A 168,579-nucleotide genomic window follows, 5' to 3' on the forward strand; every position below is an offset into this window, starting at 1 on the left:
CCATCCTGTTCCCGTACCTGCGCTCGAACATCGCCGACGCGATCACGCGCGCCGGTTTCCCGCCGATCCACCTCGCCGAGATCAATTTCCAGGCGCTGTACGAGCAACGCCTCGCGCAGATGGGTGGGCAGGACGGCGCGGCGCAGAACGGCGTCACGCATTGATGTGTCACACGCGGTGTCGCAAGCAGTGCCGGCCATGAAGGTTGCTGTCCTTGGCGCCGGCGCGTGGGGCACAGCCCTCGCCGGCCATCTGGCCGTACGGCACGACACGGTGTTGTGGGCGCGCGAGCCCGCGCTCATTGCCGATCTCTCCGCTTCGCACGAAAACGCCCGCTATCTGGCGGGCGTTGCTTTGCCGCCGGCGCTTCGCTATGAAGCCGATCTGAACGCGGCGCTCGACCACGCGCTCGCCGACGATGCGTTATGCGTCGTGGCGACGCCCGTCGCCGGACTGCGCGGTCTGTTTCAGGCCATGCGCGACGCGGGCACAGTGCCGGCGCATGTGGTGTGGTTGTGCAAAGGTTTTGAAGCCGATTCGCAGTTGATGCCGCATCAGGTGGTCGCGGCCGAATTGCCGGAGCACGGCAGTAACGGCGTGTTGTCCGGTCCGAGCTTTGCGCGCGAAGTCGGGCAGGGCTTGCCGGTCGCGCTGACCATCGCGAGCGCGTCGGCGGCGTGCCGCGAGCGCACGGTCGCCGCGTTTCATCATGGCGCCATGCGCATCTATACCGGCGACGACGTCGTCGGCGTGGAAGTGGGCGGCGCGGTGAAAAACGTGCTGGCCATTGCAACGGGCATCGCCGACGGCCTCGGCCTCGGTCTGAACGCACGCGCGGCGCTGATCACGCGCGGCCTCGCTGAAATGTCGCGCCTCGGCGTGACGCTCGGCGGACGGGCGGAAACGTTCACCGGTTTGACCGGCCTGGGCGATCTGATCCTGACCGCAACCGGCGATCTGTCGCGCAATCGCACGGTCGGCCTGCAACTCGCCGCAGGCCGCACGCTCGACGATATTCTCGGCGCCCTCGGTCACGTGGCCGAAGGCGTGCGTTGCGCGCAAGCGGTCCTCGCGATCGCCCGCGCTCATTCAATCGAGATGCCGATCACGCAGGCGGTCTGTGCCGTGCTGTTCGACGGCGTGGCGCCGCGCGACGCCGTCAGCGCCTTGCTGCGGCGCGACTCCAAAGCTGAATAAGCCTTGTCTTTCAGCCGTTTAGCGCACAAATGCGCTGAACGGCTGCCCGCTATCGCTGTCCACGTTTTTATCGACGCTTCGGATCAGCGAGGTTCCCATGCTCAGATTCAATCGTTGCACGCTGGAAGCACGCGTGGTCGACATCACCACGCTCGCCGTGGATGCGATCGTCAACGCCGCGAATACGTCGCTATTGGGCGGAGGCGGCGTGGACGGCGCGATTCATCACGCGGCCGGCAAGGATTTGCTGCGCGAATGTGAAACGCTGGGCGGTTGCGCGACCGGCGACGCGAAGCTGACCGGCGCCTACCGTCTGCCGGCTAAACATGTGATTCATGCCGTCGGCCCGGTCTGGCGGGGCGGGACGCATGGTGAGGCCGACTTGCTCGCGTCCTGCTATCAGCGCTCGCTGGAGGTGGCGCGCGAGGCGCAGTGCAACAGCATCGCGTTCCCCGCGATTAGTTGCGGCATCTACCATTTTCCCGCTGACGAGGCCGTGCGAATTGCGGTCGGCACGGTGCTCGACACGTTGCCGCGCACGCCGCAGATCGAGCAGGTAGTGTTCGCCTGTTTCGACGACGCCATGTTCGCGCGCTACGCGGCCGAATTGAAACGCCGTCAGGCGCCGCCTTCGAAGCCGGTCTGACGCCACGCTTCGAACACCACGACCGCGACGGTATTCGATAGATTCAGGCTGCGGTTGCCCGGACGCATGGGCAGGCGCACGCGTTGCTCGTTGGCGAACTGGTCGAGCACCGAGTCGGGCAGGCCGCGCGTTTCGGCGCCGAACACGAACCAGTCGCCGGATTGAAACGCGTGCTCGTGAAAGCGGCCCGAGCCGCGCGTGGTGAAGGCGAACATGCGCGCCGGGTCCGGCGATTCCTTGGCGATGAACGCCGCCCAGTCAGCGTGCACGTTCATCTGCGCGTACTCGTGATAGTCGAGGCCGGCGCGGCGCAACTTGGCGTCATCGAGCGGAAAGCCGAGCGGCTCGATCAGATGCAGCCGGGCGCCGGTGTTGGCGCACAGGCGGATCACGTTGCCGGTGTTCGGCGGGATTTCCGGTTCTACGAGAACGACATTGAACATGGTGAACTCAGGTGGAGACTAGTTTTTCGGTGTGCGCAACGCGACGAAGTTGGTGACCCGCCGCGCGCCGGCTGCCTTGAGCGTGCGCGCCAGCGCTTCGAGCGTGGCGCCGGTCGTCATCACATCGTCGACGATGCCGACGTGCAGCCCTTGCACGGGCCCGGCGACCTTGAAAGCGCGACCCACGTTCAGGCGGCGGGCGTCGAGATCGAGCCGCGACTGCGGCGCGGTGTGAATCACGCGATTCAGCAAGGTCGCGTCGCTGCGTACATCCAGCGCGCGGGCCAGCGGCCTCGCGATTTGCCACGCCTGGTTGTAGCCGCGCTCGGTGAGACGTTTGCTTGCAAGCGGCACGGGCGCGATCACATCCGGCCATTCAGCAAGGTCTTGCCAGGAGTGCTGTGCAAGACGTGCGAGCCGTTGTGCGAACTCGCGCGCCAGCAGCAGGCGGGCGCGGAATTTCAGGCCGACCGCCAGTGTGTCGAGCGGCGCCCGATAGTCGGCGAGGGCGAAGGTCGCGTCGAACGGCGGCGGCTCGCCGATGCAATCCGCACAGCGATATTGCGTGCGCGCCGCCCATCGCGAACTGGATAAGGGCACCGCACAGACGGTGCAGCGCAACCGGCTTTCGTTCCAGTAGGCTTCGTCGCAACCGGCGCACAGCGTCGTATGCGACAAATTGCCGCATAACGCGCAGAGGTTCGGCAACGCGGCGTGCATCACGCGCGGCCAGGCCGATTGCAAGGTGCGCGCGAAACGCGCGAATCTGCCGCCGGAAAATGACGAATTGGGTCGGAATGGCATGATTGGACCGCCCGCGAAGGCCTCTCACGCTGAATTGAAGGAAGCGAGCGAGTATACTTCCTGCTCCACGCCAGCACGACACTCATGTCCCCAACTCCCGCTCAATCAGGCCGTCCGGCCTATGATTCCCGGCGCCTCCGGCGGATCTTCGACCGCCGCGCAGCGACGTTCAGCGACGTCGCGTTCCTGCCTCGTGAAATCGCGCAACGCATGCGCGAGCGGCTCGACTACATCAAGGTCACGCCGGCGAGCGTGCTCGACGCCGGCTGCGGTGCGGGCGAAGACATCCCCGCTTTGCGCGAGCGCTTTCCCGAAGCGCCGGTGTTCGGCTCCGACCTGTCGCACGGCATGCTCACGCGCGCGCTGCAACACGATTCCGGCGACACGAGCTGGCGGCGCTTTCTGCCGGCCTCGCTCGGCAAAGCGCTCGGCGCCCGCGGTCCGCGTTTCGCGCAAGCCGACTTTTCGGCGCTGCCGTTCGCGGCCGGCGCCTTCGAATTCATCTGGTCCAACCTGGCGCTCCATTGGCACTCGCGGCCCGATCTCGTGTTTCCCGAGTGGCAGCGCGTGCTCAAAGTGAACGGCCTGCTGATGTTCAGCACGCTCGGTCCAGACTCGCTCAAGGAATTGCGTGGCGCCTACGCCGAAGTCGAGGCTGCGCACGGCGTTGCCTCGCGCAAGCACGTGATCGACTTCGTCGACATGCACGATCTCGGCGACATGCTGGTCGAAAGCGGCTTCGAGATTCCTGTGATGGACCAGGAAGTGCTCACCATTACTTATAAGTCGCCGCAGTCGCTGCTCGCCGACGTGCGCCGCTGGGGCGCCTATCCGTTCGAGCGCGAAGCGTCGTCGAGCGCCGCCGCGCGCCGGCTGCACAAGGCTTTGCTGGCGGCCCTCGAAGCCCGTCGGCGTGCCGACGGCACGATCGCGCTGACCTTCGAAGTGATCTACGGACACGCATGGAAAGCCGTGCCGCGCACCACGGCGGAAGGTCACGGCATCGTCCGAATCGAGGACATCGGACGCGGTTCGTCGAGGAATCGTTGAGGAATCGACGAGGCGGTAAAGAGGACATCTGTTATGTCTGAAATTACCGCTTCAAAAGACGCGCAAAAGGTGCGTCAAAACGGCGCGGAGGCTTGTCGCGCCTGGCTTGTGGGCCAATAGAGGCTTGCTTGTGGATGCTATGGATCGCGCCTATAATGCGTCAGTTTGTCGCCCGGAGTTCCCACATTTGGGGCGGCAGGCCCGAGGCACAGGGCAGCAAGATAAGATGGCGCAGCGGTGATCGAGCGGCCGGAATAATGGTCGCGAGCAATGGCCGCGGGCGGCGATTGGAGACAATCGGCGGGAGGCAGCGATGGGAGCATCAGATCTGCTGGCGGATTCAGAACCAGTTCTCAAAGACTGGACGATGAAACGCAACTGTTCGATATCGCCGCGGCAGTTCGTATGTTTCTACGTGTCGCTTGCGTTGTTCTCGTTGGCAATTGCTTTCATGCTGGTTCTGGTCGGCGCCTGGCTGGTGTTGCCGTTCACCGGTGTCGAATTGCTGGCGGTGGGCATCGCGTTTGCCATATATGCGCGTCATGCTGTGGATTACGAGCGTATCCGGTTGTTTCAGAACCGGCTCGTCATCGAGCAGGTCAGCGCCGAGCAGCTTACGCAGTTCGAGTTCAATCCGCGCTGGGTGCGGATCGAGGCGGGCGCAACACCGCGTGACCGGATCAAACTGGTCTCGCGCGGGCAGACGATCATGATCGGGCAACATCTCGCGCAGTATCGGCGCGCGCAGTTCGCAGGCGAATTGCGTATGTGGCTCACGCGTTGTTAGGGGCCCCCAAACCTGGCGCTTGGCGCCGGGCCCTCCAAGGGGGAAGAAAACCTGGGGCGACCCAGACGTTTTCTTAGACGCGTGGAGTCGCGCGGCGTTCACGGGGAGCGCGAGGCAACCTGCCAGCGGGGTCGAGGGTTTGAATGGAAATTTTGGGTAAGGAAGCTATGAAAACAATCAAGCGAGCCCTCATGGGCGTGCTGGCGATGAGCGGACTGCTTTTCGCCGGCGCGGCCCTGGCAGTGGGCGATGTTCCGGGCGGCCCTGCCGTCAACGAGATCAATCTCCAGCCGCCTGCGACGAAAATCGCTGAGGAGCTTTTCAGCCTCCACATGTTCATGCTGGTTCTTTGCCTGGTCATCTTCGTCGGCGTGTTCGGCGTGATGTTCTATTCGATCTTTGCGCACCGCAAATCGAAAGGCCACAAAGCTTCCAACTTCCACGAAAGCACCACCGTCGAAATCATCTGGACGATCGTGCCGTTCATCATCGTCGTGCTGATGGCGCTGCCCGCCACCAAGACGGTGGTCGCGATGAAAGACACCACGAACGCCGACGTCACCATCAAGGTCACCGGCTATCAGTGGAAATGGGGCTACGACTACGTGAAGGGCCCGGGCGAAGGCATCAACTTCCTGTCCACGCTGGCCACGCCGCGTGCGGAAACCGATGGCCGTGAGCCGATTTCCACCACGTATCTGCAGGAAGTCGACAATCCGCTGGTCGTCCCGGTCGACAAGAAAATCCGCATCATCACCACCGCGAACGACGTGGTCCACTCTTGGTACGTGCCGGCTTTCGGCGTGAAGCAGGACGCGATTCCGGGCTTCGTGCGCGACACGTGGTTCAAGGCTGAGAAGGTCGGCACATTCCGCGGCTTCTGTACCGAACTGTGCGGCAAGGAACACGCGTTCATGCCGGTGGTGGTCGAAGTGCTGTCCGCCGACGACTACGCGAAGTGGGTCGACACGCAGAAGAAGAAAATGGCCGCCGGCCAGGACGATCCGAACAAGACCTACACCATGGCCGAGCTGATGGAGCGCGGCGGCAAGGTCTACGCGGCGAATTGCGCGGTCTGCCACCAGCCGACCGGCAAGGGCGCGGGCGCATTCCCGGCGCTCGACGGCAGCAAGATCGCCAACGGCGCGATCGCCGAGCACGTCAGCCTGGTGCTGAAGGGCAAGAACGCGATGCCGTCGTGGGCGCCTACGCTGAACGACGTCGAAATCGCTTCGGTGGTCACGTACGAACGTAACGCGTGGGGCAACCACACCGGCGACATTCTCCAGCCGAAGCAGGTTGCGGACGCCCGTAACGGCAAGCTGCCGGAAGGCGGCAACCATCTGGCCGATGCAGGCGCAGCGGCGAGCGGCGCAGAAGCGGCTTCGGGGGCGGCGGCAGCATCCGGCGCCTCGGGCGCGGCAGCGGCGGCACCGGCAGCTTCGGACAGCGCGGCAACGCAAGCAGCATTGCCGGCGAGCATCTACTTCGAAACCGGCAAGAGCACGTTGCCGGCCGACGCGAAAGCCGCAGTCGACGCAGCCGCGGCCTACGCGAAGGCGCATCCGGACGCGAAATTCACGCTGTCGGGCTTCACCGACGCCACCGGCTCCGCCGACCTCAACGCGAAGCTCGCGAAGAGCCGCGCCGAAGCCGTGCGCGACGCGTTGAAAGCAGCCGGCATTGCCGAAGACCATATTATTTTGAAGAAGCCGGAAACGATCACGGGCGGCAGCGACGCGAAAGAAGCCCGGCGTGTTCAGATCAGCCCGGCTGCCTGACGTGTTCATGGTCAGCACCGCAGTATTCGCTTTAGGAGATTGTCATGTCTAGCATCGGACACGATGTAGTCGCAGGCCACGAACACGTGCACGGCGACCATGCCCACGAAACGCCGCATGGCTGGCGTCGTTGGCTGTTCGCAACCAATCACAAGGACATCGGTACGCTGTACCTGATCTTCTCGTTCACCATGTTCCTCTCCGGGGGCGTGATGGCGCTGATGATCCGTGCAGAACTGTTCGAACCGGGCCTGCAGATCATGCGTCCCGAGTTCTTCAACCAGTTGACCACCATGCACGGCCTGATCATGGTGTTCGGCGCGATCATGCCGGCTTTCGTCGGCTTCGCGAACTGGATGGTGCCGCTGCAGATCGGCGCATCGGACATGGCTTTTGCCCGCATGAACAACTTCAGCTTCTGGCTTCTGCCGGTGGCGGCTGTCCTGCTGGTCGGCTCGTTCTTCTCGCCGGGCGGCGCGACCGCCGCGGGCTGGACGCTCTACGCGCCGCTTTCCACGCAGATGGGCCCGGGCATGGACTTCGCGATTTTCGCGGTCCACTTGATGGGTGCTTCGTCGATCATGGGCGGGATCAACATCGTCGTGACGATCCTGAACATGCGCGCACCCGGCCTCACGCTGATGAAGATGCCGATGTTCGTGTGGACGTGGCTGATCACCGCCTACCTGCTGATCGCCGTGATGCCGGTTCTGGCAGGCGCGATCACCATGGTGCTGTTCGACCGCCACTTCGGCACGTCGTTCTTCAACGCGGCAGGCGGCGGCGACCCGGTCATGTACCAGCACATCTTCTGGTTCTTCGGGCACCCCGAGGTGTACATCATGATCTTGCCGGCGTTCGGGATCGTCTCGCAGGTGATTCCGGCGTTCTCGCGCAAGCCGCTGTTTGGCTATAGCTCGATGGTGTACGCAACCTCGTCGATCGCGATTCTGTCGTTCATGGTGTGGGCGCACCACATGTTCGCAACCGGCATGCCGGTGACGGGCCAGCTGTTCTTCATGTACGCGACCATGTTGATCGCCGTACCGACGGGCGTGAAGGTGTTCAACTGGGTCGCGACGATGTGGCGCGGTTCGCTGAGCTTCGAGACGCCTATGCTGTTCGCGGTCGGCTTCCTGATCGTGTTCACGTTCGGTGGTCTGTCGGGTCTCATGCTGGCAATGGCCCCGCTCGACATCCAGTATCACGGTACTTATTTCGTCGTCGCGCACTTCCACTACGTGCTGGTGGCGGGCTCGCTCTTCGCGCTGTTCTCCGGCTGGTACTACTGGGCGCCGAAGTGGACCGGCTGGATGTACAACGAAACGCGCGGCAAGATCCACTTCTGGGCATCGCTGTTCTTCTTCAACCTCGCGTTCCTGCCGATGCACTTCGTTGGCCTCGCAGGTATGCCGCGTCGTTATGCTGACTACCCGGCACAGTTCACGGACTGGAACCAGGTCATCTCGATCGGCGCGTTCGGCTTCGGTCTGGCGCAGGTCTACTTCCTGTTCGCGGTTGCACTGCCGGCCTACCGTGGTGGCGGCGAACTAGAAAAGGCTGGCGACAAGCCGTGGGACGGCGCAACGGGCCTCGAATGGACCGTGCCGAGCCCGGCTCCGTTCCACACGTTCGAAAACCCGCCGACCGTCGAGTAACCGGTAGTTGGTGAGGTAGCGGGTTCTGGTGCCGCAAGTAATATCGCCACCAGAACCTGACAGCCGCCTAAGCGGTGGCTGTCGACCGGTAGTCACGAAAGCAGGTATTCAGAAAGTCGAGCATGACGCGCAATTCACTGGAAAGACGTACGCCGGAACAGATTCGTGCAGGCAACCGGCGTATCGGTTTTGTGATGTTCGTAATCGCCGCGGTCTTTTTCGCGAGCGTCATCATCCATCAGAAGTGGTTTTCCTGACGGACTGATCCAAGTCTGTGTGCAGGTTTGTTGAGGATTGAGATGTCGACGCAACCGCCGGCTCAGGCCGACCGCTCTTTTAACCGTTCGATGCTGATCAAGCTGTTCATCGTCGCGTTGATGATGTTCGGTTTCGGTTTCGCGCTGGTGCCGATGTACCGCGCAATCTGCCAGATCACCGGCATCAACAACCTCGTACAGCGTGACGCCACGGTGCGCGAGGCGAAGAATACGCAGGTCGACATGAGCCGCACGATTTCGATCGAATTCGATGCGAACGCGCGCGGCCCGCTGGGTTTCAAGCCGGAGCAGCGCAGTCTCGACGTGCATCCGGGCGAAGTGACGACGGTGATGTACGAGGTGAGCAACGAACAGGCGCGCACGATTCAGGCGCAAGCCATTCCAAGCTACGCGCCGAAGCAGGCCACCGAGTACTTCAAGAAGATCGAGTGTTTTTGCTTTACGCAGCAGACGTTGACGGCGAATCAGACGAAGCGCCTGCCGGTGGTGTTCGTGGTCGATCCGAAGTTGCCGAAAGACGTGAAAACGATCACGTTGTCGTACACGTTCTTTGAGTTGAGTACGCCGGCAGCGGCGACGGCCGGAAGCGCAGCACCCACGGCCAATACGGATACACGCGCGGCGGCCACCGCCGCCAATCCCGCCTGACGGCTCGCGCCGCAGGCGAAGGAAGAAGAAAAGAGATGAGCGATAACGGCGGCAGCCCGCGCAAGAGCAGTTTTGGTCAGTCGATGCGTGCGGTGCTCTGGTCGTTTTTCGGGGTGCGCAAGCGTCGCGATCTGGAGGCGGACGCCACGCAGTTGAACCCGCTGCACGTGATCGCGGCAGCGTTGATCTGCGCGGCAATTTTTATCGTGGTGCTGATTCTGATCGTACGGGCCGTAGTAGGGTGAAGTGCCAGACGCACACGTAGAATCGGGCGAACAGCGCCCACGAATTAGAGCGAAGCGGTGCGGTATCGACGCGCCGCCGAAGATACAGCCGGAGATTCCGGAACAACTGGACTGAAGTGGAGAATCAAGAATGAGCGGTCAAAACGAGAGCCCGTACTATTTCGTACCGCATCCGTCGCGGCATCCGATTAGCGCCGCCGTTGGGTTGCTGGTCATGCTCGGATCGCTTGCGGCCTGGATCAACGAACATGACTGGGCGCCGATCGGCGTCGTCGCCGGTTTGTTGTGGCTGCTCTTCACGCTGTGGCACTGGTTCGGCGACGCGATCGCCGAGTCGGAAGGCGGCATGTACGGCAAGAACGTCGACAAGTCGTACCGCTGGAGCATGAGCTGGTTCATCTTCTCCGAAGTGATGTTCTTCGGTGCGTTCTTCGGCGCGCTGTTCTATGCGCGTGAGATCGCGCTGCATCAATTGGGCAGCCTTGATTACAAGCTGATCTGGCCGGATTTCTCGGCGGTGTGGCCGAACAACGGTCCGGCAGCGCTGGTTTCGACCTTCAAGTCGATGCAGCCGTGGCCGGTGCCGACCATCAACACGGCGCTGCTGCTTTCCTCGGGCGCGACGCTGACGGTCTCGCACCATGCGTTGCGTGAAGATCATCGCAAGAAAGCGATCATCTGGCTGGCTGCAACGCTCGTGCTCGGCGTCTGCTTCCTGTTCCTGCAAGGCTTTGAATATTTCCACGCGTACAACGAACTGAATCTGACGCTGTCGTCGGGCGTGTATGGTTCGACGTTCTTCCTGCTGACCGGCTTCCACGGCTTCCACGTGTTCCTCGGCGGCACGATGCTGGCGGTCGTGCTGGCGCGTATGATTCGCGGTCACTTCACGGCGGAGCATCACTTCGCGTTCGAAGGCGCGGCCTGGTATTGGCACTTTGTGGACGTCGTGTGGCTCGGGCTGTACGTCGTCGTGTACTGGCTGTAACGCAGTCCCGCCTGCGCCGACCGGCAAGCCGGAATGTGTGCAGGCCATGTGCGCCACGCCTTTCGGGGCGCGGCGCGCGAGCAGTATGCAAAGACCTATGCAGCGCCGCCCTCGACCCTGTCAGGGCGGCGTTTTGTTTGGCGGCGTGGAGATTTTTCCGCCGGGCTCAGCGCCCGTAAGGAATACCGGTCGACTGAATCCAACCCATCCAGTGAGCGAACAGGATGAACAGGAACAGCGAGATCGACAGGCCCACCCGCGTGGCGAGCGACCAGACCATCCGCTTGGTTTTTCCCTTGTCATGCATCATGAAGTACAGCGCCGACACCATGCTGGCGATGATCAGGACGAAGGCGATGGGAACGAGAATGTGCATGGAACCGGCTGAAACCAGGAAGCGCAGAGGCAAGACGTTTATTATCGCACCGCGAGCCTGCGTTTGCCGTGCGTTCCCCGTGACGTCGCGGGCGACGTTGGAGCGTGCGCGATGAAGTTCCGCCTCGTTCCCGCGCTGTTGATTCTGCTGGTGATCGTGGTGACGGTGCGGCTGGGTTTCTGGCAGCGCGACCGCGCGCATCAGAAGGAAGCGCTCGAAGCGCACATCACGCAGTTCGAGAATGCGCCCGCGCAACCGGTGAGCGCCGCGCCGGTTCAGTTGAAGGACATCGAGTTTCATCGCGTGAAAGCGCGTGGCAGTTTCGTCGCGAACAAGGTCGTCTACCTCGATAATCGTCCATATAACGATCAGCCGGGCTTTTACGTCGTGATGCCTTTTAAACTGGCCGACGGTGGTTACGTGCTGGTCAATCGCGGCTGGTTGCCACGCAATATGAACAACCGCGAGACCATCGCGCCGTACACCACGCCGCAAGGCGACATCGAAATCGAAGGCATTGCGCGGGCCGACGCGTCGCGCGCTTACGAGTTGGGGCAGGGCGGTTCGGCCGAGCATCAACTGATCCGTCAGAATCTGGATGTCGCCGCGTACGCCGCGGAAACCGGCTTGCCGCTGCAATCGTTCGTGATTCAGCAATTGAGCGACGACGGCGACAAGCTGGTGCGCGATTGGCCCGCGCCGACTAGCGGCGTCGAACGCAACTATGGCTACATGTTCCAGTGGTGGGGCATGGCGGCCGCGGCGCTGGTCTTCGGCCTGTATGCCGCGCGCCGCGCCGCGAAGAAAGAGCACGCGCCGGGCGTGTAACGCAGCACATGCGGTCTGTGGCCAGGGTTCGAGTCACAAGCCGCGCAAATCATTGATAGAGGTCCAGTAGTGTCGACGCAATCTCCCCGTTCGCCGCAAGCCGGCAAACCCTCAACGTCTCAAGCCACGCCCGGCCAACCCGACGGCAGAGGCTCGTGGCAACGCGGCCGCTGGATGCTGCTACTGGTGGCGATCATCTGCGCCGCACCGATCGCCGTGTCGTATTTCACGTACTACGTGATCCGGCCGACCGGCGGCACCACGAGCTACGGCACGCTGGTCGAACCGCAACGCCCGATTCCCGATTCGCTCACGGTCACCGGCGAGGATGGCAAGCCCGTCAAGTTCGCCACGCTGCGCGGCCACTGGCTGATGATTTCCGTCGACAACAGCGCGTGCGACAAAGCGTGCGTCACCAAGCTCTACTTCATGCGACAAATCCGCGCAGCTCAGGGCCCGGAACGCGAGCGCGTCGTGGAAGTATGGCTGCGCACCGATGCAGGCAACGTCGCGGACGTGATACAAAAGGCCTACCCCGACACCGACATGATGATCGCCGATCCGGCGCAGGTGTCCGCGTGGCTGCCAACGGATAGCGGCACCAAAGTCACTGACCACATTTACCTGGTCGATCCGAACGGCAATCTGATGATGCGTTTCCCGAAAGATCCGAACCCCGGCAAGATCAAAGGCGACCTGACCAAGCTGCTCAAATGGTCGCGCATCGGCTGACGCCGCAATATAGGTAAGAGAGATGTTCGTACTGCAACTGGCTCTGATCGGCTTGTGTATCGCGTTGTTGCCGCTGTCCTACGTGTGGGTCAAGGCCGACGACAACAAATTCCGCAAGCTGGTCTGGCTCACCACCTTCCTCACGCTCGATCTGGTGATGTTCGGCGGCTTTACGCGGCTCACCGATTCCGGGCTCGGCTGTCCGGACTGGCCGGGCTGTTACGGCACATCATCGCCGTTCATCGCGCATGCGGCGATCGCGGCCGCACATCAGGCGATGCCCACCGGACCGGTCAGCATGACGAAGGCCTGGATCGAAATGATCCACCGTTACTTCGCGATGGCGATCGGCGTGCTGATCATCGCGCAGACCCTCATCGCGTGGACGGCGCGTATCAAGCGACGCCCGCTGCATGTATCGCCGTGGTGGCCGACCTCGCTGTTGCTGCTGATTCTGGTGCAAGGCGCGTTCGGCGCCTGGACCGTGACGATGAAGCTGCAACCGATCATCGTGACGACACACTTGCTGCTCGGGCTCGCGCTATTGGGCACCCTCGGCTGGCTGGCCGCGCGGCAAACGCCGTTGCCCGCTTACGAGCCCGAGGCCGCGCGCTGGCGTGCGGCGGCGATCGCGGGTCTCGTGCTGCTGATCGCGCAGATCGCGCTGGGCGGCTGGGTCAGCACGAACTACGCGGTGCTCGCGTGCACGGATTTCCCGACCTGCAACGGCCAATGGGTCCCGCCGATGGATTTCGCGCACGGCTTCCACCTGTGGCGCGCGCTCGGCATGACCGGCGACGGCGACATGATCACGCAGGATGCGCTGGTGGCGATCCACTGGACGCACCGCACATTCGCCATCGTCGTGGTCGCCTATCTGGCGTGGTTCGCGCTCAAACTGCGCCGCTTCGAGTCGCTGCGGCGGCCCGCAAACGGCGTGCTGCTGGTCGTGCTGATCCAGTTCATCACCGGGCTGTCGAACATCGTTCTGCAATGGCCGTTGCCCATTGCGGTCGCGCATAACGGCGGGGCCGCGATCCTGCTGCTTCTGCTCGTTATGTTAAACTTTCGGATCGCTTATAGCCGTCCCGGCCGCGCCGTGCTCCCTGCGCGCGATGCCGCGCCAGCGTGACTCCACATGGACAGCACAACACTCTCCCAAACGCCCGGTAGCCGGGTCTCCCAGTACATCGCCCTGACGAAGCCGCGCGTCACGCAACTCGCCGTGTTCTGCGCCGTCATCGGCATGTTTCTGTCGACGCCTGGCATGGTGCCGTGGACTCCCCTGATCGGCGGCACCGTCGGCATCTGGTTGCTGGCCGGCGCGGCGTTCGCCATCAATTGCCTCGTCGAGCAGAAAATCGACGCCAAGATGCGCCGCACCTCGTGGCGCCCGTCCGCGCGCGGCGAAATCACCACCACGCAGATTCTGCTGTTCTCGGCCGTGCTCGGCGGCCTCGGCATGTGGACGCTCTACACGTTCGCCAATCCGCTCACCATGTGGCTCACGCTGGCCACGTTCGTCGGCTACGCCGTTATCTATACGCTGCTGCTCAAGCCTGCCACGCCGCAGAACATCGTGATCGGCGGCGCCTCGGGCGCCATGCCCCCGGCGCTCGGCTGGGCCGCGGTCACCGGCCACGTGCCCGGCGACGCCTGGATCCTGGTGCTGATCATCTTTGTGTGGACGCCGCCGCATTTCTGGGCGCTCGCGCTGTATCGCCGCAAAGACTACGAAAACGCCGGCCTGCCGATGCTGCCGAACACGCACGGCGAGAAGTACACGCGCCTGCATATTCTGCTGTACACGGTGATCCTGTTCGCGGTCACCATGATGCCCTTCATCTCCGGCATGAGCGGCGCGGTGTACCTCGCGTCGGCCGTGCTGCTGGGCGCCGTGTTCCTTGCCTATGCGTGGAAGATCTATCGCGAGTACTCGGACGATCTGGCGCGCAAGACCTTTCGTTATTCGATCGTCTATCTCTCGCTGCTATTCGCTGCGCTGCTGATCGACCACTATGCGCGCGTCCTGATCGGCGCGTAATACCATGCTCAATAACCGCTTCGCGCGCATGGCGCGTGCTGCCGTGATCGCTTGCGCGCTCGGTGGCGCCTCGCTGGTCGCAGGCTGCGGCAAGCAGCCGCCGGCGTTCCAGAATCTCGACATCACGGGCAATACCCAGTTCGGCAGCAACTTCTCGCTGCCCGACACGGCCGGCCACCTCCGCAGCATGGCGGACTACAAGGGCAAGGTCGTGGTGCTGTTCTTCGGCTACACGCATTGCCCGGACGTTTGCCCGACCACGATGGCCGAGCTCTCGCAGGCGTTGCAGCAACTCGGCCCGGAAGACGCGAAGCGCGTGCAGGTGCTGTTCGTCACCGTCGATCCGGATCGTGATACGCCGGCGTTGCTCGCGCAATACGTGCCGGCGTTCAACCCGACGTTCGTCGGCTTGCGTCCGGCCGATCAGGCGCAGCTCACCAAGATCACGAAGGACTTCCGCGTCTACTACGCGAAGGTGCCGAGCAAGACGCCTGACAGCTACACGATGGATCACACAGCAGCGAGCTATGTGTTCGATACGGACGGCAAGCTGCGTCTGTTCGCGCGCGACGGCCAGGGCGCAACGCCGTGGGTGCACGACATCAAGCTGCTGCTCGACTGACGCCTGCAGCCGTAAGGACGCGTGTCATATCACGCGTCCGTTTTTCAGATTCCTCTGCGCTTCAAGACTCAAGCTGGCATCGGCAAATTCAATCCGGGCGCTAGCCGCGTCGCCTTGAACTCCGTCACCTCGTAACGCGCAAGGTTCTGCTGCGCGAACGGGTCGCTGGCGAGAATCTCGTCCAGCCTGTCGCGCTCGATGCGCACCGCCAGAATGATGCCGCCGTCGCGCGGCACTTTCGGCCCGGCGGCGACGAACACGCCTGCTTCGAACTGCTGCGTCAGAAACGCGCGATGGGCTTCCAGCGCGTCGTCGACGCGTTCGAGCGGTGCGGTGTAGGTAAGGTCGATGACGTACATGGGCGTTCTCTCTGGCAATGGAATGTGCCGCTAAAAGGTGCGGCCGCAGCCTCGGATTATCGGTCAGAGAACGATTCAGCGCGTGTGATCTGCCTGCACGCACGCCGCCCTCGCCAGGCGGCTGGTTTCCTTGCAGCGTCTCTCAAGTTGCCCGTTTGTCTTGCCGTTATATCTATAGCAATCGTTTGCGCGCGATACGCAGTCGCGTGCCTGCGACTGCGAACGGAACACGAATCACACGAGAGAGACCACAACAATGAGCAGGATGAGTTTGAATCGCAAACTATGGCTGTCGCTCGCGCTCGTCTGGCTGGGGCTGCTGGGCGTCGGGCTGTGGAGCGCGGTCGAAACGCGCAGCACGATGCTGGCCGAGCGCAAGGCGGGCATGGTGAATCTGGTCGATGCCGCGCAGGGCATCGTGAGCGGTTATTACGCGCTCTCGCAAAGCGGCAAGCTGAGCGAGGCCGATGCGCAGCGCGAAGCGCTCGCCCGTCTCTCGACCATGCGCTATGGGGAATCCGGCTACCTGTTCGTGATGGATTCGAAGCCCGTCGTGCTGATGCATCCCACGTTGCCGCAAATGACCGGCAAGCCGGTCGGCGACTTCAAGGACCCGGACGGCAAGCTCCTCTACGTGGCGATCGTCGACGCGGCCAAGGCAAGCGGCCGTGGTTTCGCGGAGTATCGCGGACGCCTGCCGCACAGCGAAACGGCCGTGCCGAAGATCAGCTACGTGGTGCGTTTCGCGCCGTGGGACTGGAACATCACGAGCGGCGTGTTCATCAAGGACATCGACACGGTGTACTACGAGACGCTGCTCGGCCACCTGGCTGTGGTGCTGGTGATCGGCGCGATCATCTCGCTGGCGATGGTGCTGATCATCCGCAACGTGCGTGCGAGCCTCGGCGGCGAACCTGACCAGGCGGCGCGGCTTGCGGCAAGTATCGCGCAAGGCGATCTGACGCAGGTGGTCGAGGTTCGTCCGCAGGACAAGACCAGCATGATGGCGGCCATGCATGAAATGCAGAACCGTTTGCAGCGGACCATCGGCGAGATTCGTCGCTCGGCCGAATCCATTGCGTCGGCGACGCAGCAGATCGCCGCCGGCAATGGCGATCTGTCGCAGCGCACCGAGCAGCAGGCGGCTTCGTTGCAGGAGACAGCGGCGAGCATGGAAGAACTCACCGCGACGGTCAAGCAGAACGCCGACAACGCGCGGCAGGCGAGCGGACTCGCACATAACGCGTCCGAAATCGCGACGCGCGGCAACGACGTGGTGAGCCGCGTGATCGGCACGATGGGCGAGATCAACGACAGCTCGCGGCAGATCGCGGACATCATCGGCGTGATCGAAGGCATTGCTTTTCAGACCAACATTCTTGCGTTGAACGCGGCCGTGGAAGCGGCGCGCGCCGGTGAGCAGGGCCGCGGTTTCGCGGTCGTCGCGGGCGAGGTGCGCAGCCTCGCGCAGCGCTCGGGAACGGCGGCGAAGGAGATCAAGCAGTTGATCAGCGCGTCGGTCGAACGCGTGCATAACGGCTCGACCTTGGTGCAGCAAGCCGGGACGACGATGGGCGAAATTCTGCAAGCCGTGCAGCGTGTCACCGACATCATGGGCGAGATCGCGGCGGCATCCGAAGAGCAGAGCAGCGGCATTTCGCAAGTCGGGCGCGCCGTCACGCAAATGGATGAGGTGACGCAGCAGAACGCGGCGCTGGTCGAGCAGGCGGCCGCCGCAGCGGCTTCGTTGCAGGATCAGGCGGGGCGTCTGCGTGACACAGTGAGCGCGTTTCGCGTGAATAGTGGGGACGTTGCCGTGCAGAATTCGGCTGCGGTCGCGGCGCGGAGAGTGACGGCTACGGCGACGGCTGCGGCGCCGCAAGCAGCCGCAACGGCAGCGGCAATGCGCGAAATCGGCACGGCACTGCACTCTGCGTCGGCATCGTCGCGCGCGGAGCCGAAGCTGTCGGCTCCCGCCAGAGCGTCCGCCGCGCCGACCTCGGCATCGCCCGCGCATGTGACGAGCGCCAAGCCTGCCGCCTCGACCGCGCCACGCGCATCAACCGTGGCAGTGAAAGCCACCCCGCCCGGCGACGACTGGACCACCTTCTGATTCTCCGCTGCAGCGCCCGCGTGCCTCTCATGAGCACGCGGTCCCGCGCCGTTCAACGCGCATAACCATATGCGATCGTGATATTTCCCATCTCGCCGGGACTATGAGACCATTTCAGGTCCAGTCGGCTGCGCATTGTCAAAAGCAATGTCCGCCGTCGGCTTCCACCCGAATCTGACACCGATCAGAAGTCGATGAGCGGTCGATCAAGTCACCGATCCAGCCATCGATTAGAAACAAGCGAGAATCACATGCAGCGCAGAAACATCCTCAAAGCCCTCTCGGCAGTCGTCGCCAGCACGGCGATCTTCACCAGCTTCGGCGCGCACGCCGACGACAAAGTCATCAAGGTCGGCACCATCGGCGGCCCGGACGCGCAGATCTGGGAAGTCGTCACCAAAGTGGCGAAGCGCGAAGGCCTGAACGTGAAGGTCGTCGAATTCAACGACTACGTGCAGCCGAACGCCGCGCTCGACGCCGGCGACCTCGACGCAAACAGCTTCCAGCATCAGCCGTACCTCGATAGCCAGATCAAGCAGCGCGGCTACAAGATCGTCAATGCCGGTCTCACGTACATCTCGCCGCTCGGCATCTACTCGAAGAAGCTGAAGTCGCTGAAGGATCTGCCGCAAGGTGCGAAGGTCGCGGTGCCGAACGATCCGTCGAACGAAAACCGCGCGCTGCTGTTGCTGCAAGCGCAAGGCGTGCTCAAGCTGAAGGCTGGCGCGGGCACGAACGGCAATAACGCGACGCCGCTCGACGTCGCCGACAATCCGAAGAAAATCAAACTGGTCGAACTCGACGCCGCGCAACTGCCGCGCTCGCTGTCGGACGTCGACGCCGCCGCGATCAACACGAACTTCGCGTTGGCCGCCGGCCTGCAGCCGACCAAAGATGCGATCGCGCTCGAAGACGTGCACAGCCCGTACGCGAACCTGATCGCCGTGCGCACGCAGGACAAGGACAAGCCGTGGGTCAAGAAGCTGGTTGCCGCTTACCAGTCGGAAGACGTGCGCCAGTTCATCAAGACGCAGTTCAAGGGTTCGGTGGTGCCGTCGTTCTAAGCGGCGACGCTTGCTACAAGCCTAATTCCCATCGCTCGATCATCAGGTCCTTGGCGAAACGGCGCTCAGCCGCCGTGCCGGCGAGCCTGAACCCGGTGCGCTCGCACAGGCGCCGTGGTTGTTCGAGCGAGGCGGCCGTTGTCAGCGTGAGCTTCGTATAGCCCGCGCGCCTCGCAAAGCGCACGCATTCGCTCAGCAACTGCGTGCCGATGCCCAGCCGCTGCACGTCCGGCTCGACCCACAGCAGCCGCACGCCGGCCACCGTCGTCGACACGCCGACGATGCAGACCGAGCCGACCACCATGCCTTCCTGATCGGCGACCCAGCACATCTCCCGCACCGGATCGTTGCGTTGTGTGTAATCGGCGACGACCCGCGCGAGCAATCCCTCGAACGATGGATCCCAGTCGTATTGCGCGGCGAACCATTGCGCCTGCCGATGCACGAGCCAGCCGCATTCACCTGGGCGCGGCTGGCGGAGCACCACGAGTTCGTGCCGCGGCTTGTCACCGAGCAGCCGCTCGATGGTCTTCATCGCGGTGATCAACTGATCCTGAGAGAGGGCCGTGAGGCCGGAAAGCAGTATCGACACTTCTTCGATCGCCGCGTTATCGAGCGGTGCGTACGCGGCGTGGCCGCTGTCCGTGAGCGCGATCAGCGACTGGCGCGCGTCCGTCTCGGACGGGCGGCGCGTGATCAGATCGCGTCGTTCGAAGCTGGTCAGCAGACGGCTGAGATAACCGCTGTCGAGACCGAGGGAACGCCCGAGCACCGAGGCCGTTTGAGGACGTCCGCGGGAGAGCTCGTGCAGTACGCGCACCTCGGTCAATGAGAACGCGCTCTTTGCCAAATGCTCATGCAGTGCGCCAATGTGTCGGGTATAGAAGCGGTTGAAATGGCGGACGGCCTGAGCGCGCCTCAGCGCCTCGGAATCTGTCAAATGCTGCTCCCAGGGGATTGTTATAGCTTGCTACTCAGCACTATATTGGAACGCACCCCATTACAAAAGCCACGCCGGCAAAGGCTTGATCGGCACTGGTATTAAAAAGGTATCGATCGCGGCTGAGTGTCAGCGTACTGAAACCCTGCTTAAAGCCCGTCAGATGCATTCCCGAAGCCCAATACGGGTAAATCCTGGGCTCCAAAAAACCCTCTCCAGCGCCTGCGAATGCCCCTCTAAGCCTTATTCAGCAAGGCTTTGCGCTTAATCATACCAGCATGGAACCAGTTGATTGACTGGTATTATGTTGGTTATATAATGGGCTCTCATTTTTCGTAGGCCTACCTTTTCGCGAAGGCCGCCGGAGCCCCATGGAAACTCGCTGGTCCGCACTGATGCCTGACGCCCGCAACGTCACGCCGCTCTATTTGCAGCTCGCGCGCAATCTTGCGACAGCGATCCACTGCGGCGTGTGGTCGGCCGGTGAGGCGCTGCCCTCGGAGCGCACGCTCTCGGACGCGATCGGCGTGTCGCGCATCACGGCGCGCAAGGCGATCGAGTTGTTGGTCGAGCAAGGGTTGATCCGGCGTGCTCGCGGCGCAGGCAGCTTCATTACGCCGCGCGTCGAAGACCCGCTTTCGCGGCTCACCGGCTTCACGAAGAAGATGCAGCAGCGCGGTTTCCGGCCGGATTCGGTGTGGCTCGAGCGCGATATCCGCGCCGCCAACCGCGACGAGCTGGTGCACCTCGGGCTGTCGCCCGGCGCGGCGGTAACGAGTCTGCGGCGCCTGCGGCGCGCGGACGGCATCGTCATGGCGGTCGAGCATTCGGCGTTGCCGGCGGCGATCGTGCCCGATCCGCACGCCATCGGCGACTCGCTTTACAGCTATCTCGAACGCCGTGGCGCCGCCGTCGTGCGTGCCTTGCAACACTTCCGCGCGGTCAACGCTTCGAGCGAGATCGCTTCGTTGATGGACATCGAACCGCGCTCGGCGCTGCTGGTCATTACCCGTATCGGCTATAGCGCCGACCAGCGCGCAATCGAACTGACCGACACCTATTGCCGCGACGATTACTACGACTTTGTCGCTGAATTGCGCACCTGAACTGCTCGACCGAGCAGAGCGCGAAGCCCGCAAGTTCAGGTGCGGCGCCGCCGTCAGGCGCCATTCAGTCACGCCCCGTATCACGCCTCACCAGAGAGACTCATGCTGACCGGAAACATACTCACCACCGATGGGTGGATTCACGGCACGCTCGAATACGAAAACGGCCGCATCACGGCGCTCACCGGCGAACGCGTCGATCCGTCGACGAACGACGCGCCGTACATCCTGCCCGGCTTCATCGATCTGCACGTGCACGGCGGCGGCGGGTCCGACGTGATGGAAGGCGGCAACGCGATCGAAACCATCACGCGCACGCATGCGCGTTACGGCACGACCAGCCTGCTTGCCACCACCATGACCGCGCCGCGCGACGAACTGATGAGCGTCGTCGCTGAGTTGGGCAACAACGCGCGGATTCGCACGCCAGGCGGCGCGCGCGTACTCGGCGTGCATCTGGAAGGGCCGTACATCAACCCCGGCAAGCTCGGCGCGCAACCGGATGCGGCGGTCTCGGCGGTGATGGACGAAGTGCTGAAGTATCTGTCCATCGCGCCGATTCGCGTGGTGACGCTGGCGCCGGAAATTGCCGGCCATATGGAGATCATCTCCGAGATGGCGGCGCGCGGCGTGCGCGTGCAACTGGGCCATTCGCTCGGCACTTACGACGATGCCGTCGCCGCGCTCAAGCACGGCGCCTGCGGCTTCACGCATCTGTTCAACGCCATGTCGCCGCTGCACCATCGCAATCCAGGCCTCGTCGGCGCGGCGCTCGCGCACGCCGAGTTCGCCGAAATCATTCCCGATCTGCTGCACGTCCATCCTGGGGCGATCCGCGCGGCCTTGCGCGCGATTCCGCGTCTCTATGTGGTCACGGACAGCACCTCGGCCACCGGCATGCCCGACGGCGAATACCGCCTCGGCAGCCAGCATGTGACGAAGTGTCTCGGCGGCGTGCGTCTCGCCGACGGCACGCTCGCCGGCAGCACCCTGACCATGGATCAGGCGCTGCGCAATCTTGTGTCGATCGGCTTGCCGATCGCCGATGTATCGAACCGTTTGTCGCGCTACGCCGCCGACTACCTGGGCATTGAAGACCGCGGCCGCATCGCGCGCGGTGCATGGGCCGATGTGGTCGTGTTCGATCGTGAATTGGCGTTGACCGCGACTTACGTCGAAGGAGAAGCAATTGTCGAATATGCTTAAAGAGGCGCTGGCGTCCGCTGAAACGGTCGCCGCGCAACTCACGGACACCTCGCGCGTCGAGGCGCTGGCAGCGAAGCTCGCCCAGCAGCCGCGCCATGTCGCGCTGACGGTCGCGCGCGGCAGCTCCGACCATGCGGCGAGCTACTTCGCCAGCCTGACGATGAGCCGCCTCGGCGTGCCGGTCGCCTCGCTGCCGATGTCGGTCGCCACGCTGCAACAGGCGCCGCTGCAGGTGCGCGATCAACTCGCGCTGGCGTTCTCGCAATCGGGTAAGAGCCCTGACCTGGTCGGCACCATGGAAGCGCTGCGCCAAGCCGGCGCGCTGACCGTTGCCGCCGTGAACGTGTCGGGCTCACCCTTGGCCGACGCGTGCGAATTCGAGCTGCCGCTCGAAGCCGGTCCGGAACTGAGCGTCGCGGCCACCAAGAGCTATATCGCGATGCTGTCGATTTCCGCGCAGCTCGTCGCGCATTGGCAGCAGGACGCCGAATTGCTCGCTGCGTTGAAGACGCTGCCCGAAGCACTGCGTGCCGCCGGTGAACTCGACTGGTCGGCAGCCGTGGAGGAATTGCGCGGCGTCGAGCGCATGATCGTGATCGGCCGCGGTTTGGGTCTTGCCATCGCGCAGGAAGCCGCGCTGAAACTGAAGGAAACCTCCGGCATTCAGGCCGAAGCGTTTTCGAGCGCGGAAGTGCGTCACGGTCCGATGGAATTGATCGATCGCGACTACCCGCTGCTGGTCTTCGCACCGCGCGGGCCCGAGCAGGCCGGCTTGCTGCAACTCGCGCGCGATATGAAGGCGCGCGGCGCCCGCGTTCTGCTCGCGGCGCCGGCTGACGTGCCGGAAGCCACGTTGCCGCTTGCACCCACCGCCCATGCGGCGCTCGATCCGATCGCTGCAATCCTGTCCTTTTACGTGATGGCCGCCGGTCTTGCCGCCGCGCGCGGGCGCAATCCCGATGCGCCGCGCCATCTCAACAAAGTCACCGAAACTCACTGACGAGAAATCAGATGCGACGTGTCGAGGAGTCCCGCTTGATGAGCCATTCTGAAGGCCATATTGTTTTACTCGCGCCCATGACCGGTCCGGTCGTGCCGCTCGCGAACGTGCCCGACCCTGTGTTTTCGGGCGGCATGTTCGGCGACGGCATCGGCATCGATCCGCTCGAGGGCCGACTCGTCGCGCCGTGCGACGGTACCGTCACCCATCTCGCGCGCACCGGTCACGCCGTGACGCTGGCCACGGCCGAAGGCGCCGAAATTCTGCTGCATATCGGTATCGATACGGTCGAACTGAACGGCAAGGGCTTTGCGCCGATGGTCGCTCAAGGCGCTCACGTGCGCGCTGGCGATGTGCTGATCGAATTCGATCAGGATCAGGTCGCGCTGAATGCGCCGAGCCTCGTGTCGGTAATCGCGATCGCCAATTCGGATGCGTTCGAGATCGTCGAACGTGTGCAAGGCGGCTTGCTGAAGGCGGGTGAAACGCCGCTGCTGGTGCTGCGTGCGCGCGGCGGCGCGGCGGCCGAGGCCTCGCGCCAGGCGAGTGCAACGAACGTGACGGAGGAAGCGCGTCAGCAGGTCACGCTGGTTCACGCAGGCGGTCTACATGCACGCCCGGCGGCGCGTGCACGTGAAGCGGCACGCGGCTTCGACGCACGCGTCGAAGTGCGTTACGAAGGACGCAAGGCGGCGATCGAAAGCGTGGTCGGTTTGCTGGGCCTCGGTGCAGGCGAAGGCGCGACCATCGAGTTGCTCGGCGTCGGTCCGCAAGCAAAAGCTGCGATCGAAGCGATCGCGCATGAATTGACGCGCGAAGCGCACGGCGAAGTCGAAGAAAAACCGGCGCGCCAAAGCTCGCCGGCGCCGCAAGCCGTTGCGCGTCCGGCGGGCGAACCGCTCGCGCCGAATACACTCGCCGGCGTCTGCGCGGCGCCGGGCGTCGCGGTCGGCAAGCTGGTGCGCTGGGACGACGCGGACATCGATCCGCCCGAAAAAGCGAACGGCACGTCGGCTGCGGAGAGCCGCTTGCTCGACAAGGCGATTGCCACCGTCGATGCGGACCTCGGCACGACCGTCCGTGACGCCTCGCAACGCGGCGCGGTTGGCGAAGCGGGCATTTTCGCGGTGCATCGCGTGCTGCTCGAAGATCCGACGCTGCTCGACGCCGCGCGTGATCTGATCAGCCTCGGCAAGAGCGCCGGTTTTGCGTGGCGCGAAGCGATCCGCGCACAGATCGCCATCCTGACGAATATCGAAGACGCGTTGCTCGCGGAACGCGCCGCCGATCTGCGCGACATCGAGAAGCGCGTGCTGCGCGCGCTGGGTTACACGAACGCCGCGGCGCGCACGTTGCCGGAAGAAGCCGTGCTAGCGGCTGAAGAGTTCACGCCGTCCGATCTGTCCACGCTGGATCGCTCACGTGTCACCGCCTTGGTGATGGCGCGCGGTGGCGCGACCTCGCACGCGGCGATTCTCGCGCGTCAGGCCGGCATTCCCGCGCTGGTGGCAGTCGGCGACGCGTTGCATGCGATTCCCGAAGGCACGCAAGTGGTAGTGAACGCCACGACCGGCCGCCTCGAATTCGCGCCGACCCAACTCGATGTCGAGCGCGCGCGCTCGGAGCGCACTCGCCTCGCCGATGTGCGCGAAGCGAATCGCCGCACCTCGCAGCAAGCAGCAGCCACGTCCGATGGCCGCGCGATCGAAGTGGCGGCGAACATCGCCACGCTCGACGACGCGAAGACCGCCGTCGAAAACGGCGCCGATTCCGTCGGCCTGTTGCGCACCGAACTGCTGTTCATTCACCGCGCCGCTGCGCCGACCACGGACGAACATCGTCAGAGCTACCAGGGAATCGTCGACGCATTGAGCGGCCGCACCGCGATCATCCGCACGCTGGATGTCGGCGCGGACAAGGAAGTCGACTATCTGACGCTGCCGCCCGAACCGAATCCCGCGCTCGGCTTGCGCGGCATCCGTCTCGCGCAAGTGCGCCCGGATCTGCTCGACGATCAGTTGCGCGGCCTGTTGGCGGTGCAGCCGCTCGGCGCCGTGCGCATCCTGCTGCCGATGGTGACCGACGTCGGCGAATTGATCCGTATCCGCAAGCGTATCGACGAATTCGCGCGCGAGTCGGGCCGCACGGAGCCGATCGAAGTCGGCGTGATGATCGAAGTGCCGTCGGCGGCGCTGCTTGCCGATCAACTGTCGCAACACGCGGATTTCCTCTCGATCGGCACCAACGATCTGACGCAATACACGCTCGCCATGGACCGTTGCCAGGCCGACCTCGCCGCCCAGGCGGACGGCTTGCATCCGGCTGTGCTGCGGTTGATCGCGGCCACCGTGCAAGGCGCGAACAAGCACGGCAAATGGGTCGGCGTGTGCGGCGCGCTGGCGGGCGACCCGCTCGCCGTGCCGCTGCTGGTCGGCCTTGGCGTGACCGAGCTTTCGGTGGATCCGGTGTCGGTGCCGGGCATCAAAGCGCGGGTGCGCAACCTCGATTATCAGCTGTGCCGTCAACGCGCCCAGGATGCCCTGGCGCTCGAATCGGCGCAGGCGGTAAGAGCAGCAAGCCGCGAAACCTGGCCTTTGGACTGAACCCCATACGGTCCGCAGCCAGCTTCGCTCAGTCATTACTCGTAGCTACAAAACTCAACGACGCCGTTTAATCACGGCGTTCAACAAAGAGACAAGGATTGGAGGTGTCAATGGATGGGAATCCGTTTCTGAAGATTCAGCGGCTGGGACGCGCGCTGATGCTGCCGATTGCGGTGCTGCCGGTTGCCGGCCTGCTGCTGCGCCTCGGTCAACCCGATGTGTTCAACATCAAGATGATCGCCGACGCCGGCGGCGCGATCTTCGACAACCTGCCGCTCTTGTTCGCGATCGGCGTGGCGGTCGGCTTCGCGAAAGACAATAACGGCGTGGCGGGTCTGGCCGGCGCGATCGGCTATCTGGTCGAAGTCGCGGTGATGAAGGACATCAACGACAAGCTCAACATGGGCGTGTTGTCCGGGATCGTGGCGGGTATCGTCGCGGGCTTGCTGTACAACAGATACAAAGACATCAAGCTGCCCGATTACCTCGCGTTCTTCGGAGGGAAACGCTTCGTGCCGATTGTCACAGGGGTGGTCTGCCTCGTGCTCGGCATAGCGTTCGGCTACGTGTGGCAACCGGTGCAAGCCGTGATCGATACGGCCGGCCACTGGCTGACCACCGCGGGCGCGCTCGGCGCGTTCGTGTTCGGCGTGCTGAACCGCTTGCTGCTCGTCACGGGTTTGCATCACATCCTCAATTCGCTGACGTGGTTCGTGTTCGGCACGTTCACGCCGCCGGGCGGCGCCGCCGTGACGGGCGACCTGCATCGCTTCTTCGCGGGCGATCCGACTGCGGGCACTTTCATGACGGGCTTCTTCCCGGTCATGATGTTCGGCCTGCCGGCTGCCTGTCTGGCAATGTTCCATGAAGCGCCGAAGGAGCGCCGCGCGCTGGTCGGCGGCCTGCTGTTCTCGATGGCGCTCACGTCGTTCCTGACGGGCGTGACCGAGCCGATCGAATTCAGCTTCATGTTCCTCGCACCGGTGCTGTACGTGATCCACGCGCTGTTGACGGGCCTCTCGCTCGCCATCTGTTCGGCGCTCGGCATTCACCTCGGCTTCACGTTCTCCGCTGGCGCGATCGATTACGTGCTGAACTACGGCCTGTCGACTCGTGGCTGGTGGGCGATTCCGATCGGTCTCGTCTACATGGTGGTGTACTACGGGCTGTTCCGCTTCTTTATCCGCAAATTCAACATGGCGACGCCGGGCCGTGAACCCGCTGCAGCCGATGAGCAAGTCGACTCGTTTGCTGCTGGTGGTTTCGTTTCGCCGGTCGCCGGTGCGGCTGTGCCGCGTGCGCAGCGTTATATCGCTGCTCTCGGTGGTGCGTCGAATCTGTCGGTGGTTGATGCTTGCACGACACGACTGCGTCTGTCGGTGGTCGATTCGAACAAGGTCTCTGAAAACGAACTGAAGACGATCGGTGCGCGTGGTGTGCTCAAGCGCGGGTCGACCAACGTGCAGGTGATCATTGGACCGGAAGCGGACATCATCGCGGACGAAATCCGCACGGTGATCGCGCAGGGTGGTGGTGAGGTGGTGAAGCCGGTGGCTGCTGCTGCGGCTCCGGCTGTGGCGGCTACGCGGGTTGCAGCTTCGGGTGCTCAAGGTAGCGGTCCGCTCGATCCCGATCCGCTGCGCTGGCTCGCCGTGTTCGGCGGCGCGGGCAACGTGGTGTCGCTTGATGCGGTGGCGGCCACGCGTCTGCGTATCGTCGTGCGGGATCCGTCGGCGGTTGATCGTCAACGTCTGGCGACGCTCGATACGGCGTGGATTTCTGCGGACACGTTCCATATCGTCGTCGGCGATGCGGCGCAGCGCTACGCTGAAAAGCTGGCAACGCGCACGACGCAAAGCGGCGGTGCAACGCCTTTGCCGGCATGACGTAGTGCTGAAGCAGGAGCGGCTCGCGCTGCTTCACCTCCAGTAGTCATGCAGCAATAAAAAAGCGGCACATTGAATCATTCAAGGTGCCGCTTTTCCGTTTACCGGCCCGTGGCCGGCACATGCTGTTTTAACGTCTCTTCTGTGCGCCGGCTTCCGACGACCGATGCGATTCCAGCCACATCACATTGATGATGCCGAACGCCAACGCCACGCCGATCCCGAGAATCCAACTGAAATACCACATCGCAAACTCCTGTTAAGCGTGTTGCGGATCAATACATCGTATGGTGATTTTCTTCGAGCGCGGCGGCGGTCACCTTGCCGCGCATCACGCGATACACCCAGCTCGTATAGATCAGGATGATCGGTAGGAAAATGATCACGGCGATCAGCATGATCTGCAGCGTCATGCGGCTCGAGGTCGAATCCCACACGGTGAGACTGCTGCGGCCGTCGAGCGAGGAGGGCATGATGAACGGGAACATCGAGAAGCCCGCCGTCAGAATCACGCCGATGATCATCAGCGAAGTCGACAGGAAGGCGCTCTTTTCGAAGCGCGAGCGCGCGAGCAACGTGGCCAGCACGCCGCCTACGAGACCGGCCACCGGCGCGCTCACCATCCACGGATAGTTCGCGTAGTTGGTGAGCCACAGGCCGGGTGCCCCAATTACGTTCTTCATCAACGGATTGGCGACCGTGTCGAGCGGCGGGGCGTCGATCACCTGATAGCCGCCGATCATCGTGGAGATCAGCGCGCCGGCGATCAGGAACAGCACCAAGCAAGAGAGCGCAGCGATCCGCAGCGCCAGCGAAGCGCGCTCGGCGACGATGTCGTCCGCTTTCATCTTGACGAAGGCGGCGCCGTGCGCGGTCAGCATCGAGACGCTGACGAGGCCGCACAACACGGCGAATGGGTTGAGCAGCGCGAAGAAGCCGCCGTGATAGGTGACGCGCAGGTCGGTGTCGAACGAGAACGGCACGCCTTGCAGCAGGTTGCCGAACGCGACGCCGAACACCAGCGCCGGCACGAAGCCGCCGACGAATAGCGCCCAGTCCCACGCCGTGCGCCAGCGCGGGTCTTCGCGTTTGCTGCGGTAGTCGAAGCCGACCGGCCGGAAGAACAGCGAGAACAACACCAGCAGCATCGCGAAATAGAAACCGGAGAACGACGCCGCGTACACCAGCGGCCACGCGGCGAACATCGCGCCGCCCGCCGTGATGAGCCAGACCTGATTGCCTTCCCACGTCGCGCCGACCGTGTTCACGACGATGCGCCGCTCGGCGTCGGTCTTGCCGATGAACGGCAGCAGAATCGCCGCGCCCATGTCGAAGCCGTCGGTGAGCGCGAAGCCGATCAGCAGCACGCCGATCAGCACCCACCAGATCAGTTTGAGGGTTGCGTAATCCATGATGATCTTTTCCCTTGAGGCTCAGTGGCGGCGAATCATGCGGCCGTGTTGGTCGGCAGCGGCTGATTCAGCGGCTGTTGTTCGTGGTGATAGCGGCCCGTATGCAGCGACGAGGGACCGAGCCGCGCGTACTTGAACATCAGCATGATTTCGATGATGAACAGCACCGTGTAGAACACCACGAAGCCCGCGATACTCAGATACAGGTCATTCGGTGTCAGGCTCGAGGCCGACAGGTTGGTCGGCAGAATGCCCGCGATGGTCCACGGTTGACGGCCCACTTCAGCGACAATCCAGCCGAACTCGGCCGCGAGCCAGGGCAGCGGAATCGCCCACACGGCCCAGCGCAGGAACCAGCGGCGCTTCTCCAGCAACAACGAGCGCTGCGCGCAGAACCAGAACGCCAGCACGAAGGTGGCGAGGAACAGAATGCCGAGGCCCACCATCAAGCGGAACGAGAAGAACACGGGTGCCACAGGCGGGATCGTTTTCTTCGCGGCCTGGGCGATCTGATCCGGCGTGGCGTCGGTGACGTTCGCGGTGAACTGCTTGAGCATCAGGCCGTAGCCGAGATCCTGCTTGTGCGCGTCGAAGTCGGCTTTGGCTTCGTCGGTGATATCGCCTTGCTTCAGTTTCTGTAGCGCGGCGTAGGCGAGCATGCCGTTTTTGATGCGCTCTTCGTTGCGCGCCATCAAATCCTTCAGGCCGACCACGGGTTCATCGAGCGAACGCGTGGCGATGAGGCCTAGCGCGTAGGGAATCCGGATAGCGTAATCAGTGCGCTCTTCCTTCTGATTCGGAATCCCGATGATCGTGAACGGAGCCGGCGCGGGCGCGGTTTCCCATTCGGATTCGATCGCGGCCAGTTTGACCTGTTGGACTTCGCCGGTGCGGTAGCCGGATTCGTCGCCGAGCACGATCACGCATAACGTAGACGCCAAACCGAAGCCGGCGGCAATCGCGAACGAGCGCAATGCGAATTCAGTGTCGCGGCGCTTCAGCAGATACCACGACGACACGCCAAGCACGAACATCGACGCCGTCACATAACCGGCCGACACGGTATGCACGAACTTGACTTGCGCGACCGGATTGAACAGCACGGAGAAGATGCTGTCGAGCTCCATGCGCATGGTCTGATAGTTGAAGGTAGCGCCGACCGGATTGTTCATCCAGCCATTGGCCACCAGAATCCACAGCGCCGACAGGTTCGAGCCGAGCGCCACGAGGAACGTGACGAACACATGCTGGGTCTTCGAGAGCCGGTTCCAGCCGAAGAAGAACAGGCCGACGAAGGTCGATTCGAGGAAGAACGCCATCAACCCTTCAACCGCGAGCGGCACGCCGAAAATATCGCCGACATAGTGCGAGTAATACGACCAGTTTGTGCCGAACTGAAATTCCAGCGTGAGGCCGGTGGTGACACCCATCGCAAAGTTGATGCCGAACAGCTTGCCCCAGAACTGGGTCATGTCCTTGTAGATCTGCTTGCCGGTCATCACATAGACCGACTCCATGATGACGAGCAACCAGGACAGGCCGAGCGTGAGCGGGACGAACAGAAAGTGGTAAAGCGCGGTGATGGCGAACTGGAGGCGCGACAGTTCTACGACTTCGCTAACGGGCATGTTGATCACCTTGGGACGGATGCGAGGCAGGCACGGACAACAGCGCCTGCGCGACTTGCTCAGGCGGCAGCGACATGTGCTCCGCCTGTGGATGATTGAAGAACGTGTACTTGAGCGCCATCAGCAGTACGAATTTGATAGCGAGGACGATGGCGATATCCCGCGCCAGCGTCGGACCGCGCACCCAGCCGTGGAACCGTTTGCGCAGGCTCGGGCGGCGGGTGGTGCTGCGATTGAGGGCTGTGGTCATGATCGGTAGAAGGCAACTTCACACCGGTGAATCCGGCTGGCGCCAGGCCGCTTGGGCGGTTTGGCGAGTGCATCCCGATTCTAGGAGTAGAACCTCGCGCGCAACAGTTCGGCGCTGCGGCATTGGGTCGCGAGACTTGCCCCGTTCAAGCAGTATTGCTATCTGGTTTGTGATACGTCAAGAAACGCGTGTTGCTCGGTGATGTTCTTGCGTCAGTGTGCGCGTGCGCGAAAACACCGCGGCGTGGGCGAAAAAAAGCCCCGCCGTCTTGCGAGGGCTGGGCTTGGCGGCTGAATACCGCGCGCCGGACGAACCGGCATGCAGACAATCTTCAAGCTTTACGCGTATTCGGTCAGTGCACCGCGCATCTTCTTCATTGCGCTTGCCTCGATCTGGCGAATACGTTCGGCGGACACACCGAATTCGTCGGCCAGTTCGTGCAGCGTCGAACCGCCCGAACCGTCGTCTTCCACTTTCAGCCAGCGTGCCTCGATGATGCGGCGGCTGCGGGCGTCCAGTGCGTCCAGCGCGCTCGCGATACCGTCGCTTTGCAGCTTGTCGCGCTGACGCGAAGCCAGCACGGCGGTCGGCTCGCTATGGGAGTCGGCCAGATAGGCGATCGGCGCGTACGACTCTTCGCCGTCCTCGACCTGCCCTTCCAGCGCGATATCGCCGCCCGAGAGGCGCGTTTCCATTTCGGACACTTCTTCGCGCTTCACATTCAGCTCTTTGGCGAGACCTTCGATCTCGTCCGGCGTGAACGCGCCCAGCCCTTGCTTGTGGCTGCGCAGGTTGAAGAACAGCTTGCGCTGCGCCTTGGTCGTGGCGACTTTCACCATCCGCCAGTTGCGCAGAATGTATTCGTGGATCTCAGCCTTGATCCAGTGCATGGCGTACGACACGAGGCGCACGTTCTGCGCCGGGTCGAAGCGCTTCACGGCCTTCATCAGGCCGATATTGCCTTCCTGGATCAGGTCGGCGTGCGGCAGTCCATAGCCCAGATAGTTGCGCGCGATCGATACGACCAGCCGCAGGTGCGACAGGACGAGACGGCGCGCGGACTCTAGGTTGTCCTGCTCGCGAAATTCGGTGGCGAACTGGCGTTCTTCCGCCGGCGTCAGCATCGGAATCCGATTTACGGCCTGGATGTAGGCGTCGATATTGCCCAGTTGACCGGGCAGCAGCGAGGAATGCGAGAGCGCCAGTGCACCTGCCGAAGCGGCCTTAGCCGACGACGGGCTCAAAGTACTCGGAAGGGTCATTGCATGGCTCACGTAGGAAACTCCTTTGGAATCAGACAAAAGCTTATTCAGGTAACGACTCCAGCGTTGGATGTTAGCACTCTGAATTGCCGAGTGCTAATACTTAGAGGCTGTAGGGGCATCCAAGTTCCGTAAATTCCTATTGAAATTCACGATTCAATAGCCATGGTACGCCTCCCTCGGCTTCTTTGCTCGGAGCGTAGAACTTACCTAACAGATCGCCTTCATTGTTATAAATGACCGACTTTTGCTGGTTTTGAGGTGACTAATTGCGGAAAGACGGGTTTCTTCATACGATCCACTAAATTGAGATTGTCTTTACAATACGCAAAACGGTTAAGGATTGTTCAACGTTCGGCGGAGCTCGGGTGTTAGATGAACAACAAGAAGAATGCTTTGCGTGGTCTGGCTCTAAATATCACGGCTGGCGCCGTGCTGGTGGGAACTTCAGGATGGGCTTCGGCGGACCAGTTTGGCGTGCAGGTGGCCGGCGGCCTCGGCGATCGCCACGTCAAGAAATTCGACCTCGGTTTCGTCTGGGACCCGGATCTGACCTGGTGGCAGATCGGTGATTGGCATTTCTCGCTGATCGGCGAAGCGCACGTGGCCTGGTGGCACACCAACGAAGGCAATGTGCACGACAACATCGGCGAAATCGGCGTGACGCCGATCATCCGCTTCATCAAGGGGTCGGGCTCGATCCGCCCGTACGCCGAACTGGGCGCGGGCATCCGGCTGCTGTCGAGTCCCCGGATTTCTTCGACCTTCACATTGGGCACTGCGTTCCAGTTCGCCGACATGGCCGGCGTGGGCATGCAGTTCGGCAGCCACCAGCAGTACCAGGCAGGCTATCGCTTCCAGCATATTTCCAACGGCGGTATCAAAGAGCCGAATCCTGGTATAAATTTCCACCAGCTATATCTGCAATATAACTTCTGACGACCGTGGCCACGTTCGGCTCACCGGTGCGAGGGGCTGAGCGATGGCGGCAAAGATAATCGAAGCGGTTCGCGAACTCGAGCGAGAGCGTTTTCGCGCGATGGTCGACGGCGACGGGCAATCGCTCGACACGCTGCTCGCGGACAACGTGAGCTACGTTCACACGAACGGCAAGCGGGAAACGAAACGGCAGTTCATCGATGGGATTACCGCGGGCCGCCGCCGCTATCGGCAGATCGAGATTCAGTCGCAAGAGGTGCTGCCGGTCGGGCGCGAGACCTGCGTCGTGACCGGCCGGGCGCTGATCGAAATGGAAGCCAATAACGGAGCGCTGCTGTTTCCGATCGCCTACACGGCGATCCATACGCAGGAAGACGGGCGATGGCGCCTGATTGCCTGGCAGGCAACGCGTTGCGCAATCGAGTGAGCCTTTTGAGCTCACTGTTTCCGGGCTGGCCGCGCCTTGTGAGCGGGTTGCTCCGGCTGACGCGGGCACGCGGGTAGCGCGCTTGTGCGTCGGTTTTTGCGTCACTCGCCCTGATTCTCAGGCAGCGACGCTTTCCTCATCCACACCGCTCCACTCGCGACGATCGGCCGCACCGGCTTCGGCCACTTCCGGCTCATGCGCCGCGACGCCTTGTCGCTCCCCGCTTTTCGCTCGAATGACCGCATCGCCCGCATACGGATGCCGCGGATGCACCGGCAACTGATTGCAGCGCTCCACGACGCGCCGGACCGCCTCGATATCCGAGAAATCGAGCCCGGTATCGACGCCTTGCGCAGCCAGATTCATCGCCAGCGTCACGAGATCGACGTTGCCGGTGCGCTCGCCATTGCCGAACAGACAACCTTCGACGCGGTCCGCGCCCGCCAGCAGCGCCAGTTCCGCGGCGGCCACCGCGGTGCCGCGATCGTTATGCGGATGCACCGACAGCACGATGCTGTCGCGATAGCCGAGATTGCGGTGCATCCATTCGATCTGGTCGGCGAATACGTTCGGTGTCGCCGCTTCCACGCTCGCGGGCAGGTTGATGATCATTTTGTGATCGCGCGTGGGCCGCCACGTCTGCGCCACCGCGTCGCACACCTCGCGTGCAAACGGCAGTTCGGCCGCGTTGAAAGTTTCCGGTGAGTACTGGAAGGTCCAGTGCGTGCCGGGTCGCGCCTGCGCATGCTCCTTGATGATCTGCGTGCCTGCCACGGCCAGCGCTTTGATTTCGGCCTTCGACTGGTTGAACACGATCCGGCGAAACGACGGGCAGATCGCGTTGTACAAGTGCACGATGGCGCGCGGCGCGCCTTCCAGCGCCTCGAACGTGCGCGCGATCAGTTCCGCGCGCGACGGCATGAATACCTCGATGGTCACGTCGTCGGGAATGCGCTTTTCTTCGATCAGCTTGCGGACGAAATCGAAATCCGTTTGCGACGCCGACGGATAGCCGACTTCGATTTCCTTGAAGCCGATCGCGACCAGCATCTCGAAGAACTCGAGCTTTTGCGCCGCGTTCATCGGCTCGATCAGCGCCTGATTGCCGTCGCGCAGATCGGTGCTCATCCAGACCGGCGCCTGGTCGATCGTGCGGCTCGGCCATTTGCGGCCGGTCAGCCGCACGGTGGGGAAGGGGCGATATTTTTCAGCGGGATTTTGCAACATGGTGAGCCTCGTTCGTTGTGTCGCATGCGAAAGGATGTGGCGTCGAGCGGTTGGCGGACTGCCACGGGTGCACGGGCCGCCAGCCGGGGGCTAGCGGCAACAACGAACGGGCGCGAACGAACAGCGTCATCGTGACGGCGAAAACGGACGTGGATAAAGCCCATGCGGCGTGCATTTGATCCTCGCGCTTCGTCCGCGCGATAAACGGACGAATGCAAACGACTACAGGTTGTGAAGAACTACGCTTAGGGGGTGAAACGGAACAACGGAACTGCTGGAGAGACCGCGCTTCGAGCAACCTGAGCTGCCAACGCGCGGCGCTACGCCTGACTTACGCTAGGCGTAGCGATAGGGGCCGCGCTAGGCGGCCGGAGGTAATTCGGAGGGTGTTCGGAAGGGAACGCATGGGTCTAATGTATGACGGCGCGTCGCGGCGTGTCAACCCGCGCAGGTCGCAGCGGGCGACGGCAAGCGCACCGCAGCGCTTACGCCGAGGCGGTTACGCCGGCATTCTCGCGACGTCCACGATCAGTTCGACCTGCCGTTCGATCGCGCTCGGCACGGGCGCTTCGCCGCGCAATACGGCGCTGATCCAGGCCGCTGTCGTCGGCGCGTCTTTAGCCTCGGGCAAGTCCACTTCCGGCGCATCCGGCGACGAGCGTTCATGCGGCACGCGCGTTTCGCAGACGCCGTCGTGCAACCAGTCGACTTGCACCTGGCGCCGCGTATCGGCCACCGCTTCGCCTTCTGTGCCGCGCGCAAGCAGCGCGCCGCCGGCGGCCGCGTCCGGATGCGTGTTGAACAGTTGCGTGAGGCTGTCGCGATACGGCGGGTGGGTGTAGTTGACGAGGCGCAAACCCGCGGGCGCGAACGGCTGCAGGATTTTCACCAGCGTGTGCGTCGAGTTACGCACGCCCATGCGCCGGCGCAGCGCAAGCAGCCGCGCGAGCTTCGGCGCGAGCACGCCGATCGGAGCAAACGCAAGGCGGTGCTCAGCGAGACCGTCTTCGATATCGGCGTGCGATCGCGCGTGCGGAATTTGCAGATGCGTGAAGATCTCCGCGCTCGTCACGCGGCCCGGATCTTCGGTGACGCCATGCACCAGCACCGGCACGCCTTCGCGCGCCAGCAGCAGGGCGAGCAGCGGCACCAGATTCGGCTGCTTGCGCGCGCCGTTGTAGCTGGGTATCGAGACGGGCCGGAACGTGCCGTGCGGCAGATGAACCGGCTCGAACGACGCATGCGCGCCGGCCAGCATTGCGGCGAGTTCGTCGGCGGTTTCGCCCTTCACGCGGTACGCGAGCAGCACCGCGCCGAGTTCGAGCTCGGCCACGCGGCCGTCGAGCATGGCGGTGTAAAGCGTGCGTGTATCGTCGGCGGTCAGCGCGCGGGCGCCGTTCGGGCCGCGGCCGATTTCCTTGATGAAGCGGGCGCAGGGGAAGGGATTGACGGTGTCGGCGGAGTCGGTCATCGGGCGCAGTGGGACGTGTTGACGTGCCGCCTCGGAGCGGTCGGCCACGGTATTCAGGAGACGCTATTGAGTGTGAGTATCGCATCTATGGCGATCCCGCGAGACAGCGCGCCCGCGATGCCGGCCGCACCGGTTCATGCCGAACGGGCGCGCGCGGCGCTTTGTCGCGCGTTACACTCGATGTTTTATTGTCGCGCTGGCGGCACACATCAAGAAACGGAGAACGGGATGAGTTACGTATTTGCACCCGCACCGGTGGTCGCGGTGCCGGTTGTGGGGTCCAGCGAGCAGTTCGCGGTGCGTCGCATCTACTGTGTGGGCCGCAACTACGAGGCGCATGCGCGCGAGATGGGACACGATCCCGACCGCGAACCGCCGTTCTTCTTCGCCAAGCCGGCCGATGCCGTGTTGTACGTCGCGCCCGGCGCCACCGGCGAGTTTCCCTATCCGTCGCAGTCGAAAAACGTCCACTTCGAGATGGAAATGGTCGCGGCGATCGGCAAGGGCGGCAAGAACATTCCGGCCGAGAGCGCGCTCGACCACGTCTACGGTTACGCGCTCGGTCTCGACATGACGCGCCGCGATCTGCAGGCCGAAGCGAAGAAGCTGGGCCGTCCCTGGGATACCGCGAAGGGCTTCGATCACTCGGCGCCGCTCGGTCCGATTCACCCGGTCACGACCGTCGGCCATGTCGACAAGGGCGCGATCTGGTTGTCGGTGAACGGCGACGAAAAGCAGAACTCGGACGTGTCGCAACTGATCTGGTCGGTGGCCGAGACGATCGCTTATCTGTCGACGCTGTTCGAACTGCAACCCGGCGATCTGATTTTCACCGGCACGCCGGAAGGCGTCGGCGCAGTCGTGCAGGGCGATCTGATGAAGGGTGGCGTGGACGGGCTCGGCGAGCTCAGCGTGCGCGTCGTCTGACGGCCAGTTGGGGGAGACAGACAACATGAAGCTCTACAGCTATTTCCGTAGCTCGGCGTCCTATCGCGTGCGCATCGCGCTGAACGTGAAGAATCTGCCGTACGACTACGTGCCGGTGCACCTTGTGCGCGACGGCGGCGAGCAGTTGAAGCCCGAATACCGCAAGGTGAATGCGGACGGGATCGTGCCGACCTTCATCGACGGCAATGACGTGATGCCGCAGTCGCTCGCGATCATCGAGTATCTGGAAGAGACGCATCCCGAGCCGCCGCTCCTGCCCGCGACGCCGGCCGATCGCGCATATGTGCGTGCGCTGGCGTTGCAGGTGGCGTGCGAGATCCATCCGCTGAACAATCTGCGCGTGCTGAAGTATCTGAAGCACACCTTGTGTCTCGACGACGATGCCAAGGACGCCTGGTACCGTCACTGGGTGGAAGCGGGTTTCGCGACGTTCGAAACGCATCTGGCGGGCGATTCGCGCACCGGCAAGCTGTGCTTCGGCGATACGCCGACCGTCGCCGATACCTGTCTGATTCCGCAGGTGTTCAACGCGCAGCGCTTCAAGGTCGACACGGCGAAGTTTCCGACCATCCAGCGCATCTACGATCACGCGATGCAACTCGACGCGTTTGCCCGCGCGGCGCCCGGCGCGCAACCGGACGCTGAGTGACCTGTCCTGATCCGGCAGGCGGGATGCAAAAAGGGCACTCCTCGGAGTGCCCTTTTTGCTGCTTTAGCCGCGGACGCTGTTTGGGGTTCAGCCGCCCAGCAGTGCGTCGGAAAACTCTTCCGCGCTGAACGGCTGCAAGTCCTCGACCTTCTCACCGACACCGATGAAATACACGGGAATCGGACGCTGCCGCGCGATCGCGGCCAGAATGCCGCCCTTCGCCGTGCCGTCGAGTTTGGTGACGATCAGGCCGGTGAGGCCGAGCGCGTCGTCGAAAGCCTTCACTTGTGCGAGCGCGTTCTGGCCGGTGTTGGCGTCGATCACCAGCAGCAGTTCGTGCGGCGCGCCGTCTTGCGCCTTGCCGATCACGCGCTTCACCTTGCGCAGTTCTTCCATCAGATGCAGCTGGGTCGGCAGGCGGCCAGCCGTGTCCGCCATCATCACGTCGATCTTGCGCGCGCGCGCGGCGCCGACCGCGTCGAAGATCACCGCCGCCGGGTCGCCGCTTTCCTGCGACACCACGGTCACGTTGTTGCGCTGACCCCAGATGGCCAGTTGCTCGCGCGCGGCGGCGCGGAACGTGTCGCCCGCGGCCAGCAGCACCGACTGGTCGAAACTCTGCAGATGCTTGGCGAGCTTGCCGATGCTGGTGGTTTTGCCCGCGCCGTTGACGCCGGCGATCATCATCACGAGCGGCTGCGCGCGGCCGAGCATGAGCGATTTTTCCAGCGGCTTGAGCAGGTCGACCAGCAGCGTGCGCAGCGCCGCTTTGACCTGCTGGGGATCGGCGAGGCGCTCGGTGCGCACTTTTTCGCGCAGCGCTTCGAGCAGGAATTCGGTGGCGTCGACGCCCGCGTCCGACATCAGCAGCGCGGTTTCGAGTTCTTCGTACAGGTCTTCGTCGATCTTCGTGCCGACGAAAATGCCGGTCAGGTTCGAACTCGTCTTCGACAAGCCGGTCTTCAGACGCGTCAGCCAGGAGCGTTTCGCGCCTGCGTCCGGCAGCGGCGGCGGCACGATTTCGACGGTTTCCTCGAAGGCGAATGCTTCCGGCTCGGGTTCGGGCTCGATCGCGGACGGAGCGGCCACGGGTGGCGTCTCGACGCGAACCGGCGCATCGGCTGGGCGCGGGGCAGCCGGCGCGACGGGCGCAGGCGCCTCCACGGCGGCGTCAAGCGTCGAGCCTTCTGGCGCTGTTTGCGACTCTTCTGGCGCGTTATCGGACTCTTTCGAACCCTTGAATCGTTTGAAAAAGCTGAACATGATCTGGCGTGGTGAGAGCGCGCGCCGATGCGCGCAGCCGGCATAAGACCGGCGGGAGCGGCAGGCAGCGTTGCGATGCGGGATGCAAGGCGCTGGAAGCCGCACATTTTATCAGGCGCGCCGCCGCCCGTCGTATCGGCCGAAAGGCCAGGCTGGACGCGGGGCGTCGCTGTGGTAACGTTGGCGCTCCGGCCCGCACGTGTCGACGTTGCGGGCGCCTTCATCACGTAATCGAAACTGCATGCCCCGTTCAGCACCTTCACGCGCCCACGGCGCTTCGTCCAAAGGCGGCAAGCCGCACGCCATCCGTATCATCGGCGGCGACTGGAAGCGCACGCCTTTGCCCGTGCTCGACCTCGACGGCCTGCGCCCCACGCCCGATCGCGTGCGCGAGACGCTGTTCAACTGGCTCGGCCAGAATCTGGACGGCCAGCGCTGCCTCGATCTGTTCGCCGGCAGCGGCGCGCTGGGCTTCGAGGCGGCGTCGCGCGGCGCGGCACGAGTCTTGATGGTGGAGCGCAATGCGCGGGCCGCCAGCCAGTTGCGCGCGAATCAGGAACGCCTGTCGGCGCGCACGATCGAAATCGCTGAAGCTGACGGTTTGCGCCTCGCCGCGAGTCTCGCGCCCGGTTCGTTCGACGTCGTATTTCTCGACCCGCCGTTCGGCGACGATCTGCTCGGCAAAGCGCTCGCGCTGGCGGTGCCGCTCGTGAGCGCGGACGGATTTCTGTATGTTGAAGCGGGCGAGGCGCTCGAACTCGATGAGAACGAGACGCTCGCCGGGTGGGAAATCGTGCGGCAAGGTAAAGCGGGCGCTGTCCACTTTCATTTGCTGCAGCGCGAAAATAAGGAATAATGCGCGTTCCAAAACAAGCGCCGGGCGGTTTGCCGTCACGGGCGCGGTCGGTGCCAAATGCGTCGCGTGGACGCTTTGACGTGCCCCTTTGTCTGAAGAGAGGAGAAGTCTCATGGTAGTCGCCGTGTACCCGGGCACGTTCGACCCGCTGACGCGCGGTCACGAAGACCTCGTTCGGCGCGCGTCGAGCATTTTCGACACGCTGGTGGTCGGCGTTGCCGACAGCCGCAACAAGAAGCCGTTTTTCACCCTCGAAGAGCGCCTCGACATCGCTCACGAAGTGCTTGGGCACTATCCGAACGTTCAGGTGATGAGCTTCAAGGGGCTGCTGAAGGATTTCGTGCGCACCAATAACGCGCGGGTGATCGTGCGCGGGCTGCGCGCCGTATCGGACTTCGAATATGAGTTCCAGATGGCCGGCATGAATCGCTATTTGCTGCCCGACGTCGAAACCATGTTCATGACGCCGTCCGATCAATACCAGTTCATCTCCGGCACGATCGTGCGTGAAATCGCGCAACTCGGCGGCGATGTCAGCAAGTTCGTGTTCCCGTCGGTCGAAAAATGGCTGACCGAAAAGGTCGCCGCGATGGATCCGGCTAGCGGCGCGTCGGCGGGACAGCCGTAACCGGCGTAAACTGTCGGTTTGACGGATCAAAGCTGGCTGCGGCCGGCGTGAAGTGAGAGAAGTATGGCCTTGATGATTACCGACGAGTGCATCAATTGCGACGTGTGCGAGCCCGAGTGCCCGAACGACGCAATTTCGATGGGCCCGGAAATCTACGTGATCGACCCGAAGAAATGTACCGAGTGTGTCGGGCATTTCGACGAGCCGCAGTGTATTCAGGTGTGTCCGGTCGAGTGCATTCCACGCGACCCGGACCATCTGGAGACGCCCGATGGCTTGATGGCGAAGTACCACGCGCTGCAGGCTGCGAAGGGCGCGTGAAGTACGGAGTCTAAAAAACGGCGAGGCTTTTGGCCTCGCCGTTTTTTTGGCGGCAACGCTTTGCGCCGTGCTATCCGACGTATGCGCTGAAGATCTCGCGCAATGCGTCCAGCAGAATGTCGCATTCGGCGTCGGTGCCGACCGAGATGCGCAGATGCTGGTCGATGCGCGGCGCCTTGAAATGGCGCACGAAAATCTCCTTTTCCCTCAGTCGCAGCACGAGCGTTGCGGCGTCGTAGCCTTCGTGACGAGCGAACAGCAGATTTGCCGCCGACGGCACCACCTCGAAGCCCAGCGCCGTCAACCCCGCGGCCAGTCGCTCGCGGCTTGCAATGACCTTGGCGCGGGTGTCGCGAAACCACGCGTCGTCTTCGTATGCCGCCGTGGCCGCGACTTGCGCCAGGCGGTCCAGCGGATAGGAGTTGAAACTGTCCTTCACGCGGTTCAGCGCGCCGATCAATTCCGGGTTGCCGAACGCAAAGCCGATGCGCATTCCCGCCAGAGAACGGGATTTCGACACAGTCTGAACGACCAGCAGATTCGGATAGCGGTCGATCAGACCGATAGCCGATTCGGCGCCGAAATCCACGTAGGCCTCGTCGATCACCACCACGGAATCGGGATTGCTCGCCACCAGGCGCTCGATATCGGCGAGCGGCAGCGGACGTCCGGTCGGCGCGTTCGGGTTCGGAAACAGGATGCCGCCATTCGGCGACACGTAATCGTCGACGTTGATCGCAAAGCTGTCATCGAGCGGGATGGTCCGGTAGTCGACTTCGAAAAGTCGCGCATACGTCGGGTAGAAGCTGTAGGTGATGTCCGGGAACAGCAACGGTTTGTCGTGCTTGAGCAATGCCTGGAACGTGAGCGCGAGCACTTCGTCCGAGCCGTTGCCCGCGAACACCTGTTCAGCGCGGATGCCGTGGTACGCGGCAACCGTTTCGCGGAGCTTTTGCGCGGTCGGATCAGGATAGCGACGCAGCGATTCGGCGGCGTCGCCCAGTTCCTGCCGGATCGCCTCGAGTACGCGCGGCGACGGCGGATACGGATTCTCGTTGGTATTCAGCTTCACCGGATGCGCGACCGCGGGCTGTTCGCCCGGCACATATGGCGTCAGACGGTGAACGATGTCACTCCAATAGCGGCTCAAGCGATTCTCCTGTGTTGACCGGAGTTTGCGCTTTAGCGCTTAGTCCGGTCCCATGCAACATAGTTGCGCGAAGACGGTACAGCGAATATCGATTCCAGCGGGCATTCTACGGATTGCGATGCAGTTGCATCATCGCGCGTTCCAACTCGCCCTTGATGATTTGCGGCATGACGGCGAGCCCGCGCTCGATCGACGCATCGATCACGTCCTGCTCTTCGCGCCGCGGCGGCTTCAGCACGTAATTGGCGACGTCGGGCTTGGCGCCGGCGCGCGCACTTTCGGGAATCAGGTCTCGCGGATGGCCAATGCCAATCCGCAGCCGCCAATACTGTTGCGACGACAAATGCGCGGTGATGTCCTTGAGCCCGTTGTGGCCGCCGCTGCCGCCACCGAGCTTCAGCTTGACGCTGCCGGGCGGCATGTCGAGTTCGTCGTGCGCGACCAGGATTTCGTCGGGGAGAATCTTGAAGAACTGCGCAACTGCCACGACCGATTGGCCCGAACGGTTCATATACGTCTGCGGTTCCAGCAGATGCACTTCTTCGCCGTGAAGCCGTGCTTTGGCATAGAAACCGTGGAAACGCCGCTCGTCGCGCAGCGTCGCGCCTGCTTCGCGCGCCAGTTGATCGACCAGCCAGAAGCCGGCGTTGTGGCGCGTCGCGGTGTATTCGGCGCCCGGATTGCCGAGGCCGACGATCAGCTTGATCATGATTGCGTAGGTCCATCTGGCTCAGCAGCCGAACGCAGCCGAGCCGAAAAAAACCGAAAAAAAACCCGCCGGGGCGAACCTCGGCGGGTCACGTCGACCGTTTCATTGAAACGGATCGAGAGGATTTCTTGCTCTTCGCGTGAGGCGCCCTTAAGCAGCCGGCGTTTCGCCTTCGCCTTCAGCAGCGGCGGCTTCGCCTTCAGCGATTGCGCCAGCCGGGATCGTTGCAGCTGCGACCACCGGGTTTTCTGCTTCGACGTGAGCAACCAGCGACACACCTGCCGGCAGCTTGATGTCCTTGGCGTGAACCGAGTGACCCGCTTCGATCGTCGCCAGATCAACTTCGAGGAATTCCGGCAGTGCCGACGGCAGGCACTCGATTTCGATTTCGTTGATAACGTGCGAGATCACCGCGCTCGACAGCTTCACTGCCGGGTTCGATTCTTGGTTCATGAAGTGCAGCGGCACCTTGGTGTGCAGCTTCTTCTTCGCGTCGACACGTTGGAAGTCCACGTGCAGCACGAGCTGACGGAACGGGTGGTATTGCACGTCGCGCAGCAGAACCTGTTGCGACTTGCCTGCCACTTCCAGATCGAGGATCGACGAGTGGAAAACTTCTTTCTTCAGCGCGTGCCACAGCGCGTTGTGGTCCAGTTCGACCAATTGCGTTTCAGCACCAGCGCCATATACGATGCCCGGGGTCTTGCCCGAGTTACGCAGGCGGCGGCTCGCACCCGTACCTTGCAAAGAACGCTCGAAAGCGACTACTTTCATTTTGAATCTCCAATGCACTGCCCGCGACCAGGCAGTAAAAACGGGGCCTCCAAGCCAGATGGCTGAGGCCCCAGAGCTGCGGCACGAACCTTCGTTCGTTCATGCCGATTGTGCAAAAGCGCAGCGTACCGCATGGTGCGGCGCGCTGCGCCTTCGCAAATACTTAACTTTCAGCGAACAGCGACATCACCGAATCGCCGCGGCGAATCCGCGAGAACGTTTCGGCAAGCAGGCCGGCGCTGGTCAACGAACGGATCTTCGCGCACGAGCGGGCTTCGTCGCCGAGCGGGATCGTGTCCGTCACAACGAGTTCGTCGAGTGCGGAAGCGGCGATACGCTCGCCTGCGCCACCTGACAGAACCGGGTGCGTAGCGTAAGCGAACACCTGCTTCGCGCCGCGTTCCTTCAAAACTTGTGCTGCCTTGCAGAGCGTGCCGGCGGTGTCGACCATGTCGTCCATGATCACGCAGGTACGGCCTTCGACTTCACCGATGATGTTCATCACTTCGGCAACGTTCGCCTTCGGGCGGCGTTTGTCGATGATCGCGAGATCGCAATTCAGTTGCTTGGCCAATGCCCGGGCGCGCACCACGCCGCCGACGTCCGGCGAAACGACCAGCAGGTTCTCGTAGTTCTGCTTGCGCAGATCGCCGAGCAGCACGGGCGTCGCGTAGATGTTGTCGACCGGAATGTCGAAGAAGCCTTGAATCTGGTCGGCGTGCAGATCCATCGTAATGATCCGCTCGACGCCGGCGATTTCCAGCATGTTCGCCACGATCTTCGCCGAGATGGCGACGCGCGCGGAACGCGGGCGACGATCTTGACGGGCATAACCGAAGTAGGGGATGGCTGCTGTGATCCGGCCGGCGGATGCGCGCTTGAGCGCATCGACCATGATCATCAGTTCCATCAGATTGTCGTTCGCCGGTGCGCACGTGGACTGCAGGACGAAGACATCCTTGCCACGCACGTTTTCCTGAATCTCGACCTGGATTTCACCGTCCGAGAAACGGCTAACCATTGCTTTGCCGAGGGGAATACCGAGGATTTTGACGACTTCCTGTGCAAGCGCGGGATTTGCGTTGCCAGTAAAAACCATCAGGCCGTCATGGCTGCTCATCGTGCACCTACTTCAGGCTGGGGGCGAGGGAAATGCGAGAAATTTTGGCAGGGGAGAAAGGATTCGAACCTTTGCATGCCGGAATCAAAATCCGGTGCCTTAACCAGCTTGGCGACTCCCCTACACTAACTCTGAGCTTCGTCGAACGTGGAGTTTCGTTCGGCGAAGCAAAACTTATGACGCGAAAGCAAAGAGTGGATGCTGATCGAGACTTGCGGCCACTGCGCTGTTCCATTCGGCTGGCAGTTTGGCTTGCACCGCTTCTGCTTCAGCTTTACTACGGAACGCTGCAAAAACACTTGCACCTGATCCAGACATCCGCGCTGGCGCGATGTTTTCAAACCATCGCAACACTTGCGCTACTTCCGCGTATTTCCCTACGACAACCTGCTGCATGTCATTCCGGCCGAAGCTTTCTGGCCATTCAGTGTTGCAGCTAAGTTCTGCAGGAAAGTCCGTAATTGTGAGGGGTTTTGAATCTCTTGTCAACGCTTTTTCAGAAAAAATTGCTGCAGTCGGAACATGAACCCTCGGCGTCACTACTAGGAAATGGCGCGGCGGCAATTGTACAACGTCTAGTGCTTCTCCGACACCCTGCGCGAACGCATTTTTTCCAAACACAAAAAATGGCACATCCGCGCCGAGTTTCAATGCCAGCGCCTGCAATTCGAGGCGCGGCAAGTTGAGCTTCCACAGACGGTTCAGTGCGAGCAGTGTCGTCGCTGCATCGGAGCTGCCGCCGCCGAGGCCGGCGCCCATCGGCAGACGCTTGTCGATTTCGATATCGACGCCTTCAGGCGAGCCCGTATGCGTTTTGAGCAGCGTCGCGGCGCGCACGGTCAGGTCATGTTCCGGCGGCACGTCGGCGATCTCGGTGCTGCGCGTGATGAGGCCGTCGTTGCGTCGCGTGAAGTGCAGCGTGTCGCCCCAGTCGAGCAACTGGAAGACCGTTTGCAGCGTGTGATAGCCATCCGGCCGACGGCCGGTAATGTGCAGGAAGAGGTTGAGTTTCGCTGGCGCGAGGCAATCGCGCAGCGAATCGGTCGTTTCAATCATGAGTCGAGGCTACATGCGCCACATGGCGTCAAAGAAGCGGCAAGGTCGCGCGCGAAAAAGGTGCGTGAAGCGGCGCGGGTTACTGATCCAGCACGAGCTTGATGTCGAGCGGTGGATCCGAGCGGGTCAGGTTGATGCGCTTCACGCCGGTGGCCGGCGCGTCGGCATAAGCCAGATAGTCGATCGTCCAGCCGTCCTGCGTGATTTGCTTCAGCCGCGACGGTTGCTCCGGATCCTTCTCGGTCTTGGCGCGCGAGGTGGGCGCCGGCGACGGTTGCAGCCAATAGCGCAGCCCTTCGACCGGCAGCGCGAAGCCGAGCGCATTCTGCATCAGCGTGGAGACGTTATCCGCGGTGAGCGGCTGGCGATTCGGCAGTTCCAGCGTGGCCGAAGCTGGCGACGACGTCACCACTGCCAGCGTCTGGCCGAGCGGATTGCGCAACTGCAGGGTCACGGTGTCGCCGGTTTCCTGCCACGTGAAGTTGCCGTAAGCGTTGCGCTGCTGGCCGTTCTGATCGTTGTACTGGACCGCGAAGCGGCCCTGGTAAGCACGGCTCGTTTGCGCGGTGACGGAGGTCGCGGCATTCGACGTGGACGGACCCTGCGGTTTGACTGACGCACAACCGGCCAATACGACGACCGCTGCCGCTGCGAACCCGAGCGCCGCGCCACGCGGCGCCCGGGGAAAGAAAATCAGACGGGAAAGACGCATCAAAGATCGTTCACCTGAAGACGTTGGAGCGTTTTGACAAGCGTGTCGTTGTCCGGTTCGAGCTTTCGCGCATCGCGGAAAGCAGCGCGTGCCTGATCCTGATTGCCGGTTTTCCACAGCACTTCGCCGAGGTGCGCGCCGATTTCGGCGTTCGGCTGCATGTCGTACGCTTTGCGCAGCAGCTTGATCGCGTCCGATGTATCGCCCATCCGGTATTTGACCCAGCCGACGCTGTCCATGATGAACGCGTCGTTCGGCGCCAACGAGGATGCCTTCTCGACCAGCTTGTCCGCTTCGGCGAGGCGCTGATTGCGATCAGCCAGCGAGTAGCCGAGCGCGTTATACGCTTGCGGATTGTCGGGCTGCGTCTGGATCAGCTTGCGCAACTGCGCTTCCATGACGTCGTAATGGCCGGTTTTTTCAGCGGACATCGCGTAGTCGTAGGTCAGATCGGGGTCGTCGGGGAATTGCGCCGTGGCTTGCTGCAGACGTGTTTCCGCCTCCGGGTAGCGCTTCGCGTCGAACAGGATCGCCGCGTCGGTGCGGGCGATCAGCGCCTGGTCGCGCGGGTCCGACGCGGGCAGGTTAGCCAGCAGCTTGCGCGCGTCATCGGTCTTGCCCTGCTTGGCGAGCAATTGCGCGCGCGTGATCTGCGCCGGCACATATTGCTGGCTCGACGGCGAGATCTTGTTCAGCCAATCGCTCGCGGCCGCTTCGTTCTTCTGTTCGAGCGACAATTGCGCAAGGTAGATATACGCCTGGCCCGGATCGGCGCCCGGCGTTTTTTCCGCTTGCTGGGCGTACTGAGTCAGGTACGTTTGCGCGTCGTTGAAATTCTTCTGCTGGATCTTGATCAACGCGAGCGCCATGAGCGGCGTCAGTTCGTTCGCGTTGTTCTTATGCATGATCTCGAACTGCTTCTGCGCGTCGTCCAGACGGTCGCTCGCGAGATACATCTGCGCGAGCGCGAGACGCGCGTCATGCGATTTCGGATTCTGCTGCACGTACTTTTCGAGCGAGGCGATGCCTTCCTTGCGCTCTTCCGGGCCCATTTGCGACAGCATCAGCGCCGCCGGCAAATAGTCGGGCTTGAGCGTGAGCGCCTGTTCGAGCGACTTGCGCGCGCCCGGCGCGTCGTCCGACACGAGCTGCTGGCGTGCGATCGCCAGTTGCGCTTCGGGCCGGTTCATGTCGTTCTTGAGCAGATCCTGCAGCACGTGCAGGCCGCCGATCCGGTTCGGGCCGCGCGACAGCAGCAGTTGCAGTGCCAGAATCGCGCTGCCGCGATTGTCGGCGGGCACCCGTGCGAGTTCGCGGGCGAGGATCGGCGAAGCGTCGTCAGGTTTGCCGGACAGCACGAGCAGCGACGCGTCGAGTTGCGCGGCGCGTTCCGAGTTGGGCGCATACTGCTGCCACAATTGCGCGGCGGCCAAAGCGTCCGACGGGCTCTGCGCGGCCAGCGCGATCTCGGTGGCGCGCTGCGCCATGCGGGGATCATGCGTGTCGCGCGCGAGGGCGAGGTAGGTCTGATAGGCGGGCGCCGGCTGGTCGCGCTGCAGCGCGACTTCGGCGGCGAGCACCTGGAATACGATCTGGCTCGTCAGCGGCACGCCGGGCAGGGACTTCTGGTCTTCCGCCGAGGCCGGGCCGAGCGGATCCGGCAGGGTGACCGAAGTGTCATCCGAGTCCGGCGATGGGTCCTGCGCGTGGGCGGGCACGGCAGCCAGCGCCCAGACGGCGAGCGCCGCCGCACCGAGCATCCGGCGAGCGGACACGGCGTGCGGTACGCGGAATGCGCTAGCCGGGCGCTTCAAAAACAGCTTCACGAAGGACAAGTTCATGGAAATCCGTTCAATGTTTCGGACGATTGTAACGCGCTCGCTACAATACGCGCACAACCACTCACGCAAGTTGCAGACCAGTTAGACATGCCAGAGTTGCCAGAAGTTGAGGTTACCCGACGGGGAATCGAACCGTATGTGTCCGGGCGCAAGGTTGAACGCGTCGATGTGCGCACGCCCGCATTGCGCTGGCCGATTCCGGCCGACCTTGCGAAAACCTTGCGCGGCCACGTCGTGCGCAAGGTCGAGCGGCGCGGCAAGTATCTATTGTTCGAGATCGACGCGGGCTGGTTCATCGTGCATCTTGGCATGACTGGGACGCTACGGGTGCTGCGCCATGTGCCGCATCCGCCGGCCGCGGCGAAACACGATCACATCGACTGGATTTTCGACGAGTTCATTTTGCGCTATCGCGACCCGCGGCGCTTCGGCGCGGTGCTGTGGCACCCGCGCGAAGCCGGCGACGTGCTCGAGCACCCCTTGCTCGCGAGCCTCGGCGTCGAACCGTTTTCGCCCGCGTTCTCCGGCGCGCTGATGCACCGGCTCACGCGCGGGCGCAAAGTCTCGGTGAAGCAGGCGCTGCTGGCCGGTGAAATCGTGGTCGGCGTGGGCAATATCTACGCGTCGGAGAGCCTGTTTCGCGCCGGCATCCGGCCGACCACCGCGGCGGGGCGCGTCTCGCTCGTGCGCTACGAGTTGCTTGCGGACGCCGTGCGCGTGACGCTCGCCGCCGCCATCGAGAAGGGTGGCAGCACGCTGCGCGATTTCGTCGGCAGCAACGGCGAAAGCGGTTACTTCCAGCTCGACTATTTCGTCTATGATCGCGCCGGGCTGCCATGCCGTGTGTGTGGAACGCCGATCAAACAGATCGTGCAGGGGCAGCGTTCAACGTATTTCTGTCCCACCTGTCAGCGCTAAATCCCCAATGCCTTCTCGCTTAACTCCGCGTTCAACCCCGTCCGCCGCGCCTCGAGCGCCTGCTTTTCCGGTCATGTCTGATTTTTCCACGCGTCTGATCGCGTGGCAGCGTCAGCATGGCCGGCATGATTTGCCGTGGCAGAACACGCGCGATCCGTACCGCATCTGGTTGTCGGAAATCATGCTGCAGCAGACGCAGGTGTCGACGGTGATTCCGTATTACGCGAAATTTCTCGCGCGTTTTCCGACCGTTGCCGCGCTCGCCGCCGCGCCGTCTGACGACGTGATGGCGTTGTGGGCCGGCCTTGGCTACTACACGCGTGCCCGCAATCTGCATCGCTGCGCGCAGGTCGTGGTCGAGCAGCATGGCGGCGGGTTTCCGGCATCGGTCGAGGATCTGGCGGAGTTGCCGGGCATCGGCCGTTCGACGGCGGCGGCGATCGCGTCTTTCGCGTTCGGCGCGCGCGCGACGATTCTCGACGGCAACGTGAAGCGCGTGCTGGCGCGCGTGTTCGGCGTGGAAGGTTTCCCGGGCGAAAAGAAAGTCGAAAACGCGATGTGGACGCTGGCGGAGTCGCTGCTTCCGTCGAACGCATCGGACGCCGAAGTCAGCGCGTACACGCAAGGCTTGATGGATCTCGGCGCGACGCTGTGCGTGCGCGGCAAGCCCGACTGCCTGCGCTGCCCGTTCGCCGCCGACTGCGTCGCCAACGTGACGGGACGCCAGCGGTTGCTACCCACGGCGCGTCCGAAGAAGACCGTGCCGACGCGCCGTACGTGGATGCTGGTGCTGCGCGACGGCAACGCGGTGATGCTGGAGAAGCGCCCGCCGTCCGGTATTTGGGGCGGCTTGTGGAGCCTGCCCGAAGCCGCCGATGAAGCCGCGCTCGCCGACCGCGCGCGCGCTTTCGGTGGCGACGGTGCGGTCTCGCCGCTTGCGCCGCTCACGCATGTGTTCACGCATTTCAAACTGGACATCGAGCCGCGGCTCGCGGAGCTGGATCGAGGCGTGGGCGCCTTGGCTGCGCTGGGCGACGCCGACACTGCGTGGGTCGCGCTCAGCGATCTCGATTCGTTCGGTGTGCCCGCGCCGGTGCGCAAGCTGCTAGACAGTTTGCAGGGCTCGCTGATCTGATCAATCCGGCGGCCACGCGGCCGCCGTCACAGCAGTTGATGCTGCTGCATGTAGTGATGAACCACGTCGATCCGCGCGCCGGCGTCCAGCAACTCCATCAGTTTCTGGCGAGCACGCAGCGCAATCGGCAGCACTTCGGCAAGACGGTTCGACACCCATGACGGATCTTCGAGCCTGAACGGTTCCGCGAACGGCAGGCTTTCCGGATCGCGCTCGCGGATCGTCGCGATGATCCGTTCGAGCACCTCCGCGCATGCGCCGAACTTGGCCAGCTGCTCGTTGCCTTCGAGCGGCATATCCTCGCCGAGCGGCTCCGCCATGCCGACCAGCAAACCACTCGACTCGACGCGATGCGACAGCAGACGAAAACGCCGCGTGCCGCGTGCGCGAATCAGCAGCATGCCGAAGGCTTCGACATCGCACTCGTCGATTTCGGCGAGACAGCCGATTGCTTCGGGCACCGAAGGCTCTTCTTCGCGCGCCACTTCCGCACCGCTTTTCAGCAGGCACACGCCGAACGGCGTTTTTTCGCGCAGACAGTCGCGCGCCATGTCGAGGTAGCGCGCTTCGAAAATCTTCAGCGGCAGCAGTCCATCGGGAAACAGCACCGTATGCAGCGGAAACAGCGGCACATCGGCAAGCACAGTAGAAGAAGACATGGCGCAACGCTTCGAGTTGAGGCCGCGCGATGCGGCCGGTTAAGCCACTAACTTCGATGATTCGCCGGCTTCGACCGGCGCATCGCGGTGCCGCACAATGACATTCGCCGACGATGCGAGACGCGCGGCGAGCGTCTCCGCAATGAACACTGAACGGTGCTGGCCTCCCGTGCAACCGATCGCGACGGTCAGATAACTGCGGTTGTCGTCGCGGAAATGCGGGAGCCACTTGGCGAGAAAGTTCTCGATGTCGTCGATCATTTCATGCACGACCGGCAGTGCATCGAGAAAATCGATCACCGGTTTGTCGAGGCCCGTGAGTGGCCGCAATTCATGATCGTAGTACGGGTTCGGCAAGGTGCGGACGTCGAACACGAAATCCGCGTCGAGCGGCACACCGCGCTTGAAACCGAACGACTCGAACATCAGCACGAGTCCCGAATCTTTCTGCTCGATGAAACGTTTGACCCACGCGCGCAGCACGTTCGCGCGCAGATTGCTCGTGTCGATCTGATGGCCGAATTCGGCCAGGCCCGCCACGAGTTCACGTTCGCGTTCGATCGCTTCGGCGAGCGAGGTGAGCAGGCCGACATCGGCGTCGTGCGAAGTGGAACCGGAGAGCGGATGGCGGCGGCGCGTTTCGGAGAAGCGTTGAATCAGCGACTGCGTGCTCGCGTTCAGGAACAGCACACGCACGTCGTGGGCGCGCGACAGGTCGCGGATCATGGCGGGCATTTCGTCGAGCGAGGCGCTCGAGCGCGCGTCGATAGCGACCGCGAGACGGTCTTGCCCGTCTTCGGCGAGATAGGAGGCCAGTTGCGGCAGGAAACGCGGCGGCAGATTGTCGACGCAGTAATAGCCTGCGTCTTCAAGCGCGTTCAGGGCAACTGATTTGCCGGAGCCGGATATACCGGTGATCAGGATTATGCGCATGGAGTCGTCAAAACCGTACATTTCATCATAGCATCTGGTCTCCGTGCGTGTACCCGCGGCCTGTCGCCGGCTGCGGGCACCGCATTGTCTTGCGGGCTCAGATCAGTTTGCCGGGAAACTGGCTGTCGGGGTCTTGCATCGCCAGGCGCTGGCGATCCATGAAGTCGCGCAGCGTGTCGATGCCGCGCAGTTGCAGGATCGTGTTGCGCACGGCGGCTTCGACCAGCACGGCGAGATTTCGGCCGGCAGCCACCTGAATCGTGACCTTGCTGATCGGCAGGCCGAGCACGTCGACGGTCTGGCTTTCCAGCGGCAGCCGCTGAAATTCGCCATCGGGACGGCGGACCAGTTGCACGATCAGCTTGAGCTTCATTTTCCGGCGCACCGCGGTTTCACCGAAAATCGTCTTGATATCGAGCAGGCCCAGGCCGCGCACTTCCAGCAGGTTTTGCAGCAGCGGCGGACAACGCCCTTCGACGAAGTCAGGACCGAGGCGCACGAAATCCACCGCGTCGTCGGCGACGAGACCGTGGCCGCGGCTGATCAATTCCAGCCCGAGTTCACTCTTGCCGAGGCCCGAGTCGCCGGTGAGCAGCACGCCCATGCCGAGGATGTCGAGAAACACGCCGTGCAGCGTGGCGCGCGGCGCCAGAATGCGCGACATGTAGAGGCGCAGGCTGTCGATCACCGCGGCGGCGGACATCGGCGTGGTGAATAGCGGTGTGGACGAGCGCGTGCAGCGCAGGACCAGTTCCGGCGGCGCGGCGACGCCGCCCGCCACCACCAGAAACGGCGGTTCCAACGCGATTAGCTCGGCCATGTGGCGCGAGCGGTCTTCGTCGGTTTGGCGCTTGTAGTAGTCGATTTCGGCGTCGCCGAGCACCTGGATCCGGTTGGGGTGGATCAGGTTCAAGTGGCCGACGAGGTCGGCGCTCGACGTGGCATTGGCGACCGATTCCGAAGAAAAGCCGCGCTCCCAGCCTTCATGCCCCGTCAGCCAGCTGAGCTTCAGCATGGCGGCGTTGTCGTCGAAAATGCTTTGGGCGTTGATGCTGGACGTATCCATGAGTCAGTGACTCCAGTGTGGGCCGCTTGCCGGACAAAGCAACGGCCGCGCTAGCGCGGGCCGCTTACCTTGCCAGGCTGTATCCGCACGTGGGCGGATCACCGGCGTGCGGATAACCGCCGATGCATCAAGGTTGCCACTGAGTGAGCAGGCGATGCAATGATTCGCGGTCTTCTTCCGTATGCAGGCGCTCGCGGGCTTCGCGATCGGACAGCAACTGGGCGATTTCCGAAAGGATTTCGAGGTGCTGTTGAGTGGCCTGTTCGGGCACGAGCAGGAAGATGAGCAGCGAGACCGGCTGACCGTCGGGCGATTCGAAGGGGATGGGTTCGGCAAGACGGACGAACGCGGCGAGCGGCTGCTTCAAGCCTTTGATCCGGCCATGCGGAATCGCCACGCCTTCACCAAGGCCAGTCGATCCGAGGCGCTCGCGCGCGAACAGATTGTCAGTGACCGTGCTACGGGCGATGCCGTTCTGGTTCTCGAAGATCAGGCCCGCTTGCTCGAACACGCGTTTCTTGCTGGTGACCGATAGTCCGACGACGACGTTCTCGAGGGGAAGAAATTTGGCTAAACGATTCATGTTGACAGGCGGAAACGTGGCCTGGGTTCTCCTCGCTGGGGCGTTTGAGTGGCGTTCCATTCGTTTGATGCTCGCGGCGACGTGCGTTGGAGTCCGAAAGCGCAGGACTCCGGTCGACCGATTTCCGCTTGAGCTTACCTGACCCCGATGGTAACCGGAACATTATAGAACAGGGTAGCCACGGATGGTGCGGCGCGCCATCAATGCGTATTGAGTTCATTTGAAGCGCCGGCACTTGCTGCGACGCCGCGCGAGAAGCGGTGTCCGGAAACAAAAAACCGCCCGGTTCCGGGCGGTTTCGCTGGTAAGAGAAAACGAAGATCTATCGAAGAAAACCCTCTAATTTCCCCTATTGCGGCGGCACATCTAGTTGCGGCGCCGGTTGATACTTGATCGCCTCATGCGCATGGCCTTGCAGGCGGTCCTTATGGCGGATGACTTGCCGGTCAAGCTTGTCGATCATCAGATCGATCGCAGCGTACAGGTCGCTGTCACAGCTCTCGACAAAGATGTCCTTGCCCTTGAGATGCAGGTTGATTTCAACCTTTTGACGCTTTTCCTTTTCCTTGTGGTTGTCGACCGAGAGGACCACACTGCCGTCGATTACCTGATCGAAATGTCTTAGCACCCTATCCAGTTTGGTGATCACGTATTCGCGCAACGCAGGCGTTACTTCGAGGTGGTGTCCACTGATCTGCAGATTCATAGTGCTTCTCCAAGCTAATGGCCGCTTGGTCCGCACGATGACGAAGGTCCGGTCGATCTGTCGGCTTGCCTGAGTCGCCCCCCGGTGACTGACTTCTGGCAGGTCGCATCGGCCGGCCTTTCCGCCAACTGCGGAGCGGCCGGTAAATGCCCGCCACGGAAGGCGACGGGCTACAGAGACTTGCGCAGGTTGACTGCCGGGATCTTGAGCGCTTCGCGATACTTCGCAACGGTACGCCGTGCGACCACGAAGCCCTGTTCCGCCAGCAGTTCGGCTATGCGACTGTCTGAAAGAGGAGATTTCGGGTTTTCCGCTCCTATCAGTTGCTTGATGAGCGCACGGATCGCCGTTGAAGACGCCGCGCCGCCCGTGTCAGTCGAAACGTGTGATCCGAAGAAGTACTTAAATTCAAGCGTCCCGAATGGGGTCAGCATGTATTTACCGGTTGTCACACGCGAGACAGTTGACTCGTGTAGGCCCAGCGTATCAGCAATTTCCCGCAAAACCAAGGGGCGCATGGCAATTTCGCCGTGGACAAAAAAGCTCTTCTGGCGTTCCACAATTGCCTGCGCCACGCGCAGAATCGTCTCGAAACGTTGCTGGATATTTTTGATCAGCCAGCGCGCTTCCTGCAGTTGCTGGCGCAACGAACCACTGCCCGGATCGCCCCGGTTATTGCGCAGAATATTCGCGTACAGATGGTTAATCCGCAGCTTCGGCACCACTTCCGGGTTCAGTTCGGCCTGCCAGCCCTGTGCCGTTTTGCGCACCATGATGTCCGGCACGACGTAGTCCGCTTCGGCCTTGCCGTAGGCGGCGCCCGGAAACGGTTCGAGCGAGCGGATCAGCACATGAGCATCGCGCAGATCGTCGTCGTTTGCCTTCAGATGCTTGCGCAGACGCGTGAAATCGCGCGCCGCGAGTAGTTCCAGATGGTGGGCGACGATGTCGAGGGCGAGCGTGCGCGTAGGCGATCCGTCGAGCCGCAACAATTGCAGCTTGAGACATTCCGACGCGGAGCGCGCGCCGACCCCGGCCGGGTCGAAGCTATGCAGCAGCGCCAGCGCGGCGTTCATTTCGTCGAGGTCGACTTCGAGCTCTTCGGGCAGATCGGCCAGCACTTCCTCGAGCGTGGCGGCCAGGTAGCCGTCGTCGTCGAGCGATTCGATCAGGAAGGTGATCAGCGCCCGGTCGCGCTGGCCCGCCTGGGTGACGCGCAATTGCGCCATCAGGTGGTCGCGCAGCGAGGTGCTCGATTCGTGGATTTGCAGCGGCGGCAGGTCGTCGTCGTCCGAGGCGTTGCCCGAGCGGCCGTAATCGTCGAGATTCCATTGCGACGCGTCGCCGTTACCGTCGCCGGCCATGCCGTTGTATTCGTCCACGCCCTGCGGCTCGCCGTTCTCGGCGCGCTCGTTGCTGCTGCTGGACGAGGACGACGTATTGCCGCCCATCTGGTCGGGCGGCGCGGAAGAATTGGGCGCCTGGGCGATCAGCGAGCCGTCGGCCGCCACGCGCAGCGGGCTCGCGATCCAGTCGTCCTCGTTTTCGAGGAGCGGATTTTGCGAGATCGCCATTGCGACTTCCTGCTGCAATTCGAGCGTAGACAACTGAAGCAGCCGGATGGACTGCTGCAGTTGCGGCGTCAGCGCAAGATGCTGCGATAGGCGGAGTTGGAGGCTGGCTTTCATGGCAAGTTGAGATTCATTGTAGAGAGTTTGCCACGACCGCGATACCTTGCGACATTCGCAATTACGCGTGCGCCTGTTTTAGGCGGCGATGGGCGCGAGACGGCCCAGGTCAAAAAACCGGGTGTGCGCTTGCCGCATAGGGGCCGGCGGGTGCGCGCTCGCACTGCCGGTAATCCCTCATGCGCTTACATGCGGAAATGCTCGCCCAGATAGACGCGCCGCACGCTTTCGTTTTCGATGATTTCGCTCGGCGCGCCGGCGGCCAGCACGCTGCCGTCGCTGATGATGTAGGCGTGATCGCAGATGCCGAGCGTTTCACGCACGTTGTGGTCGGTGATCAGCACGCCGATATTGCGCTGCTTCAGAAATTTAACGATCTTCTGAATTTCCAGCACGGCGATCGGATCGACGCCGGCGAACGGTTCGTCGAGCAGAATAAAGCTCGGATTGGTGGCTAATGCCCGGGCGATTTCAACCCGACGGCGCTCGCCGCCCGACAGCGACAGCGCCGGATTCTCACGCAAATGCGCAATCTGCAGTTCGTCGAGCAGGGCTTCCGTGCGGCTCGTGATGGTGTCCTTGCTGAGCCGCTTGCCGTTGTCTTCGTGCTGCAATTCCAGTACCGCACGAATGTTTTCTTCAACGCTGAGCTTGCGGAACACCGAAGCTTCCTGCGGCAGATACGACAAACCCAGCGAAGCGCGCTTGTGGATCGGCAGCAGGCTGATCGACTTGCCGTCCAGGTCGATTTCACCCGCGTCGAGCGGCACGAGGCCGACGATCATATAGAACGAGGTGGTCTTGCCCGCGCCGTTGGGGCCGAGCAGACCGACCACTTCGCCGCTTTTCACGTCGAGCGACACGTCTTTGACGACCGTGCGCGAACCGTAACGCTTTTTCAGGTTGCGCACCGCCAGCGAACTGCTGGTGCCGGCCGGCTTGCGATTGGGGAGGGACGCTGAGGTGCTCACTGGTTCGGCGCTCCGGGAATCGTCGTGGACGGCGCGAGCGTGGCCGATGCGCCGTTCAGCGGCGCGGCGCCGCCGTTGCGCGGCGACAGCATGGCGCGCACGCGGCCAGTCGGGTTACCCGGGCCGGCGACGTCCTTGCCTGCCTTCGCGGTGTAGAAGTCGTTCTGGCCGTCATACGTAATGACGCTGCCGTGCACCTGGTCCATCACCGTGGAGAGGCCTTGTAGGCGCTTCACGGTGGCGTTGGTGGTGAGCGTGGTCAGATCCTGCTTGCCGTCGTAGTCGATCCGGATGGCCGTGCCTTCGATGTATTCGTCGAGCCCTTCGCGTTTCTGGCGGAAATACGACAGATTGCCGCCGCTCGAGGTGCCGGTGGCGTACTGATAGCCTTGGGGGTCTTGCGTCACTTCGACACGGTCGGCCTTGATCACGATCGTGCCTTTGGTGGCGACCACATGGCCGGTAAAGATGTTGACCTGCTTGAGGTCGTCGTAAGTCATGTTGTCCGCTTCGATGTTCAGCGGCTTGTCCTTGTCGGCACGATCGGCGTGCGCGAGCGGCGCGAAGCCTGCGAGCGGCAACGCGACGATCAGCGCAGCGAGTCCGGCGCGGCACGCGGACAGGGTGCGCGTGCGGCCGGTATCAAAACGGGGGAACGATTCGTTCATGCAGTCACGCCTGGAATGGATTACCCGGGTTGCTTGGGCGAACTGCCGCCTGCTTCGGACGGGGCGATGTTGCCTTTCACGTTACCGAACAGCTGCATCACCCGGGTGACGTTGTTGTAGTTCATGCCGCTGGCAGTCATCACCGACATGCCGCGCTGAAGTTTAACCGGCTTTTCTGTCTCGATCACATCGTCGTTGACCAGCACCCTAAAATGCTGCGAATCCGCTTGCATCTGCGGATCTCCGTAGCCGGGCGCCCGCACGATGCGCGCGTTGTCGTACAGATCGACGATCGACGCGTCGCCGTTCACCTTGCCGGTGTCGCCGGTTGCGGTGACGATAGGCTTGCCGGGCTGGAACGCGCGCATGGCCGGTTTGACCAGGTCGCTCAGCTCGTCGTCTTCGTAATGGATCAGCGACTGGGCGGTCAGCCGGTATTGCGTGGAGCCCGACTGATCGAGTTCGGAAACCGAGAAGTTGTCGGCGAAGTAGTCCGGCGTGTGCTCCTTGGGACGCACGACGCCTTCATTCTGCCGGGGCAGGGTGGCTTGCAGCAGCCACCACGTGATACCGGCGAGCGCCGCCATGGCGACCAACGGAATCAGTGACGTCAGGCGAAACTGATTCATCCGACGAGGCCCCGCTGTTCGCCGCTACAGGCGGCCGCGAGCAGCGCCTCGTACTTGTGCTGCGCGCGCAGCAGGGTGTCGCAGACTTCGCGCGCCGCGCCGTGGCCGCCGCGCGCCTCGCTGACCCAGTGGGCCCGCGCGATCACCTCAGGATGTGAATTGGCCGGCGCCGCCGCGAAGCCGACCTTCAGCATCACGCCGAGATCGACCCAGTCGTCGCCCATGTAGCCGCACTCTTCGGCCGTCATGCCGGTTTGCTGCAACAGGTCCGCGAACGCCTGAGGTTTGTCCTGCACGCCCTGATAGACGTGCGTGATGTTCATTTCCTTCGCCCGCGCCGCCACGATGCCGGACTTGCGCCCGGTGATGATCGCCGTTTCGATGCCGGCCTGGCGCAGCAGCTTCATGCCGTGGCCGTCCATCGAATTGAAGCCCTTCATCGTGTCGCCTTCCGCCGTGAACAGCAGACCGCCGTCGGTCAACACGCCGTCGATGTCGAAAATCATCAGCTTGACGCGGCTTGCGCGTTCGGTCGCGGTGGGAGGAGCGATGGCCATCAGATCACCTTCTTCGAGAACAGGTCGTGCATGTTGAGTGCGCCGATCAGCTTGCCTGCTTCGTCGACGACCAGCATCTGATTGATGCGGTAGCGCTCCATCAGTTCCACGGCTTCGACCGCGAGTTGATCCGGACCGATGGTGCGCGGGCCGGCGGTCATGACCGAGGCGATCGACAGTTCGCGAAAATCGCCGTCGCGTTCGAGCACGCGGCGCAGGTCGCCGTCGGTGAAGATGCCGGTTACGCGGTCGTCGTGATCGACGATTGCGGTCATGCCCATGCGCTTGGCGGTCAACTGGAACAGCGCGTCGCGCACGGTGGCGTCGGGCGTGACCTTCGGCACCTGGTCGCCGGTGCGCATCACGTCGCGTACATAAGTGAGCAGGCGCCGGCCGAGCGCGCCGCCCGGATGCGAGCGCGCGAAATCGTCGCGGCCGAAGCCACGCGCGTCGAGCACCGCGACCGCGAGCGCGTCGCCGAGCGCGAGCGCGGCGGTCGTGCTGGCGGTCGGCGCAAGATTCATCGGGCAGGCTTCTTTCGACACACCGGAATTCAGGTGCACGTCGGCCAGTTGTGCGAGACTCGAAGACGGACGGCCCGTCATAGCGATCAGCTTCGCGCCGAGCCGCTTGATGAGCGGCAGGATCGCCACGAGTTCTTCGGTTTCACCGGAATTGGACAGCGCGAGGAACACGTCGTCGGCGGTGACCATGCCGAGGTCGCCATGACTGGCTTCCGCGGGATGCACGAAGAACGCCGGCGTGCCGGTGCTGGCGAGCGTGGCCGCGAGCTTGCGGGCCACATGGCCGGATTTGCCGATGCCGGAAACGACCACGCGCCCACGGCAACCCAGGATGAAGTCGACCGCCCCGACGAAACCATCGTCGAGTTGATCGCGAAGCGCGCGCACGGCGTCCGCTTCGATGTCGAGCACGTCGCGAGCGAGCGCGAGTGCCCGGTCGCCATTGATTTTCGCTATCATTCGCGAAGTATAGCAAAGGCGCTTGTTCGCCGCGCCGGGCCTGCTGTGCCAAGCCGCTGCCTCTATCGCTGCCTTTACCGGCCCCTCAACCTTGTCGCACGGCGTTTCGCGTGCGCGGTTCCGCTGACGAACGAGGACGCTTTGCCGATGCGTTTTTGCCGATGATTTCCCCCCTCGAAATGACGCTGTTCCTGCTGCTGGCATCGGTAGCGGGCGTGGTGGTCTTTCGCTTTCTGAATCTTCCGCCGATGCTCGGCTATCTGACGGTGGGCATCGTCGTCGGTCCGCATGCGTTCGGTCTGATTCCCGACTCGGCGGGCGCGCAGAACCTCGCCGAGTTCGGCGTAGTGTTCCTGATGTTTTCGATCGGGCTGGAGTTTTCGCTCGCCAAGCTGCGCTCCATGCGCCGGCTCGTGTTCGGCCTCGGCCTGTTGCAGGTGATCGGCACCATCGCGGTGGCGGTCACGCTCGGCTTCGTGCTGGAGCGCTGGGTGCACATCAGGTGGCAAGCGAGCGTGGCGCTGGGCGGCGCGCTTGCCATGTCGTCGACGGCGATCGTCAGCAAGATGCTGGCGGAGCGGCTCGAGATCGAGACCGAGCATGGCCGCAATATCTTCGGCGTGCTGCTGTTTCAGGATCTGGCGGTGGTGCCGCTGCTCATCGTCATCGCTGCGCTGGGCGGCAACTCCGAAGATCTCGTCAGCGCGCTCGGCGTGGCGGCCATCAAGATCGTCGTGGCTCTGTCGCTGCTCTTGATCGTGGGCCAGCGCTTCATGACGCGCTGGTTCAACGTGGTGGCGCGCCGCCGTTCGCAGGAACTGTTCATTCTCAATCTGTTGCTGGTGACGCTGGGTTGCGCGTTCATCACGGACAAGTTCGGCTTGTCGCTCGCGCTCGGCGCGTTCATCGCCGGCATGTTGATCGCCGAGACGCCTTATCGGCATCAGGTGGAAGAGGACATCAAGCCGTTTCGCGACGTGCTGCTCGGGCTCTTCTTCATCACCACCGGCATGCTGCTCAATCCGCGGGTGATCTGGGAGCATCCGCTGATCGTGCTCGGCTTTCTGATCGGGCCGATTCTGCTGAAGGCGGTCATGGTGACGGGCCTTTCGCGGCTGTTCGGTGCGTCGCCGGGCGTCGCGATGCGCACCGGTATCGGCCTCGCGCAAGCGGGCGAGTTTGGCTTCGTGCTGCTGAATCTGATTCTCGACAAGCATCTCGTCGACGCCACCATGCTGCAGGCGATTCTCGCGGCCATGCTGCTGTCGATGCTGGCCGCGCCGTTCATGATCCAGAACGCGGACCGGATCGTGCTGCGGCTGTCCTCGACTGAATGGATGATGCAGTCGTTGCAGATGACGCGTATCGCCACGCAGAGTCTCAAGCAAAGCGGCCACGTGATCATTTGCGGTTACGGTCGTGCAGGACAGAACCTGGCGCGCATGCTGGAGCACGAGGGCTTGTCGTATGTCGCGCTCGACCTGGATCCCGATCGTGTCGCGGCAGCTGCGGCGGCGGGCGAATCGGTCGTGTTCGGCGATGCAGGGCGGCGCGAGTCGCTGCTTGCCGCCGGTATCCATCGCGCGGCCACGATTGCGATCACGTATGCGAATACGCCGTCGGCATTGCGCGTGCTGCACAACATTCACGAACTGGAACCGACGCTGCCGGTGATCGTTCGTACCGTCGACGACGCCGATCTGGAAAAGCTGCTGGCCGCGGGCGCGACCGAGGTGATTCCGGAAATCGTCGAAGGCAGTCTGATGCTCGCCTCGCACACGCTCGTGGTGATGGGCGTGCCGATGCGGCGCGTGGTGCGCCGGGTCGAGGAAATGCGCGATGAACGCTACGCCCTTCTACGCGGCTATTTCCACGGCGCCGACGACGTGGACGACGACGACGGCCACGAACAGGTGCGGCTACAATCGGTGCCGGTCGACGAAAGTGCGGACGCGGTGGGCCGTACCCTCGCGGAACTCGGTCTGTTCGATCTGGGTGTCGAAGTGACGGCGATTCGCCGGCACGGCATTCGCGGCGTGGAGCCGGACCCGTCCACCAAGCTGCGCGCGAGCGACATCGTAGTGCTGCGCGGTCTGCCCGAACAGTTGGCGGAGGCCGAGGAACGGCTCTCGAAGCATCGGCGCGCGGGCGCCGCCGCGGCCTGACGCCTGCTCCTGGCAAGGTTCGCCTGCCGGGCCGCCGCTAGTTGAGTTTTTCATCGGACCTGTCGAGGTCCATCCGGAGACATCATGTCCAACGCGCTTGCGAGCGCGCCGCTCGATGCGGCCGATTACATCAAAAACCACATTCGCACGGTACCCGACTGGCCGCAGCCGGGCGTGCAGTTTCGCGATATCACGCCGCTCCTGCAGGAGCCGAAGTCGCTGCGCGTCCTGATCGATCTGTTCGTGCAACGGTATATCGACGCCAAGCTCGACTACATTGCCGGGCTGGACGCGCGCGGTTTCATCATCGGGCCGATTCTCGCGTATGAACTGAACCTCGGCTTCATTCCGATCCGCAAGGCGGGCAAGCTGCCCTACAAGCGGGTCTCGCAATCGTACGAGCTCGAATACGGCACCGCGACCGTCGAAATTCATGAGGACGCCTGCAGGCCGGGCGACCGCGTCGTGATCATCGACGATCTGATTGCGACTGGTGGCACGATGATGGCGGGCAAGATTCTGCTCGAGCGCCTCGGCGCGGTCGTGGTGGAAGGCGCGGCGATCATCGATCTGCCCGAACTCGGCGGCTCGAAGCTGCTGCGCGAGGGCGGCCTCGCACTCTATACGGTGACGGGATTCGACGGTCACTGATCAGTCGCAGCCAAGCCGCTATGAACTACTTTCCGGTCACAAGAAGGTAAGAACGATGCCCAACTTCCTGCTGTTTCTCGCCACCTCGATTGCTATCACCATGGCGCCCGGCCCGGACAATCTGCAAGTGCTCGCGCGCGGTATCTCGCAGGGCCGCGCGGCGGGGCTCGTCGCCGCGCTCGGTTTTGCAACCGGCATCACGTTTCACACGACGTTGGCCGCGCTCGGCGTGGCCGCGTTGCTGCGCTCCTCGCCGGTTGCCTTTGAAGTCATCAAACTTGCCGGCGCCGCGTATCTGATCTGGATCGGCATCAAGGCACTGCGCAGCCAGGGTCTCGCGACCGCGCACGAACGCGCGCCGCAGCCGTTGATGGCGGTGTTTCGTCAGAGCGTGCTCGGCAATCTGCTGAACCCGAAGGTGACGTTGTTCTTCGTCGTATTCCTGCCGCAGTTCGTGCAGCCGCACGGCACGCAAAACGTCACGCTGCAAATGCTCGAACTCGGCGTGCTGTTCATGCTGCAGACGGTGGTGGTGTTTTCGCTGTTCGGCGTGTGCGCGGGGATGATCGGCGGTTGGTTGAAACGCCGGCCGCGCGTGGGCGTGTGGCTTGATCGCCTGGCCGGTGCCACGTTCATCGCAATCGGGATTCGCGTCGCGTTGCGTGATTGATTGGACTGGGTCGATAAGACGCTCGGCGCTCATCGGCAGCGACCGCAGACAGTTAGCTTGGAGCTTTAAATGACTTTGCCTTGCATCACCGCCGCGCGCCGCTTCGATGTGCAGGCGCATGTGCCGTTCTGGATCGACGCCGAACAGGTCGGCTGGATCCGGACGAGCGATGTGCCGCTGCTCGCGCGCTGGCCCGATGTGTTCGCGATCGACCGCGCCCGTGTGACGCTCGCGCCCGCGTTCAATACCGTGGATTTACGCAGCGCGGCGCTCGGTTCCGTGATCGGCGCACTTGCCGCCGATGGCCGCATTCCGGGCTGGCGCAACGAGACCTACGCGATCCGTAATGCGTTCGACGCGCCGCCGCTTGCGTATATCGAACGTGCGGCGTCGCGCTTCTTCGGCACGATGACCTACGCGGTGCATCTGAACGGCGTCGTAGAATACGAGGATAGCGCCCCGCAATTGTGGATCGCGCGCCGCAGCGACACCAAGGCGACCGACCCGGGCATGCTCGACAATGTCGTGGCGGGCGGCATCGGCTGGGGCCTCGGCGTCGAGGCAACGATCATCAAGGAATGCTGGGAAGAAGCCGGCATTCCCGAGGAGATCGCCGCGCGCTCTGTGGCGGGCCGCACCGCGCATGTGCTGCAATCGTTGCCGGAAGGCACGCAGGCCGAACAGATTTTCATCTACGACCTTGCGCTGCCGGCCGATTTCGCGCCGCGCAATCAGGACGGCGAAGTGGGTGAACACCGGCTCGCGCGCGTCGACGAAGCGGCGCGCTGGATCGAGGAGGGCGCGATGACCGTCGACGCGAGCCTGGCCACGCTGGATTGCCTGCTGCGCCGCCGCTGGATCGATGAAGACGCGTGCGCCGGCATCGAGGACTTGTTCGTGCCGCCGGTATTCGCCTGAGCGCCGCATCGGTGCGCGCGCAACGACCATGCCGAAACACGCTTCACCGAACCAGACACACCGAACAAACCACGCATTGAAGAAGGGAGTCACCCAGGTCATGTCGACCGATCACAGCTTTATCCTCAAACTGTCGTGCGCCGACCGGCCCGGCATCGTTCACGCCGTGTCGGGGTTTCTATTCGAGCGTGGCAGCAACATTCTCGACTCCGCGCAGTTCGGCGACAGCCGCACCGGCGAGTTCTTCATGCGCGTGCATTTCCAGCAGGTCGGCGGCGATCCGGGTCTGGAGGCGCTGCGCACGGCGTTCTCGGCGCTCGCCGAGCAGTTCGGCATGCGCTGGGAGTTGCACGATGCGTCGGTGAAACCGCGCGTGGTGATCATGGTGTCGAAGATCGGCCATTGCCTGAACGATCTGCTGTTCCGCTACCGCACCGGCCAGCTGGGTATCGAGATTCCGGCGATCATCTCGAACCACAAGGAGTTCTACCAACTCGCCGCCAGCTACGACATTCCGTTCCATCATTTCCCGCTGCTGGGCGCCACGCCCGACGCGAAAGCCGCGCAGGAAGCGCGCGTGCTCGAAGTGATCGACGAACATCAGGCCGACCTGGTGGTGCTCGCGCGCTACATGCAGATTCTGTCGCCGAAGCTGTGCGAAGCGCTGGCTGGCCGCGCGATCAACATTCACCACTCGTTCCTGCCGAGCTTCAAGGGCGCGAAGCCGTATTACCAGGCGTTCGACCGCGGCGTGAAGCTGATCGGCGCGACCGCCCATTACGTGACGACGGATCTCGACGAAGGTCCGATCATCGAACAGGAAGTGGAGCGCGTGGACCACAGCATGACGCCGGAGCAGCTCACGGCGATCGGCCGCGATGTCGAGTGCGTGACGTTGGCGCGTGCGGTGAAGTGGCACGTGGAGCATCGCGTCGTGTTGAACGGCAGCAAGACGGTGGTGTTTCGCTAAGAGCCGTTGCTTGCAGGCTTGCGCACTAGAGGGCGGTGGCCGGACGATCCCGGCGCCGCCTTTTTTTTGAGTCTATGAGCGCGCTGCGGACTGGCCCGCGTCGCGCGCCACGTTGGCGTTTTGCGCCGAACGGCGGCGCGCGTTCAGCTTCTTCAGCCAGATCAGCAGCCCCGTGGCGCTCAGCACGGCGACCGCGACGCCGACTGCGCTGATCAGAATCCGTCCGCCGAGACCTAGGATGCGTCCCGAGTGCAGAGGGAATTGCACCTGCACGAAGATGTCGCCCGCCGTGCCCTTGCCGGGAATCTGCGCGCCGAGTTGCTTGCCGGTGGCCGCGTCCCAATACATCCACGGATTGCCGAGGCCGAGATCGCCGTGATCATTGCCGGTCGCGTAGAAACCGACGCCGTACGCATGCAGGAATTCCGCGTAGTAGATGCCGCCTGGCGCGACGCTGAGGTTTTGCGCCTTGCCGGCCTGCTCGGCCAGTTGCACGATGCGCTCGCGGCTCAATACTTTGTCGCCGGGTTGCGCGGCGCGCAGGATTTCAGGGTTGTTGATCGGATCCGGCGTGAGCTTCGAGAACAGCGACACGATTGGGCGCACCACTGGCGCCGACAGATTCATCGACACCGACGTCAGCGCGACGATCATCAGCAAGCCCCAGATCCACACGCCGCCCGAGCGGTGCAAATCGAAAGTGAGCGCATAGCCGCCGCGCCCGAGGCGGAACGCGAACGACTTGCGCCACGCCTTGACGCTCGGAAACGAGAGCCACAGCGCGATCACGCTGTCGAACAGCCAGATGATGCCGACGATCCCCATCAACCACGTGCCGATATCGACGCCGCCCGTAAACGGCAGTTGCAGCGTGTAGTGGAGCTTGTAGATGAACGGGATCAGATTGAGCCGCGCGAGCGAGACGACGCCCCATTCGCGGCGTCCCTGGATCTCGCCGGTGGCGGGATCGACGGCGATCTGATTGAAATCGAGCGGGTAGGGCTTCTGCGTGGCCGGGTTGGTCCGCGGCAGCACCATCATTTGCAGCGTATGGTTAGGCTCGGCCGCCAGCGGCAGATACGTCACCTGGAGACGCGGATCGGCGGCTTCCACGCGGCGCGCCAACTCGAGGCCCGACAGTGCCGGGCCGGCGGTGCGGGCTTTGAAGAAAGATGGATTCAGCGCCGCATCGAGCTCATGGTCCCACGCGATGATCGCGCCAGTCAGACCGGCGACGAACAGAAACAGCGCCGTGGCGACACCGAACCAGCGATGCAGACGGACGAACTGGCGCCTCATGGGCGAGCCGTCGCGACGGAGCAGGACTTCGAAAGGGGTGTCACGACAGAGGCTTGGTGCAAATGGGAATTGTTCGCATCTTAAGGAATCATGCCACGCGCTGCAAGTTTGTCGTAAATGTGGCGTGGCTCGACAACAGCCGCCTGCTTGCGCGTGGCCCTGAGAGCACCATCCAGCAAGGGTTTCAGCCAACATGGCTGCAGCCTGTGCGACAAAATGTCGCATATCGAAGCTTACAATTAGCATAAATCTTCGGCATCATCGCGACCTTGTCGAATGGGAATCATTCTCATTTGGTGGGGAAAAACAAAAACTGCGGAATCAGGCGATGAGCGTAAGAAACGGGGTAGAAGAGCCGAAGAAAAAACTGACGATGCGGCCGCTGCATTTGGCAGTGTGTCTGGCGCTGGCAACGAGCCACGCGGCATGGGCACAGCAGGCGTCGGCCACGGCAGCGTCAACGGATAACAGCGAAAAAGCGCTGCCGGCCGTCAAGGTCACGGCGGCGCAAGACACCGGGCAGCATCTGAAGGAAGACGTGAGCAGCGGCGCGCTCGGCACACGATCGCAACTCGACACGCCGTTCTCGACCACCGTGGTCACGAGTGAAGAGCTGCAGGATCGCCAGCCAACCAAGCTCGGCGATGTATTCGCCACCGACGCCTCCGTCTCCGACAACGGCAACGCCTACAACGCATGGGCCACGTATCTGACGGTGCGCGGCATGCAGCTCGACTGGCAGTCGGGCTTCAAGATCGACGGCATGCCGTTTAACAGCTACGGCGTCACGATGCCGTACGAGCAACTCGAGAAAGTGGAGGTGCTCAAGGGGCTGACCGGTTTCATGTACGGCTTCGGCGCGCCGGGCGGCGTGGTCAACTACGTGACGAAAAAGCCGCCGGTCTCGACGACGCCCGTGCGCAGCGTCGACATCGGCTATTACACCGACGGCGTATGGACCGAGCATGCGGATCTCGGCGGCCGGGTCGGTCCGAACGGTATGTTCGGCTATCGCCTGAACGCCACGCACGAGGAAGGCAAGACTTATAACGACGGCAACGTGCGGCGCGACTCGGTGTCGGTCGCACTCGATGCGCGCATCACGCGCGACCTCAAGGCCACGTTCGGCGCGTTGTATCAGGAGCGCCATTCGAGCGGTATCACCGGCGCGATCTCGACGGCGGAATATCCGGGCACCGTCTTGCCGCATACGATGAGCGGCGGCACCAGCAACCTTTCCGGTCCCGACCAGCATCTGAACACGAACGTCCAACTCTATACCGCGGGCGTGCAGTACAACCTGAGCCCGGACTGGACGCTGAACGCGACCTACAGCTACAGCAAAAGCTCGCGCGATCGCAACGAAAGCACCTACTATCTGCAGAACAGCGCCGGCGATTACACCGACAGCCGCTTCGCCGGCAAGGAAGGGCATCAGTTGAGCTTGTGGCAGGTGTCGGCGGAAGGCAGCGTGAAGACGGGGCCGTTGCAGCACCATCTCGTGATCGGCGCGGCGTATCAGCGTCAAACGAACGACTACGGCGCGAACAGCTTCTTCGGCCAGATCGGCACCGGCAACCTCTACCAGCCGAACACCAATACGTTCTACAGCGCGTCGAACTACTCGACCTACCGCGACAGCGACATCACGCAAAAAGCGTTGTTCGCGAACGATACGATCCAGTTGACGCAGCGCTGGTCGGTACTCGGCGGCGTGCGCTACACGAATTACGAGCAGCACGGCTACTCGACCACCGGCGCGACCACCTCGACCTATAGCCAGAACGGCGTCGTGACGCCGACGGTGGCGCTGATGTTCAAGCTCGCGCCGACCACGACGCTCTACACGAGCTACGTTGAGTCGCTGGAAGCAGGCACCGTGGTGGGCGACACCTACGCGAACCGCGGCGAACTCCTCAACCCGTTGCGCAGCAAGCAGTACGAAGTCGGGATCAAGAGCGAGCATGAGCGCTGGAGCGCGACGGCCGCGCTGTTCCGGATCGAGCGCGGCTCGGCCTACGCGAATAGCGCTAACGTCTACACGCAGGACGGCGAGTCGATCTTCCAGGGCGTGGAGTTCGGCGGCGATGTTCGTCTGGGCGCAAGTTGGAACGTCGGTGGCGATCTCATGTGGATCAACACGAAGTACGAGAAGGGCTCGGCCAATAACGGCAATCGCGTGGCCGGCGCGCCGCAGTTCGTCGTAGCGGGCCATGCGACGTACTCGGTGCCGTATGTGCCGGGGCTGCGCATCGGCGCCGACGCGAAGTTCACGGGCAACACCAACGTGCGCCCGTCCGGCAATCTGGATACGCCGGGCTACATGCTGGTCAATCTCGGCGCGAGCTATGCGACGCGCATAGGCGGCTACGATGTGACGTTCCGCGCGGCGATCGACAACCTGCTCAATCGCCGCTACTGGGAGTACCAATACGCGGACTATGTGACGCCGGGCGACCCGCGCACGTTGTCACTGAATGCGCGCATCGACTTCTGAGCATGAAAAAAGCGGCACCGAAAGTGCCGCTTTTTCTTACCCGCCGACCCGCGTTCCAGACCGCTCGCCGCAGCCTCAAACCAACCGCAAGTAAATCAGTTCGCGCTTGATGTACGCATAAAAAATCGGCGCCGCGATCACGCCGGGAAGACCGAACGCGGCTTCCATGATGAGCATGGCGATCAGCAATTCCCACGCGCGCGCCTCGATCTGTCCGCCGACGATGCGCGCGTTCAGGAAGTACTCGAGCTTGTGAATCAGGATCAGGAACACGAGCGACATGACCGCCGCCGGAAAGCTCACCGAGAGCGCCACCGCGACGATGATCGTGTTCGAGATCAGATTGCCGATCACCGGCAGCAAGCCGACGATAAACGTGACCAGCACCAGCGTCTTCGACAACGGCAGTGTGTCGTGGAAGATCGGCAGGACCACCAGCAGGAAGATACCGGTGAAGACCGCGTTGATCGCGGAAATTTTCACCTGGGCGAACACGATGCGGCGAAACGCATCGGCGAAACGTGTCACGCGTGTGACGAACGCCGTGGACAGCGGCAACCGCTGCATATGCTTTTGCGCGCCGACCGCGATGATCGCGCCGATGATCATGCCGATCAGGATATGCGTGAACGCGCGCGCCGCGGTCTTGCCGCTTTGCTGCAGCATGTTGGCGTGCGTCTGCATCAGTTCCGCCGCCTTGGTCTTCATCTGTTCGGTGTCGACCGGCAGATAGTTGGCGACAAATTGCGGAATCCGGCCGCGCGCCTGGTCGATCAGCTGCATGGCCTGGTCGAGCAGCTTCTGCACGCTCGGCACGTCGTTCTCGAAATGCTCGATGATACCGAGCGTGAGCCCCGTCAGCGCGCCCACGATCACCGTAGCCAGGATCACCACCGCGAGCCAGCGCGCCCGCTTGCTCGACATGTGGCGCTCGATGCGCGGCGCGATCGTGTGGACCAGTTGGAACACCAGCAGCCCGGCGAGCAACGCGCCGAGCAGACGAAGTTCGATGACCGCCCACATGCCGAACAGCATCACGATATAACTGCCGATTTCGACCGCCGACAGCTTCGGCAGGCTCATGTCGCTCGTCAGCCTGACCGGGCGTGGGCGTAGGTCCTGCACTTGCCCGTCGTCGCGCGCCTGATTCCGCTTGGCCATGGCTTATTCCGTCTCCAACCTGAGTTGTGCAGCGTTACTTTTTACTGGCCGCGCGTTTCAGCAGAGGCGCCAGGTACTTACCGGTAAAACTTGCCTTTGACTTCGCCACCTGCTCCGGCGTGCCCTGGGCAATGATCTGCCCGCCGCCGGCCCCGCCCTCAGGACCCAGGTCGATGACCCAGTCCGCAGTCTTAATTACATCGAGATTATGCTCGATGATCACGACGGTATTACCCTGGTCGCGTAATCGATGAATCACTTCGAGCAACAAAGCGATGTCATGAAAATGTAGGCCGGTGGTCGGCTCGTCAAGTATGTATAGCGTGCGACCCGTGTCACGCTTGCTCAGTTCCAAAGATAGTTTGACGCGCTGTGCCTCGCCGCCCGACAGCGTGGTGGCCGACTGACCCAGGCGGATATAGCCTAGACCCACGTCCAGCAAGGTTTTCAGCTTGCGCGCGACGACCGGCACCGGTTTGAAGAACTCGTAGGCGTTCTCCACCGTCATGTCGAGCACTTCGCTGATGTTCTTGCCTTTGTACTGCACGTCGAGCGTTTCGCGGTTGTAGCGCTTGCCGTGACAGACGTCACACGGCACGTACACGTCCGGCAAGAAGTGCATCTCGACCTTCAGCACGCCGTCGCCCTGGCAGGATTCGCAGCGTCCGCCCTTCACGTTGAACGAGAAGCGGCCGGCTTCGTAGCCGCGCTCTTTGGCCGCGGGCACGCCCGCGAACAGTTCGCGGATCGGCGTGAAGAGGCCCGTGTAGGTGGCCGGGTTCGAGCGCGGCGTGCGGCCGATCGGCGACTGGTCGACGTTGATGACCTTGTCGAAGTGCTCGAGGCCCTCGATCGATTCGTACGGCGCCGGCTCCGTAGCCGAGCCATACAGGTGATGCGCGACCGCGTGGTACAGCGTGTCGTTGATGAGCGTGGACTTGCCCGAGCCGGACACGCCGGTCACGCAGGTGAGCAAGCCGACCGGCAAGTCCAGCGACACGTGCTGCAGATTGTTGCCGTACGCCTCGACGATACGCAGGCGCTTTTCGTCGGGCTCCTTGCGCTCGTCCGGGAACTCGATGTTGCGCGCGCCGGACATATACTGCCCGGTCATCGACGCCGCGTTCGCCTGCACCTGCTTGGGCGTGCCCTCGGCGATCACCATGCCGCCGTGTTCGCCCGCGCCCGGGCCCATGTCGACCACGTAGTCGGCCATGCGGATCATGTCTTCGTCGTGTTCGACGACGATCACCGAGTTGCCGAGGTCGCGCAGATGCTTGAGCGTGGCGATCAGCCGGTCGTTGTCGCGCTGATGCAGGCCGATGGACGGCTCGTCCAGCACGTACATCACGCCGGTCAGGCCCGAGCCGATCTGCGACGCGAGGCGAATCCGCTGCGCCTCACCGCCTGACAGCGTCTCCGCGCTGCGTTCGAGCGACAGGTAATCCAGCCCGACGTTATTCAGGAACATCAGCCGCGCGACGATTTCCTTGACCACCTTGTCGGCGATCTCGCGCTTCGAGCCTTCCAGACGCAGGGTCTGGAAATAGCCGAGCGCGTCGCGCAGCGGCCAGCCGCTGATTTCGAAGATGCCGCGTGCGTCGCCGTCCGCGCCGATGCGCACGAAGCGCGCTTCGCGGCGCAGCCGCGTGCCGGCGCAGGCCGGGCAGGGCTGGTTGTTCTGATACTTGGCCAGCTCTTCGCGCACCGCGACCGAATCGGTCTCGCGGTAACGCCGCTCCAGATTGGGAATGATCCCTTCGAATACATGCTCGCGCACCGAAGTGCGGCCACGTTCGTTGATGTACGAGAACGGGATCTCCTGTTTGCCCGAACCGAACAGCAGGATCTTGCGGACCTTCTCCGGCAAGTCTTCGACGGCAGTGTCGATGTCGAACTCATAGAACGCCGCGAGACTCTGCAGCATCTGGAAGTAGAACTGGTTGCGCCGGTCCCAGCCCTTCACCGCGCCCGCCGCGAGCGACAGCGAAGGATGCGCGACCACCCGCTTCGGATCGAAGAAAGTGATCTGGCCGAGGCCATCGCATTCCGGGCATGCGCCCATCGGATTGTTGAACGAGAAAAGACGCGGCTCCAGTTCCTGCAGCGAGTACGAGCAGATCGGGCAGGCGAACTTCGAGCTGAACAGATGCTCCTTGTCCGTGTCCATTTCGAGCGCGATCGCGCGGCCGTCGGCGAGACGCAGTGCCGTTTCGAACGATTCGGCGAGACGCTGCTTCATGTCGGGGCGCATTTTCAGGCGGTCCACGACCACGTCGATGGTGTGCTTGTCGTTCTTCTTCAGTTTCGGCAGCGAGTCGACTTCATAAATTTTCGCCACGCCTTCATTGGCGGTGCCGCCGCCCGAGCGCACGCGGAAACGGATAAAGCCTTGCGCCTGCATTTCCTCGAACAGTTCGACGTGTTCGCCTTTGCGGTTCGCCACGACGGGCGCGAGGATCATCAGCTTGGTTTCTTCCGGCAGCGCGAGCGCCGCGTCGACCATCTGCGAGACGCTTTGCGCTTCCAGCGGAATTTCGTGGTCCGGACAGTAAGGCGTGCCGACCCGTGCGAACAATAGTCGCAGGTAGTCGTGAATCTCGGTGACGGTGCCAACCGTGGAGCGCGGATTGTGCGAGGTCGCTTTCTGTTCGATCGAGATTGCCGGCGACAGCCCTTCAATCAGATCGACGTCCGGCTTTTCCATCAATTGCAGGAACTGGCGCGCGTAGGCGGAGAGACTTTCGACGTAGCGCCGTTGTCCTTCCGCATAGAGCGTGTCGAACGCCAGCGACGATTTGCCCGAGCCTGAAAGGCCCGTGATGACGACGAGCTTGTGACGGGGTAGGTCGAGATTGACGTTCTTCAGGTTGTGGGTGCGAGCCCCACGAATACGGATTTGTTCCACGGATTTATTCCATGAACTGGCGGAAAGAGGAAGAGGCTAAACCTGCTACTATAACGACTTTTCAAGACCGCCGTTACGGCTTCCTGACAGCCTGAAGAGGCGTTGAGGCGAGCTGTAAGGCAGCGGTCCAGCGCTGCGGGGAAGAGGTCTAACTGGGGCCGTTTTCCGCGAGTACAAGGCAACCGCAAGGCACCGCGAGGCGCCAGCGGGCATGCAGTAAGGCCGTCGGCTCGAACGCCGCGCCGCTGCGAGCCCGCCGTCTTGCGGTAAGCCGCGCGGTCGTGGCCGCTCCGCTGCTGTGTCCGCCCGCGGTGTGCCGCCCAGCTCAATCAACGAACGCTCCCGATGTCCAATCCGTCTGCCACCTCCTCACGCATGAGCGCGCCTGAACTGCGCGCGACCGTGTCGCTTGCCGCGATCTTCGCGCTGCGCATGCTCGGTCTCTTCATGATCATGCCGGTGTTCTCGATCTACGCGAAGACCATCCCCGGCGGCGATAACGTGCTGCTGGTGGGGATCGCGCTCGGAGCGTACGGCGTGACGCAATCCATGCTGTACATCTTTTATGGCTGGGTCTCCGACAAGGTCGGACGCAAACCGGTCATTGCGACCGGTCTGCTGATTTTCGCGCTCGGCAGCTTCGTGGCGGCGGGCGCGCACGACATGACGTGGATCATCGTCGGGCGGGTGATTCAGGGCATGGGCGCGGTGTCGTCGGCGGTGATCGCGTTTATCGCCGACCTGACTGCCGAGGAACATCGCACCAAGGCGATGGCGATGGTGGGCGGCAGCATCGGCGTGTCGTTCGCGGTGGCGATTGTCGGTGCGCCTATCGTGTTCCAGTGGGTCGGCATGAGCGGGTTGTTTACGCTCGTCGGCATCTTCTCGATTCTGGCGATCGGCGTGGTGCTGTGGATCGTGCCCGATGCGCCGAAGCCGGTGCACGTACGCGCGCCGTTCGCCGAAGTGCTGCACAACGTCGAGCTGCTGCGTCTTAACTTCGGCGTGCTGGTGCTGCATGCCACGCAAACCGCGCTGTTTCTCGTCGTGCCGCGCATTCTCGAAGCCGGCGGCCTGCCGGTCGCGTCGCACTGGAAAGTGTATTTGCCGGTCATGGGCCTTTCGTTCGTGATGATGGTGCCCGCGATCATCGCCGCCGAAAAGCGCGGCAAAATGAAGATCGTGCTGCTGTCCGCGATTGCTCTTATCCTGATCGGACAGTTGTTATTGGGCGTCGCTCCGCATACGATTCTGAGTGTGGCGGCGATTCTTTTTGTGTATTTTTTGGGCTTCAATATTCTTGAGGCCTCGCAGCCTTCGCTGGTGTCGAAACTGGCGCCCGGCACCCGCAAGGGCGCGGCCGCCGGCGTGTACAACACCACGCAATCGATCGGTCTTGCGCTGGGCGGAGTGGTCGGCGGTTGGCTGCTGAAAGTGGATGGTCAGAGCGCTGTCTTTTTTACGTGTTCGGGGCTCGTCTTGTGCTGGCTTATAATCGCCGCACAGATGAAACAGCCGCCGCGCAAAGCGTAATACGGCGCATCCCGAACACACCCAGAACTCACCCGGCGGCGGGCAGAGGCGCAGTTCCGGTCTCGGGCCTGCCGGCCCTGAAACGCGAAAACGTGTATTGCCGCGCCGCCCGTAACGGAATCAACAGGAGAAACTCATGGCATCCGTGAACAAGGTCATTCTCGTCGGCAATCTCGGAGCCGATCCGGAAGTCCGTTATCTTCCGAGCGGCGACGCAGTGGCGAACATCCGCCTTGCAACGACGGATCGGTACAAGGACAAGGCGTCCGGCGAAATGAAGGAAGCGACCGAATGGCACCGCGTGTCGTTCTTCGGCCGCCTCGCGGAAATCGTGTCCGAATATCTGAAGAAGGGCTCGTCGGTCTACCTGGAAGGGCGCATCCGCACCCGTAAGTGGCAGGCGCAAGACGGCACCGACCGTTACTCGACGGAAATCGTCGCCGAGCAGATGCAGATGCTGGGTGGCCGTGGCGGTTCGATGGGTGGCGGTGGCGACGAAGGCGGCTACAGCCGTGGCGAACCGTCGGAGCGCAGCGGCGGTGGCGGTGGTGGCGGCCGCGCGGTGTCGGGCGGTGGTGCGCGTGGTGGCAGCGGTGGTGGCGGTGGTGGTGCAAGCCGTCCGAGCGCGCCGGCCGGCGGCGGGTTCGATGAGATGGATGACGATATTCCGTTCTAAATCATCCGCACTCGCACCGAATCGATGCAAAAAAACCCCGCTCAACCAGCGGGGTTTTTTATTGGCGCATCCATAAGACAGTTCAGCCGACAACACGTCGCGCCCCACCCATGACCACGGGCCAGGGATAAACCTGGTCATGAGTCCTGGCGTGCCTCAGCGGCGCATTTGCCGCCAATCATCGGCCTTTCCAGGAATGTCGCCTTGACATTCACCCGTCCGCCGACAATACTCGAATCACACTTTGTACGGACAAAGTAACAAAGACCGATAAGTCACTCGGAAACCGCAACCAAGTTGCATGGGACCAGAGTAAGGCGCGAAAGCGCCAACTCTGGTCGACAGGAGACAGGCATGGAGTCCGACGTCGCAGTCAAAACGCGCATTCGCGCCAGCTACGGCCGCTACCTCGAAGATTTTCAGGTGGGCGATATCTACGAACACCGGCCAGGGCGCACTATTACCGAAGCCGACAACATCCACTTCTCGCTGCTGACGATGAATTTCCATCCGATGCACTGCGACGCCGCCTACGCGGCCAAAAGCGAGTTCGGCCGCCTGCTCGTCAATAGCGGTCTGACGGTGGCCGTGGTGCTGGGTCTTTCGGTGAACGACGTCAGCGGCAAGGCCATCGCCAATCTCGGCTGGAAAGAGATTCGTCTGACCGGCCCGGTGTTTTGCGGCGATACGATCTATGCGGAATCCGAAGTGCTGGAAAAGCGTGAGTCGAAGTCGCGTCCGGGGCAGGGCATCGTCACCGTGCAAACCCGCGCGTTCAAGCAGGACGGCACGCCGATCATGGATTTCGTGCGCAGCGCGCTGGTGCCGGCACGCGGGCACGGCGTCGGCGATTGATTGACGCGTTGTCCGGCGCAAACCGCCGCATGTCCGGGGCGAACGCCCGCACAGTCTGAGAACGACAAGCAGCAAAACAGCGCCCACCTGCCGGCAAGAGCAGCCAGCGCGCGGATTCCGGCGACGCCCGAACAGGCGTCACGATGCGGCGAGCGTTAGCGCGGCCGCATGCACACCAAGGAGACAAAGGTGGCTATCGGTATCGTCAACTCGGGCGCGCGACTCGATCGCCTGCCCATCGCGTCCTTTCACTGGAAGGTTCTCGGGCTCATCAGCGCGGGCGCCTTTCTCGACGCCTTCGACATCTATCTCGCCGCCGGCGCGCTCGGCGCGATGGTGAAAGCGGGCTTCTCGGATCTGAAGCTGAACGCGCTATTCATCTCGGTGACGTTTCTCGGCATGCTGATCGGCGCGGGGTTTGCCGGCTATCTCGGCGACCGCTTCGGCCGCCGCTCGTCGTACCAGACCAACCTGCTGATCTTCGGCCTCGCGTCGATTGCCGCGTGCTTCGTGCCGAACATGATGTGGCTGATCGTGCTGCGGCTGATCATGGGCGTCGGCCTCGGCGCCGAACTGGTGGTCGCGGCGGGCACCCTGTGCGAGTTCATCCCGCCCGCATCGCGCGGACGCTGGACCGCTCTGCTCGCGCTCATCATCAATTCCGGTTTGCTGGTCTCGACGGCGGTGGGCTACGTCGTGATTCCGCATCTGGGCTGGCGCTATATGTTCGCGATTGCCGGCGTCGGCGCGATCATCGTGTGGGTGCTGCGGCACCGGATGCCGGAGTCGCCACGCTGGCTCGAATCGGTCGGACGCAGCGAAGAAGCCGAGGCCACTGTCGCCGCCATCGAGCACGAGGTCCAGCGTCAGAAAGGTCCGTTGCCGCCGGTCGAACGCACCGAAAGTCTCGAAGTGCCGAAAGCGCCGTTCTCCGCCCTGTTTTCACAGGCCATGCTCGGCCGCACGCTGGTCGCCATTCTCACGGCGGTCGCCGTGAATATTTCGGTGTACGGCTTTGTTGCGTGGCTGCCGACCTTCTTCGTCAAGGAAGGTCTCACCATCGTGCAATCGCTCGGCTTCACGACGCTGATGGCGTTCGGCGCGCCGGGCGGCGCACTGGTCGGCTTCTTCTGCGCGGACCGCATCGGCCGGGCGCGTGGTCTCGTGATTTTCGCGATCGCCACGATCGTGGTCGGCTTCATCTATCCGAACATGCATGCGGGCTGGGCGATCAGCAGCGTCGGCTTCGTGTTGATCACGTGCATTTACACGGTCACCACGCTCGGTCTGTTTGCCTACATCCCCGAACTCTTTCCGACTGAACTACGTCTGCGCGGCACCGGCACGGCAGGTGTATGTGGCCGTGCTGCCTCGATGACCACGCCGTATCTCGCGGTGCTGCTCTACAACTCGTTCGGCGTGTCCGGCGTGCTGGCCATGGTGAGCGGCGTCCTCGCATTGCTGGTGTTCGGCATTCTGCTGCTGCGTGTGGAAACCAATCAGCATGCGCTCGAGCGGATCTCGCCGAGCCTCGACACCAACTCTGATTCGCTACCCGCTACCCAGCAAGGTTAAAAACCCATGACTTCACTCGAATCCTCCGTCACGCTGTCCGATCAGTACGCGCGCTTCGGCTTGGGCCTGCAATTGCGCGACGTGCCGCGCGCCGTGCAGACGCGCGCCAAGCATCTGATTCTCGACGCTGTCGGCATTGCGTTCGCGTCGCGTGGTTATCCGTATGCGGATGTCTCGCTCGCTGCTTTCTCCGAGCTCGGCAGCGGTGCCTCGCCGGTGATCGGTTACGGCCGGCGGCTCGCCTTGCGCGACTCGGCGATGATGAACGGCGTGCTGATTCACGGACTCGACTTCGACGACACGCATTCACGCGGCGTCATTCACTCGACCACCAGCGCATTGCCGTGCGTGCTCGCGCTCGCCGACCGTGACGGGCTGAGCGGCGCGGACTTGCTGGCTGCGTACATCGTCGCAATGGAAGTGTCGACGCGCGTGGCATCGGCGGCCAAGGGCGGATTCCACGACGCCGGGTTTCATCCGACGGGTCTAGTCGGCGCGTTCGGTTGCGCGGTTGCCGCGTCGCGTTTGCTGCAACTCGACGAAGCCTGCATGGCGCACGCACAAGGCATCGTTCTGTCGATGGCGGCCGGCAGCCTCGAATTCCTCGAAGACGGCGCGTGGACCAAGCGCGCCCATCCCGGTTTCGCGGCGGCCTCGGGCATCACCGCCGCGACGCTCGCGAAGCACGGTTTCACTGGGCCGCGTTTGGCTTACGAAGGGCGCTTCGGTTTATACGCTAGCCACCTCGGCAAGCCGCTCGACGTGGCTGATCGTGAACTCGCCACAGAAGGCCTCGGCAGTACGTGGCAGATCGACGAAGTCGCAATCAAACCGCTGCCGGCGTGTCACTTCACGCATGCAGTCGCCGACGCGGCGATCGCGCTGCATCGCGAGCATCGCTTCTCGGCAGAAAAGCTCGACTCGATCAAACGTGTGATCGCCAAAGTGCCGCGCGGCACGGTCGAAATCGTGTGCGAACCGGTCGACGCGAAGCGCAAACCGGTAACTGCCTACGACGCGCAATTCAGCGTGCCGTACATCGTCGCCACCGCGTTGCTCAAAGGCCGCTTCACGCTCGACGAACTCGAACCGGCCGCGCTTGCCGATCCGGCGGTTTTGGCGCTCGCCAAAAAAGTCGATTACGAAATCGACCCCGACACGACATTCCCGCGCCACTACACCGGCGAGGTCGTGGTGGAACGCAGCGACGGCTCGCGCGTCGCGCATCGCGAGGCGATCAATCGCGGTTGCGCGGATCGGCCCGTCAGCAACGACGACATCGTCGCCAAGTTCTACGCGAACGCGCAGCGCAGCGTCTCGCGCAGCACCGCCGAACAGATTGCCCAAGCCGTATTGCAACTCGACGAACGGCCGGCCCGCGCGTTCGCGGACACGCTTGCCGGACACACCGCATCCTAAGGACGTCATCATGACCGCAACCGAACTCGACACGCTGGAAAACGATCAACTGATTCTCGACATGCTGGACCGCTTTCTCGAAACCGAGGTGCGTCCTTACGTCCACAAGTTCGATCACGACGATATCTACCCGGCGGAGATCGTCGAGAAGATGAAGGAGATGGGCCTATTCGGCTGCATCATCGATCCCGAGTATGGCGGGTTGGGTCTGTCGACCCGGACCTACGCGCAGATCATCGCGCGCATCTCGCGGGTGTGGATGTCGGTGAGCGGCATCATCAATTCGCACCTGATTCTCGCGATGCTGGTGCAACGCAACGGCACGCCCGAGCAGAAAAGCAAATATCTGCCGAAGTTCGCCACTGGCGAATGGCGCGGCGGCATCGGTCTCACCGAGCCCGATTGCGGCACCGATCTGCAGGCCATTCGCACGACCGCCAAACGCGTCGGCGACGAGTACGTCGTGAACGGCAACAAGACGTGGATCACCAACAGCAAGCACGGCAACACGCTGGCGCTGTTGGTGAAGACGGATACGACCGCGCAGCCGCGTCATCGTGGGATGAGTTTGTTGCTGGTGCAGAAAGGGCCGGGGTTCGAGGTCAGCCGGCAACTCGAAAAGCTCGGCTACAAAGGCATCGATACCTGTGAGTTGTCGTTCAACGACTATCACGTATCGACGGATGCATTGATTGGCGGCGTGGAAGGAAAGGGCCTGCAGCAGATACTCGGCGGGCTCGAACTCGGCCGCATCAATGTCGCGGCGCGCGGTGTCGGCGTGGCCCAAGCCGCGCTCGATGAATCGGTCAGCTACTCGCAGCAGCGCAAAACTTTCGGCAAGCCGATCTGCGAGCACCAGGCGATCCAGTTGAAGCTCGGCGAAATGGCGACGCGCGTCGAAGCGGGCCGCCTGCTGGTCGACGCCGCCGCGAAGAAGTACGACCGCGGCGAGCGCTGCGACATGGAAGCGGGTATGGCGAAATACTTCGCGACCGAAGCCGCGTTGGAAAACAGCATTGAGGCCATGCGCATTCACGGTGCGTACGGCTATTCGAAGGAATACAACGTCGAGCGCCTGTATCGCGACGCACCGCTTCTCACAATCGGCGAAGGCACTAACGAGATGCAACGGATCATCATCGCCAAACAGTTGATCGAAAGGAGTCCGGTATGAGTTTGCCCCTTTCCGGTGTGCGCGTGCTCGCCATCGAACAATATGGCGCCGGGCCTTTCGCCACCCAGCATCTCGCGGACCTCGGCGCGGAGATCATCAAGATCGAGCATCCGAGCAATGGCGGCGACGTCGGCCGCGCGGTCGGCCCATATTTCTTCGGCGAAGGCGACAGTCACTTCTTCGAAGCCTTCAATCGCAACAAGTGCAGTATGACGCTCGACCTGAAGAAGCCCGAAGCGCGCGCGGTGCTGCTGGACCTCGTCGCGAAGAGCGACGCCGTGTTCAACAATCTGCGCGGCGATCTGCCAGCGAAACTCGGGCTCACTTACGCGCAGCTTTGCGAGGCGAATCCGAAGATCGTGTGCGGGCATCTGTCCGCGTACGGACGCAGCGGCAGCCGCGCGGCATGGCCGGGCTACGACTATCTGATGCAAGCCGAGGCCGGCTATCTGTCGGTCACGGGCGAGCCTGATAGCCCGCCGGCGCGCTTCGGCTTGTCGATCATCGACTTGATGACCGGCACGACCGCGGCGATGGCGCTGCTCGCCGGTCTCGTGGATGCGAAGACCTCGGGCAAAGGACGCGATATCGACGTGAGTCTCTTCGACGTCGCGCTGCATAACCTCGCCTATGTCGCGACGTGGTATCTGAACGGCGGCGTGGTGACGGGGCGCGAGAACCGCTCGTCGCATCCGTCGCTCACGCCGAGTCAGTTGTACAAGACGCAGGACGGCTGGATCTTCCTGATGTGCAACAAAGAGAAGTTCTGGGGCGTGCTCGCCGAAGTGATCGACAAACCATCGTGGGTAACCGATCCGCGCTTTTGCAACTTCCAGGCGCGCCTCGCGAATCGCGAGCTGGTGCAGACCGAACTCGACGCGGTGCTCTCGACCGCCACCACGGCGCAATGGCTCGAACGCTTCGGCGGCCGCGTGCCGGCCGCGCCGGTGTTCAACGTCAAGGAGGCGCTGGAGAACCCCTTCGTCGCCGAACGCGAATGCGTGGTGGATGCCGAGCACCCGCGCTTTGGCAAGGTACGCGGCGTGGCCGCGCCGGTGCGGATCGACGAGCCCCTGCCGACGCGCGCCGCGCCGGATCTCGGGCAGGACACGCAGCGTTTGCTCGACGAACTGGGCTACGGCGCGGAAAGGATCGCTTTGCTGAGGGAGGCGGGTGTGGTGCAATAAGGCCGGGCGGGCAACCGTCCGCCCTTTCACTTTTTTGCACATCCAGATGGCCACGACAGTCCTCGGGCAACAGCCGCGCTACATGCAACTGGCACAGACGCTCCTGAACGAGATTCAGGGCGGGCAGTTTCCCATCGGCACGTTGCTGCCGACCGAGTTCGAGCTGTGCGAGCAGTTCGGCGCGAGCCGCTTTACGGTGCGGCAGGCGATCAAGCAACTCGAGCAGCGTGGTCTGGTGGACCGGCGGCCCGGCATCGGCACCCGCGTGAAAGCCACGCAAAGCGAGACCGCGTACCGTCAGGTGATGGAGCGCCTGAGCGATCTGCACCGTTATACGACCGACACGGAATTGGAGATCGCGTCGACGCAGACTGTCGAGATCGACGACCCGGATCTGATCGAGCGGCTCGGCGCAAAGCCGGGCGAAACCTGGCTGCTGGCCGAGGGCATTCGCCTGTCGCCGGAGAGTGTCGAACCGATCTGCCACACCGAGGTGTATATCCACCCCGCGTTTCGCTCGTTGACGGGCCTGAGTGGCCGGACGCACGTGCCGATCTATACGATGATCGAAAAGCAGTTCGGTGAGCAGATCGCCGAAGTGCAGCAGGAAATCCGCGCGGTCGCGTTGCCGGCGAAGCTGGCGCAGCGTTTGAACGCGAAGCCGCGCTCGCCCGCGCTGTGGTTGTGCCGCCGCTATCTGAACCGGCGCGCGCAGGTGGTCGAGCTGACCATCAGCGTGCATCCGGCGGATCGCTACAGCTATTCCGAAACGTTTCAACGCGACTGGCACGCGAACTAGCTGCATCGCGACGCGTGCCGTTCAGGAGAAGAACATGGACGCACGCAGTTATCTGTTCGTACCGGGCGACCGCCCCGAGCGCTTCACGAAGGCGCTCGACAGCGGCGCCGACGCGGTGGTGATCGATCTCGAAGACGCGGTCGCGCCGGCGGCCAAGCAAGCCGCGCGCGAGGGCCTGCAACGCTGGCTGTCGACCGCGGACCCTGCGCGGCTGATGGTCCGCGTGAATGCGGTGGGCACGCCGTGGCATGTCGACGACGTCGACATGGTGCGCGCGTCCGGCGTTTGCTCGATGATGCTGCCGAAGTCGGACAGCGCGCAGCAACTCGCCGATGTCGCCGCGCGGCTGCCGTCGCGGACCCGAATCGTGGCGCTCATCGAAACCGTGGCGGGCGTGGTGGCTATGCGGGAGATTGCCGGCGCGCCGTCGGTCATGCGGCTCGCCTTCGGCACGGTGGATTTTTGCGGCGATGCCGGCATCGAAGGACTCGGCGTCGAACTGGACTACGTGCGCTCGCAGATGGTGATCGAATCGCGCTATGCGGGCCTGCCCGCGCCGATCGACGGGGTGACACTGGAGCTCGACGATCTCGTGCGCCTGACCGGGCATGTGACCACTGCGCGGCGCTTCGGCTTTGGCGGCAAGCTGTGCATTCATCCGAGACAGGTGGAACCGGTCAACAGCGGCTTCGCACCGAGCGAGGACGAGCGCCGCTGGGCGGCACGCGTCTTGGCGGCTTCTCGCGAGCATCCGGAAGGGGCGTTCGCGGTGGATGGCAAACTGGTCGACCGGCCGGTCATCGAGCGGGCGAAACGGATTGCGGAGTTCGACGCGCGCATCCGGTGATGCTGTGTGGTGCTCACCGTCTCAAATGGTCCAGAGCATCCCGCATAGGCGCACTGGAGATGACAATCGGGCCCGTAAACGGCGTATCCAGATCGACGATCACATAGATCGCCGAAGCAATCGACACCGCGCCCAGCGAAATCGTGACCAACGCCAGCGCATTGCGTGGCGCGATCAAGCCGAAACTTAGAAAGATTACGCCCAGCCAGAACGTCAATGTCGTGAGGAAAGGTCGGGAAATGGAACTGTGCGCTTCCTCGATGAGCTTCCACCGCGCATCCACGACGCGGCGGTATTGCTTCAACCCATCGTCGAGCGCGCGCTGTTGTAACGGGTCGCGCGCCCGCAGCGTCCGCAACTCTCGGCCCACGGCGGTCAGCATGTCGCCGAGCCGCACACTCTCCAGTTTCTGCGAGTTGTCCTGCGATCCGATGTCTTTCGGATAGTCGCCGGTGGGCGGTGTTTCGCCAGGCCACGTCGATGCGATCGCCGCCGCGGTGTACCGGTGCAACAACTGCCGGGCCGGCTCGGTTTCCGTGCCGTATTCGCGCAGCGTCGTGTCGAACTCGATCAGATCGGCCGCGTAGGTGCGCAAATCATTCGAGGCGGTGTCGAAGCTGGATTTCGCGGACGCCGTCATCAAGCCGAGTACCAGCGCGGCGAACGTCACCAGCATGCCGATCACCAGTTGGATTAACTGCACCGTCTCATGCGCCTTGTGCTCTTCGGGCAGCAGCGGGCGCACGCACACGCCGACTCCGGTCGCGGCGAGCAATAGAGCGAAAACCAGCAGAGCCGAGCTCACTTCCGACATCGCAATGCTCCGTAGACACATCCTCGACACTTTCCATCAACCGCCGCCCGCCGAGAACCCGGGTAGTCCCGCAACGCCCGGCATGAATCACCCTTCATATGCGCTCGTATGTTGATGTATCGCAAGCACATGCGCCATCAACCATAAAGTTTTTCGTTATTAAGCCGTAGTCCTTATATGTGGCGTTCGCTTAAATTTATACAAGAGTTGCGGACCTGGCCGAACGGGCTTGGGCGCAGCACGCGTGGCCGAGGCTTTCACTGAACATTCGGTCAGGCAGCCCAACGGAGACAAGCCCGATGTTGAAAAATCTGTCGATTCGCACCTGCCTTACCCTGATGATCCTGTTCTTCGGCGTCGTGCTGCTGTTCGGCGCCGCCGCCGGCTTGCTGTCGCTGCGCTCGAGCAACGCTTCGCTGCAACAGATGTACACCGTCGATACGCCGGCTGTCGCCGACCTCGAAGGCAGCGCCGGACAGTTGCTGCGCCTGCGCCTCGCGCTGGCGACGTACGCATCGCTCGTCGATCTGAACGACCAGGACGGCGCGAATGCCGTGCTCAAGCGTTTTGATCAGTACCAGAAAGCTTCCAATGACCGTCTTGCCCACTATGTGAGCCGCGCGAGCGCGGACGCCGACGAGCAGCGTCTCATCAAGGACATGCAGGACAAGCGCGACACCTTCCTGCACGAAGGCGTCGATCCGGCTCTCGCCGCGCTCAAGTCCGGCGACAAGACGACCTTCCAGCAATTGCAGGCTCACAAGCTGCCGTCGCTCTACAGCGCGTACGAAAAGGCGATGCTCGCGCTCGAACAGTTGCAGCTCGATCACGGCGCGCAACGCTATCAGGACGCGCAGGATCTGTTCTATGCAATCTGCATCGCGGTGGCGATCGGCATCGTCGCGTCGCTGCTGGGAGCGTGGATCGGCCGCGCGGTGCTGGTGCGCGCGATCGTCCGTCCGGTCGACGCCACCATCGCGCAGTTTCAGCGCATCGCCAACGGCGACCTGACCGGCCAGATCGTCGTGGCCAGCAATAACGAAATGGGCCGTCTCGCGGCCGCGTTGCGCAAGATGCAGGAATCGCTGATCACGACGGTGAACTCGGTGCGTCAAGGCACGGAATCCATCGATACCGGCGTGAGCGAGATTGCCGCGGGCAACACCGATCTGTCGCAACGTACCGAGGAACAGGCCGCGTCGCTCGAAGAAACGGCGGCGAGCATCGAACAGCTCACCTCGACGGTCAAGCAAACGGCGGACAACGCGAAACAGGCCAGCTCGCTCGCGCAGGGCGCATCCACGCTTGCGGCACAAGGCGGCGATCTGACGGAGCAGGTGGTGGGCACGATGCATGGCATCGTCGACGACTCGCGGCGGATTGCCGACATTGTCGGCGTGATCGAAGGCATCGCGTTTCAGACCAATATTCTGGCGCTGAACGCGGCAGTCGAAGCCGCGCGCGCCGGTGAGCAGGGCCGCGGTTTCGCAGTGGTGGCGAGCGAAGTGCGCTCGCTCGCGCAACGCAGCGCGGCAGCGGCCAAGGAGATCAAGGGCTTGATCGACGAGTCGACCGCGCGGGTGCAGGCTGGCTCGCAACTGGTTCAACGCTCGGGCTCGACAATGACCGAGATCGTGGACGCGATTGCGCGTGTGAGTTCGATCATGGGTGAAATCGCGGCGGCCGCGCTCGAGCAGAGTACGGGCATCGATCAGGTCAATCTCGCGGTCGCGCAGATGGACGAGGTGACGCAGCAAAACGCCGCGCTGGTGGAGCAGGCCGCGGCGGCCGCGAGTTCGCTGGAAGAGCAGGCGCGGCGGCTGACGTCCGCGGTGTCGGTGTTCCAGACTGGGAGCGGTGCGGCGTCTTCGTCTTCGTTTGCCGGGCGGCGTAGCGGTTCGATTGCCGCACCGAAGACGGCCGATGCCAACGGGTTTGCAACGGCTTGATATCGGCGGATGTTTCGCACGGTGGCGCGCTGACTCTTCGGGACAAACGGCGCCGCGCTGACAAAGCGGCCGCTACTGCATGGCCGCATAGTATTTGGCGACGCTGTCGATCTCGGCCGGCGTCATTTGCCGCGCCACGTTGCGCATCTGCTCATTGATGTCGTTATGCCGCGCGCCGGAAGCAAAGGCGCGCATCTGCGCCGCGAGATAAATCGACGACTGTCCGCCCAGCCACGGCGCCGCGCCCTTGCGATCGAGTTGCCCGTGACAGGCGGCGCAAGGCGCGATATTGCGCTGCGGATCGCCCTGCATGGCAAGCTTCACCGCATTCGCATCCGGTCCCACGCCTGTGGGCAGCGTCTCCGCCGCGGGCGCTCTCGGCAGCGACGCGTAGTAAGCCGCCAGATCGTGCAGATCCTGATCGCTGCGCGCGGCGATGATCGGTTGCATGATCGCGTTCTGACGCACACCGTTCTGGTAGTCGCGCAACTCTTTATAGATCACGTCGGCATATTGCCCGGCCAACGCGGGCGCCGTCACCTGCACCGTGCCGAGTACGCCGTGACACATCGAGCAATTTTGCGTCGCGATCGTCGCGCCGCGGCCAATCGAATTCGCGTCGGCTCGCGCGCGCCGTAACGGCGGCAAGACCACCACGTCGCTAGGCGCCGGACCAGTGAGATTGGCGCCGCCGTACCAGCTCGACGGCGCACCGGCAGCGCTGCAGATCGTCGCCCACAAGCCGCGTCCGGCGAACGCGCTGTTCGCCGAAGGCAGCCAGATGAAGCCGATCAGTATCGATACGACGGCAATCGCAATGATGCCGCCCACGCTCACCGTGAACCAAGGGTTGCGCAAGCTGAAGACGCGTTCCTGATTCATCGCTGCGCTCCGACGACGACTGCCGGCACGGACGTCTGCGGCAATCTGAGCAACTGTACGATCGGCACACTGTAGTTGACGACTGTGAGTCCGATCATCAGCGCCACCCATAACCCGAAGCTATTGAGCGCGGCCGGCACGCGCACCACCGGCTGCGCCGCGCTCGCAAAGCGGAAGCTTTGTTGCTCAACCACCGGACCGAATTGCGACTTCGCCAGGATGTAGATGAACAGCACGCCGGACACCACGAGGATCAATCCGCCGACCGCCGACATGCCGACCCAGAACGCCTGCGACTGCAAGCCGAGAGCGTTGTAATCGTAATAGGCCATGCGGCGCGGCGCACCGAGCAGGCCGACGTAGTGCCACGGCAGCGTCACCACCATCATGCCGATGAACCATAGCCACAGTTGCCAGCGCACCAGCTTCACCGATGCGATCGCGCGGCCAGTCAGTTGCGGCCACAGTTCATAGGCGATCGCGAAGTACATGATGACGATCGCGCCACCGAAGATCAGATGGAAGTGCCCCGTTACCCACTGGGTGTTGTGCACGGTGGAGTTCAACTGGTAACTCATGTTGATCAATCCACCCGCGCCGCCGAGACCGAGCATTACGAACGAAAACGCGATCACGAGCATCATCGGGTTCTGCCAGGGCAGGGCGGTGAGCCAGCCGAACGCGCCCTTGCCGCCGCGCAATCTGCCGGCGATTTCGACCGACGCGCAAATCGTGAACACCGTCAGCAGCGTCGGCACCGACACCATGCCGGTGAACACCGCATGCAGGAACTTGAAGCCGGAGCCGACCTGCGGATCGGCGAACAGATGGTGGATGCCGATCGGCATCGCGAAGACGAGGAACAGGATGAACGACACGCGCGCCATCGAATCGCTATAGAGCCGTCCGCCGATCGCGCGCGGCACCAGCGTGTAGTAGGCGATATAAGCGGGAATCAGCCAGAAGTAGACGATCGCGTGCAGCGTCCACGAGAACAGGATGCGCGAGAGGCCGGCGTCGATCGTGTTGGTGAGGCCGAACGCGACTGGCAGGATCTGGAACAGGATCTCCAGCGCCGCGCCGACGGCGGTCCATGCCCACAGATACGCGCCCGCCACGTTGGCGAACATCGCGAGCGGAACCGGCTTGCCGGGATTGGCGCTCTTCCAGATGCGCAGGTTCACGTGCATCAGCGCGACCCAGATCCACGAGCCGACTACTACCAGCACCACGCCGAGGTAATAGAACGGACTACCGATCATCGGCGGATAGAAGGTATATAGCACCGACGCCTGGCCGAGCGCCACCGGCACCATCGCCATCACCGCGCCGATCGCCAGCATGATGAACGCGGCCCATGCCCATTTGAGACCGACGAGACGCTGCGCGAGCGCGAGTTCGACGATCGCGTAGCCGAAGCCCATCGACACCAGCGTGGGCAGTACGTACGCCATCACCGAGCCGTGCGCGGTCACCGAACGATAGTAGAGCTCGGGGTCGCCGACCCATGGCACGAGCGGGCTGCGCACCAGCATCTGCCAGGCGCCGAGCAGCAGCGCGATCAGAAACGCAATGAAGGCGAGCCAGAAATGCGCGAGAACGAGTCGCTTAGCGTGAAACACAGCTCAGCCTCCGTGATTGTCGGGCTTGCTCGAAGAAGGTGGCTTTGTCGATGACTTTCACGTGCGCCCACATGGTCTGGTGGCCGAAGCCGCAGAACTCGTGGCACGGCATGGTGTGATCGGCGGGCGCGTCGAAACGCGTATTGAGCGTGGCGACATAGCCGGGCACGACCATCGTGTTGATGTTGGTGTCGGTGACGAGCAGGCCGTGCACGACATCGGCGCTGGTGGTGCGGATCGTGATCGGCGTGTCGGCGGGCACCAGCAGACATTGCGGCGTGAACGAGTACTGCTGCGCGATGAAGCGCACCACCACCGAGCCGTCCGGTTCGACCGCGCTGCCGAGATTGTCTTCGACGAATTCGCCGGACAGTTGCAGGCGCGACGGATCGATTGTCTCGACGCGCGAGGGCGGCATCATCGCCCAATGCAGCCCGGAGAAGACGATGACCGCCAGCATCAGCACGATCAGCGCGACGGCGAAGATGGCCCAGCGTCGCTCGGCGCGTAGCGCGACCGCGTGGCCGCCGCCCGGTTGATGATTGGAATCGGTCGACATGATCAGTGAACGACGCCGCGCGGCAGAAACACGACGAAGTAGAAGCCGAACCAGATCGCCATCACGATCAGCGTGGCGACACCGGCCACGGCGATCGCGCCATGCGGGCCGGCCGCGACGACGCGTTCCACTTCGTCATCCGTAGGCGGGGTCGCGCTGCGAGTATCGTTCGCTTCCATCTAGAAGTTCTCCAGTGCGGCGCTTCAGTGCAGCGGCGCCTTGCGCAACTCGTTGACCTCGCGGGATGTCACGGGCTGGCCGTGATTACCCCACGCAGTGCGGATATAGGTGACCACGGCAGCGGCGTCGGTGTCGTTCAGTTCCTGGCCGAAAGGCGGCATGCCGTACGGTTCCGGATTGCGCATGGTGCCCGGCGGAAATCCGCCGTTGAGCACGATGCGGATCGGGTTGACCGCGGAGTCCATTTCGATCGACTGGTTGCCCGCGAGCGGCGGGTAATGCTGCAACTTTCCTTCGCCCTTCGCGCCGTGGCAGAGCGCGCACTTGTCGGCGTAGATTTTTTCGCCGAGCGCGAACACGTTGGTGTTGGTCGGCGCAGACGGCCCGGACTTGCGGCCGCTCTTGTCCGGCAAGGTCTTCAGATAGACGGCCATTGCCTTGACGTCTTCTTCCGTCATGTACTGGAGGCTGTGATACGTGACCTCGGCCATCGGACCGTACACGGCGCCGCGATCGGAAATGCCCGCTTGCAGCAGATCGACGATGTCCTTGATGCTCCAGTCGCCGAGGCCGCCGTCCTTGTCCGAGGTCAGCGACGGCGCGTACCAGTTCTGCACCGGAATCAGGCCGCCCGCGAACTGCTCGCTCTGCGACGAGCCGCCGAGCATGTTGATCTTGGTGTGGCACATGGTGCAGTGCCCGAGCCCTTCGACCAGATATGCGCCGCGGTTCCATTCGACCGATTTGGTCGGATCGGGTTGGAACTCGCCCTCGCGGAAATACAGCGTGCGCCAGCCGTACAGCAGCTTGCGCTGGTTGAACGGGAAGCGCAGCGTGTGTTTGTGATTCGGCTCACGTACCGGTGCGACCGTCTTCAGATAGGCGAAGATCGCATCCGAGTCTTCGCGCGTGACCTTCGTGTATTGCGCGATCGGCATCGCAGGGTAGATCAGTGTGCCGTCCGGCGTGCGGCCGGTGCGCATCATGTTGAAGAACGCCTCCTGACTCCAGGTGCCGATGCCGTACTGGGCGTCCGGTGTGATGTTCGGCGAATACAGCGTGCCGAACGGCGTTTCCATCGCGAGACCGCCGGCAAACAGTTTGCCGCGCGGCGCCGTGTGGCAGGCGACGCAGTCGCCGGCGCGCGCCAGATACTCGCCGCGTTTGACGATGTCGGGGCGCGTGTCGGCGCCCGGCGCGAACGCCGTGGTGGTTTCAGCGGCGCGTGCTTCGGCGATCAGCACCGGCGTGGGCGATGCGTGCAGAAGCGCGGCGCTGCCGGCCACGATCAGGCCGCCAATCAACAGACTGGATACGAGCGACGCCGGCACGCGAAGGCGCTTCATCGTGAGGATCAAAGCGGCGCGCACTGCGCGGAAGTAGCCCAAAGTGCGAAGTGTCGGCTTCATTGCGGTTGGCTCCCGCAGGCGAGAGGCAGCCGCTCCGTGGACGCCGGCGCGGGCCGCGGATCGGCCGGACGTGGTTGGCGCGCGAGCCAGCTCGATACCGCGGTGATGTCCTTGTCGGTCAGCTTGACCGCGATCGAGTGCATGCAGTCCGGTGCGAGCGCGTGCCGCGTGCCCGAGCGCCAGGTGCCCATCTGCCCGGCGATATAACTCGCGTGCAGACCGAGCAGGCCGGGAATGCCCGGCTGCGTGCCGGTCATCCGCGCACCGTGGCACGCGATGCACGCCGGTATCTTGCGGGCCGGGTCGCCCTGTGTGACGAGGCGCTGTCCGGCGGCGAGCACGGCGGGTGCGACGTTGCTTTGATCGGCGTTGGGGTAGGGCGGTTGCAGATCGGCGAAATACTGGCTGATCTTGCGCAGATAGTCGTCGGGCAGGAAGGCGAGGAGGTAACCCATCGGCGGATAGGTGCGGCCGCCGTCGCGGAACGCGGTCAACTGATTGAACAGGTAGTCGGCCGGTTTGCCCGCAATCCGCGGAAAGTAATCGTTGTTCAGGCCCTGGCCCTGCACGCCATGACATGAGGTGCAGGCGCGCACGCGCTCGTCCATGGCCGAGGGCATGGCGCCGGACGCCTCGGTGGCGGCAAGCGCCGCACCGCTCCACATGACGTAAAGCACAAACAGAACCGACGATCCGATAGTTCGACGATGCACGCCAGGCCTCGATTGGGAACGTTCTTTGTTCTCGATTATCTCTCGCGCACTCTCACGTGGATTCGCTTATGAAGCCGACGGATGACGCATGTCAACTCTGCCGGTTTTTCTTGTGTAACGACTGCAAGAACAGCAAATCGAAACGGACTTATTCTGGATGGCGAGTGATGATTCGCTACGGCGATGCGATTGCTTTGCTAAAACAATGATCGGCCTGAATGCGCCGGCGGGTGGCGGTTTCGGGCTGCGGGAATTGACGCTTGAAACGTTCAGCAGCGTGTACGAGGTTGCAGGAAATTAGTCGACGCGTCAATAGCAAACAAAAGCTCATTCGACGGGACACCTGATCATGATAGGCGTCGACCAGGGGGCTTTCAACATTTCCATTGCGAATCGTCTCGTGTCGACGCTATCGCGCGAATGTGATCTTTTGATGATCAGCCTCGGGCTTCCATGAGACGGCGTGAGCCCATCTTCCGTGAGTCAACTGAAGAGCCGCATCAAGGCCGTGCGAGCGTTGCTGACAAGTTCGGCTTCGCCGATTCGCCCAGGCAAGAGATGAAATTCCACGGCGGGCAACGCGGGCAAACCGACGCTTGCCGGACAGGCCACGACACCGCCGCCAATCGACGATTCGTTCAGGCAGGAAATACCGAGCCCGGCCTTCAGCGCGAGTTGCAGGCCGGCGACGCCGGAAGCGGAGTGCGACACTACATACGGTACCTTGTGCTCGTCCAGCAGCTTCACGACGAAACGCTGCAACTGGCAGCTCGACGGCAGCAATACGAGTGGATAGGGCGTGGCCGGCCGTGGACTTGAATCGGCCGCGCTGACCCACAGCAGTTTCTCGCGGCGCACAACCGTGCTTTGCGCGCCGGTGCGCCGGCTCGCGGCGCGCATGTTGTCCGTGACGAGCCGCAGCGAGAGACCGATGTCGAACGACGCATCGTCGCCCGCATTGCTGTCGATCACCGCGCTCGGCAGCACGGTGACGTGCAGCTTCAGACGTGGGTGCTGTTCCGAGAACGTCTTGAGAATGCGCGCGATGTCGTGCGGGCGGTAGTAGTCCGTGATGGCGATGCGCAACTCGCCGTCGAGCGAGCGGCCTTGCAGGTCTTCGAACGCGGCTTCGCTCATCGCGATGATGCGCCGCGCGTGCTCGAGCAGCCGGCTGCCGGCGGGCGTGGCGCTCACGCCCTGCTTGCTGCGCACGAAAAGCGGCTGGCCGGCGCGCTCCTCCAGTTTCTTCAACTGTTCGCTGACCGAGGACTGCGACAGGAACACGCGCTCGGCGCCCGCCGAGACGCTGCCCGATTCGGCGACGGCGACGAAGGTCCGCAACTGCGTCAGGTCAAATCCGCGTTGGCTCATGATTCGGTATATCCGATGGAAGTCATCTGCTTTTCCGGCTTTTCCGATGGAAGCCTCAGCCGTAGGATACCCCCAGATTCTTTGCGGAGGGTGTCATGGGAGGCGAATCAATTGCGGGCTTAGGGTTATCCGGCGGCCGAACGGCGAGTCATCGGTGGAAGGTGTTGGGAGTCGGGTTCGCCGCCAACGCGAGTTTTTCGGCGGCGTTCTCGGGGATTCCGACGACGGCGGTGTTCTTGCGCTCCGGCTATCACCTGGGCAATGACGGGCTAGGCCTCGTGCTTGGCATGCTCGGCCTCGGCATCGCGGTCAGCGAATTGCCGTGGGGGTTGCTGACCGACCGCTGGGGCGACCGGCGCGTCTTGCTGCTCGGACTGCTTTCGACCGCGGCCGCGCTGGCTGGTCTGGCGCTGTTCGTCGTGCCGTCCGGTGCGCATGTCCCGAGCGTGACGATGCTCGCGCTCGGCCTGTTGCTGGTCGGACTGCTCGGCGGCAGCGTCAACGGATCGAGCGGCCGCGCGGTGATGGCCTGGTTTCGTGAGGGTGAGCGCGGCCTGGCCATGAGTATTCGCCAGACCGCGGTGCCCGCGGGCGGCGGCCTTGGCGCATTGCTGCTGCCGGTGCTCGCGTCGCGTTTCGGCTTTGCGAGCGCCTATACCGTGCTGGCGCTAGCGTGCGCGATCACCGCGGTGTTCGCGTGGCGCTGGTTGCACGAACCTTCCCATATCGAGGCGGACGGCGCGCGTGAGGTGCGCGACACGGCGGCTGCGAGCGGCGTGCCCGCCAAGGTCTCACCGTTGCGCGACATCGGCATCTGGCGCGTGGCGCTCGGCGCCGGCGCGCTGTGCGTGCCACAACTCGCCGTTGTGACGTTCGGCACGGTGTTTCTTCACGATTTCAGCCGCGCCGGCGTGCTGGCGATCAGCGTGACCATGGCCGCGGTGCAAACGGGTGCCGCGATCGCGCGGGTCTGGAGCGGCGGTTGGACTGACCGGCGCGGCAATCGCCGGGCTTACATGCGCGCCTGTAGTCTGCTGACCGCGGTGCTGTTCGCATCGCTCGCGTTGCTGACGGGCCTCGTCGGCATGCATCACGCGGCGATGACCGCGGTATTCGCGCTGACGGTCGTGGTGGGCGGCGTGAGCGCGTCGGCATGGCACGGCGTGGCCTTCACGGAACTCGCCACGCTGGCAGGGACGAGCCGCGCGGGCACCGCGCTGGCGATCGGCAACACCTGTGTGTTTCTTACGCTGTTCCTGACGCCGCTGGCGATTCCGCCGCTGTTGTCGGTCGGTTCGTGGCCGATGGTGTGGGCCGTGGCCAGCGTGTGCGCATTGATCGCGTTGCCGGTGTTTCCTCGTGCCGCGCGTGAGGGCAAGGTGAGCGCGGCGCGCGCTTGCGATGCAACTTGATATGGATCACGGTGCCCGTTGTCGACGATGCTGCGGGCGATACGGCGCGCCGTGCCGAAACTTCTGCGATGAATGGTCGAGTCGTTGAGTTTCCGCCGAAAATGCGCCGCTCGAGAAACTCGAAAATATCCATTCCGCGTAATTATGCTTTCTATTTCTAATCAATCCGCAATGGACTATTAGTTTCTCTGCAGGATTCGGAGCGCTCCGATTTTCGTGAAGTTGTGGCGGTGATTTTATGGGCGCCTTGGCACATTGAGCGTTGCCGAGGGGCCGTTAAAGCATGCGCAGAGTGGTTCAGATTTTTCTGCGTATGCGCATTCACTCCTACAACAAACGAGAGACAATCCCAGTGAATCTTCGAATTATCCTGGCGGACGATCATCCCTTCGTTATCCTTGGCATCCGCGCCGCACTGGAAATGCATGCCGGCGTGACTGTCGTCGACGAGGCGACGAATCCCTTTTCGCTAATAGAACGCCTGCGGAGCACGCCCTGCGATGTGCTCGTCACCGATCTCGCGATGCCGGAACACTCATTGGCCATCGACGACGGCCTGAACCTCGTGCGACGAATCCGAACCGGCTGGCCGCAATTGCGCGTCGTGGTGATGACAACTCTGGCAAACGCCGCGATTCTTCGCGCGATAGTGTCGGACGGCGCCGTGAGCATGGTCGGCAAGGCGGAGTCGATGGACGAGCTCTGGCAAGCGATTCTCGCAGCTCGGCACGGAGAAACCTACCTCGGCCGTTCCATCATCGAAGCGCTGGCGCAACCACAGGATCCCGAGTGCGAACAACCGCCGGCGCCACGTTTAACGGGCAAACAGGCCGCAGTCGTCAGGCTGCTGGTAAGTGGCCAGTCGATATCGGACATTGCTGCGGTGCTCGGCTGCGATCGTCGCACGGTCACGCGGCAAAAACGCGAAGCGATGGCCAAACTCGGTGTCACCAACGATCCCGGTCTTTTCTCTTATGTGCGCGCTTATGGGATTCTTAATTTTGAATCGCATATCTAAGCAATTTACTTTTTGAATTGACTGAGGTTGTTTCGGACCGATCTTATGTTTATTCTCGCGAAAATATTTAATCATCGTGATAGGAGCAGGGTTGACGAAAGAGGGCGGCAATCATTCAAGGTACGGAGGAGAAGTAGAAGATGCGCGACACCGCTGAGGTAAGCACACCCGTTCGCGCGATCATCGCGGACGATCATCCACTGGTGCTGCTGGCAATCGAAAACCTGATAAGCGGCTATCCGAATATGGAGATCGTCGGCCGTGCAGCCGACGCCACCGAACTCTTCGCAGAAGTCGATCGCGGTTCATGCGACCTCGTGCTCATGGACCTCTACATGCCGGGCGGTTCGGATGGCAGCGGACTGGAAGTCGTCAGGCAGTTCAAGACGCGCTACCCCGACATCGCGCTCGTCGTGCTCACCATGGAAACCGAGGCGGCCGAACTTCAAAAGGTCATTTCGCTCGGCGTCGAGGGACTGGTGAGCAAGCGGGACCGGATCGACCTGATCCATGTGGCCGTCATCACGGCGCTGGCACGCGAGTGCTATGTCGGGCCGGCGGTGCGCGCATTGATCGCCGACGCATCGGCGACCCAGCGGCTCGATTACGTCCGGAAGATTCTCTCGCGCCGCGAACTCGAAGTGTTCACCCAATATGCGTCAGGGTATGGCGTCACCGAGATCGCCGCGCGTCTGGAACGCAGCGTCAAAACGATCAGCGCGCAGAAGTGCACGGCTATGCGCAAGCTGGCCCTGCACAGCGATGCGGAACTGTTTCGCTTCGCCGTCGAATACGGTGTGATTCCTGAGGAGCGCGTGCCGAAGCGGCAATGAGCCGGCGATAAGTCGGCCACGTGTCGCGCCGTCGCGCCGTCGCGCGACGAATAGAAGATGTATTGGCATGCCCGGGGAAGCACATCGTGTGCAGGGCATACCAATCGATAAGACAATAGAAAATGAGACAGAAGATCCGCGTCATCATCGCAGACGATCACGACTGCGTTCGCGTCGGCGTCAAGCGCGTGTTGCAAGCCGCGCCGCACATCGAATGTGTCGGCGAGGCGGCCGACACTCACGGACTGGCGGAATTACTCGACGCCTGCGCGTGCGACGTCGTCGTTTCCGATATCAACATGCCGGGCATTCATGGCGGCAGCAACGCGGTGTCGTTTCTGCGCCGTCTGTTGCGGGGCCAGTCGCGTCCTTGCGTCGTCGTCCTCACCATGATCTGCCACGCTCACATGCTGTCCGGTCTTCTGCATATCGGCGTGGGCGGCATCGTCGATAAACGCGAGACCGTCACGGCGTTGATCGATGCGATCGAGGCAGCGTTTGCCGGGCGCGTCTATCTGTCGCAACACGCGCGTGTCGCGATGGAGGCGGCCGACACGCCGTTGCAGTTGCGCGCCGGCATGCTGAGCGCGCGCGAGTGGGAAGTCTTTCAGCTTTATGTGCAAGGCCTTGCCGTCCATGAAATCGCGGTACGCTTGCAGCGCAGCGGCAAGACCATCAGTACCCAGAAACGTAGTGCGATGCGCAAGCTCGGGCTGGAAACGGAAGCTGACCTGATCGGCTATGCGCGGCAGATCGGATTGGCCTGACAACTGGCGAGCAATATTGCATTGCGCCGTCGCGCGGATGATCTTGGCGAACCAGAAATTTAGGAGTCTTCTGATTGGTTGCGGGACGTTGGCGTCTCATAGTTCTGAATTCACTACGGCTTTATTCCGTACTCTCCTGACGAAATCGATCATTTCGTCAAGCTGAGCGATTCCCGGGCCGAGAGAATTCAGGCAGATGTCTGATGGCAATCGTGCGATGCCGTCTGCCTGGGAGCAGAATCAGGAGGCGGCATGGATGCGTTAGGTAAGCGGTTGTTGGTCGAGGGTGTTGGAACGGCGTGGCTGGTGTTCGTCGGCTGCGGCAGCATTGTGTTGAACGTCGGTGCGGTCCAGCAGGCAGGTGGCGTGCTGGAGGTGGCGTTGGCGTTCGGTCTCGCGCTCGCCACGGCCACTTACTGTTTCGGCGGCGTGTCCGGCGGTCATTTCAATCCCGCTGTCACAGTGGGCTTCACTGTCGCGCAACGTTTTCCGGTCAGGGATCTGCTTCCCTACATTGCCTCGCAGATTCTCGGCGCGATCGTGGCCGCTGCGCTACTCCTTTACGTGGCGGGCGGCCGTCCCGGGTTCGATCTTGGCGCGAGCGAGTTCGCGGCAAATGGCTTCGGCGACCATTCTCCTGCCGACTATCAGCTGCATTCAGCGCTGGCCATCGAGTTCGTGCTGTCCTTCGGCTTCGTCATGGCCAGCCTGCTGATCGCCCGCCGGCAAGACATGGCGTCGATCGCGCCGCTGGTCGTCGGCGCCTGTCTGGTGCTGGTCTATCTCGTGTCGATTCCGGTTACCAATGGTTCGGTGAATCCCGCCCGCTCCACGGCCCAGGCATTGCTCGTCGGCGATTGGGCGCTGGACCAGCTGTGGTTGTTCTGGGCTGCGCCTCTGTCAGGCGGGGTCATGGCCGGTGCGCTGTTCTCGTTTCTGCACGGCAAGGCCGACCACGCTGCCGCGACGCTCGCCGGCGGGCGTGGCGAAGTTGCCTGAGCGTCGCCGGGTGCCATTACCGTGTCTGCCGTCAATTTCATGCCAGGCGTTGCAATGAGGCGTGCGCTTGAACGCCTCTCGCTGGGTCTGCTCGCAGGGCTCTTATTTTTCGCCGCGCAAACAACAGCGTTTGCTCAATCGTTCGACAATCGCTCGAACACTGAGGTTGTTGCCAGTTTCCCCGCGAAACTGACCGTCGGCGTGCTCGCTAACAGTTGGCTGCCGTTCGACGCTCTGCAAGACGGACAGCTCACCGGCATGAGTGTCGACTATCTGCGCGCCCTCGTCGGGCCGAACGTCGTCATCGAAGCCAAGGCGTTCCCGGACCTGCCGCAACTGCTTGTCGCAGCATGCGCCGGAAATGTCGATCTGCTGATGAGCTTTGCCCGCACGCCCGAGCGCGAGCGGTGCTTGAGTTTCACCGCGCCATATTTCCGCTCTTCCACGTCTGTCGTGGTACGCCGGGACAGTAACAGTTATGGAAGTCCCGCCCAGTTGGCTGGAGCGCGTATCGCGCTGGAGAAAGGTTTTGCGCTTGAGCGTGTGACCCGCGAACGCTTCCCACACGCCCAGATCACCACGTTCACCGCGACGCACGCCGCACTCGCCGCAGTGATCCAGGGCGACGCAGATGTTTATCTCGGCTCCACTGCTGTCGTGCAATATGCATTGTCCACCGACGAGTTTCGCGGCTTGCGAGTGGCCTTCGAGGAGAACAGCAAAACCTCCAATTTGCGCTTCGCGGTGCCCCGCAAAGAGACTGCATTGCGAGACCAGCTCGACCAGGCGCTCGCGTCGATGAACCCGGCCGACGAAGTGGCGATTCGCATGCGCTGGCTATCCGGCAACTTCGACGCGAAGCCTGTGCCCGCCGCGCCGAGTCTCGCGCTGACGCCGCAAGAGCAGGCCTGGCTTCGTTCGCTGCCACCATTGCAGGTTGGTTTCGATAATCGCTGGCCGCCCTTCAGCTACGTCGACAACTCCGGCCGACCTGCGGGCATTGCCGCCGATTATCTGACGTATCTGAGCCGCACTCTAGGCGTCGTCTTCAACCGCGCCCAAACCGCCGATTGGCCTGCCACGATCGAAGCTTTCCAGCGCGGCGAACTGGCAATTCTCGCCACAGCTTCCAGTCACGATCCACGCCTCACGAAGGCGCGGCATACCAGCGCATACGAGAGCTATCCGCTGGTGATCGTCGGGCGTGAGGACGAACCGGCCGCTCGCTCGCTGAACGATTTCGCGTCGCGCCGCATCGTCGTTTCGTCGCATGTCGCCGGTTCGGTCACGCTCGCATTCCAGCGAATTCCGGCGGACCACGTCGTGGTCGCGCCCAGTCTCGACGACGCGCTCAAGATGGTGGAGTCCGACGAGGCGGACGTTCTGGTGGGCAACGTGGCCGCCGTGGATATCCTGCTCAAGCAACGGTACGACGGCGTCCTCAAGATCCTCGGCACGGTGGGCGACTCCGACGCGCTCGACTTCGCTGTACGCCCCGACCTGAGCCCGCTCGCTGGGCTGATCGACCGTGCGCTGCTGGCTATGCCGCCCGCGGAAAAGCAGCGCATCCGGCAGAAATGGGTCACCGGCAACGCGCCGGAGTCGGGCATGTGGAGCGTGACCGCGGTGCGTCTGCTGCCGGTGCTGATCGGCATCGGCGTCGCGCTGTTGATCACCTTGCGCGCCTATCTGTTGCTGCAGCGGGAAGTCAGGTTGCGCAAGAAAACCGAGCGTGAACTGGAACTGCAACTGAACTTCCAGGAAACCTTGATGAAGACGGTGCCCTATCCGCTCGTCGCCAAGGACCTCGATGGCCGGTATATCGCCGTCAACGAGGCCTATGAGCAAGCCTGCGGGTTGGGCCGCGAGGCGATCATCGGACGAAGCACCATCGAAGTGCGGACATGGGGCGAGGCCAATAGCCGCATCCTGGACGACATTACACGCGAGATGCTGAACGGCGGCGAGACTGCGGAGGTGGAGTTGCAGTTCGAGCGCAGCGCGGGCAATGTGCGGCATGGTCTTTTCTGGACCCGCATCTGCCGCGGCAGTGACGGTCAGCCCGTTTGCGTGCTCGGCACGGTGGTCGATATCACCGATATCCGGCGCGCCGAAATGCTCGCGCGCGAAACCGAGCGGCGCCTCTTCGACGTGACGCGATCGCTGCCGGCGGTGGTGTTTCAACTGCGCCGCACTGCGGATGGCGTGTATTCGTTTCCGTATATCGGCGGCGACACGCGTCATCTGCTGGGCGTGCGAGACGGTTCGCAGAGCAGCAGCGATCACGTCGATTTCCAGCGCGTGTGCGAAGAGGATAGGGCGTTCGTGCTGGCTGAACTCGAGCGCTCGGCGCACTGCGAAACGCCGGTGGACATGGAGTTCCGTTTCGCAGGCGATGAGGACATCAAGTGGGCGCGTGCCGAATTGGTACCGCATCGCGAATCGGATGGCAGCGTCGTCTGGAGCGGCTACTGGGTGGACGCCAGCGTGGAGCACGCGCGCTCCGACGAGCTTGCGCGCGCGCGTGACCTGGCCGAAGCGGCCTCGCGCGCCAAAGACGACTTCTTCGCCATGATGAGCCATGAAATCCGCACGCCAATGAATGGCGTGCTCGGTCTCGTGGAAGTGTTGGAGCGCACGCCGCTCAACGCGGACCAAGGCGAAATGCTGGGCATGATCCACGAGTCGGCCGGCGCGTTGCTGCAGATTCTCGACGACTTGCTCGACTATTCGAAAATCGAAGCGGGACGGCTGACCATCGAGGCCGAATCCATCGACATACGTGACCTGGTGGACAACGCTGTGGGCCTGTTGGCCGGCCGCGCCCATGAAAAGGGTCTCAAAGTACGCGTGGATATCGGCTCGGACGTCGCCGCCACGCTGCGCAGCGATAGCGTCCGATTGCGGCAGATTCTCTTTAATCTGCTCGGCAATGCCATCAAGTTCACACCGCAAGGCGAGGTCGACGTGTGCGTGTCGGTCGTCGCGCAGAGCGACGGCATTCAGACGCTCGAAATGATCGTCGAGGACACTGGCATCGGCATCGCGCCGGAGGTGCAGGCCAAGCTCTTCGAGCCGTTCGTGCAGGCGGAATCGTCCACCACGCGCCGGTTCGGCGGCACGGGCCTTGGCTTGACGATCTGCCGCAAGCTGATCGACCTCATGAACGGCTCGCTCACGTTGCACAGCGAACCGGGTAGCGGCACGCGCATGACCGTGCGGCTTGCCATGCCGATCGAGACTCAGCACTATTCCGTGAACGGCTTGCGTGGCAAGTGCGGAATCGTGGCAACCGGCGACGCGCGTATCGCCCAGGCGCTGATGCACTTCGGCGAAGCGTTCGGCCTCGAATTGCGCCGCGTTTCCCCTGACGCACCCGAACTGCACGATCGCGCCGCGCTGGCCGACGTGGATTTGCTGTTCGTGAATGAAGATGTGGCCTTGCCCGCGGACATCAGGCCGCGCACGCGTGTCATCTGTCTGACCGAAAAGCCGAAGCCGACGGGCTACCGCATTCTCGACGACAACGTGCGCGTCAGCATCAATCCCATTTCGTGGCGCGGCCTCGGCGCCGCGTGCGCCGCCGCCATGACCGGGCTGCCATCGGTGACGCTGCGATCGGCAGGTATCTCGCGTACGCCCGAGGGCGCCACTCCGCCTCCGGACCGCGAGCGGGCCATCGCCAGTGGCCGGCTGATCCTCGTCGCTGAAGATCATCCGGTCAATCAGGAGTTGATCCGTCACCAGCTCGCGTTGCTCGGCTTCGCGTGCGACGTCACGAACGATGGCGCCGAGGCGCTGGCCGCGCTGGAACATACGAGCTACGGGTGTCTGATCACGGATTGCCACATGCCAAAGGTGTCCGGTTACGAACTCACGCGGCGCATTCGTGAAAGCGAGCAGGGCGGCGCTTATCGCCTGCCCATTCTGGGTATCACGGCGAACACCGCGCCCGAAGACCTGAATCTGTGCCGCGACGCCGGCATGGACGACAGCCTCGTGAAGCCGACACGGCTCGCTACGCTGCGTGATTATCTGAGCCGTTGGTTCGGCACCGACAGCGCGTGGCAAGCCGCGCCTTCGGAGGCCGTCAACACGCCGGCAGTCGCAGTGCCGGATGTTCATGGTGGCGCCGAGCCGTTCGTCCCGGTCGATCTCGGGCACATGACGCAACTGTGGGGTAGTGAATCGACCGTCAAGGCGTTGCTCGACTCGTTCGTGTCGTCCGTTCGCGAGGATGTGCTGTCCTTGTCGCCGTTGCTCGAGCGCGTGGAGACGGAGCGGATCGAGGTGGACCGCGTGCGCGAGTGGCTTCATCGCGTGGCGGGGGCGGCGAGCGTCCTGCAATATCCACCGCTGCTCAAGGCACTTGAAGACTATCGCCGCGAAATCACGGTCAAGCCGCCGGAACGGGTGCGCGACGATGGGATGGTTTTAATCGACAAGTGCAATGCCATGCTGGACGGAATCGAACAGCAGGCCGCGTTGCTCGTATAAAAAACCGCTTTCGCAGATGCGACCGCATCAAAGCGCTACAGCGCCTGTGTGAGCGGGGGCGCGACAAAAAGACGAAAAAAAACGCGGCCGAAGCCGCGTTAAAGATTTGGAGACTTCCCTCGATGAAGGAGTCACTTCTCGCAAGAAGAAGCATAACCGGGATATTGCCGGTCATTCATTACAAAATGCGCAATTAACTGTTTGAGGAAATCGATTAAAACGCCGTCGAGGCGCTTTCGGATCGATATCGCAAGCCCGTTTGTGCGTCGGAAAAACGCCCGGGATCACTACGGACAACTACAAAGTGCCACGCGTTTCGGTTGCCTCGAAGGCGGGTGCTGTGCGTGAAAGTGACTGACTAAAAAACGCGCGATGGCCTCGCGCTCCCCAGCAAAAACAGGTTCGGCGGATTTGCACTAGTATGTGGTGGCTTCGCGCGCGGCCGAGTGTCGGTGCGGCGGTGCATCAAGTCCGGAGAAGACCATGATTGCGCTTCGAAAACTGAATCTTGCCGTGGTGCTGTGGGCGTTGGCGTCGGGTGTTGCCTTCGCGGACACGGTGGCGTTGAAGGCGGATCTCGAGCCTTCGAGCGAAGTGCCGCCTCGCGTGAGCCACGGGCACGGCATGTTGGACGCCACCTTCGACACGTCGACAAAATCCCTGCAATGGACAGTCAGCTACGAAGGCTTGAGCGGCCCGGCAACCGCCGCGCATTTCCACGGCCCCGCGCCGGTGGGCCAGAACGCCAAGATTCAGGTGCCGATCGACAAGGGCGCGCTCGCCAGCCCGATCAAAGGCTCGGCGGCGCTGACCGAACAGCAGGTGACGGATCTGATGGCGGGGCAGTGGTACTTCAACGTCCATACCGCACAGAACCCGATGGGTGAAATTCGCGGGCAGGTTTTGCCGGCGAACTAGGCGACCGGAAAGCCTTACCGCGGCGACGCAGGCGTTTTTGAGATTAGAAGCGGCCATCCACCGGCGTAGTAGCGAACGCACGTAACATGACAGGACACAATCGAAGGAGCGTGTCCCGATGAGTTGGCAAAGTGCACTCGCGTGCTGGTATCTGCGTAGACAGTTTCGACCGGAGACCCTCAAGCCACGCATCGATGTCGAAAGAGCGCGCGCGCTGACCGCCAAGCGGGTCTGGTCGCCGCGAGTGCCGGGCGGCTGGCGTCTGCGTGAGTTGTACGGCGCGGACGATGCGCCCTTGCGCGGCGAGTGGATCGAGCGCGCCGACGGTGCGCCAGCCGCAAACGCCGGACCGACCGTGCTGTATTGCCACGGCGGCGGCTACTACTTCTGTTCACCGCGTACCCATCGTTCGATCGTGTTCGGTCTCGCGACGCGCGCCTATGCGCCAGTTTTTTCCCTCGACTACCGTCTCGCGCCAGAGCATCGCTTCCCGGCGGCGCTCGACGACGCGACCGCGGCGTACCGTCGGTTGATCGCCGGGGGCATCGCGCCGGAGTCGATCGTGATCTCGGGCGATTCAGCGGGCGGCGGTCTTGCGCTCGCCACGCTGGTGGCGTTGCGCGACGCCGGCGATCCCATGCCGGCAGGCGGGCTGCTATTTTCGCCGTGGACCGATCTGGCCGCGACCGGCGCCAGCATCCGCACCAACGACGGTCTCGATCCGATGTTCAGCGGCTCGGCGATCGCCCTAGCGGGAAAGGTCTACCTCGGCGACACGCCAGCAACGCATCCCTACGCTTCTCCGGTTTATGCCGACCTGCGCGGCTTGCCGCCGCTCTTCATCATGGCGGGCAGCACCGAGGTGTTGCTCGACGATTCGCGGCGCGTGGCCGACAACGCGCGGGCGGCGGGTGTCGACTGCGAACTCGAAGTGTGGAACAAGATGCCGCACGTCTGGCCGATCTTCGCGCCGTTCATCCCCGAAGGAAATCGCGCGCTCGACCGCGCCGCGGCCTTCGTGCGGCGCGTGACGAGCCGCGCGGCTCAGCCGTCGAGCGCGATGTCGATCGCCTGATAGGCGGCTTCGACCGTTTCCTGGCCGTACTGCCGTTCCAGTCGACGCACGGTGAAGTGACCGTGCGCGACCTGCTGGAAGTGGTCGATGAAAACCGTATTGACCATCGCGCCGAGCACCGCGCCGATCGCCGGGATGGATTTGGCGGCGATCTGTTCGCTCACCTGCACGGAGAAGCGCGCGGCGATCGTGTTGAGCAGGCGCAGCAAGGCCGCGGAGCCGTGCGCGGTGAAGCCTTTGGTCGCGATTTCAGACGACGCTTTCGACACCGCCTGCGCGAGCGCGCCGCGCATGATGAAGTAGCCGAAGTCGGCGTCGTCGTCGGAACTCGACGTGCCGCCCATGCCGAGCACCGTCAGACATTGCAGCTGCGTGTCGATCGACGTCAGATCCTCGCCCTCGCTGCGCGCGATGTCGCAGATCGAGCGGAACATCAGCGTGGTCGTGACCGGCAACTCGACGGGTAGCGCGAACAACCCGAATGCGCCGCCGGCCGCGCCGGTAGTCGCCACGGCGAACTTGTGCAGCAAGTTGCTCGGCTTGTCGGGCACCACGAGCGGCGTCGCGCCGTCCTGCCGCCCCAGTGTGCGCAGCGCGATCGACAGGCACTTGCGCAAGGCCAGCTCCGTCGCGTCGGTGACTTTTTCGTTGGCGAACGCCGGCATGCGCGAGAGCAGTTTCTCCAGCGGCGCGCCGACGATGCTCGCCAGCTTCATCGCCAGAGCGGGGCTCTCCAGTTCATGTTTTGCGCGGCGCAGCGCTTTCAGGTCGTCGTCCGATAACGATTGTGTTGCGAGCGAACTCGGCTCCATGTGCCTCCCTGGCGTCATGTGATATCCATTCTTCAGTCGACTGCCGATGCGGCGAACCACGACGGCTTGTCCCGCTTAGAGCGTCGCAGCGTGGTATGATTCCCAATCGTTTGACGTGTCAACTGTTGCTCCATCAAAAATGGCTGTCCATACCGCGGCCCACCACTCGAGTGGGCAAGTTTTACCGTTCCGTGAATCGCTACTGGCGATGCTCGGCATCTCCTTCGTTACGATGCTGGTCGCGCTCGACCAGACCGTGGTCGGCACCGCGTTGCCCACGATCGTCGCCGAACTCAAGGGTTTCGAGCTGTACGCGTGGGTCGCCACGTCGTATCTGCTGACCTCGGTGATCACCGTGCCGATTTTCGGCCGGCTTGGCGATTACTACGGGCGCAAGCCGTTCGTCATCGCGTCGATCGTCGTGTTCACGGGCGCGTCGGTGCTGTGCGGCGCGGCCAACAACATGCTCTTCCTCGTGCTCGCGCGCGGGCTGCAAGGCATCGGCGGCGGCATGCTGGTCGGCACCGCATTCGCCTGCATTCCTGATCTGTTTCCCGACTCGGTCGTGCGTCTGCGCTGGCAAGTGCTGATGAGTTCGGCGTTCGGTATCGCAAACGCGGTGGGGCCGTCGCTCGGTGGTTTCCTGACGCAGTATTACGGCTGGCGCTCGGTTTTCTATGTGAATCTGCCCGTCGGCCTGCTGTCGCTGTTCTTTGTCTGGCGCTTCCTGCCGCATCTGCGTCATGTCGAACACGAAGGCAAGATGCGCCTCGATTGGCCCGGCGCCGTGTTGATCGCCGTGGCGCTCGGCTCGCTGCAACTGTTCGTCGAATTGCTGCCGAAGCATGGCGTGACCTTGAGCGCGTTGGCGTTGCTCATCTTGAGCGTCGCGTCGGCTTACGCGTTGTGGCAATGGGAAAAGCGCTGCCCGACGGCGATCCTGCCGGTCGACATGTTCCGCAACCGCAGTCTCGCCGCGCTCTTCACGCTGGCCGTGCTGGGCGGCTTTTCGATGTTCTCGCTGCTGTTCTACGCGCCGTTGCTGTTCCAGGGCGGCTTCGGCATGTCGCCGAAAGAAGCGGGCCTCGTCATTACGCCGCTGGTCGTGTTCATCACGATCGGCAGTATCGCCAATGGGCGCATCGTCTCGCGCGTGCGCAATCCGAATCTGATGCTGTATATCGGCTTTACGCTGCTCGCGCTGGCGTGCCTCGGCGTGGTCGTTGCGACGCGCGCCATGCCGCAATGGCTGTTGATGTCGTTCATGATCGTCGGCGGTTTGGGGCTCGGTTTCGTCATGCCGAACCTGACGATCTTCGCGCAGCAAACGGCCGGTCGCGAACACCTTGGTATCGCGACAGCGCTGCTGCAGTCGCTGCGGATGATCGGCGGCATGATCGGCACGGCGCTGACCGGCACGCTGGTCAGCCACATGTACGCGAGCGGCGTGCGCAGCGCGTTGGACAACGATCATGCGTCGCACTGGTTCGCGGATCTCGGCGACCCGCAAATTCTCATCAATCGCGATGCGCAAGCCACTTTGCTCAGCCAGTTGACGCATGCGGGCCACAACGGCGCGATGCTGCTCGAGAGCGCGCGAGAAGCGCTCGTGTCAGCGATTCATCTGGGTCTCGCCATGGCGGCGATCATCGCCGTGGTGTCGGTCTGGCAAAGCCGCCGTGTGCCGCCGATCAAACTCCAGCGCAAGCTCGAACCCGTGATTCACGCGGACTGATTTTTCGACTCACCGTTTTACAGACAGATCATGGAAGAACAGGACCGCGTCGCCGTCATGCAGCAATTCGGCCGCACATATCGGGCGTTCATGTCGGCTTTCGAGGCGCACGTCGGCCATCCGTTGCCGCGCTGGCGCATTCTGCTCGCGCTGCACGAGCAGGCTGGCGAGTCGTCGCAGAAGCGGCTGGTGGAGCGCTTGCGCGTCGATCCGGGCGCGTTGACACGGCAACTGAAAACGCTGGAAGGTATGGGCTGGATCGCTCGCAGCATGGATACGCGCGATAACCGCGTGACCAACGTGCGCCTGACCGAAGCGGGGCAGTCGGCAACGGAAGCCAGCTTGCCGCGTCGCAACGCGTTTATGCATGACACGATAGCCGTGTTGCCGGACGACGCGCTGAACGCGCTGTCGGGTGCATTGAAGATGCTTGAGGCGAGGATCAGCGAAGTGGCGGCGACGGCTAGCGCAGTTGAGGCTGTCGCTCAAACATCCGAGATAGTGGGCAATGAAGCGCCGCGCCAGCCTTGATCTGCCGGACGGGCACGGTTAAACAAAGTCACCTCGCCGGAGCGGCGCGAAAAACCCGCCCTTCCGCAACACCACGAAAGGCGCGCCTCGTTGCCCGAGAACGCGCCGTTCGCAAAACCCATCAGAAGAACGTTTCAATCACTTCCGTGACGCGATACGCCGGATCGACCACCAGCACCTGACGCCATTTGTCGAACGTCAGACACGGATGCGAGATGTCGAACGCGATCATGTCGCCCACTTTCAGGTCAGCGCCTGCGGGAATCCGCAGATACGCGTGCTGATCCATCAAGCCGAAAATCTCCCAGCCTTCGCTCGCCGCGATATCACGCGGGGCTTCGTTGCCCGGACGAAAGTGGCGCGCCGGTTCCGGCATCCCGGCGTCGAACGCGGAATCGCGCTTGCCGAGACCGATGATCGCGCGATCCGGTTCGGGAATCGACTGTACATACGCCCACAATTGCAGCGCGGGAAGCAGCCCTTCGCCCATTTTCTTCGCGACCGGATTGCGCGCGAAAATTTCCGTCTGCGCCTTGCGATAGATGCCGACGTCGTGTGTCAGATAGCAGCCGGGACGCAGTACGACCTCGACCTTGCCGGTCTCCGACGCCTTCACGAATTCTTCCGCGACCACGTCGTACCAGGCCGAACCCGCGCCCGACAGCACCGCCGGCGTACGCGCAAAACGGCCTTGCTCGACGAGTTCGCGCGTGACCGCGACCGCGCTTTGCAGAAACTCGCGCACTTCGTGTTCTTCCTTGAGCACGCCTTCATACAACTCGACGCCAGCGAGCTTCAGCGTGTCGGGATAACGTGCAATCGCCTCGAGCACTGCGTTGCGCTGCGCCGCGTCGCGCACGCCCGTGCGCCCACCCGGCACGCCGAGTTCGAGCAGCACTTGCAACTGCTTGTTCACCGACTTGAAAAACTCGCCCAACTGCTCGACGCCTTCAACCGAATCGACGAGGCAGAAGAATTCGAAATCCGAATCGCTCAGCAACTCGGCAACCATCATCATGTTGTGACGGCCGACTAGCTGGTTGGCCATGAGAACACGCGAAACGCCGCCGTGATAAGCCGCGCGCACCTGATGCGCGGTGGCGAGCGTGATGCCCCACGCGCCGTTTTCGAGCTGACGGCGAAACAGCTGCGGCGCCATGGTGGTCTTGCCGTGCGGCGCGAGCTTGACACCGTATTCCGCGACGAATGCCTGCATCCACTTGAGGTTGTGCTCCACGCGGTCCGCGTACAGCACGGCGGCCGGCAGGCTCACGTCTTCGTTCAGCAGGTTCCACTCGAGCCGCGCGGCATCCGTGAGTTGGATACTGGTGCCCGGAACCATGCCCAAGCCCTTGCTATGAGGATCAATCGTTGCGCCCTGATAGTTTGTAACTTTCATGTCTCCCTGCTCCATCGTCCAGTTAAATTGAATCAAAGTTGACTTTACCATGTTACCGAAAGTACGATGGATGAAGAAATGTTATTTAGTACCACAGTTGGGCGGAGGCGGGTTATAAGCCTTCGCGCGGCCTCCCACAGTCTGCAATGAACTTAACCGCCGAACCGCTCGCTTTCGACATCGTCGCGCGCATTGCCGAATGCGCGCCGGAACTGCGCTCGGCCGAACGCAAGGTCGCCGCGCTGATTCTCGACGATCTGACGGGCGCCTCGCGCGCCAGCATTGGCGCGCTCGCGCAGCAGGCGGAGGTGAGCGTCGCGACGGTGACGCGCTTTGCCAAGGCGGTCGGCTGCCGCGACGTGCGCGAGCTCAAACTGCGGCTCGCGCAGGCGGCCGCCGTCGGTCAGCGTTTCCTGAAGGCTGGCGGTCCGAACGACGCGCCCGAGCCGATCGCAACCCGCGTGTTCGACGAATTGCAAACCGCGCTGGTGCACAACCATCAATTGCTGCGCCAGGCGCCGCTCGGCGACGCGGCCGCCGCCTTGCGCGGCGCGCGCATGATCTACGTGTTCGGCATGGGCGGCGGCTCGACCGCGCTCGCCGACGAGATGCGCTTCCGGCTCGTGCGTCTCGGGCGGCCGGTGGCGACCTATCAGGACGGCTTGCTGCAACGCATGGTGGCGAGCACCGTGTCGCGCGAATGCGTGGTGATCGCGCTCTCCACCACCGGGCGCGTGCCCGAGATGGTCGAGAACTGCAAGATCGCGCGCAGCTACGGCGCAACCGTGATCGCGCTGACCGCGCCGGCGTCGCCATTGGCGCGACTCGCCGATTGGGTGATTCCGATCGTGGCCTTTGAAACTGATTTCATTTACAAGCCGTCGTCGTCGCGCTACGCGATGATGATGGCGCTCGATGTGCTCGTCACCGAACTTGCCGTCAGTCAGGGTGACGAGAGCCGCGAATTGCTGCGCCGCATGAAGCATGCACTCGACACGCACCGCGGCGGCGGCGATCGACAACCGTTAGGAGACTGATCCATGCACTCGCATCCCGAAGCCGCTGATACGCTGATCGTCGGCGCGCAACTGTATGACGGCACGGGCGCGCCGCCTGTCGAACGCGACGTCGCGGTTCGCGACGGCCGCATCGTCGCGATCGGCAATCTGTCGAACTGGCTTGCCGAAGAAGTGATCGAGGCCGAAGGCCGCGCGCTGGCGCCGGGCTTCATCGACGTTCACACGCACGACGACACGCACGTGATCCGCTCGCCGCAAATGCTGCCGAAGATCACGCAAGGCGTGACGACGGTGATCGTCGGCAATTGCGGCATCAGCGCGTCGCCGGTTGCGCTGAAGGGCGATCCGCCCGATCCGATGAACCTGCTCGGCGAGCGCGACGCATTCCAGTACCCGACCTTCGCCGCGTATGTCGAAGCGGTGAACGCGGCGCGGCCGGCGGTGAACGTCGGCGCGTTGATCGGGCACACGGCGTTGCGCAGCAACCAGATGGACCGGCTCGACCGCGCGGCGACACCGCAGGAAATCGACGGCATGCGCGCACAGCTCGAAGAAGCGTTGGCCAACGGCGCGCTGGGTCTGAGTTCAGGGCTCGCATACGGCTCGGCGTTTTCGGCGCCGACCGAAGAAGTGATGGCCTTGGCCGAACCGCTCGCCGCGGCCGGCGCGTTGTACACCACGCACATGCGCACCGAATTCGACGCGATTCTCGACGCCATGGACGAGGCGTATCGCGTGGGCCGTCACGCGCACGTGCCGGTGGTGATTTCGCATCTGAAGTGCGCGGGTCCGTCGAACTGGGGACGCAGCGAGGAAGTGCTGAATTCGCTCGAAGGCGCGCGCCGTCTGCAGCCGATCGGTTGCGATTGCTATCCGTACAACCGCAGTTCGTCGACGCTCGACGTGAAGCAGGTGACGGGCGACATCGACATCACGATTACGTGGTCGGAGCCGCATCCGGAGATGGCGGGCAAGCTCGTGAAGGAGATCGCGGCGGAGTGGGGCGTCTCGCAGCAGGAAGCGGGCAAGCGTCTGCAACCGGCGGGCGCGGTGTATCACAACATGTCCGAAGAGGACGTGCGGCGCATCCTCTCGCATCCCGCGACCATGGTCGGCTCAGACGGGCTGCCGAACGATCCGCTGCCGCATCCGCGCTTGTGGGGCGCGTTTCCGCGCGTGCTCGGCCACTACGCGCGCGACGCGGGCTTGCTGCCGCTCGAAGAGGCGGTGCGCAAGATGACCAGCTTGTCGGCGCGTCGCTTTGGTCTGGCGCAGCGCGGCGAGGTGCACATCGGCTATCACGCCGACCTGGTGCTGTTCGACCCGGCCAAGGTGCGCGACGCGGCGACGTTCGAGAACCCGCAGCAGGCCGCCGACGGCATCGACGCGGTGTGGGTGAACGGCGTCTTGACGTATCGCAATGGCGAAGTGACGGGCGAGCGCGCCGGGCACTTCGTGGCGCGCGGCGCGGCATCGAAGGGTGACGCGCACGGCGCGTTCTGATTATTTGCCCGATTGAATGATTGATTGATTGCGGCGCGCGCGGCGATTCTGCCGGACGCGTGCCGGACTTTTTGAGGAGTGTGATGATGAAGCGATATGGTGTTGAAGGCGGGAAGGGAACGGGCGGTCAGCATATGCCGTTTGCGCGTGCAGTCGAAGCGGACGGCTGGCTGTTCGTGTCTGGACAGACGCCGATGGAAAACGGCGAAGTGATCAATGGCGGCATCGTCGAGCAATCGCACAAGGCGATTCAGAACGTGTTCGCGATCCTGAAGGAAGCCGGCTATGGCGCGGAGCATGTGGTCCGCTGCGGCGTGTGGCTGGATGACCCGCGCGACTTCGCGTCGTTCAACAAGGTGTTCCGCGAGTATTTCGGCGAGAACCCGCCGGCGCGCGCCTGTGTCGTTTCTTCGATGGTGATCGACTGTCGCGTTGAAGTGGACTGTGTGGCTTATAAGAAGCCCACGGCCTGATTCTGAATACTTAGCCAGTTTCATTCGCCGCGGAATCGCATCGGATTCCGCGGCGAACAAGCTGCTATTTACTGCCGCGCCAGCCGCATATTGTCAGGCATCGGCAAGTTGTAATTCGTGCGGAACGGATTGATATCCAACCCGCCGCGCCGCGTATAACGCGCATACACCGCGAGCTTCACCGGCTTGCAGGCCTTCAGCACATCGATAAAAATCCGCTCGACACACTGCTCGTGAAAACCAGTGTGATTCCGATACGAGATGATGTAGCGCAGCAAGCCCGCGTGATCGATCTGCGGGCCCACGTAATGAATCTGCACGCTGCCCCAATCGGGCTGCCCCGTCACCGGACAATTCGATTTCAGCAAGTTGGAGAACAGCGTTTCTTCGACCGGTGCCTCATCCAGAGCCGCTTTCAGCAAGGACGCGTCCGGCTGATAAACGTCGGTATCGAGATCCAACCGATCCAGCGACAAACCCTCGAATTCTTCCATCTGCAATTTGCCGAACTCATACGGCGCGGCCAGATGAACGGACACGCTCGCACCGCACGACGCGGACACATCGCGCTTGATCGTGTCGCGCACCGCCTCCATCGACTCGAACGCGGTCTGCGCGAATGAGCCGAGGTAGAGTTTGAACGATTTCGACTCGACGATATTCGGCGAATCCGCCGGCACGAAGAACGTCGCCACCGCGATTTGCGGTTTGCCGCGCGCATTCAGCCAGGACAACTCGTACGCATTCCAGATGTCCGTGCCGAAAAACGGCAACTGCGCGCCGATGCCGATCGCCTCGCGCGCATTTTTTCGCGCGATCGGAAACAGCAAAGAAGCGTCGTATTGTTCGGTGTAAGTGGAGGCCTTACCCAGCGGTGATTGTTCGGGTGTCATGATGCGTTCACGATGCCACTCAGCACGTGCCCCGTCGCCGTCACGACGCGGGCCGATTCGCAGTGGCCAATTTGGTCGTCGAAGAAAAAGTCCGGCTCGAACTCGCGCAGGAATGCGCTCTTATCGAGGCCACCGAGGAACATCGCTTCGTCGATTTCGATGTTCCACGCCATCAAGGTGCGGATCGCGCGCTCGTGTGCGGGCGCCGAGCGCGCCGTCACCAATGCCGTACGAATATGCATCGGCGCGGCTTCGTCCGCGAGTTTTTGCAACCGGTGCAGCGCTTCGAGTAGCGGCTTCAAGGGGCCGTCCGCGAGCGGCAGATCCTTGTTGTGAATCTCGTGGCCGACGAATGCGCGCAAGCCGTCCTTCTGGAATACGCGCTCGGCTTCGTCGGAAAACAGTACCGCGTCGCCGTCGAAGGCAATGCGGATTTCGTCCGGATACTTGCTCGCCATTCTCGCCGATTCGGGCAAGACTCGCGCGGCGGGAAATCCGGCGGCCAGCGCGTCGCGCACGTCCTGCTGATTCGCGGACAGAAACAGCGACGCGTTCAACGGCTTCAGATAGCCGAACGGCGCGCGTCCGCGCGTAAACACTCCGCGCTCGATGGCGAGCCCATGCTCGCGGCACGAGTGGAACGCGCGCAGTCCGCTGATCGGATCGCTGCGCGAAAGAATCACCACTTCGACGCGATGACCGCTGGTGTTCAAGGCCAGCAGCTTGCGGATCAGCGGAAACGCCACACCCGGTTTGGCGGGCACGGTCAGGCGGTCGCGCTGCAACGCTTCATAGGCCTGCAGGTTGCCTTCCTCGTACACGCGGTTCTCTTCCTCGAAGTCGAACAGCGCGCGCGACGAGATTGCCACCACCAGTTTGTCGACAAGCGAAAGAGCCATCTGCGCGTTTCAGTCCTAAGTAATCAAGCGAGGAACAGGCGATACACCGGATTCTGCGTCTCTTCCCAGTTCGGATAGCCGAGCGTGGCGAGAAACTTGTTGAACGCTTCATTCTCGCTGTCCGGCACCTGGATGCCGACCAGAATCGAACTGTAGTCCGCGCCCTGGTTGCGATAGTGGAACAGGCTGATGTTCCAGTTCGGCGCCATCGACGAGAGGAATTTCATCAGCGCACCCGGACGCTCGGGAAACTCGAAGCGGAACAGACGTTCGTCGTGTGCCAAAGGCGAGCGCCCGCCGACCATGTAGCGGATGTGCTGCTTGGAGAGTTCGTCGAACGTCAGGTCGACTGTGGCGAAGTCGTGCGCTTCAAACGCGCCCGCGATCTGCGCCGACTCGCTGCGATTCCTGATCTGCACGCCCACGAAGATATGGGCGGAGTTCGCGTCCGCAATGCGGTAGTTGAATTCAGTGACGCTGCGCGTGCCGACCAGTTCGCAAAAGCGGCGGAAACTGCCACGCTCCTCAGGAATCGTCACGGCGAACACCGCTTCGCGCGCTTCACCGACTTCGGCGCGCTCGGCCACGAAGCGCATGCGGTCGAAGTTCATGTTCGCGCCCGACGTGATCGCGATCAGCGTCTGGTTCTCGATGCCTTCGCGTTCCGCATACTGCTTGGCGCCAGCCACCGCGAGCGAGCCGGCGGGTTCCAGCACGCTGCGGGTGTCCTGGAAGACGTCCTTGATCGCGGCGCATAGCGCATCGGTATTCACGAGCAGCACGTCGTCGAGATATTCGCTGCACAGGCGGAAGGTTTCTTCACCGACGAGCTTCACCGCTGTGCCGTCCGAAAACAACCCGACCTCGTTCAGCGTGACGCGCTCACCGGCTTTCAGCGACGCCGCCATCGCGCACGAATCATCGGTCTGCACGCCGATCACCTTGATCTCCGGGCGCACCGACTTCACGTACGCGGCGACGCCCGCCGCCAGTCCACCCCCGCCGATCGGCACGAAGATCGCGTGAATCGGGCCCTGATGCTGGCTGAGAATTTCCATCGCGACGGTGCCCTGGCCGGCGATCACGTACGGATCGTCGAACGGATGCACGAAGGTCAGGCCGCGCTCCTCCTGCAGTTTCACCGCGTGTCCGTAGGCGTCGCTATACGATTCGCCGAACTGCACCACCTCGACAGTGGGACCGCCGTGCGCGCGCACCGCATCGACCTTCACCTGCGGAGTCGTCACCGGCACCACGATGATCGCCTTCACGCCCATGCGCGCCGCCGACAGCGCCACGCCCTGCGCATGATTGCCCGCCGACGCTGTAATCACGCCGCGTTCCAACGCTTCGGAAGGAATATGCGCCATCTTGTTGTACGCGCCGCGCACCTTGAACGAGAACACCGGCTGGTTGTCCTCGCGCTTCAGGTAGACCGGGTTGCGCAGACGTGCCGACAGATTCGGCGCGCGTTCGAGTTCGGTCTCGCGGGCCACGTCGTAGACGCGCGCGGTCAGGGTTTTTTTCAGGTAGTCGTGGGAAGCCATGCGGGTGGCGCGGAGCGCTTGGTGAGACGGGAAAGGGTCAATGATAGCGCCAACGGTGTACGCTCAGGCCCTCGGCTGATGCACTGGCGCCGCGCCGTACAGCGCCGCCCGACCGTTCGGTTGGTCAATCCGGCAGGTGGGGGCCACCTTACGATTCGCCACGAAAGTGCCCAAACCCCCGCCGCTGTTCCGATTTCAGCCGTCAACGCGTGGCGGGATCATGCGGTAGAATTCCATTTTGGAATAAGGATCGGAAGATGCACTGGCAGCCTCGGATCGCCCACTTGATGCCCGCCCCGCGTGAGTCTTGCCCCGCGGCGGAGCGTCACGTCCGCCACGCACGATCGTGTAGTTATATCTGAGCGCCGCGAAGCGACCGGTGTGGGTTTGGCCGTCGGTCGTGCTTCGCTCCCCAAGAAGATTTCCAGCATTGCGCGCCACGCGCACCGTCAGCCGACGCCTCATCGATGAGCGCGCCGGGTTGACCTACCGAGTCGTCCGACATGAACGCACCTCAAGTTTTCGATCCGCACGGGGCCGCCGCCGCGGTGGCCACCGATCCCGAAGCGCGTCTGCGCGAAATTCCCTACAACTACACGTCGTTTTCCGATCGCGAAATCGTCATCCGTCTGCTCGGCGACGAAGCCTGGGCTGTGCTTGCCGAATTGCGTGCGGAACGCCGCACCGGCCGCTCGGCACGAATGCTGTACGAAGTGCTCGGCGACATCTGGGTAGTGCGCCGCAATCCTTACCTGCAAGACGACCTGCTCGACAATCCGAAGCGCCGCGCGATGCTGATCGAAGCGCTGCATCACCGTTTGAGCGAGATCGAAAAGCGCCGCCGCGCCGATCTGACCGAACACGGCGATGAAGCGGGCATCGACCGCGCCGCTCGCGTGGAAACGCTGGTGCAGGCCGCGCGCCGCGCCGTCGACGAATTCGCCAGCGAGTTTCAGAAGACCTATGACCTGCGCAAGCGTGCGACCAAGGTTCTGGGCAAGGTCACGGAAAAGGACAACATCAAGTTCGACGGTCTATCGCGCGTCTCGCACGTAACCGACGCGACCGACTGGCGCGTCGAATACCCGTTCGTCGTGCTCACGCCGGATACCGAAGCCGAGATCGCCGGCATGATCAAGGCGTGTTTCGAACTCGGTCTGACCGTGATTCCACGCGGAGGCGGCACGGGCTACACAGGCGGCGCGGTGCCGCTCACGCCGTTCTCGGCCGTCATCAATACTGAAAAGCTCGAACAACTCGGCGCGGTCGAAATGACCGAATTGCCGGGCGTCGACCGTAAAGTCGCGACAATTTTCTCCGGCGCGGGCGTGGTTACGCGCCGCGTGACCGAAGCGGCCGAGCAGGCCGGCTTCGTGTTCGCCGTCGATCCGACCTCGCTGGATGCATCCTGCGTGGGCGGCAACGTCGCGATGAACGCGGGCGGCAAGAAGGCGGTGTTGTGGGGCACGGCGCTCGACAATCTCGCCTGGTGGCGCATGGTCGACCCGGAAGGGAACTGGCTCGAAGTCACGCGCCTCGAGCACAACATGGGCAAGATTCACGACATCGAAGTCGCGCGTTTCGAGCTCAAATGGTTCGACGGCAACTACGCGCCGGGCGAAAAACTGCTGCGCACGGAAGCGCTCGACATCAAGGGCCGCGTGTTCCGTAAGGAAGGTCTCGGCAAGGACGTCACGGACAAGTTCCTCGCCGGTCTGCCGGGCGTCCAGAAGGAAGGCTGCGACGGGCTCATCACCTCCGCGCGCTGGGTGCTGCACAAGATGCCGGCGCACACGCGCACCGTCTGCCTCGAATTCTTCGGCCAGGCACGCGACGCGATTCCGAGCATCGTCGAAATCAAGGACTATCTGTTCGAAACGTCGAAGCAGGGCGGCGCGGTTCTCGCCGGCCTCGAGCATCTGGACGAGCGCTATTTGCGCGCGGTCGGCTACGCGACCAAGAGCAAGCGCAACGCGTTTCCGAAGATGGTGCTAATCGGCGACATCGTGGGCAACGACGCGGACGCGGTCGCGCAAGCCACCTCGGAAGTCGTGCGCATGGCCAACGGCAAGAGCGGCGAAGGTTTCGTCGCGGTCAACGCCGAGGCGCGCAAGCGTTTCTGGCTCGACCGCAGCCGCACGGCCGCGATCGCCAAGCACACCAACGCGTTCAAGATCAACGAAGACGTGGTGATCCCGCTCGATCGCATGGGCGAGTACACGGACGGTATCGAGCGCATCAACATCGAGTTGTCGATCAAGAACAAGCTGCAACTGGTCGACGCGCTCGAAGCGTTCTTCCAGGCCGGCAAGCTGCCGCTCGGCAAGAGCGACGACGCCAACGAAATTCCGAGCGCCGAACTGCTCGAAGACCGCGTGCAGCAGGCGCTCGATCTGCTCAAGCGCGTGCGCACGCGCTGGGAATTCCTGCGCGACAAGCTCGACCTGTCGCTGCGTGAGGCGCAGCACTATCTGGTCGGTCTCGGCTACGAAGCGCTGGCGGAGAAGTTCGCCGACCGCGCGGATGCGCAGCCCGACGCCACCGTGTTCCATGTCACGCAGGACCGTACGATCCGCGTGTCGTGGAAGCAGGAGATCCGCGCCGAACTGCGGCAGATCTTCAACGGCGGCGAGTTCAAGCCGATCCTCGACGAAGCCCAGGCGATCCACAAGCAGGTGCTGCGTGGCCGCGTGTTCGTCGCGCTGCACATGCACGCGGGCGACGGCAACGTTCACACGAACCTGCCGGTCAACTCCGACAACTACGAGATGCTGCAGGACGCCCACACGGCGGTCGCGCGCATCATGAAGCTGGCGCGTTCGCTCGACGGCGTGATTTCCGGCGAGCACGGCATCGGCATCACCAAGCTCGAATTCCTCACCGACGAGGAGATCAGCGAATTCCGCGCCTACAAGCAGCGCGTCGATCCGCATGGCCGCTTCAATGCGGGCAAGCTGCTCGAAGGCGCCGACCTGCGCAACGCCTACACGCCGAGCTTCGGCCTGATGGGCTATGAATCGCTGATCATGCAGCAGTCCGATATCGGCGCGATTTCCGAGTCGATCAAGGACTGCTTGCGCTGCGGCAAGTGCAAGCCGGTATGCGCGACCCACGTGCCGCGCGCGAACCTGCTGTACAGCCCGCGCAACAAGATTCTCGCCACTTCGCTGCTGGTCGAGGCGTTCCTGTACGAAGAGCAGACCCGCCGCGGCGTGTCGATCAAGCACTGGGACGAGTTCAACGACGTCGCCGATCACTGCACTGTCTGTCACAAATGCGTGACGCCGTGTCCGGTGAAGATCGACTTCGGCGACGTGACCATGAACATGCGCAACCTGCTGCGCAAGATGGGCAAGAAGAAGTTCAACGCGGGCAACGCGGCCGGCATGTTCTTCCTCAACGCGACCAACCCGCAGACCATCAACCTCGCGCGCACCGCGATGATGGGCATCGGCTACAAGGCGCAGCGCCTCGGCAACGACGTGCTGAAGAAGTTCGCGAAGAAGCAGACGGCGCACCCGCCGGCAACCGTCGGCAAGCCGCCGGTCACGCAGCAGGTGATCCACTTCATGAACAAGAAGATGCCGGGCAACCTGCCGAAGAAGACCGCGCGCGCGTTGCTCGACATCGAGGACAACAAGATCGTCCCGATCATCCGCAATCCGAAGACGACCACCGCCGACACGGAAGCCGTGTTCTACTTCCCGGGCTGCGGCTCCGAGCGGCTGTTCTCGCAGGTCGGTCTCGCCACCCAGGCCATGCTGTGGGAAGTGGGCGTGCAAACCGTGCTGCCGCCGGGCTACCTGTGCTGCGGCTATCCGCAACGCGGTTCGGGCCAGTACGACAAGGCCGAGCAGATCGTCACGGACAACCGCGTGCTGTTCCACCGCGTCGCCAATACGCTGAACTACCTCGACATCAAGACGGTGGTGGTGTCGTGCGGCACATGCTACGACCAGCTCGCCGGTTACGAATTCGAGAAGATCTTCCCGGGCTGCCGGATCATCGACATTCACGAGTTTCTGCTGGAGAAAGGCATGAAGCTCGACGGCGTGAACGGCGTGCGCTACATGTACCACGACCCGTGCCACACGCCGATCAAGACGATGGACCCGGTCAAGCTCGTCAATCAGCTGATGGGCTCGGAGAAGGACGGCTACCAGATCGAGAAGAACGATCGCTGCTGTGGCGAATCCGGCACACTCGCGGTCACGCGTCCAGATATTTCGACGCAGGTGCGCTTCCGCAAGGAAGAGGAGATCCGCAAGGGCGCGGCGAAGCTGCGCGGCGTTCCGCTCGTCGCTGAAGCGGGCGCGAACGGGATCAATCCGGCCAATGCATCGGCCGGCTCGGCGGGTGCGCCGAACGGCTCCGTGCTCAAGGCCGGCGACGGCCCGCAGCCGAAGGGCGCCACCGACGTGAAGATCCTCACGAGCTGCCCGTCTTGCCTGCAAGGTCTGTCGCGTTACAACGAAGATGCGGGCATCGAGGCGGATTACATCGTCGTCGAGATGGCACGTCACGTGCTCGGTGAAGACTGGATGGTCGACTACGTGCAGCGTGCGAACAATGGCGGAATCGAGCGCGTGCTGGTTTAATGGCACGACCGACGATTTTTGCCTGAGGACGACGATGGATTGCGTTTTTTGCCGTGAAGATGGCGGCGATGTGCTGTGGCACGACGACACCTTGCGTGTCGTCCTCGCCGACGAACACGATTACCCGGGCTTTTGCCGGGTCATCTGGAACGAGCATGTGGCCGAGTTTTCCGACCTCGACGGAAACGACCGCGATCGCGTGATGAAGGCCGTGTATGCGGTCGAGCGCGCGATCCGGCGCATCCTGCAGCCGGTCAAGGTCAACCTGGCGAGCCTCGGCAACCAGGTTCCGCACGTGCACTGGCACGTGATTCCGCGTTTTTCGAACGACGCTCATTTTCCGCTGCCCATCTGGGCGCCGCGCCAGCGCACGGTGTCCGAAGCCATGCTGTCGTCGCGCCGCGCGCAAGCCACCTTGCTGCGCGAAGCGGTGCGGCAGGAAATCGAACAGGCGCTGGGTTGAGCGACCGCGCACCTATCGTGTCGTGCGTTTGCGGCCGAGGGAGCAGGGAAACTTGAGACGGCGTTTTCTATGAGGTCAATATGAGTGGACTGACTCCCGATACTCCGGTGCCGACCGGCGTGGTCGTGCATTCCAAATCGCGTGTGCTCGAATTGCAGTACGCAAACGGCGAATCGTATCGCCTGCCGTTCGAACTGCTGCGCGTGTATTCGCCGTCGGCGGAAGTGATGGGCCACGGGCCCGGCCAGGAAACCCTGCAGACCGGCAAGCGCGACGTGACGATCACGATGATCGAGGGCGTCGGCAACTATGCCCTGCAGCCGACTTTCTCCGACGGACACGCCACCGGCATCTATTCGTGGGACCTGCTGTACGACATGGCCGTGCGCCAGGATGAACTCTGGCGCGACTATCTCGCCAAACTTCAGGCGGCCGGCGTCGACCGCGATACGCCTATGGTTCAAGCCGGCGCTGCGCACGGGCACTGTCACTGATACGATTCGCCCCGATCGCCGCACTGATGCGGCGCAACATTCAGAATACGCGAAAGGACAAGCGCGATGAGCAAAACCCACTTCGGCTTTCAATCGGTCGACGAACAGGACAAGGCGCAGAAGGTGGCGGGCGTGTTCCACTCGGTTGCCGCCAACTACGACTTGATGAACGACCTGATGTCGGGCGGGTTGCACCGGACGTGGAAGATGTTCACGATCGCCCAGGCCAACGTGCGGCCGGGCTACAAGGTGCTCGATATCGCGGGCGGCACGGGCGATCTGTCGAAGGCCTTCGCGAAGCAGGCGGGCGAAACCGGCGAAGTCTGGCATACCGACATCAATGAATCGATGCTGCGCGTGGGGCGCGACCGCTTGCTGGACAAGGGCGTGATCACGCCGGCGCTGCTTTGCGACGCAGAGAAAATCCCCTTTCCGGACAATTACTTCGATGTGGTCACGGTGGCATTCGGCCTGCGCAACATGACGCACAAGGACGTCGCGCTGGCGGAAATGCGGCGCGTGCTGAAACCGGCGGGGCGTTTGCTGGTGCTGGAATTTTCGAAGGTATGGGATCCGCTCAAAAAGGTCTACGACGTCTATTCTTTTAAGGTGTTGCCGTGGTTGGGCGAACGCTTTGCGAAAGATGCCGAGAGCTACCAGTACCTCGCGGAATCGATCCGGATGCATCCGGACCAGGAAACTTTGAAAACAATGATGGAACAAGCAGGCCTGGACGGCGTCAAATATTACAATTTGTCAGCTGGCGTGGTAGCTTTACATGTGGGGACCAAATACTAGGGTTCCTAACCCATCGATTTTTAAAGGAAAGTACGAAAATGTCCGATTCAGGTGTGTTATCTCCCCGTAAGGTTGGGCGGTCGCTGGTGAGAAGAATCGGACTGATCGCGATGGTCGGCCTGATCATGGCCGGCTCCCTCGCTTCGCTCGATGCGGAAGCTCGCCGCATGGGCGGTGGCCGTAGCATCGGCCGTCAGTCGAATAGCGTGACGCAGCAGTCCGCGCCGTCGCAACCTTCCCAAGGCAATCAGGCCATGCAGCAGCGTGCGCAGCCGGCACCGGCGCCCGCGCCGACACCCGCCGCGCAACCTAACCGTTCGCGCTGGCTCGGGCCGATCGCCGGTTTGGCGGCCGGTCTCGGCATCGCTGCGTTGCTGTCGCACTTTGGCCTGGGCGGCGCGTTCGCCGGCGCCATGGCCAATATCATCGTGATTGCGATTATCGCGATGATCGGTATCTGGCTGATCCGCCGCTTCATGGGCCGCAAGCGCGACTCGGCGCAGCCGGCGTACGCGGGCAGTTCGCCGTCGCTCAACTCGGGCGGTACGGGCTACTCGCAGGAACCGCGCTATAACGCGCCGCCCACCGGCTCGTATCTCGAACCGCAAGGCAATCCGCTGAGCACGCCGACCATCAACGCCGTGCCTGTGGTGCCGGCCGGCTTCGACTCGGAAGCGTTCCTGCGTAATGCCAAGGTCTACTTCGTGCGTCTGCAAGCCGCATGGGACGTCGGCAACATGGACGACATCCGCGAATTCACCACGCCGGAAATGTTCGCCGAGGTGAAGGTCGATCTGTCGTCGCGCGGTGCGGAGACGAATCAGACGGACGTGGTGCAACTGAATGCCGAGCTGCTCGGCGTGGAAGAGCGCGCGAACGAATACTTCGCCAGCGTCCGCTTCTCGGGCCTGATTCGCGAAGCGCCGGGCGCGGCGGCCGAGCCGTTCGTCGAAGTCTGGAACCTGTCCAAGGCGAACCGTGCCGGCGAAGGCTGGCTGCTGGCCGGCATCCAGCAGGTCACGCAGCACTGAAACAGGCGGTGCGATAGAGGCCGCGCGCCGGATCAACGCGTTCTTGAATCGCACCTGGCGTTGGCCGTTCGGCATAGCAAGCCGCAAAGCGAACGGACGTTACAATAGGAACCCGCGCGGGCACCTCGCTCGCGCGGGTTTTTTCTTGCCACTTTCAATGACCCTCGCCGCCAAGCCCTTCGCTGCTGCTGTCAATCATCTGCTCGCCCGCGAATCGTGGGCTCGTGAGCGCCTCGCCCCCTACGCGGGCAAGACCGCGAGACTGTCATGTCCGCCGGTCGTGTTGATGCTGCTGGTGCAACCGGACGGCTATCTGAGCGCGGTCGCCGCCACCGAGGCGCAACAGTTCGACGTGACCATCTCGGTGCCCTCCGACGCGTTGCCCGCTTTCGTGCAAGGCGGCCAGGCGGCGGTGATGAAGCACGTGAAGATCGAAGGCGACGCCGAATTCGCCACCGTGATCGCCAAGCTCGCCGAACATCTGCGCTGGGAGCCGGAAGAAGATCTGGCCAAGCTCATCGGCGACGGACCGGCGTGGCGGGTGGCGTCGGTCGTGCGCACGGTCGGCGAACATGTGCAGCGCACCGGGCGCAATCTGCTCGACACCGCCGCCGAGTATCTGCTCGACGAGAATCCGCAACTGGTGCGCCGCGCCGCGCTCGAGGATTTCAACGTCGAACTGGCCCGCGCGCGCGACGCGCTGGCGCGCGTGGAAAAACGCCTCGAGCGTCTTGAACAGAAGGTCGAAGCCCGCGGCGCCGATGCGCCGGGCGGCGCCGCCACGTCGCGCGGCACGCGCTAGTCACCGGGCACAACTATGCGTTTTCTGCGTTTCCTCAAGATTTTTTTCACGGTCATCCGCTTCGGTCTCGATGAGATGATGCTCAGCCGCATCAACGACCGGCGCGTGCGTCTGCTGCTGCGTATCACCACCATCGGGCGCAAGTTCGATGCGCCGCCGGGCGTGCGTTTGCGGCTCGCGCTCGAAAGCCTCGGGCCGATCTTCGTCAAGTTCGGGCAGGTGTTGTCCACGCGGCGCGATCTGTTGCCGGTGGATATCGCCAACGAACTGGCAAAGCTCCAGGATCAGGTGCCGCCTTTCGATTCGGCGGTGGCGATCGGGTTGGTCGAGAAGTCGCTCGGCGCACCGGTCGACGTGCTGTTCGACGACTTCGAGCGAGTGCCGGTGGCGAGCGCCTCGATCGCGCAGGTGCACTTCGCCACGGTGAAGGCGGGACAGCACGCCGGCAAGGCCGTCGCCGTGAAGGTGCTGCGCCCGAACATGCTGCCGGTGATCGATTCCGACCTCGCCTTGCTGCGCGACATCGCCGTGTGGGCCGAGCGGCTGTGGGCCGACGGCAAGCGCCTGAAGCCGCGCGAGGTGGTCGCCGAATTCGACAAATATCTGCACGACGAACTCGATCTGATGCGCGAGGCGGCCAACGGCAGCCAGTTGCGGCGCAACTTCGCCGGGCTCGACCTGCTGCTGGTGCCGGAGATGTACTGGGAGTTTTGCACGCCCACGGTGCTGGTCATGGAGCGTATGGTCGGCGTGCCGATCAGCCAGGTGGAAACGCTGCGCGCGGCCGGCGTCGATATTCCGAAGCTGGCGCGCGAAGGCGTCGAGATTTTCTTCACCCAGGTGTTCCGCGACGGCTTTTTCCACGCCGACATGCACCCGGGCAACATTCAGGTGAGTCTCGATCCGGCCCACTTCGGCCGCTATATCGCGCTCGATTTCGGCATCATCGGCGCGCTGTCGGACTTCGATAAGAACTACCTCGCGCAGAACTTCCTCGCGTTCTTCAAGCGCGACTACCATCGCGTCGCCACGCTGCATCTGGAGTCGGGCTGGGTGCCGCCGACTACCCGCGTCGAAGAACTCGAGAGCGCGATCCGTGCCGTGTGCGAGCCGTACTTCGACCGCGCGCTGAAAGATATTTCGCTCGGCCAGGTTCTGATGCGCCTGTTCTCGACCTCGCGTCGCTTCAACGTCGAAATCCAGCCGCAACTGGTGCTGCTGCAAAAAACCATGCTGAACGTGGAAGGCCTCGGCCGCTCGCTCGATCCCGAACTGGATCTGTGGAAGACGGCCAAGCCTTATCTCGAACGCTGGATGAACGAACAGATCGGCGTGCGCGGCTGGTACGAGCGCCTGAAGATCGAGGCGCCGCAGTGGAGCAAGACGCTGCCGCAGTTGCCGCGCCTGATTCATCACGTGCTGGCCGAGCGCCACGACAACAAGCGCGGCACGAACGACGACATGATTCGCCAGATCCTGCTCGAGCAAAAACGCACCAACCGGCTGCTGCAAAGCTTGCTGCTGTTCGGCGTGGCGGTCGGTGTCGGCGCGGTGCTGGCGCGGGCGTTTCTGGTGCTCGCTTACGGCGGTTGATTGCGATCCCTGCGAGGTAACCAATGAGCGACCCGACCCAACCCTCCGCGCCCGACTTCGAGAGCCGCGACCCCAACTCGCCCGAGTTCTGGAACGAGCGTTTCGAGCGCGGGTTCATGCCGTGGGATCAGGCGGGCGTGCCGTCCGCGTTTCAGTCGTTTGCCGCTCGCCACAGCGGCGCGGCCGTGTTGATTCCAGGTTGCGGCAGCGCGTACGAAGCGGTCTGGCTGGCCGGGCAGGGCAATCCGGTCCGCGCGATCGACTTTTCACCGGCCGCCGTCGCGGCGGCGCATGAGCAGTTGGGCGCGCAGCACGCGCAACTGGTGGAACAGGCGGATTTCTTCACGTATGAGCCGCCTTTCACGCCGGCCTGGATTTACGAGCGCGCGTTCTTCTGCGCGCTGCCGCTCGCGCGCCGCGCGGACTATGCACGACGGATGGCCGAGCTGCTGCCCGACGGCGCGTTGCTCGCGGGCCTCTTTTTCATCGGCGCGACGCCGAAAGGGCCGCCGTTCGGCATCGAGCGTGCGGAACTCGACGCGCTGCTCACGCCGTACTTCGAGCTGATTGAAGACGAAGCGGTGCATGATTCGATTGCCATTTTCGCGGGACGTGAGCGCTGGCTAACCTGGCGCCGCCGCGCCTGACGATGCGGCTGCGGCGCTCCACGGCGACGCGCGCCGTACTTGATTCGGCCGCGGCCGCCCCCACTTAAGCGAGCGGCGGCTGCGTCGAGCGCTTGTCCCCAAAATCCGGGGGAGGGGAATCGTTTGCGGCTATAATTCAAGGCTTTGCAAGCGTTTACTAGATTTCAGTAGGGAAAAAGATCATGCCGATCTACGCTTATCGTTGCGAATCGTGCGGCTTCGGGAAGGACGTGCTTCAGAAGATCAGCGACCCCCAGTTGACGCAGTGTCCCGAGTGCGGGAAAGACACATATCGCAAGCAGGTCACGGCTGCCGGCTTCCAGTTGAAGGGCTCCGGCTGGTACGTGACCGATTTTCGCGGCGGCAATGGCGGCAAGAGCGCGCCTGCCAAGCCCGACGCCAACGGCGCCTCGAATGGCGCTTCGGGCGAGAACGCGGGCGCCAATAACGGCGCCGCGCAATCCGACGCGGCGCCGGCCAGCAGCACGGCTGCAACGCCGTCCGCGCCTGCTGCCGCACCGGCCGCTTCGGCGAGTTCGAGCGATTCCGGCAGCGCCTAGCAGGACTGCCGCCCTTCGGGGCGGCGCACACGCCGCACGTTGGGCTTCGGCCCGCGCGGCTTTCTGGCGGTACACATGACGACGAAAAAAACGACGCTCAAATCGGTGTTCCTGACTGGCCTGCTGGTGCTGGTGCCTTTGGCCATCACACTGTGGGTGCTCGGTCTGATCATCGGCACGATGGACCAGACGCTGTTGCTGCTGCCGCGCGCGTGGCAGCCGGAGCGCCTGTTCGGCTTTCGCCTGCCCGGCCTCGGCGCAGTGCTCACGCTCGCCTTCATCTTTGTCGTTGGACTGTTGACGCAGAACTTCATTGGGCAGAAGCTCGTGAAGTGGTGGGAAGTCGTGGTCGCTCACATTCCGGTGGTCGGCCCGATCTACACCAGCGTCAAGCAGGTGTCCGATACCCTGCTGTCGAGCAGCGGCAACGCGTTTCGCAAGGCGCTCCTGATCGAGTACCCGCGCCGCGGCTCCTATACGATTGCGTTTCTGACCGGCATTCCGGGCGGCGACGTCATCAACCACCTGAAAGAAGATCACGTCAGCGTGTATGTGCCGACTACGCCGAATCCAACTTCCGGCTTCTTCCTGATGGTGCCCAAGAGCGAAGTGATCGAACTCGACATGACGGTCGACGCCGCGCTCAAGTACATCGTCTCGATGGGCGTCGTGGCGCCGTCCGCGCCGCCGGCGCCGGTGCGCCGCACGACAGTCGAGCCTCCGCTGTAACGCGGCACGTAGCGTTTTAATGCCACGCGCCGTTCAACCAATGCATAACGAAAGACAAACATCATGTCGATGAGATCTCAATACTGCGGTCTGGTGACCGAAGAACTGCTGGGCCAATCCGTCTCGCTGTGCGGCTGGGTGAGTCGCCGCCGCGACCATGGCGGCGTCATCTTCATCGACCTGCGCGATCGCGAAGGCCTCGTTCAGGTCGTCTGCGACCCGGACCGCGCGGAGATGTTCAAGGCGGCCGAAGGCGTGCGCAACGAGTTCTGCCTGCAGATCAAGGGCGTGGTTCGTGCCCGTCCGGAAGGCACCACGAACGCCGCGCTCAAGAGCGGCAAGATCGAAGTGCTGTGCCACGAACTGATCGTGCTGAACCCGTCGATCACGCCGCCGTTCCAGCTTGACGACGACAACCTGTCGGAAACCACGCGTCTCACGCACCGCGTGCTGGACCTGCGCCGTCCGCAGATGCAGCACAACCTGCGTCTGCGTTACCGCGTCGCGATCGAGGCGCGCAAGTACCTCGACTCACTGGGCTTCATCGACATCGAAACGCCGATGCTGACCAAGAGCACGCCGGAAGGCGCGCGCGACTACCTCGTGCCGTCGCGCACGAACCCGGGCCAGTTCTTCGCGCTGCCGCAGTCGCCGCAACTCTTCAAGCAACTGTTGATGGTGGCGAACTTCGATCGCTACTATCAGATCGTCAAGTGCTTCCGCGACGAAGACCTGCGCGCCGACCGTCAGCCGGAATTCACGCAGATCGACTGCGAAACCTCGTTCCTGTCGGAACAGGAAATTCGCGATCTGTTCGAAGACATGATTCGTCATGTGTTCAAAGAAACGATCGGCGTCGCGCTCGACGAGAAATTCCCGGTCATGCTGTATTCGGAAGCCATGCGCCGCTTCGGTTCGGACAAGCCGGACCTGCGCGTGAAGCTCGAATTCACGGACCTCACGGATGCGGTCCGCGACGTCGACTTCAAGGTGTTCAGCACGCCGGCCAACACGAAAGACGGCCGTGTCGCGGCGATTCGCGTGCCGAAGGGCGGCGAGCTCTCGCGTGGCGACATCGACAGCTATACGGAATTCGTGCGCATCTACGGCGCGAAGGGCCTCGCGTGGATCAAGGTCAACGAAGTGGCGAAGGGCCGTGACGGTCTGCAAAGCCCGATCGTCAAGAACCTGCACGACGAAGCGGTCAAGGCGATCATCGAGCGCACCGGCGCGCAAGACGGCGACATCATCTTCTTCGCGGCGGATCGCGCGAAGGTGGTGAACGACAGCCTCGGCGCACTGCGTCTGAAGATCGGCCATTCGGAATTCGGCAAGGCCAATGGTCTCGTCGAGTCCGGCTGGAAGCCGCTGTGGGTGGTCGACTTCCCGATGTTCGAATACGACGAGGAAGACAACCGCTACGTCGCCGCGCATCATCCGTTCACGAGCCCGAAGGACGAGCACCTCGAGTATCTGGAAACGGATCCGGCGCGCTGCCTTGCGAAGGCCTACGACATGGTGCTGAACGGCTGGGAAATCGGCGGCGGTTCGGTGCGTATTCACCGTGAAGAAGTGCAGAGCAAGGTGTTCCGCGCGCTGAAGATCAACGCGGAAGAAGCGCAAGCCAAGTTCGGCTTCCTGCTCGACGCGCTGCAATACGGCGCGCCGCCGCACGGCGGTATCGCGTTCGGCCTGGACCGCATCGTCACGATGATGGCCGGCGCCGATTCGATCCGCGACGTGATCGCGTTCCCGAAGACGCAACGCGCGCAGTGTCTGCTCACGCAGGCGCCGAGCGAAGTGGACGAGCGCCAGTTGCGCGAGTTGCACATCCGTCTGCGTCAGCCGGAACCGAAGGTGTAACGGCTTGAAGCCAGTCAGTGCTGTCTGAAAAACGACAGCGGAAGCAATCGAAAAAGGCGCGTCATGCGCCTTTTTCGTTTTTTGCGTTACAGTCGATGCAACTGCGTTCGACCGTTTCCTGGACCAATCTCCGACATGTACCGCGCAAGCGTTGCGCCCAGTTTTCACGCCATGCCGAAACCGCCGAAGATTCCGCAATCCGTACTCGTCATCATCCATACGCCCGCGCTCGACGTGCTGCTGATCGAGCGCGCCGATCACGCCGGTTTCTGGCAGTCGGTCACAGGTTCCAAAGACCGGCTCGATGAGCCGCTCGTCGAGACGGCGACGCGCGAGGTCGGCGAAGAGACCGGCATCGTGGTGGGCAGCGCGCAAGTGCCGCATAGCGCGTTGTTCGATTGGCAATATTCGATCGAATACGAGATCTACCCGGAGTTCCGCTATCGCTATGCCGAAGGCGTGATCCACAACACCGAGCACTGGTTCAGCCTGCAAGTGCCGGAGCAACTCGAGGTCACGCTGGCGCCGCGCGAGCACACCGCGTTTCTGTGGCTGCCGTATGACGAGGCGGCGTCGCGCTGCTTTTCGTCGTCGAATGCCGATGCGATCCTGCAGTTGCCTAAAAGGCTGCATGAGCGGTTCAGTGGGCGTGCTGACGTTGGGCATCCCACGGAGCGTGGCCGGTGAGCGTCGGCGGCGCGCGCCGCTTCGCCCGACTGCGGCAATCGCTGCTCGGCCGCCGCTATTGGCAGCGTTACCGATTCACCAGCGGCAACGACGTCAAGCTGCTGCGTTCCGGCGATGAGTTCTTCAGCGCGCTGATCGCGCGTGTGGATGCCGCGCAGAGCGACGTGGTGCTCGAAACGTATATCTTCTGCTACGACAACGCCGGGCAGGCGGTCAGCGCCGCGTTGCTGCGCGCCGCCGCGCGCGGCGTCAAGGTGCGCGCGATCACCGACGGCATCGGCACCGAGCGTTTGCCGATGTTCAACGAGTGGCCCGTCGCTGGCATCGACCATCGCATCTACAACCCGCACCTGTTCGGCCGCTTCGGCTTCTCGCGCACGCATCGCAAACTGGCGGTGATCGACGATCAGTTCGCGTACTGCGGCGGGATCAATATCGTCGACGATTACGAGAACAATGGCGAGAAGCTGCCGTACCGGCGCTGGGACTTCGCGGTCGAATTGCACGGGCCGGTGGTCGCCGATATCCGCCAGGCGTTCGAGGTGCAGTGGCGGCGGATTCGACTTGGGCATCGGCCGATCGAGTCCATGGAGCCGGACCTCGGGCCGAAGACCACGGCCTCGCTCGGCAGCCTGCGGCGCAGGCGCCGGCGTCGCAATGAAGAATTGTGGGCGGGCGGCCAGCCCTGTGTAGCGTTTGTCGCGCGTGACAACCTGATCAACCGGCGCGCTATCGAGAAAGCGTATCTGGCGGCGATCGGCCAGGCGCGCAACGAAGTGCTGCTCGCCAATCCGTATTTCATGCCGGGGCGCAAGCTGCGGCGCGCGCTGGTGTTCGCGGCGCGACGCGGTGTGGTGGTGAAGCTCATCATCGGGCGCAAGGAATTCAAGGCGCTCGATTACGCGGTGCCGTTTCTCTATCGCGCGTTGCTCAAGGCCGGCGTGCAGATCGCCGAGTACGAGAAAACGCTGCTGCACGGCAAGGTCGCGGTGGTGGATTCGAACTGGGCGACGGTCGGCTCGTCGAACCTCGACGCACTGAGCCTGATGCTCAACAACGAAGCCAATGTGGTGCTGGTGAACGACCCGTCGATCGACGCGTTGCGTGAAGCGATCCTCGTCGCCTTCAAGGACTCGCGCCGTATCGACGAAGCGCGCTACGACGCCCGGCCGGCTGGTGAGCGCGCGCTCAACTGGCTCGCCTACACGACCTACCGGGCCGTGATGAAGTTGCTGACGGTGGGTGGGTACGACTGACTCGCGGCAATGCGTTTGCGACCAACGCCTGGTAGGCACGAAGCGGCTCGAACGCAATGCCTGGGCCGCTTTGCTTTGCATCGAAGGACGGCGGGCCGCAGTGATCGCCGTCGATACGTCGGCGGCCCATCTTGCCGCGGCGATGGGTAAAGCCCCGGTCTAGCTGCTCAACCGTTTCGCGGGAAGCTGGCGCTGGCTGTATGGCCGGGACGACAGCCCGTGGTATCCCGGATTGCGTCTTTTCACCCAGATGCGGCGTGGTGACCGGAACGATGTGCTGACGCGGGCTGCCGCGGCGCTTACGCAAACTTTCCCAGCGCACGACAACGCGTCCTGACGCGATCTTCTTTCCTCCTCCATGTTCCGATCGAGCAGGCCTGACACGGCGGCAACGCCACGTCCGGCCTGCGTCTAACGAAACTATCGACGGCCATTCCACCCGGCAATCCCAGCACCGCGTCGTCCTTCCAATAGCCGCGATACGTCAAACGCTTCTGCATTCGCACCGACTTGCTGCATCATGTCGGCCGGCTGCGTTAATCAGAAGAAAGCGTGCACTTAGGCGGGCAACCCCTGTCTCAAGGCAAACTTCAGGCAAACGCCTCTAAAAAATCTCCTTCCTCTGATTGACGGATGCCGCAGAATTGAAACCAGGTTAGAAACCGGTTTCTAATAAAGTCCTTGTTTCGCGGACGGCGGCACTCAATAATAGTACGGCCGTTCGATTTTTCTTTCGGTCACATTAGAACGGTAAAAAGCTATGCGAAAAGGCGAACAGACGCGAGCCGCAATTCTCGACGCAGCACTTGATCTGGCAAGCCGCGACGGACTGGAAGGTCTGACGATCGGGCTGCTGGCTGAGCGCATGCAGATGAGCAAAAGCGGGGTGTTCGCGCATTTCGGGTCGCGCGAGGACTTGCAGGTCGAAGTCGTGCGCGAATATCACCGTCGTTTCGAAGACGAGGTGTTTTTCCCGAGTTTGCGCGAGCCTCGTGGATTGCCGCGCTTGCGCGCGATGATTTCCCGCTGGATCGAGAAACGCATTCAGGAAGTCACCACCGGTTGCATCTACATCAGCGGCGCCGTCGAATACGACGACCGCGCGGATAACCCGGTGCGTGAGCAACTGGTGTCGAGCGTGACGGTCTGGCGTGCGGCGCTCACGCGCGCGATTTCGCAGGCAATGGAAGAAGGGCATCTGCGTGCCGACACCGATCCGCAACTGATGCTGTTCGAACTGTACAGCTTCACGCTCGGTCTGCATCACGACGCGCGCTTCCTGCACTTGCCGGATGCGGTGCGTCTCACGTGGGCCGCGCTGGAAAAATTGATTGTTTCGTATCAAAGCGAAAGCCGTTAGCAGCGCCGCCGCCAATCAGGCGGATTCAGCGGCGCAGAAAGCTCCGATCCACGGACTCGGCTAACGGCCTGGCTTCTTGTCAAACTTGGGAGAGAGTCATGGGACAGTACGCCGCGCCGCTGCGCGACATGCAATTCGTGTTGCACGAACTGCTTAACGTCGAAGCCGAAATCAAGCAGATGCCGAAGCACGCGGATCTCGATGCCGACACGATCAATGCGGTGCTCGAGGAAGCCGGCAAGTTCTGCTCGGAAGTACTGTTCCCGCTCAACCACAGCGGCGATCAGGAAGGCTGCACGTACGCCGGCGACGGCGTCGTGACCACGCCGAAGGGCTTCAAGGAAGCCTACAAACAATACGTCGAAGCCGGCTGGCCCGCACTGGGTTGCGATCCGGCATATGGCGGCCAGGGCCTGCCCGCGTTCGTCAACAACGCGCTGTATGAAATGCTGAACTCGGCGAATCAGGCGTGGACCATGTACCCGGGCCTCTCGCACGGCGCGTACGAATGTCTGCACGCGCACGGCACGCCGGAGCTGCAACAGCGCTATTTGCCGAAGCTGGTCGCGGGCGTCTGGACCGGCACGATGTGTCTGACCGAGCCGCATTGCGGCACCGACCTCGGCATTCTGCGCACCAAGGCCGAGCCGAACAGCGACGGCTCCTACGCGATCAGCGGCACGAAGATCTTCATCTCCAGCGGCGAACACGATCTCGCGGAGAACATCGTTCACCTGGTGCTCGCGCGTCTGCCGGATGCGCCCAAGGGCACCAAGGGCATTTCGCTTTTCATCGTGCCGAAGTTCGTGCCCAACGATGCGGGCGAACCGGGTGAGCGCAACGGCGTGAAGTGCGGCTCCATCGAACACAAGATGGGCATTCACGGCAACGCCACCTGCGTGATCAATCTCGACAACGCCAAGGGCTGGCTCGTCGGCGAGCCGAACAAGGGCTTGAACGCGATGTTCGTGATGATGAACGCCGCGCGCCTGGGCGTCGGCATGCAGAGCCTCGGCCTGACCGAAATCGGTTACCAGAACTCGCTGACGTACGCGAAAGAGCGTCTGCAAATGCGTTCGCTGACCGGCCCGAAGGCGCCCGAAAAGGCGGCCGACCCGATCATCGTGCACCCGGACGTGCGCCGCATGCTGCTCACGCAGAAGGCCTACGCCGAAGCCGCGCGCGCCTTCTCGTACTGGTCCGCGCTGCATATCGACAAGGAACTGTCGCACGCTGACGAATCAGTGCGCAAGGAAGCCGCCGACCTCGTCGCGCTGCTCACGCCGATCCTGAAGGCGTTCCTGTCGGACAACGCGTTCGAGAGCACCAACCACGCCATGCAGATCTACGGCGGCCACGGCTTTATCGCCGAGTGGGGCATGGAGCAGTACGTGCGCGACGCGCGCATCAACATGATCTACGAAGGCACCAACGCGATCCAGGCGCTCGACCTGCTCGGCCGCAAGATCCTCGGCGACATGGGCGCGAAGATGAAGAAGTTCGGCAAGCTGGTGTCGGATTTCGTCGAAGCGGAAGGCGTGAAGCCGGAAATGCAGGAGTTCATCAACCCGCTCGCCGACATCGGTGAAAAGGTGCAGAAGCTGACGATGGAAATCGGCATGAAGGCCATGCAGAACCCGGACGAAGTGGGCGCCGCCGCCGTGCCGTATCTGCGCACCGTCGGCCATCTGGTGTTCTCTTATTTCTGGGCCCGCATGGCACGCGTCGCGCTCGACAAGGAAGCCTCAGGCGATCCGTTCTACAAGGCGAAGCTCGCCACGGCTCGCTTCTACTTCGCCAAGCTGCTGCCGGAAACGGCGATGACGATCCGTCAGGCACGCGCCGGCTCGAAGTCGATGATGGACCTCGAAGAAGCACTGTTCTAAGCCGCTGTTTTCAAGCGCCAGGCAAACACATCAAGGCAGGCGCCGCGCGTGTCGAACCCGCGGCGCCTCCCGTCAGCCACACATCGCGAAGTGTCCCATGAAGCTTCGCGACATCGCATAACTCCCCGGAGGAACGACGTGAGCAATCTGATCATTCGCAAGGTAGCCGTGCTCGGCGCCGGCGTGATGGGCGCGCAGATCGCCGCGCACCTGATCAACGCCAAGGTGCCCGTGCTGCTGTTCGATCTGCCTGCAAAAGAAGGCCCGAAGAACGCGATCGCGCTGAAGGCGATCGAGAATCTGAAGAAGTTGTCGCCGGCGCCCTTCGGCGTGAAGGACGACGCGCAATACATCCAGCCCGCGAACTACGACGACGACATCGAAAAGCTCGCCGAATGCGACCTCGTGATCGAAGCGATCGCCGAACGCATGGACTGGAAGCACGACCTGTACAAGAAGGTCGCGCCGCATCTCGCGCCGAACGCGATTTTCGCGACCAACACGTCGGGTCTGTCGATCACCGCGCTCTCCGATGGCTTCTCGGATGAACTGAAGGCGCGCTTCTGCGGCGTGCACTTCTTCAATCCGCCGCGCTACATGCACCTGGTCGAACTGATCCCGACCGCGACCACGCGCCCGGAAATCCTCGATCAACTCGAGTCGTTCCTGACCAGCGTGGTCGGCAAGGGCGTCGTGCGCGCGAAAGACACGCCGAACTTCATCGCCAATCGCGTCGGGATTTTCTCGATCCTCGCCGTCGTGACCGAAGCCGCCAAATTCGGCCTGCGTTTCGACGAAGTGGACGACCTGACGGGAGCGCGTCTGGGCCGCGCGAAGTCGGCCACGTTCCGTACCGCCGACGTGGTCGGTCTGGACACGATGGCGCACGTCATCAAGACGATGCAGGACACGCTGAAGGACGACCCGTTCTTCCCGGTCTACGAAACGCCGGCCGTGCTGGCCGAACTCGTGAAGAAGGGCGCGCTGGGTCAGAAGACCGGCGGCGGCTTCTACAAGAAGGAAGGCAAGGCGATCAAGGTGCTCGACCCGAAGACGGGTGAGTACGTCGACGGCGGCGCGAAGGCGGACGAACTGGTCGGCCGCATTCTGAAGCGCCCGCCGGCGGAACGTCTGAAGCTGCTGCGCGAATCGCAGCATCCGCAGGCTCAGTTCCTGTGGGCGATTTTCCGCGACGTGTATCACTACATCGGCGTGCATCTGGAATCGATCGCCGACAACGCGCGCGATGTCGATCTGGCGATCCGCTGGGGCTTCGGCTGGAACGAAGGTCCCTTCGAAGGCTGGCAGACGGCCGGCTGGAAGCAGGTCGCCGAATGGGTGCAGGAAGATATCGCGGCCGGCAAGGCGCTCTCGAACGTGCCGCTGCCGTCGTGGGTGCTGGAAGGTCCAGTGGCCGAGCAGGGCGGCGTGCATACGAACGAAGGTTCGTGGTCGCCGGCTTCGAAGACCTTCGTGCCGCGCTCGTCGCTGTCGGTCTACGACAAGCAGGTGTTCCGTGCACCGCTGGTCGGCGAAACCGCTGATCCGAAGACCTACGGCAAGACGTTGTTCGAAACCGACGCCGTGCGCGCCTGGGTCGACGATCGCGCCGGCGAGAACGACGTGCTGATCGTGTCGTTCAAGAGCAAGATGAACACGATCGGACCGTCGGTGATCGACGGTCTGACGCAGGCGATCGAACTGGCCGAAAAAGACTACAAGGGTCTCGTGGTGTGGCAGCCGACGTCGCTGAAACTCGGCACGCCGGGCGGCCCGTTCTCCGCGGGCGCCAACCTCGAAGAGGCAATGCCGGCGTTCATGATGGGCGGCGCGAAGGGCATCGAGCCATTCGTGAAGAAATTCCAGCAAGGCATGCTGCGCGTGAAGTACGCGAGCGTGCCGGTCATCTCGGCCGTGTCGGGTATCGCGCTCGGTGGCGGCTGCGAGCTGGCGCTGCATAGCGCGAAGCGGGTCGCGCACATCGAAAGCTATCTCGGTCTGGTGGAAGTCGGCGTGGGTCTCGTGCCCGCGGGCGGCGGCCTGAAGGAAGCGGCATTGCGCGCGGCGGAAGCCGCGACGCAAGTGGGCGCGACCAACGACCTGCTCAAGTTCGTGCAGAAGTCGTTCGAAAACGCGGCGATGGCGAAGGTCTCGGCCTCCGCGCTCGACGCCCGCGCGATGGGCTACCTGAAGCCGTCCGACACGATCGTCTTCAACGTGTTCGAACTGCTCGACGTCGCGAAGAAGGAAGCGCGCGCGTTGTCTGCGTCGGGTTATCGTCCGCCGCTGCGTGTGACGCAGGTGCCGGTGGCCGGCCGTTCGGCGATCGCGACCATCAAGGCGTCGCTCGTCAATATGCGCGACGGCCGTTTCATCAGCGAGCACGATTTCCTGATCGCGAGCCGTATCGCGGAAGCGGTGTGCGGCGGTGACGTGGAGGCGGGCAGTCTGGTCGATGAAGAATGGCTGCTGCAACTCGAGCGTCGTGCGTTCGTCGATCTGCTCGGCACGCAAAAGACACAGGAACGGATCATGGGCATGCTGCAAACCGGCAAGCCAGTGCGTAACTAAGCGACCAACGCGATAAGACTGCATGGGACCAGAGTAAGCGCTAAAGCGCTAACTCTGGTCGACAAAGGAGCTTCAAATGGCAAAGCAATTGCAAGACGCATACATCGTCGCCGCGAGCCGTACGCCGATCGGCAAGGCGCCGCGCGGGATGTTCAAGAACACGCGCCCGGACGAACTGCTGGTGCACGCGATCAAGTCAGCCGTGGCGCAAGTGCCCGGCCTCGACACGAAGGTGATCGAAGACGCGATCATCGGCTGTGCGATTCCGGAAGCGGAACAAGGGCTGAACGTCGCGCGCATGGGCGCGCTGCTGGCCGGTCTGCCGAATAGCGTCGGCGGCGTGACGGTGAACCGCTTCTGCGCATCGGGCCTGACCGCGCTCGCCATGGCTGCCGACCGTATCCGCGTCGGCGAGTCGGACGCAATGATCGCGGGCGGCTGCGAGTCGATGAGCATGGTGCCGATGATGGGCAACAAGCCGTCCATGTCGCCGCATATCTTCGATCGCAATGAAGACATTGGCATTGCCTACGGCATGGGCCTGACAGCGGAGAAAGTCGCCGAGCGCTGGAAGATCAGCCGCGAGGCGCAAGACGCGTTCTCGGTCGAATCGCACCGCCGTGCGATCGCCGCGCAGCAAGCCGGCGAGTTCAACGACGAAATCGCCGCCTACACGATCACCGAGCGCTTCCCGGATCTCGCCACCGGCGAAGTCCGCGTGAAGACCCGCGAAGTGTCGCTCGACGAAGGTCCGCGCGCGGAAACGTCGCTCGAAGGTCTGGCCAAGCTGCGCGCGGTGTTCGCCAACAAGGGTTCGGTGACGGCGGGCAACAGCTCGCAGACGTCGGACGGCGCGGGCGCGTTGATCGTGGTGTCGGAAAAAATGCTGAAGGAATTCAACCTGACGCCGCTCGCGCGTTTCGTCAGCTTCGCCGTGCGCGGCGTGCCGCCGGAAATCATGGGCATCGGTCCGAAGGAAGCGATTCCGGCCGCACTGAAGGCCGCCGGCCTGAAGATCGACGACCTGGACTGGATCGAGCTGAACGAGGCATTCGCCGCGCAATCGCTGGCGGTGATTCAGGACCTCGGTCTCGATCCGGCGAAAATCAACCCGCTCGGCGGCGCGATCGCCCTCGGCCATCCGCTGGGTGCGACGGGCGCGATTCGTGCGTCGACCGTGGTGCATGGCTTGCGCCGCCGTAACTACAAGTACGGCATGGTGACCATGTGCGTCGGCACGGGCATGGGCGCGGCGGGCATCATCGAGCGCCTGTAAGCATGTTCACCCCGGCGTTCACTCCGGTGGTCGCTTCGGTTCCAGAGGGAAGCCCAAGGGCGACCCGCTAAGAACCGCGGAACGGTTCGCAGGCCACCCAGCTTGCGAACCGTTTTTACATTTTCAGCAGGAGTACGAGGAGATGACGATGGATATCCTGGTCGAGCGCGCCAACGGCGTGCTGACGATTGCCTTCAACCGGCCCGACAGGAAAAACGCGATTACGGCCGCGATGTACCAGACGATGGCGGACGCGCTGGTCGAAGCGCAAGGCGACGCGTCCGTGCGCGCCATCCTGATTCGCGGCAGCGCGGGTATTTTCAGCGCCGGCAACGATCTCGAAGATTTCATGAAGACGCCGCCGATGGGCGAAAACGCACCGGTGTTCCAGTTCCTGCGCGCGATCAGCTCGGCGGAGCAGCCGGTGGTGGTGTCGGTGGCGGGGCCGGCGGTCGGCATCGGTACGACCTTGTTGCTGCATTGCGACCTGGTCTACGCGGCCGACACCGCGAGCTTCTCGCTGCCGTTCACGCAACTCGGCCTCTGTCCGGAAGCGGCGTCGAGCCTGCTGTTGCAGCGCGTGGCCGGCTACCAGGCGGCGGCGGAGAAACTGCTGCTCGGCGAAGCATTCGACGCCGCCGAAGCGCTGCGCATGGGTTTCGTGAATCGCCTGCTGCCCGCGGCCGAAGTCGACGCGTTCGCTGCTTCGCAAGTCGCGAAGCTGGCTGCGTTGCCGGCTTCGTCGCTGCGCGTGACGAAAAGTTTGATGAAGCGCGCGAGCCATCAGGAACTGCGAACGCAGATGTCCGAAGAAGCCGTGCATTTCGGCAAGATGCTGCTCGCGCCCGAAGCACGCGAGGCGTTCAAGGCGTTCTTCGAGAAGCGCAAGCCGGACTTCCGGCAATTCGACTGAGTGCCGTGCCTGAGCGCGTCGGGCGCTCAGGTATGCAGCCGCTTCAACCGCTCAAGGCTGCGCCGGCTGCAACGTATCGTAGTCGACGTAGCTTTTCTCGCGGCAGAAGCTCACCAGCCGCACGCCCGCCTTGCGGGCAATCGCAATCGCCAGCGACGACGGCGCCGAGATCGTGGCGACCATCGGCACGTCGACGCGCGCGGCCTTGCGCACCAGCTCGTAGCTGGCGCGGCTCGACAGAAACACAAAGCCTTCCCTGGTATCGACGCGATCGAGCACGAGTTGGCCGATCAGCTTATCGAGCGCATTGTGGCGGCCGACGTCTTCGAACGCATAGCGGATCGCGCCCGCCGCGTCGCACCACGCGGCGGCGTGCAGGCCGCCGGTCAGCCGCGTCAGCGCCTGATGCTCAGGCAATTCGCGGGCGGCGCGCGCGATCGCGTCCGGCGCGAGCCGTTGCAGAAAACCGGTGTCCGGCACGCGCTCCGGTTCCAGATCCAGCAGATCGATGCTTTCGATGCCGCACACGCCGCAGCCGGTGCGCCCGGCGAGCGCGCGACGCTTTTCCTTCAACGCGACGAACGCCTGCTGCACCACCTGTAACTGCACTTCGGCATGCGGCAATTCGCCGTCATCATGCAACTCGACCTCGATGTCCTGAATGTCGCTGCCGCGCCCCACGATCCCTTCTGAAATCGCGAATCCGACCGCGAACGCCTCCAGATCGCGCGGCGTGCACATCATCACCGCGTGCGAAATGCCGTTGAAGACGAGCGCGACCGGCCACTCCTGACCGACGTGGTCGGTGACGGTTTCGACCGCCGCGCCGCGGTGCCGGCGCACCTGGCGCTCCACGGCGCCCGGCTGCCCGGCTGTTTCCAGTTCGTTCAAGCTAGTTCACTCCTTTGCCATGCTGCGCGCGTGTGGGCGGTTGGCGGCCCGTATGTTGCCGCCGGCCATGCCGCCGTCGCGCGAATAAGGTTCTAAAATACCCCAAGCTGGGCTTGCGTGTTGCCCGCCATCCACGAGGGACATTGTCATGGGACTCAACGAAGCACCGCTTCTGTTCAACTTCGAGGTCGAGTCTTCGGAGAATTTCACCTACATCCCGATGTCGGTACGCTTCAATCTCGACCGGTTCGGGCTGCGCATCTCGCTCGATCAATGGCAAACGCTGCCGCTCGAAGACCGCAAGCTGCTGGCGCGTTTCCCGGTCGAGGAAGACGCGGAGATCGAGCCGAATTTCGATCATGCCCTGTTCGAAATGCTGCGTACCCACGCGAACATCGAGCCGGAGTGGTTCACGCCCGAGGACGCGCCCGCCTGGCGCCGCACGGACAGTGTGCCGGACGGCATCGCGCATCAGGCGCAACTGGCTGGTCTCGCCGCACCGGGCGTCGCCCAGTGGGCCGAACTGGAGCCGTTCAAGCGCTACGTGCTCGCCAAGCTGTCGCGCAAGCCGGAGGCCAATCACGACTTCGTCCCGGCCATGAAGGAATTCGGCGCGGCCGGCTAGGTGCGGCCGGCTAGGCGCGGCCGGCTAGGCGCGACCCGCCAGTTTTTTTCACTCGCTACCCTCAATCTGTTCCGAACTCTGCCGTTATCCATGGGTTGGCGCGTAAAGAGTCTCGTATCGATGCGGCCCGACGCATCGAAAGCGACCGCGCGCTCCCGCCCGCAGAACGATTGACGTTCGGAACCCATGACTCCTTTTTTATCGAAGCGGCTGCTGATCAACCTGGCGGTCGTTGCCGCGGCGATCGGCGCGAACGCGTTCGTCGCTTATACGCAGATTTGCGGCCAACGCGACGCTGACGCGCGCATGCTGCGTTCGACGAGCGTGCGCGAGGATCTCGACGCCTACCGGGCGGTGCTTGACGGCGGCCTTGCCGCGCTCGGCCGCTTCGAGGCGTCGGGCGAGGCGGCGCCGGCTGGCGCGGCCACCGCCATGGCGACGACGCTCGCGGGTCTGGAGCGCGATCTGCGCCGTGAACTGGCCGGCGAGCCCGCCATGCTCGACGCACTCGCGAAGCTGATCGCGGACAGCCACGCGTTGCAACACGACATCGACGACGCGCTGCTCCAGAGCGGCAATGCCGTGCCGGACGCCTCGCGTGCGTGGGCGGCCTCGACTTACACCCATCTCGGGCTCGGCCTGGATCGCGTCGAAGACGGCCTCGCGGCACTGCGCGGCGCGGAGAGCCGCGCCTTGCAGGCGTCGCTCGCGGCCTCGGCGAGCGAAACGCAGCGGGCCATGTTCCTGCTGATCGTGACCATGCTGGGCGGCAGCGTGCTGCTGATCTTCACGTTCGGCGCCCGCGAAAACAGCGCGCGCGAGAAGCTGCGCACCGTGCGCGCGCTCGGCCGCCACGACGAACGCTTTCGCGGCCTGTTCGACGACCATCCGGTGCCGATGTACATCTTCGATCGCGAGACGCTGCGTTTTCTCGCCGTCAACGCGGCCGCGATCCAGCAATACGGCTACACCGAAAGCGAATTTCTCGGCATGACGATTCGCACGATCCGGCCGAACGGCGAAATCTCGCGTCTCGAATCGCATATGCAGCGCAGCGACGCGGGCCAGCACGGCCGCACCATGGCGGGCATCTGGCATCACCGGCGCAAGGACGGCTCGACGATCAGCGCCGATATTTCGTATCACGCGCTGAACTTCATGGGCCGCGCCGCGTTCTTCGTGCTGGCCGACGACGTCACCGACCAGATCAACGCTGAAGCCGAAGCGCACCGTTCGAACCAGATGCTCGAAGCGGTGATCGACAATATTCCGCAGCGCATTTTCTGGAAGGACATGGAGTCGCGCTATCTCGGCTGCAACATGGCGTTCGCGCGCGATGCAGGGCTCGCATATCCCGAGCAGGTGGTGGGCAAGAGCGACGCCGACATGCCGTGGCGCGACTTCTCGACGCTGCTGAACGACCACGACAAGGAAGTGGTGAGCACCGGTGTGCCGAAGATGAACTTCGAAGTCGATCTGGTGATCGACGGCGTGCACCGCACCACTGTCACGAGCAAGCTGCCGTTCACCGACGGCGACGGCCGCGTGATCGGCGTGCTCGGTTCCTACACGGACATCACCGAGCGTAAGCGTGCCGATCTTGCCTTGCGTCTGCAAAGCCGCGCGCTCGATGCCAGCGTCAACGCGATTCTGATCACCGCGCCGTCGCCGACCGGCAATCTGATCGAGTACGTGAATCCGGCGTTCATGCGCATTACCGGCTATGACCCCGCCGAGGTGATCGGCCACGATTGCCGCGTTCTGCAGCGCGACGACCGCGAGCAGGAAGGCGTCGCGCTGATCCGTCAGGCGCTCGCGGCGAACCGCGAAGTCAGCGCGGTGGTGCGCAACTATCGCAAGGACGGCGCCCTGTTCTGGAATCAGCTTTTCATCGCGCCGGTGCCTAATCAGGAGGGGGTGATCACGCATCACATCGGCGTGATCAACGACGTGACCGATCTGATGCGCTATCAGGAACAGCTCGAATACCAGGCCAACTACGACAGCCTCACGCGCCTGCCGAACCGCAATTTGCTGCGCGACCGCTTGCAGCATGCGTTGATCGTCGCGCAACGGCATCACAAGGGCGTCGCAGTCGTGTTCATCGATCTGGACGGCTTCAAGAACGTCAACGACAGCCTCGGCCACAGTGTGGGCGATCGTCTGCTGAGCGTGGTCGCCGAGCGTCTCGCGCGCTGCACGCGTACCAGCGACACGGTGGCTCGGCACGGCGGCGACGAGTTCGTGATCGTGATGACCGACACCGTCGACGAACAGTCGCTGATCGCGTGGATGGAGCGCGTGCGCGCGTCGATCTCCGAGCCGGTGTGGCTCGACGGCACCGAGCTGTATGTCGGCTGCAGTATGGGCGCGAGCCTGTTCCCGCAAGACGGCGAGGACGCCGAAACGCTGATGAAGAAGGCCGACCTCGCGATGTATCGCGCGAAGGACATGGGCCGCAACACGTTCCAGTTCTATCAGCCGGAGATGAACGCGAGCGCGGGCACGCGCCTGAATCTCGAGCGGCGTTTGCGCCGTGCTTTGCGCGACAACGAATTCCTGTTGCACTACCAGCCGCAGGTGGACATCGAGAGCGGACAGATCGTCGGCACCGAGGCGCTGGTGCGCTGGCGTGATCCGGAAGTCGGGCTGGTGCCGCCGTCGTCGTTCATTCCGGTCGCGGAAGAAAGCGGGCTGATCGGGCCGCTCTCGGAGTGGGTGCTGCGCGAGGCGTGCCGCCAGAACAAGGCCTGGCAGGACGAGGGTTTGCCGCCGGCGCGGGTCTCGGTGAATCTGTCGGCGCGGGTGTTCCAGCAACGCGATATCGCCAAGCTGGTCATGCAGGTGCTGGCCGAGACCGGCCTCGAGCCGCAGTACCTCGAACTCGAATTGACCGAAAGCACCATCATGCGCAATGCCGAAGAAGCGGTATCGATGCTCAACGAACTGCATGCGCTCGGCATCGGCCTCGCCATCGACGACTTCGGCACCGGCTATTCGAGCCTCAGCTATCTGAAGCGCTTCCCGGTGGATCGGCTGAAGATCGACCGCTCGTTCGTCTCCGACATCGGCGTGTCGGGCGACGACGAGACGATCACCTCGGCGATCATCGCGCTCGCGCATTCGCTGAAGTTGCAGGTGATCGCCGAAGGCGTGGAGACGTCCGCGCAACTCGACTTCCTGAAAGAGCGCGCGTGCGACGAGATGCAAGGGTTCTACTTCGCGAAGCCGTTGTCGACGGACGCGATTTCCGAGTTGCTGCAAGGCGGCGTGGGGCGCGAACTCGCGACGGTTTGAGCGCTCGCGCCGCGGCGCTTACTCTGCCGGCGTGTCCAGGAAAACCGGCAGACCTTCCGCCAGTTCGGAGAACGACTGCAGGAAGGGATGCTCCGTCTTGCTGACCATCCCCGGCAGCATCATCTGCGTGAAGTGCCAGGCGACCGCCACGGTGACGTCGGCTGCGTCGAACTGGTCCGCCTCGATCGGCAGCGCCGCCGCCGCGAGTTCGCGTTCGAGTTCGGCGTAAGCGGCGAACAACTGCGTGCTCACGCGATCCACCCACGGCTCATGCTGCTTCTCCGCCGGCCGCAGATTGCGTTCGTAGACGATCTGCACACTCTTCTCGCACGCGGCGAGCGCGAGGCCCGTGAGGCGGGCGGCGCGCAAGGCGGCGTCGGGCCGCGTCGGCAACAGCCGCTGGTTCGGCCCGGCGAGCGTGGCGAGGTACTGGAGAATCACCGTCGAGTCCATCACGGTCTGGCCGTTGTCGGCGATCAGCGTGGGCGCCTTGACGACAGGGTTGATTCTCGCGAACTGGTCGTAGGTGCTGAACACCGAGATCGACTCGTGCTCGAAGTCGAGCTTCAGCAATTTGAGGCAGATAGCGACCCGGCGTACGTACGGCGAATCCAGCATTCCGATCAGTTTCATCTCATTCCCGTTAGAACATCTATCATGGCACGCCCGAGCCCGCTGTTGCCGTGGTTCCCCTGCCTACATGGGGCCGGGCGCATCGAACCGATAGATTAAGCATCTCCGCACTGCAAAAAAAGCGACAATTAACGACGATTTAGGTCAGAATTTCTTACATGAAGCCGATCCCGCCCTTGACCGCACTGCGTTGCTTCGAGGCCGTCGCTCGCCTGGGCGGCGTCACGCAGGCCGCGCGCGAGTTGCATGTCACGCACTCGGCGGTGAGCCAGCAGATCAAGGTGCTGGAAGATTCGATGGGCGTCGCGCTCTTCATGCGTGAGGCGCGCGGGCTGCGGCTGACCGAGGAAGGACGGCTCTACGCGCTCGACATCCGCATGGCGCTGCGCGACATCACCCATGCGACGCGCCGCGCGCAGGCGCGCCCACACGAAAGCGAACTGGTGATCACCACCTTGCCTTCGTTCGCACAGCATTGGCTCGTGCCACGCCTCGCCAGTTTTCGCGACGCGCATCCGTACTACCGGATCCGCTTGCAGACGAGCTTGCAGGTCGAAGATTTTCGCCAGGGCGCGAGCGACATCGGCATCCGCATGGGACAGGGGCATTGGCCCGACGCCGCGCAACAGAAACTGTTCGACGACGAGATGGTGGTGGTCGCCGCTCCGCATTTCGCGCTGGCGCCGCATGGCCGCTTGCCCGTCACCGCCCAGGACGTGCTGGCCTGTCCGCTGCTCTCGAGTCCCGATACGCCGTGGCATGACTGGTGTCAGGCAGCTCAGGTGACGGAGCCGGCCGAGGGTGCCGTGGTGCTGTCGGCGAACGACTCGAATATCGTGATCGGCGCCGTGCTGCAAGGCCAGGGCGTCGCGCTCGAAAGGCGCAGCCTGGTCGCTTATGCGCTGGCGCGTGGCGAGCTGGTGCAGATCACCGATATCCGCGTGCCGTACCGTTATCCCTACTGGCTGGTCTGGCAGCAACGCGAAATGCTCAATGCCTCGCAGGCGGATTTCGCGCAGTGGATCGAAGGGCAGGTCGACGCTTATCTGCGCAGCAACGGCGCGCCTGCGGTCTCGAATCGTGCGGGTTAGCCTGGAATCGTGCGCGTAATCGATTTGCGCGGGCGTTTCGGTCGGCTATATTCGTGATTCCCAACTCAGACTGCGCTGGGAACCACGAAGCACCGATTCACGCGGCGTTGCGCCCGATTTTCGCTGCTCGCACCAGGTCATGGGCGTTTCGCCGTCGACTATCCGCCAATCCGACTGATCCGACTGGAGAGAACAATGACGTCGTCACCTGCAAAGAAACTGTCTGTGTTGCTGGCATCGGTTGTACTGAGCGTGGCTTGCGCCGCGCCGGCGTTCGCGCAAAGCGGCGGCGGTGGCGGTCCGGCGGGCAGCGATTCCGATGCGGCCATTCCGTCGGCCGCATCGAAGGCGGCTCCGAGCACCAAGGCTCAGCGCAAGGCCGCACGCAAGGAGGCGCGGGCGAAGAAAAACGCCGAGTTGAAACAGCTGGAGAGCAACGGCTATCAGCCGTCGCGCAACGATCCGAATTATCCGAACGACATTCAGAACGCGCAGAAGAAGGCGGGGATTGGCGCGGCGGCGAGCCAGTGACCTTATACCAAGCCTGAAGAAACCGAGGCGCCGCGGCGCCTCGTTTTTTTACCGCGACCCGCTCAATCCAGCAGCGGCAACGCGCGCGGGCGCCGGTCGCTATCGGTGGCGACGTAGGTCAGCGTGGCTTCGGTGACCTTCACGAGATCTTCGGTTAGGCTCATGCGCTGCGCGTAGACCTCGACCGCCACCGTGACTGACGTATTGCCCGTCTTGACGATGTCCGCGTAAAAGCTCAGCAGATCGCCGACGAACACCGGCTGCTTGAACACGAACGAATTGACCGCGATGGTCGCTACCCGCCCGTTGGCGCGGCGGCTTGCCGGAATCGAGCCGGCAATGTCCACTTGCGCCATGATCCAGCCGCCGAACACGTCGCCGTGGACGTTCGCGTCCGAGGGCTGCGGCACCACGCGCAGCGCGCAGTGCTTTTGCGGGAGTTGAAGAATATCGGTCATCGGGGCACCCTTGAGAAACGTGTTGGCTCGGTCGGCTCGACCGGCAGGCGGGGCATTTCACGACAACGTTACGGCACGCACCGCGCGGCCAACGTGCCACCCACGGCGGGCCAACCCATGAAAAGCGGCGCCAGCCGGCTTCTGCGACAATAGAAAGATCAGGAATTGTACGGGAAAGCGCCCAGCCGGGTCGCGCGACCAAAAGCAGTATGCCGAGCCGGCATGCCGCGGTCGCCGCGCCGCTGCGAACTCCGGCATCTCCACACTCTCCCCAGCCGATCTCCATGCGCCGCACGCCCTCGTCCGAACCCTCGCCGATCTCCACCCAGCCGCGCAACGACTGGCAGACGATCCTGTCGCTGCTGCCGTATCTCGCCACGTATAAATGGCGGGTCGGTTTCGCGCTGAGCTGCCTGATCGGCGCGAAGGTCGCCAATCTCGGCGTGCCGATCGTGATGAAGCGGATCGTCGACAGCCTCGCCTCGGTGCAGCATCTCACCGCGCTCGGCCGTGCTCACGATTCGCCGGCCATCGTGTTACTGGGCGGCGTCGGCCTGCTGGTGGTCGCGTATGCGGTGGTGCGGCTGTCCACGTCGCTGTTCACCGAACTGCGCGAGATTCTGTTTTCGAAGGTGACCGAAAGCGCGGTGCGCCAACTCGCGCTGAAAGTGTTCCGCCATCTGCATGCGCTGTCGTTGCGCTTTCACCTCGAACGGCAGACGGGCGGCATGTCGCGCGACATCGAGCGCGGCACGCGCGGCATCACGCAGTTGATCTCGTACTCGCTTTACAGCATTCTGCCGACGCTCGTCGAAGTCGGGCTCGTGCTCGGCTTTTTCGTCGTCAAGTACGAGGCGTATTACGCGGTGGTCACGTTCATTGCGCTCGCCGTGTACATCGTGTTCACGGTGAAGGTCACGGAGTGGCGCACGCATTTTCGCCGCACCATGAACGATCTCGATTCGAAGGCGAATTCACGCGCGATCGATTCGCTGCTGAACTACGAGACAGTCAAATACTTCGGCAACGAAGAGTGGGAAGCGAGCCGTTACGACGAAAACCTCAAGCGCTATCGCACGGCGGCGATCAAGTCGCAGCGCTCGCTGTCGGCGCTGAACTTCGGGCAGCAGGCGATTATCGGCACGGGGCTCGTGTTCATTCTGTGGCGCGCCACGCAAGGCGTGATGGCCGGGCGTCTCACGCTCGGCGATCTGGTGCTGATCAACACTTTCATGCTGCAGCTTTATATTCCGCTGAATTTTCTCGGCGTGGTGTATCGCGAGTTGAAGCAAAGCCTCACCGACATGGACCGCATGTTCACGCTGCTCGGCGCCGCGCGGGAAGTGCCCGACCTGGAGGGTGCGCCCGCGCTGCGCGTGAACGGCGCGCAGGTGCGCTTCGAGCGCGTGAACTTCGCGTACGAACCGGCGCGCCAGATTCTGCACGACGTGAGCTTCACGATTCCGGCGGGCACCACCACCGCAGTGGTCGGCCATAGCGGTTCGGGCAAATCGACCCTCGCGCGGCTGATGTTCCGCTTCTACGATCTTGACCGCGCGATGGGCGGCGCGATCACCATCGACGGTCAGGATATTCGTGACGTCACGCAGGATTCGTTGCGCGCGTCGATCGGCATCGTGCCGCAGGATACGGTGCTGTTCAACGATTCGATCTACTACAACATCGCCTACGGCCGTCCCTCGGCAACGCGCGAGGAAGTGATTGCGGCGGCGCGCGCGGCGCATATTCACGAGTTCATCGAAGGCTTGCCGAAGGGCTATGAAACGCCGGTCGGCGAACGTGGCCTGAAGTTGTCCGGCGGCGAAAAGCAACGCGTGGCGATTGCGCGGACCATCCTCAAGAATCCGCCGATCCTGCTATTCGACGAAGCGACCTCCGCGCTCGATTCACGTTCCGAGCGCGCGATTCAGCATGAGCTCGATCAGATCGCCCGCGAGCGCACGACGCTGATCATCGCGCACCGGCTTTCGACGGTGGTGCACGCGCAGCAGATCATCGTGATGGACAAAGGGCGGATCATCGAGCGCGGCACGCATGCGGAACTGCTGCGCGCGAACGGCCTGTTCGCGCAGATGTGGGCCTTGCAGCAGCAGCGCGCGGCCGAGGCGCCGGAGGCGGTGGAAGCAGTGGGTGCGGGAGAGGGTGGGCAATAAAACTTGTGCGGTGGTTTTTTGCGTTGTCGTTCGGCAATGCAGCGTGATGCGAAATTCCGGCGCCGAACGCGTCGCGCTCAACGCGTGCGCAAACGCTGATCGAGCTCGCCCAACTGCGCCGGCGTGCCGACGTTCTCCCACAAGCCCTCATACAACTCGCCGCTCGCGAGACCGCGTCCGATCGTGTCGCGGTAATACGGCGTGAGCGCGCGCCGCGTGCCGCGCGGCAGATCGCGGAACATGCGCGTGTCGTATAGCCCGATGTTGCCGAACGTGAACCGTGGTCGGGCGTCGAGCGAGAGCGCGCCGTCAACCAGACCGAAGTCGCCATTCGGATGAAACGCCGGGTTCGGCACCATCACCAGATGCATGCCCGGCTCGCGCAAGGCCCGCAATCTTTCGGCGTGCACATTCAGCGTGGCGTAATCGAAGTCGGCGTACACGTCGCCGCTGACCGCGACGAACACTTCGCTCGCGCCGTCATCCTCCAGCAGCGGCAACGCCTGCACGATGCCGCCCGCCGTCTCCAGCGCCTCGTTCTCGGCCGAGTAGCGCAACTGGACTTGCCAGCGCGAGCCGTCGCCGAGCGTGGCTTCGATCTGCTCGCCGAGCCACGCGTGGTTGATCACAATGGTTCGAAAGCCCGCAAGCGCGAGCCGTTCGATCTGCCACACGATCAGCGGCTTGCCGCCCACGTCGAGTAAAGGCTTGGGGCATGTGTCGGTCAACGGACGCATGCGCTCGCCGCGGCCCGCGGCGAAAATCATCGCTTTCTTCAGGGACATCGTCATCGGTCAGAAGGTGTAGCCGACTTCGTTCGCGCGGCCCTCGAGATCGTCGAGGAGCTTCGCGAACGGACGCAGCGGTGCATAGCGCTCGGCAACCTTGCGCGCATAGCCGATGAAACGCGGCAGATCCTTCATGTAGTGCGGTTTGCCGTCGCGATAGTTGATCCGGCAAAAGAGCCCCAGCACCTTGATGTGCCGTTGCAGACCCATCCATTCGATCTGGCGGTAGAACTCGCCGAAATCAGGATCGACCGGCAGGCCGGCTTTTTTAGCCCGCTCCCAGTAGTACACGAAGCAATCCAGCTCGAACTCTTCGTCCCAGCTCAGGAACGCATCGCGCAACAGCGAGGCGACGTCGTAGGTGATCGGGCCGTACACCGCGTCCTGGAAGTCCAGCACGCCCGGGTTCACCGGATTCGGCTCGGCGGCGAGCATCAGATTGCGTGGCATGAAGTCCCGCAGCATGAACACCTGCGGCTGCGCACGGGCGCTCGCGATCAGCAGCGCGAACGTGCGATCGAGCACGCCGCGTACCTTTTCGTCCGCTTTTTCGTCCGTCCCGCGGCCCAGATGCCGGCCGAGGAACCACTCCGGCATCAACTCCATCTCGCGGCGCAGGAAGGCTTCGTCGAACGGCGGCAGCACGTCTTCGCGCGAGGTGAGTTGCCAGCGGATCAGCGCATCGAGCGCGTCGCGCATCAGCGCACGGGCACGGCGCGAGTCGTCCGCGTTTTGCGCTTCGGTCAGCGCGCCGAGGTACGAAGCGGTGCCCAGATCGGTGACGAGCATGAAGCCGGCCTCGAAATCGACCTCCAGCACGCGTGGCACGTGCACGTCGGCGGCCGCGAGCAACTGCGCGACCTGCACGAATTCGCGGCACTTTTCGGGCGGCGGGGCATCGACGGCGATCAGCGTGCCGTTGCTTTCGCCTTCCGCCGCCTTACCGGCCAGGCGGAAATAGCGGCGAAAACTGGCGTCGGACGAAGCCGGGACAAGTGTGTCGAGCTCGAGCGCATAGCGCGCCACGTGGCCTTTCAGCCAGGCTTTGAGCAGTTCGAGACGGGTATCGGTGGAGTCTTGGGATGGGGGCAGCGTCATGAAAACCGGCGGCAAATTCAGAGGGGCAACGTCTTGCCATATAATACCCCACGACTTTTTTGACGCGGCTCACGCCAGCTTTCGCGTATTCCGCTTTACCGCCCGCCTCATCGTTCGACAGATTGTAAATATTGATGTGCAGCCGACTGTCACGGTCGGGGTGTGCAGGCGGTGGACCGTGACTGCAGATGCTGACGGACGAGCCGATTCGCCAAACGATACATGCCGCCTAGACAGCTTTCCCAAACGACTCCCTCTTGTGCTGTTGTGCCGCGCAAAAGGCGGCTCGTCGCGGCGTTGATCGCCGTTCCGGGCCTGATGCCCGCGCTTGCGCACGCCCAGTTGGTGGGGGAAGCCGCGCAGCCGCAACCTATCGACGCGCCCTGGGGCATGCAGCTTGCCCCGCAGCTGGAAGAACGTCCGTTGCAGCAGGGCCAGAAACCGGCCACGTTCGTGCTCGGCGACACGACCACCGGCACCACTGACCAGGACATGGCCGCCAAGGGCTCGGCCGAGGTGCGGCGCAATACGGTCGTGATCAAGGCCGACGCGCTGCATTACGACCAGGACACGGATATGGCCGACGCGTACGGCCAGGTCCACGTAGTCAACAACGGCAATTCGTTCGTCGGCCCGGAAGCGCACATGCGCGTGGATTCGAGCGAAGGCTTCATGACCGCGCCGAAGTACCACTTCAACGTGACGGGCGGCTCGGGCAGCGCGGAGCGCGTCGACCTGCTCGACAACGAGCGCTCGGTCTTCACGAAGGGCACCTACACGGCCTGCGCGTGCGCGGACGATCCGGCCTGGTACATCAAGGGCAGCGAGTTCGATTTCGACACCGGCGCGGACGAAGGTGTCGCCTACAACGGCGTGCTGTTCTTCCAGGGCGTGCCGGTGTTCGCCTCGCCCTGGCTGTCGTTCCCGCTCTCGGGCGAGCGGCGCAGCGGGATTTTGCCGCCCACGTTCTCGCTGAGTTCGTCGAACGGCTTCGAACTGTCGGTGCCGTATTACTTCAACATCGCGCCGAATCGCGATCTGACGCTCACGCCGCGTCTGATCTCGAAGCGCGGTGTGCAGACGCAGGCGTCGTTCCGTTACCTGTCGCCCACGTATTCCGGCTCGATCACCGGCGAGTTCCTGCCGGACGACCACCTGACCAAGACCAACCGCTACGCGCTGTACATCCAGCACAACCAGAACTTCGGCAACGGGTTCGGCGGCTACATCTACTACAACAAGGTTTCGGACAACACGTATCCGGAAGATTTGTCGTCGTCGGTCAATCAGTTCATGAACGGCACCCAGCTCCTGTATCAACAGGAAGCCGGGTTGACCTACAACAATGGCCCGTGGTCGGTGCTCGCGCGCGAGCAGCACTGGCAGACGCTGACGCCGTCGGTCGCGCCGTACGGCCGCGAGCCGCAGTTGAACGTGAAGTACGCGAAGTACAACGTCGGCGGCTTCGACTTCGGGGCGGAAGCCGACTACACGAATTTCCGCATCACTACCGCGGACATGACCGAAGGTCAGCGGGTGATGTTCAACCCGTACATTTCGTATTCGGTAGTCGGGCCGGGTTACTTCGTCACGCCGAAGGTGCAGTGGCACTTTGCGTCGTACAACCTGCGCAATATCGGCGACGACGTGCCGGTGGGCACGCCGAAGAATTTCACCGAATCGATCCCGACGCTGTCGTTCGACACGGGCCTGATCTTCGACCGTTCGGTGCGGATCTTCGGCGAGGATTACATCCAGACGCTCGAGCCGCGCCTGTACTACGTGTACACGCCGTTCCGCAATCAGGAATCCGCGCCGCTGTTCGACACCGCCGACTCCGACTTCGGGCTGGCGGAAATCTTCACGCCGAACACCTTCGTCGGCAACGACCGGATCGCCGACGCGAACCGTCTGACGGCTGCTCTCACCACGCGCTTCATCAACGCGGCAACGGGCGACGAACGGGCGCGATTCGTGATCGCGCAGCAGTATTACTTCCAGGACCAGCGCGTCACGCTGCAGCCTACCCAGACCAGCGCGCAGGCCACGCATTCGGACCTGATCGCCGGGGCGTCGTTCAAGCTCGGCGCCGGTTTCGCTTCGGAAACGGCGTTCCAATATAATGCCGACAACAACCAGTTGGTGAAGACGAGCGTCGGCTTCGGGTTCAGTCCGGCCACCGGCAAGGTGATCAACGTCGCGTACCGCTACACGCGCGCGAACACCACGCTGGACAACCAGCCGATCAATCAGGTGCTGATTTCGGGCCAGTGGCCGCTCACGCACCGGGTGTACGGCGTGGGCCGGTTCAATTACGACCTGGGCGGCCACCGGATCGTCGACGGTCTGGTCGGCCTGCAGTACGACGCCGACTGCTGGACGCTCGGGGCCGGGATCCAGCGCTACGCGAACGGTCTGAACACCTCGGGGCAGAATCAGTCGAGCACGCGGTTCCTCGCGCAGTTGACGTTCAAGGGCTTGTCGAGCGTCGACAACGGGCTGATGACCGCATTCCGCGCCAGCGTGGCGGGCTATACGCCGTTGCCGCCGCCGCCGCCGCCGGAGTCGCGGTTCACCAACTACGAATGACGCATCGTTTGACGAATGGCGCATCATTTATAAAGTGCGAAAAGACGGGCCAGGCGCGCCCGACATCATTGGAGTATCTGTGGCAATCATGAAAAAGCTTCGCTTGGCAACGCTTGCGGCCGGTATTGCCGCCGCGGCGTCTTTCCTGTCGGTTGCGCCGGTGCAGGCGCAGGCGCTGGGCGGCAGTAGCGGCCAGACGGTCGACACCATTGCCGCAGTGGTCAACAACGGTGTCATCACGCGGCGCGAGCTCGACGAACGCATGAGCCTGATCACCCGCCGCCTGAACCAGCAGAACGCGCCGGTCCCGCCGATGGACCAGTTGCGCCAGCAGGTGCTCAACCAGATGGTGCTGGAACGCATCCAGTTGCAAAAGGCCAAGGAAGACGGCATCAACATCGACGACGCCACCGTGCAAAAAACGCTCGAACGGCTTGCCGCGGCGAACAACCTGTCGCTCGACGTGTATCGCTCGCGCATCGAGGCGCAAGGCGTGCCCTGGAGCACGTTCACCAGCGACGCGCGTACCGAACTGACGCTCTCGCGTCTGCGCGAGAAGGAAGTGGACAGCAAGGTCACGGTGTCGGACGCCGAAGTCGCGAACTACATCGCCAGTCAGCGTGGCCCGAACGCCGGCCTGACGAGCGATCTGCATCTGCAGCACATTTTCATCAAGGCGCCGCTGAACGCGTCGGAAACGGATATCGAAGCGGCGCAGCAGAAGGCGCAAGCATTGCTCGCCGAAGCCAAGGGCGGCGCCAACTTCGAAAAACTGGCGAAGTCCAATTCGCAGGCGCCGGATGCATCGAAAGGCGGCGATACGGGTTTCGCTTCACCGTCCAAGCTGCCGCCTGAATTCGTCAAGGCCGCTTCGACAATGCGTCCCGGCGAAGTCAATCCGGATCTGATCCGCACCAACGACGGTTTCGAAATCGTGCGTCTGGTCGATCGCCGCGCGGGTCAGGGCGCCAGCTCGGATGCGCCGAAGCTCGTGCAAACGCACGTGCGTCACATTCTGCTGCGCGTCGGCGACGGCATGTCGGAACCGCAAGCGCGTCAGAAGCTGCTCGAAATCAAGAGCGAAATCGCTTCGGGCGGCGACTTCTCGAAATTCGCGCACACATACTCGCAAGACGGTTCGTCGTCGCAAGGCGGTGACCTCGGCTGGATCAGCCCGGGCGAGACGGTGCCGGAATTCGAGCGCGCCATGAACAGCCTGCAGGACGGCCAGATCAGCGACCCGGTTCGCAGCGAATACGGCTACCACCTGATTCAGGTGCTGGGCCGCCGCGAATCCGAAGGTTCGGTCTCGCAGCAGATGGATCTGGCGCGCCAGGCCATCGGTCAGCGCAAGGCGGAACAGGCTTACGCCGACTGGTTGCGCGAACTGCGCGATACTGCGTACGTGGAAGTGAAGCCCACTCAGTCGAGCATGCAATAACTGTCATGACAAGCGCCGCCCAGTCCGCCCGCCCACCGTTGCAGATCGCGATCACGACCGGCGAGCCCGCCGGCGTGGGCCCCGAATTGACGGCGCAGGCACTGGCGGGCGCGGCGGCGCATTGGCCCCACGCGCAGTTCACCGTGTTGGGCGACGCGGACCTGCTCGCCGAACGTGCGCGTGCCGTCGGTGTCGATTGGAGCGCACTGGTGGCGGATGGCAAGCGCGTGCGCTTGCAACACCGGCCGCTCGGGGCGCCTGCCGTCGCGGGCAAGCTCAACGCGGCCAACGGCCGCTACGTGCTCGATCTGCTCGACAGCGCGATCGATGGAGCGCTAGCCGGCACGTTCGACGCGATCGTCACCGCGCCGCTGCAAAAGAGCACCATCAACGATGCCGGCGTGCCCTTCACCGGCCACACCGAATATCTGGCCGAGCGCACGCACACGCCGCGCGTGGTGATGATGCTGGCCGGCACCGGCAAGCGTCCGTTGCGCGTCGCACTGGCGACCACGCATCTGCCGCTCAAGGATGTCTCCGCCGCGCTTTCGATCGAAGGCATTGTCGAAACGCTGCGCATCATCGATCACGATTTGCGGCACCACTTCGGTTTGCCCGCGCCGCGCATCCTCGTGACGGGGCTGAACCCGCACGCGGGCGAAAACGGTTATCTGGGCCGCGAGGAAATCGAGGTCATCACGCCGGCGCTGAACCTCGCGGACGCTCAAGGCATCGACGCGCGCGGTCCGTATCCGGCCGACACGCTGTTCCAGCCGCGCTATCTGGATGAGGCCGACTGCGTGCTGGCCATGTTCCACGACCAGGGCCTGCCGGTGTTGAAGTACGCCACGTTCGGCGAAGGCATCAATGTCACGCTCGGTTTGCCGATCATCCGCACCTCGGTCGATCACGGCACCGCGCTCGATCTGGCCGGCACGGGCCGCGCCGACGCGGGCAGTCTGATCGCCGCGATCGAGACGGCGGTGTCGATGGCGCAGCACCGCCGCGCGGGCTGATTCGGCGCTGTCGCGCGGCCTGTGCGCGGCGTCTCGCTGGTATCCTGCCGCTAGCTATGTATGCGGCATGGCGAGCGCGTCGAGCAAGCGCGCGCCGCTCAGCAGGTTCCTTTTCTTAAGCAGTTCTCTTTCTTAGCGTTTCTTCGATGTCCACCAGCAGACAGCAACAGGGCCGGCACCAGGGTCATATCGCGCGCAAGCGTTTCGGTCAGAATTTTCTGGTCGACATGGGCGTGATCGATTCGATCGTCGATGTCATCCGGCCGCAACGCGGCGAGCGTATGGTCGAGATCGGGCCGGGCCTCGGCGCGCTCACCGAACCGCTGATCGAGCGTCTGGCGACGCCGGAAGCGCCCTTGCACGCCGTCGAACTGGATCGCGATCTGATCGGCCGTCTGAAGACGAAATTCGGCGGCCTGCTCGAACTGCATGCGGGCGACGCGCTCGCGTTCGACTTCGGCTCGCTGGCCGCGCCCGGCGACAAGGCGTCGCTGCGCATTGTCGGCAATCTGCCGTACAACATTTCGAGCCCGCTGCTGTTTCATCTGACGTCGTTCGCGCATCGCGTGATCGATCAGCACTTCATGTTGCAGAACGAAGTGGTCGAGCGGATGGTGGCGGAGCCGGGCACCAAGGCGTTCAGCCGTCTTTCGGTGATGCTGCAATATCGCTATGTGATCGACAAGCAACTCGACGTGCCGCCCGAAGCGTTCAACCCGCCGCCGAAAGTCGATTCGGCGATCGTGCGGATGATTCCGTACGAGCTGCATGAACTGGCGCCGGTGGACGAGCGCGTGCTCGGCGAAGTGGTGACGGCCGCGTTCTCGCAGCGTCGCAAGATGTTGCGCAACACGCTCGCTGCGTATCGCGATTCGGTGGATTTCGAGGCGCTCGGCTTCGACCTGCAACGTCGCGCTGAAGATGTGCCGGTGGCCGAATACGTGCGTGTGGCGCAGATCGTGGCGGCCAAAGCCTAAGTCTTGGGGCTTGGGCTCTGACGGCCCGAGGCTCTAGATCGTCACCCGCTTCGCCGGTGCGTTGACCAGCGCGATGCCGGTCAACACCAGCACCGCGGCCATCAGAAAGCGCAGGCTGAAAGACTCGCCGAGCAGCAGCACGCCGAAGGTCACGCCGAACAGCGGCGTGAGGAACGAGAACACCGACAGGCGCGACGCGATATAGCGCGTCAGCAGCCAGAACCACACCAGATAGCTGACGAACGCCACGATCACCGCCTGATACGCGAGGCTCACTACTGCCAGCGGCGTGACGGTGGCCACGTGCGCCTGGCCGAGCCCGAGCGCAAGCGCGAGGAGTACCACGGCCGAGACCGTCAGTTGATAGAACAACGTCTTGCTGGCGCTCGATTGAGCGAGGCGCGTGGCGCGCACCACCACGGTGGTCGCGGCCCACGCGACGCCGGCCAACACACCGAGCGCGTCGCCCACAACACCCGTGAGCACCGAGCCGCGCGCGGCGTGGCCGTGCAGGAAGCCGTCCGCGAAGGCAAGCGACATGCCCGCGAACGCCACGACGATACCGAGCCACTGAATCCGCCGCATGCGCTCGCCGTCGACGAACCAGTGCAGCCCGAGCGCCGTGAAGCACGGCGCGGTGTACAGAAAGACCGCCATGCGCGACGCGCTGGTTAGCGTCAGGCCGAGAAAAATGCACACGAACTCGCCCGCGAACAGCACGCCCGCGAGCAGGCCGGCGCCCAGGGTGCCGTCGTCGCGAAAGAGCGGCGTGCCGCGTGAGCGCGCCCAGCCCCATACCAGTACCGCCGCAATCGCCGAACGCACGCCCGCCTGAAAGACCGGCGGCAGCGTCGCGTTGGTGCTCTTGATCGCGACTTGCTGGAGACCCCAGATCGCGCACAGGCCGATCATCAACAGGATGGCGAAGCTATCCGGGGTGCGGCGTGCGGGCAGGGCGGAGGTGCTCATGGGGTGGGTCGAGTCGGGAACAGCCCGTACGATATCAAACCTGCCCGAGCCGCCCGCCGATGACCCCACCGCCTACGCGTGCTTCTTACGGGCCGAAAGCAAGCCGGCAAGCGTTTTTGCTGACTTAACAACACCTGCTTCAGACTAATTTCGCACGGGTGCCGTTTCGCGATAAGGTTCAGCCACAAACGTTTCGTCAGGACATTCAAGGCACGAACTATCCGCGCGATGCGGAGCCTGTACGAGGAGAAGGCATGAAGAACGTAGGCAGGTGGGCAGCGGCCGCGGTGCCCGCGGCATTGGCGTCGTTGGGGTGTCAGATGGCGCACGCGCAATCCAGCGTGACGCTGTACGGCGTGGTCGACGAAAGCGTGCGCTATCTGACTCACGTCAACAAGGCGGGCGATTCGTCGATCGGACTCGGCACCGGCGGCATGACGCAAAGCCGCTGGGGGCTGAAGGGCGTCGAAGATCTCGGCGGCGGCTGGTCTACCTTCTTCAAACTCGAAAACCGCATCTATATCAACACCGGGCAAAGCGATCCCACGCTGCCGTTCTTCAATGAAGCGCAGGTCGGCGTGCGTTCGGATTCGTACGGCCAGATCATTCTCGGCCGTCAATACAACGTCGTGATCGAAGGCGTCACGGTGGCTGGCTACGGCAGCAATTCCTGGATCCCGTACGACTTCAGTTTTCAACCTGAAATCACAATGACGGGCGGCATCTGGACCAGCAATCAGGTGCAATATCAGGCGAGATACAACGGCTTCACGTTCGCGGCCGGCTACGCGTTCGGTGGCAACGCGGGCAATTCCTATGGCAGTCAGATCGGCGCGGCCGCGGCTTATAAGCCGGTAGGCGGTCCGTTCAGCGTCGGCGGCGCGTACGAAGTGTCGAAAGATTCGGTCAACGGCGCGGCCGCGAAAACATGGACGTTCGGCGGCTCGTACACCTGGAACCTCACGCGCTTTTCCGCCGGCTACATCGTCAATCAGAACGACCCGGGCTTTTCGAATTTCGCCAACGGGCCGTTCACCGCGCCCGTGCTGGCGGCGCTCAAGTACACGGACTTTGCGCGGCGCCGCATGATCATGGGCGGCATCACGCAACAGGTCAGCAACAAGTGGCATTTCGCCGCGAACGTCTGGCGCACGCTGCAGGACGGCAAAACCGCCGCGCAGGACGGCTCCGCGTGGCAGTACCAACTGGTCGCCGACTACAACCTGTCCCGCCGCACGGACGTCTATCTGGAAGGCGATTATTCGCTGTACCGCGGCGACCTGATCGGCGCGCAACTGCAGGGCGTCAACAGCGTCGGGCTCGCGCAGAAGGGCTCGCAGATCGGCTTGATGGCAGGCGTGCGGCATCAATTCTGAGTACTGATTCACAGAGGGCACTCTCTGCAGCGTCGCGGGATTCCGGGTACATTGACGGTCTCGTTACCACGCAACAGGGAGTGCATAATGCGCCTTCTTCACACTATGCTCCGGGTCGGCGACCTGGACCGTTCGATCGCCTTCTACACCGAACTGCTCGGCATGAAACTGCTGCGCCGCGATGATTATCCGGACGGCAAATTCACGCTGGCATTCGTCGGTTACGAAGATGAACGCAATGGCACCGTGCTCGAACTCACCCACAACTGGGACACGCCCACCTACGACCTCGGCACCGGCTTCGGCCACCTCGCCGTGGAAGTGGAAGATGCATACGCCGCATGTGACAAAATCAAGGCACAAGGCGGTACGGTCGTGCGCGAAGCCGGCCCGATGAAACACGGCACGACCGTGATCGCTTTCGTCACGGACCCGGACGGCTACAAGATCGAGTTCATCCAGAAGAAGAAATAAGGCAGGCGGCAGGGCGAGATCAAACAATGAATAACATCAATCCCTACTTCAAAGAACTCGACGAGATCCACGTCGAAATCGAAGCCCTGTTCGACGGTTCCGCGGACGAAGGCGCGCTGCAGCGAATCATGGCGCGCTTCGCACCGCAATTCACGCTGGTCATGACGTCGGGCATCGCACTGGATCATGCCGGCCTGCGCGAGATTTTCTCGAAGCTGCACGGCGCGCGTCCGGGCTCGCAAATCGCGATCCGCGACAAGGAGATCGTCGCTGAGTACCCGTCAGGCGCGGTGGTGAAATATCGCGAGTATCAGCGCGACAACGCCGGCAACGCGAACGTGCGGCGCTCCACGGCGGTGATGGATCTCGACGCACATGGCAAGGTGACGTGGCGTCATCTGCAGGAAACCTTCTGCTCGGAATGAGCGGCAGTGCGTGACAAACCGGCGCTTCAGACTGAAGCGCCGGTTTCATTCAAAGCGCGAGGAAGGCCTCAAAGCGTCGGCAGCAATTCCGGCGGATGCGACTTCAACGTCTGGCGCGCTTCGCGGAATTCCGGAAAGATCGATTCGACTGTTTGCCAGAAGCGTGGGCTGTGATTCATTTCACGCAGGTGCGCGAGCTCGTGCGCGACCACGTAATCGATGATGGAAAGCGGGAAGTGAATCAGCCGCCAGTTCAGGCGAATCTTGCCGTCACTCGAACAACTGCCCCAACGCGTCGCCGCTGACGAGAGCGCGTATGCGCGATAGTTCACGCCCAGTTTCTCCGCGTAAATCGCGAGGCGCTCGCCGAACAAGCGCTTCGCTTCACCCTGCAGCCAGCCTTGCACGCGATCTTTGATCTGCTGCGGATCCGCCTGCAAGGGCAGCGGCACTTGCAACGCCGCATCTTCCGCGCTGAATGCGAGCGTGCCTTGCGGCGCGCCGAGTTTCACGCGCACCGGCTGACCGAGATACGGCACCTCGGCGCCGTCTTTCCAGTCGACCTTCGGCAACGCGCGCTGCTCGACACGCGTCTGCCACTCGATCAGCTTCGTGAAAATCCAACGCTGCTTTTCGGTGATCGCGGTTTCGATATCGGCGAGCGTGACCCAGCGCGGCGCAGTGATCGTGAGACCGGTGCTGTCGATCGCAAAGCCGATCGAGCGGCGCGCCGAACGCTTGAGCGCGTAATGGAGCGTGCGTGAGCCGATCGCGAGGCTGCGCAACTTGCTGCCATCCGGCGCAAGCGGCACGGCCGTTTGCTGGCCGCCAGGCGAGTTCTGCGAAACCCCTGGCGACGGCGCGGAAGGTGAAGGGGACGACGACGTCGACCCCGGCTCGGCGAAGAGCGGGAGATCGAGTTGCCGGTTATCGAGCGCCGCAGCGGGCTGTGGCGTGGGAGACTTCTGCATCGGATTCGGCTTCGCGCAAATACGCCTTCGAGGGCGTGGGCGCGTCAGATTGGTGCGGCGGCGGAACTGCTTTCCGCCGCGCGGTACGCGGTAGGATCGATGCGACGCATTTCAGCTTCGATCCACTGTTCGACGCGCGTGTTCACTTCATCGGGCGTGAGCCCCGTCGTGTCGATCGGCTTGCCGATCGACACTGTGACTATACCCGCATATTTGAGAAACGAGTTGCGAGGCCACACACGTCCTGCGTTGTGCGCGATCGGTATGACCGGCGCACCGGTGGCCGTCGCGAAACGCGCGCCGCCGGTTTTGTACTTGCCTTGCTTGCCGGTCGGCGTGCGCGTGCCTTCCGGAAACATGATGACCCAGGCGCCTTCCGCCATGCGTGCGTTGCCTTGCTTGATGACCGATTCGAACGCGTACTTGCCTTCCTTGCGATCGATGTGAACCATCTTCAGCATGCCGAGCGCCCAGCCGAAGAACGGCACGTACAGCAGTTCGCGTTTGAACACGTAGCACAGCGGCCGCGGCATCAGTGCCGGAAACGCCAGCGTTTCCCATGCCGATTGATGTTTGGAGAGCAGCACCGCGGGGCCGTTGGGCAGGTTCTCGAAGCCTTCGATGTTGTAGCGGATACCGTTGAGCCAACGCACCGTATGCAGCGTCGCGCGACACCAGCCGGCGGCCATCCAGTAGCGATTGTCGGCGCGCATGAACGGGAATGCGATGAAGCATGCGGTCGCGTACGGCACCGTGAACAGAACGAAGTAGATCAGCAGAAGCAAAGAACGGATGAAGCGCATCGGCGTGGTCAGTGAGGGATGGGGACGCGCGTGGCGCGCGTCACTCTTGAGCGTCGGCGAGGAAGTCGAGTGCGAATGCGCGCAGGTCGTCGTGCACGATCGTGCCTTCGGGCAAGCCGCCGGCCGCAAGTGTTTTGCGGCCCTTGCCGGTCAGCACCAGATGAGTCGGATGGCCGAGCGACGCGCCTGCTTGCAGATCGCGCATGGCGTCGCCGACCACCGGCGTATGTTCCGGGTCGACCTCGAAGCGCTCGGCGATCATCTTCAACATGCCGGGCTTAGGCTTGCGGCACTCGCAATGATCTTCCGCCGTGTGCGGGCAGAAGAACACCGCGTCGATGCGCCCGCCGACCGCTGCCGCCATGCGATGCATTTTCAGATGCATCGCGTTGAGCGCGTTCATGTCGAACAGGCCGCGGCCGATGCCCGACTGGTTGGTCGCAATCGCCACGCGATAGCCGGCCTGGTTCAGACGCGCGATGGCTTCGAGCGAACCGGGCAGTGCGACCCATTCGTCCGGCGACTTGATGAACGCGTCGGAGTCGACGTTGATCACGCCGTCGCGGTCGAGGATCACCACTTTTTTGGTTGGCATGGCGCGGGGCTCAGGCGGCGAGTCGGGAAATATCGGCGACGCAGTTCATCTGCTGATGCAGTGCGCCGAGCAAGGCCAAACGGTTGGCGCGCAATGCCGGATCTTCGGCGTTGACCATCACGTCGTTGAAGAACGTGTCGACCGGTTCGCGCAACGCGGCGAGCGCGGTCAACGCGCCCGTGTAGTCGCGTGCGGCCAGTTGCGATTGCACGCGCGGCGCGACCTGTTCGAGTTGCGCATGCAAGGCTCTTTCCGCCGTTTCGATGAGCAGCGTGGCCTGCACGCCGCCGGTCGCCGCGCCTTCCGATTTCTTCAGGATGTTCGAGATGCGCTTGTTGGCCGCCGCGAGCGAGGCCGCTTCCGCCAGCGACGCGAATTCACGCACGGCATCCAGACGCGCGACGATGTCGTCCAGACGCGTGGGGTTCAGCGCCAGCACCGCGTCGATTTCGCCCGGCGCATAGCCGCGCTCGCGCAGCAGACCGCGCAGGCGGTCCATGCTGAACTCGTAAATGGCTTGCGTCGAATCGGCGACATTCGGCACCGCGGCGAATTGCGCGTAAGCGGTACGCAGCAGTTCGAGCAAATCGACTGGCAGTTGCTTCTCGACGAGAATGCGCAGCACGCCGAGCGCGTGACGGCGCAACGCGAACGGGTCTTTCTCGCCCGTGGGTTGCAGGCCGATGCCCCAGATGCCGACCAGCGTTTCCAGCTTGTCGGCCAGTGCGACGACAGTGCCGGTCGCGGTGGTGGGCAACGCGTCGCCGGAGAAACGCGGCTGATAGTGCTCCGAGCACGCGAGCGCGACTTCTTCCGGCTCGCCGTCGTGGCGCGCGTAGTACGTGCCCATCGTGCCTTGCAGCTCGGGGAATTCGCCGACCATGTCGGTGATCAGGTCGGCCTTGGCCAGACGCGCGGCGCGCTTCGCGAGCACCACGTCGGCGCCGATCAATCCGGCAATCGCGCCGGCCAGCGCTTCGACGCGCTCCACGCGTTGCAGCGCCGAACCCAGCTTGTTGTGATACACGACGTTCGCGAGCAGCGGCACGCGGTCCGCGAGCGGCTTCTTCTTGTCCTGCTCGAAGAAGAACTTCGCGTCCGCCAGACGCGGACGCACCACGCGTTCATTGCCTTCGACGATATCGCCCGGCGTGGACGTCTCGATGTTCGACACGATCAGGAAGCGCGAGCGCAGCTTGCCGTTCGCATCGGTCAGCGCGAAGTATTTCTGGTTGGTCTGCATGGTGAGGATCAGGCATTCCTGCGGCACTTGCAGGAATTCGTCCTCGAAACGGCACGCGTAGACCACCGGCCATTCGACCAGCGACGTCACTTCGTCCAGCAGCGATTCCGGCATCACCACCTGGTCGCCGTCGGCTTGCGCGAGCAGATGCGTGCGGATGGTTGCCTTGCGGTCGGCGAAATTCGCCACCACGTGGGCTTTGTGCAGCAGCGTCTCGGCGTACGAGTCCGCGTGTTGGATCTGCACGAAACCTTCGGAGAGGAAGCGATGGCCGAGCGTGGTGTCGTCGGCGTCGATGCCGAGCGCGCTCACCGGCACGATCTGTTCGCCATGCAGCGCGGTCAGCCGATGCGCCGGACGCACGAACTGAACGTTGGTGCCATCCGGGCGTTGATACGTCATGACCTTCGGGATCGGCAGCTTGGCGAGCGTTTCGTCGAGTGCGCTTTGCAGGCCGTCGGCGAGCGTGGCGCCGGGCGCGGCGTAGCGCAGGAAGAAGGCTTCGGCCTTGCCGTCCTGCGCGCGCTCCAGGTCGTTCACCGAAAAATCGGGGAAGCCGAGCGCGGCGAGTTTCTTGGCGAGCGGCGCGGTGGGCTGGCCGTCTTTATCCAGCGCGACGGAAACCGGCAGCACCTTTTCGCGCACGTGTCTTTCCGGCGCAACCGCGCGCACGTTCTTGATCGTGACGGCGAGGCGGCGCGGCGTGGCATAACGTTCGAACGACAGTTCGCCTTCGACCAGGTCGCGCGCCGCGAGGCGCTGCGCAATGCCTTCGGCGAAGGCGTCGCCGAGACGCGCGAGCGCCTTCGGCGGCAGTTCTTCGGTCAGCAGTTCGACGAGCAGGGTAGCTTGATGGGGTTGAGTCATGTGTTGATGTTCTCGTCAGTCCTGGTCGATCTTGCGTTCGACTTTCAGCGGCGGCGCCCAGGCGGGCATCGCGGCGTCCTGTTCGTCGGTCGTGAGGCCGGGCACGCCGTGCACCGGATTGCCGAGCATCGGGAAGCCGAGCTTTTCGCGCGAATCGTAGTAGGCCTGCGCGACCAGCTTCGACAGCGCACGAATGCGGCCGATATACGCCGCGCGTTCCGTGACCGAAATGGCGCCGCGTGCGTCGAGCAGGTTGAACGTGTGGCCGGCCTTCAGCACCAGCTCATAGGCGGGCAGCGCGATCTGCGCTTCGATCATGCGCTTCGCTTCGGCTTCGTAGCTGTTGAAGATCGAGAACAGCAACTCGACGTTCGCATACTCGAAGTTGTAGGTGGACTGTTCGACTTCGTTCTGGTGGTACACGTCGCCATAAGTCAGGCGACGCAGTTCCGGGCCGTTCGGGCCTTGTTCTTCCCACTCGGTCCAGACGAGGTCGTAGACGTTCTCGACCTTCTGCAGATACATGGCGAGGCGTTCGAGCCCATACGTGATTTCGCCGAGCACGGGTTTGCAATCCAGGCCGCCGACCTGCTGGAAGTACGTGAACTGGGTCACTTCCATGCCGTTCAGCCACACTTCCCAGCCCAGACCCCAGGCGCCGAGCGTGGGGTTTTCCCAGTCGTCTTCGACGAAGCGCACGTCGTTCTGCTTCAGGTCGAAGCCGAGGGCTTCGAGCGAGCCGAGGTACAGATCGAGGATGTTTTCCGGCGCAGGCTTGAGCACCACCTGGTACTGGTAGTAGTGCTGCAGACGGTTCGGGTTCTCGCCGTAGCGGCCGTCTTTCGGGCGGCGCGACGGTTGCACATACGCCGCGCGCCACGGCTCGGGGCCGACCGCGCGCAGGAAGGTATGGACGTGGGACGTGCCCGCGCCGACTTCCATGTCGATCGGCTGGAGCAACGCGCAACCCTGCTTGTCCCAGTAGGACTGCAGTGTCAGGATGATTTGCTGAAACGTGAGCATGAAGTGCCTTTCGGGCATGGGGCCGCGCCGTGAGCGCCGAAGCGCGCCGGGTGGCCGTGGAGCGAAGTGCTAAACCGTAGATTTTAACGGAAAGGGAGGGGGGTGTCCGTTTTGCGGGGTCGGACGGGAGTTCGAGTGCGCTTTAGACGACAAAGGGCCGCGTGTGGCGGCCCTGCGTCGTGCCGGGTGCGTCGGCGGGCGGATCAGGTCGCCGCCAGCTCCATCTTCGGCGAGAACGAATCGCTTTGCGCCACCGGCCAATACTTCTCGAACAGCGAGTAGCGGTAGCGACCGTTGAGCAGATCGTTCGGTTCGAGATACTTCAGCAGCTCCGACATCAAACGCACCTCATGCGACGACACGCGCCGCACGATGTGATGCGCGCGCAGTTCCGCCGGATGCTTCAATCCCGCGGCCTGAATGATTTCCTTCAGCGCATGCAGCGTGTTGTGATGGAAATTGAAGACGCGGTCGGCCTTGTCCGGAACCACCAACGCGCGCTGGCGCACCGGGTCCTGGGTCGCCACGCCGGTCGGGCAGCGCCCCGTGTGGCAGGTCTGCGCCTGGATGCAGCCCACCGCGAACATGAAGCCGCGCGCCGCGTTGACCCAGTCCGCGCCGATCGCGAGTGTCTTGGTGATGTCGAACGCGGTGATCATCTTGCCGCTCGCGCCGATGCGGATACGTTGCCGCAAGCCGATGCCCACCAGCGTGTTGTGCACCAGCAGCAGACCTTCCTGCAAGGGCACGCCGACGTGGTCGGTGAATTCGAGCGGCGCCGCGCCCGTGCCGCCTTCCGCGCCGTCCACGACGATGAAGTCCGGCAGGATGCCCGTCTCCAGCATCGCCTTGGCAATGCCGAAGAATTCCCACGGATGCCCGATGCACAGCTTGAAGCCGGTCGGCTTGCCACCCGACAGCGTGCGCAGACGGTCGACGAATTCGAGCAGGCCGCGCGGCGTCGAGAACTCGGAGTGCGTGGCCGGCGAGATGCAGTCGCGGCCCATCGGCACGCCGCGCGTCTCCGCGATTTCCGGTGTGATCTTGGCGGCCGGCAGCACGCCGCCGTGGCCCGGCTTCGCGCCTTGCGAGAGCTTCACCTCGATCATCTTCACTTGCGGCTCGGCGGCTTGTTTCGCGAACTTCTCCGCGCTGAAGCTGCCGTCGTCGTTGCGGCAACCGAAGTAGCCCGAGGCGATTTCCCAGATGATGTCGCCGCCGTGCTCGCGGTGATATTTCGACATCGAGCCTTCGCCGGTGTCGTGCGCGAAGTTGCCTTTCTTCGCGCCGAGGTTCAGCGCCATGATCGCGTTCGCCGACAGCGAGCCGAAGCTCATCGCCGAGACGTTGAAGATCGACATCGAATAAGGCTGCGCGCGATCCGGTCCGACGACGATGCGAAAGTCGTGATTCTCGAGCGTGGTCGGTGCGAGCGAGTGGCTGATCCATTCGTGCGCGATGGCTTTGACGTCGAGTTCGGTGCCGTACGGACGGCTGTCGACGTCGTTCTTCGCGCGCTGATAGACGATGCTGCGCTGGGCGCGCGAGAACGGTTTTTCGTCCGTGTCGCCTTCGACGAAATACTGGCGGATCTCCGGGCGGATGAATTCGAACAGGAAACGGAAGTGGCCCCACAGCGGATAGTTGCGCAGGATCGCGTGGCGCTGTTGCGTCAGGTCGAACAGGCCGAGCGCGACCAGTGCGAGCGGCACGATGATCCAGAACCACGAACTATGCTGCGTGGCGGCCAACGCCGCGCAGACGGCGAACAGCGCGGCGGCGCACCACATGGCCAGATAACGTCGAGAAAACATGGGGACTCCAGTGCAGTGAGGATCGTCACGGCGGGATCGCCAGCGCTGCCGGCGCAGACGGAATCCGCCGCAAAGGAAAACGAGCGACTGCTTGTTATGGTGAAGCTAGCTGCGGTTTGAAGAGCGAACGCGTGGATGCCACGCGCAGCGCAGATTGAAACGTGAAAGTGAAGCGTGCGGCGCCAGGCCGAGTTGCCGCACGATTGGACGTCTGGATCAACGGGCGGTCAGCAGCGCCGCTTTTTGCGGCTCACGCGCGACCGGCTGTCCGGTGACCGCATGTTCGATGATGCCGCCGCCGAGACACACGTCGCCATCGTAGAGCACCGCAGATTGCCCCGGTGTGACAGCCCATTGCGCCGCTTCGAAATTCAGCTCGAAGAGGCCTTCGCCGCTGCTCGTTCTGCTAAACGTGCATGGCGCATCCGCTTGCCGGTAACGGGTCTTCGCGCCGCACGCGAAGCCGTCCGCCGGCGGCTCGCCCGCCACCCAGCTGGTATTGCCCGCGGACAGCGTATGGCTGAGCAGCCACGAGTGATCATGGCCCTGGGCGACGTACAACGTGTTCGACGGAATGTCCTTGCCGGCGACGAACCACGGCTCGCCGCTGCCGTCCTTGCTGCCGCCGAGGCCGATGCCCTTGCGCTGGCCGAACGTATAGAACGCGAGGCCGATATGTTCGCCAACCACTTTGCCGTCGGTGGTTTTCATCGGGCCGGGCTTGGTCGGCAGATAGCGGTTCAGGAAGTCGCGGAACGGCCGTTCGCCGATAAAGCAGATGCCGGTCGAGTCTTTCTTCTTTGCATTGGGCAGCGCGATCTGCTCGGCGATTTCGCGGACTTTGGTTTTCGGAATCTCGCCGAGCGGAAACAGCGTCTTCGACAACTGCGCCTGATTCAGCCGATGCAGGAAGTACGACTGGTCTTTCGTATGGTCGAACGCCTTCAGCAGTTCGAAGCGGCCGTCGTTCTCGCGCACGCGCGCATAGTGGCCGGTCGCGATGGTTTCCGCGCCGAGCGACATGGCGTGGTCGAGGAAAGCCTTGAACTTGATTTCGGCATTGCAGAGCACGTCCGGATTCGGCGTGCGGCCGGCCGAGTATTCGCGCAGGAATTCAGCGAACACGCGGTCTTTGTATTCGGAGGCGAAGTTGACTGCTTCGACGTCGATGCCGATCAGGTCCGCCACCGAGACCACGTCGATCCAGTCCTGCCGCGTCGAGCAGTATTCGCTGTCGTCGTCGTCTTCCCAGTTTTTCATGAACAGGCCGACCACGTCGTAGCCCTGTTCCTTCAGCAGCCATGCGGTAACCGACGAATCGACGCCGCCCGACATGCCTACTACGACTTTCTGCTTGCTCATAAGATGCTCACTGGGTGCTGCGTGACTTCATGGATCGTGGGTTGGCCGCTCGTTGCGGCTATCTTTTTTGCCCGACCGAATGCGTGTGCACGAAGTCGAGCGGGAAACGCCGGCCCGCGCGGTAATCGTCGAGACATTGCATGACGAGCGGTGTGCGGTGCCGTTCGGGACAGGCGCGCAATTCGTCGGCGCTCATCCACAACGTGCGGACGATGTCGGGGTCGAGGGCGCGCTGCGGATCGGCTGCGCCGCCGGTGCCGCAATAGGTGAAGCGCAGGTAGGTCACGCCCTCACTGCCGGGCCGCTCGAAATGGGTCATGTACATGCCCACCAGCGCCTCGGGCACGAACGGGTGGGCTGTTTCCTCGAGCGTTTCGCGGATCACCGCTTCCACCAGTGTCTCGCCCGCTTCCAGATGGCCCGCGGGCTGGTTCAGGCGCAGGCCGTCGACGGTATGCTCCTCGACCACGAGAAAATGCCCGTCACGCTCGACGATGGCCGCGACGGTGACGTGCGGCAGCCAGGTTTCCGGTTTCATGGGTGCGCATTTTACCGTTTATGGGCCTCGCCTGCCGGGAAGCGGACGGCCAGCGGCGGGCGGCCGGTTGCGGGTGACAGGCACGACCGGGGGGCCGGCCGCTCGTCGTCCGCGACGTCGGGCCGGTCCGCCGGGCACCCCCGGATTGTCCCCGATTTCTGCGCACCCCCCTGTTTCGGTTAAAGTGAGGCGTTAGCCGTTGCACTCGCAAGCCGGCGGGCCTCGTCGGCCGATCTGTCGTAAAACAGGAAGTCGAGGAGGAACAAGATGCACATCGGAGTGCCAGCCGAGACGCGCGCGCACGAAA

The 168,579-nt window shown here is 63.3% G+C and carries 151 protein-coding genes, 1 tRNA gene and 2 pseudogenes (1 of these 154 cut by a window edge); 92 read left to right on the forward strand and 62 right to left on the reverse strand.

Features of this window, described 5'->3' with window-relative positions; translation table 11 throughout:
* The 3 genes from secB to P0D96_RS08100 form a co-directional block, all read left to right on the forward strand.
* Positions 1–164: the final stretch of a protein-export chaperone SecB gene (gene secB / locus P0D96_RS08090; RefSeq protein WP_007179465.1), read on the forward strand. Its footprint begins 307 nt before the window's first position; 164 of the gene's 471 nt are visible here — the last part of the coding sequence; its start codon lies off the left edge, out of view; it ends in the stop codon at positions 162–164.
* 34 nt (positions 165–198) lie between these two features.
* Complete coding sequence (locus P0D96_RS08095) at positions 199–1,197, forward strand: NAD(P)H-dependent glycerol-3-phosphate dehydrogenase (RefSeq protein ID WP_408178252.1); 999 nt, start codon at positions 199–201, stop codon at positions 1,195–1,197.
* Between the two features lie 97 nt (positions 1,198–1,294).
* Positions 1,295–1,843, forward strand: a complete 549-nt coding sequence (locus P0D96_RS08100; protein WP_408312863.1) for an O-acetyl-ADP-ribose deacetylase — start codon at positions 1,295–1,297, stop codon at positions 1,841–1,843.
* Here P0D96_RS08100 and trmL read toward each other — a convergent pair.
* Both trmL and P0D96_RS08110 read right to left on the reverse strand, forming a co-directional pair.
* Positions 1,816–2,286: a tRNA (uridine(34)/cytosine(34)/5-carboxymethylaminomethyluridine(34)-2'-O)-methyltransferase TrmL gene (trmL, locus tag P0D96_RS08105; protein WP_132376159.1), complete on the reverse strand. Its 471-nt coding sequence runs from the start codon at positions 2,284–2,286 to the stop codon at positions 1,816–1,818. The genes P0D96_RS08100 and trmL overlap by 28 nt on opposite strands.
* An 18-nt stretch (positions 2,287–2,304) precedes the next feature.
* Positions 2,305–3,090 carry a phosphoribosyltransferase family protein gene (locus P0D96_RS08110; RefSeq protein ID WP_408312866.1) on the reverse strand — a complete coding sequence of 262 codons (786 nt, stop codon included), beginning with the start codon at positions 3,088–3,090 and terminating at the stop codon, positions 2,305–2,307.
* An 84-nt stretch (positions 3,091–3,174) separates the two neighbouring features.
* Between P0D96_RS08110 and P0D96_RS08115 the strand changes: the two genes are divergently transcribed.
* The 8 genes from P0D96_RS08115 (at position 3,175) to P0D96_RS08150 (ending at position 10,525) form a co-directional block, all read left to right on the forward strand.
* Positions 3,175–4,140 (forward strand): methyltransferase domain-containing protein, encoded by a 966-nt coding sequence (locus P0D96_RS08115; RefSeq protein ID WP_408178255.1) that lies wholly within the window; start codon positions 3,175–3,177, stop codon positions 4,138–4,140.
* A 313-nt stretch (positions 4,141–4,453) separates the two neighbouring features.
* A complete protein-coding gene (locus P0D96_RS08120) occupies positions 4,454–4,927 on the forward strand; it encodes a DUF2244 domain-containing protein (protein ID WP_132376156.1) in 474 nt (157 codons plus the stop codon).
* Positions 4,928–5,070: 143 nt separating this feature from the next.
* Positions 5,071–6,708 (forward strand): cytochrome c oxidase subunit II, encoded by a 1,638-nt coding sequence (gene coxB / locus P0D96_RS08125; RefSeq protein ID WP_408178256.1) that lies wholly within the window; start codon positions 5,071–5,073, stop codon positions 6,706–6,708.
* A gap of 44 nt (positions 6,709–6,752) precedes the next feature.
* Entirely contained in the window at positions 6,753–8,366 is a 1,614-nt protein-coding gene (gene ctaD / locus P0D96_RS08130) for a cytochrome c oxidase subunit I (protein ID WP_106282189.1), read from the forward strand.
* Between the two features lie 122 nt (positions 8,367–8,488).
* Positions 8,489–8,623 (forward strand): cytochrome oxidase small assembly protein, encoded by a 135-nt coding sequence (locus P0D96_RS08135; RefSeq protein ID WP_243658215.1) that lies wholly within the window; start codon positions 8,489–8,491, stop codon positions 8,621–8,623.
* Between the two features lie 42 nt (positions 8,624–8,665).
* Positions 8,666–9,292: a cytochrome c oxidase assembly protein gene (locus P0D96_RS08140; RefSeq protein WP_132376154.1), complete on the forward strand. Its 627-nt coding sequence runs from the start codon at positions 8,666–8,668 to the stop codon at positions 9,290–9,292.
* Between the two features lie 35 nt (positions 9,293–9,327).
* A complete protein-coding gene (locus P0D96_RS08145; protein WP_132376153.1) occupies positions 9,328–9,537 on the forward strand; it encodes a DUF2970 domain-containing protein in 210 nt (69 codons plus the stop codon).
* A 130-nt stretch (positions 9,538–9,667) separates the two neighbouring features.
* The gene (locus tag P0D96_RS08150) at positions 9,668–10,525 is read left to right on the forward strand and encodes a cytochrome c oxidase subunit 3 (protein ID WP_132376152.1); all 858 of its coding nucleotides are present in this window, start codon (positions 9,668–9,670) and stop codon (positions 10,523–10,525) included.
* A 166-nt stretch (positions 10,526–10,691) separates the two neighbouring features.
* Here the strand turns inward: P0D96_RS08150 and P0D96_RS08155 are convergent, their stop codons facing one another.
* Positions 10,692–10,901, reverse strand: a complete 210-nt coding sequence (locus P0D96_RS08155) for a twin transmembrane helix small protein (RefSeq protein WP_007179452.1) — start codon at positions 10,899–10,901, stop codon at positions 10,692–10,694.
* 111 nt (positions 10,902–11,012) lie between these two features.
* Between P0D96_RS08155 and P0D96_RS08160 the strand changes: the two genes are divergently transcribed.
* From P0D96_RS08160 to P0D96_RS08180, 5 genes are all read left to right on the forward strand, one after another.
* The gene (locus P0D96_RS08160) at positions 11,013–11,729 is read left to right on the forward strand and encodes an SURF1 family protein (protein WP_408312869.1); all 717 of its coding nucleotides are present in this window, start codon (positions 11,013–11,015) and stop codon (positions 11,727–11,729) included.
* A gap of 69 nt (positions 11,730–11,798) precedes the next feature.
* Positions 11,799–12,461: an SCO family protein gene (locus P0D96_RS08165; protein WP_408312872.1), complete on the forward strand. Its 663-nt coding sequence runs from the start codon at positions 11,799–11,801 to the stop codon at positions 12,459–12,461.
* 22 nt (positions 12,462–12,483) lie between these two features.
* Positions 12,484–13,593, forward strand: a complete 1,110-nt coding sequence (locus P0D96_RS08170) for a COX15/CtaA family protein (protein WP_408312875.1) — start codon at positions 12,484–12,486, stop codon at positions 13,591–13,593.
* A gap of 6 nt (positions 13,594–13,599) precedes the next feature.
* Positions 13,600–14,505: a heme o synthase gene (gene cyoE / locus P0D96_RS08175; protein ID WP_408312878.1), complete on the forward strand. Its 906-nt coding sequence runs from the start codon at positions 13,600–13,602 to the stop codon at positions 14,503–14,505.
* 4 nt (positions 14,506–14,509) lie between these two features.
* Positions 14,510–15,127, forward strand: a complete 618-nt coding sequence (locus tag P0D96_RS08180) for an SCO family protein (protein ID WP_408312881.1) — start codon at positions 14,510–14,512, stop codon at positions 15,125–15,127.
* Positions 15,128–15,195: 68 nt separating this feature from the next.
* Here the strand turns inward: P0D96_RS08180 and P0D96_RS08185 are convergent, their stop codons facing one another.
* Positions 15,196–15,486 carry a YciI family protein gene (locus P0D96_RS08185; protein WP_408178262.1) on the reverse strand — a complete coding sequence of 97 codons (291 nt, stop codon included), beginning with the start codon at positions 15,484–15,486 and terminating at the stop codon, positions 15,196–15,198.
* A 256-nt stretch (positions 15,487–15,742) separates the two neighbouring features.
* Between P0D96_RS08185 and P0D96_RS08190 the strand changes: the two genes are divergently transcribed.
* Together P0D96_RS08190 and P0D96_RS08195 are read left to right on the forward strand one after the other, a co-directional pair.
* A complete protein-coding gene (locus P0D96_RS08190; RefSeq protein ID WP_408312885.1) occupies positions 15,743–17,599 on the forward strand; it encodes a methyl-accepting chemotaxis protein in 1,857 nt (618 codons plus the stop codon).
* A gap of 251 nt (positions 17,600–17,850) precedes the next feature.
* On the forward strand, positions 17,851–18,663 hold the full coding sequence (locus P0D96_RS08195) for a MetQ/NlpA family ABC transporter substrate-binding protein (RefSeq protein WP_408312888.1): 813 nt from the start codon (positions 17,851–17,853) through the stop codon (positions 18,661–18,663).
* A gap of 13 nt (positions 18,664–18,676) precedes the next feature.
* Here P0D96_RS08195 and P0D96_RS08200 read toward each other — a convergent pair whose 3' ends face one another.
* Complete coding sequence (locus P0D96_RS08200; protein ID WP_408312891.1) at positions 18,677–19,603, reverse strand: bifunctional helix-turn-helix transcriptional regulator/GNAT family N-acetyltransferase; 927 nt, start codon at positions 19,601–19,603, stop codon at positions 18,677–18,679.
* 371 nt (positions 19,604–19,974) lie between these two features.
* Here P0D96_RS08200 and P0D96_RS08205 point away from each other — a divergent pair, with 371 nt between their 5' ends.
* The 5 genes from P0D96_RS08205 to nagE all read left to right on the forward strand — a co-directional run bounded on the left by P0D96_RS08205 (position 19,975) and on the right by nagE (position 27,404).
* Entirely contained in the window at positions 19,975–20,709 is a 735-nt protein-coding gene (locus P0D96_RS08205; protein ID WP_132376142.1) for a GntR family transcriptional regulator, read from the forward strand.
* Positions 20,710–20,811: 102 nt separating this feature from the next.
* The gene (nagA, locus tag P0D96_RS08210) at positions 20,812–21,915 is read left to right on the forward strand and encodes an N-acetylglucosamine-6-phosphate deacetylase (protein WP_132376141.1); all 1,104 of its coding nucleotides are present in this window, start codon (positions 20,812–20,814) and stop codon (positions 21,913–21,915) included.
* Positions 21,908–22,915, forward strand: coding sequence for an SIS domain-containing protein (locus P0D96_RS08215; RefSeq protein ID WP_132376987.1), 1,008 nt, complete (start codon positions 21,908–21,910; stop codon positions 22,913–22,915). The genes nagA and P0D96_RS08215 overlap by 8 nt, the downstream gene beginning before the upstream one ends.
* A 38-nt stretch (positions 22,916–22,953) precedes the next feature.
* Positions 22,954–25,518: a phosphoenolpyruvate--protein phosphotransferase gene (gene ptsP / locus P0D96_RS08220; RefSeq protein ID WP_408284165.1), complete on the forward strand. Its 2,565-nt coding sequence runs from the start codon at positions 22,954–22,956 to the stop codon at positions 25,516–25,518.
* Positions 25,519–25,628: 110 nt separating this feature from the next.
* Entirely contained in the window at positions 25,629–27,404 is a 1,776-nt protein-coding gene (gene nagE, locus P0D96_RS08225; protein WP_408178266.1) for an N-acetylglucosamine-specific PTS transporter subunit IIBC, read from the forward strand.
* Between the two features lie 130 nt (positions 27,405–27,534).
* Here nagE and cydX read toward each other — a convergent pair whose 3' ends face one another.
* The 5 genes from cydX to rpoH form a co-directional block, all read right to left on the reverse strand.
* On the reverse strand, positions 27,535–27,651 hold the full coding sequence (cydX, locus tag P0D96_RS08230; protein WP_408178267.1) for a cytochrome bd-I oxidase subunit CydX: 117 nt from the start codon (positions 27,649–27,651) through the stop codon (positions 27,535–27,537).
* Positions 27,652–27,679: 28 nt separating this feature from the next.
* The gene (gene cydB / locus P0D96_RS08235) at positions 27,680–28,816 is read right to left on the reverse strand and encodes a cytochrome d ubiquinol oxidase subunit II (RefSeq protein ID WP_408312894.1); all 1,137 of its coding nucleotides are present in this window, start codon (positions 28,814–28,816) and stop codon (positions 27,680–27,682) included.
* Positions 28,817–28,851: 35 nt separating this feature from the next.
* On the reverse strand, positions 28,852–30,444 hold the full coding sequence (locus P0D96_RS08240) for a cytochrome ubiquinol oxidase subunit I (RefSeq protein ID WP_408178269.1): 1,593 nt from the start codon (positions 30,442–30,444) through the stop codon (positions 28,852–28,854).
* Positions 30,434–30,694, reverse strand: a complete 261-nt coding sequence (gene cydP / locus P0D96_RS08245) for a cytochrome oxidase putative small subunit CydP (RefSeq protein ID WP_408178270.1) — start codon at positions 30,692–30,694, stop codon at positions 30,434–30,436. Before cydP ends, P0D96_RS08240 begins: the two co-directional genes overlap by 11 nt.
* Positions 30,695–31,032: 338 nt before the next feature.
* Positions 31,033–31,968, reverse strand: coding sequence for an RNA polymerase sigma factor RpoH (gene rpoH, locus P0D96_RS08250; RefSeq protein WP_408312897.1), 936 nt, complete (start codon positions 31,966–31,968; stop codon positions 31,033–31,035).
* A gap of 363 nt (positions 31,969–32,331) precedes the next feature.
* On the opposite strand from rpoH, the gene P0D96_RS08255 reads away from it, so the two are divergent.
* Entirely contained in the window at positions 32,332–32,895 is a 564-nt protein-coding gene (locus P0D96_RS08255) for an acyloxyacyl hydrolase (protein ID WP_132376134.1), read from the forward strand.
* A gap of 43 nt (positions 32,896–32,938) precedes the next feature.
* Positions 32,939–33,322, forward strand: coding sequence for a nuclear transport factor 2 family protein (locus P0D96_RS08260; RefSeq protein WP_132376133.1), 384 nt, complete (start codon positions 32,939–32,941; stop codon positions 33,320–33,322).
* Positions 33,323–33,508: 186 nt separating this feature from the next.
* Here P0D96_RS08260 and P0D96_RS08265 read toward each other — a convergent pair.
* A pseudogene (locus tag P0D96_RS08265) lies at positions 33,509–34,549 on the reverse strand (2-isopropylmalate synthase); the annotation flags it as partial.
* Positions 34,550–35,048: 499 nt separating this feature from the next.
* Positions 35,049–36,020 (reverse strand): DNA-binding protein YbiB, encoded by a 972-nt coding sequence (gene ybiB, locus P0D96_RS08270; RefSeq protein WP_408178271.1) that lies wholly within the window; start codon positions 36,018–36,020, stop codon positions 35,049–35,051.
* 228 nt (positions 36,021–36,248) lie between these two features.
* Between ybiB and P0D96_RS08275 the strand changes: the two genes are divergently transcribed.
* Together P0D96_RS08275 and maiA are read left to right on the forward strand one after the other, a co-directional pair.
* Entirely contained in the window at positions 36,249–36,947 is a 699-nt protein-coding gene (locus P0D96_RS08275) for a fumarylacetoacetate hydrolase family protein (protein ID WP_342960137.1), read from the forward strand.
* Between the two features lie 25 nt (positions 36,948–36,972).
* Positions 36,973–37,617 carry a maleylacetoacetate isomerase gene (maiA, locus tag P0D96_RS08280; protein ID WP_408178273.1) on the forward strand — a complete coding sequence of 215 codons (645 nt, stop codon included), beginning with the start codon at positions 36,973–36,975 and terminating at the stop codon, positions 37,615–37,617.
* Positions 37,618–37,704: 87 nt separating this feature from the next.
* Here the strand turns inward: maiA and ftsY are convergent, their stop codons facing one another.
* Positions 37,705–38,880 carry a signal recognition particle-docking protein FtsY gene (gene ftsY / locus P0D96_RS08285; RefSeq protein WP_408284173.1) on the reverse strand — a complete coding sequence of 392 codons (1,176 nt, stop codon included), beginning with the start codon at positions 38,878–38,880 and terminating at the stop codon, positions 37,705–37,707.
* A gap of 241 nt (positions 38,881–39,121) precedes the next feature.
* Between ftsY and rsmD the strand changes: the two genes are divergently transcribed.
* The 3 genes from rsmD to P0D96_RS08300 all read left to right on the forward strand — a co-directional run bounded on the left by rsmD (position 39,122) and on the right by P0D96_RS08300 (position 40,685).
* On the forward strand, positions 39,122–39,736 hold the full coding sequence (gene rsmD, locus P0D96_RS08290; protein WP_132376128.1) for a 16S rRNA (guanine(966)-N(2))-methyltransferase RsmD: 615 nt from the start codon (positions 39,122–39,124) through the stop codon (positions 39,734–39,736).
* Between the two features lie 112 nt (positions 39,737–39,848).
* A complete protein-coding gene (gene coaD, locus P0D96_RS08295) occupies positions 39,849–40,364 on the forward strand; it encodes a pantetheine-phosphate adenylyltransferase (RefSeq protein WP_012431643.1) in 516 nt (171 codons plus the stop codon).
* Positions 40,365–40,427: 63 nt separating this feature from the next.
* A complete protein-coding gene (locus P0D96_RS08300) occupies positions 40,428–40,685 on the forward strand; it encodes a YfhL family 4Fe-4S dicluster ferredoxin (RefSeq protein ID WP_012431644.1) in 258 nt (85 codons plus the stop codon).
* 70 nt (positions 40,686–40,755) lie between these two features.
* Here the strand turns inward: P0D96_RS08300 and hisC are convergent, their stop codons facing one another.
* From hisC to P0D96_RS08340, 8 genes are all read right to left on the reverse strand, one after another.
* Positions 40,756–41,835: a histidinol-phosphate transaminase gene (gene hisC / locus P0D96_RS08305; RefSeq protein WP_408284176.1), complete on the reverse strand. Its 1,080-nt coding sequence runs from the start codon at positions 41,833–41,835 to the stop codon at positions 40,756–40,758.
* A gap of 106 nt (positions 41,836–41,941) precedes the next feature.
* Positions 41,942–42,544 carry an aminoacyl-tRNA hydrolase gene (gene pth, locus P0D96_RS08310; RefSeq protein WP_132376126.1) on the reverse strand — a complete coding sequence of 201 codons (603 nt, stop codon included), beginning with the start codon at positions 42,542–42,544 and terminating at the stop codon, positions 41,942–41,944.
* A 150-nt stretch (positions 42,545–42,694) separates the two neighbouring features.
* Positions 42,695–43,318 (reverse strand): 50S ribosomal protein L25/general stress protein Ctc, encoded by a 624-nt coding sequence (locus tag P0D96_RS08315; protein WP_132376125.1) that lies wholly within the window; start codon positions 43,316–43,318, stop codon positions 42,695–42,697.
* A 163-nt stretch (positions 43,319–43,481) separates the two neighbouring features.
* Complete coding sequence (locus P0D96_RS08320; RefSeq protein ID WP_025597839.1) at positions 43,482–44,438, reverse strand: ribose-phosphate pyrophosphokinase; 957 nt, start codon at positions 44,436–44,438, stop codon at positions 43,482–43,484.
* 45 nt (positions 44,439–44,483) lie between these two features.
* Positions 44,484–44,560 (reverse strand) — tRNA-Gln (locus P0D96_RS08325).
* A gap of 52 nt (positions 44,561–44,612) precedes the next feature.
* Complete coding sequence (gene ispE / locus P0D96_RS08330; protein ID WP_408178276.1) at positions 44,613–45,494, reverse strand: 4-(cytidine 5'-diphospho)-2-C-methyl-D-erythritol kinase; 882 nt, start codon at positions 45,492–45,494, stop codon at positions 44,613–44,615.
* 79 nt (positions 45,495–45,573) lie between these two features.
* Positions 45,574–46,206: a lipoprotein insertase outer membrane protein LolB gene (lolB, locus tag P0D96_RS08335; RefSeq protein WP_132376123.1), complete on the reverse strand. Its 633-nt coding sequence runs from the start codon at positions 46,204–46,206 to the stop codon at positions 45,574–45,576.
* Positions 46,206–48,047: a tetratricopeptide repeat protein gene (locus P0D96_RS08340; RefSeq protein WP_408284183.1), complete on the reverse strand. Its 1,842-nt coding sequence runs from the start codon at positions 48,045–48,047 to the stop codon at positions 46,206–46,208. The genes lolB and P0D96_RS08340 overlap by 1 nt, the downstream gene beginning before the upstream one ends.
* Positions 48,048–48,134: 87 nt before the next feature.
* Here P0D96_RS08340 and mutM point away from each other — a divergent pair, with 87 nt between their 5' ends.
* Together mutM and mutY are read left to right on the forward strand one after the other, a co-directional pair.
* Complete coding sequence (gene mutM / locus P0D96_RS08345) at positions 48,135–48,965, forward strand: bifunctional DNA-formamidopyrimidine glycosylase/DNA-(apurinic or apyrimidinic site) lyase (protein ID WP_012431652.1); 831 nt, start codon at positions 48,135–48,137, stop codon at positions 48,963–48,965.
* Between the two features lie 7 nt (positions 48,966–48,972).
* A complete protein-coding gene (mutY, locus tag P0D96_RS08350; RefSeq protein ID WP_408284186.1) occupies positions 48,973–50,100 on the forward strand; it encodes an A/G-specific adenine glycosylase in 1,128 nt (375 codons plus the stop codon).
* Between the two features lie 26 nt (positions 50,101–50,126).
* Here the strand turns inward: mutY and P0D96_RS08355 are convergent, their stop codons facing one another.
* The 11 genes from P0D96_RS08355 to kdsD form a co-directional block, all read right to left on the reverse strand.
* Positions 50,127–50,759, reverse strand: coding sequence for an LON peptidase substrate-binding domain-containing protein (locus P0D96_RS08355; RefSeq protein ID WP_408178279.1), 633 nt, complete (start codon positions 50,757–50,759; stop codon positions 50,127–50,129).
* A 39-nt stretch (positions 50,760–50,798) separates the two neighbouring features.
* The gene (rapZ, locus tag P0D96_RS08360; RefSeq protein WP_132376119.1) at positions 50,799–51,692 is read right to left on the reverse strand and encodes an RNase adapter RapZ; all 894 of its coding nucleotides are present in this window, start codon (positions 51,690–51,692) and stop codon (positions 50,799–50,801) included.
* 97 nt (positions 51,693–51,789) lie between these two features.
* Complete coding sequence (gene hprK, locus P0D96_RS08365) at positions 51,790–52,758, reverse strand: HPr(Ser) kinase/phosphatase (RefSeq protein WP_012431656.1); 969 nt, start codon at positions 52,756–52,758, stop codon at positions 51,790–51,792.
* Between the two features lie 127 nt (positions 52,759–52,885).
* Positions 52,886–53,401, reverse strand: coding sequence for a PTS sugar transporter subunit IIA (locus P0D96_RS08370; protein ID WP_132376118.1), 516 nt, complete (start codon positions 53,399–53,401; stop codon positions 52,886–52,888).
* A 289-nt stretch (positions 53,402–53,690) separates the two neighbouring features.
* The gene (gene hpf, locus P0D96_RS08375; protein ID WP_106282113.1) at positions 53,691–54,047 is read right to left on the reverse strand and encodes a ribosome hibernation-promoting factor, HPF/YfiA family; all 357 of its coding nucleotides are present in this window, start codon (positions 54,045–54,047) and stop codon (positions 53,691–53,693) included.
* A 170-nt stretch (positions 54,048–54,217) separates the two neighbouring features.
* Positions 54,218–55,735 (reverse strand): RNA polymerase factor sigma-54, encoded by a 1,518-nt coding sequence (locus tag P0D96_RS08380; protein WP_132376117.1) that lies wholly within the window; start codon positions 55,733–55,735, stop codon positions 54,218–54,220.
* 185 nt (positions 55,736–55,920) lie between these two features.
* Positions 55,921–56,706, reverse strand: coding sequence for an LPS export ABC transporter ATP-binding protein (gene lptB, locus P0D96_RS08385; protein ID WP_132376116.1), 786 nt, complete (start codon positions 56,704–56,706; stop codon positions 55,921–55,923).
* Positions 56,703–57,374, reverse strand: a complete 672-nt coding sequence (gene lptA, locus P0D96_RS08390) for a lipopolysaccharide transport periplasmic protein LptA (protein ID WP_132376115.1) — start codon at positions 57,372–57,374, stop codon at positions 56,703–56,705. Before lptA ends, lptB begins: the two co-directional genes overlap by 4 nt.
* 20 nt (positions 57,375–57,394) lie before the next feature.
* A complete protein-coding gene (lptC, locus tag P0D96_RS08395) occupies positions 57,395–58,003 on the reverse strand; it encodes an LPS export ABC transporter periplasmic protein LptC (protein ID WP_012431662.1) in 609 nt (202 codons plus the stop codon).
* Positions 58,000–58,560 carry a KdsC family phosphatase gene (locus tag P0D96_RS08400; RefSeq protein ID WP_408312902.1) on the reverse strand — a complete coding sequence of 187 codons (561 nt, stop codon included), beginning with the start codon at positions 58,558–58,560 and terminating at the stop codon, positions 58,000–58,002. Before P0D96_RS08400 ends, lptC begins: the two co-directional genes overlap by 4 nt.
* On the reverse strand, positions 58,560–59,543 hold the full coding sequence (gene kdsD / locus P0D96_RS08405; RefSeq protein ID WP_132376113.1) for an arabinose 5-phosphate isomerase KdsD: 984 nt from the start codon (positions 59,541–59,543) through the stop codon (positions 58,560–58,562). Before kdsD ends, P0D96_RS08400 begins: the two co-directional genes overlap by 1 nt.
* Before the next feature lie 161 nt (positions 59,544–59,704).
* Between kdsD and P0D96_RS08410 the strand changes: the two genes are divergently transcribed.
* The 5 genes from P0D96_RS08410 to purU all read left to right on the forward strand — a co-directional run bounded on the left by P0D96_RS08410 (position 59,705) and on the right by purU (position 64,917).
* A complete protein-coding gene (locus P0D96_RS08410; protein WP_132376112.1) occupies positions 59,705–61,708 on the forward strand; it encodes a monovalent cation:proton antiporter family protein in 2,004 nt (667 codons plus the stop codon).
* 84 nt (positions 61,709–61,792) lie between these two features.
* Complete coding sequence (locus P0D96_RS08415) at positions 61,793–62,359, forward strand: adenine phosphoribosyltransferase (protein ID WP_408312905.1); 567 nt, start codon at positions 61,793–61,795, stop codon at positions 62,357–62,359.
* Between the two features lie 55 nt (positions 62,360–62,414).
* Positions 62,415–63,029 carry a LysE family translocator gene (locus P0D96_RS08420; protein ID WP_408312908.1) on the forward strand — a complete coding sequence of 205 codons (615 nt, stop codon included), beginning with the start codon at positions 62,415–62,417 and terminating at the stop codon, positions 63,027–63,029.
* A gap of 69 nt (positions 63,030–63,098) precedes the next feature.
* The gene (locus P0D96_RS08425; RefSeq protein ID WP_408312910.1) at positions 63,099–63,947 is read left to right on the forward strand and encodes an NUDIX hydrolase; all 849 of its coding nucleotides are present in this window, start codon (positions 63,099–63,101) and stop codon (positions 63,945–63,947) included.
* Between the two features lie 100 nt (positions 63,948–64,047).
* Positions 64,048–64,917 carry a formyltetrahydrofolate deformylase gene (gene purU, locus P0D96_RS08430; protein ID WP_408312916.1) on the forward strand — a complete coding sequence of 290 codons (870 nt, stop codon included), beginning with the start codon at positions 64,048–64,050 and terminating at the stop codon, positions 64,915–64,917.
* A 72-nt stretch (positions 64,918–64,989) separates the two neighbouring features.
* Here purU and P0D96_RS08435 read toward each other — a convergent pair whose 3' ends face one another.
* Positions 64,990–66,216, reverse strand: coding sequence for a PepSY-associated TM helix domain-containing protein (locus P0D96_RS08435; protein WP_408312919.1), 1,227 nt, complete (start codon positions 66,214–66,216; stop codon positions 64,990–64,992).
* Between the two features lie 328 nt (positions 66,217–66,544).
* On the opposite strand from P0D96_RS08435, the gene P0D96_RS08440 reads away from it, so the two are divergent.
* Positions 66,545–68,713 carry a TonB-dependent siderophore receptor gene (locus P0D96_RS08440; protein ID WP_408312922.1) on the forward strand — a complete coding sequence of 723 codons (2,169 nt, stop codon included), beginning with the start codon at positions 66,545–66,547 and terminating at the stop codon, positions 68,711–68,713.
* Between the two features lie 75 nt (positions 68,714–68,788).
* Here the strand turns inward: P0D96_RS08440 and P0D96_RS08445 are convergent, their stop codons facing one another.
* Both P0D96_RS08445 and uvrA read right to left on the reverse strand, forming a co-directional pair.
* A complete protein-coding gene (locus tag P0D96_RS08445) occupies positions 68,789–69,874 on the reverse strand; it encodes an AI-2E family transporter (protein ID WP_408178286.1) in 1,086 nt (361 codons plus the stop codon).
* Between the two features lie 34 nt (positions 69,875–69,908).
* The gene (gene uvrA, locus P0D96_RS08450; RefSeq protein ID WP_408312925.1) at positions 69,909–72,782 is read right to left on the reverse strand and encodes an excinuclease ABC subunit UvrA; all 2,874 of its coding nucleotides are present in this window, start codon (positions 72,780–72,782) and stop codon (positions 69,909–69,911) included.
* Between the two features lie 345 nt (positions 72,783–73,127).
* Between uvrA and P0D96_RS08455 the strand changes: the two genes are divergently transcribed.
* From P0D96_RS08455 to P0D96_RS08495, 9 genes are all read left to right on the forward strand, one after another.
* Complete coding sequence (locus P0D96_RS08455) at positions 73,128–74,315, forward strand: MFS transporter (RefSeq protein ID WP_408178288.1); 1,188 nt, start codon at positions 73,128–73,130, stop codon at positions 74,313–74,315.
* A 136-nt stretch (positions 74,316–74,451) separates the two neighbouring features.
* The gene (locus P0D96_RS08460; RefSeq protein ID WP_012431674.1) at positions 74,452–74,991 is read left to right on the forward strand and encodes a single-stranded DNA-binding protein; all 540 of its coding nucleotides are present in this window, start codon (positions 74,452–74,454) and stop codon (positions 74,989–74,991) included.
* A 354-nt stretch (positions 74,992–75,345) separates the two neighbouring features.
* On the forward strand, positions 75,346–75,846 hold the full coding sequence (locus tag P0D96_RS08465; RefSeq protein WP_132376103.1) for a MaoC family dehydratase: 501 nt from the start codon (positions 75,346–75,348) through the stop codon (positions 75,844–75,846).
* A gap of 168 nt (positions 75,847–76,014) precedes the next feature.
* Positions 76,015–77,421: an MFS transporter gene (locus P0D96_RS08470; RefSeq protein WP_408178290.1), complete on the forward strand. Its 1,407-nt coding sequence runs from the start codon at positions 76,015–76,017 to the stop codon at positions 77,419–77,421.
* A gap of 6 nt (positions 77,422–77,427) precedes the next feature.
* Positions 77,428–78,840 (forward strand): MmgE/PrpD family protein, encoded by a 1,413-nt coding sequence (locus P0D96_RS08475; RefSeq protein WP_408312928.1) that lies wholly within the window; start codon positions 77,428–77,430, stop codon positions 78,838–78,840.
* Positions 78,841–78,850: 10 nt separating this feature from the next.
* Positions 78,851–80,014, forward strand: a complete 1,164-nt coding sequence (locus P0D96_RS08480) for an acyl-CoA dehydrogenase family protein (protein WP_408312931.1) — start codon at positions 78,851–78,853, stop codon at positions 80,012–80,014.
* Entirely contained in the window at positions 80,011–81,201 is a 1,191-nt protein-coding gene (locus P0D96_RS08485; RefSeq protein WP_408284203.1) for a CaiB/BaiF CoA transferase family protein, read from the forward strand. The genes P0D96_RS08480 and P0D96_RS08485 overlap by 4 nt, the downstream gene beginning before the upstream one ends.
* Before the next feature lie 46 nt (positions 81,202–81,247).
* Entirely contained in the window at positions 81,248–82,000 is a 753-nt protein-coding gene (locus tag P0D96_RS08490; RefSeq protein WP_012431680.1) for a GntR family transcriptional regulator, read from the forward strand.
* A gap of 34 nt (positions 82,001–82,034) precedes the next feature.
* Positions 82,035–82,847, forward strand: a complete 813-nt coding sequence (locus tag P0D96_RS08495; RefSeq protein ID WP_408312933.1) for an HpcH/HpaI aldolase/citrate lyase family protein — start codon at positions 82,035–82,037, stop codon at positions 82,845–82,847.
* A gap of 13 nt (positions 82,848–82,860) precedes the next feature.
* Here P0D96_RS08495 and P0D96_RS08500 read toward each other — a convergent pair whose 3' ends face one another.
* Positions 82,861–83,661 (reverse strand): bestrophin-like domain, encoded by an 801-nt coding sequence (locus P0D96_RS08500; RefSeq protein ID WP_408312936.1) that lies wholly within the window; start codon positions 83,659–83,661, stop codon positions 82,861–82,863.
* 299 nt (positions 83,662–83,960) lie between these two features.
* On the opposite strand from P0D96_RS08500, the gene P0D96_RS08505 reads away from it, so the two are divergent.
* Positions 83,961–85,610: a methyl-accepting chemotaxis protein gene (locus P0D96_RS08505; protein WP_408312939.1), complete on the forward strand. Its 1,650-nt coding sequence runs from the start codon at positions 83,961–83,963 to the stop codon at positions 85,608–85,610.
* Positions 85,611–85,682: 72 nt separating this feature from the next.
* On the opposite strand, the gene P0D96_RS08510 is transcribed toward P0D96_RS08505, so the two are convergent.
* The 7 genes from P0D96_RS08510 to P0D96_RS08540 all read right to left on the reverse strand — a co-directional run bounded on the left by P0D96_RS08510 (position 85,683) and on the right by P0D96_RS08540 (position 92,346).
* Positions 85,683–86,492 carry a c-type cytochrome gene (locus P0D96_RS08510; RefSeq protein WP_132376095.1) on the reverse strand — a complete coding sequence of 270 codons (810 nt, stop codon included), beginning with the start codon at positions 86,490–86,492 and terminating at the stop codon, positions 85,683–85,685.
* Complete coding sequence (locus tag P0D96_RS08515; RefSeq protein WP_408312942.1) at positions 86,489–88,114, reverse strand: b(o/a)3-type cytochrome-c oxidase subunit 1; 1,626 nt, start codon at positions 88,112–88,114, stop codon at positions 86,489–86,491. The genes P0D96_RS08510 and P0D96_RS08515 overlap by 4 nt, the downstream gene beginning before the upstream one ends.
* Positions 88,101–88,673 (reverse strand): cupredoxin domain-containing protein, encoded by a 573-nt coding sequence (locus tag P0D96_RS08520; RefSeq protein ID WP_106282064.1) that lies wholly within the window; start codon positions 88,671–88,673, stop codon positions 88,101–88,103. Before P0D96_RS08520 ends, P0D96_RS08515 begins: the two co-directional genes overlap by 14 nt.
* A gap of 2 nt (positions 88,674–88,675) precedes the next feature.
* Positions 88,676–88,852 (reverse strand): hypothetical protein, encoded by a 177-nt coding sequence (locus P0D96_RS08525; protein ID WP_165923876.1) that lies wholly within the window; start codon positions 88,850–88,852, stop codon positions 88,676–88,678.
* Positions 88,853–88,876: 24 nt separating this feature from the next.
* The gene (locus tag P0D96_RS08530; RefSeq protein WP_408312945.1) at positions 88,877–90,262 is read right to left on the reverse strand and encodes a c-type cytochrome; all 1,386 of its coding nucleotides are present in this window, start codon (positions 90,260–90,262) and stop codon (positions 88,877–88,879) included.
* The gene (locus P0D96_RS08535) at positions 90,259–90,975 is read right to left on the reverse strand and encodes a c-type cytochrome (RefSeq protein ID WP_132376092.1); all 717 of its coding nucleotides are present in this window, start codon (positions 90,973–90,975) and stop codon (positions 90,259–90,261) included. The genes P0D96_RS08530 and P0D96_RS08535 overlap by 4 nt, the downstream gene beginning before the upstream one ends.
* A gap of 483 nt (positions 90,976–91,458) precedes the next feature.
* Positions 91,459–92,346 (reverse strand): LysR family transcriptional regulator, encoded by an 888-nt coding sequence (locus P0D96_RS08540; RefSeq protein ID WP_408312948.1) that lies wholly within the window; start codon positions 92,344–92,346, stop codon positions 91,459–91,461.
* A gap of 95 nt (positions 92,347–92,441) precedes the next feature.
* Between P0D96_RS08540 and P0D96_RS08545 the strand changes: the two genes are divergently transcribed.
* The 8 genes from P0D96_RS08545 to P0D96_RS08580 all read left to right on the forward strand — a co-directional run bounded on the left by P0D96_RS08545 (position 92,442) and on the right by P0D96_RS08580 (position 103,865).
* On the forward strand, positions 92,442–93,758 hold the full coding sequence (locus P0D96_RS08545; RefSeq protein ID WP_408312951.1) for an MFS transporter: 1,317 nt from the start codon (positions 92,442–92,444) through the stop codon (positions 93,756–93,758).
* Positions 93,759–94,071: 313 nt separating this feature from the next.
* Positions 94,072–94,776 carry a response regulator gene (locus P0D96_RS08550; RefSeq protein WP_408178344.1) on the forward strand — a complete coding sequence of 235 codons (705 nt, stop codon included), beginning with the start codon at positions 94,072–94,074 and terminating at the stop codon, positions 94,774–94,776.
* 140 nt (positions 94,777–94,916) lie between these two features.
* Positions 94,917–95,609 (forward strand): response regulator, encoded by a 693-nt coding sequence (locus P0D96_RS08555; RefSeq protein ID WP_408178301.1) that lies wholly within the window; start codon positions 94,917–94,919, stop codon positions 95,607–95,609.
* Between the two features lie 122 nt (positions 95,610–95,731).
* A complete protein-coding gene (locus tag P0D96_RS08560; protein ID WP_408178302.1) occupies positions 95,732–96,376 on the forward strand; it encodes a response regulator in 645 nt (214 codons plus the stop codon).
* A gap of 252 nt (positions 96,377–96,628) precedes the next feature.
* Complete coding sequence (gene aqpZ, locus P0D96_RS08565; protein WP_408312955.1) at positions 96,629–97,375, forward strand: aquaporin Z; 747 nt, start codon at positions 96,629–96,631, stop codon at positions 97,373–97,375.
* A gap of 54 nt (positions 97,376–97,429) precedes the next feature.
* The gene (locus tag P0D96_RS08570; RefSeq protein WP_408312958.1) at positions 97,430–101,872 is read left to right on the forward strand and encodes an ATP-binding protein; all 4,443 of its coding nucleotides are present in this window, start codon (positions 97,430–97,432) and stop codon (positions 101,870–101,872) included.
* Between the two features lie 483 nt (positions 101,873–102,355).
* Positions 102,356–102,790, forward strand: coding sequence for a CHRD domain-containing protein (locus P0D96_RS08575; protein ID WP_132376085.1), 435 nt, complete (start codon positions 102,356–102,358; stop codon positions 102,788–102,790).
* 118 nt (positions 102,791–102,908) lie between these two features.
* A complete protein-coding gene (locus tag P0D96_RS08580; protein ID WP_408312961.1) occupies positions 102,909–103,865 on the forward strand; it encodes an alpha/beta hydrolase in 957 nt (318 codons plus the stop codon).
* Here the strand turns inward: P0D96_RS08580 and P0D96_RS08585 are convergent.
* Positions 103,835–104,677 (reverse strand): EcsC family protein, encoded by an 843-nt coding sequence (locus tag P0D96_RS08585; RefSeq protein WP_132376984.1) that lies wholly within the window; start codon positions 104,675–104,677, stop codon positions 103,835–103,837. The two genes, P0D96_RS08580 and P0D96_RS08585, sit on opposite strands and share 31 nt — an antisense overlap.
* Before the next feature lie 139 nt (positions 104,678–104,816).
* On the opposite strand from P0D96_RS08585, the gene P0D96_RS08590 reads away from it, so the two are divergent.
* Positions 104,817–106,412 (forward strand): MDR family MFS transporter, encoded by a 1,596-nt coding sequence (locus P0D96_RS08590; RefSeq protein ID WP_408284222.1) that lies wholly within the window; start codon positions 104,817–104,819, stop codon positions 106,410–106,412.
* Positions 106,413–106,442: 30 nt separating this feature from the next.
* Positions 106,443–106,943 carry a MarR family winged helix-turn-helix transcriptional regulator gene (locus P0D96_RS08595; RefSeq protein ID WP_408284224.1) on the forward strand — a complete coding sequence of 167 codons (501 nt, stop codon included), beginning with the start codon at positions 106,443–106,445 and terminating at the stop codon, positions 106,941–106,943.
* Between the two features lie 121 nt (positions 106,944–107,064).
* Here P0D96_RS08595 and P0D96_RS08600 read toward each other — a convergent pair whose 3' ends face one another.
* A complete protein-coding gene (locus P0D96_RS08600; protein WP_408284227.1) occupies positions 107,065–108,342 on the reverse strand; it encodes an amino acid deaminase in 1,278 nt (425 codons plus the stop codon).
* A gap of 146 nt (positions 108,343–108,488) precedes the next feature.
* Here P0D96_RS08600 and P0D96_RS08605 point away from each other — a divergent pair, with 146 nt between their 5' ends.
* From P0D96_RS08605 to P0D96_RS08615, 3 genes are all read left to right on the forward strand, one after another.
* Positions 108,489–109,379 carry a MurR/RpiR family transcriptional regulator gene (locus P0D96_RS08605; protein WP_408312964.1) on the forward strand — a complete coding sequence of 297 codons (891 nt, stop codon included), beginning with the start codon at positions 108,489–108,491 and terminating at the stop codon, positions 109,377–109,379.
* Positions 109,380–109,382: 3 nt separating this feature from the next.
* Positions 109,383–110,864, forward strand: coding sequence for an N-acyl-D-amino-acid deacylase family protein (locus P0D96_RS08610; protein ID WP_408178309.1), 1,482 nt, complete (start codon positions 109,383–109,385; stop codon positions 110,862–110,864).
* Between the two features lie 86 nt (positions 110,865–110,950).
* Complete coding sequence (locus P0D96_RS08615; RefSeq protein ID WP_007179354.1) at positions 110,951–111,337, forward strand: RidA family protein; 387 nt, start codon at positions 110,951–110,953, stop codon at positions 111,335–111,337.
* A gap of 68 nt (positions 111,338–111,405) precedes the next feature.
* Here the strand turns inward: P0D96_RS08615 and queF are convergent, their stop codons facing one another.
* From queF to ilvA, 3 genes are read right to left on the reverse strand one after another with little or no spacing between them, the layout of a single operon-like run.
* Positions 111,406–112,230, reverse strand: coding sequence for an NADPH-dependent 7-cyano-7-deazaguanine reductase QueF (gene queF, locus P0D96_RS08620; protein WP_408178310.1), 825 nt, complete (start codon positions 112,228–112,230; stop codon positions 111,406–111,408).
* A complete protein-coding gene (locus P0D96_RS08625; protein ID WP_132376077.1) occupies positions 112,227–113,129 on the reverse strand; it encodes a 5'-nucleotidase in 903 nt (300 codons plus the stop codon). Before P0D96_RS08625 ends, queF begins: the two co-directional genes overlap by 4 nt.
* A gap of 23 nt (positions 113,130–113,152) precedes the next feature.
* Positions 113,153–114,676 (reverse strand): threonine ammonia-lyase, biosynthetic, encoded by a 1,524-nt coding sequence (gene ilvA, locus P0D96_RS08630; protein WP_408284231.1) that lies wholly within the window; start codon positions 114,674–114,676, stop codon positions 113,153–113,155.
* 503 nt (positions 114,677–115,179) lie between these two features.
* Here ilvA and P0D96_RS08635 point away from each other — a divergent pair.
* From P0D96_RS08635 to P0D96_RS08725, 19 genes and pseudogenes are all read left to right on the forward strand, one after another.
* Positions 115,180–119,274, forward strand: coding sequence for a DUF3683 domain-containing protein (locus P0D96_RS08635; protein WP_408284235.1), 4,095 nt, complete (start codon positions 115,180–115,182; stop codon positions 119,272–119,274).
* A 34-nt stretch (positions 119,275–119,308) separates the two neighbouring features.
* Complete coding sequence (locus P0D96_RS08640; protein ID WP_132376074.1) at positions 119,309–119,737, forward strand: HIT family protein; 429 nt, start codon at positions 119,309–119,311, stop codon at positions 119,735–119,737.
* A gap of 80 nt (positions 119,738–119,817) precedes the next feature.
* Positions 119,818–120,231, forward strand: a complete 414-nt coding sequence (locus P0D96_RS08645) for a gamma-butyrobetaine hydroxylase family protein (RefSeq protein ID WP_132376073.1) — start codon at positions 119,818–119,820, stop codon at positions 120,229–120,231.
* A 66-nt stretch (positions 120,232–120,297) separates the two neighbouring features.
* Positions 120,298–121,029 (forward strand): bifunctional demethylmenaquinone methyltransferase/2-methoxy-6-polyprenyl-1,4-benzoquinol methylase UbiE, encoded by a 732-nt coding sequence (gene ubiE / locus P0D96_RS08650; RefSeq protein WP_408312967.1) that lies wholly within the window; start codon positions 120,298–120,300, stop codon positions 121,027–121,029.
* Between the two features lie 38 nt (positions 121,030–121,067).
* The gene (locus P0D96_RS08655; protein ID WP_408312970.1) at positions 121,068–122,060 is read left to right on the forward strand and encodes a Tim44 domain-containing protein; all 993 of its coding nucleotides are present in this window, start codon (positions 121,068–121,070) and stop codon (positions 122,058–122,060) included.
* A gap of 157 nt (positions 122,061–122,217) precedes the next feature.
* Positions 122,218–122,862, forward strand: a complete 645-nt coding sequence (locus tag P0D96_RS08660) for a ubiquinone biosynthesis accessory factor UbiJ (RefSeq protein WP_132376071.1) — start codon at positions 122,218–122,220, stop codon at positions 122,860–122,862.
* Between the two features lie 15 nt (positions 122,863–122,877).
* Positions 122,878–124,455, forward strand: a complete 1,578-nt coding sequence (gene ubiB, locus P0D96_RS08665; protein WP_408178314.1) for a ubiquinone biosynthesis regulatory protein kinase UbiB — start codon at positions 122,878–122,880, stop codon at positions 124,453–124,455.
* Positions 124,456–124,478: 23 nt separating this feature from the next.
* Entirely contained in the window at positions 124,479–125,102 is a 624-nt protein-coding gene (locus tag P0D96_RS08670) for a class I SAM-dependent methyltransferase (protein ID WP_408312973.1), read from the forward strand.
* Between the two features lie 182 nt (positions 125,103–125,284).
* Positions 125,285–125,662 (forward strand): FmdB family zinc ribbon protein, encoded by a 378-nt coding sequence (locus P0D96_RS08675; RefSeq protein WP_132376068.1) that lies wholly within the window; start codon positions 125,285–125,287, stop codon positions 125,660–125,662.
* A 75-nt stretch (positions 125,663–125,737) separates the two neighbouring features.
* The gene (locus P0D96_RS08680) at positions 125,738–126,391 is read left to right on the forward strand and encodes a DUF502 domain-containing protein (RefSeq protein ID WP_012431717.1); all 654 of its coding nucleotides are present in this window, start codon (positions 125,738–125,740) and stop codon (positions 126,389–126,391) included.
* 63 nt (positions 126,392–126,454) lie between these two features.
* Positions 126,455–128,254: an aspartate--tRNA ligase gene (gene aspS, locus P0D96_RS08685; RefSeq protein WP_132376067.1), complete on the forward strand. Its 1,800-nt coding sequence runs from the start codon at positions 126,455–126,457 to the stop codon at positions 128,252–128,254.
* Positions 128,255–128,425: 171 nt separating this feature from the next.
* Positions 128,426–128,941, forward strand: a complete 516-nt coding sequence (gene nudB / locus P0D96_RS08690; protein WP_408178346.1) for a dihydroneopterin triphosphate diphosphatase — start codon at positions 128,426–128,428, stop codon at positions 128,939–128,941.
* Entirely contained in the window at positions 128,938–130,197 is a 1,260-nt protein-coding gene (gene clsB, locus P0D96_RS08695) for a cardiolipin synthase ClsB (RefSeq protein WP_408178317.1), read from the forward strand. The genes nudB and clsB overlap by 4 nt, the downstream gene beginning before the upstream one ends.
* Positions 130,198–130,297: 100 nt before the next feature.
* Positions 130,298–130,534: pseudogene (locus P0D96_RS08700) on the forward strand (tetratricopeptide repeat protein); the annotation flags it as partial.
* 423 nt (positions 130,535–130,957) lie between these two features.
* Positions 130,958–131,557 carry a TetR/AcrR family transcriptional regulator gene (locus tag P0D96_RS08705; RefSeq protein ID WP_106282004.1) on the forward strand — a complete coding sequence of 200 codons (600 nt, stop codon included), beginning with the start codon at positions 130,958–130,960 and terminating at the stop codon, positions 131,555–131,557.
* A 98-nt stretch (positions 131,558–131,655) separates the two neighbouring features.
* Positions 131,656–133,443: an acyl-CoA dehydrogenase C-terminal domain-containing protein gene (locus P0D96_RS08710; protein WP_408178318.1), complete on the forward strand. Its 1,788-nt coding sequence runs from the start codon at positions 131,656–131,658 to the stop codon at positions 133,441–133,443.
* A 138-nt stretch (positions 133,444–133,581) separates the two neighbouring features.
* The gene (locus P0D96_RS08715) at positions 133,582–136,014 is read left to right on the forward strand and encodes a 3-hydroxyacyl-CoA dehydrogenase/enoyl-CoA hydratase family protein (protein ID WP_132376064.1); all 2,433 of its coding nucleotides are present in this window, start codon (positions 133,582–133,584) and stop codon (positions 136,012–136,014) included.
* Positions 136,015–136,090: 76 nt separating this feature from the next.
* Positions 136,091–137,290 (forward strand): acetyl-CoA C-acyltransferase, encoded by a 1,200-nt coding sequence (locus tag P0D96_RS08720; RefSeq protein WP_132376063.1) that lies wholly within the window; start codon positions 136,091–136,093, stop codon positions 137,288–137,290.
* Positions 137,291–137,432: 142 nt separating this feature from the next.
* Positions 137,433–138,203, forward strand: coding sequence for an enoyl-CoA hydratase (locus tag P0D96_RS08725; RefSeq protein WP_408312978.1), 771 nt, complete (start codon positions 137,433–137,435; stop codon positions 138,201–138,203).
* A gap of 51 nt (positions 138,204–138,254) precedes the next feature.
* Here the strand turns inward: P0D96_RS08725 and fdhD are convergent, their stop codons facing one another.
* Complete coding sequence (gene fdhD / locus P0D96_RS08730) at positions 138,255–139,094, reverse strand: formate dehydrogenase accessory sulfurtransferase FdhD (protein WP_132376061.1); 840 nt, start codon at positions 139,092–139,094, stop codon at positions 138,255–138,257.
* A 148-nt stretch (positions 139,095–139,242) separates the two neighbouring features.
* Here fdhD and P0D96_RS08735 point away from each other — a divergent pair, with 148 nt between their 5' ends.
* Positions 139,243–139,719, forward strand: a complete 477-nt coding sequence (locus P0D96_RS08735) for a nitrate reductase associated protein (protein ID WP_132376060.1) — start codon at positions 139,243–139,245, stop codon at positions 139,717–139,719.
* Positions 139,720–139,905: 186 nt separating this feature from the next.
* A complete protein-coding gene (locus P0D96_RS08740) occupies positions 139,906–143,016 on the forward strand; it encodes a sensor domain-containing protein (protein ID WP_408312981.1) in 3,111 nt (1,036 codons plus the stop codon).
* An 18-nt stretch (positions 143,017–143,034) separates the two neighbouring features.
* On the opposite strand, the gene P0D96_RS08745 is transcribed toward P0D96_RS08740, so the two are convergent.
* Positions 143,035–143,649, reverse strand: a complete 615-nt coding sequence (locus P0D96_RS08745; RefSeq protein WP_408312984.1) for a glutathione S-transferase — start codon at positions 143,647–143,649, stop codon at positions 143,035–143,037.
* Between the two features lie 158 nt (positions 143,650–143,807).
* On the opposite strand from P0D96_RS08745, the gene P0D96_RS08750 reads away from it, so the two are divergent.
* Positions 143,808–144,740, forward strand: a complete 933-nt coding sequence (locus P0D96_RS08750) for a LysR substrate-binding domain-containing protein (protein ID WP_408312986.1) — start codon at positions 143,808–143,810, stop codon at positions 144,738–144,740.
* A 195-nt stretch (positions 144,741–144,935) separates the two neighbouring features.
* A complete protein-coding gene (locus P0D96_RS08755) occupies positions 144,936–145,271 on the forward strand; it encodes a DUF4148 domain-containing protein (protein WP_408178325.1) in 336 nt (111 codons plus the stop codon).
* Between the two features lie 62 nt (positions 145,272–145,333).
* Here P0D96_RS08755 and P0D96_RS08760 read toward each other — a convergent pair whose 3' ends face one another.
* Positions 145,334–145,729 (reverse strand): acyl-CoA thioesterase, encoded by a 396-nt coding sequence (locus P0D96_RS08760; RefSeq protein WP_132376056.1) that lies wholly within the window; start codon positions 145,727–145,729, stop codon positions 145,334–145,336.
* Between the two features lie 284 nt (positions 145,730–146,013).
* On the opposite strand from P0D96_RS08760, the gene P0D96_RS08765 reads away from it, so the two are divergent.
* The gene (locus P0D96_RS08765) at positions 146,014–147,903 is read left to right on the forward strand and encodes an ABCB family ABC transporter ATP-binding protein/permease (protein ID WP_408178326.1); all 1,890 of its coding nucleotides are present in this window, start codon (positions 146,014–146,016) and stop codon (positions 147,901–147,903) included.
* A 77-nt stretch (positions 147,904–147,980) separates the two neighbouring features.
* On the opposite strand, the gene murU is transcribed toward P0D96_RS08765, so the two are convergent.
* Positions 147,981–148,694, reverse strand: a complete 714-nt coding sequence (gene murU, locus P0D96_RS08770; RefSeq protein WP_408178327.1) for an N-acetylmuramate alpha-1-phosphate uridylyltransferase MurU — start codon at positions 148,692–148,694, stop codon at positions 147,981–147,983.
* 3 nt (positions 148,695–148,697) lie between these two features.
* Positions 148,698–149,789: an aminoglycoside phosphotransferase family protein gene (locus P0D96_RS08775; RefSeq protein WP_408312990.1), complete on the reverse strand. Its 1,092-nt coding sequence runs from the start codon at positions 149,787–149,789 to the stop codon at positions 148,698–148,700.
* Between the two features lie 222 nt (positions 149,790–150,011).
* On the opposite strand from P0D96_RS08775, the gene P0D96_RS08780 reads away from it, so the two are divergent.
* The 4 genes from P0D96_RS08780 to rsmA all read left to right on the forward strand — a co-directional run bounded on the left by P0D96_RS08780 (position 150,012) and on the right by rsmA (position 155,812).
* The gene (locus tag P0D96_RS08780) at positions 150,012–152,378 is read left to right on the forward strand and encodes an LPS-assembly protein LptD (RefSeq protein WP_132376052.1); all 2,367 of its coding nucleotides are present in this window, start codon (positions 150,012–150,014) and stop codon (positions 152,376–152,378) included.
* 79 nt (positions 152,379–152,457) lie between these two features.
* Positions 152,458–153,819: a peptidylprolyl isomerase gene (locus P0D96_RS08785; RefSeq protein ID WP_132376051.1), complete on the forward strand. Its 1,362-nt coding sequence runs from the start codon at positions 152,458–152,460 to the stop codon at positions 153,817–153,819.
* 5 nt (positions 153,820–153,824) lie between these two features.
* Positions 153,825–154,835 (forward strand): 4-hydroxythreonine-4-phosphate dehydrogenase PdxA, encoded by a 1,011-nt coding sequence (gene pdxA, locus P0D96_RS08790; RefSeq protein ID WP_132376050.1) that lies wholly within the window; start codon positions 153,825–153,827, stop codon positions 154,833–154,835.
* 146 nt (positions 154,836–154,981) lie between these two features.
* The gene (gene rsmA / locus P0D96_RS08795) at positions 154,982–155,812 is read left to right on the forward strand and encodes a 16S rRNA (adenine(1518)-N(6)/adenine(1519)-N(6))-dimethyltransferase RsmA (RefSeq protein WP_132376049.1); all 831 of its coding nucleotides are present in this window, start codon (positions 154,982–154,984) and stop codon (positions 155,810–155,812) included.
* A gap of 33 nt (positions 155,813–155,845) precedes the next feature.
* On the opposite strand, the gene P0D96_RS08800 is transcribed toward rsmA, so the two are convergent.
* The gene (locus P0D96_RS08800; RefSeq protein ID WP_408178331.1) at positions 155,846–156,781 is read right to left on the reverse strand and encodes a DMT family transporter; all 936 of its coding nucleotides are present in this window, start codon (positions 156,779–156,781) and stop codon (positions 155,846–155,848) included.
* A gap of 254 nt (positions 156,782–157,035) precedes the next feature.
* Here P0D96_RS08800 and P0D96_RS08805 point away from each other — a divergent pair, with 254 nt between their 5' ends.
* The 3 genes from P0D96_RS08805 (at position 157,036) to P0D96_RS08815 (ending at position 159,056) form a co-directional block, all read left to right on the forward strand.
* Entirely contained in the window at positions 157,036–158,157 is a 1,122-nt protein-coding gene (locus tag P0D96_RS08805; RefSeq protein ID WP_132376047.1) for a porin, read from the forward strand.
* An 87-nt stretch (positions 158,158–158,244) separates the two neighbouring features.
* Positions 158,245–158,631: a lactoylglutathione lyase gene (gene gloA, locus P0D96_RS08810; RefSeq protein WP_132376046.1), complete on the forward strand. Its 387-nt coding sequence runs from the start codon at positions 158,245–158,247 to the stop codon at positions 158,629–158,631.
* A 26-nt stretch (positions 158,632–158,657) separates the two neighbouring features.
* On the forward strand, positions 158,658–159,056 hold the full coding sequence (locus tag P0D96_RS08815; protein ID WP_132376045.1) for a hypothetical protein: 399 nt from the start codon (positions 158,658–158,660) through the stop codon (positions 159,054–159,056).
* A gap of 68 nt (positions 159,057–159,124) precedes the next feature.
* Here P0D96_RS08815 and P0D96_RS08820 read toward each other — a convergent pair whose 3' ends face one another.
* From P0D96_RS08820 to P0D96_RS08855, 8 genes are all read right to left on the reverse strand, one after another.
* Positions 159,125–160,027 (reverse strand): M48 family metallopeptidase, encoded by a 903-nt coding sequence (locus P0D96_RS08820; RefSeq protein WP_408312993.1) that lies wholly within the window; start codon positions 160,025–160,027, stop codon positions 159,125–159,127.
* A 44-nt stretch (positions 160,028–160,071) separates the two neighbouring features.
* A complete protein-coding gene (locus P0D96_RS08825) occupies positions 160,072–160,830 on the reverse strand; it encodes a lysophospholipid acyltransferase family protein (RefSeq protein WP_408284275.1) in 759 nt (252 codons plus the stop codon).
* A 40-nt stretch (positions 160,831–160,870) separates the two neighbouring features.
* Positions 160,871–161,425, reverse strand: coding sequence for a D-glycero-beta-D-manno-heptose 1,7-bisphosphate 7-phosphatase (gene gmhB / locus P0D96_RS08830; RefSeq protein ID WP_132376042.1), 555 nt, complete (start codon positions 161,423–161,425; stop codon positions 160,871–160,873).
* Positions 161,426–161,435: 10 nt separating this feature from the next.
* Positions 161,436–163,535, reverse strand: a complete 2,100-nt coding sequence (gene glyS / locus P0D96_RS08835; RefSeq protein ID WP_408312996.1) for a glycine--tRNA ligase subunit beta — start codon at positions 163,533–163,535, stop codon at positions 161,436–161,438.
* A gap of 15 nt (positions 163,536–163,550) precedes the next feature.
* Positions 163,551–164,558, reverse strand: coding sequence for a glycine--tRNA ligase subunit alpha (glyQ, locus tag P0D96_RS08840; RefSeq protein WP_106310562.1), 1,008 nt, complete (start codon positions 164,556–164,558; stop codon positions 163,551–163,553).
* Positions 164,559–164,761: 203 nt separating this feature from the next.
* Positions 164,762–166,372: an FMN-binding glutamate synthase family protein gene (locus P0D96_RS08845; protein WP_408312999.1), complete on the reverse strand. Its 1,611-nt coding sequence runs from the start codon at positions 166,370–166,372 to the stop codon at positions 164,762–164,764.
* 216 nt (positions 166,373–166,588) lie between these two features.
* The gene (gene mnmA, locus P0D96_RS08850) at positions 166,589–167,734 is read right to left on the reverse strand and encodes a tRNA 2-thiouridine(34) synthase MnmA (protein ID WP_408313002.1); all 1,146 of its coding nucleotides are present in this window, start codon (positions 167,732–167,734) and stop codon (positions 166,589–166,591) included.
* 58 nt (positions 167,735–167,792) lie between these two features.
* Positions 167,793–168,272: an NUDIX hydrolase gene (locus P0D96_RS08855; protein WP_408313005.1), complete on the reverse strand. Its 480-nt coding sequence runs from the start codon at positions 168,270–168,272 to the stop codon at positions 167,793–167,795.
* Positions 168,273–168,579: the final 307 nt, after the last annotated feature.

Source organism: Paraburkholderia sp. RL17-347-BIC-D (assembly GCF_046027915.1).
In the GTDB taxonomy this organism is placed as follows: Bacteria; Pseudomonadota; Gammaproteobacteria; order Burkholderiales; family Burkholderiaceae; genus Paraburkholderia.

Excerpts from the sequence above, each read along its gene's own strand:
- P0D96_RS08095 (WP_408178252.1), top strand. The coding sequence starts at position 199 with ATGAAGGTTGCTGTCCTTGGCGCCGGCGCGTGGGGCACAGCCCTCGCC.
- P0D96_RS08100 (WP_408312863.1), top strand. The coding sequence starts at position 1,295 with ATGCTCAGATTCAATCGTTGCACGCTGGAAGCACGCGTGGTCGACATC.
- trmL (WP_132376159.1), bottom strand. The coding sequence starts at position 2,286 with ATGTTCAATGTCGTTCTCGTAGAACCGGAAATCCCGCCGAACACCGGC.
- P0D96_RS08110 (WP_408312866.1), bottom strand. The coding sequence starts at position 3,090 with ATGCCATTCCGACCCAATTCGTCATTTTCCGGCGGCAGATTCGCGCGT.
- P0D96_RS08115 (WP_408178255.1), top strand. The coding sequence starts at position 3,175 with ATGTCCCCAACTCCCGCTCAATCAGGCCGTCCGGCCTATGATTCCCGG.
- P0D96_RS08120 (WP_132376156.1), top strand. The coding sequence starts at position 4,454 with ATGGGAGCATCAGATCTGCTGGCGGATTCAGAACCAGTTCTCAAAGAC.
- coxB (WP_408178256.1), top strand. The coding sequence starts at position 5,071 with ATGGAAATTTTGGGTAAGGAAGCTATGAAAACAATCAAGCGAGCCCTC.
- ctaD (WP_106282189.1), top strand. The coding sequence starts at position 6,753 with ATGTCTAGCATCGGACACGATGTAGTCGCAGGCCACGAACACGTGCAC.
- P0D96_RS08135 (WP_243658215.1), top strand. The coding sequence starts at position 8,489 with ATGACGCGCAATTCACTGGAAAGACGTACGCCGGAACAGATTCGTGCA.
- P0D96_RS08140 (WP_132376154.1), top strand. The coding sequence starts at position 8,666 with ATGTCGACGCAACCGCCGGCTCAGGCCGACCGCTCTTTTAACCGTTCG.
- P0D96_RS08145 (WP_132376153.1), top strand. The coding sequence starts at position 9,328 with ATGAGCGATAACGGCGGCAGCCCGCGCAAGAGCAGTTTTGGTCAGTCG.
- P0D96_RS08150 (WP_132376152.1), top strand. The coding sequence starts at position 9,668 with ATGAGCGGTCAAAACGAGAGCCCGTACTATTTCGTACCGCATCCGTCG.
- P0D96_RS08155 (WP_007179452.1), bottom strand. The coding sequence starts at position 10,901 with ATGCACATTCTCGTTCCCATCGCCTTCGTCCTGATCATCGCCAGCATG.
- P0D96_RS08160 (WP_408312869.1), top strand. The coding sequence starts at position 11,013 with ATGAAGTTCCGCCTCGTTCCCGCGCTGTTGATTCTGCTGGTGATCGTG.
- P0D96_RS08170 (WP_408312875.1), top strand. The coding sequence starts at position 12,484 with ATGTTCGTACTGCAACTGGCTCTGATCGGCTTGTGTATCGCGTTGTTG.
- cyoE (WP_408312878.1), top strand. The coding sequence starts at position 13,600 with ATGGACAGCACAACACTCTCCCAAACGCCCGGTAGCCGGGTCTCCCAG.
- P0D96_RS08180 (WP_408312881.1), top strand. The coding sequence starts at position 14,510 with ATGCTCAATAACCGCTTCGCGCGCATGGCGCGTGCTGCCGTGATCGCT.
- P0D96_RS08185 (WP_408178262.1), bottom strand. The coding sequence starts at position 15,486 with ATGTACGTCATCGACCTTACCTACACCGCACCGCTCGAACGCGTCGAC.
- P0D96_RS08190 (WP_408312885.1), top strand. The coding sequence starts at position 15,743 with ATGAGCAGGATGAGTTTGAATCGCAAACTATGGCTGTCGCTCGCGCTC.
- P0D96_RS08195 (WP_408312888.1), top strand. The coding sequence starts at position 17,851 with ATGCAGCGCAGAAACATCCTCAAAGCCCTCTCGGCAGTCGTCGCCAGC.
- P0D96_RS08205 (WP_132376142.1), top strand. The coding sequence starts at position 19,975 with ATGGAAACTCGCTGGTCCGCACTGATGCCTGACGCCCGCAACGTCACG.
- nagA (WP_132376141.1), top strand. The coding sequence starts at position 20,812 with ATGCTGACCGGAAACATACTCACCACCGATGGGTGGATTCACGGCACG.
- P0D96_RS08215 (WP_132376987.1), top strand. The coding sequence starts at position 21,908 with ATGCTTAAAGAGGCGCTGGCGTCCGCTGAAACGGTCGCCGCGCAACTC.
- ptsP (WP_408284165.1), top strand. The coding sequence starts at position 22,954 with ATGAGCCATTCTGAAGGCCATATTGTTTTACTCGCGCCCATGACCGGT.
- nagE (WP_408178266.1), top strand. The coding sequence starts at position 25,629 with ATGGATGGGAATCCGTTTCTGAAGATTCAGCGGCTGGGACGCGCGCTG.
- cydX (WP_408178267.1), bottom strand. The coding sequence starts at position 27,651 with ATGTGGTATTTCAGTTGGATTCTCGGGATCGGCGTGGCGTTGGCGTTC.
- cydB (WP_408312894.1), bottom strand. The coding sequence starts at position 28,816 with ATGGATTACGCAACCCTCAAACTGATCTGGTGGGTGCTGATCGGCGTG.
- P0D96_RS08240 (WP_408178269.1), bottom strand. The coding sequence starts at position 30,444 with ATGCCCGTTAGCGAAGTCGTAGAACTGTCGCGCCTCCAGTTCGCCATC.
- cydP (WP_408178270.1), bottom strand. The coding sequence starts at position 30,694 with ATGACCACAGCCCTCAATCGCAGCACCACCCGCCGCCCGAGCCTGCGC.
- P0D96_RS08255 (WP_132376134.1), top strand. The coding sequence starts at position 32,332 with ATGAACAACAAGAAGAATGCTTTGCGTGGTCTGGCTCTAAATATCACG.
- P0D96_RS08260 (WP_132376133.1), top strand. The coding sequence starts at position 32,939 with ATGGCGGCAAAGATAATCGAAGCGGTTCGCGAACTCGAGCGAGAGCGT.
- ybiB (WP_408178271.1), bottom strand. The coding sequence starts at position 36,020 with ATGACCGACTCCGCCGACACCGTCAATCCCTTCCCCTGCGCCCGCTTC.
- P0D96_RS08275 (WP_342960137.1), top strand. The coding sequence starts at position 36,249 with ATGAGTTACGTATTTGCACCCGCACCGGTGGTCGCGGTGCCGGTTGTG.
- maiA (WP_408178273.1), top strand. The coding sequence starts at position 36,973 with ATGAAGCTCTACAGCTATTTCCGTAGCTCGGCGTCCTATCGCGTGCGC.
- ftsY (WP_408284173.1), bottom strand. The coding sequence starts at position 38,880 with ATGTTCAGCTTTTTCAAACGATTCAAGGGTTCGAAAGAGTCCGATAAC.
- rsmD (WP_132376128.1), top strand. The coding sequence starts at position 39,122 with ATGCCCCGTTCAGCACCTTCACGCGCCCACGGCGCTTCGTCCAAAGGC.
- coaD (WP_012431643.1), top strand. The coding sequence starts at position 39,849 with ATGGTAGTCGCCGTGTACCCGGGCACGTTCGACCCGCTGACGCGCGGT.
- P0D96_RS08300 (WP_012431644.1), top strand. The coding sequence starts at position 40,428 with ATGGCCTTGATGATTACCGACGAGTGCATCAATTGCGACGTGTGCGAG.
- pth (WP_132376126.1), bottom strand. The coding sequence starts at position 42,544 with ATGATCAAGCTGATCGTCGGCCTCGGCAATCCGGGCGCCGAATACACC.
- P0D96_RS08315 (WP_132376125.1), bottom strand. The coding sequence starts at position 43,318 with ATGAAAGTAGTCGCTTTCGAGCGTTCTTTGCAAGGTACGGGTGCGAGC.
- P0D96_RS08320 (WP_025597839.1), bottom strand. The coding sequence starts at position 44,438 with ATGAGCAGCCATGACGGCCTGATGGTTTTTACTGGCAACGCAAATCCC.
- ispE (WP_408178276.1), bottom strand. The coding sequence starts at position 45,494 with ATGATTGAAACGACCGATTCGCTGCGCGATTGCCTCGCGCCAGCGAAA.
- lolB (WP_132376123.1), bottom strand. The coding sequence starts at position 46,206 with ATGCGTCTTTCCCGTCTGATTTTCTTTCCCCGGGCGCCGCGTGGCGCG.
- P0D96_RS08340 (WP_408284183.1), bottom strand. The coding sequence starts at position 48,047 with ATGAACTTGTCCTTCGTGAAGCTGTTTTTGAAGCGCCCGGCTAGCGCA.
- mutM (WP_012431652.1), top strand. The coding sequence starts at position 48,135 with ATGCCAGAGTTGCCAGAAGTTGAGGTTACCCGACGGGGAATCGAACCG.
- mutY (WP_408284186.1), top strand. The coding sequence starts at position 48,973 with ATGCCTTCTCGCTTAACTCCGCGTTCAACCCCGTCCGCCGCGCCTCGA.
- P0D96_RS08355 (WP_408178279.1), bottom strand. The coding sequence starts at position 50,759 with ATGTCTTCTTCTACTGTGCTTGCCGATGTGCCGCTGTTTCCGCTGCAT.
- rapZ (WP_132376119.1), bottom strand. The coding sequence starts at position 51,692 with ATGCGCATAATCCTGATCACCGGTATATCCGGCTCCGGCAAATCAGTT.
- hprK (WP_012431656.1), bottom strand. The coding sequence starts at position 52,758 with ATGGATACGTCCAGCATCAACGCCCAAAGCATTTTCGACGACAACGCC.
- P0D96_RS08370 (WP_132376118.1), bottom strand. The coding sequence starts at position 53,401 with ATGGAACGCCACTCAAACGCCCCAGCGAGGAGAACCCAGGCCACGTTT.
- hpf (WP_106282113.1), bottom strand. The coding sequence starts at position 54,047 with ATGAATCTGCAGATCAGTGGACACCACCTCGAAGTAACGCCTGCGTTG.
- P0D96_RS08380 (WP_132376117.1), bottom strand. The coding sequence starts at position 55,735 with ATGAAAGCCAGCCTCCAACTCCGCCTATCGCAGCATCTTGCGCTGACG.
- lptA (WP_132376115.1), bottom strand. The coding sequence starts at position 57,374 with ATGAACGAATCGTTCCCCCGTTTTGATACCGGCCGCACGCGCACCCTG.
- lptC (WP_012431662.1), bottom strand. The coding sequence starts at position 58,003 with ATGAATCAGTTTCGCCTGACGTCACTGATTCCGTTGGTCGCCATGGCG.
- P0D96_RS08400 (WP_408312902.1), bottom strand. The coding sequence starts at position 58,560 with ATGGCCATCGCTCCTCCCACCGCGACCGAACGCGCAAGCCGCGTCAAG.
- kdsD (WP_132376113.1), bottom strand. The coding sequence starts at position 59,543 with ATGATAGCGAAAATCAATGGCGACCGGGCACTCGCGCTCGCTCGCGAC.
- P0D96_RS08410 (WP_132376112.1), top strand. The coding sequence starts at position 59,705 with ATGATTTCCCCCCTCGAAATGACGCTGTTCCTGCTGCTGGCATCGGTA.
- P0D96_RS08415 (WP_408312905.1), top strand. The coding sequence starts at position 61,793 with ATGTCCAACGCGCTTGCGAGCGCGCCGCTCGATGCGGCCGATTACATC.
- P0D96_RS08420 (WP_408312908.1), top strand. The coding sequence starts at position 62,415 with ATGCCCAACTTCCTGCTGTTTCTCGCCACCTCGATTGCTATCACCATG.
- P0D96_RS08425 (WP_408312910.1), top strand. The coding sequence starts at position 63,099 with ATGACTTTGCCTTGCATCACCGCCGCGCGCCGCTTCGATGTGCAGGCG.
- purU (WP_408312916.1), top strand. The coding sequence starts at position 64,048 with ATGTCGACCGATCACAGCTTTATCCTCAAACTGTCGTGCGCCGACCGG.
- P0D96_RS08435 (WP_408312919.1), bottom strand. The coding sequence starts at position 66,216 with ATGAGGCGCCAGTTCGTCCGTCTGCATCGCTGGTTCGGTGTCGCCACG.
- P0D96_RS08440 (WP_408312922.1), top strand. The coding sequence starts at position 66,545 with ATGAGCGTAAGAAACGGGGTAGAAGAGCCGAAGAAAAAACTGACGATG.
- P0D96_RS08445 (WP_408178286.1), bottom strand. The coding sequence starts at position 69,874 with ATGGCCAAGCGGAATCAGGCGCGCGACGACGGGCAAGTGCAGGACCTA.
- P0D96_RS08455 (WP_408178288.1), top strand. The coding sequence starts at position 73,128 with ATGTCCAATCCGTCTGCCACCTCCTCACGCATGAGCGCGCCTGAACTG.
- P0D96_RS08460 (WP_012431674.1), top strand. The coding sequence starts at position 74,452 with ATGGCATCCGTGAACAAGGTCATTCTCGTCGGCAATCTCGGAGCCGAT.
- P0D96_RS08465 (WP_132376103.1), top strand. The coding sequence starts at position 75,346 with ATGGAGTCCGACGTCGCAGTCAAAACGCGCATTCGCGCCAGCTACGGC.
- P0D96_RS08470 (WP_408178290.1), top strand. The coding sequence starts at position 76,015 with ATGCACACCAAGGAGACAAAGGTGGCTATCGGTATCGTCAACTCGGGC.
- P0D96_RS08475 (WP_408312928.1), top strand. The coding sequence starts at position 77,428 with ATGACTTCACTCGAATCCTCCGTCACGCTGTCCGATCAGTACGCGCGC.
- P0D96_RS08480 (WP_408312931.1), top strand. The coding sequence starts at position 78,851 with ATGACCGCAACCGAACTCGACACGCTGGAAAACGATCAACTGATTCTC.
- P0D96_RS08485 (WP_408284203.1), top strand. The coding sequence starts at position 80,011 with ATGAGTTTGCCCCTTTCCGGTGTGCGCGTGCTCGCCATCGAACAATAT.
- P0D96_RS08490 (WP_012431680.1), top strand. The coding sequence starts at position 81,248 with ATGGCCACGACAGTCCTCGGGCAACAGCCGCGCTACATGCAACTGGCA.
- P0D96_RS08495 (WP_408312933.1), top strand. The coding sequence starts at position 82,035 with ATGGACGCACGCAGTTATCTGTTCGTACCGGGCGACCGCCCCGAGCGC.
- P0D96_RS08500 (WP_408312936.1), bottom strand. The coding sequence starts at position 83,661 with ATGTCGGAAGTGAGCTCGGCTCTGCTGGTTTTCGCTCTATTGCTCGCC.
- P0D96_RS08505 (WP_408312939.1), top strand. The coding sequence starts at position 83,961 with ATGTTGAAAAATCTGTCGATTCGCACCTGCCTTACCCTGATGATCCTG.
- P0D96_RS08510 (WP_132376095.1), bottom strand. The coding sequence starts at position 86,492 with ATGAATCAGGAACGCGTCTTCAGCTTGCGCAACCCTTGGTTCACGGTG.
- P0D96_RS08520 (WP_106282064.1), bottom strand. The coding sequence starts at position 88,673 with ATGTCGACCGATTCCAATCATCAACCGGGCGGCGGCCACGCGGTCGCG.
- P0D96_RS08525 (WP_165923876.1), bottom strand. The coding sequence starts at position 88,852 with ATGGAAGCGAACGATACTCGCAGCGCGACCCCGCCTACGGATGACGAA.
- P0D96_RS08530 (WP_408312945.1), bottom strand. The coding sequence starts at position 90,262 with ATGAAGCCGACACTTCGCACTTTGGGCTACTTCCGCGCAGTGCGCGCC.
- P0D96_RS08540 (WP_408312948.1), bottom strand. The coding sequence starts at position 92,346 with ATGAGCCAACGCGGATTTGACCTGACGCAGTTGCGGACCTTCGTCGCC.
- P0D96_RS08545 (WP_408312951.1), top strand. The coding sequence starts at position 92,442 with ATGGGAGGCGAATCAATTGCGGGCTTAGGGTTATCCGGCGGCCGAACG.
- P0D96_RS08550 (WP_408178344.1), top strand. The coding sequence starts at position 94,072 with ATGCGCATTCACTCCTACAACAAACGAGAGACAATCCCAGTGAATCTT.
- P0D96_RS08555 (WP_408178301.1), top strand. The coding sequence starts at position 94,917 with ATGCGCGACACCGCTGAGGTAAGCACACCCGTTCGCGCGATCATCGCG.
- P0D96_RS08560 (WP_408178302.1), top strand. The coding sequence starts at position 95,732 with ATGAGACAGAAGATCCGCGTCATCATCGCAGACGATCACGACTGCGTT.
- aqpZ (WP_408312955.1), top strand. The coding sequence starts at position 96,629 with ATGGATGCGTTAGGTAAGCGGTTGTTGGTCGAGGGTGTTGGAACGGCG.
- P0D96_RS08570 (WP_408312958.1), top strand. The coding sequence starts at position 97,430 with ATGAGGCGTGCGCTTGAACGCCTCTCGCTGGGTCTGCTCGCAGGGCTC.
- P0D96_RS08575 (WP_132376085.1), top strand. The coding sequence starts at position 102,356 with ATGATTGCGCTTCGAAAACTGAATCTTGCCGTGGTGCTGTGGGCGTTG.
- P0D96_RS08580 (WP_408312961.1), top strand. The coding sequence starts at position 102,909 with ATGAGTTGGCAAAGTGCACTCGCGTGCTGGTATCTGCGTAGACAGTTT.
- P0D96_RS08585 (WP_132376984.1), bottom strand. The coding sequence starts at position 104,677 with ATGGAGCCGAGTTCGCTCGCAACACAATCGTTATCGGACGACGACCTG.
- P0D96_RS08590 (WP_408284222.1), top strand. The coding sequence starts at position 104,817 with ATGGCTGTCCATACCGCGGCCCACCACTCGAGTGGGCAAGTTTTACCG.
- P0D96_RS08595 (WP_408284224.1), top strand. The coding sequence starts at position 106,443 with ATGGAAGAACAGGACCGCGTCGCCGTCATGCAGCAATTCGGCCGCACA.
- P0D96_RS08600 (WP_408284227.1), bottom strand. The coding sequence starts at position 108,342 with ATGAAAGTTACAAACTATCAGGGCGCAACGATTGATCCTCATAGCAAG.
- P0D96_RS08605 (WP_408312964.1), top strand. The coding sequence starts at position 108,489 with ATGAACTTAACCGCCGAACCGCTCGCTTTCGACATCGTCGCGCGCATT.
- P0D96_RS08610 (WP_408178309.1), top strand. The coding sequence starts at position 109,383 with ATGCACTCGCATCCCGAAGCCGCTGATACGCTGATCGTCGGCGCGCAA.
- P0D96_RS08615 (WP_007179354.1), top strand. The coding sequence starts at position 110,951 with ATGAAGCGATATGGTGTTGAAGGCGGGAAGGGAACGGGCGGTCAGCAT.
- queF (WP_408178310.1), bottom strand. The coding sequence starts at position 112,230 with ATGACACCCGAACAATCACCGCTGGGTAAGGCCTCCACTTACACCGAA.
- P0D96_RS08625 (WP_132376077.1), bottom strand. The coding sequence starts at position 113,129 with ATGGCTCTTTCGCTTGTCGACAAACTGGTGGTGGCAATCTCGTCGCGC.
- ilvA (WP_408284231.1), bottom strand. The coding sequence starts at position 114,676 with ATGGCTTCCCACGACTACCTGAAAAAAACCCTGACCGCGCGCGTCTAC.
- P0D96_RS08635 (WP_408284235.1), top strand. The coding sequence starts at position 115,180 with ATGAACGCACCTCAAGTTTTCGATCCGCACGGGGCCGCCGCCGCGGTG.
- P0D96_RS08640 (WP_132376074.1), top strand. The coding sequence starts at position 119,309 with ATGGATTGCGTTTTTTGCCGTGAAGATGGCGGCGATGTGCTGTGGCAC.
- P0D96_RS08645 (WP_132376073.1), top strand. The coding sequence starts at position 119,818 with ATGAGTGGACTGACTCCCGATACTCCGGTGCCGACCGGCGTGGTCGTG.
- ubiE (WP_408312967.1), top strand. The coding sequence starts at position 120,298 with ATGAGCAAAACCCACTTCGGCTTTCAATCGGTCGACGAACAGGACAAG.
- P0D96_RS08655 (WP_408312970.1), top strand. The coding sequence starts at position 121,068 with ATGTCCGATTCAGGTGTGTTATCTCCCCGTAAGGTTGGGCGGTCGCTG.
- P0D96_RS08660 (WP_132376071.1), top strand. The coding sequence starts at position 122,218 with ATGACCCTCGCCGCCAAGCCCTTCGCTGCTGCTGTCAATCATCTGCTC.
- ubiB (WP_408178314.1), top strand. The coding sequence starts at position 122,878 with ATGCGTTTTCTGCGTTTCCTCAAGATTTTTTTCACGGTCATCCGCTTC.
- P0D96_RS08670 (WP_408312973.1), top strand. The coding sequence starts at position 124,479 with ATGAGCGACCCGACCCAACCCTCCGCGCCCGACTTCGAGAGCCGCGAC.
- P0D96_RS08675 (WP_132376068.1), top strand. The coding sequence starts at position 125,285 with ATGCCGATCTACGCTTATCGTTGCGAATCGTGCGGCTTCGGGAAGGAC.
- P0D96_RS08680 (WP_012431717.1), top strand. The coding sequence starts at position 125,738 with ATGACGACGAAAAAAACGACGCTCAAATCGGTGTTCCTGACTGGCCTG.
- aspS (WP_132376067.1), top strand. The coding sequence starts at position 126,455 with ATGTCGATGAGATCTCAATACTGCGGTCTGGTGACCGAAGAACTGCTG.
- nudB (WP_408178346.1), top strand. The coding sequence starts at position 128,426 with ATGCCGAAACCGCCGAAGATTCCGCAATCCGTACTCGTCATCATCCAT.
- P0D96_RS08705 (WP_106282004.1), top strand. The coding sequence starts at position 130,958 with ATGCGAAAAGGCGAACAGACGCGAGCCGCAATTCTCGACGCAGCACTT.
- P0D96_RS08710 (WP_408178318.1), top strand. The coding sequence starts at position 131,656 with ATGGGACAGTACGCCGCGCCGCTGCGCGACATGCAATTCGTGTTGCAC.
- P0D96_RS08720 (WP_132376063.1), top strand. The coding sequence starts at position 136,091 with ATGGCAAAGCAATTGCAAGACGCATACATCGTCGCCGCGAGCCGTACG.
- P0D96_RS08725 (WP_408312978.1), top strand. The coding sequence starts at position 137,433 with ATGACGATGGATATCCTGGTCGAGCGCGCCAACGGCGTGCTGACGATT.
- P0D96_RS08735 (WP_132376060.1), top strand. The coding sequence starts at position 139,243 with ATGGGACTCAACGAAGCACCGCTTCTGTTCAACTTCGAGGTCGAGTCT.
- P0D96_RS08740 (WP_408312981.1), top strand. The coding sequence starts at position 139,906 with ATGACTCCTTTTTTATCGAAGCGGCTGCTGATCAACCTGGCGGTCGTT.
- P0D96_RS08745 (WP_408312984.1), bottom strand. The coding sequence starts at position 143,649 with ATGAAACTGATCGGAATGCTGGATTCGCCGTACGTACGCCGGGTCGCT.
- P0D96_RS08750 (WP_408312986.1), top strand. The coding sequence starts at position 143,808 with ATGAAGCCGATCCCGCCCTTGACCGCACTGCGTTGCTTCGAGGCCGTC.
- P0D96_RS08755 (WP_408178325.1), top strand. The coding sequence starts at position 144,936 with ATGACGTCGTCACCTGCAAAGAAACTGTCTGTGTTGCTGGCATCGGTT.
- P0D96_RS08760 (WP_132376056.1), bottom strand. The coding sequence starts at position 145,729 with ATGACCGATATTCTTCAACTCCCGCAAAAGCACTGCGCGCTGCGCGTG.
- P0D96_RS08765 (WP_408178326.1), top strand. The coding sequence starts at position 146,014 with ATGCGCCGCACGCCCTCGTCCGAACCCTCGCCGATCTCCACCCAGCCG.
- murU (WP_408178327.1), bottom strand. The coding sequence starts at position 148,694 with ATGACGATGTCCCTGAAGAAAGCGATGATTTTCGCCGCGGGCCGCGGC.
- P0D96_RS08775 (WP_408312990.1), bottom strand. The coding sequence starts at position 149,789 with ATGACGCTGCCCCCATCCCAAGACTCCACCGATACCCGTCTCGAACTG.
- P0D96_RS08780 (WP_132376052.1), top strand. The coding sequence starts at position 150,012 with ATGCCGCCTAGACAGCTTTCCCAAACGACTCCCTCTTGTGCTGTTGTG.
- pdxA (WP_132376050.1), top strand. The coding sequence starts at position 153,825 with ATGACAAGCGCCGCCCAGTCCGCCCGCCCACCGTTGCAGATCGCGATC.
- rsmA (WP_132376049.1), top strand. The coding sequence starts at position 154,982 with ATGTCCACCAGCAGACAGCAACAGGGCCGGCACCAGGGTCATATCGCG.
- P0D96_RS08800 (WP_408178331.1), bottom strand. The coding sequence starts at position 156,781 with ATGAGCACCTCCGCCCTGCCCGCACGCCGCACCCCGGATAGCTTCGCC.
- P0D96_RS08805 (WP_132376047.1), top strand. The coding sequence starts at position 157,036 with ATGAAGAACGTAGGCAGGTGGGCAGCGGCCGCGGTGCCCGCGGCATTG.
- gloA (WP_132376046.1), top strand. The coding sequence starts at position 158,245 with ATGCGCCTTCTTCACACTATGCTCCGGGTCGGCGACCTGGACCGTTCG.
- P0D96_RS08815 (WP_132376045.1), top strand. The coding sequence starts at position 158,658 with ATGAATAACATCAATCCCTACTTCAAAGAACTCGACGAGATCCACGTC.
- P0D96_RS08820 (WP_408312993.1), bottom strand. The coding sequence starts at position 160,027 with ATGCAGAAGTCTCCCACGCCACAGCCCGCTGCGGCGCTCGATAACCGG.
- P0D96_RS08825 (WP_408284275.1), bottom strand. The coding sequence starts at position 160,830 with ATGCGCTTCATCCGTTCTTTGCTTCTGCTGATCTACTTCGTTCTGTTC.
- gmhB (WP_132376042.1), bottom strand. The coding sequence starts at position 161,425 with ATGCCAACCAAAAAAGTGGTGATCCTCGACCGCGACGGCGTGATCAAC.
- glyS (WP_408312996.1), bottom strand. The coding sequence starts at position 163,535 with ATGACTCAACCCCATCAAGCTACCCTGCTCGTCGAACTGCTGACCGAA.
- glyQ (WP_106310562.1), bottom strand. The coding sequence starts at position 164,558 with ATGCTCACGTTTCAGCAAATCATCCTGACACTGCAGTCCTACTGGGAC.
- P0D96_RS08845 (WP_408312999.1), bottom strand. The coding sequence starts at position 166,372 with ATGTTTTCTCGACGTTATCTGGCCATGTGGTGCGCCGCCGCGCTGTTC.
- mnmA (WP_408313002.1), bottom strand. The coding sequence starts at position 167,734 with ATGAGCAAGCAGAAAGTCGTAGTAGGCATGTCGGGCGGCGTCGATTCG.
- P0D96_RS08855 (WP_408313005.1), bottom strand. The coding sequence starts at position 168,272 with ATGAAACCGGAAACCTGGCTGCCGCACGTCACCGTCGCGGCCATCGTC.